204 protein-coding genes, 2 tRNA genes and 1 pseudogene (1 of these 207 cut by a window edge) are annotated in these 230686 nt (G+C 61.5%); 84 read left to right on the top strand and 123 right to left on the bottom strand.

The annotated features are described in order from the left end of the window. The 3 genes from NBH21_RS01035 to NBH21_RS01025 all read right to left on the bottom strand — a co-directional run. A protein-coding gene (locus tag NBH21_RS01035) for an AbrB/MazE/SpoVT family DNA-binding domain-containing protein (protein ID WP_250912107.1) crosses the window boundary here: on the bottom strand, window positions 1–11 show its beginning. It extends 226 nt beyond the left edge of the window; only the first 11 of its 237 coding nucleotides appear in the window; its start codon is at window positions 9–11; the stop codon falls past the left edge of the window. Between the two features lie 64 nt (window positions 12–75). Further along, a complete protein-coding gene (locus NBH21_RS01030) occupies window positions 76–267 on the bottom strand; it encodes a hypothetical protein (RefSeq protein WP_250912106.1) in 192 nt (63 codons plus the stop codon). A 15-nt stretch (window positions 268–282) separates the two neighbouring features. Further along, complete coding sequence (locus NBH21_RS01025) at window positions 283–1149, bottom strand: S49 family peptidase (protein WP_250912105.1); 867 nt, start codon at window positions 1147–1149, stop codon at window positions 283–285. A 285-nt stretch (window positions 1150–1434) separates the two neighbouring features. Here NBH21_RS01025 and NBH21_RS01020 point away from each other — a divergent pair, with 285 nt between their 5' ends. Then, window positions 1435–2781 (top strand): Nramp family divalent metal transporter, encoded by a 1347-nt coding sequence (locus tag NBH21_RS01020; RefSeq protein WP_250912104.1) that lies wholly within the window; start codon window positions 1435–1437, stop codon window positions 2779–2781. 17 nt (window positions 2782–2798) lie between these two features. Here NBH21_RS01020 and NBH21_RS01015 read toward each other — a convergent pair whose 3' ends face one another. Together NBH21_RS01015 and NBH21_RS01010 are read right to left on the bottom strand one after the other, a co-directional pair. Next, window positions 2799–3587 carry a tRNA1(Val) (adenine(37)-N6)-methyltransferase gene (locus tag NBH21_RS01015; protein ID WP_250912103.1) on the bottom strand — a complete coding sequence of 263 codons (789 nt, stop codon included), beginning with the start codon at window positions 3585–3587 and terminating at the stop codon, window positions 2799–2801. Between the two features lie 2 nt (window positions 3588–3589). Then, complete coding sequence (locus NBH21_RS01010) at window positions 3590–3820, bottom strand: putative signal transducing protein (RefSeq protein WP_099056868.1); 231 nt, start codon at window positions 3818–3820, stop codon at window positions 3590–3592. A gap of 107 nt (window positions 3821–3927) precedes the next feature. Here NBH21_RS01010 and NBH21_RS01005 point away from each other — a divergent pair, with 107 nt between their 5' ends. The 4 genes from NBH21_RS01005 to moaB all read left to right on the top strand — a co-directional run bounded on the left by NBH21_RS01005 (window position 3928) and on the right by moaB (window position 8453). After that, window positions 3928–4944: a polyprenyl synthetase family protein gene (locus tag NBH21_RS01005; RefSeq protein WP_099059894.1), complete on the top strand. Its 1017-nt coding sequence runs from the start codon at window positions 3928–3930 to the stop codon at window positions 4942–4944. A gap of 138 nt (window positions 4945–5082) precedes the next feature. Next, on the top strand, window positions 5083–6909 hold the full coding sequence (locus NBH21_RS01000) for a tetratricopeptide repeat protein (RefSeq protein WP_250912102.1): 1827 nt from the start codon (window positions 5083–5085) through the stop codon (window positions 6907–6909). 5 nt (window positions 6910–6914) lie between these two features. Continuing rightward, window positions 6915–7823: a 4-(cytidine 5'-diphospho)-2-C-methyl-D-erythritol kinase gene (locus tag NBH21_RS00995; protein ID WP_425340366.1), complete on the top strand. Its 909-nt coding sequence runs from the start codon at window positions 6915–6917 to the stop codon at window positions 7821–7823. Window positions 7824–7901: 78 nt separating this feature from the next. Continuing rightward, the gene (gene moaB, locus NBH21_RS00990) at window positions 7902–8453 is read left to right on the top strand and encodes a molybdenum cofactor biosynthesis protein B (RefSeq protein ID WP_250912101.1); all 552 of its coding nucleotides are present in this window, start codon (window positions 7902–7904) and stop codon (window positions 8451–8453) included. A gap of 1 nt (window position 8454) precedes the next feature. Here the strand turns inward: moaB and NBH21_RS00985 are convergent, their stop codons facing one another. Further along, window positions 8455–8997 (bottom strand): glycosyltransferase family protein, encoded by a 543-nt coding sequence (locus NBH21_RS00985; protein WP_250912100.1) that lies wholly within the window; start codon window positions 8995–8997, stop codon window positions 8455–8457. 131 nt (window positions 8998–9128) lie between these two features. Here NBH21_RS00985 and NBH21_RS00980 point away from each other — a divergent pair, with 131 nt between their 5' ends. Then, a complete protein-coding gene (locus NBH21_RS00980) occupies window positions 9129–10286 on the top strand; it encodes a PA0069 family radical SAM protein (protein ID WP_250912099.1) in 1158 nt (385 codons plus the stop codon). Between the two features lie 288 nt (window positions 10287–10574). Beyond that, on the top strand, window positions 10575–11243 hold the full coding sequence (locus tag NBH21_RS00975; protein ID WP_250912098.1) for a ribonuclease HII: 669 nt from the start codon (window positions 10575–10577) through the stop codon (window positions 11241–11243). A 340-nt stretch (window positions 11244–11583) separates the two neighbouring features. Here the strand turns inward: NBH21_RS00975 and NBH21_RS00970 are convergent, their stop codons facing one another. The 8 genes from NBH21_RS00970 to NBH21_RS00935 all read right to left on the bottom strand — a co-directional run bounded on the left by NBH21_RS00970 (window position 11584) and on the right by NBH21_RS00935 (window position 18738). Beyond that, on the bottom strand, window positions 11584–12069 hold the full coding sequence (locus NBH21_RS00970; RefSeq protein ID WP_250912097.1) for a F0F1 ATP synthase subunit B: 486 nt from the start codon (window positions 12067–12069) through the stop codon (window positions 11584–11586). 2 nt (window positions 12070–12071) lie between these two features. Further along, window positions 12072–12662, bottom strand: a complete 591-nt coding sequence (locus NBH21_RS00965; protein WP_250912096.1) for a F0F1 ATP synthase subunit B — start codon at window positions 12660–12662, stop codon at window positions 12072–12074. 81 nt (window positions 12663–12743) lie between these two features. Next, window positions 12744–12971 carry a F0F1 ATP synthase subunit C gene (locus NBH21_RS00960; RefSeq protein WP_046796018.1) on the bottom strand — a complete coding sequence of 76 codons (228 nt, stop codon included), beginning with the start codon at window positions 12969–12971 and terminating at the stop codon, window positions 12744–12746. 70 nt (window positions 12972–13041) lie between these two features. Next, complete coding sequence (locus NBH21_RS00955; RefSeq protein WP_250912095.1) at window positions 13042–13794, bottom strand: F0F1 ATP synthase subunit A; 753 nt, start codon at window positions 13792–13794, stop codon at window positions 13042–13044. 65 nt (window positions 13795–13859) lie between these two features. Beyond that, on the bottom strand, window positions 13860–14222 hold the full coding sequence (locus NBH21_RS00950; protein ID WP_250912094.1) for an AtpZ/AtpI family protein: 363 nt from the start codon (window positions 14220–14222) through the stop codon (window positions 13860–13862). A gap of 289 nt (window positions 14223–14511) precedes the next feature. Then, window positions 14512–15684, bottom strand: coding sequence for a cell wall hydrolase (locus tag NBH21_RS00945; protein ID WP_425340365.1), 1173 nt, complete (start codon window positions 15682–15684; stop codon window positions 14512–14514). Between the two features lie 158 nt (window positions 15685–15842). After that, the gene (locus tag NBH21_RS00940; protein WP_250912092.1) at window positions 15843–17744 is read right to left on the bottom strand and encodes a potassium transporter Kup; all 1902 of its coding nucleotides are present in this window, start codon (window positions 17742–17744) and stop codon (window positions 15843–15845) included. A 16-nt stretch (window positions 17745–17760) separates the two neighbouring features. Further along, on the bottom strand, window positions 17761–18738 hold the full coding sequence (locus NBH21_RS00935) for a magnesium transporter CorA family protein (RefSeq protein WP_250912091.1): 978 nt from the start codon (window positions 18736–18738) through the stop codon (window positions 17761–17763). 240 nt (window positions 18739–18978) lie between these two features. Here NBH21_RS00935 and NBH21_RS00930 point away from each other — a divergent pair, with 240 nt between their 5' ends. After that, on the top strand, window positions 18979–19449 hold the full coding sequence (locus tag NBH21_RS00930) for an Hsp20/alpha crystallin family protein (RefSeq protein ID WP_250912090.1): 471 nt from the start codon (window positions 18979–18981) through the stop codon (window positions 19447–19449). 107 nt (window positions 19450–19556) lie between these two features. Here NBH21_RS00930 and apbC read toward each other — a convergent pair whose 3' ends face one another. The 3 genes from apbC to NBH21_RS00915 form a co-directional block, all read right to left on the bottom strand. Further along, window positions 19557–20717 (bottom strand): iron-sulfur cluster carrier protein ApbC, encoded by a 1161-nt coding sequence (apbC, locus tag NBH21_RS00925; protein ID WP_250912089.1) that lies wholly within the window; start codon window positions 20715–20717, stop codon window positions 19557–19559. Between the two features lie 386 nt (window positions 20718–21103). Further along, a complete protein-coding gene (locus NBH21_RS00920) occupies window positions 21104–22330 on the bottom strand; it encodes a CmpA/NrtA family ABC transporter substrate-binding protein (RefSeq protein WP_250912088.1) in 1227 nt (408 codons plus the stop codon). Window positions 22331–22520: 190 nt separating this feature from the next. Further along, window positions 22521–23258 carry a helix-turn-helix transcriptional regulator gene (locus NBH21_RS00915; RefSeq protein WP_250912087.1) on the bottom strand — a complete coding sequence of 246 codons (738 nt, stop codon included), beginning with the start codon at window positions 23256–23258 and terminating at the stop codon, window positions 22521–22523. A gap of 411 nt (window positions 23259–23669) precedes the next feature. Here NBH21_RS00915 and NBH21_RS00910 point away from each other — a divergent pair, with 411 nt between their 5' ends. Next, window positions 23670–24557 (top strand): SMP-30/gluconolactonase/LRE family protein, encoded by an 888-nt coding sequence (locus NBH21_RS00910; RefSeq protein ID WP_250912086.1) that lies wholly within the window; start codon window positions 23670–23672, stop codon window positions 24555–24557. A gap of 215 nt (window positions 24558–24772) precedes the next feature. Then, complete coding sequence (locus tag NBH21_RS00905; RefSeq protein ID WP_250912085.1) at window positions 24773–25297, top strand: PRC-barrel domain-containing protein; 525 nt, start codon at window positions 24773–24775, stop codon at window positions 25295–25297. Window positions 25298–25476: 179 nt separating this feature from the next. Here NBH21_RS00905 and NBH21_RS00900 read toward each other — a convergent pair whose 3' ends face one another. The 3 genes from NBH21_RS00900 to NBH21_RS00890 all read right to left on the bottom strand — a co-directional run bounded on the left by NBH21_RS00900 (window position 25477) and on the right by NBH21_RS00890 (window position 30185). After that, the gene (locus NBH21_RS00900; protein WP_250912084.1) at window positions 25477–26445 is read right to left on the bottom strand and encodes a serine hydrolase domain-containing protein; all 969 of its coding nucleotides are present in this window, start codon (window positions 26443–26445) and stop codon (window positions 25477–25479) included. Window positions 26446–26570: 125 nt separating this feature from the next. Continuing rightward, a complete protein-coding gene (locus tag NBH21_RS00895) occupies window positions 26571–28613 on the bottom strand; it encodes an NADH:flavin oxidoreductase (protein ID WP_250912083.1) in 2043 nt (680 codons plus the stop codon). Window positions 28614–28631: 18 nt separating this feature from the next. Further along, entirely contained in the window at window positions 28632–30185 is a 1554-nt protein-coding gene (locus NBH21_RS00890; protein ID WP_250912082.1) for a trimethylamine methyltransferase family protein, read from the bottom strand. A 93-nt stretch (window positions 30186–30278) separates the two neighbouring features. Here NBH21_RS00890 and NBH21_RS00885 point away from each other — a divergent pair, with 93 nt between their 5' ends. Further along, window positions 30279–31193 (top strand): LysR substrate-binding domain-containing protein, encoded by a 915-nt coding sequence (locus NBH21_RS00885; RefSeq protein ID WP_250912081.1) that lies wholly within the window; start codon window positions 30279–30281, stop codon window positions 31191–31193. 57 nt (window positions 31194–31250) lie between these two features. Here NBH21_RS00885 and NBH21_RS00880 read toward each other — a convergent pair whose 3' ends face one another. After that, window positions 31251–32615 (bottom strand): putative bifunctional diguanylate cyclase/phosphodiesterase, encoded by a 1365-nt coding sequence (locus tag NBH21_RS00880; protein ID WP_250912080.1) that lies wholly within the window; start codon window positions 32613–32615, stop codon window positions 31251–31253. Window positions 32616–32742: 127 nt separating this feature from the next. After that, window positions 32743–34446: a response regulator gene (locus NBH21_RS00875; RefSeq protein WP_250912079.1), complete on the bottom strand. Its 1704-nt coding sequence runs from the start codon at window positions 34444–34446 to the stop codon at window positions 32743–32745. A 443-nt stretch (window positions 34447–34889) separates the two neighbouring features. Here NBH21_RS00875 and mutL point away from each other — a divergent pair, with 443 nt between their 5' ends. Continuing rightward, window positions 34890–36728 (top strand): DNA mismatch repair endonuclease MutL, encoded by a 1839-nt coding sequence (gene mutL, locus NBH21_RS00870; RefSeq protein ID WP_250912078.1) that lies wholly within the window; start codon window positions 34890–34892, stop codon window positions 36726–36728. Window positions 36729–36814: 86 nt separating this feature from the next. After that, a complete protein-coding gene (locus NBH21_RS00865) occupies window positions 36815–37045 on the top strand; it encodes a DUF2093 domain-containing protein (RefSeq protein WP_099056842.1) in 231 nt (76 codons plus the stop codon). Window positions 37046–37058: 13 nt separating this feature from the next. On the opposite strand, the gene lpxK is transcribed toward NBH21_RS00865, so the two are convergent. From lpxK to NBH21_RS00835, 6 genes are all read right to left on the bottom strand, one after another. Further along, on the bottom strand, window positions 37059–38099 hold the full coding sequence (gene lpxK, locus NBH21_RS00860; RefSeq protein WP_250912077.1) for a tetraacyldisaccharide 4'-kinase: 1041 nt from the start codon (window positions 38097–38099) through the stop codon (window positions 37059–37061). A gap of 115 nt (window positions 38100–38214) precedes the next feature. Beyond that, entirely contained in the window at window positions 38215–38922 is a 708-nt protein-coding gene (locus tag NBH21_RS00855) for an HAD family hydrolase (protein WP_250912076.1), read from the bottom strand. A gap of 23 nt (window positions 38923–38945) precedes the next feature. Continuing rightward, complete coding sequence (gene waaA, locus NBH21_RS00850; protein WP_250912785.1) at window positions 38946–40265, bottom strand: lipid IV(A) 3-deoxy-D-manno-octulosonic acid transferase; 1320 nt, start codon at window positions 40263–40265, stop codon at window positions 38946–38948. Window positions 40266–40429: 164 nt separating this feature from the next. Continuing rightward, on the bottom strand, window positions 40430–40681 hold the full coding sequence (locus NBH21_RS00845) for a DUF4170 domain-containing protein (protein WP_250912075.1): 252 nt from the start codon (window positions 40679–40681) through the stop codon (window positions 40430–40432). Window positions 40682–40743: 62 nt separating this feature from the next. Then, complete coding sequence (locus tag NBH21_RS00840; protein WP_250912074.1) at window positions 40744–41553, bottom strand: 3'(2'),5'-bisphosphate nucleotidase CysQ; 810 nt, start codon at window positions 41551–41553, stop codon at window positions 40744–40746. A gap of 32 nt (window positions 41554–41585) precedes the next feature. Then, complete coding sequence (locus NBH21_RS00835; protein WP_250912073.1) at window positions 41586–42932, bottom strand: TldD/PmbA family protein; 1347 nt, start codon at window positions 42930–42932, stop codon at window positions 41586–41588. 107 nt (window positions 42933–43039) lie between these two features. Between NBH21_RS00835 and NBH21_RS00830 the strand changes: the two genes are divergently transcribed. Next, a complete protein-coding gene (locus NBH21_RS00830) occupies window positions 43040–44872 on the top strand; it encodes a monovalent cation:proton antiporter-2 (CPA2) family protein (RefSeq protein WP_250912072.1) in 1833 nt (610 codons plus the stop codon). A 20-nt stretch (window positions 44873–44892) separates the two neighbouring features. Here NBH21_RS00830 and NBH21_RS00825 read toward each other — a convergent pair whose 3' ends face one another. Genes NBH21_RS00825 through NBH21_RS00815 form a run of 3 tightly spaced genes read right to left on the bottom strand, consistent with a single transcriptional unit; the run spans window position 44893 to window position 48346 of the window. After that, complete coding sequence (locus tag NBH21_RS00825; RefSeq protein WP_250912071.1) at window positions 44893–45777, bottom strand: patatin-like phospholipase family protein; 885 nt, start codon at window positions 45775–45777, stop codon at window positions 44893–44895. Between the two features lie 25 nt (window positions 45778–45802). Continuing rightward, window positions 45803–46363, bottom strand: coding sequence for a 16S rRNA (guanine(966)-N(2))-methyltransferase RsmD (gene rsmD, locus NBH21_RS00820; RefSeq protein ID WP_250912070.1), 561 nt, complete (start codon window positions 46361–46363; stop codon window positions 45803–45805). A 6-nt stretch (window positions 46364–46369) separates the two neighbouring features. Then, window positions 46370–48346 (bottom strand): pseudouridine synthase, encoded by a 1977-nt coding sequence (locus NBH21_RS00815; RefSeq protein WP_250912069.1) that lies wholly within the window; start codon window positions 48344–48346, stop codon window positions 46370–46372. Window positions 48347–48415: 69 nt separating this feature from the next. On the opposite strand from NBH21_RS00815, the gene NBH21_RS00810 reads away from it, so the two are divergent. Beyond that, window positions 48416–48874, top strand: a complete 459-nt coding sequence (locus tag NBH21_RS00810) for a nucleoside deaminase (protein WP_250912068.1) — start codon at window positions 48416–48418, stop codon at window positions 48872–48874. Between the two features lie 69 nt (window positions 48875–48943). Here NBH21_RS00810 and NBH21_RS00805 read toward each other — a convergent pair whose 3' ends face one another. From NBH21_RS00805 to NBH21_RS00780, 6 genes are all read right to left on the bottom strand, one after another. Continuing rightward, complete coding sequence (locus NBH21_RS00805) at window positions 48944–49744, bottom strand: GGDEF domain-containing protein (RefSeq protein ID WP_250912067.1); 801 nt, start codon at window positions 49742–49744, stop codon at window positions 48944–48946. A gap of 99 nt (window positions 49745–49843) precedes the next feature. Then, a complete protein-coding gene (locus NBH21_RS00800) occupies window positions 49844–50323 on the bottom strand; it encodes a GNAT family N-acetyltransferase (RefSeq protein WP_250912066.1) in 480 nt (159 codons plus the stop codon). A gap of 88 nt (window positions 50324–50411) precedes the next feature. Beyond that, the gene (locus NBH21_RS00795) at window positions 50412–51041 is read right to left on the bottom strand and encodes a hypothetical protein (protein WP_250912065.1); all 630 of its coding nucleotides are present in this window, start codon (window positions 51039–51041) and stop codon (window positions 50412–50414) included. A gap of 135 nt (window positions 51042–51176) precedes the next feature. Continuing rightward, the gene (ileS, locus tag NBH21_RS00790; RefSeq protein ID WP_250912064.1) at window positions 51177–54059 is read right to left on the bottom strand and encodes an isoleucine--tRNA ligase; all 2883 of its coding nucleotides are present in this window, start codon (window positions 54057–54059) and stop codon (window positions 51177–51179) included. 300 nt (window positions 54060–54359) lie between these two features. Continuing rightward, window positions 54360–55340 (bottom strand): bifunctional riboflavin kinase/FAD synthetase, encoded by a 981-nt coding sequence (locus tag NBH21_RS00785; protein WP_250912063.1) that lies wholly within the window; start codon window positions 55338–55340, stop codon window positions 54360–54362. A gap of 14 nt (window positions 55341–55354) precedes the next feature. Further along, entirely contained in the window at window positions 55355–56206 is an 852-nt protein-coding gene (locus tag NBH21_RS00780; protein ID WP_250912062.1) for a TIGR01459 family HAD-type hydrolase, read from the bottom strand. Between the two features lie 367 nt (window positions 56207–56573). On the opposite strand from NBH21_RS00780, the gene groES reads away from it, so the two are divergent. The 3 genes from groES (at window position 56574) to NBH21_RS00765 (ending at window position 59945) form a co-directional block, all read left to right on the top strand. After that, window positions 56574–56870, top strand: coding sequence for a co-chaperone GroES (gene groES / locus NBH21_RS00775; protein WP_250912061.1), 297 nt, complete (start codon window positions 56574–56576; stop codon window positions 56868–56870). A 65-nt stretch (window positions 56871–56935) separates the two neighbouring features. Next, window positions 56936–58573 carry a chaperonin GroEL gene (gene groL, locus NBH21_RS00770; protein WP_250912060.1) on the top strand — a complete coding sequence of 546 codons (1638 nt, stop codon included), beginning with the start codon at window positions 56936–56938 and terminating at the stop codon, window positions 58571–58573. Between the two features lie 925 nt (window positions 58574–59498). After that, window positions 59499–59945, top strand: a complete 447-nt coding sequence (locus tag NBH21_RS00765) for a hypothetical protein (RefSeq protein WP_250912059.1) — start codon at window positions 59499–59501, stop codon at window positions 59943–59945. A gap of 69 nt (window positions 59946–60014) precedes the next feature. On the opposite strand, the gene NBH21_RS00760 is transcribed toward NBH21_RS00765, so the two are convergent. Further along, a complete protein-coding gene (locus tag NBH21_RS00760; RefSeq protein ID WP_250912058.1) occupies window positions 60015–60722 on the bottom strand; it encodes a glutathione binding-like protein in 708 nt (235 codons plus the stop codon). A gap of 169 nt (window positions 60723–60891) precedes the next feature. On the opposite strand from NBH21_RS00760, the gene NBH21_RS00755 reads away from it, so the two are divergent. After that, window positions 60892–61335, top strand: coding sequence for a DoxX family protein (locus tag NBH21_RS00755; protein WP_163903702.1), 444 nt, complete (start codon window positions 60892–60894; stop codon window positions 61333–61335). Window positions 61336–61413: 78 nt separating this feature from the next. On the opposite strand, the gene NBH21_RS00750 is transcribed toward NBH21_RS00755, so the two are convergent. From NBH21_RS00750 to hisS, 4 genes are all read right to left on the bottom strand, one after another. Continuing rightward, on the bottom strand, window positions 61414–62013 hold the full coding sequence (locus NBH21_RS00750) for a class I SAM-dependent DNA methyltransferase (RefSeq protein WP_250912057.1): 600 nt from the start codon (window positions 62011–62013) through the stop codon (window positions 61414–61416). Window positions 62014–62017: 4 nt separating this feature from the next. Further along, the gene (hisG, locus tag NBH21_RS00745) at window positions 62018–62716 is read right to left on the bottom strand and encodes an ATP phosphoribosyltransferase (protein WP_250912056.1); all 699 of its coding nucleotides are present in this window, start codon (window positions 62714–62716) and stop codon (window positions 62018–62020) included. Further along, window positions 62713–63834 (bottom strand): ATP phosphoribosyltransferase regulatory subunit, encoded by a 1122-nt coding sequence (locus NBH21_RS00740; RefSeq protein WP_250912055.1) that lies wholly within the window; start codon window positions 63832–63834, stop codon window positions 62713–62715. The genes hisG and NBH21_RS00740 overlap by 4 nt, the downstream gene beginning before the upstream one ends. A 243-nt stretch (window positions 63835–64077) precedes the next feature. Beyond that, window positions 64078–65646: a histidine--tRNA ligase gene (hisS, locus tag NBH21_RS00735; protein WP_250912054.1), complete on the bottom strand. Its 1569-nt coding sequence runs from the start codon at window positions 65644–65646 to the stop codon at window positions 64078–64080. A gap of 179 nt (window positions 65647–65825) precedes the next feature. Here hisS and NBH21_RS00730 point away from each other — a divergent pair, with 179 nt between their 5' ends. The 4 genes from NBH21_RS00730 to copM all read left to right on the top strand — a co-directional run bounded on the left by NBH21_RS00730 (window position 65826) and on the right by copM (window position 67978). After that, window positions 65826–66269: a GyrI-like domain-containing protein gene (locus NBH21_RS00730; RefSeq protein ID WP_250912053.1), complete on the top strand. Its 444-nt coding sequence runs from the start codon at window positions 65826–65828 to the stop codon at window positions 66267–66269. Window positions 66270–66295: 26 nt separating this feature from the next. Then, entirely contained in the window at window positions 66296–67051 is a 756-nt protein-coding gene (locus tag NBH21_RS00725) for a hypothetical protein (protein ID WP_250912052.1), read from the top strand. Between the two features lie 79 nt (window positions 67052–67130). Beyond that, window positions 67131–67520, top strand: a complete 390-nt coding sequence (locus NBH21_RS00720) for a hypothetical protein (protein ID WP_250912051.1) — start codon at window positions 67131–67133, stop codon at window positions 67518–67520. A 71-nt stretch (window positions 67521–67591) separates the two neighbouring features. Further along, window positions 67592–67978 carry a CopM family metallochaperone gene (copM, locus tag NBH21_RS00715; protein WP_250912050.1) on the top strand — a complete coding sequence of 129 codons (387 nt, stop codon included), beginning with the start codon at window positions 67592–67594 and terminating at the stop codon, window positions 67976–67978. Between the two features lie 17 nt (window positions 67979–67995). Here the strand turns inward: copM and NBH21_RS00710 are convergent, their stop codons facing one another. Continuing rightward, entirely contained in the window at window positions 67996–68886 is an 891-nt protein-coding gene (locus NBH21_RS00710) for a LysR family transcriptional regulator (RefSeq protein ID WP_250912784.1), read from the bottom strand. A 104-nt stretch (window positions 68887–68990) separates the two neighbouring features. On the opposite strand from NBH21_RS00710, the gene NBH21_RS00705 reads away from it, so the two are divergent. The 3 genes from NBH21_RS00705 (at window position 68991) to NBH21_RS00695 (ending at window position 71527) form a co-directional block, all read left to right on the top strand. Beyond that, a complete protein-coding gene (locus tag NBH21_RS00705; protein WP_250912049.1) occupies window positions 68991–69998 on the top strand; it encodes a YeiH family protein in 1008 nt (335 codons plus the stop codon). A gap of 139 nt (window positions 69999–70137) precedes the next feature. After that, window positions 70138–70842 carry an HAD family hydrolase gene (locus NBH21_RS00700; RefSeq protein WP_250912048.1) on the top strand — a complete coding sequence of 235 codons (705 nt, stop codon included), beginning with the start codon at window positions 70138–70140 and terminating at the stop codon, window positions 70840–70842. 16 nt (window positions 70843–70858) lie between these two features. Then, entirely contained in the window at window positions 70859–71527 is a 669-nt protein-coding gene (locus NBH21_RS00695) for a DNA-3-methyladenine glycosylase I (RefSeq protein ID WP_250912047.1), read from the top strand. Between the two features lie 36 nt (window positions 71528–71563). Here NBH21_RS00695 and NBH21_RS00690 read toward each other — a convergent pair whose 3' ends face one another. Next, complete coding sequence (locus NBH21_RS00690) at window positions 71564–72196, bottom strand: DNA-3-methyladenine glycosylase I (RefSeq protein WP_250912046.1); 633 nt, start codon at window positions 72194–72196, stop codon at window positions 71564–71566. 206 nt (window positions 72197–72402) lie between these two features. Here NBH21_RS00690 and NBH21_RS00685 point away from each other — a divergent pair, with 206 nt between their 5' ends. The 3 genes from NBH21_RS00685 to NBH21_RS00675 all read left to right on the top strand — a co-directional run bounded on the left by NBH21_RS00685 (window position 72403) and on the right by NBH21_RS00675 (window position 74896). Then, a complete protein-coding gene (locus tag NBH21_RS00685) occupies window positions 72403–73176 on the top strand; it encodes a L,D-transpeptidase (protein ID WP_250912045.1) in 774 nt (257 codons plus the stop codon). Between the two features lie 132 nt (window positions 73177–73308). Continuing rightward, on the top strand, window positions 73309–73995 hold the full coding sequence (locus NBH21_RS00680) for a L,D-transpeptidase (RefSeq protein WP_250912044.1): 687 nt from the start codon (window positions 73309–73311) through the stop codon (window positions 73993–73995). Window positions 73996–74233: 238 nt separating this feature from the next. Beyond that, window positions 74234–74896 carry an outer membrane protein gene (locus NBH21_RS00675; protein WP_163903673.1) on the top strand — a complete coding sequence of 221 codons (663 nt, stop codon included), beginning with the start codon at window positions 74234–74236 and terminating at the stop codon, window positions 74894–74896. Between the two features lie 26 nt (window positions 74897–74922). On the opposite strand, the gene NBH21_RS00670 is transcribed toward NBH21_RS00675, so the two are convergent. The 5 genes from NBH21_RS00670 to NBH21_RS00650 form a co-directional block, all read right to left on the bottom strand. Further along, window positions 74923–75384 (bottom strand): hypothetical protein, encoded by a 462-nt coding sequence (locus NBH21_RS00670; protein ID WP_250912043.1) that lies wholly within the window; start codon window positions 75382–75384, stop codon window positions 74923–74925. A 92-nt stretch (window positions 75385–75476) separates the two neighbouring features. Then, entirely contained in the window at window positions 75477–76775 is a 1299-nt protein-coding gene (gene glcF, locus NBH21_RS00665) for a glycolate oxidase subunit GlcF (RefSeq protein ID WP_250912042.1), read from the bottom strand. A gap of 64 nt (window positions 76776–76839) precedes the next feature. After that, window positions 76840–77220, bottom strand: coding sequence for a DUF4870 family protein (locus tag NBH21_RS00660; RefSeq protein ID WP_250912041.1), 381 nt, complete (start codon window positions 77218–77220; stop codon window positions 76840–76842). Continuing rightward, window positions 77217–78425 (bottom strand): glycolate oxidase subunit GlcE, encoded by a 1209-nt coding sequence (gene glcE / locus NBH21_RS00655; RefSeq protein ID WP_250912040.1) that lies wholly within the window; start codon window positions 78423–78425, stop codon window positions 77217–77219. Before glcE ends, NBH21_RS00660 begins: the two co-directional genes overlap by 4 nt. A 109-nt stretch (window positions 78426–78534) precedes the next feature. Continuing rightward, on the bottom strand, window positions 78535–79968 hold the full coding sequence (locus tag NBH21_RS00650; RefSeq protein ID WP_250912039.1) for an FAD-linked oxidase C-terminal domain-containing protein: 1434 nt from the start codon (window positions 79966–79968) through the stop codon (window positions 78535–78537). A gap of 139 nt (window positions 79969–80107) precedes the next feature. Here NBH21_RS00650 and NBH21_RS00645 point away from each other — a divergent pair, with 139 nt between their 5' ends. After that, window positions 80108–81004: a LysR family transcriptional regulator gene (locus tag NBH21_RS00645; RefSeq protein WP_250912038.1), complete on the top strand. Its 897-nt coding sequence runs from the start codon at window positions 80108–80110 to the stop codon at window positions 81002–81004. Between the two features lie 6 nt (window positions 81005–81010). Here NBH21_RS00645 and NBH21_RS00640 read toward each other — a convergent pair whose 3' ends face one another. The 4 genes from NBH21_RS00640 to NBH21_RS00625 are packed head-to-tail and all read right to left on the bottom strand — an operon-like array spanning window position 81011 to window position 84773. Continuing rightward, entirely contained in the window at window positions 81011–81694 is a 684-nt protein-coding gene (locus NBH21_RS00640; protein WP_250912037.1) for a LutC/YkgG family protein, read from the bottom strand. 2 nt (window positions 81695–81696) lie between these two features. Then, window positions 81697–83127 carry a LutB/LldF family L-lactate oxidation iron-sulfur protein gene (locus NBH21_RS00635; RefSeq protein WP_250912036.1) on the bottom strand — a complete coding sequence of 477 codons (1431 nt, stop codon included), beginning with the start codon at window positions 83125–83127 and terminating at the stop codon, window positions 81697–81699. 15 nt (window positions 83128–83142) lie between these two features. Next, window positions 83143–83922: a (Fe-S)-binding protein gene (locus NBH21_RS00630; RefSeq protein WP_250912035.1), complete on the bottom strand. Its 780-nt coding sequence runs from the start codon at window positions 83920–83922 to the stop codon at window positions 83143–83145. Continuing rightward, the gene (locus NBH21_RS00625; RefSeq protein ID WP_250912034.1) at window positions 83919–84773 is read right to left on the bottom strand and encodes a FadR/GntR family transcriptional regulator; all 855 of its coding nucleotides are present in this window, start codon (window positions 84771–84773) and stop codon (window positions 83919–83921) included. Before NBH21_RS00625 ends, NBH21_RS00630 begins: the two co-directional genes overlap by 4 nt. 222 nt (window positions 84774–84995) lie before the next feature. On the opposite strand from NBH21_RS00625, the gene NBH21_RS00620 reads away from it, so the two are divergent. The 8 genes from NBH21_RS00620 (at window position 84996) to NBH21_RS00585 (ending at window position 94269) form a co-directional block, all read left to right on the top strand. Then, complete coding sequence (locus NBH21_RS00620) at window positions 84996–86267, top strand: DUF3422 family protein (RefSeq protein ID WP_250912033.1); 1272 nt, start codon at window positions 84996–84998, stop codon at window positions 86265–86267. Between the two features lie 148 nt (window positions 86268–86415). Continuing rightward, window positions 86416–87747 carry a glycosyltransferase family 4 protein gene (locus NBH21_RS00615; protein ID WP_250912032.1) on the top strand — a complete coding sequence of 444 codons (1332 nt, stop codon included), beginning with the start codon at window positions 86416–86418 and terminating at the stop codon, window positions 87745–87747. Beyond that, window positions 87737–88537: an HAD-IIB family hydrolase gene (locus NBH21_RS00610; protein ID WP_250912031.1), complete on the top strand. Its 801-nt coding sequence runs from the start codon at window positions 87737–87739 to the stop codon at window positions 88535–88537. Before NBH21_RS00615 ends, NBH21_RS00610 begins: the two co-directional genes overlap by 11 nt. Before the next feature lie 195 nt (window positions 88538–88732). Next, complete coding sequence (locus NBH21_RS00605; protein WP_425340379.1) at window positions 88733–89200, top strand: NUDIX hydrolase; 468 nt, start codon at window positions 88733–88735, stop codon at window positions 89198–89200. 197 nt (window positions 89201–89397) lie between these two features. Beyond that, window positions 89398–90903, top strand: coding sequence for an inorganic phosphate transporter (locus NBH21_RS00600; protein ID WP_250912029.1), 1506 nt, complete (start codon window positions 89398–89400; stop codon window positions 90901–90903). A 15-nt stretch (window positions 90904–90918) separates the two neighbouring features. Continuing rightward, on the top strand, window positions 90919–91656 hold the full coding sequence (locus NBH21_RS00595) for a 16S rRNA (uracil(1498)-N(3))-methyltransferase (RefSeq protein WP_250912028.1): 738 nt from the start codon (window positions 90919–90921) through the stop codon (window positions 91654–91656). 157 nt (window positions 91657–91813) lie between these two features. Next, window positions 91814–93187 (top strand): glutamate--cysteine ligase, encoded by a 1374-nt coding sequence (locus NBH21_RS00590; protein ID WP_250912027.1) that lies wholly within the window; start codon window positions 91814–91816, stop codon window positions 93185–93187. Window positions 93188–93357: 170 nt separating this feature from the next. Beyond that, entirely contained in the window at window positions 93358–94269 is a 912-nt protein-coding gene (locus NBH21_RS00585; RefSeq protein WP_250912026.1) for a DUF937 domain-containing protein, read from the top strand. A gap of 41 nt (window positions 94270–94310) precedes the next feature. On the opposite strand, the gene NBH21_RS00580 is transcribed toward NBH21_RS00585, so the two are convergent. The 3 genes from NBH21_RS00580 to NBH21_RS00570 all read right to left on the bottom strand — a co-directional run bounded on the left by NBH21_RS00580 (window position 94311) and on the right by NBH21_RS00570 (window position 98449). Continuing rightward, window positions 94311–95171: a GNAT family N-acetyltransferase gene (locus tag NBH21_RS00580; RefSeq protein WP_250912025.1), complete on the bottom strand. Its 861-nt coding sequence runs from the start codon at window positions 95169–95171 to the stop codon at window positions 94311–94313. Window positions 95172–95438: 267 nt separating this feature from the next. After that, entirely contained in the window at window positions 95439–97916 is a 2478-nt protein-coding gene (locus NBH21_RS00575) for a methyl-accepting chemotaxis protein (protein ID WP_250912024.1), read from the bottom strand. 233 nt (window positions 97917–98149) lie between these two features. Continuing rightward, complete coding sequence (locus NBH21_RS00570) at window positions 98150–98449, bottom strand: DUF1127 domain-containing protein (protein WP_250912023.1); 300 nt, start codon at window positions 98447–98449, stop codon at window positions 98150–98152. A 200-nt stretch (window positions 98450–98649) separates the two neighbouring features. Between NBH21_RS00570 and NBH21_RS00565 the strand changes: the two genes are divergently transcribed. After that, entirely contained in the window at window positions 98650–99603 is a 954-nt protein-coding gene (locus NBH21_RS00565) for a LysR substrate-binding domain-containing protein (RefSeq protein ID WP_250912022.1), read from the top strand. A gap of 40 nt (window positions 99604–99643) precedes the next feature. Here NBH21_RS00565 and NBH21_RS00560 read toward each other — a convergent pair whose 3' ends face one another. Then, window positions 99644–100276 (bottom strand): TetR/AcrR family transcriptional regulator, encoded by a 633-nt coding sequence (locus tag NBH21_RS00560; RefSeq protein ID WP_250912021.1) that lies wholly within the window; start codon window positions 100274–100276, stop codon window positions 99644–99646. 273 nt (window positions 100277–100549) lie between these two features. Further along, window positions 100550–102721 carry a catalase/peroxidase HPI gene (gene katG, locus NBH21_RS00555; protein WP_250912020.1) on the bottom strand — a complete coding sequence of 724 codons (2172 nt, stop codon included), beginning with the start codon at window positions 102719–102721 and terminating at the stop codon, window positions 100550–100552. A 105-nt stretch (window positions 102722–102826) separates the two neighbouring features. Here katG and NBH21_RS00550 point away from each other — a divergent pair, with 105 nt between their 5' ends. Then, complete coding sequence (locus NBH21_RS00550; RefSeq protein WP_250912019.1) at window positions 102827–103732, top strand: hydrogen peroxide-inducible genes activator; 906 nt, start codon at window positions 102827–102829, stop codon at window positions 103730–103732. Window positions 103733–103763: 31 nt separating this feature from the next. Here NBH21_RS00550 and adhP read toward each other — a convergent pair whose 3' ends face one another. The 4 genes from adhP to guaB form a co-directional block, all read right to left on the bottom strand. After that, the gene (adhP, locus tag NBH21_RS00545; protein ID WP_250912018.1) at window positions 103764–104789 is read right to left on the bottom strand and encodes an alcohol dehydrogenase AdhP; all 1026 of its coding nucleotides are present in this window, start codon (window positions 104787–104789) and stop codon (window positions 103764–103766) included. Window positions 104790–104987: 198 nt separating this feature from the next. Continuing rightward, entirely contained in the window at window positions 104988–105863 is an 876-nt protein-coding gene (locus NBH21_RS00540) for a dienelactone hydrolase family protein (RefSeq protein ID WP_250912017.1), read from the bottom strand. A gap of 122 nt (window positions 105864–105985) precedes the next feature. After that, a complete protein-coding gene (locus NBH21_RS00535) occupies window positions 105986–106402 on the bottom strand; it encodes an MAPEG family protein (RefSeq protein WP_250912016.1) in 417 nt (138 codons plus the stop codon). 88 nt (window positions 106403–106490) lie between these two features. Beyond that, entirely contained in the window at window positions 106491–107981 is a 1491-nt protein-coding gene (gene guaB / locus NBH21_RS00530) for an IMP dehydrogenase (RefSeq protein WP_250912015.1), read from the bottom strand. Window positions 107982–108280: 299 nt separating this feature from the next. Between guaB and NBH21_RS00525 the strand changes: the two genes are divergently transcribed. Continuing rightward, complete coding sequence (locus NBH21_RS00525; protein ID WP_250912014.1) at window positions 108281–108592, top strand: DUF1476 domain-containing protein; 312 nt, start codon at window positions 108281–108283, stop codon at window positions 108590–108592. 66 nt (window positions 108593–108658) lie between these two features. Here the strand turns inward: NBH21_RS00525 and NBH21_RS00520 are convergent, their stop codons facing one another. Then, window positions 108659–109633 (bottom strand): MBL fold metallo-hydrolase, encoded by a 975-nt coding sequence (locus NBH21_RS00520; protein WP_425340378.1) that lies wholly within the window; start codon window positions 109631–109633, stop codon window positions 108659–108661. A 203-nt stretch (window positions 109634–109836) separates the two neighbouring features. On the opposite strand from NBH21_RS00520, the gene NBH21_RS00515 reads away from it, so the two are divergent. Beyond that, window positions 109837–111246, top strand: a complete 1410-nt coding sequence (locus NBH21_RS00515) for an MFS transporter (protein WP_250912012.1) — start codon at window positions 109837–109839, stop codon at window positions 111244–111246. Between the two features lie 14 nt (window positions 111247–111260). On the opposite strand, the gene NBH21_RS00510 is transcribed toward NBH21_RS00515, so the two are convergent. Genes NBH21_RS00510 through NBH21_RS00500 form a run of 3 tightly spaced genes read right to left on the bottom strand, consistent with a single transcriptional unit; the run spans window position 111261 to window position 114024 of the window. Then, window positions 111261–111644: a VOC family protein gene (locus tag NBH21_RS00510; RefSeq protein WP_250912011.1), complete on the bottom strand. Its 384-nt coding sequence runs from the start codon at window positions 111642–111644 to the stop codon at window positions 111261–111263. A gap of 9 nt (window positions 111645–111653) precedes the next feature. Next, window positions 111654–112397, bottom strand: coding sequence for an RlmE family RNA methyltransferase (locus NBH21_RS00505; RefSeq protein WP_250912010.1), 744 nt, complete (start codon window positions 112395–112397; stop codon window positions 111654–111656). A gap of 4 nt (window positions 112398–112401) precedes the next feature. Continuing rightward, window positions 112402–114024, bottom strand: a complete 1623-nt coding sequence (locus tag NBH21_RS00500; RefSeq protein ID WP_280924831.1) for a Ppx/GppA phosphatase family protein — start codon at window positions 114022–114024, stop codon at window positions 112402–112404. Between the two features lie 227 nt (window positions 114025–114251). Between NBH21_RS00500 and NBH21_RS00495 the strand changes: the two genes are divergently transcribed. Together NBH21_RS00495 and NBH21_RS26150 are read left to right on the top strand one after the other, a co-directional pair. Beyond that, window positions 114252–114325 (top strand) — tRNA-Gln (locus tag NBH21_RS00495). A 263-nt stretch (window positions 114326–114588) separates the two neighbouring features. Next, window positions 114589–115761, top strand: a complete 1173-nt coding sequence (locus NBH21_RS26150) for an SH3 domain-containing protein (RefSeq protein ID WP_250912009.1) — start codon at window positions 114589–114591, stop codon at window positions 115759–115761. Between the two features lie 348 nt (window positions 115762–116109). On the opposite strand, the gene NBH21_RS00485 is transcribed toward NBH21_RS26150, so the two are convergent. From NBH21_RS00485 to NBH21_RS00465, 5 genes are read right to left on the bottom strand one after another with little or no spacing between them, the layout of a single operon-like run. After that, window positions 116110–117069: a glycoside hydrolase family 26 protein gene (locus NBH21_RS00485; protein WP_250912008.1), complete on the bottom strand. Its 960-nt coding sequence runs from the start codon at window positions 117067–117069 to the stop codon at window positions 116110–116112. Window positions 117070–117088: 19 nt separating this feature from the next. Next, a complete protein-coding gene (locus tag NBH21_RS00480; RefSeq protein WP_250912007.1) occupies window positions 117089–117592 on the bottom strand; it encodes a DUF995 domain-containing protein in 504 nt (167 codons plus the stop codon). 46 nt (window positions 117593–117638) lie between these two features. Next, a complete protein-coding gene (locus NBH21_RS00475; protein ID WP_250912006.1) occupies window positions 117639–119516 on the bottom strand; it encodes a glycosyltransferase family 2 protein in 1878 nt (625 codons plus the stop codon). Next, a complete protein-coding gene (gene galE, locus NBH21_RS00470) occupies window positions 119513–120496 on the bottom strand; it encodes a UDP-glucose 4-epimerase GalE (RefSeq protein ID WP_250912005.1) in 984 nt (327 codons plus the stop codon). The genes NBH21_RS00475 and galE overlap by 4 nt, the downstream gene beginning before the upstream one ends. 1 nt (window position 120497) lies before the next feature. Continuing rightward, window positions 120498–121490 carry a UDP-glucuronic acid decarboxylase family protein gene (locus NBH21_RS00465; RefSeq protein WP_250912782.1) on the bottom strand — a complete coding sequence of 331 codons (993 nt, stop codon included), beginning with the start codon at window positions 121488–121490 and terminating at the stop codon, window positions 120498–120500. 465 nt (window positions 121491–121955) lie between these two features. On the opposite strand from NBH21_RS00465, the gene NBH21_RS00460 reads away from it, so the two are divergent. Continuing rightward, complete coding sequence (locus NBH21_RS00460) at window positions 121956–122255, top strand: hypothetical protein (protein ID WP_250912004.1); 300 nt, start codon at window positions 121956–121958, stop codon at window positions 122253–122255. An 18-nt stretch (window positions 122256–122273) separates the two neighbouring features. Here NBH21_RS00460 and NBH21_RS00455 read toward each other — a convergent pair whose 3' ends face one another. Then, window positions 122274–123047 carry a helix-turn-helix transcriptional regulator gene (locus NBH21_RS00455; protein WP_250912003.1) on the bottom strand — a complete coding sequence of 258 codons (774 nt, stop codon included), beginning with the start codon at window positions 123045–123047 and terminating at the stop codon, window positions 122274–122276. A gap of 128 nt (window positions 123048–123175) precedes the next feature. On the opposite strand from NBH21_RS00455, the gene NBH21_RS00450 reads away from it, so the two are divergent. The 8 genes from NBH21_RS00450 to NBH21_RS00415 all read left to right on the top strand — a co-directional run bounded on the left by NBH21_RS00450 (window position 123176) and on the right by NBH21_RS00415 (window position 134874). Next, the gene (locus NBH21_RS00450; RefSeq protein WP_250912002.1) at window positions 123176–123400 is read left to right on the top strand and encodes a hypothetical protein; all 225 of its coding nucleotides are present in this window, start codon (window positions 123176–123178) and stop codon (window positions 123398–123400) included. Between the two features lie 342 nt (window positions 123401–123742). After that, complete coding sequence (locus NBH21_RS00445; RefSeq protein WP_250912001.1) at window positions 123743–124750, top strand: MSCRAMM family adhesin SdrC; 1008 nt, start codon at window positions 123743–123745, stop codon at window positions 124748–124750. A gap of 142 nt (window positions 124751–124892) precedes the next feature. Further along, entirely contained in the window at window positions 124893–126938 is a 2046-nt protein-coding gene (locus NBH21_RS00440) for a hypothetical protein (protein WP_250912000.1), read from the top strand. A 22-nt stretch (window positions 126939–126960) separates the two neighbouring features. Then, window positions 126961–129552: a type I secretion system permease/ATPase gene (locus tag NBH21_RS00435; protein ID WP_425340364.1), complete on the top strand. Its 2592-nt coding sequence runs from the start codon at window positions 126961–126963 to the stop codon at window positions 129550–129552. A gap of 9 nt (window positions 129553–129561) precedes the next feature. Continuing rightward, window positions 129562–130911 carry an HlyD family type I secretion periplasmic adaptor subunit gene (locus NBH21_RS00430; RefSeq protein ID WP_250911999.1) on the top strand — a complete coding sequence of 450 codons (1350 nt, stop codon included), beginning with the start codon at window positions 129562–129564 and terminating at the stop codon, window positions 130909–130911. Between the two features lie 42 nt (window positions 130912–130953). Then, entirely contained in the window at window positions 130954–131445 is a 492-nt protein-coding gene (locus tag NBH21_RS00425; protein ID WP_250911998.1) for a hypothetical protein, read from the top strand. Window positions 131446–131486: 41 nt separating this feature from the next. Further along, on the top strand, window positions 131487–133115 hold the full coding sequence (locus NBH21_RS00420) for a GNAT family N-acetyltransferase (RefSeq protein ID WP_250911997.1): 1629 nt from the start codon (window positions 131487–131489) through the stop codon (window positions 133113–133115). A gap of 172 nt (window positions 133116–133287) precedes the next feature. Then, entirely contained in the window at window positions 133288–134874 is a 1587-nt protein-coding gene (locus NBH21_RS00415; RefSeq protein WP_250911996.1) for an MBL fold metallo-hydrolase, read from the top strand. Between the two features lie 18 nt (window positions 134875–134892). Here NBH21_RS00415 and NBH21_RS00410 read toward each other — a convergent pair whose 3' ends face one another. The 6 genes from NBH21_RS00410 to NBH21_RS00385 all read right to left on the bottom strand — a co-directional run bounded on the left by NBH21_RS00410 (window position 134893) and on the right by NBH21_RS00385 (window position 139841). Next, window positions 134893–135255 carry a YbaN family protein gene (locus NBH21_RS00410; RefSeq protein WP_250911995.1) on the bottom strand — a complete coding sequence of 121 codons (363 nt, stop codon included), beginning with the start codon at window positions 135253–135255 and terminating at the stop codon, window positions 134893–134895. 39 nt (window positions 135256–135294) lie between these two features. Then, entirely contained in the window at window positions 135295–136134 is an 840-nt protein-coding gene (locus tag NBH21_RS00405; RefSeq protein ID WP_250911994.1) for a siderophore-interacting protein, read from the bottom strand. 16 nt (window positions 136135–136150) lie between these two features. Continuing rightward, complete coding sequence (locus NBH21_RS00400; RefSeq protein WP_250911993.1) at window positions 136151–136909, bottom strand: iron ABC transporter ATP-binding protein; 759 nt, start codon at window positions 136907–136909, stop codon at window positions 136151–136153. Beyond that, complete coding sequence (locus NBH21_RS00395) at window positions 136906–137874, bottom strand: iron chelate uptake ABC transporter family permease subunit (RefSeq protein WP_250911992.1); 969 nt, start codon at window positions 137872–137874, stop codon at window positions 136906–136908. The genes NBH21_RS00400 and NBH21_RS00395 overlap by 4 nt, the downstream gene beginning before the upstream one ends. After that, entirely contained in the window at window positions 137864–138826 is a 963-nt protein-coding gene (locus NBH21_RS00390) for an ABC transporter permease (protein ID WP_250911991.1), read from the bottom strand. Before NBH21_RS00390 ends, NBH21_RS00395 begins: the two co-directional genes overlap by 11 nt. Window positions 138827–138950: 124 nt before the next feature. Continuing rightward, window positions 138951–139841, bottom strand: a complete 891-nt coding sequence (locus tag NBH21_RS00385) for a helix-turn-helix domain-containing protein (protein WP_250911990.1) — start codon at window positions 139839–139841, stop codon at window positions 138951–138953. Between the two features lie 186 nt (window positions 139842–140027). Here NBH21_RS00385 and NBH21_RS00380 point away from each other — a divergent pair, with 186 nt between their 5' ends. The 7 genes from NBH21_RS00380 (at window position 140028) to aguB (ending at window position 150109) form a co-directional block, all read left to right on the top strand. Then, window positions 140028–142217 (top strand): TonB-dependent siderophore receptor, encoded by a 2190-nt coding sequence (locus NBH21_RS00380; protein WP_250911989.1) that lies wholly within the window; start codon window positions 140028–140030, stop codon window positions 142215–142217. A 7-nt stretch (window positions 142218–142224) separates the two neighbouring features. After that, the gene (gene fes / locus NBH21_RS00375; RefSeq protein WP_250911988.1) at window positions 142225–143835 is read left to right on the top strand and encodes an enterochelin esterase; all 1611 of its coding nucleotides are present in this window, start codon (window positions 142225–142227) and stop codon (window positions 143833–143835) included. Window positions 143836–143865: 30 nt separating this feature from the next. Further along, a complete protein-coding gene (locus NBH21_RS00370; protein WP_425340363.1) occupies window positions 143866–144798 on the top strand; it encodes a siderophore ABC transporter substrate-binding protein in 933 nt (310 codons plus the stop codon). Window positions 144799–144987: 189 nt separating this feature from the next. Beyond that, entirely contained in the window at window positions 144988–146241 is a 1254-nt protein-coding gene (locus tag NBH21_RS00365) for an NAD(P)/FAD-dependent oxidoreductase (protein WP_250911987.1), read from the top strand. Window positions 146242–146554: 313 nt separating this feature from the next. Next, window positions 146555–147913 (top strand): glutamine synthetase family protein, encoded by a 1359-nt coding sequence (locus NBH21_RS00360; protein WP_250911986.1) that lies wholly within the window; start codon window positions 146555–146557, stop codon window positions 147911–147913. A 3-nt stretch (window positions 147914–147916) separates the two neighbouring features. After that, on the top strand, window positions 147917–149224 hold the full coding sequence (locus tag NBH21_RS00355) for an NAD(P)/FAD-dependent oxidoreductase (protein WP_250911985.1): 1308 nt from the start codon (window positions 147917–147919) through the stop codon (window positions 149222–149224). A gap of 12 nt (window positions 149225–149236) precedes the next feature. Further along, window positions 149237–150109 carry an N-carbamoylputrescine amidase gene (gene aguB / locus NBH21_RS00350; protein ID WP_250911984.1) on the top strand — a complete coding sequence of 291 codons (873 nt, stop codon included), beginning with the start codon at window positions 149237–149239 and terminating at the stop codon, window positions 150107–150109. Between the two features lie 109 nt (window positions 150110–150218). Here the strand turns inward: aguB and NBH21_RS00345 are convergent, their stop codons facing one another. The 3 genes from NBH21_RS00345 to rirA all read right to left on the bottom strand — a co-directional run bounded on the left by NBH21_RS00345 (window position 150219) and on the right by rirA (window position 153154). Beyond that, window positions 150219–150749, bottom strand: a complete 531-nt coding sequence (locus NBH21_RS00345) for a gluconokinase (RefSeq protein ID WP_425340362.1) — start codon at window positions 150747–150749, stop codon at window positions 150219–150221. A 91-nt stretch (window positions 150750–150840) separates the two neighbouring features. After that, window positions 150841–152442, bottom strand: a complete 1602-nt coding sequence (locus NBH21_RS00340) for a GMC family oxidoreductase (RefSeq protein ID WP_250911983.1) — start codon at window positions 152440–152442, stop codon at window positions 150841–150843. A gap of 235 nt (window positions 152443–152677) precedes the next feature. After that, window positions 152678–153154 (bottom strand): iron-responsive transcriptional regulator RirA, encoded by a 477-nt coding sequence (gene rirA, locus NBH21_RS00335; protein ID WP_250911982.1) that lies wholly within the window; start codon window positions 153152–153154, stop codon window positions 152678–152680. 203 nt (window positions 153155–153357) lie between these two features. On the opposite strand from rirA, the gene NBH21_RS00330 reads away from it, so the two are divergent. Next, a complete protein-coding gene (locus NBH21_RS00330; RefSeq protein ID WP_250912778.1) occupies window positions 153358–154383 on the top strand; it encodes a Fe(3+) ABC transporter substrate-binding protein in 1026 nt (341 codons plus the stop codon). A 50-nt stretch (window positions 154384–154433) separates the two neighbouring features. On the opposite strand, the gene NBH21_RS00325 is transcribed toward NBH21_RS00330, so the two are convergent. The 3 genes from NBH21_RS00325 to NBH21_RS00315 all read right to left on the bottom strand — a co-directional run bounded on the left by NBH21_RS00325 (window position 154434) and on the right by NBH21_RS00315 (window position 158364). Next, entirely contained in the window at window positions 154434–155510 is a 1077-nt protein-coding gene (locus tag NBH21_RS00325) for a M48 family metallopeptidase (RefSeq protein WP_250911981.1), read from the bottom strand. Next, entirely contained in the window at window positions 155500–156573 is a 1074-nt protein-coding gene (locus NBH21_RS00320; protein WP_250911980.1) for a YjgN family protein, read from the bottom strand. The genes NBH21_RS00325 and NBH21_RS00320 overlap by 11 nt, the downstream gene beginning before the upstream one ends. Before the next feature lie 294 nt (window positions 156574–156867). Continuing rightward, the gene (locus NBH21_RS00315; protein WP_250911979.1) at window positions 156868–158364 is read right to left on the bottom strand and encodes a CoA-acylating methylmalonate-semialdehyde dehydrogenase; all 1497 of its coding nucleotides are present in this window, start codon (window positions 158362–158364) and stop codon (window positions 156868–156870) included. Between the two features lie 115 nt (window positions 158365–158479). Between NBH21_RS00315 and NBH21_RS00310 the strand changes: the two genes are divergently transcribed. Further along, window positions 158480–159361 (top strand): LysR family transcriptional regulator, encoded by an 882-nt coding sequence (locus tag NBH21_RS00310; RefSeq protein ID WP_250911978.1) that lies wholly within the window; start codon window positions 158480–158482, stop codon window positions 159359–159361. Window positions 159362–159363: 2 nt separating this feature from the next. Here the strand turns inward: NBH21_RS00310 and NBH21_RS00305 are convergent, their stop codons facing one another. From NBH21_RS00305 to NBH21_RS00295, 3 genes are read right to left on the bottom strand one after another with little or no spacing between them, the layout of a single operon-like run. Next, the gene (locus NBH21_RS00305; protein ID WP_250911977.1) at window positions 159364–159966 is read right to left on the bottom strand and encodes a DUF1007 family protein; all 603 of its coding nucleotides are present in this window, start codon (window positions 159964–159966) and stop codon (window positions 159364–159366) included. After that, window positions 159963–160706, bottom strand: a complete 744-nt coding sequence (locus NBH21_RS00300) for a hypothetical protein (protein WP_250911976.1) — start codon at window positions 160704–160706, stop codon at window positions 159963–159965. Before NBH21_RS00300 ends, NBH21_RS00305 begins: the two co-directional genes overlap by 4 nt. Window positions 160707–160710: 4 nt before the next feature. Continuing rightward, complete coding sequence (locus NBH21_RS00295; RefSeq protein WP_342451970.1) at window positions 160711–161316, bottom strand: HupE/UreJ family protein; 606 nt, start codon at window positions 161314–161316, stop codon at window positions 160711–160713. 240 nt (window positions 161317–161556) lie between these two features. On the opposite strand from NBH21_RS00295, the gene NBH21_RS00290 reads away from it, so the two are divergent. Next, entirely contained in the window at window positions 161557–162252 is a 696-nt protein-coding gene (locus NBH21_RS00290) for a HupE/UreJ family protein (RefSeq protein ID WP_250911975.1), read from the top strand. A gap of 288 nt (window positions 162253–162540) precedes the next feature. Here the strand turns inward: NBH21_RS00290 and NBH21_RS00285 are convergent, their stop codons facing one another. From NBH21_RS00285 to hglS, 3 genes are read right to left on the bottom strand one after another with little or no spacing between them, the layout of a single operon-like run. Next, entirely contained in the window at window positions 162541–163773 is a 1233-nt protein-coding gene (locus NBH21_RS00285; RefSeq protein WP_250911974.1) for a pyridoxal phosphate-dependent aminotransferase, read from the bottom strand. A 55-nt stretch (window positions 163774–163828) separates the two neighbouring features. Continuing rightward, window positions 163829–165250, bottom strand: a complete 1422-nt coding sequence (locus NBH21_RS00280; protein ID WP_250911973.1) for an FAD-binding oxidoreductase — start codon at window positions 165248–165250, stop codon at window positions 163829–163831. A gap of 10 nt (window positions 165251–165260) precedes the next feature. Beyond that, the gene (hglS, locus tag NBH21_RS00275; protein WP_250911972.1) at window positions 165261–166661 is read right to left on the bottom strand and encodes a 2-oxoadipate dioxygenase/decarboxylase HglS; all 1401 of its coding nucleotides are present in this window, start codon (window positions 166659–166661) and stop codon (window positions 165261–165263) included. A gap of 106 nt (window positions 166662–166767) precedes the next feature. Between hglS and NBH21_RS00270 the strand changes: the two genes are divergently transcribed. Continuing rightward, a complete protein-coding gene (locus NBH21_RS00270) occupies window positions 166768–167697 on the top strand; it encodes a LysR family transcriptional regulator (RefSeq protein WP_250911971.1) in 930 nt (309 codons plus the stop codon). A 5-nt stretch (window positions 167698–167702) separates the two neighbouring features. On the opposite strand, the gene NBH21_RS00265 is transcribed toward NBH21_RS00270, so the two are convergent. The 4 genes from NBH21_RS00265 to NBH21_RS00250 form a co-directional block, all read right to left on the bottom strand. Beyond that, entirely contained in the window at window positions 167703–168800 is a 1098-nt protein-coding gene (locus NBH21_RS00265) for a L,D-transpeptidase family protein (RefSeq protein ID WP_250911970.1), read from the bottom strand. A gap of 261 nt (window positions 168801–169061) precedes the next feature. Next, the gene (locus NBH21_RS00260) at window positions 169062–171437 is read right to left on the bottom strand and encodes a heavy metal translocating P-type ATPase (RefSeq protein ID WP_250911969.1); all 2376 of its coding nucleotides are present in this window, start codon (window positions 171435–171437) and stop codon (window positions 169062–169064) included. A 184-nt stretch (window positions 171438–171621) separates the two neighbouring features. Continuing rightward, window positions 171622–171698 (bottom strand) — tRNA-His (locus NBH21_RS00255). Window positions 171699–171834: 136 nt separating this feature from the next. Continuing rightward, the gene (locus tag NBH21_RS00250) at window positions 171835–172284 is read right to left on the bottom strand and encodes a phasin (RefSeq protein ID WP_250911968.1); all 450 of its coding nucleotides are present in this window, start codon (window positions 172282–172284) and stop codon (window positions 171835–171837) included. 257 nt (window positions 172285–172541) lie between these two features. On the opposite strand from NBH21_RS00250, the gene NBH21_RS00245 reads away from it, so the two are divergent. Further along, on the top strand, window positions 172542–176303 hold the full coding sequence (locus NBH21_RS00245) for a PAS domain-containing sensor histidine kinase (protein ID WP_250911967.1): 3762 nt from the start codon (window positions 172542–172544) through the stop codon (window positions 176301–176303). A gap of 220 nt (window positions 176304–176523) precedes the next feature. On the opposite strand, the gene NBH21_RS00240 is transcribed toward NBH21_RS00245, so the two are convergent. From NBH21_RS00240 to NBH21_RS00230, 3 genes are all read right to left on the bottom strand, one after another. Further along, on the bottom strand, window positions 176524–176955 hold the full coding sequence (locus tag NBH21_RS00240) for a hypothetical protein (RefSeq protein ID WP_250911966.1): 432 nt from the start codon (window positions 176953–176955) through the stop codon (window positions 176524–176526). Window positions 176956–177136: 181 nt separating this feature from the next. Next, a complete protein-coding gene (locus tag NBH21_RS00235; protein ID WP_250911965.1) occupies window positions 177137–179326 on the bottom strand; it encodes an autotransporter domain-containing protein in 2190 nt (729 codons plus the stop codon). Window positions 179327–179538: 212 nt separating this feature from the next. Next, the gene (locus tag NBH21_RS00230) at window positions 179539–180510 is read right to left on the bottom strand and encodes a helix-turn-helix transcriptional regulator (RefSeq protein WP_250911964.1); all 972 of its coding nucleotides are present in this window, start codon (window positions 180508–180510) and stop codon (window positions 179539–179541) included. Between the two features lie 342 nt (window positions 180511–180852). On the opposite strand from NBH21_RS00230, the gene NBH21_RS00225 reads away from it, so the two are divergent. Then, window positions 180853–182427: an ABC transporter permease gene (locus NBH21_RS00225; protein ID WP_250912776.1), complete on the top strand. Its 1575-nt coding sequence runs from the start codon at window positions 180853–180855 to the stop codon at window positions 182425–182427. 253 nt (window positions 182428–182680) lie between these two features. On the opposite strand, the gene NBH21_RS00220 is transcribed toward NBH21_RS00225, so the two are convergent. After that, window positions 182681–184633: an acetoacetate--CoA ligase gene (locus tag NBH21_RS00220; RefSeq protein WP_250911963.1), complete on the bottom strand. Its 1953-nt coding sequence runs from the start codon at window positions 184631–184633 to the stop codon at window positions 182681–182683. A gap of 172 nt (window positions 184634–184805) precedes the next feature. On the opposite strand from NBH21_RS00220, the gene NBH21_RS00215 reads away from it, so the two are divergent. Beyond that, window positions 184806–186716 (top strand): AsmA family protein, encoded by a 1911-nt coding sequence (locus tag NBH21_RS00215; protein ID WP_250911962.1) that lies wholly within the window; start codon window positions 184806–184808, stop codon window positions 186714–186716. 19 nt (window positions 186717–186735) lie between these two features. Here the strand turns inward: NBH21_RS00215 and NBH21_RS00210 are convergent, their stop codons facing one another. From NBH21_RS00210 to NBH21_RS00190, 5 genes are all read right to left on the bottom strand, one after another. Then, window positions 186736–187551 carry an ABC transporter permease gene (locus tag NBH21_RS00210; protein WP_250911961.1) on the bottom strand — a complete coding sequence of 272 codons (816 nt, stop codon included), beginning with the start codon at window positions 187549–187551 and terminating at the stop codon, window positions 186736–186738. A 9-nt stretch (window positions 187552–187560) separates the two neighbouring features. After that, window positions 187561–188472: an ABC transporter permease subunit gene (locus NBH21_RS00205; protein WP_250911960.1), complete on the bottom strand. Its 912-nt coding sequence runs from the start codon at window positions 188470–188472 to the stop codon at window positions 187561–187563. Between the two features lie 10 nt (window positions 188473–188482). Continuing rightward, window positions 188483–189643 (bottom strand): ABC transporter ATP-binding protein, encoded by a 1161-nt coding sequence (locus NBH21_RS00200; protein ID WP_250911959.1) that lies wholly within the window; start codon window positions 189641–189643, stop codon window positions 188483–188485. An 84-nt stretch (window positions 189644–189727) separates the two neighbouring features. Further along, on the bottom strand, window positions 189728–190825 hold the full coding sequence (locus NBH21_RS00195; RefSeq protein WP_250911958.1) for a polyamine ABC transporter substrate-binding protein: 1098 nt from the start codon (window positions 190823–190825) through the stop codon (window positions 189728–189730). A 127-nt stretch (window positions 190826–190952) separates the two neighbouring features. Beyond that, window positions 190953–192374, bottom strand: a complete 1422-nt coding sequence (locus NBH21_RS00190; RefSeq protein WP_250911957.1) for a helix-turn-helix domain-containing protein — start codon at window positions 192372–192374, stop codon at window positions 190953–190955. Window positions 192375–192611: 237 nt separating this feature from the next. Here NBH21_RS00190 and aceA point away from each other — a divergent pair, with 237 nt between their 5' ends. The 5 genes from aceA to NBH21_RS00165 all read left to right on the top strand — a co-directional run bounded on the left by aceA (window position 192612) and on the right by NBH21_RS00165 (window position 196541). Further along, a complete protein-coding gene (gene aceA, locus NBH21_RS00185) occupies window positions 192612–193901 on the top strand; it encodes an isocitrate lyase (protein ID WP_250911956.1) in 1290 nt (429 codons plus the stop codon). Window positions 193902–194094: 193 nt separating this feature from the next. After that, complete coding sequence (locus NBH21_RS00180; RefSeq protein ID WP_099056702.1) at window positions 194095–194340, top strand: SMc00767 family acetate metabolism repressor; 246 nt, start codon at window positions 194095–194097, stop codon at window positions 194338–194340. A 219-nt stretch (window positions 194341–194559) separates the two neighbouring features. Then, window positions 194560–195603, top strand: a complete 1044-nt coding sequence (locus tag NBH21_RS00175; RefSeq protein ID WP_250911955.1) for a hypothetical protein — start codon at window positions 194560–194562, stop codon at window positions 195601–195603. 33 nt (window positions 195604–195636) lie between these two features. Next, complete coding sequence (locus tag NBH21_RS00170; RefSeq protein WP_250911954.1) at window positions 195637–195969, top strand: Pepco domain-containing protein; 333 nt, start codon at window positions 195637–195639, stop codon at window positions 195967–195969. A gap of 86 nt (window positions 195970–196055) precedes the next feature. Then, window positions 196056–196541, top strand: coding sequence for a cupin domain-containing protein (locus NBH21_RS00165; protein ID WP_250911953.1), 486 nt, complete (start codon window positions 196056–196058; stop codon window positions 196539–196541). A gap of 6 nt (window positions 196542–196547) precedes the next feature. On the opposite strand, the gene NBH21_RS00160 is transcribed toward NBH21_RS00165, so the two are convergent. Continuing rightward, the gene (locus NBH21_RS00160) at window positions 196548–197420 is read right to left on the bottom strand and encodes a LysR family transcriptional regulator (RefSeq protein WP_250911952.1); all 873 of its coding nucleotides are present in this window, start codon (window positions 197418–197420) and stop codon (window positions 196548–196550) included. A gap of 93 nt (window positions 197421–197513) precedes the next feature. On the opposite strand from NBH21_RS00160, the gene NBH21_RS00155 reads away from it, so the two are divergent. Then, the gene (locus tag NBH21_RS00155; protein ID WP_250911951.1) at window positions 197514–197807 is read left to right on the top strand and encodes a hypothetical protein; all 294 of its coding nucleotides are present in this window, start codon (window positions 197514–197516) and stop codon (window positions 197805–197807) included. 4 nt (window positions 197808–197811) lie between these two features. Here NBH21_RS00155 and NBH21_RS00150 read toward each other — a convergent pair whose 3' ends face one another. Next, window positions 197812–197955: a hypothetical protein gene (locus NBH21_RS00150; protein ID WP_250911950.1), complete on the bottom strand. Its 144-nt coding sequence runs from the start codon at window positions 197953–197955 to the stop codon at window positions 197812–197814. A 238-nt stretch (window positions 197956–198193) separates the two neighbouring features. Further along, the gene (locus NBH21_RS00145; RefSeq protein WP_280924830.1) at window positions 198194–199375 is read right to left on the bottom strand and encodes a BaiN/RdsA family NAD(P)/FAD-dependent oxidoreductase; all 1182 of its coding nucleotides are present in this window, start codon (window positions 199373–199375) and stop codon (window positions 198194–198196) included. A gap of 128 nt (window positions 199376–199503) precedes the next feature. Between NBH21_RS00145 and NBH21_RS00140 the strand changes: the two genes are divergently transcribed. From NBH21_RS00140 to edd, 5 genes are all read left to right on the top strand, one after another. Then, window positions 199504–200940 carry a glutamine synthetase family protein gene (locus tag NBH21_RS00140; RefSeq protein WP_250911949.1) on the top strand — a complete coding sequence of 479 codons (1437 nt, stop codon included), beginning with the start codon at window positions 199504–199506 and terminating at the stop codon, window positions 200938–200940. 17 nt (window positions 200941–200957) lie between these two features. After that, on the top strand, window positions 200958–202244 hold the full coding sequence (locus NBH21_RS00135; protein ID WP_250911948.1) for an NAD(P)/FAD-dependent oxidoreductase: 1287 nt from the start codon (window positions 200958–200960) through the stop codon (window positions 202242–202244). Between the two features lie 100 nt (window positions 202245–202344). Beyond that, entirely contained in the window at window positions 202345–203817 is a 1473-nt protein-coding gene (zwf, locus tag NBH21_RS00130; protein WP_250911947.1) for a glucose-6-phosphate dehydrogenase, read from the top strand. Window positions 203818–203827: 10 nt separating this feature from the next. Then, window positions 203828–204526 (top strand): 6-phosphogluconolactonase, encoded by a 699-nt coding sequence (pgl, locus tag NBH21_RS00125; protein WP_250912774.1) that lies wholly within the window; start codon window positions 203828–203830, stop codon window positions 204524–204526. A 125-nt stretch (window positions 204527–204651) separates the two neighbouring features. Beyond that, window positions 204652–206469 carry a phosphogluconate dehydratase gene (gene edd / locus NBH21_RS00120; protein WP_250911946.1) on the top strand — a complete coding sequence of 606 codons (1818 nt, stop codon included), beginning with the start codon at window positions 204652–204654 and terminating at the stop codon, window positions 206467–206469. 131 nt (window positions 206470–206600) lie between these two features. On the opposite strand, the gene NBH21_RS00115 is transcribed toward edd, so the two are convergent. Both NBH21_RS00115 and NBH21_RS00110 read right to left on the bottom strand, forming a co-directional pair. Continuing rightward, complete coding sequence (locus NBH21_RS00115) at window positions 206601–207605, bottom strand: inorganic phosphate transporter (RefSeq protein WP_250911945.1); 1005 nt, start codon at window positions 207603–207605, stop codon at window positions 206601–206603. Continuing rightward, window positions 207605–208249, bottom strand: a complete 645-nt coding sequence (locus NBH21_RS00110; RefSeq protein ID WP_250911944.1) for a DUF47 domain-containing protein — start codon at window positions 208247–208249, stop codon at window positions 207605–207607. The genes NBH21_RS00115 and NBH21_RS00110 overlap by 1 nt, the downstream gene beginning before the upstream one ends. A 199-nt stretch (window positions 208250–208448) precedes the next feature. Between NBH21_RS00110 and NBH21_RS00105 the strand changes: the two genes are divergently transcribed. Beyond that, window positions 208449–208928, top strand: a complete 480-nt coding sequence (locus NBH21_RS00105; protein WP_425340377.1) for an NUDIX hydrolase — start codon at window positions 208449–208451, stop codon at window positions 208926–208928. Window positions 208929–209015: 87 nt separating this feature from the next. On the opposite strand, the gene NBH21_RS00100 is transcribed toward NBH21_RS00105, so the two are convergent. Beyond that, window positions 209016–209411, bottom strand: coding sequence for a DoxX family protein (locus NBH21_RS00100; protein WP_250911942.1), 396 nt, complete (start codon window positions 209409–209411; stop codon window positions 209016–209018). 174 nt (window positions 209412–209585) lie between these two features. After that, on the bottom strand, window positions 209586–210794 hold the full coding sequence (locus NBH21_RS00095) for an MFS transporter (RefSeq protein WP_250911941.1): 1209 nt from the start codon (window positions 210792–210794) through the stop codon (window positions 209586–209588). Between the two features lie 181 nt (window positions 210795–210975). On the opposite strand from NBH21_RS00095, the gene NBH21_RS00090 reads away from it, so the two are divergent. Both NBH21_RS00090 and NBH21_RS00085 read left to right on the top strand, forming a co-directional pair. Further along, window positions 210976–211974 carry an AraC family transcriptional regulator gene (locus NBH21_RS00090; RefSeq protein WP_250911940.1) on the top strand — a complete coding sequence of 333 codons (999 nt, stop codon included), beginning with the start codon at window positions 210976–210978 and terminating at the stop codon, window positions 211972–211974. A 209-nt stretch (window positions 211975–212183) separates the two neighbouring features. Further along, window positions 212184–213971: a methyl-accepting chemotaxis protein gene (locus tag NBH21_RS00085; RefSeq protein WP_250912773.1), complete on the top strand. Its 1788-nt coding sequence runs from the start codon at window positions 212184–212186 to the stop codon at window positions 213969–213971. Between the two features lie 116 nt (window positions 213972–214087). On the opposite strand, the gene NBH21_RS00080 is transcribed toward NBH21_RS00085, so the two are convergent. From NBH21_RS00080 to NBH21_RS00070, 3 genes are all read right to left on the bottom strand, one after another. After that, window positions 214088–214636, bottom strand: coding sequence for a GNAT family N-acetyltransferase (locus NBH21_RS00080; RefSeq protein ID WP_250911939.1), 549 nt, complete (start codon window positions 214634–214636; stop codon window positions 214088–214090). A 141-nt stretch (window positions 214637–214777) separates the two neighbouring features. Continuing rightward, complete coding sequence (locus NBH21_RS00075; protein ID WP_250911938.1) at window positions 214778–215401, bottom strand: TetR/AcrR family transcriptional regulator; 624 nt, start codon at window positions 215399–215401, stop codon at window positions 214778–214780. A 2-nt stretch (window positions 215402–215403) separates the two neighbouring features. Next, a complete protein-coding gene (locus NBH21_RS00070) occupies window positions 215404–215868 on the bottom strand; it encodes a nuclear transport factor 2 family protein (RefSeq protein ID WP_250911937.1) in 465 nt (154 codons plus the stop codon). A 321-nt stretch (window positions 215869–216189) separates the two neighbouring features. On the opposite strand from NBH21_RS00070, the pseudogene NBH21_RS26220 reads away from it, so the two are divergent. Both NBH21_RS26220 and NBH21_RS00060 read left to right on the top strand, forming a co-directional pair. Beyond that, window positions 216190–216604, top strand: a pseudogene (locus NBH21_RS26220) (IS5 family transposase); the annotation flags it as partial. A gap of 474 nt (window positions 216605–217078) precedes the next feature. Beyond that, window positions 217079–217528 carry a hypothetical protein gene (locus tag NBH21_RS00060; protein ID WP_250912828.1) on the top strand — a complete coding sequence of 150 codons (450 nt, stop codon included), beginning with the start codon at window positions 217079–217081 and terminating at the stop codon, window positions 217526–217528. Window positions 217529–217550: 22 nt separating this feature from the next. On the opposite strand, the gene NBH21_RS00055 is transcribed toward NBH21_RS00060, so the two are convergent. The 8 genes from NBH21_RS00055 to NBH21_RS00020 all read right to left on the bottom strand — a co-directional run bounded on the left by NBH21_RS00055 (window position 217551) and on the right by NBH21_RS00020 (window position 226933). Continuing rightward, a complete protein-coding gene (locus NBH21_RS00055) occupies window positions 217551–218882 on the bottom strand; it encodes a DUF2778 domain-containing protein (RefSeq protein WP_425340361.1) in 1332 nt (443 codons plus the stop codon). Between the two features lie 256 nt (window positions 218883–219138). After that, entirely contained in the window at window positions 219139–219840 is a 702-nt protein-coding gene (locus tag NBH21_RS00050) for an SDR family oxidoreductase (RefSeq protein WP_250911936.1), read from the bottom strand. A gap of 147 nt (window positions 219841–219987) precedes the next feature. Continuing rightward, window positions 219988–220380 carry a hypothetical protein gene (locus tag NBH21_RS00045; RefSeq protein WP_250911935.1) on the bottom strand — a complete coding sequence of 131 codons (393 nt, stop codon included), beginning with the start codon at window positions 220378–220380 and terminating at the stop codon, window positions 219988–219990. 143 nt (window positions 220381–220523) lie between these two features. Continuing rightward, window positions 220524–221612 (bottom strand): ABC transporter ATP-binding protein, encoded by a 1089-nt coding sequence (locus NBH21_RS00040; protein ID WP_250911934.1) that lies wholly within the window; start codon window positions 221610–221612, stop codon window positions 220524–220526. Window positions 221613–221627: 15 nt separating this feature from the next. Continuing rightward, a complete protein-coding gene (bglA, locus tag NBH21_RS00035) occupies window positions 221628–223283 on the bottom strand; it encodes a beta-galactosidase BglA (RefSeq protein ID WP_250911933.1) in 1656 nt (551 codons plus the stop codon). A 51-nt stretch (window positions 223284–223334) separates the two neighbouring features. Further along, on the bottom strand, window positions 223335–224483 hold the full coding sequence (locus NBH21_RS00030) for a carbohydrate ABC transporter permease (RefSeq protein WP_250911932.1): 1149 nt from the start codon (window positions 224481–224483) through the stop codon (window positions 223335–223337). A 1-nt stretch (window position 224484) separates the two neighbouring features. Next, window positions 224485–225495 carry a carbohydrate ABC transporter permease gene (locus NBH21_RS00025; RefSeq protein WP_250911931.1) on the bottom strand — a complete coding sequence of 337 codons (1011 nt, stop codon included), beginning with the start codon at window positions 225493–225495 and terminating at the stop codon, window positions 224485–224487. A 79-nt stretch (window positions 225496–225574) separates the two neighbouring features. Beyond that, entirely contained in the window at window positions 225575–226933 is a 1359-nt protein-coding gene (locus NBH21_RS00020) for an ABC transporter substrate-binding protein (RefSeq protein ID WP_250911930.1), read from the bottom strand. A 294-nt stretch (window positions 226934–227227) separates the two neighbouring features. On the opposite strand from NBH21_RS00020, the gene NBH21_RS00015 reads away from it, so the two are divergent. Next, window positions 227228–228253 carry a LacI family DNA-binding transcriptional regulator gene (locus tag NBH21_RS00015; RefSeq protein WP_250911929.1) on the top strand — a complete coding sequence of 342 codons (1026 nt, stop codon included), beginning with the start codon at window positions 227228–227230 and terminating at the stop codon, window positions 228251–228253. Between the two features lie 56 nt (window positions 228254–228309). On the opposite strand, the gene folD is transcribed toward NBH21_RS00015, so the two are convergent. Both folD and NBH21_RS00005 read right to left on the bottom strand, forming a co-directional pair. Continuing rightward, window positions 228310–229209: a bifunctional methylenetetrahydrofolate dehydrogenase/methenyltetrahydrofolate cyclohydrolase FolD gene (gene folD, locus NBH21_RS00010; RefSeq protein WP_250911928.1), complete on the bottom strand. Its 900-nt coding sequence runs from the start codon at window positions 229207–229209 to the stop codon at window positions 228310–228312. Between the two features lie 222 nt (window positions 229210–229431). After that, window positions 229432–230256: a WecB/TagA/CpsF family glycosyltransferase gene (locus NBH21_RS00005; protein WP_250911927.1), complete on the bottom strand. Its 825-nt coding sequence runs from the start codon at window positions 230254–230256 to the stop codon at window positions 229432–229434. Window positions 230257–230686: the final 430 nt, after the last annotated feature.

Below are 230686 nucleotides of genomic sequence, written 5' to 3'. Positions count from 1 at the left end.
GAGACCTGCATAGAACCCTCCATGATATACATTCCACAATGTATATCATGGCTACTTCACGAACAAGCTGAACGCCTATTCGTCCTCGCGGCGGACGCGGTATTCGCCGGTCTTTTCATCCTTGACCAGCGTGCCGTGGGCCGAGTTGCGGCGTTCCTTGTGGACGCGCTTCGACTTGACCGAAAGCTTCTGGGCGTCGTTCACGAAACGGCGGTAGAACCAGTAGACCCCGCCGATGAGAACGATAAAAAATATGATCCGCGACATGTTCCTCCCGCGATGTCAGAGCCCGTAACGGCTCCACAATGCTCTCTCTTCCAGCGTTTCGGCAAGACCGGAGACGGCGACTGCGGCGATCTCGCCCATGCCATCGGACGAAACCGAGACCCCCGGCACGCGGCGGCCGAAGAAATCCCGGGCACCGGAGACAAGTTCGAGCTTCGCATCCTTGCCGTAACGCTTCTTGATCTCGCTGCGCATATCGCCGAGGCTGTCGACGAGGCCGAGTTCCAGCCCGCGACGGCCGGTCCAGAAGAGGCCGGAGAAAAGCGAGGGATCGTCGGAAAGCACGCTGCCGCGGCGCCCCTTCACCATGTCGATGAAGACCTGATGGATCTCAAGTTGCAGCGTCTTCAGATATTCAATATCGCTTTCCTTTTCCGGCTTGAAGGGATCCAGAATCACCTTGTTCTCGCCGGCGGTATAGACGCGCCGTTCGACACCGATCTTCTTCAAGAGTTCAGGGAAGCCGAAGCCCCCGGAAACGACGCCGATCGAACCGACGATAGAGGTCTGATCCGCGATGATCTCATCGCCGGCGAGCGCGATCATGTAGCCGCCGGAGGCAGCAACGTCCTCGACGAAGACCAGCACGCGCTTGTGCTTTTCCTCCGCCAGCGCGCGGATGCGCTCGAAAATCATGCGCGACTGCACCGGTGAGCCGCCGGGAGAATTGATCGAGAGCACCACCGCCGGGCTGTCCTTCTTCGAAAAGGCCTTTTCCAGCATGGGCGCGACGCTGGCGAGGTTGAGGTTCGGCTTGAACTTCCCGCCCCCGCTCATGATCGCGCCGTGCAGGCGCACAACAGGAATGACAATGCTATCGTTCCGAAACCTCTTCGGCAAAAGGCGCTTCAACCATCCGGCCATCAATACTCACTCACTGACTTGTTACGTGTTCAGACAACACATGTAGGAAGATTGGTGTCAGGCGCAATGCCTGCCGATGGCGTCGCTTACCGGCGAAAGGAGTGGCCGTCAAATCAGCGCGGGGCGCGAGGACCGGCGCCTGCCGCTGTATTGAGGGCACTTCAAAGCGGATGCATCGAAGCCGACCATCGAAAGTATCGCCATGCCGGTCAAAGGCACTTGCGCACTGCACAAACAGGGCATAGCTATTGTTGCGAGTTATTCGCATTCAAGAAACGATTTTTCATGGCCGAACCCGGCATCAGCGATACGCCTCAGACCGCCTGGCGGCGAGAACGTGGCGTACCATCGCTTTCGGAAACACACGCCTCCATTCCGGTGAAAAGCAGCAGCTCCTTCTGGCGAAGGGCGCTGGCGTTTCTCGGTCCGGGCTATCTCGTGGCGGTCGGCTACATGGATCCGGGCAACTGGGCGACCTCGCTCGCGGGCGGCTCGCGCTTCGGTTATACGCTGCTCGTCGCCATCCTGCTTTCGAGCAGCATGGCGATCCTGCTGCAAGCGCTTGCCGCGCGCCTTGCCATCGCCTCCGGCCGCGACCTTGCCCGCGCCTGCCGGGATGCCTATCCGAAACCGGTCAGCATTGCGCTGTGGGTGATTGCCGAAATCGCCATCGTGGCGACCGACATCGCCGAAGTGATCGGCACAGCCATCGGCCTTCAGCTGATCTTCGGCCTGCCGCTTGCCGTCGGCGTTCTCATCACAGCCGTCGATGTCTTCATCGTGCTGTTGCTGCAGCGCCTCGGTTTCCGCTGGGTGGAAATCTTCGTCATCACGCTCACAGCGGTCATCGGCCTGAGTTTTGCCGTGCAGCTTGCCCTTGCCCGGCCGGACTGGTCGGAAGTTGCCGCCGGCTTCATGCCGACGATGGATGTCGTCACCGATCCGGCCATGCTCTACATTGCCATCGGCATCATCGGCGCAACCGTGATGCCGCACAATCTCTACCTGCATTCGGGTATCGTGCAGACACGCAGCATCGAGGACAGCGACAGGAGCCGCAAGATGGCCCTGACATTCGCGACCATCGACTCGACGCTGGCGCTGTTCTTCGCCTTTCTGGTGAATGCCTCGATCCTGATCCTTGCGGCGGCGACCTTCCACCGCAGTGGGCATCAGGAGGTTGCCGAACTCGGCGATGCCCATGCGCTGCTGTCGCCGCTGCTCGGCAGTTCGGTGGCGCCGACGCTTTTCGGGGTGGCGCTGCTTTGCAGCGGTCTCAACTCGACGCTGACCGCCACGCTCGCCGGCCAGATCGTCATGGAAGGCTTCCTCGACATGAAGCTCAAGCCATGGGTGCGGCGACTGCTGACGCGCGGCCTTGCCATCATTCCCGCCGGCTTCGTCGCCATATGGTATGGCGAGAGAGGCACGGGGGAATTGCTGATCCTCAGCCAGGTCGTGCTCAGCCTGCAATTGCCCTTCGCAGTCTTCCCGCTGGTGCTGATGACCGCCGACCGCACGAAGATGGGCGCGCTCGTCTCGCCGCGCTGGCTGTCTGCGATCGCGCTGCTGATCGCCGTCGTCATCACCGCGCTCAACGTCAAGCTTGTGGCGGATTTCGTAACCGGCTGACCGGCGCGATGATTGCCTCAGCCCCGCGGATAGGCGGCGCGGCCGTTGTTCAGGTCGTCTACAAAGGCCGAGAACTTGTGGCTCTCGGGGTCGTCATGCATCAGAAGCGGCGAGCGGAAATTCAGTCGCGCACGCGAACCCTTGATGGCGGTCACGAGAATGCGCACGGCATTTTCCCCAACCCGCGGATAGACCGGGGTGATCTCCAGCCCACCGAAACGTTTGCCGCAGGCCGCGATGATCTCGGCCACGGATTGCGGGCGGGCGATCAGCGACAACTGGCCTCCGGGCACCATGATCGCGCCGGCCGTCCTGATCCAGCTCTCGAACAGCCCTTCCGTCATAGCGTGCGCCTCCGCCTTCAGGGTATCCGGTGTCTTGCGGTCGCCGGCATCGTTGAAGGGTGGGTTCATGATGACATGTTCGAAGCTGTCATCGGCAAGCCCGGCAGCAACGCGCGCCCGGCCGGTCAGCGTGACATCGGCCTCGATGACCCCTACCCGCGCGCGAAACGCAGCGTTCTCAGGCAATTCAAGGCTCTTGCGGGCGTAAGCCGCCATATCCGGGGAGCGCTCGACCAGCGTCACCTGCGCGCCCTCCAGCCGTGCCGCCACCGCAAGACCCGCAGCGCCGGAACCGGCGCCGAGATCGGCAAGGCGGATCGGCTTTGGCGCATCGACGAGGGAAGCGAGCAGCATGGCGTCCATGCCGGCGCGGTGTCCCCTGCCCTTCGGCTGGACGAGATGAAAGCGACCGCGATGGAAGGCGTCGATGGTGTCAGAGACCCCGGTCTGAAAGGTCGGCAAGGCTATTCGTCCTCGTCGCGCAGTTCGTCGGCGAGACCGGCATCGATCAGCAGTTTACGTGCCTCTTCCGCCTGCTCCTCGGCAACCAGAAGCCGCCGGGGCAGCATGCCAAGCGATCCCTCCAGAATGCTCATGGCCTGATCGGCGATCATGCAGGGAATCCCGGCATCCTTGAGCAGGCTTTCTGCGAAAGAGAGGAGAACGGCGTCGTTGGTGCGGATAATCTCGTACATTTTACCTCAAAACCCTAATGAAAAAGGCGAGATGCACCAATTCGTGCTTGCTGTTGATGTCGCCACTTTTTATTGTCGCCCCCAAAATGCAATTGGAGTCCGGTACGTTGGGCGTAGTCATACCGCTTGAGGAAAACAAAAACAAACAGGCTTCCATCAAGCCGTTGGTGGACCTGACGAAACCAGGCATGGAGCGGGTCAACCAGCTGATCCTGTCGAAAGCCGGTTCCGACGTCCAGATGATCCCGGAAGTCGCAAATCACCTGATCTCCTCGGGCGGCAAGCGCCTTCGGCCGATGCTGACGCTCGCTTCCGCAGCCCTGTTCGGCTACGAGGGCGACGGGGACGTGAAGCTCGCAACCAGCGTCGAGTTCATGCATACCGCGACCCTGCTGCATGACGACGTGGTGGACGAAAGCGACCTTCGCCGCGGCAAGTCCACAGCCCGCATGATCTGGGGCAACCAGGCAAGCGTTCTCGTCGGCGATTTCCTTCTCGGCCAGGCCTTCCGCATGATGGTGGAAGTCGGCTCGCTCGAAGCGCTCGACGTCCTGTCCGGCGCCGCTTCGGTCATCGCGGAGGGCGAGGTTCTCCAGCTTTCGGTCGCCAAGAACATGGAGACCACCGAGGACGATTATCTTTCGGTCATTCGCGCCAAGACGGCAGCGCTCTTTGCCGCAGCGGCCGAAGTCGGCCCGATCATCGCTGGTGCCGACCGCGCCGGTCGCAATGCGCTCAAGTCCTACGGCATGAACCTTGGCCTCGCCTTCCAGCTCGTCGATGACGCACTGGATTACGGCGGCAAGGCAGCCGATCTCGGCAAGAATGTCGGCGACGACTTCCGCGAAGGCAAGATCACCCTGCCGGTCATCCTGTCCTACCGCCGGGGCACACAGGCCGAACGGGAGTTCTGGCGCGAGTCCATCGAAGGCGCGCAGAACGACGATGCGCGGCTGGAAAAGGCGCTCGGCCTGATCACCAAATATGGCGCGCTCAACGACACCATTGCCCGTGCGCTGCATTACGGCACCATTGCCCGCGACGCGCTCGCGCCGCTGCCGGAAACCGCCTATAAATCCGCGCTGCTTGATGTCATCGATTTCTGTATCGCCCGAGTGAACTGACCGGGCAGTCGGGGGTCGAACTGTGACATCGCCTTGCGGGCCTGCTTCAAAAAAGCCATGCTGTTGAGTGAAACATGGCATGTCACGGGGTAGATGCTGTCCTGCACGCCTCCTTATCGATTCTTGAAAGGCTCTTTCATGCGGCAAAGCTTTGCCCTCCGTCTTCTTACCGGCACGGCGCTTTCGCTCCTGGTCTCGATCATGCAGGCGGGATTTGCCGCGACCACGGCTTCCGCCGAGGACAAGCCGGCACAGACCGAGAAGTTCGATATCGACAGCGTGGATACCTTTGCCGGCGCATTCCTTGCCGCCCGCACGGCTGATGCCGATCGTGACTATGCCAGCGCCATCGCCTTCTACAAGAAAGCACTCACCTTCCAGCCGAACGAACTGGACATCCAGGAACGGCTGATGATCTCGCTGCTCATGAACGGCGATTTCAACGAGGGCGTGGAACTCGCCGAGGTGCTGAAGCACGATACAGCCGTAGATCGCGTGACGTCCGTTGCCCGGGCATTCCGGGATATCCGCGACGGCAAATATGCCGATGCGCAGAAGATCCTCACCTATTCGGGTCCGAACGATCTCGACCGGCTGATGAACCAGCTCCTGATCGCATGGTCAATGGTCGGCGAAGGCAAGGGCAAGGAAGCACTTGAAATGGTTCAGGGCCTGAAGGGGCCGAACTGGTACGGCATCTTCAAGAACTACAATGCAGGCGCAATCGCCAGCGTAATCGGCGATACGGATGCCGCCCGTCGGCACTTCAACGAGACCGTGACCGACAGGGCCGGTGGCGCGACCGCCCCCGATACCTTCATGCGGGCCGTGATGTCGCTCGCGACGCTCGAGGCGCAGGCAGGCAACAAGCAGAAGGCGCTCGACGCCATTTCCGCCGGCGACGAAATGATTACGAATTATGCGCCGTTCAAGGCGCTGCGCGACCGGATCTCCAAGGACGAAAAGCCCGAGACGCTGGTGAAGACGGCTGCCGAAGGTGCAGCCGGCGTACTCTTCTCCATCGGCGGCGCGCTCAACCGCGATGGCGCGGAAGACACGGTCCTGCTCTATCTGCAGCTCGCACACGCCCTCGATACGAACAGCGCCGACACGCTGATCCTGCTCGGCAGTATTTCCGAAAGCGCCAAGCAGCCGGAACGGGCAATCCATTTCTACGGCCAGGTGCCGGCCACTTCGCCGATGCGCCGCATCTCCGAGCTGCAGCTTGGACTCACTCTTGCCGAAACCGGCAAGGTGGATGATGCCCGCAAGCACCTCAAGTCGCTGATCGAATCCGATCCTTCCGACATCCGCAGCTACCTCGCCTATGGCAGCGTGCTCTCCGACGCCAAGGACTATGCGGCCATGGCGGAGAATTACGACAAGGCTGTCGAAATCATCGGTAACGCTCCTCAGAAGAGCCACTGGTCGATCTTCTTCCAGCGCGGCATCGCCTATGAACGGCTGAAGAAGTGGGATCAGGCCGAGCCGAACTTCCGCAAAGCGCTGGAGCTCAACCCCGACCAACCGCAGGTCTTGAACTATCTCGGCTATTCCTGGGTCGACATGAACCGCAATCTGGAAGAAGGCCTCGACATGATCCGTAAGGCGGTCGAGCTTCGTCCCGATGACGGCTACATCGTTGATTCGCTCGGCTGGGCCTATTTCCGCCTCAACCGTTTCGATGAAGCGGTGACCGAACTGGAACGGGCCGTCGAGCTGAAGGCGGGCGACGCGACGATCAACGACCACCTCGGCGATGCCTACTGGCGTGTCGGCCGCCAGCTCGAAGCCACCTATCAGTGGAAGCGGGCGCTGGCCTCCAAGCCCGAGGAAGCGGAGATCCCGAAGATCCAGTCGAAGATCGACAAGGGCCTGCCGCCGCTCGAAGCCGACGCCGCCAAGGCGGCAGCCCCGCCGGCTGAGAAGCCGCCGGAGCCGGCGACGGTTGAAAAGAAATCCTGACGCCCGTGATTTCAGGCAGTCCGAAGAGTGAGGCGGAGGTCGTCGAGACGGCACCCGCCAAGATCAATCTTGCGCTGCACGTGACCGGGCAGCGCGCGGACGGCTATCATCTGCTCGACAGCATCGTCACCTTCGCCGAAGACGCCTGTGACCGACTGACCCTTACGCCGGCTGAGCAGGATAGCTTTGCGCTCGGCGGGCGGTTCGGTGCACAGCTTTCAGCCAATGCAACCGGGCAGGACGGCAATCTGGTGCTGAAGGCGCGAGACGCCCTGCGTTCGGCGCTCGATGAGCAAGGGCAAAGCGCTCCGCCCGTCGCAATCATGCTGGAAAAGAACCTGCCGATCGCATCAGGTATTGGCGGTGGTTCTGCCGATGCGGCTGCGACCTTGCGCGGCCTCATGCGTATATGGGGCGCCACCCTGCCCGCCGAAGCGCTTTCCGCGATCGCGCTGAGGCTCGGCGCTGACGTTCCGATGTGCCTCGCCGGCCGGCCATTGCGGGCGCGCGGTATCGGCGAGGAGATCGAGATGCTTTCCGCCATGCCGGCACTTTCCATGGTGCTGGCCAATCCGCTGAAAGGCGTCTCCACGCCGGAAATCTTCCGGCGGCTCTCGCAGAAGGACAATCCGCCGATCGGCACGCCACCTGACAGTTCTGACATCGACGAATGGCTGGCCTTCCTGAAAACTGCGCGAAACGACCTCGAACCGCCGGCACGCACCATCCTGCCGGAGATCGACGACATATCGCGGATGCTGGCGAAGAGCGGAGCGCTTTTCGTCAGGATGTCCGGCTCGGGGGCGACCTGTTTCGGCCTCTATGGCGATCATGCCGCAGCAGAAACGGCTGCGGCAAAGCTTTCCCATGAACGCCCCGACTGGTATTTTCAGGCAACGAAGACGACCGTTTAGTTCCGCTGCCTCTTCTCGAGCTCATGCTGGCGCAAGGGCGCCAAGGAGCCGAAGGCCGCGCGCCGCAGGAGAACAGTTTTGACCCGTATCGACGAGACACGCCCCTTCATCCCCGTCGGCATCGCGGTGCTGACCGTTTCCGATAGCCGTACCCTTGCCGACGACAAATCGGGAGATACGCTCGCTGCCCGCATTCTCGATGCCGGCCACCGGCTGGTCGATCGGGCGATCGTGGCCGATGATCGCGAACGCATCTACAGCCAGGTGCATGCCTGGACGCTCTCGTCTGAAATCGACGTCGTCATCACGACGGGAGGAACGGGCTTCACCGGACGGGACGTTACGCCGGAAGCGCTGGAGCCGCTGTTCGAAAAGAAGATGGACGGTTTCTCAGCGGTGTTCCACCGTATCTCCTACGAGAAGATCGGCACCTCCACCATTCAGTCGCGGGCAACGGGCGGCGTTGCAAACGCCACCTTCATCTTCGTGCTGCCGGGATCGCCGGGGGCTTGCAAGGACGCATGGGACGGCATTCTCAAGGCCCAGCTCGACTACCGGCACATGCCCTGCAATTTCGTGGAAATCATGCCCCGGCTGGACGAGCACCTGAAGCGCGGCAAACAGGGGTAAGCTAACCGCTGACCGCAGCCTCGACCGCTCGCGTCTGGCGCGCCACCCAGGACGGAATGATCTCGCTCGCAAGCTGCCGCGTTTTTTGCCCGACAGCGAACTGATCGAGTTCCATGCCCGATTTGGCAACGGCGATGGCGCTGCGCTTCGGCATCAGAAGGCCATTCTCCAGCGGCGGCAGCTTGCGGCCTATGCGCTGGTAGAAGGGACGCCGGTAATAGCGTGACGCGGAAAAGCGCGCGGGCATCTTGTTGAGCGCAATGTATTCGGCGATCTCGTCGATCCAGCCATGAGCGGGCCGCGCACCCGGCTCTACCAGCAGCAGCCATTCGCCGCGCACGGCACGAAGCACGTCTTTGATGTCCCACTGGACATAGAAGCGGCAACCTGCAGCATCGGCGATGCGGGACGTACCATCGCGCGAACCGTGGTCCAGAACCACCACGTCGCTCACCAATCCTTCGACTGCACCTGCCACCAGCACACCGAGCGTTTGCGCGAGCTCGGGTTCCTGATCGCGGCATTCCATGATTACTGTCAGCATTTGTTAGATTTATCGCATCGCACAAGCAATTGCCACAATCCATTTTTCAATTTTGTTCTTGCATTGTTCTCATTTTGCCGGTAGGAATTTAATCATCAACGGCGGGCTGCATGCAGCCGCGAGGAGCAAACATGAACGAGCTGTCTCTTGTGGGGCAGGCTGCATTTCAGCCTGCCAATACGGCAGATATTGCCGATGCGATGGTTTCTGCTTCCGGTCTCAGGATCGAGATCGACCGCCGTCGCGGACGCGGCGCCGGGATGAACCCTTCCGGCCGCTTCGAGCACCAGGAGCGTGTCGCCTTCGATGACGGCTGGTCGACGCTTGAGGACATGCCGCCGTTTCGCACCGAAGTGCAGATCGAGAAGCCGCGTACCGCGATCACCCGCAATGAATCGCCGGATATTCCGTTCGACCGCTCCATCAACCCCTATCGGGGCTGCGAGCATGGCTGCATCTACTGCTTCGCACGGCCGACCCACAGCTATATGGGACTCTCGGCCGGGCTCGATTTCGAGGCCAGGCTGTTCGCCAAGCCCGATGCCCCAAGGCTGTTGGAACGGGAACTCGCAAAGCCCGGCTACAAGCCGCGGACCATCGCCATCGGCACGAATACCGATCCCTACCAGCCGATCGAACGGGAATGGCGCATCATGCGGCAGCTCCTCGAAGTGCTGGACAAGGCCAACCATCCGGTGGCGATCGTCACCAAGTCGGCGCTCATCCTCAGGGATCTCGATATCCTCTCCTCCATGGCCGAGCGCGGGCTGGCCAAGGTGGCGATTTCAGTGACCACGCTCGACCGCAAGATGGCGCGCAGCATGGAGCCTCGCGCCTCGACACCGAGCCGGCGGCTGGAAGCGATCCGCGGGCTTTCGGAAGCCGGCATACCGACGGGTGTTCTGGTCGCGCCGGTTATCCCGGCGCTCAACGATCACGAGATCGAGCGGGTGCTGGATTCGGCCAAGGCTGCCGGCGCCACGGAGGCCGGCTATGTCCTGCTACGGCTGCCTTACGAGGTAAGCCCCCTCTTCCGCGACTGGCTGCTGCAGAATTATCCGGACCGCTACCGGCATGTGATGTCGCTGGTGCGTTCCATGCGCGGTGGAAAGGATTACGATGCCGAGTTCGGAAAGCGGATGAAGGGTGCAGGTCCCTATGCCTGGCAGATCAGCCGCCGCTTCGAGATGGCGACCAAGCGGCTCGGCATGATCCGTCGCAGCATGCATCTGCGCGACGACCTGTTCACGCCCCCGGATGGCAGCGGCGTGCAACTGTCGCTGCTCTGAACGGACTTAAAGTGCGCCGCGATCTTTCAGATTGGCTCAACACGCTTGAAGTCTTCGTTTAACGCATGTCGTTGCCGCAAAACCGCTCAGCACTTTTGCGCGACATGCTTTGGCCTTTTGAAGTTTTCCGACCGGCTTTCGGCCGGGAAAGAAGCTTCCGGTGCTATCCGCCGCCTCGCACCGGAATGACAGGTCCCCCGGCAGCCGCAACGATGTTTCCGTACCCCCTCACGGACGTCGATGTCGGGGACTTGCAGGAGATCGGGTGCGCGTGCGATTTTCCGCCGCATGAAACGTCGCACGCCACCCGATTCTCCATCTCTTTTCGACACGCTCGCCCTTGGCCCGGATTTCTCCATCGAGACGATGGCGATGAAGGATGGGCTTTTCCCCGTTGCAGGTACGGATGAAGCCGGACGCGGCCCCCTTGCCGGCCCGGTGGTCGCGGCAGCGGTCATTCTCGATCCCGACAACATTCCCGCAGGCCTCAACGATTCGAAGAAGCTGTCGATGACGCAACGGGAGGCACTGTTCGAGATCATCCTCGAGAGCGCCACGGTGTCGATCGCGTCGTCCTCGGCCCGTCATATCGATGAGCGGGATATCCGCAAGGCGAGCCTCGATGCCATGCGCCGCGCCGTCGCCGGTTTGACGCTTGTTCCGCGCCAGGTTCTTGCAGATGGAAGAGACGTGCCACCCGGGCTCATCTGCAGCGGCAAGGCAGTGGTCAAGGGCGATGCCCGGTCCCTCTCCATCGCCGCCGCCTCGATCCTCGCCAAGGTGACCCGTGACCGGATGATGGCGCGGGCGGGGCTCCTCTATCCGGATTACGGTTTTGCGGGGCACGCGGGCTACGGCACCGTCGAGCATCGCGCTGCTATCGCGATCCACGGCCCCTGCCCGCTGCACCGGATGAGTTTTCGTCCTCTTAGAAAAGACGAAGAGAGCGAGACGTAACTGGCAGACGGCTCGCTTCCGTCATCTTCCGCCGACCCTGCTGAACCGCGAAGCAAGCGCCTACGCTCACGCAGGTTCTCACACATCTAAGGTCGGCTTGCAGAGGCCGCTGGTCGAATGCTGTGTCCGCCAGCTCGCCCAGGGTAATTCCGCCAGAAGAAAAAACCGCCTCAGGACCCGGAAGTGTGCGAAGGGAAGACATCAGGCATTGTACGCGTTCTGTCTTCGTCGGGGACCCGCGAGGGGGACACCCGAAACAGCATCCCAAGATCAGCCAAAGAAAAACCGGGGCCACCTTGCGGCAGCCCCGGTTCTAAACATTTGACCTTGAGAGCAACGCTTAGTTCAGGCGAGCCTTCACTTCGCCCACCGCACCCTTGAACAGGCTGTCCTGAACGGCCGCATCGGCCTTCTTGGCAAGCACGCTTTCGGCTGCGGCAATAGCGAGATCGACGGCTGCGGCGCGAACGGCGTTGACGGCGTCAACCTCGGCCTGCTTGATCTTCTGCTCGGAAAGCGCGTTGCGACGGGCAACGAACTCCTCGGTCTTCTGCTTGGCTTCCACGGTCAGGGCAGCGGCTTCGCGTTCGGCAGCGGCCACGATGGCAGCGGCTTCAGCTTCAGCTTCCTTGCGCTTGCGCTGGTATTCGGCCAGCACGTGCTGAGCCTCTTCACGCAGGCGCTTTGCTTCGGCAAGCTCGTTTCGGATCTTGTCGGCACGCTCGTCGAGAGACTTTGCGACCATGCCCGGAACCTTGAGGTAGATAACCAGGGCGAAGAAGAGGAGAAGCCCAACAAAGGCAAAGAAAGTAGCATCGAAATGCATGATCATGCCCCCTGCTTGGCTGCGGCGCTGACGGCAGCCTTGATGTCGGCCGCGGTTGCCTTGGCGCCGACGAGCTGCTCCACGATGGCACCGACCGTATCGACGGCGATCGTGTCGACTTCGGCAAACGCCTTGGCCTTGATCTCACCGATGCGGGTTTCGGCTGCCGCAAGCTTGCCTGCGAGTTCAGCCTCGACAGCGGCGCGATCTGCATCGGCCTTTGCCTTGGCGGCGTCGCGGGCGGAACCGGCTATCTGGCCGGCCTTTGCCTTGGCGGCGCTGAGTTCGCGCTCGTAGGTTTCGATCGCGGCATCAGACTCGGACTTCAGCCGCGAGGCTTCGTCCAGATCCTGCGCAATTCGATCATGACGGTTTTCCAGAATGCCACCAACGCGCGGCACGATGACCTTCTGCATGAGCACGTAGAAAAGGCCGAACGTGATCACCAGCCACAGAAGCTGAGACGGATAGGTCGTCTGGTCGAATGGCGGGAATACGCCGCCACCATGACCCGCTTCGCCGGGAACGCCGGTCTCCGTGTGGGTCTGGCCCTCTGCCGGTACGTCTTCGGCATAGGCGGGGGTCACAAACATGCTCACCTCCAGGTGTACTCTCAAATGCTCAAGGATCACGGACGCCGATCGGCGCGCCGTGATCCCAAACTGCGGCCGTTATCAGACGGCGAACAGGAGGAGGAGAGCGATGAGCAGCGAGAAGATGCCCAGAGCTTCCGTAACGGCGAAGCCGAATACCAGACGGCCGAACTGGCTGTCAGCGGCAGACGGGTTGCGCAGTGCGCCCGACAGGTAGTTGCCGAAGATGTTGCCGAGGCCCAGAGCCGTGCCGGCCATGCCAAAGCAAGCCAAACCTGCGCCGATGAACTTTGCTGCTTCCGCTTCCATGAATGAACTCCTTCGAGATGGTTGTTGCGGCGAATGACTGACGCCTGACTGACGCCAATGTCGGTTATCCTTAGTGCCCGCCGGGGTGAATTGCGTCGTTGAGGTACATGCAAGTCAGTACCGCGAAGACGTAAGCCTGCAGGAAGGCGACGAGGAACTCGAGACCAGTCAGGGCGACGGTCATGATGAGAGGCAGTATCGCGCCACCGATGCCGACCGCGCCGAGCGCACCCAGCGAGGCGACGAAGCCCGCGAAAACCTTAAGCGTGATGTGTCCGGCCAGCATGTTTGCGAACAGACGCACGGAAAGCGAAATCGGACGCGACAGGAACGAAATGATTTCAATGATCACGACCAGCGGCAGAAGCGCGCCGGGAACACCGCTCGGCACGAAGATCTGCAGGAAGTGAAAACCGTGCTTGTAGAAACCGTAGACGAGAACCGTACCGATGACGAACAGCGCCAGCGCAAAGGTAACGATGATCTGCGAGGTGACGGTGAAGAAGTAGGGCATCATGCCAAGCAGGTTCGCGGTCAGCACGAACATGAACAGCGAGAAAACCATGGGGAAGAACTTCATGCCGTGGCTGCCGGCGCCTTCGCGCAGCATCGAGGCGATGAATTCATAGGACATTTCCGCGACCGACTGCGCACGACCCGGGATCAGGCCGCGGTTCGAAGTCGAGAAATACAGGAAGCCCGAAGCGCAAGCGACGGTCGCAACCATGAAGAGCGACGCATTGGTGAACGAAAAATCAATTCCGCCGAGTTCGATCGGCACAATCTTCTGGATCAGGAACTGATGAGTCGGATCGTTTGACACCTTATGGTCTCTTTCGCTTTAGCCCGCCTTGACGGGGATCTGCCTGACTTGCGCTTGAACGACCTTCAGCCGTCGTCACGCCCATTCTTCGTCTGCCCACCGCGTTCCGCCGACTGAGGCGTCGATACGACGCCCGCCGAACGAAGCACGTTCAACACACCGGCACAGAAACCGAGAAGCAGCAAAACAATCATGCCCCACGGCGCCGTGCCGACAAAACGGTCGATGAGATAGCCAAGGATGGCACCGACAACGATGGCGGAAATGAATTCGCTCGAAAGCTTCATCGCCTGGGCATAGCCTTTCCGGCTTTGCTCGGCACTCTGCTCCGCGGCTTCGTCACCCCTCGCCTCGGCTCCCCGCTTCGCCAGTTCGGCGGCAAGTCGCTTGCGACGCTCTTCCAGACCTTTCTGATCGTCACCCTTCATGGCTTCCTCCGTCCGCTCTCCGATTCAGGCAAGCGATTGGCCTGCCAGGAACACAAGAAACGGCAGGAAAACACCCCTCCGGCCCGTTCTGAAGTCGGCCGCACCATAATTTTGAGTGCCCCCATAGTCAAGGCATTGAAGACCCAAGTTTCACCACAAATTAACCGGGGAAAATCATAGACTTAAGTCGCAGGCGCCGATTCAGGCGGCATGACGGCGATCAAACCGGGTCACTTCGCCGCGGAATCGGTCGCCGGGCGGACACAAATGGCGCCCGGCTGCGGGATGCTCAGCTCCAGCCGCCGCCATAGGTGCGATAGAAGACATGCAGGCCGATCCGGCCGACCTTCTTCATGGTGCGGGCCCAGCCCGGTTTCACATAGACGGCATGATAATGGGTGGCGGACCCCACTTCGTTCAGCCAGATCTTGCCGGCTGTGACGGCAAGCGCCACTTCGCGGGCCACCTTCCAGTGATATTGCGAGTTCACCCGGTCCTTGATGTTGTCGCAGGCGAAGGAAAACTGGCAACGATTGCGCCAGTCCTCGTTCTGGTAGACCACGCCGCAGATGCTGTCCGGATAGGCCGGATTGCGAACACGGTTCAGAATCACCTGAGCGACGGCCGCCTGCCCCTTCACCGATTCTCCGCGCGCCTCGAAATAGATGCCGGAAGCCAGGCACTGCTGTTCGCGGGCGGAGAACACCGACGGCGGCAGAACGCTCGCTGCCCATGCATGATCGCCCGGCCCGATCCTGGGCACGAAACGTCCCTGCTCCGGATCCTTCTTCAGGATGGCGTCAAAGGGCGAGACCTTTGCATAATCGGGATCGGACGGGGCGTAAGCCGTCGCCAGCACGTCGGCATCACGATTGGTCACAAGGCCGGCCAGCATGTTCGGCACGCCGGGATCGTATTTCGGTTCTTTCTTCTTGAAATAGAAGCTGGCGAGCTCGACCGGCTTGCCCTTCGGCTTGACGAAGGCCGATTCTTCGGACGAACGCTTGCGCGGTTCGAGCAGGGAACTGGTGCGCTTCAGAACGGAACCGGCGGTGAAGGCCTTGGGCGGCAGCATCGGCTCGATGGCGACGACACGACCTTTCTTCAGGTCACGGGTCACCCGATCCTCATCCGGCCGGGGATCGGCAACCTTCTTGCCTCCGTCGAACGCGATCTTCCGGCCATCCGGCAAGAGCATGCCGCTTTCTTCGGAAAGCGCGGATGACCCATCGCCGCCCGCGAAGGCAAGTTCGGCCTGATGCAGGGACCCGGCGGGAGAAGGTGTCAAGACCACGCGCCAGTTGGCGGAGCCGGTGTCCAATCCGGAGATCAGTCCGGCAAGATCGCCCTGCGCCGCGACCGACGGGAATGCGAGCCAGGAAACCAGACCGAAGACGACGGGCGAGGCCCAGGCATCGAAACGGGAACGGGACAGCTTCAAGAAACGGCTTTTCGAACGCAAAACCGGTACTCCGGACGTGAACTCGGTTACATTAGAAAAACATCTCCCATTAACCTTGATGCTTGGTTAACGGTCCCGACCGGCAAGGCCTGCCACAAGACAAAAAGGCCGCCGGAAGCGCCCGGCGGCCTGACATTTTCGTGATCGGAGCGGATCGCTCAGATGATCACATGGGAACCGAGTTCGACCACGCGGTTGGCCGGAAGGCGGAAATAGTCCGAGGGATCGGCCGCAGTATTGGCGAGCGAGATGTAGAGCCTGTCCTGCCAGTAAGGCATGCCGGACTTGGCGTCGGGTACCAGCTTGCGCCGGCCGAGATAGAAGGAGGTCGACATGATGTCGAACTTCAGGCCGCCACGGCGAAGGCTGGCAAGGGCCTTCGAGACGTTCTGGGTTTCCATGAAGCCGAAGCGGATTTCCACGCGACTGAAACGTTCGGACAGGTTTTCCACCACGAAGCGTTCGGCCGGGGTGGCGCGCGGACGGTTCACCGTCCTGATGGTCAGGATGATGTTGCGCTCGTGGAGCACATGGTTGTGCTTCAGATTGTGCAGGAGTGCGGCGGGTGCGGTTTCCGGATCGCTGGTCAGGAAGATCGCGGTACCCGGAACGGCAACCGGCGCATGCTCGCTCTTCTTCTCGACGGAGGCGATAAAGGGCTGCAGCGGCACGTCGGCATGACGCGTCTTGGCGAACAGGATCGACGTACCCCGACGCCAGGTCCACATCACGACGGTGAAGCCCGCGGCAAACAGCACCGGCACATAACCGCCGTCGTGGATCTTCAGCATGTTGGCGCCGAGGAAGACGAGTTCCAGTGCCAGGAGCGGCAGCAGCACGACCGTTGCCAGCGCCGGCGACCATCTCCAGCGGGTGCGGACGAATTCGAAGGCCATGATGGTGGTGACCACCATCGCGCCGGTGACGGAAATACCATAGGCCGTGGCAAGCGCCTCGGAACTGCCGAACAGCAGCACGAGAGCGAGAACGCCGAAGAGCAGCAGCGCATTTACCGACGGCAGATAGATCTGGCCCGTATGGGTTTCGGAGGTGAACATGATCTGCATGCGCGGCAGGAAGCCGAGGTGGATCGCCTGACGCACCAGCGAGAAGGCGCCGGTGATCACGGCCTGGCTGGCGATGATGGTGGCCGCCGTCGCCAGAATGACGACGGGCAGCAGCGCCCATTCCGGGAACATCAGAAAGAACGGATCGGAGGCGGTCTCCGGATGCTTGAGCACAAGGGCGCCCTGACCGAGATAGTTCAGCACCAGCGCCGGGAAGATCAGCACGAACCATGCCCACTGGATCGGGCGACGACCGAAATGCCCGAGGTCCGCATAGAGCGCCTCAGCACCCGTCACCGTCAGGAAGACCGCACCCAGCACGACGACGCCCAGAAACTTCTCGCGCAGCATGAAGTCGACGGCGTACCACGGATTAAAGGAAGTGAGGATGGTAAAGTCGTCGGCTATGTGAAGGACGCCGCCAGCCGCCATGACGATGAACCAGATGGCAGTGATCGGGCCGAAGAAATTGGCCACGGCCCCCGTGCCATGGGATTGTACAGCGAACAGGCCAATCAGGATACCGACGGAAATCGGCACGATGTAACTCTGGAGATCGGGCGCGACGAGCTTCAGACCCTCCACCGCCGACAGGACGGAAAGGGCCGGCGTAATCATCGAATCGCCGAGGAAGAGCGCGGCACCGATCAGGCCGAGAACCATCAGGACGGCGCTATGCCCGCCGGCGTTCTTGGACAGGAGGGCCAGCAGTGACAGCGTGCCGCCCTCGCCCTCGTTATCCGCGCGCAGCAGGAAGAGTACGTATTTGATGGTGACGATGATCGTCAGCGCCCAGATGATGAGCGAGATGAGACCGATGATTTCAACGCGCGTGATACCGTCGTGGCCGATCGGCTTCAGTGCTTCGCGAAACGCATAGAGCGGGCTCGTGCCGATATCGCCATAGACGACACCGACCGAGCCAAGCGCCAGTAGGAAAAGATTCTTCCAGCCCTTGCTCTGTTGCGGATCTTCGCAGGTTTCCTGGGTCATGGGGCAATCAGGCTCGTCAGAGCCAGCCTTTCCATCGGAAAAACAAGAAGGGGATGATGGCGGACAGCAGCATCGCCAAGAGGGCGAGGGCATAGCCGTAGGTCCATGCCAGTTCCGGCATGAACTGGAAATTCATTCCATAGATAGAAGCGACGAGCGTGGGCGGCAAGAAGACCACGGACGCGATCGAGAAGATCTTGATGATGGCGTTCTGCTCGACATTGATCAGGCCGAGCGACGCATCGAGCAGGAAGGTGATGTTGTTCGAGACGAAAGCGGCATGTTCCGACAGCGACTGGATGTCGTGGGCAACGATGCCGCACAGTTCTTCCGCTTCGCGGTCCTCCCGAACTTTCGGCAGGGATCGCAGGAAGGCCAGCAGCCTTGAGAGCGAGACAAGACTGTCGCGCGCCTTGCTGACCAGGCGATGATGGCTTGCGATGTCCATCAGCTTGTCCTCAAGGAAACGCGGCGGGCGGCGCTTGGCAACCTTGCGGTCGACGAAGACGGTGGCGGAAAGCTCATCGAGTCGCGCGACGCCGATTTCGAGAACTTCCGCCGTGCGGTCCACGATCGTTTCGAGCAGGCGCGCCATCAGTTCCGAGCCGGTGCGGTACTTTCCGGGCATGCGCAGGAGCGCCGCGCTGAAGAGCGCGAAGGCACGGGGTTCGGCATAGCGGATGGTGATGAGTCGGTTTCCCGCGAGGATGAAGGCGATGTCGGTCAACTCCGCAAGCGGGTTTTCCGCCCGCCAGACGAGCGAGGCGGTCATATAAATGCCTCCGTCCTCGACATAAAGTCGACTCGACGGTTCAATGTCCTTCAGGTCTTCCCGTGTCGGCAGGGGTACAGCCAGCAGGCGCTCCACCAATGCTTCTTCGGCAAGGTCGGGGTGTACAAGATCAAGCCACAGTATATCCGCTTCGAGCGCATCTCGCGGCTCGGCGGCCTGGATGACCTCGGCCCTTCCATCCACGTGATAGGCTCTGATCAAATTGTAGACACTTTCATAGCGCCCCCAAGGTCCGTTTCGGCCGGCGAGACAAACACCGCTTCCGCAAGAATTGCAAGCGAGATTTCTCGTGCGCACCTTACGACGGGCACAGGCCCCTGTCAGCAGCCCAAAAAGGTCAACAACCCATGAGGGCAAGATTGATCTGAATCAAAGCAATGCCATCTTCCTCCCATAGTCTTTTTCCCCATGGGAGGCTGGGGTTTTATCATGGAGGATGTGATGAACGAGAAATCATCGAATTTTCTTCCCGGTCTATGGTCCGATATTCCCTTCGCCGGCTTGCGAAAGGAAATGGACCAGGCACTTGAAAGCTTTTTCGGCAAGCGAAACCTGCTCAGCGGCTCCGAGGGCGAGAAATTCATCGCGCCCTTGATCGATGTTGCCGAAAACGACAGCGCAATCACACTGACCGCCGAATTGCCGGGAATCACCGAACAGGACGTCGACCTTTCCATCCAGAACGGAGTTCTCAGCCTGAAGGGCGAAAAGAAGATGGAAAAGAAGGACGACAAGGACAACTACCATGTCGTGGAACGACGGTATGGCAGTTTCCAGCGCTCGATGCGCCTGCCGTCCAGCGTCGATGAGGCAGCCATATCGGCCCGGTTCGACAATGGCGTCCTGACCGTAACACTGCCGAAGAAGCCGGGCACGGCTCCCGCGGAGCGCAAGATCGCGATCGAGAAATAACAAATAGATCGCGTTATCCCGCCGCCCCTATCCGCCTGGGGGCGGCGGTTGAGTTCGAAAACCGGCTGCCGTTTCACAACGGCGGCCGGTTTTGCTTTTCCAGAGCCTTATTCGAAAACGATCGATGGCGCGACGCGACCCGAAGCCGACTGCACGCCCAGCCAGACCTTCTCGGCGATCTGCCGGTACACCTTGGCCTGCGGGCCTTCCGGATCGGAGACCACGACCGGGGTGCCGGCATCCGAAGTTTCGCGGATGGCAATCGTCAGCGGTACCTCTCCAAGGAACGGCACGCCGATCCTTTCGGCTTCGGCCTTTGCGCCGCCGTGACCGAAGATATCGTAGCGCGCGCCGGTATCGGGCGCGATAAAGTAGCTCATGTTCTCGACGATGCCGAGAACCGGAACCTCGACCTTATTGAACATGTTGAGACCCTTGCGGGCGTCGATGAGCGCCAGATCCTGCGGCGTCGAGACGACGACCGCGCCGGTCAGCGGTACCTGCTGGGCCATGGTCAGCTGTGCATCGCCCGTACCCGGCGGCATGTCGACCACCAGCACGTCGAGATCGCCCCAGGCGACCTCGCGCAGCATCTGCATCAGCGCCGACTGGACCATCGGGCCACGCCAGATCATGGCCGTGCCCTCGTCGACGAGGAAGCCCATCGACATCACTTTGATGCCATAGTTTTCCATCGGCACGATGATCCGGTTCTCGATCTGCTGCGGGCGTCCCGTGATGCCGAGCAGCCGCGGCATGGAGGGGCCGTAGACATCCGCGTCGAGAATGCCGACCTTCAGGCCGTTCGCCTTCAGCGCCAGCGCGAGATTGACAGCCGTCGTCGATTTGCCGACGCCACCCTTGCCGGAGGCAACCGCAATGATCGAGGCGATGCCGGGAATGTTCTGTTTGGCCGGACGCTGCGGAGCGCTTGGCGCCGGAGCGTGGGGGTGAGTATGGGAATGCCCTTGGCCCGATACGCGGACGGGAGCCGGAGCCGCCGACGGCGCGCCGGGCTTCTTTTCCGCGGTGAGGCTTACCAGAGCTCCCTTCACGCCGGGCATGGACTTCACCGCGCGTTCGGCCGCCTGGCGCAAGGGCTCCAGTTCGTTGGCACGTTCAGCCGGAACGGTGATGGAGAAATACACCTTGGCGTCGGAAATGAAGACATCGGACACCATGCCGAGTTCCACGATGTTGCGGTCGAGATCCGGGCCGCGGACGGTCTTCAGGGTTTCCAGAACCTGATCTCTGGTGAGTTCGGTCATGCCATCCTCTCTAAGCTTTCATGAAGCGTAGATAATCGACCGTACAGCCTTCGCCAACCGGCAAACGACAACGGAAGCGCAAAAGAGGATGTGGCACATTATCCAGAGCGCCTGCCAAAAACGGAAAAGCCGCCGTCAGACCGTGCCCGACCATGGCACTATCGACAGCGGCTTGTCCTTGCAGCACCTTCGTGGGTGCGTTGCAGCGTCCCCTCTGGACTTGCATATTGCGATGCAGAAACCGTGCCAGTTTTCATTCACAGAAACTTTCACATAAATTTCATAAGCATAGGTCGAAAGCGACAGTTGCAGCGCAGAATACGACTGCACAATGATATGCCCGAAGAATGAGCGACAGCGTGTTGCAAGGCACAAAAAAGCAGCATTCACCCTGCTGCCTGTGTCGCCAGATAGTCGTCAAAACGGTCCGGATCGAAGGTCTTGCCGTCGAAGAAGCCGTCAGGTCCAAGCTCCAACCGCCCCCTGGAAACGCCGACATATTGCGGTGAGGCCAACGCGCCCTCCACCTTGAGGTTCGCCCCCGGCAGCGGCGCAAAGACAGGCTTCAACGCCTGCCTGTAGATATCCGGCCGGTAACTGTCACGCGCGACGGCCATGGAGAGCAGCGTGTGGCGACAGTCGGCCCACCGCACCATCTGGCTGTAGAACCACAGGGCATGGCTCTGCCACGGGAAGGTTGCCGCCCTCCCCTCGAACAGCAGCACGTCGCCTACCTCGACGACCTTGTGCGGGGCCACGGGCAGCAGCCCGGTGAGGGCGGGAAGCAACAACTCGCCACCCAGCGCGAGATATTGAGGGGCAGCGAGAATGCCGGCGAGTTCCTCGATGTTTTCCGTATTGGCGCACCACTGCGCGGCCCGATAGAGCGCGCGGAGCAATCCCTCCAGTTCCCGGCGGTTGTCCTCGCTCCATCTCTGGGACATGCCGAGCACCTTGCCGGGGCTCGATGCCCAGAGAGCCGACTTCAGGGTCACGATCCGCCCCTGATCGCGCGCGACGAAGCGACTGTTCCATGGCTCGGCGAGACAGCAGCCATCGAGATTGCCCTGCTCCAGCGCATCGCCGATCAGGCCGGCAGGTAGCGCCACGATTTCCACGTCGACCATGGGATCGATCCCGCAAGCGGCCAGCCAGTATTTCAACTCGTAGTGACAGCAGGACAGGCGGTGGGCGACGGCGAACCGCAACCTCGGCTCTCTGGCTTGCCCGCGGCCGTTGACAACCGTTTTCAGCGCGTCGCCGGCCCGACGCGGATCGAGATCCGCCGTCATCCCGGCATCGAGCATGCGGCGATAAAGCGACGCTGAAACGGTGATGGCATTGCCGCCGAGGCCGAGTGCCATCGGCGCGACCAGCGGCACCTCCATCGGCACCAGGGCGATATTGCAGGCAATCGGCATGGGTGCCGGCATGTGTGCGCCCTGAAAGCGGCCGGTGGCGACCCCCTCGCGAATTTTCTCCCAAGAGTTCTCCCGGACCAGCGTGAGTTTCACGCCTTCGTCACCGGCGAAACCCTTTTCCAGGGCGGCGATCAGGATCGCGCTGTCCAAAAGCGGCAGGAAGCCGAGGACGATCTCTGGCCGGCTCGGCATGGCGCTACCTGCTCCCCGCCTTAAAGCCGCGACACCCGCCCGCCCGGCGGGCCGGAAACCGGCAAGCCATCAATCCCGTTGATTTCAGTCTCTTTCCTCGCGTGATCGGCATGCATGCATTTCTTGCCGAAAAGCAATTCCAGCGCAATGACCCAAACGCTATGCCGATGAAACGAGGCCGGTCGGGCGACTACTTGATCAGACCGAGCCTCAGGGCTTTGGCGACCGCCTGCGTGCGGTTCACCGTATCGAGCTTCTTCGTTGCGCGGTTGAGGTAGTGATTGATCGTGTGCTCGGAAAGACCGAGAATTTCGGCAATCTCGACGCTGGTCTTGCCCGCCGCAGTCCAGTTGAGGCAGTCGATCTCGCGCTCGGTGAGCATGTCGGTGGCGCGATTGTCGAGATCGCGGATCTCGGCAAGACGATTGTAGATATGGATGGAGAGAAACATCAACTCCATCATCTCGGCCGCGGAAAACGTCGTCCGGTCGCCGCAGAAGGAGACCGCGCCGCGAATGCCGGATGCATCGTGGGCTGGAAAGAACGCGCCGCGTGTCATCCTGAAGCGGTTGAACAACGCGTGAGAAATCTCCATCGTCCGGGGATCGCGCTGCTTGCTCACATGCTCGATATCGTAGGTGAAGGGCGTAGTGGAGGTCCGCAGACGTCCAAGCAGTGGGCTGCTGGAAAGAAGCGGCGTCTGATCGTATTCGGTCAGCAGGTCGGCCGGCCAGTTGGTAATGATCGAATTGCTGGAAAGATCGAGAGACGTGGGCGACGGCATGTTGAGAACCATGAAGGCTCGCGCGCCGTAGGATTCGGTCAGCCGTTTCATGAAACGGAAGACATCGAACTGCGTCTTGAAGCTACCGATCTCGGCAACGTAGGCAGCTACTCGCTCGGAAGCATCGGTTTCAATCGCTGTCATGGCAAATATTTCTTCGAATGACTCCAAGAATATGAAAAAGACAAATTGCTCTCCTTAGACAGCCGGCTTCCTTCGGAACGAAAGAGCGGCGACCGGAGGCCAGGCCGGGCAAACCGGCATGCAGAAAACGACATCAGCCCGCCCGTGAAGGCTCTTGATGTCTCCCCTGAAAGCGGCTCGTTAAAATTGCACCTTGCGCGTCGTAGATTTTTTATCCGGAATAAAGCGAATTCCGAAGAACGGCACGTGAATCAATGTGCAGACGAATCCGCCTTACCCACCGTTATCAAGCTTAGCCGCAGAAGCGCGGGCTAGTCCAGAAGCCAGCTTTATTTTACCGTAAACCCCTGTCAAACAAGGACAAGGATTCCGCATTGCCTATAGGCTGTCTGGAATCAGGGAGAAAAGTGCGTGCCATCACATCATTCGTTTGCAGGAAACGTGCTGGTCGATCACCGGCTCGAACTCGGAGAAGGCCCGGTTTACGATCAACAGAGCGACACACTCTGGTGGTTCGACATTCTGGGCAAGGCGCTCTGGTCGCTCGAACTGGCCACCAACACGGCAACCCGCCACGATTTGCCGTTCATGGGCAGCGTTCTCGCCGTCATCGATGAAAACCGCCAGCTCATTGCCAGCGACACCGGGCTTTTCCTGCGCGATCGCGCAAGCGGCAAACTCACCCCCTTTGTCGAACTCGAGCCCGACCGGCCGGGCAACCGCTCTAATGACGGCCGGGTTCATCCCTCGGGTACCCTGTGGATCGGCACCATGGGCAAGACTGCCGCCGATGGCGCGGGCGCCATCTATCACGTCGCCGGCAACAAGGTGACGCGGATCTTCGACAAGATCAGCATTCCGAACTCCATCTGTTTCTCGCCGGACGGCAAGATCGGCTATTTCGTCGATTCGAAGGTCAACAAGCTGATGCGGGTCGATGTCGATGCCGAAACCGGCCTGCCGACCGGGACGCCGAGCGTGCTGATCGATGGAACCGGCCGCGAAGGTGTGTTCGATGGCTCTGTGGTCGATGCCGAGGGCACCATCTGGAACGCCCGCTGGGATGGCGGCGCGGTTGACCGCTATGACGCCGAGGGACACCACATCGCCCGCTATGAAATGCCGGCGAAGCGAGTGACCTGCCCGGCCTTCTTCGGCCCCGACGCCGACCGGCTGATGGTGACATCCTGCTGGGAAGGGCTCGACGATTCGGCCCGCAACGCGGACGCCCTGTGCGGGGCTACGTTCGAACTGGGCGTTGCGGTCAAGGGGCAGCATGCCCCCCGTTTCCGCCTCTGAATCCGGCCTCATCATGAGCCTGACACGGGCCTGACACGGGCGCGCGAACCGTCGCCCGTGTCGATTGTTCCCTGAATTTCGAAAAATTTAGCTGCAATTTCAATGGGAACGATTGGGCCCCCCAGACATTTTCCTCTCGAACCGACGCGATGCCCTGACTTCATCGGCAGTCGCGACGGTCGCCAAGACCATCTGAGAGGAAAGGTAGGTCCATCATGAAGAAGACCCTCAACACCTTCGCCGCAGCCGTGCTGCTTGGCTCCACCGCAATTGCACCTTTTGCTTACGCACAGGACGCCACCAGCCCCGCTCCGGCATCGCCGACAATGCCCGCCCCGGCTGAAAGCGGCACGGCGCCGTCTGCCGGCGCAATGGTGCCGTCCGACACCAGCGCCGCAGCCACGGGTGGATATCTGACACAGCAGAGCACGACGCAGATCAGCGCCAACGATTTCATCGGCCAGTCGGTCCACACGGCAGGCGATGAAACCATCGGCGACATCAACGACCTGATCATCGAGGAAAAAGGCGGCATCGTCGCTGCCGTGATCGGTGTCGGTGGGTTCCTCGGCGTGGGCGAAAAGGATGTCGCCGTGCCGATGGACAAGATCACCGTCACCCACGACACGGCAAAGAACGAGGTTCGCCTGACGACGACCGAAACGGCGGAAAGCCTGAAGGCCGCGCCGGAATTCAAACCCCTCGACCGCACCACCACCTCGTCGACGGTTAATCAGTAACCCGGAACGAGATACGTGCGAAACGACCGATGGGCGGCGCCGCTGGCGCCGCCTTTTTCATGGGCACGTTCGGGTTCTATAGCATTTCCGGCGATAACAGAATCGCCTCCAATGCTCTATCTCTTTGGTTTCACGCAATTCCGGACGCAAAACCGGTTCCCACTTTTGCTGGAATTGCTCTAACCCATCATCCCGTTTTCGATAAGCGACATCAGGCGCGAGCGGTCGTCGCGCCGCGAGGTATAACCGGCGACGGAAAGCCCCCGCTCCGGCTGATAGTAGGCAGCAGAGCCCCAGAAACCGATGTGCCAGAAAAAGCGTCTCTCGCCTTCGCCGCTGGCGAAGATACCGAGCCGGTAATCCGCCCCTCCCTCGTGCGGCTCGGGCTTCAGCATTTCCGAAAGCGTCGCTTCACGTCGAAACACACGCCCTTCGAAGATCGCAGCCATGGCTTTCGCCAGATCGGCAGCCGACATGACAAGCCCACCCCCGCCATAGACGTCCATCGTCGGATCGAAGCGGAACACGTCCTTCTTGCGGAAGAACTGCCGCCCCTCGAGCGACACGCCGTCCGGGGCCGGCTCCATCGCTTCCCACCATGTCGAGGACAGGCCGAGACCATCGAAGCCCATACGCTGACGAACCACCGCGGCAAGCGGCTGGCCGAGCCGGGTTTCGATGATATCGCCCAGCACGATATAACCGGTATCCGAGTAGCGGAACCGGGTTCCAGCCGGGCTGTGCGGCCCACCTCGCGTCATGCAAAGCCGGGCCTGCTCCTCGCGGGTCCAGCGTCTTTCAGGCTCTTCCAGGATCAGGTCGAGGAAGCTGTCGTCGGCATGGTCGTGCAGGCCGGCGGAATGATTGAGCAGATGCCGGATGGTGATCCGGTCGAGATCATAGCCGCCACTGCGGAGAATATCGGCAATCGGCGCGCTTGCCCTTGCGCCGACCGGATCGTCCAGATCGAGTTCGCCGGCCTCCCACATCGAAAGAACGGTCGCGGCAACGAAGGTCTTGGTGTTGCTGGCGCTGCGCATAGGAGAGGAAGCGTCGAGCGACAACCCGACGGCTGCCGGGGACGCGATCCCCGTCAACACGCCGTTTTCATAAACCGCCACCGTCATGGCGGCCGGCTCCTGTGCCATCAACGCTTCCAGACGGGTCACCGCATCGGATTTTCCGCCGGAGACATCCCCGGCAGTCCTTTCAGATCCGCGAAACCCGCCTTCCATACCACTCTCCCCCAGAGACCCAGCGTGACCTCACGCTGTCAAAGAAGGCTACAATAGCGCAGCGCATCATAGATCGCCGCATGAATATTGCGGCTTTCGATGGCATCGCCGATGCGGATGAGATCGAAGGCAGCACTTTCGTCCTTCACCGGCAGCAGCGATTGCCGGGCAATGAGGGCCGGATAGTCGACTGCGCCGCGATTGCGCGAGAGCGGCTTGAGCTCCAGATAGAGATCCGCGTTCGCCATGGTGCCATGCTCTACCACCACCTGAGCCACGCGCCGCTCCACCGTGACAGGCGAAAAATCCGAGCCGAGCGTAGCAACGAGGCCGTTGCCATCGCGGCGGACCGAAGCAAGCCGCGTATTGATCGTGACGCGCACGTTCTTTTCGGCAAAGGTCTTGGCATAGGGCACATGGTTCATGCCGCCCATTTCAGGGGCGAAGAAGCGTTCCGGCGAGACGATTTCCAGCTCCACCCCGATATTGGCGATCACCTCAGCTGCGCTCATTCCCTGATGCCCGCCATTGTCATCGAACAACAGGACCGGTCCTTCCGGCTTCACCGCGCCGGCAAGGATATCCCAGCTCGACACGACGAGATCGTCACCAGCCTCCAGTTCGGGCGACTGGGCGATACCGCCCGTGGCGACGACAACGAGATCCGGCGACAGCGCCAGCACGTCCTCGGCCGAGGCATAGGTATTGTAGCGGATCGGAACGCCGAGCCGCTCCAGTTCGGCGAGACGCCAGTCGACGATGCCGATCATTTCCTTGCGGCGAGGATTGCGGACCATCAGGTTGATCTGTCCGCCGGCTTCGCTGGTTGCTTCCAGAACCTCGACGGCGTGTCCGCGTTCGGCGAGCACGCGGGCAGCCTCAAGCCCGGCAGGGCCGGCACCGATCACCACCGCCTTGCGCGGCTTCTCGGCCTTCGGCAATTCATGGGGAATGAGCGCCTCGCGGCTCGTCGCCGCATTGTGAATACAGAGCGCCTCGCCGCCTTCATAGATGCGGTCGAGACAGTAGGTCGCGCCGACGCAGGGGCGTATCTGCTGCTCCCTGCCCTCGACGATCTTGCGAACGATATGCGGATCGGCGATGTGGGCGCGCGTCATGCCGACCATGTCGAGCTTGCCTTCGGCAATCGCATGACGGGCGGTCGCGACATCGGCGATACGGGCCGCATGGAAGACCGGGAACTTGGTCGCCGCCCTCACCTCTCCGGCGAAATCGAGATGCGGCGAAGCCGCCATGCCCTGGATCGGGATGACGTTGTTCAGCGCTGCATCATGCTCGATATGACCACGTATGATGTTGAGGAAATCGATCTTTCCCGAACCGGCGAGACGGCGGGCGATCTCCACGCCCTCCTCCTTCGACAGGCCCTTGTCCCAATCCTCATCGGCGACCATGCGGATGCCGACGATGAAATCCGGGCCTGTCGCCTTGCGCACGGCGTCGATGACCATGTTGGAAAAACGCATGCGGTTTTCGAGACTGCCGCCGAACTCGTCCTCGCGGCGGTTTGTCGCCGGAGACCAGAAACCGTCCATGAGATGGCCGTAGGCCTCGAACTCGATTCCGTCGAGACCGGCGGCCTGCATTCTCTGCGCGGCGGAGGCGTAGTCCTCCACGATGCGCTCGATATCCCAATCCTCGATCTCTTTCGGAAAATGCCGGTGGGCGGGTTCGCGGATCGGCGACGGCGAGAGAACCGGCAGCCAGTCGCCCTTGTTCCAGTTGGTGCGACGGCCGAGATGGGTCAGCTGGATCATCACCGCCGTCCCGTAGCTATGACAGTCATCCGCCAGCCGCTTCAGGTGCGGAACGATCTCGTCCTTCCACGCCAGCAGGTTGCCGAAGGCCGGAGGGGAATCCCGGCTGACGCTTGCCGAACCGGCCGTCATGGTCAGTGCGATGCCGCCCTTCGCCTTTTCGACGTGATACAGGCGGTAGCGTTCGCCCGGCATGCCGGCATCCGAATAGGCAGGTTCGTGCGCCGTCGACATTATGCGGTTCTTGAGGGTCAGATGCTTGAGCTGAAACGGCTGGAGCAAAGGGTCTTTCGATAAATCCATGATGATGTCTGTCCAGTTTCAATACCAGGCGTCGGGTTTGGCGCGCATGTTCCGTTCGACATAGTCGCGCAGTGCTTCGTCAATGGCGAGGTCCAGAGGCGGCGCTTGATATTCGGCAAGCGTCTTCTTCCACTGCTTGTTTGCGCGGGTCGCCATGTCGGTCGATCCGGCCTCTGCCCATTTTTCAAACGGCTCGTTGTCGGAGACGGCACTATCCCAGAACGCCGTCTGGTAGTTGCGCATGGTGTGGGCCGAACCAAGGAAGTGGCTGCCGGGTCCGACTTCCAGAAAGGCATCCATGGCGAGCGTATTGTCATCGACCACGACGCCGGCCATGTAGGCATGCAGCGCGCCGCAGAAATCCGTATCCATGACGAACTTCTCGTAGGACATGGACAGCAGGCCATCGACGAAGCCGGCCGAGTGCAGGATGAAGTTGGCGCCGCAATGGACCGCCGACAGCATCGACATCGCGCCCTCCTGCATGGCTTGAGCATCCGGCAGCTTGGAATTGGAGAAATTCCCCGCACAGCGCAGCGGCAGTTTCAGCCGGCGGGCAAGCTGGCCGATGACCATGGAGCCGATTGCCGGTTCCGGCGTGCCGAAGGTGGGAGAACCCGAACGCAGCGACATGGAGGAGAGGAAGTTGCCGAAGATCACCGGTGCCCCCTTGCGCTCCAGCTGGGTCAGCGCGCAGCCCGCCAGCGTTTCGGCATAGGACTGGGCGATCGCGCCGGCATTGGTGACCGGCCCCATGGCCCCGCCGAGGATAAAGGGCACGATGACGGCTGCCTGGTTGGCGCGGGCATAGGCCCGGAGCGCCTTGGTCATGGTGCCGTCCCATACGAGCGGCGAGTTGACGTTGACATTGCCGAGAATGACGCAGTTTTGATCGACGAAATCGGCGCCGAACAGGATGCGCGCCATCTCGATCGATTCTTCCGCCCGCTCCTCCGCCGTCACCGAGCCCATGAACGCACGGTCGGAATATTTGATATGGCTGTAGACCATCTCCAGATGCCGCTTGTTGACCGGCAGGTCGACCGGTTCGCAGATGGTGCCGCCGGAATGGTGCAGCCATGGACTGGACTGGGCGAGCTTGATGAGGCTGCGGAAATCCTCGATCGTGCCGTAGCGGCGGCCATTGTCGAGGTCCATGACGAAGGGCGAGCCGTAGGCCGGCGAAAAGACGACGCTGCTGCCGCCGATCTCGACATTGTTTGCCGGATTGCGCGCATGCTGGGTGAAGGTTGCGGGAGCCGTCGACACCGCCTCCCGCAGCATGCCCGGTTCGAAGCGGACGCGAACGCCGTCGATCTCCGCCCCCGCCCGCCTCCAGTGATCGAGCGCGACCGGATCGTCGCGAAACTCGATACCGACCTCGGCGAGAATGCGATCCGCCGTCTGCTCGATACGAACGAGGTTCTCCTCCGAAAGAATGTCATAGGTCGGAATGTTGCGCCGGATGAACGGCACCTTCAGCGATGGAGTGCCGCCTCCTTCCCGCCGCGCCGGCCTGTTGCCGCGCGTACGGCGCTCCCTGCGATCCAGTTCCAGCGTCTCACCGGTCATAATCGTTTTCTCCCTCTTGCTGGAGCGAAGGCTAGCCGCGATCAAAACTATTGTGATGCTGGAAAAAACCGCGACTTGCGATAAGCTCAACTTATGAGTCGATTTCGCCGTCTGCTGCCGTCCGCCAACTCGCTCGTGGTCTTCGAGGCCGCGGGCCGGCATGAGAACTTTACCCGCGCGGCAGAAGAACTGGGCATGTCCCAGGCCGCCGTCTCCTATGCGGTTCGTGCGCTCGAGGAACAGCTGGGCGTTACCCTGTTCCAGCGTCTGCATCGTTCCGCCCGGCTGACGGAGGCGGGCGAACGCTTTCATGCCGACGTCGTCGCCGGCCTTTCACGGATCGAACGTTCGGCCGAAGACATTCGCGCCAAGGGCCGTGAGGTGAACGTGACGCTCGCCGCCTCGACTGCCTTCGCGTCGATGTGGATGCTGCCGCGGCTGGCGAGACTTCGGGAAGACCTGCCCGATATCGACCTGCGCATCCAGACCAGCGTGCGCGACCTCGATCTGGAAGAGGAGGCTATTCCGCTCGGCGTGCGTGGCGGCGATCCGAAGGACTGGCCGCGTTACCACGCCGCCCTGCTCGCGCCGGAGATCGTCACCGCCGTGGCAAGCCCCGCCTTCATCGAGCAGAACGGCCCGGCGGAGAGCCCCGAAGACCTGACTCGGCACCGGCTGATCTGGCTCGAAGAGCCGGTAAGGCAGGCATGCAATTGGCCGGAATGGTTTGCGAGCGCCGGCATCGACTATGCGCCGAAGGGACGGCGGCTGGCGATCAACGATTACGTTCTGGTGATTCAGGCGGTGCTTGCCGGTGAAGGCATCGCGCTCGGCTGGAACCATCTGATCGAGGGGCAGGTGCGCTCAGGCCAACTGCTGCAGGTCGGTCGGCATGCGCTGGTGACCGACCAGGCCTTCTATGTCGTGTGGCCGCGCTCGCGGGAACTCAATGCATCTGCGACCAGAGTGCGGGACTGGTTGCTGGCGGAAGGGGAAGGTGTCAGGTGAGGAACGCCACGTAAGATCCAATCATACCGTTTACGCGGCACTTTCGACTGAAACGTTTCAGGAAGAAGCCCGGTCAACCAGCGCGAATTCGTGGTGATGTTCGCTCAGATAACGCAGGGTGGCCGCCGCATCGGCGGGTTTGCCGAAGAAATAGCCCTGCCCCATGCCGCAGCCGAGCGCCCGCAGCCTGTCTGCTTCGGCAACCGTCTCGATACCTTCGGCGACCACTTCGAGATCGAGGCCCTCGCACATGGTGACGATGGCCTTGATGATATGCTCCGAGGTGCGGTCGGTGGTGATGGCGGAAACGAAGGCCCGGTCGATCTTGACCTTGTCGAAGGTGAAATCGCGAAGACGTCCGAGGCTCGACTGGCCCGTGCCGAAATCGTCGAGAGAGATCTTGATGCCGAAATCGCGCAATTCGCTGAAGATGCGATGCGCAGTATCGGCGCAACCCATGACGGCCGTTTCGGTGATTTCCAGTTCCAGCCGGCGCGGATCGAAACCCACGCTGTTCAGGATCGACAGCGTGTTGAGCGTGGTCCGCGGATCCATAAGCTGGGCCGAGGAGAGATTGAACGAAAGGAAGAGCTCGCGCGGCCAGGCGAGCGTTGCTTCCGCCGCCTTGCGCAGAAGGGTTTCGGACAGCGTGTCGATGAAGCCGCGTTCTTCCGCAAGCGGCACGAAGACGGCGGGCGAGACGAAACCGAGATCGGCATCGTTCCAGCGAGCCAAAGCCTCGAAGCCCACGACGCGGTTGTCGGCGAGACGAACGATCGGCTGGAAATGCACGTCGACGGTATCGGCGATGATGGCATTGCGCAGCGCCTGTTCAAGCTGCGTGGCGCGCTTCATCTCCTGGGCGATTTCCCGCGAGTAGACCGTGATCTGGCCGCGGCCGCGGCGCTTGGAACGATAGAGCGCCGTTTCGGCACTCTTCATCAGTTCCTCGAAATCGGCACCGGCAAAGGGATAGACGGCAAAGCCGAGCGAGGCCGAGAGGCGGACGTTGCGGTCACCGAGATCGTAGGGCGCAGAGAGGACGTCCTTGATCATCTGGCCGGTTCGTTCGGCGCTGATACGCTCGAAGATCAGCGGCAGGATGATGGCGAATTCGTCTCCGTCATGACGCGTGACGGTCGCACCATCGGGCACGCAGGCCTTCAGCCGATGCGCCACCTGGCAAAGGATTTCGTCGCCGGCGACAGAACCGAAGAGATCGTTTATCGGCTTGAACCCGTCCAGATTGACGATGCCGACCGTAAACGGCGCGGGATCGGCGGCACGCTCGGAGGCGAGAAGCCGCACCTTGTCACGCAGGCGATAGCGATTGCCGAGCCCGGTCAACTGGTCCGTATAGGCCATTGCCTGAAGCTCGTTCTGGCCTAGCTGCGGCGGCGTGGCTGTATCGGCTTGACCCATCGGCTGTTCCTGAGAGGGTTCCTTTCACACTGCCGAAGATGAGCGCCAAACATTAAAAAAATTCTAGCAATTCCCGCAGCTTGGCTACAGGTTGTCGTCCATTATTTAGGGGGTTGACATCGTTTTCTCAGCCAGCGGCCACGGCCTGCAGAGCCGGAACATGCCGTTTCAGAACGGCATCGACCGCATCGGGGCTCAGCGGCTTGAGGATGACGTCGTTCATGCCCGCGACCATGCACTCTTCCCGGTCACGATCGAAAGCCTGCACCAGCACACCGATGACCGGCGTCATGCCTGCTGGACCGTCCGCCAGCTCGCGGATTTTCCGGCAAGCTTCGAAGCCGTTCATCACCGGCAGGGTGATATCCATCAGGACGACGGCCGGCTTCAGCTCCTGCCAGAGACGCACGGCCTCCGCACCATCGCGCGCGATGCGATAGGAATGGCCGAGCCCTTCCAGAATCTGGGAGAAGACGATCTGGTTGATCTCGTTGTCCTCGGCCACGAGGACGAGCGAACGCTCGCGCGACGGAACTGCCGGGGCCAGCGGTTCGGCTTCGGTAGTGGTGATTTCCCAATCGTCTGCAGCTGCTGCCTGCTTGTCGTCCCTGGCCGCCAGCTTGTTCAGAACGAGGAACGCCAGTTCCGTATCGAGCTGGAAACCATCCAGCGTGATCGTCGAGATCCCTTCCTCGAGCGCAAGTTCCAGGCACTTCACATCCATCTGCGTATCGACGACCATCAGATCGATCGTCACCCCGACGGAACGCGCCACGGTCAGGAAGGCGTCTTCCTCCGTGGCATTGCGCACGCAGCAGACGTCAATACCAAGACGCTCCAGCGTCTTCAGGCTTTTCGCCTCGAAGTCGAGATCCATGGTGACGATGAGCGCCTTGCGCCCGGCAAGCTTCGCCACCTCCGCCTCGAAGCGAAGGCATTCGTTCTCAGGCAACACGGTATAGGATGCGGACGAAGTCACGACGGTATTGTCGGAAGATGGCCCTCCCACCGTATCGGTGGAGAACTGGGCGGAGGCCGCCTCGAAGCTGGTGACGATGAAATAGCGGCCCGGCTTGCCGACACGCTGGCTTCGCACCACGGTCCGCTCGCCGGCGGGGTCCGAAGGAAGCTCCGTCAGGATTGCGGCCGATGCTCCGGTTTCCAGAACGTGGCGAGTGGCACGGTCGAGCTTTGCGCCGAGGTCTCCGGTGAAGATCTCGTTGAGCGCCCCGCCGAGAACGCTTTCCGCGCGAGCATCCGTCCGGCTGCAGAACGACTTGTTGACGGCGACGACGCTGAGATTACGATCCTGCACGAAGACCGGATGCGGAAGGTTATCGAGGATCTCCTCGGTCAGTTGCACCCGTTCGACATCGGCGCGCCACTGTTCCTCGCGCTTCTTCTGCTCCGAGATGTCACTGATGATGCAGATACCGTAGCCGGAAGAGAGGCGGCGCTTGGAAAAGCGCGCCCAGCGATTCTTGGCGTCGCGGCGTTGGGTATCGAAACGCTCCCGCCAATGAACGGAAATCTGCTCGGCGATCCACTCCTCGCGGGTCGCGGCGCTACCCTCGCCGGCTGACATGCGGTCGCGTCCGCCGCCATCGTAGACGGCGCCGAGAAAATCCCTCAACCGGGTTCCGGGACGGGTCACCTGCGACGTCACGGGAAGATAATTGCCGACGGTGCGGCTGACATAGACGAGCTGGTCGTTGCGATCATAGACGATCAGCGCGGCACCTATCGCATCGGACACGGCATCGAGCATGGCGGCCTGCAACGCCGCAGCCCGTTCGTCCTCGCCCCCCATCCCTGCGTTTCTGCCCGACATTTCATTGTCCGGGCCCGGTGCAAACTCTTTCACACTACCGCCTCAAAGAACCGGACACCTGCCGGTGTCCGATCGCTATTGTCCAGACAGCACCTTTAACCCCGACAGAGGCACCGAGGGCGCTGTAACACCTTGTCCTGCTCCACAAATTTCTCGTTCAATCGTTTCCGAATTCACGCAATCATGCAGCCGTTGCACACGCAGAACATGCCGGGGATTCGCCTGAGGCGGCAAAACGAGGATGAAATCCGAAAACGGTCCGGCCACCGTCTCCACCCCTGCCGGTAAACCGACAATGCCAATACAAAACATTTCAAGCCATAACCATGCTATCGGCAGTCCCTTAAGGCGGGATTAATGGATCTGCCCAGAGTGCGCCACTTTCAGTCTGATAGATGCAGTTGGCCCTTTCCTCGCCAGCCCGAATCCCGGAAAATGGACCGATGGTCATCAAGCAGCTCTCAGAAACCCTCATCAACCAGATCGCCGCCGGCGAGGTCATCGAAAGACCGGCCAGTGCCGCGAAGGAACTGATCGAGAACGCCATCGACGCCGGAGCAAGCCGTATCGAAATCGCCACGGCCGGCGGCGGCAAGAGCCTGTTGCGCGTGATCGACAACGGCTGCGGCATGAGCGCGGAGGATCTCGAGCTTTCGATCCGCCGGCACTGCACCTCGAAGCTCAAGGACTCGCTGTTCGATATCCATTCGCTCGGCTTTCGTGGCGAGGCACTGCCCTCGATCGGCTCGGTCGCAAAACTGACCATTACCAGCCGTCTGCCAGGCGGCGCGGAAGGCTCGGAAGTGGCCGTCGTCGGCGGCAAGGTCTCGCCCGTCAGGCCGGCACCGGCCAATCCGGGCACGACGGTCGAGGTACGCGACCTGTTCTTCGCCACGCCCGCCCGCCTCAAATTCCTGAAGACGGAAAAGGCCGAGGCCGGCGCAATCACCGAGATCGTCAAGCGCATGGCCATCGCCTTTCCCGCGATCCGCTTCGTGCTCTCGGGCACGGACCGGACGACGCTCGAATTTCCCGCCACCGGCGATGATCGCCTCGCCCGGATCGCGCAGGTACTCGGCAGCGATTTCCGCGACAACGCCATCGAACTCGACGCCGAGCGCGAGGATGTCCGGCTCGGAGGCTTTGCCGGTGTGCCAACCTTCAACCGCGGCAATTCCGCCCATCAATATGCCTTCGTCAACGGGCGACCGGTGCAGGACAAGCAGATCCTCTCCGCCATTCGCGGCGCCTATGCGGAAACCATTCCGCAGGGTCGCTATCCGGTGGCGGTGCTTTCTCTGGAACTCGACCCGGCGCTGGTCGACGTCAACGTCCATCCGGCGAAATCCGATGTCCGGTTCCGCGATCCGGGGCTTGTGCGCGGCCTGATCGTTGGGGCGATCCGTGACGCCATGCGGCGTGAAGGCGACCGCGCCTCGACCACCGGTGGCGGCGGCATGCTGCGTGCCTTCCGTCCGGGCTTCAACCCTGCCGCTACCGCTGCCCCCTCACCATCCGGCGGCTGGAGCTTTTCGAATTCGCCGAGCCGACCATTCAGTCCGGCAGCCGCTTCGACCGCTGGCTTCAACGAAACCGTGCAGCAGCCGGCCTTCGCAGCAATGAACCTGCCGACCGCACGGGCCGAGGCGCCTGCTGCTGCGGCTCCCGGACCTGATGTGCGCGCTGAAGCAGCGGCTCCGTCCTACCCGCTTGGCGCGGCGCGGGCGCAGGTTCATGCCAACTACATCGTCGCCCAGACAGAGGACGGGCTGGTGATCGTCGACCAGCATGCGGCCCATGAGCGGCTGGTGTTCGAGCAGATGCGCAAGGCGCTGACCGGCCGGCGGCTTCCTTCACAGGGGCTTCTCATTCCCGAGATCGTCGACCTGCCGGAAGAAGACTGCAACCGGCTGATGACCCATGCCGTAGCGCTCGAACAGCTCGGGCTCGCCATCGAGCGTTTCGGCCCCGGTGCCGTCGCAGTGCGCGAAACGCCCGCCATGCTTGGCGAAATGGACGTCGCAGGCATGGTTCGCGATCTTGCCGACGAGATCGCCGAATGGGACACGGCGCAGGGGCTTTCGGCCAAGCTGGAGCATGTCGCGGCCACCATGGCCTGCCACGGTTCGGTGCGGTCCGGCAGGCAGTTGCGGGTAGAGGAAATGAACGCGCTGCTGAGGCAGATGGAAGCCACGCCCGGCTCCGGCCAATGCAATCACGGGCGGCCGACCTATGTCGAACTCAAGCTCACCGACATCGAGCGGTTGTTCGGCCGCAGCTGATCTACAGCACACATCCTTTTATTTGCTCTGGAAATTGGTGGGAGGGCGCGTTATTGCAGTTTCGTGAAAGGCGCAGGAGACCACCCATGAACCGTTTCGAAGGCAACGGAAACCGCGAGGCGAAGATCCGCTACCTCGATGCCGACTTTCAGATCCTGTCGCCGGGGTCCTACGTCGTCTGTGCGGTTACCGGAAAGCATATCCTGATCGACGAACTGAAGTACTGGAGCGTCGCGCGCCAGGAACCCTATGTCGATGCTACCGCCTCGCTGGAAGCGGAAAAGCGCGCCGGCGCACTGCCGAACCAGAAGCGCTGATCCCGCCTCTTCTTCAAGCCTTGCTCTTTTCCTTCAGCTTGCGCGCCCGGCAGGCCTCGATCGCACGATCGAGCACATAGGCCGGGGCCTGCGGGTCGTCGAAGGCCATCTCCACCTCGACCACATGGCATCGGCCGGCAAGTTCGGCCGACCGTCCGTGGCCGCCCGCAAGCCGGACGATATCCTTCGCAGTCGTCGCCAGCAGCAGCCCCTGCTTGTCCGCATCGGCCAACAGAGCATCAACCTCGTCGTCGGTCAGGTGATGGTGATCGGGGAAAGGCCGCAACTCGGCAACGACGGCACCCAGACCTTCGAGCGTGCGCTGGAACTTGAAGGGGTCGGCTATGCCGGCGAATGCCAGCACGCGCTTGCCGGCGAGACCCGCATCGCCCTTCGGCTTCAGGGCAGCGACCATGACCGCCTTGCCCGCGCGCGCAGCCTGACGCACCAGCCGGTCGGCGGCATTGCCATTGCCCACTTTCAGGATTGCGTCGAGATGGCGCATCTGGATCGTGATCGGCGCGCGCACCGGACCGCTCGGCACGAGGTGGCCATTGCCGATGCCGCGCACCGTATCGATCACCACCAGGGCGAAATCGACCACCAGCCGGGCGCTCTGGAAACCATCATCCATGATGATGATATCCGCGCCTTCCTTCACCAGCCTCTCGGCCCCGGCGACACGACGGCGGGAGATGACGGTCAACGCTTCCTGAGCCAGCAGCAGCGGCTCGTCTCCGACATCGCCGGCCCTGTGGTGATGGGTATCGACGACGGTGGTGACATCGAGGGAGCCGCCATAACCGCGGCTGAGAAAACCGGGTTTCAATCCCTTGGCCTTGGCCGCGCGCGCGAGCGTCAGCGCGGTCGGCGTCTTGCCGGCGCCGCCAACCGTGAAATTGCCGACGCAGACGACGGGAACCGGGGGGGCATGGCGGCGCTTGCGGCCCATTCGCCAGCCCGCCACCCGTCCATAGATGAAGGAGAAAGGCAAAAGGCCCCAGGCCCGCCAGTCGGCTTTCGTCCACCAGAATGGCGGGGCATCCGATACCATGGCCGCGCGTTCCCCTCTTCTCCCCGACCGTCCCCACGGCCATATCCGCGGCCAAGAAAGCGCGGGAGAAGGGGTCTCGTCAAGTCGTGACATGGCAGGGAGACACGCCCGGCGCTCAGCCGAGCACGGCTTCGAGTTCGGTGATGTCGTTCAGAAGGACATCGCAGGCCTCCTGAAGGGACTGACGCGAACCCGTACCGGTGAGTACCGCGACCTTCAATCCGGCCCCGGCATTGCGTCCCATATGGAGGTCGTGATTGTTGTCTCCAACAACTGCGATCTGGCTGGGTGCAAGGCCCGTCGCGGCGCAAAAGCCGAGCACCATGCCCGGCTGGGGCTTGGTACCGTGACCGCTGTCATAGCCCGCGACGAAATCGACATAGGGGCCGATGCCGAAGCGATCGATGGTAACCCGGATCGACTTTTCATTGTCGCTAGAAGCGATACCGAGCTTCAGGCCACGGCCGTGCAGCTTGGCGAAGAGAGGGGCAAGCTCGGCAACCGGAACGGACTGTTCGGCAGCACCGGCAAAAAGCGCATCGATCTGCGGCACCAGCGCCTCGGCGGCAAACGGGGAGCCTGCGGCGGCGAGGCCTTCGGCGATCTCACGCGTGTTTCCGGCGGCAAGCAGGCTGTCGGGGACGAGATGGCCCGTCTCAGGGTCCATGCCACACGCCTGCAGCAGGCGGTCAGCCAGTTTCTCGTCGCCATCTGCCGCCAGCAGCGCCACCGTCCGGTTGACCGGCGCCCAGCTCGCATCGAAATCCAGAAGTGTTCCGTCCTTGTCGAACAGGATTCCGGCTATGTCATTGGCTTCAGTCATACGTTCCCTCAATCGGCCGGCCGTCAGCCCTGGCTTACGATGCGCGGTTCCAGCCGCGCCTGCACGGTCAGGGGATTGATATAGGGTTCGAGCCCCTTCATCGTCGCGGTCAGCGCGCCGCGCATCTCCTGCATGCTTTCCATGCCAGCATCGATCATCTTGTGACGGGCAAGGTCGTTCGTCATCAGGAAATGAACCGCCTTGGCCAGCATTTCGGCGTCGCGAACGATACGGGCATTGCCGTTGCGCACGAGCCGCTGATAGCTCTCGCGGAAATTGCCGACCTGCGGACCGGACAGCACGGCGCAGCCGAGCATGGCAGGTTCCAGCGGGTTCTGTCCGCCTTCAGCCGTCAGCGACCGGCCGACAAAAGCGATTTCAGCCAGCCGAAGGTAAAGGCCCATCTCGCCGATGGTATCGCCGAGCAAAACATCGGTGTCCGGCGTGATGGGGTCGTTGCGGGTACGGCGGGCAACCTTCATGCCGCGTTCGACCATCATCGCCTCGATTTCATCCGAGCGCTCCGGATGGCGTGGGACCACGACCGTCAGCAGGCCGGTATGGGCGCGCAGCGCCCGATGCACCATGGTGGCGATCTTTTCCTCGCCCTCGAACGTCGAAATCGCAGCCCAGGTCTTCCGGTCGCCGATCTGCTGCTTGTAGCGATCCAGCACGGCCGGATCGCAGGGCGGCGCATCGCTGTCCACCTTGATATTGCCGGAGACGATGACCGGCCAGGCGCCGAGATCGCGGTAACGTTCAGCGTCCACATCCGACTGGGCAATCACCAGCGACAGCTTGCCAAGCAGCGCCTCGGCAATCGCCTGATGCCGCTGCCAGCGTTCGAAGGAACGGTCGGAAATACGTGCATTCACGAGAATTTGCGGAATGTGCCGCTTGTGCAGTTCCATCAGCGTCGTCGGCCAGATTTCCGACTCGACAGACAGCGCCACATCGGGCTGCCAGTAATCGAGGAAACGACGCACCGCCGGCTTTACATCGAGAGGAACATACTGATGCAGAACCTCGTCCTTCAGCCTGTAGCGGGCGATTTCTGCGGAAGTCACTGTGCCTGTAGTCAACAGCACGTTGATGTCGCGACGACGGAGTTCCCGCATGAGAGGAACGACCGCGAGAGTTTCACCGACACTTGCGGCATGCAGCCAGACCAGCGGTCCCTGCGGACGATCGACGGCGGGATAACCGAAGCGCTCGAGGCGACGGGACCGGTCCTCCTTGCCCTTGGCCGCACGGAAAGCAAGCAGCGGCCCCGTCAACGGATAAGCCGCAATACCTGCCCAACCGTAGGAGGCGATGGCAAGGGATGCCAATCCGTCGCTCATCGCCATGGGCCGAAACCGTTCATGTTCGTCATCGATGCCATGTCGCCCTTTCAGGAGCTGGCGGTGCAAAAACTACGGAATGCGAGATAACTGAGTTCAAAACGTGACATCGGCGATCACCAAAAGCCGAGACAAGCCGGCGATCGCCTGAGAAAATCCCGTCGTCAGCCCTTGGTAGCGGCCGCGTCACCGGGGTTGAGCAACCGGTGCATGTGGACGATGAAGTAGCGCATGTGCGCATTGTCGACCGTCTGCTGGGCCTTCGACTTCCAGGCAACGAGAGCGGATGCATAATCCGGGAAAATACCAACGATATCAAGCTCGTTCAGATTGCGGAACTGGACCTCTTCGAGGTTCGACAATTCCCCGCCGAAGACGAGGTGCAGAAGCTGTTTCTTATCGTTGGAATCCGTCATTTCCGGTCTCTTTCCATTCAAATTCGCCTCCCTCTTTCCTGTGATCGATTTTGACGCAAAGGTCAACTGCGAGGCTTGGGAGACAGGTGTTTCAACAGGGTGGAAAGCTCGGAAATCGTGGCTGCGCACAGCTCTTCGTGGCTGACATCCGGGCGATTATAAAGGAGCGCCTCACCCTTCAGATCGGTGAGCCTGCCACCGGCATTCTGGAGGATGAGATCGGCGGCGGCAAGATCCCAGTCATGGGCGTTGCGCTTGACCAGCGTCGCATCGATCCGGCCGTCGGCAACCAGCGCCAGCCGATAGGCAAGCGAGGGAATATGCTCGACGCGCTCGATGCGGGACTGCATCTCCTCATCGAAACCGGCAACGATATCCTGCGGCGTTGCCACTCGTAGCCTCTCACCCGGGCGGGGAGCAGCAATACGGATCGGCTGGCCATTCCTGGTCGAGGGTGTCCCCTCCGCCGCTGCGAAAGTTTCCTCAAGCGCCGGCGCCACGAGTACGCCGGCGACAGGGCGTCCGTCATGCACAACCGCGACGCTGACGCACCATGTCTTGCGCCCGCCGATGAAAGCGCGCGTGCCGTCGATAGGATCGACGACGAACAGGGTTCTGCAGCCAAGGCGCACCGGGTCGTCGTCGGTCTCTTCCGACAGCCAGCCATAATCCGGGCGCGCCGCGCGAAGGCGCTCTTCGAGACACTTGTTGGCGGCGTAATCCGCCGCGCTGACCGGGGACTGACCCTCGTTCTTCCACCAGACTTCAGGCGACCGGCCGAAAAAGCCGAGCGCGATCTCTCCCGCTTCCCGGGCGGCGGCCGAAATCAGGTCCAGATCAGCCTGCCAGTCGAAGCCCTTATCGGCGGTCATTTCATTTTCCTCTGCCACCCGGCTTCCGCCTCTCAGCGCCCCGCGAGCGTCATGCCCTCGATGGCGATGGTCGGAGCGGCCACGCCGAACTTGCGGTCGATATCGTTTGCGGCGGTCACGCGCATGAACATGTCCTTGAGGTTGGACGCGATGGTGACCTCGGAAACCGGGAAAGCCAGCTCGCCATTCTCGATCCAGAAACCGGTCGCGCCACGGCTGTATTCGCCGGTGAGCATGTCCACGCCCTGCCCGATCAACTCGGTCACGTAGAAACCGGTACCAATGCTGCGGATCAATTCCTCGGGCGAAATGTCTCCCGGTTCCAGCGCGAGATTGGTGGAGGACGGGGAAACCGTCGTGCCGCAACGCACGCCACGGCCATTGGTGTGGAGGTCAAGCTCGCGGGCCGCGGACGAAGACAGGAACCAGTGCTTCAGCACGCCGTCCTCAATCATGGTGAGCGCCTTGCCGCTCACGCCTTCGCCATCGAACGGACGCGACGACGAGCCGCGGACCTTCAACGGATCGTCTGTGATGTTGAGGCCGGCCTTCAGCACCTGCTCACCCATCCTGTCGCGCAGGAACGAGGTCTTGCGGGCGACGGATGCGCCATTGATGGCGCCGGCAATGTGTCCGACAAAGCCACGCGCAACGCGTGGATCGAAGACCACGGTCACGTCCTTGCCGGTTGCGACCTGGCACGGATTGAGCCGCTTCACCGTGCGTTCGCCGGCCCGGCGGCCGATTTCCTCGGCACTGTCGAGATCAGCGAAGAACAGGCGGCTGTCGTAATCGTGATCACGCTCCATGCGCGTGCCCTCGCCGGCGATCACGCCGACCGAACGGGAGAAACGCGAAGCGGCATAGCTGCCGGAAAAGCCGTGGGAGGTAACGAGGACCAGTCCGCCCATGCCAGCGGATGCGCCGGCACCGACCGAATTACTGACGCCTTTGACGGCAAGGGCCGCCGTTTCCGCAGCGAGGGCGGCTTCCGCCAAGGCTTCGCTCGACACTTCGGTCGGATCGAAAAGATCGAGGTCCGGGTAACTTGCGGCGATGTCCGCCTTCTCGGCGAGGCCGGCAAAGGGATCTTCCGGAGAGACCCTGGCCATGGCAACGGCGCGCTCGGCGAGTTGCCTGAGGTCGAAGCCCGGATTGGCGGAAACGCTCGCCACCTGCCGGCCGATGAAGACGCGAAGCGAGAAATCGTCGCTTTCGGAGGAATCGGTCTCTTCGACCTTGCCGAGACGAACGCTGACGGACTTCGAGCGGGAGCGTACTACCACGGCGTCTGCACTATCCGCACCTGCCTTCAAAGCGAGGTCGACAAGTTGCTCGGCGCGTGAGAGAAGGCTGGCGGAATCAATTTGGCTGGACATGACTTGGCCTTTCATTCCCGCTCCATTTATTGTGCATTCCAGGATGCATCAAGGGTCGGAACGGCGATTCCCGATCACGGCACGACAGACAAGAGGAGATCGCTGCATTGTCGACCGCACCGCAGGCGCTTTTCTCTGAAACCTTGTTGCTGCTGGGTGGCGCCGTCGTCGCCGCACCGCTGTTCCGCAAGCTCGGCCTCGGCACGGTTCTCGGCTATCTCGCGGCCGGCGTGGTCATCGGGCCGACGATGCATCTCATCACCGATTCCGAACAGGTGCTCGGCGTTGCCGAACTCGGCGTCGTGTTCCTGCTGTTCGTCATCGGACTCGAGCTAAAACCGTCCCGCCTGTGGACCATGCGCAAGGATATCTTCGGCCTTGGCACCGCACAGGTTCTCGTGACTGGCCTCGTCCTTGCTGCCGCCGCCGTCTACACCGGCCTCATGGAATGGCGCGGCGCGCTGGTGGCAGGCTTCGGGCTGGCGCTGTCTTCCACGGCCTTTGCCCTGCAAATCCTCAACGACCAGGGCGACATGAACAGTCGCTACGGCCAGCGGGCGTTCTCCGTCCTCCTATTCCAGGATCTGGCTATCGTGCCGCTGCTGGCCATGGTTTCCATTCTCGGTAGCAACCAGACCGAAAGCAGTCAGGCGGCGCTTGCCGACTTCGGTTTCGCCATCGTCGCCATCGTCGCGATGATCATGGCCGGTCGCTATCTGCTGACACCGCTCTTCCAGATCATCGCCCGCACCGGCGCGCGCGAGGTGATGATTGCCGCCGCGCTCTTCGTGGTGATGGGATCGGCGCTGCTGATGCAGGCAAGCGGCCTCTCCATGGCCATGGGCGCCTTCCTGTCGGGTGTCATGCTGGCCGAATCCTCCTATCGCCACGAACTTGAAGCGGATATCGAGCCGTTCCGCGGAATTCTGCTCGCCCTGTTCTTCATGGCTGTCGGCCTGTCGATGGAACTCGGCGTCATCGTCGAGAATATCTGGACCATCGCCATCGCCGTCCCTACGCTGATGGTCATCAAGGCCATTGTGCTCTACGTGCTCTGCCGCGCTGGCGGCTCCGATCGCGACGACGCCGCGCGCATCGCATTGCTTCTGCCTCAGGGCGGCGAATTCGGTTTCGTGCTGTTCACAACGGCCGCCGCTTCGGGCCTGATCGACGGAGCCAAATCCTCGCTGCTCATTTCCATCGTCACGCTGACGATGGCGCTGACGCCGCTCGCCACGCTTCTTGCCCGTCGTCTTGTCGGCGGCGGCGAAGCACCGGAGGAACTGGAAGAGGATTTCGAGGGCGCCGGCGCCGACGTGTTGATGATCGGCTTCTCCCGTTTCGGCCAGATCGCCGCGCAGATCCTGCTCGCCAGCGGCCGCGACGTGACGATTATCGACGATTCCGCCGACCGTATCCGCCAAGCCGCCTCCTTCGGCTTCCGCATTTATTTCGGTGATGGAACACGGCTCGACGTGTTGCGCGCAGCCGGCGTCGAGAAGGCCAAGGTCGTCGCCATCTGTACCCAGAAGAAGGAAGTGACCGACAAGATCGTCGATCTCATCAGTGCGGAATATCCCGACGCCCGTCTCTTCGTTCGTTCCTACGACCGTATTCACAGCCTGTCCCTTCGCGCCCGCGACGTGGAGTACGAACTGCGCGAGACGCTGGAATCAGGTCTGCTCTTCGGCCGCCGTACCATCGAGGCGCTGGGCGCCAGCGAGGACGAGGCATACAAGATCGGCGAGGACATTCGCCGGCGCGACGAGGAACGGCTGAAACTGCAGGCATCGGAAGGTATTCAGGCCGGACGTCACATGCTGTTGAACCGACCGGTACGCCCGGAACCGCTGGTCAAACCGAAACGCGTTGCCACCGATGGTTTCGCGGCCGAGGCCGGCCTGCAGCAGCCGCAGGATGTTGCAACGGCTCCGGACTGAGAAGACTTGCGCCCCGGTCGTCAGCGGCGCAGGAAATCCTCGATACGCGCGTCCAGTTCGCGCTTCAGTACATCCTTGATGCCCTCGGTCGACTCGATGACCTGACGTGCCTTCAGAAAGTCGAGAACACGAAAGGCATTGACGTTCGGACGCAGAAAGATGTCCGGCGCACCGAGCTTCAGCTTCAGCGCGATATTGGACTGCATCATCAGTTGCGAGGCGCCGAACAGGCTGTCCATACGGTTTGGCGACAGGCTCGGCTCGCCCTCCGGCCCGCCGACGACATCGACGCCGATCACGATGTCGACCGTGTCAGTGACATGATCATAGGGAACCGGATTGAAGATGCCACCATCGATCATCACCCGGCCGCCGAGATGGACGGGCATGAAAAGGGCCGGCAAGGCGGAGGATGCAGCGATCGCATCGAAGAGGCTTCCCTCCTGGCAGACGACCTCGCGCTGGCCGTAATAGTCGGTAACGATGATCTTCAACGGAATGCCGAGCGCGGCAAAATCCGCGGGAATGGCTTCCGGCAGGAAGGCTTCCAGGATGCGGTGCAGATTGAACTGACCGAATTTGAAGCCGCCTAGCGCGTCGCGCATGGTCGCGGGTCCGAGGCTCCACAGCCGGTTGGCGATGATCGACCGCTTGCCGATCGTCTCCAGCACATACTGGCGGATTTCCGCGCCCGTCATGCCCGCCGCCATGCCGGCCCCGATGATGGCGCCCATGGAGGAACCGGCGATCGCCGCCGGGCGAATGCCCATCTCATCCAGCGCCTCGATCACCGGAATATGGGCAAAGCCCCGCGCACCGCCTGCGCCCAGAGCAAGCCCGACGGTTGGCCCTCCCCTTGCGTCCGTCCGGTTCGGGGAGATGGTCAGCGCGCCGGTATCGCTCATGGTAACCTGCTTTCGTCAGACGAGATCAGGATGGCCTATAGGAAAAGAAGTACATTTTCGTGTCACCGAAAGTGCGCTCCTCCAGGAAGGCGAAGGCCGGGCCGACGGAAACGGCCACATCGGCACGCTCTTCCAGAATGGCCAGCGCATCAGGCGCCAACCAGCCGCCCTTGTGGGCAGCCTCGAAGGCCTTTTCGCCGAGACCCTGACCATAAGGAGGATCAGCGAAAAGAAGATCGAACGGCTCGATGTTGGAGGCTGTTCCTAGGTCCGTCGCGTCACGGCGCAGGATCTTGGCGCGGCCATGCAGGCCGAGTGCATCGATGTTTTCCCACAGCAGGCTACGGCCTTCCACACTGTTTTCAACGAAGAGCGCCGTACGGCAGCCGCGCGACAGCGCCTCTATGCCGACCGCACCCGTGCCCGCGAAAAGGTCGAGCACCCGGGTTCCGTCCAGCGAACCCGGATGGGCATGGGACAGGATGTTGAACAGGCTCTCGCGCGTCCGGTCGATGGTCGGCCGGATGGCATTGGTCTTAGGAGCGGCCAGTGAGCGGCCGCGGAACTCTCCGCCGACGACCCGCACCGCCCGTTACCTCTTGCCCCTGGCGGGACCGCGCCCGCCGGAAGGCTTGCCGCCGGAGGGTTTTCCGCCAAAGCTCTTACCACCGGGGCCTTTGCCGCCAAAGCTCTTGCCGCCAAAAGTCTTGCCACCGGGGCCCTTGCCGCCGCTCGGGCGATCGCCACGCGGCTTGCCGGAGAAGCCGCCGGGACCACCGGCTCTTTCACCGCTTCCTGCTCCGTCCCTGGCGCCGAACGGCTTGCCACCCTTCGGCTTGCCGCCGAAGGGACGGTCACCGGCCGGCCGGCTGTCGGCGCTACGGGGACCACGCGGCTTATCGCCAAACGGTCGTTCACCGAAATTCCGGTCGCCTCTTGGGCGGTCATCACGGGGACGGTCATCACGAGGCTTGTCAAAACGAGGACGATCACCGAAGGCGCGATCTCCGCCGGTGCGAGCCGGACGGGCCGCACGGTCGCCTCTCTCGGGGCGATCGCCAAAGCCACGCTTGGCTCCGAAGCCTTCGCCACGATCCTTCGACGAACGATCCGGACCTTCGGCACGGATCCATTCGCCCTCTTCGTCGCGGGCACGGCTGACCTGCACACGTGGGCCGTCATCCCGGCGGGCGAAATCGGAACCGCCCTTGCGGTCTGGGTTGAAACGGGTCAGAGCCTTGGTCGGCTTCCCATCCTTGCCGCGGCCGTAGCGGTTGCTGGCGGGAGCGCCTTCACGGCGGGTATGCTGCGGCCTTTCGGCATCTGCGCCCTCCCCTGCCTTCTTCTCGGCAACCGGACGGGCGCCGGGCGCCATCCAGACATTGGCCGTGCGCGACTTTCCGGCAGGCATCCGCTTGGGACGATCCGCGAAACCACCACGGTCCTCATCGCGTCCGGGGCGATCGCCAAAACCGCGCTTGCCGCCATCTCGTTTACCTTGGGGCTTGCCGCGTGTTTCGTCACGGCGGGTGTCGAGGCGCTCGAGCGCCCGCTCGCGGCTGTCTTCGCGACGTCGGTCGCCACGCGGGTTTTCCTCGCGCGACCAATCGGACCTCGCAGCCTTCTGGCTGACCGGTGCCTCCTCTTCGTCGGACGACCCGTGTTCATAGATCGGCGCATCGAAGTTCGCCTTGGCGTCCTCGATCAGGCGCGGTCCAAGCTGGTCGCGCAGCATGCGGCCGCGAACCTCGACGACCTTGCCTTCCGGCAGGTCACCCAGCTGGAACGGACCGTAGGAAATGCGGATCAGGCGGTTCACGTCGAGACCGAGCGCGCCGAGCACGTTCTTGATTTCGCGGTTCTTGCCTTCGCGCAGGCCCATGGTGATCCACTGATTGTGGCCCTGGGTACGGTCGAGCGTGGCGTCGATGGAACCATAGAGCACGCCATCGACGGCAATGCCTTCCTTCAACTTGTCGAGCGCCGGCTGATCGATCTCGCCATGGGCGCGCACGCGGTAGCGGCGAAGCCAGCCGGTTGTCGGCAGTTCGAGCACGCGCGCCAGACCGCCGTCATTGGTCAAGAGCAGCAGACCCTCGGTGTTGATGTCGAGGCGACCGATGGACATCACGCGCGGCAGGTCTTCCGGCAGGTTTTCGAAGACAGTCGGGCGTCCTTCCGGATCGGAATTGGTGGTCACCAGTCCCGCCGGCTTGTGGTAGAGCCAGAGACGCGTGCGTTCGATGCCGCGGATCGCCTCGCCGTCGACCTCGATCCGGTCGGCAAGCGTGGCGTTGACGACCGGGGTGTCGAGCACCTTGCCGTTCAGGCTCACGCGGCCTTCCATGATCATCCGTTCGACATCGCGGCGCGAGGCCACACCTGCGCGGGCGAGCAGTTTCGAAATGCGTTCGGGCTTCATCGCCTCGTCGGCCGATACTTCAGCCGTGCTGCGCGCAGCCTTCGGCTCCGGCTTCCTGTCGGCGCCGGCCGGTTTACGAGTGAGCGGCTTGCCGCTGCGATCGGTGGGTTTGCCCGTCGGTCGCCTGGACTTGTCTTTAAATGTCATTTGCTGTTTGCCTGTCGTTTGGGCTGTCGTATCAGGTCACGCGGCCTTGGTTAAGAGGAAAGTTGTTCAATGGCGGAGACAAACGGCTTCATGGAGGCCGCCCTTGAGGAAGCGCGCGCTGCGGGAGACCGTGGCGAGGTGCCGATCGGAGCAGTCGTCGTCCATGAAGGATCAATCGTTGCGCGGGCGGGAAACGAGACGCGGGCGCTGCACGACATCACCGCCCATGCCGAAATCCTCGCCATCCGGCGTGCTGCAAAGACCATCGGAGACGAGCGGCTTTCGGGTGCTGACCTCTATGTGACGCTCGAACCCTGCACCATGTGCGCGGCGGCGATCTCGTTCGCACGCATTCGTCGTCTCTATTACGGCGCCGAGGACCCGAAAGGCGGCGGCGTCGACAATGGTGTGCGTTTCTACCGGCAACCGACATGCCATCATGTGCCGGAAGTGTATTCCGGTATTGCCGAAACGGAATCGGCGGAAATCCTGCGCAGTTTCTTCAGGGACAGGCGCGAAAGCGATTGAGGACTGAAATCATAGACTTGCCGCAGCGGGCATAGACGGCAAAATGCAGACGGCCTCGCCGTGCGTTTATCAGGCCGGCTGTCGGCCGAGTTCCAGTCCGTCGAAGACGATGCAGTCCCGCCCCCCGGATTTCGCCCGATAGAGATATTCGTCGGCCTGCCGGAAAAGACCCACCGGGTCGAAGACACCACTGACCGAAGCGACACCGATGCTGACACTGAGGGGAACCCGGCGTCCATCCACGACAAGATCGGCTTCGGCGATGGCTCGCCTTATCGCATCGGCAATGGCGACCGCGCGGGTGCGCGTCGTCGCGTGAAGGAAAACGAGGAATTCCTCGCCGCCGATGCGGCCCCACAGGTCATCGTCATCGACCGCATTTGAAATCGCAGCCGCGATGGATCGCAGCGCGTCGTCGCCAACCAGATGACCGAAGCCATCATTGATCTTCTTGAAATGGTCGGCATCGGCAACCAGCAGCGCCGCCGACCCCTCATGAGAAGGCCCGATCTCCTCAAGTGCAGTAAACAGCGCACCGCGGTTGAGGCCGCCGGTCAGGGCATCCCTGTGCGCCCTGATCCGCAAGTCTTCGTGAAGCAGCCGCAATTCAGCATGCATGTCTTCGAGTTCGACATGCATATGTGCGATCTCGTCGCGCTGCCGCCCGATCACTTCGGTCTGGTGGAATTGCCAGGTGGTAGCCGGTCCCGCGATCACCAGCGGGCAGAACACACTCATCCAGAAACCGGGGCCGTCAGGCTGGCCGCCCAAAATAGGCACCAGCAGAAGGCAGATGGAGACCGAGGCCACCACGGATGCCCCCGTGACGATCGCTGCCTTGAACGCCGTTTTCCTGCTGACCCGAAACATGCCGTACCTTATGCGCAGTTCGGGTTAACGTTACGTGACGTTGATCTTGCAAGAAAGCCCCCTACGCTCGCTTCCCACGCAGGCCCGACGAAGGAACAATCAGCCTGCGGCGAATTCCTTCAGCCTGTCGCCGGCAAGACGGTAGCGGATCCATTCCGTCTGGGGTTCGGCGCCGATGGCGTCATAGGCACGGATTGCCGGCTCGTTCCAGTCGAGCACGCTCCATTCAAAACGGCCACATCCCTTTTCGACCGCGATCTTCGCAAGATGGCGCAGAAGCATCCTGCCGGCGCCGGAGCGACGGTAATCGGGCGTGATGTAAAGGTCTTCCAGATAGAGACCGTTGCGGGCCTGCCAGGTGGAATAATTGAAGAACCAGATGGCGGAACCGACAGGCTCACCATCAGCTTCGATAATCGCCGCCCCCGTGACGGAACCCGGCCCGAACAGCGTTTCCCTCAGGCTTTCCTCCGTCGCCTCGACTTCATGGCCGGCATTCTCGAAAACGGCGAGTTCGGTGATGAAGCGCAGGATGGTGCCGGCATCATCGGGACCCGCATCACGGATTACGAACGTCATCAGGCAATTCTCCCGGGAATTTAGACATGGAAAGGGCAGGTCGTTTCCGGCCTGCCCCAAAAAAATATAGTTCAACCCCGGTTCGGGATTATTGGAACGGCATCCACCAGGAAGACGAACCCTGGCTTGCAGCCTTGGCTTCCTTCTTGCGGCGCTTTTCCTTCTTGCTTTCCGGCTCGCCGAGGTCGGTCAGCGTGGCCTCGTCGGCCTGACGGTATTCGGCTGGCGGATCGGAGAGGAAACGGCGCTGATCGAGGTAGGCGCCCTTCTGCTGCTTGCGCGCTTCGCGGAAGGCTTCCCACTTCTGCGTTTCCGTCATCGTGCCGTTGGTGCCGTAACCGGCGAGCAGCGGCGAGCGATAACGCGGATTGTTTGCATTGGCGTCGGCTTCGGCCACGAGACGCGCGCGCGCGTCTTCCGGTGTCTCAAGCCATTCCGGGTTCGCCTTGCTGGCGAGAGACTGCTGCGGCGGGACCAGCGTGTTCTGGTCCCCCTTTGGCGGCATCACCAGCGCCGGGCGGGGATTGTACTTGGCGTTCGCATTCTTGTTGGGATTTGCACCGATGGAAACCGCCGAGCCGACGTCATCGACCAGCTGCTCCATAGCCGTCTTGTCGGTACCGTAGGTCGGGCTGCCGACGCAACCGGTCAATGCGGAACATGCGAGCAGGAGGCCGGCCATTCCGACACCAACTCTGAACAGATCTGCCGATTTCATGAATGCCTTCGAGCCTCGCCGCTGATTATGCTTGTGCCGAATATACTACCACCCCGCGTGATAGAAAATTCCGGCCATTTTCAGGCACATTTACCGGATGACAGGCAAAAGCGCAAATCATCCGGTAACATTTCGTTAATGGCGCGCAGCCAGTTCGCGCAGCGCGGCCGCATCGCGAGCGGAGACATCGGGGTATTCCGGATCGGAACCGACGTCCGGTGTGATCTTCCACGAGCGGGCGCATTTGCGTCCCTCGGCAAGCTTCGGCTCGACCGAAACCTTGCCGACTTCGGTCAGGCGGAAGGCATCAGCCGGACCTTCGTCCGCCACAACGGAGATGGCCGAGGTGATGCAGATCTCGGCGAAATCCTGACCTTCCAGCGCCTTGAACAGTTCGACATCGCCAACATGGACGACGGGGGCCGCCTCCAGCGACGAGCCGATGCGCTTTTCGCGGCGCTCGATTTCGAGAGCACCGGTCACGACCGTACGGACCTTGCGGATCTTTTCCCACTTCTCATCCAGAGCCGGGTTGAGCCACTCGGCCGGAACGGTCGGGAACTGCTCCAAATGCACCGAGACGGCCGACGGATTGCGCGACAGCCATGCCTCTTCCATGGTGAAAGGCAGCATGGGAGCAAGCCAGGTGACGAGACAATCGAACAGCTTGCGGATCACGGCAAGCGCCGAGCGGCGCTTCAGGCTCGACGGCGCATCGCAGTAGAGCGCATCCTTGCGAACGTCGAAATAAAAGGCCGAAAGCTCGACGTTGGAAAAGTCGATCAGCGAGCGGGTGATCTTCTTGAAGTCGAAGGCGTCGTAGCCCTCGCGCACGACCTTGTCGAGTTCCGCCAGCCGGTGCAGCATCAGCTGCTCCAGTTCCGGCATGTCGGCAAGGGCGATCTCCTCGCCGTTGTCGTGGGCCAGCGTGCCGAGCATCCAGCGGACGGTGTTGCGCAGCTTGCGATAGGCGTCGATGTTGGTCTGGATGATGGTCTTGCCGAGACGCTGGTCTTCCCAGTAGTCGGTGGTCATGACCCAGAGGCGCAGGATATCCGCGCCCGATTCCTTCATCACATCCTGCGGAACCACGGTGTTGCCGAGCGACTTCGACATCTTGCGGCCCTGCTCATCCATGGTGAAACCATGGGTGACGACGGCATTGTAAGGCGCGCGGCCGCGCGTCGCGCAGCTTTCGAGCAGCGACGAATGGAACCAGCCGCGATGCTGGTCGGAGCCTTCGAGATAGACGTCGGCCGGCCACTTCAGGTCGGGGCGGTCTTCCAGAACGAAGGAATGGGTCGAACCGGAGTCGAACCACACGTCGAGAATGTCGCGGACCTGCGCCCAGCCCTCGTTGGCGCGCGTGCCGAGGAAGCGCTCGCGGGCGCCTTCGGCGAACCACGCATCGGCGCCTTCGGCTTCGAAAGCTTCGAGGATGCGGGCGTTGACGGCATCGTCCTGCAGCACTTCGCCGTTTTCATCGACGAAGACGGCGATCGGCACGCCCCAGGCGCGCTGGCGGGACAGAACCCAGTCCGGACGCGTCTCGATCATGGCGCGCAGGCGGTTCTGGCCACCGGCGGGCACGAAGCGGGTGTCGTCGATCGCAGCCAGCGCGCGGGTGCGCAGGGTCGTCGCATCGCCGAGGTCCTTGTCCATATAGACGAACCATTGCGGCGTGTTGCGGAAGATGACCGGCTTCTTGGAACGCCAGGAATGCGGATAGGAGTGCTTCAGGCGGCCACGGGCAAAGAGCTTGTCGGCTGCGATCAGCGCCTTGATGACGCGCTCATTGGCATCGCCCTTCTTGCCGTTGTCATCCATGACGCGAGCGCCATCGAAGCCGGGGGCATCGGCGGTGTAGAAGCCGGCATCATCAACCGGGAACGGGATCTTCGCGGAGATACCGCGCGCTTCGAGATCTCGCGCGTGATGCATCCAGGCGTCAAAGTCCTCGCGGCCATGGCTCGGCGCGGTGTGCACGAAACCGGTGCCCGCGTCGTCGGTGACGTGGTCGCCGTCAAGGAGCGGAACCGGGAAATCGTAACCGAGATCAGCCAGCGGGTGGGCTGCAGTGATCGCGACAAGCTCTTCCGGAGCGACATCCCGCAGGAACTTCAACGTGAGCTTGGCCTTGGCAGCCGCCTCGTCGGCAAGACGGGTTGCGAAGATCAGCTTTTCGCCCGGCTGCGGGCCGAAATCGTTCGTGGCGCTTTCCACCTCATAGAGACCGTACGGGAAGCGCGACGAAAACGAGATGGCGCGGTTGCCCGGGATGGTCCAGGGGGTGGTGGTCCAGATGACGACAAAGTTGCCCTTGAGGTCTGCGGCCCCCTCGACGACCGGGAACTTCACCCAGATCGTGTCGCTCTCGACGTCGGCATATTCGACCTCGGCTTCCGCCAGCGCCGTGCGCTCGACCACCGACCACATGACCGGCTTCGAGCCGCGATAAAGCTGGCCGCTCTTCGCGATCTTCAGGAGTTCGCCGGCGATACGGGCTTCCGCATGGAAGTTCATCGTGGTGTAGGGATTTTCGAAGTCGCCCTCGATTCCGAGGCGCTTGAACTCTTCCGACTGGATCTTGATCCACTGGCTGGCGAAGTCGCGGCACTCCTGACGGAATTCGTTGACCGGAACCTCGTCCTTGTTCTTGCCCTTCTCGCGATATTTTTCCTCGATCTTCCATTCGATCGGAAGACCGTGGCAGTCCCAGCCGGGAACATAGTTCGCGTCAAAGCCGCGCATCTGGAAGGAACGGGTGATGACGTCCTTCAGGATCTTGTTCAGCGCGTGGCCGATATGGATGTTGCCGTTGGCATAGGGAGGTCCGTCATGCAGGACGAACTTTTCGCGGCCGGCGGCGGAAGCGCGAAGCTTCTTGTACAGGCTCATCTCCTGCCAGCGCTTGACCATTTCCGGTTCCTTCTGCGGCAAGCCGGCGCGCATGGGGAAATCGGTCTGGGGCAGGTAGAGAGTGGAAGAGTAGTCAACTTTTTCAGCGGTATCGGTCATGATCTTGCCATCGAAGGGCGCCCGAAGCGGGTCGCGAATAATGTCTTGGAATTCAAGGTGGCGGTAGCGCTCGCGAGGGAAACGCCAAAATCCCGGACCCTTCGGCTCTTTCAAAGAGCGCGAAAGGCCGGGCCAATAATTCGAAGGGACTTGGTCAGCCGAACCCTGTTCATGGTGGCGGTTCTTTAAGCGGTTTTGCCGCGAAAAGGAAGGGGCGCGCCGCAAGTTTATGGCGGCGCGAAGCCATGCCCGGCGACAGCGGAGGTGAAAGCCTACCCTGTCCGCCGCATCGCCACCCGCTCAGAACGCGATTTCGGCGTCGAGCGGGCTGATCGGGGAAACGCCGGAGAGAAGCGCCCTCGCCTCCTCCTCGTCCTTGCGGATCTGCTCGACCAGCGGATCCAGTCCGGCAAACTTCAACTCGTCGCGCAGATGGCCGAAGAAAGAGACGCGACAGTGCTCGCCATAGAGGTTGCCGGAGAAGTCGAACACGAAGGTCTCGAGCAGGGCCGCGCCGTTGTCCGTCACGGTCGGGCGATAGCCGAAGCTCGCGACGCCGTCATGCAGGGAACCGTCGGGACGGCGCAGCCGCACGGCATAGATGCCGGGTTTTAGCTCAGCTTCCGGCGGCAGAGCCATGTTGGCAGTCGGGAAGCCGAGCGTGCGGCCAAGCTGCTGACCCTTGATGACCTCGGCCTCGACCGTGAAGCGGTAACCCAGCAATCCGGCGGCCTGAGCAACGTCGCCTTCCCGTAGCAGGCTGCGGATACGGCTTGAGGAGACCACTTCCGCACCTTCATCGCGGAAGGCATCGATCAACGTGACGCCGAAACCATGGCGCTTACCGGCTTCCATCATGAAGGCCGGGCCGCCTTCCCTGCCCTTGCCGAAATGAAAATCGAAGCCCGTCACCACTTCCGACGCGCCGAGCCATTCGACCAGGATGGAGCAGACGAACTCCTCGGCGGAGCGGTTGGAAAACTCGCGATCGAAGGGATATTCGATGACCGAATGAAAGCCCATCGCCTCCAGCAGGCGCGCCCTGAGCGGGGCCGGCGTCAGGCGAAACACCGGCTGGTCCGGCCTGAAGACGGATCGCGGGTGAGGTTCGAAGGTCAGCACCAGCGCCGGAACGCCGCGTTCCCTCGACAATTCCAGCGCACGGTTCAGAACCGTCTGATGGCCGCGATGGACGCCATCGAAGTTGCCGATGGCGATGACGCCGCCTTTCAGGCTTTCCGGGAGCGGGTTCTTCTTCTCGTTGCGATGAAAGACGGTCATGTCCACGTCCCGGTTCAGGCGAACCTCTGCATCCAGTATTTCGGAGCGGCGTTCTCGCGCTTCAGATAGGCGTTCAGGATCGCCTCGTCGGGCTTGCCGTTGACAGTGTATTCCGCGGCATGAATGCCGCCGGAGATATAAAGAAGGTCGAGACCGGCATCGAGCGCACCACGGACGTCGGTGGGCATGCCGTCGCCGATTGCCAGCACGCGTGTCTTCACGGTCTCGCCGCCCCTTATCTTCCCGGCGGCGGCCATGGCGGCGTCATAGATCGGGCGATACGGCTTGCCGGCAACGCGGGTCTCGCCACCCAGTTGCTCGTAATAGGCCGCTACAGCGCCGGCGCAGGGGATCATGCGCGAACCGCGCTCGACGATCAGGTCGGGATTGGCGCAGATCAGCGGCACGCCGCGCTTTTGAAAGGCGACCAGCATGTCATGATAATCTTCCGGGGTTTCGGTTTCGTCGTCGAAGAAGCCGGTGCAGACGATGGCCTCCGCTTCATCCGCCGGAGCCCTCTCGACACCGAGCCCGTTCAGCAAAGGCAGATCGCGATCGGGACCAAGGAAGAAAATCTTCTTCGGGCCGGCTGCGATCAGTGTGCGGGTCACGTCACCGGAGCTGACGATGCCGTCAAAGGCGGTGTCTGCAACGCCGATCATCTTCAATTGATTGATGACATCGGGCGACGGACGAGGCGAATTGGTGATCAGCACCACGGTGGCTCCAGCCCCCCTCGCCGCCGTCAGAGCCTCGGAGGCGGACGGAAAGGCATCGACACCGTTATGCAGCACGCCCCAGACATCGCAGAGGATGACGTCGTACTGTTCGCTGACATCGCTCAGGTTGGAGATGCGTTCGGCCATCATGATTTCCCGGTTTCAATTCATGTCAGCGGTGACATCGCAAAGGTTCGCCGCCATGGCAAGGGGCTTTGCGGCTCGTGGGTGAAATAGCTGATGTGCAATGATGTAAAGACCGGCGGACCCGTCTCCGTTCGGTGACGCCGGTCATGAAATCGCCGGCCCGGAGTGCAGGATATGCACGCGTCACACGTTCTGTCACGGAACGATGTTAACGTTGTGGGGTGAAATATTTTCGGCGGGCCGCGCTTGACTCATCCGGAGGCCACCCCTATCTCAACGCCGCTAGCACTCTTCCAATGGGAGTGCTAACAGTTTCCGTGCGGATCCTCCGCGATCCGTCAATGTCATTTGATCGAGGGATTAGACAATGGCAAGCACATCTTTCCGCCCCCTGCACGACCGCGTTGTTGTTAAGCGCGTTGAGTCCGAAGAAAAGACCAAGGGCGGCATCATCATTCCGGACACCGCGAAGGAAAAGCCTGCTGAGGGCGAAATCGTCGCCGTAGGTCCTGGTGCCCGTGACGATCACGGCAAGGTTATCGCTCTCGACGTCAAGGTCGGCGACCGCGTCCTGTTCGGCAAGTGGTCGGGTACCGAAGTCAAGCTCGACGGCGTAGACCTTCTGATCATGAAGGAAGCCGACATCATGGGCATCATCGGCTGATCAGCCTGATTGCTCACCCTTAATCCGCAATTCACCAATGGGCTTAAGCCCGGGAGTTTTGAAAAATGGCAGCTAAAGAAGTAAAATTCGGCCGTACTGCGCGCGAGAAGATGCTGCGCGGCGTCGACATCCTCGCTGACGCAGTGAAGGTTACCCTTGGTCCGAAGGGCCGCAACGTCGTTATCGACAAGTCCTTCGGCGCTCCGCGCATCACCAAGGACGGCGTATCGGTCGCCAAGGAAATCGAACTGGAAGACAAGTTCGAAAACATGGGCGCCCAGATGGTCCGCGAAGTCGCTTCGAAGACCAACGACATCGCCGGTGACGGCACCACGACTGCAACCGTTCTGGCCCAGGCGATCGTTCGCGAAGGCAACAAGGCCGTTGCAGCCGGCATGAACCCGATGGACCTGAAGCGCGGTATCGATCTCGCCGTCACGGAAGTCGTCAAGGACCTGCTCGCCAAGGCCAAGAAGATCAACACTTCGGAAGAAGTTGCACAGGTCGGCACGATCTCCGCAAACGGCGAAAAGCAGATCGGTCTCGATATTGCCGAAGCCATGCAGAAGGTCGGCAACGAAGGCGTCATCACCGTTGAAGAAGCCAAGACCGCCGAAACCGAACTCGAAGTCGTTGAAGGCATGCAGTTCGACCGCGGCTACCTGTCGCCCTACTTCGTGACCAACCCGGAAAAGATGGTGGCCGACCTCGAAGACGCCTTCATCCTCCTGCACGAAAAGAAGCTCTCGAACCTCCAGGCCATGCTGCCGGTTCTTGAAGCCGTCGTCCAGACCGGCAAGCCGCTCCTCATCATCGCTGAAGACGTCGAAGGCGAAGCCCTTGCGACGCTCGTCGTCAACAAGCTGCGTGGCGGCCTGAAGATCGCTGCCGTCAAGGCTCCGGGCTTCGGCGATCGCCGCAAGGCCATGCTGGAAGACATCGCGATCCTCACCGGCGGCACCGTGATCTCCGAAGATCTCGGCATCAAGCTCGAGACTGTCACCCTCGACATGCTCGGCCGCGCCAAGAAGGTCTCGATCTCCAAGGAAAACACGACGATCGTCGACGGTGCCGGCCAGAAGTCCGACATCGAAGGCCGCGTCGCCCAGATCAAGGCCCAGATCGAAGAAACCACCTCCGACTACGACCGCGAAAAGCTGCAGGAACGCCTTGCCAAGCTCGCTGGCGGCGTTGCCGTGATCCGCGTCGGCGGCTCGACCGAAATCGAAGTCAAGGAAAAGAAGGACCGCATCGACGACGCCCTGAACGCGACCCGCGCGGCCGTTCAGGAAGGCATCGTACCGGGCGGTGGCGTGGCTCTGCTGCGTTCGTCGGTCAAGATCACGGTCAAGGGTGCCAACCAGGACCAGGAAGCCGGCATCAACATCGTTCGTCGCGCCCTGCAGGCTCCGTGCCGCCAGATCGCCGAGAACGCTGGTGACGAAGCCTCCATCGTCGTTGGCAAGATCCTCGAAAAGGATGCAGACAACTTCGGTTACAACGCCCAGACCGGCGAATATGGCGACATGATCGCCATGGGTATCGTCGACCCGGTCAAGGTTGTCCGTACCGCTCTCCAGGACGCAGCTTCGGTTGCCGGCCTGCTCGTCACCACCGAAGCCATGATCGCCGAGCTCCCCAAGAAGGACGCTCCGGCAATGCCGGGCGGCATGGGCGGCATGGGTGGAATGGACATGATGTGAGACTGATGTCTCATATCTGAGCCATTCAGCTCGGAATTCGGAAAGGGCGGCCTTCGGGTCGCCCTTTTTCATTGTACGATGTCAGCTTCAGCCGGCTGCCCGTCCGGACACTTCGCCCGAGCCAGGCTCCCAAAGCCACGAGACGGATATGATGAACGGCCCAAGGCCTTCGGGCCGCCCCTTTCCGTGTTGGGCCAACCTGCCGACAAGGATGATCGTTTTCAGAGGACGCGACTGAACGGGCGGAGGCAGTCAAGCGCCGCCCGATGCAACCTCACGTCACTTACTGTCTTTCGTCTATTTGTTTATTAAAATATTCTAATTAAATTCTGGATTTTCTTTTTTGCCACTTATGTCCACTTTTAGATTGTCTCAAAGCGGCACAGCGAAAGGATGCAATTCGTCTGGGAAAATGGGTCAATTGACGAAATCTGCGGACAAGAAGGGGGAGAAACCGTTTTCAGCCTTCAAAAAACATGATATCGACTCCAATAATCCCTAATTCGATAGGGGTATGCAGCAGATTTGTTTTCGTCTTTATTCAATTACAAGATTCCGCATATCATTCAAAAAAATCCATTGCGAAGAAAACAAAAAGTTAATAACCCTTCGCGAGTCAACCGATGCCTCCACGAGTCCGGCAGGATGGCATACTACCTTCGGTAACCACTCCGCCAGAATAAAGGCATTGGGTATAAATGCCGAATGAAACTTATGCGCGAAGCATGTACTTGTATTTCGGCAAAATATAAGTAATTGGTAATACTACATAGTCTCGAGTGACCACCAACCCTTCGGGGGCGGTTGGCGCGCGGGGAAATGCAGAAAAGTTTGAGTAATGCACCGGGTTCCCGGTAACGCCGTCAATACTGAAACTACTCCGAGAGCACTACGCTTCAATTCGGCTTTCGACTTGAGGACCGCCTTGTTTAAGATTGCCAGAGCCAATCCCGTTACCCCCTATTCCCATGCCTTTCCGGAGGCAGAGGAAGACGATTCCTATTTCTTCTCCCAGTTTACCGTGTCGGAAAGCTGGGAAGGAGATCTGTCGAATGGTGTCATCAAACTGGGCGAGCGCGCGACCATGCTGCATGGCCTCGAAGCGCAGGAATGTGGCCTGCTCAGCATGATGCGCTGTTACGAAGCCCATGACCGAGCCCATATTCTCGAACTGTTCGAGCAGGCAGCGACCTCGTCGTCCCGCTTCTGTTATTCGACGACGATCGTGCATAGCGACGGACATCGCCAGCCGGTGTTCTGCATCGGTGAATCCGTCGGGCTGGAGCAGGTCAGTGCCGGCAGCATGCTCGGCCTCTTCGTATTCCCGCGCTTCAAGCTGGCGCCAGGGGCACATCTGCGCAGCTACGGCTGAACTTCTCCGCAAGGGCGGGAAGCGGAAAAGCGGCCGATCCGGCCGCTTTTATTTTTTGGAGACGCTGTCTCAGGGGCGCGGCGGAATGTTCAGGCCCTTCTGGCTGGCCGGACGGCTTTCGGCCCGCGCCACCCACTCCATGACCTTGGGATAGTTTTCCAGACCGATCACATCGGCGGCTTCGTAGCCGACCTTGAGGCCACGCACCCACGGGAAGGTGGCGATATCGGCGATGGTGTACTCGCCGCCAGCCAGCCACGGACGGGTGGCGAGTTCGCCTTCCAGAACGCCCAGCAGACGGCGGGTCTCGTCACGGTAGCGTTCCGTCGGATAGGGATTGTTGGCGACCTTATCGGCGGCATATTTGTAGAAATGGCCGAACTGGCCGAACATCGGGCCGACGCCGCCCATCTGGAACATCAGCCACTGCAGCACCGCATAGCGTCCTGCGGCGTCTTTCGGCAGCAGCTTGCCGGTCTTCTCCGCGAGATAGATCAGGATCGCTCCCGACTCGAAAACGCCGATCGGCTTTCCATCCGGGCCGTTCGGATCGAGGATTGCCGGAATACGGCCGTTGGGGTTCAGAGAAACGAATTCCGGGGACTTCTGCTCGTTGGTGCCGAACGAAACGAGATGCGCCTCATAAGGCAGCCCAAGCTCTTCCAGTGCGATCGATACCTTCACGCCATTCGGTGTCGGCAGGGAGTAAAGCTGGATAACGGACGGGTCCTTGGCGGGCCATTTCTTGGTGATGGGAAAGCTGGAGAGATCAGCCATCGTTTTCTCCTTTGGGGGGCGACGAGCGAGGCATCGTTCTCAATTATCGAACGAATAGTCAAGCATCGTCCAACTATGCGGGACAATCAAAAAAAGGCATTAAAAGCGGGAAAGTTTTAACGCCTTGCCGGTCTGCGGAGCCCGGCCTCACGATACATAGGAGCTTCCGATGTCCAATAGCAACAACGCGATCATCCTGATCGCCCGCATCCTTCTTTCCTTCATGTTCATCTATGCCGGCTTCGGCAAGCTGACCGACCCGAGCGGCACCGCCGGCATGATTACCGGCGCCGGCCTGCCGGCCGCCACCGCGCTTGCCTATCTCGCTGGCCTGTTCGAACTGGTCACCGGCCTCGCAGTCCTCGTCGGCTTCCAGACCCGGATCGTCGGCTGGGCGCTCGCCCTTTTCTGCGTATTCACCGCTCTCGTCTTCCACAGCGGCACCGTTGCCATCGAAGGCTGGCCGGAAGGTGCTCTTGGCTGGATCAATGCGCTGAACGGCATCATGCTGATGAAGAATATCACGCTCGCCGGCGCCTACATCCTGCTCGCCACCTACGGCCCGGGCGCATACTCGGTCGATGCACGCCGCGGCGTTCTCGCTACGGCCTGATAGTTCCCTGCTCCCAAGCAACAGAGAGCCCGGCGGATCGTTCCGCCGGGCTTTTTGTTTTCCGACCACACAATGAAATCAGACCTTGCGTGCAAGCCAGACAGTTGCCCCGCCGCATTGCGGATCTTCCGCCACATGGGCGATCACCTCGAAGCCATTTTCCGCAAGGAGCCGACGATACTCCTCCGGGGAAAGGCTCGCATGGTAAAGCGGTTCGCCCTCGAAGGTTCCCATCGCCACCCCTTCCGATGGTCCTGACGTGAACATCAGCACCGCACGCCTGGCGGCATGGGCAGCGAAGAGCGGAAACATGGCGCGCTGGGCATCCGGCGTCAGATGAAAGAAGCTGTGCCAGGCCAGAATGCCGTCGAAAGTGCGGCCGAGCGAAAGCTCACGCATGTCCGCCACCTGCCAATCGCCTTGTGGCAGCCGCTCGCGGCACAGGTCGATCAGCGTCGGCGACGAGTCGATACCGGTCACCTTCATTCCCCGCTCCAGCAGCGAAGCCGCCATGGGCTCACCGGAACCGCAACCGACATCGAGCACGCAGGAACCCTCCACCAGTTGCCCGGCGAAACGGTCAATCCATGATTTTTCGAGCAGGTGTTTCGAACGCTGGCGATCGAAGGCGTGCGCGTGACGCTCGTAGAGGCCGACGATATGGTCCGCCTCGCTCATGGTTCTATCGAAGCGCCGCCTGGACGGCCGCAACGATCTCGGCCACCCGCGCATTGCCCTCGTGTTCCGGCTTGCGGGCACGGACAAGGCAGGCCTCGGAACGCAGGATCACGCCATCGGACAGGATCTTCAGGTGGTTGGCGCGCAGCGTCGAACCGGTCGAGGTGATATCGACGATGATATCAGCCTGCCCCGCCGCCGGTGCGCCTTCCGTCGCGCCGAGGCTTTCGACGATACGGTAGAGCTGGATGCCGTGGCTTCCGGAAAAGAACTGCTGGGTGAGACGCCAGTATTTGGTCGCGATCGCCAGACGCCGGCCGTGACGGCTGCGGAAGTCGGCCGCGACATCACCGAGATCGGCCATGCTGTCGACATCCAGCCAGATTTCCGGCACGGCGACGACGACATCGGCGTGGCCGAAGCCGAGGCGGGCACAAATTTCGACGCGCTTGTCGGCCTCCGCCAGTCCTTCCCGGATCAGGTCTTCACCCGTGACGCCGAAGTCGACGGTTCCCGCGCCGATCTCACGGGCAATCTCAGAGGCCGAGAGAAAGGCAATCTCGATATCGTCGACGCCATCGACCCGGCCACGATAGGAACGATCGTTGCCGACGGCGACGATCTTCAGACCGGCGCGTTCGAGGACGGCAGAGGAGTCTTCCTTCATCCGGCCCTTGGAGGGCAATCCGATGGTAATCGTCATGAATGTTTTCCTTCCGCCTCGATCCGGTCGAGCCAGAGCGAAAAGCCGACCGCCGGAATGCGGCTTTCGGCACCGAGCAGGGTCAGGAGGCGGTCGAAGCGGCCACCGCCGGCAAGCACAGCCGGATAGCCCTTCACCGCGACTTCGAAGACGAGGCCGGTGTAATAATCGAGAGGGCGACCGAAGGCCGCGCGATAGGTGATGCGGGCAAGATCGAGCCCGGCATTGGCAAGGGCCGCAACCCGCTCGTCGAAGCGGGAGACGGCGGCACCGAGCTTCAGGCCGGCCGCATCGGCAAAGCCCGCGAGTGCCGAGGTCGCATCCGGCAGCGGCAGTTCCAGGGACAGGAACTCCCGCAGCAGAATGAGAGCCGCGCCGTCGAGCCGCGTTTGCGCCAGCTCCTGCTTTTCCTTGAGTCGCCTTGCGATTTCCACCGGCGAGCGGCTGGCATTGGTGGAATAGCCCGTCGCCTGCATGGTTTCGTCGATATGGGCAACCAGCGCCGCATCGTCGCCGGAGGCCAGCAGGTCCGATACCATCGGGTTCAGGCCCTCGACGGGATTGGGGCTACCTAGACGCTTCAGCAATTGCTCGATCTGATCGGCATTGCCGAACGCCTGAATGAGGCGCTTCTGCCAGCCCGCCGGCAGGCCGAGCGCCTTGACCACGGCCTCGAACACCGCTTGGTCACCCAGAGTGACGGTCAGCTTCCGGCTCGGCAGCAGGCGCGCGAGGATGGAATAGGCATCGCCGATCGCACGGGCGTCGGCCGCCGCGATACCGGTATCGCCGAGATCCTCGATGCCGGCCTGATAGAATTCGTTGGCGCCGTCGCGGCGCTGGCGGAAGACCTCGCCGAGATAGGCATAACGCTTCGGCGTACCGGTCGCGGTCTCGATGTGGCGCAGGCAGACCGGAATGGTGAATTCCGGGCGCAGGCACAGACTTTCACCGCGCTCGTTCTCCGTCATGAAGATGCGGCGGCGCAGATCTTCGCCCGCCATGTCGAGGAAGGGTTCCGCCGGCTGGATCACTGGCGTATCGACCCGAACGGTCGAGCGCGCCGAAAATTCCTCAAGGATGGTGCCGGCGAAATCCGGCATGTTGATCAGGGGCATGGATAAGCTCCTTCCGCGGAGACGGCATACCCCCTCTGGCCTGCCGGCCATCTCCCCCACAAGGGGGGAGAGGATTCGCCGCGCGCGCTCACGCCATTGGCAATGCGAGCGCCCGATACAGCTTGCCCCGTTTTTTGATGCAGAGAACTGCAGACTGACAAAACGGTACGCATCGGGGACGGCAAACACCGACCTGCCCCCTTCCCCTTATGGGGAGGGTTGGGGAGGGGAAAGGCCACAAACTCAGACATCAGCGTCGCTATAAGGCTCTTGAGTGGGATCGTAGGGTGTTGTTTCACCCTTCGCCCGACGACGGTCTTCCGCCTGGGCTGCGAGGATTTCCAGAACCTTCTCAACGAGTTCGGCCTCCGGCACGACATCCTGGGCGACGCGGGCCTCGCGCCATTCGGCATTGTCGGTGATTTCGCCGGAGAGACGCTTGCCCTCGATCAGGTCCTTGAGCTGCACAACGCCCTGAGCGCGCTCGTCGCCGCCCTGAATGATGGCGATGGGGCAGCCGCGACGGTCGGCGTATTTCAGCTGGTTACCGAACTTCTTCCAGTTGCCCTGATACATCTCGGCGCGGACACCGGCGGCGCGCAGCGCTTGCGTGAACTTCTGGTAGCGGCTCATGCTTTCGACGTCGCCGTCCATGACGGTGACCAGAACCGGCGCGATCACATCGTCCTGGCCGAGCTTGCCGAGGTTCTTGAGCGCCGTCATCAGGCGCGAGACACCGATGGAGAAGCCGGTGGCCGGCACCGGCTGGCCCATGAAGCGCGACACGAGGCCATCATAACGACCACCGCCGCCGACGGAGCCGAAGACGACCTTTTCGCCCTTTTCGTTGGTGACATCGAAGGTGAGTTCGGCCTCATAAACGGGACCGGTGTAATATTCGAGGCCGCGCACGACCGACGGAGAAATGAACACCCGATCGGTGTATCCAGCTGCGATGATCAGATGAGCGATAGTCCGCAGCTCTTCAAAGCCTTGTTTGGCGGTCTCATTGTTGCCTACGACGGCGGCAATAGCATCCAACGTTTCTTCGGCAGATCGCTTGGTCGCCTCAAGAAGCTCTACGACACGGTCGATCCGCGTTTCGTCGAGGCCCGCACCCTTTGTAAAGTCTCCACTTTCGTCTTTACGACCCTCGCCCAAGAGAAGCCGAACTCCCGGAATTCCAAATTTGTCGAGCTTATCCATAGCTCGCAGCACTATTAGCCGTTTCTCAGTGTTCTCTTCGCCACCGAGACCAATGATTTCGAGCACCCCATCGAGAAGCTTACGATTGTTAACGCGGATCGCATACTGGCCCTTTAACCCCAGCGCTTCCAGCGTATCGGCCATCATCATGCACATTTCGGCATCGGCCTGGACGCCCGGCGCACCGACCGAGTCGGCATCGAACTGCATGAACTGGCGGAAGCGGCCCGGGCCGGGCTTCTCGTTGCGGAACACGTAGCCGGCGCGGTAGGTGCGGTAGGGAAGCTGGATCTCGTTGAAATTTTCCGCGACATGGCGGGCGAGCGGCGCGGTCAGATCGTAGCGCAGCGACATCCACTGGTCGTCGTCGTCCTGCAGCGAGAAGACACCTTCGTTCGGGCGGTCGGCATCCGGCAGGAATTTGCCGAGCGCATCCGTGTATTCGAAAAGCGGAGTTTCCACCGGATCGAAACCATAGCGTTCATAGACTTCGCGGATCTTCGCGGTCATCTCGTTGACGGCGCGGATATCGGCGGCCTCGCGATCGACAAATCCACGCGGCAGGCGGGCTTTGAGTTTCTGCGGTTTCTTGGACTTGTCGCTCATGGTGGGGAACCGGGATTTCTTGTGTTTTCAGGTTGCCGGTGTCTTAGAGGATCAAGGTTTGGGCGGCAAGTATATTGATCGGTGACATCCGGTCTTCATGCTTGTCGCGCTTGCGTTTTTTGCCCTTCTGCGGCTACCACACCTTGAACCCGCCGCCACCCGCAATGCGAGGAGAACCGATGATCGAAATCGTGGAATTGCCGGAACTCGTCTGCATCGGCTACGAGATCGAGGCAGAGCGACAGGAACTGCCCGCTCTCATGCCCGGACTATGGGACAGGCTGTTTGCAGCCGATACCGGCGCGACGTCGTTTCTCGAGGTATCAAGCGAAGCCGAGGAAGGCCGTTTCCGGAGACTGGTGGGCTTTCTCGCGGCACGATCGACCGAGATACCCGATGGCATGACGAAGCTCATTCTGCCGGCTCGGCGTTACCTGCGCCTCAGCCATGAAGGGCCGCTTTCCGGCATTGCTTCCGGTTTCCAGCGCATCCACGACCACGCGGCGACGACCGGTCAGAAAACCGGCGACCTGAAGCTCGACTTCGGCTACACGCCCGGCTTCACCGATACCCGCCACGAACTCCATGTCGCGCTGGAACCGCAGCCGCTCCTGCTCGGCTGAGGCGAGGCCATGGAGACCGCCCGGCAATGATCCTCGAAGCCCTGAACTATGCTGCCACATGGCCGTTGACGACGCCTGCCCATCGCAAGGCGATCCGCTATTCGGTCAATCTGTGGTCGCGGGCGGGACGCTGCGCCGGGGCATGGCGGGAGCATGAGGAAAACAGCAAGGCGGCCATCATCGCGGCCATCAGTTCGCTGAAACAGCGACGCACCGCTGTCGTGCTCGGCTCCGGCCTGCTGCGCGATGTCCCGATCATCGAGCTTTCGCGGGCATTCGATACCGTGGTGCTGGTCGATCTGGTGCATCTTGCCAGCGTTCGCGGCTGGCTGATGCTCAAGGGCCTGAAGAACGTACGGCTGATCGGGCGCGATCTTGGCGGCTATGACGCACTCAAGGCGGGGCAGGAACCCGAACCGCTCGCCTTTCTCAGGCAGGTGCCGTTCCTCGATTTCGTCGTCTCCGCCAATCTCCTGTCGCAGATCGGCACCGGCGCCATGAAGCGGCTGGAACAGGAAAACCCCGGCACGATGCCGGAAGACACCCTGCCCCGGCTGATCCAGGCGCATATCGATGGGCTGGACGGTCTGCCCTGCAAGAGCCTTCTCGTCACAGACATTTCCTATGAAGTGATCGACCGGACCGGCAAACAGCGCGAGACCTTCGACCTGCTGCATGGCGTCGACGTGCCCACTCATCGCACCGAATGGGACTGGCCGGTGGTACCGCAGGGCGAAGAAAGCAAAGATTACCGTATCGTGCACAGGGTCATCGCCGGATGATGCACGTCATTTCGACCGGCGGCCGACCGCTCCCGACAACGGCCTTGCTTTCGACGAAATCACCCCTACCTTCGTTTCCATGACATTGCTGCTTCGCGCCTTTCTGCTGCTCGCCGCGCTGGCTTATGGCGCCATGCCCTTTACCGGCATGGCGATGCCCGTTGTTGCGCCCATGCAGATGGCTGCAGTAACGGCAACACAGGCAGACGAACCCGCTCATGCCATGCATGGGAGCACGAAGCACGACACGGCAAAGGCTAAGCATGCCGAGACGGCAAGCACAAACGCCGATTGTCCGCATCCGGGCAAGAGCGACCGCTCCGCCCACTGTTCCGCCTGCCTGACGCTGCCCGCCAGCCTCGTGATTGCCGATGCAGGATCGCCGGCGCGTTCCGCTGAGGCTCCCTCCCTTGTCATGGCCCTCCGTTCGGAGCCCTCGGCGCCGCTTACTCCCCCTCCACGCGCCTGACGAAGATCGCTTCGAACCTGTCGGCCGCAGGCCGCAACCCGAACTCCGTCTCAAAGACAAGGAAAACCCCAATGCTATTCAAGGCACTTTTCACGGCATCCGCCGTTCTTCTCGCAAGCTCCGCTTACGCCCAGGAAACCATGTCCCACGACCACATGAACATGGGCGGCGGCATGATGACCAATCAGCCGGCCGGCGACCAGTCGCCCTCCAGCCAGGCATTTGCGGAAGCGAATGCAAAGATGCACACCGACATGGCGCTCGAATTCACCGGCGATGCCGACGTCGACTTCGTTCGCGGCATGATCCCGCATCATCAGGGCGCAATCGACATGGCCAAGATCGAGCTGCAATACGGCAAGGATCCGGAAATCCGCAAGCTCGCCGAAGAGGTCATCAAGGCTCAGGAAGCCGAGATCGCCATGATGAAGGAATGGCTGGCCAAGCACGGCCAGTAAAACAGAGAAGCCTCGGGCTAGCCAGCCTGCTCGAGGCTCATCTTCTCCAGCATGGACGCCGCCCGGCTGGGGCGGCGTTCCTTGTGCCGCAGGATGGAAAACTGCCGGACCGGCAGCGAGAAGTTCGCGACCACCAGTTCACCACTGGCCAGCCGGCCCGCCGCCGCGATGCCTGAGACAACGGCCGCGCAGGGGCCTGCGGCAACGGCCGACAACACGGCCTCGTTGGAGGGCAAGGTCAGCACATTTCTCAAAAGAGCCGGATCGACGCCGAGACCGCGAAGCGTATCCTCGAAGGCGGCGCGTGTGCCCGACCCCTTCTCGCGCATGATCCAGCCCGTTTCCTCGACCAGTTGACTGGCGGAAAGCGGCTGGCCGTTGGAAAACGCATGTCCCGGCGCAACAACTGCCAGAAGCGCATCGTCCGCCACCTTCATCACCGCAAGCGCGGGATCATCGACCGATCCTTCGACAAAGCCGATATCGGCATTGCCGGCATTCACCGCCTGCGCCACGGACCGGGTGTTGCCGATGGCGAACTCCAGTTCGATGCCGGGATATTCCGCATGAAACCGCATCAGCAGGGGCGGCAGCCAGTAACTCGCGACCGTCTGGCTGGCCTGAACGGCGAGCCTGCCGCGGGACAGTCCCCCAAGTTCCGACAGCATCAGCTCGGCGGAGCGGGCGCGGGCAAGCGTGGCGCGCGCCTCATCGAGAAACAGGCGGCCTTCCATGGTCAGTTCGATGCGTCGACCGACCCGGTTGAACAGGGCCACGCGGTAATAAGCCTCCAGATTGCGAATCGCGGCGCTGACGGCCGAAGGCGTGAGACCGATGGCCTCGGCAGCCCGCGTCAGGTGTTCGCGCTCGGCAACGGCGACGAAGATGGAAAGTTGCTCGAAGGTCATCATCAAACGTTCGTTTTTATCGAACGAAACATGACTTATTATGCGATGGAAGTCGATAATCAAGCGACCGATAATTCGCCTGTCAACCACAGGTGTCCGCCGCAATGAAACCGTTTCAAGCTCCATCCGCTATCCTTCCGGGTCTCGCCCTCTGTCTTGCCGTTGCCGCATCCGGCCTTGCACTGGAGCATGTGGAAGTTCTGCTGATCGGCGCGCGGCCGCTGGAAAGCCTCGTCTTCGCCATCCTGATCGGGGTCGTGCTGCGGTCCAGCATCAGGTTGCCTGCCTCGTTCAACGCCGGCATCACGTTTTCCGCCCACTTCGTTCTGGAATGCGCGATCGTGCTGCTCGGCGCCTCGATCAGTGTGGAGGCCATAAGCGCTGCCGGGCCGCTGCTGGTCGCGGCTATCGCATCGGTCGTCCTGCTGTCGATTGCCGTCAGCTTCACCATCGGACGGCTTTTCGGCCTCTCCCCGAAACTCGCCTTTCTCGTCGCCTTCGGCAATTCGATCTGCGGCAACTCCGCAATCGCCGCCTCCGCTCCGGTGGTGGGAGCGGACCCGGAGGATGTCGCCGCGTCCATCGCCTTTACCGCTGTGCTCGGCGTCGCCGCCGTGCTGCTCATGCCGCTCCTTTCCATCGCGCTCAACCTCAGCGCCGTGCAGTATGGTGTGTTCGCCGGCCTGACCGTTTATGCCGTGCCGCAGGTGCTGGCGGCCACCGCCCCGGTTGGCGTCGTCAGCCTACAGACGGGGACGCTGGTCAAGCTCATCCGGGTGCTGATGCTCGGGCCGCTTCTCTTCGTCGTCGGGCTGGTGCGGGGCGCTTCGGGGCAGCGTATCTCGCTCCGCCACATGCTGCCGTGGTTCATCGCCGGCTTCGCTATCATGGTGATGCTCAGGTCCGCAGGTATCCTTGGCGAACCGCTACTTGCCCGCCTTTCCGATCTTTCCACCGTCTGCACGACGGTCGCCATGGCCGGTCTCGGGCTTTCCGTCGATATCAGGTCCCTGAGGAAATCGGGCGGCCGGGTGGTGCTGGCGGCCTTCGCCTCGCTGATGGCGCTTTGCGGGATCAGCATGACGATGATCCTCGCCGTCGGCATCATGTGAACTCGTCCTGCCACGGCCTCGTCAAAAACCGAAGACGACGCCGGAGCATTGTCTACGCGCAATTCCGGACGCAAAACCTGTTCCCACTTTTGCTGGAATTGCTCTATTCTGGCGGCCAATCGCAGGAAGAGACATCACGATGAATACGCGCTCTCTCGCCGTCATCGGCTTCGATGCCGACGACACGCTCTGGCAGAACGAACAATATTACCGGCTGACGGAAGAGCATTTCCGGGAATTGCTCGCCGATTTCGCCGAGGGAGAGCATGTCTCCGAACGCCTGCTGGAGGCGGAGCGTCGCAACCTTGCCCAATACGGTTTCGGCATCAAGGGCTTCACGCTGTCGATGATCGAGACAGCGCTGGAGATCACCGAGGGACGGGCTCCGGGAACGGTGATCAGCGAGATCCTTTCCATCGGGCGCAACCTGCTCAGCCATCCCGTCGAGACCATGCCGCATGCCCGCGACGTGCTGGAGGCGCTGGCGGGAGAATACTATCTGGTGCTGATCACCAAGGGCGACCTGTTCGACCAGGAACGCAAGCTCGCCCAGTCCGGCCTTGGCGATTATTTCGACGCGGTGGAGATCGTCTCCGACAAGACGGCAACCACCTATCGCCGCATCTTCGGCAAGACCTCGGATGGGCCGGAACGGGCGATGATGATAGGCAATTCGCTGAAGTCCGATGTCGTACCCGCGATTGCCGCCGGCGCTTGGGGCGTGTTCGTCCCGCATCATCTGACATGGGTGCTCGAACAGGTGGAAAAGCCGGAACAGGCACCGCGTTTCCGCGAAATCGCCCATCTCGGCGAACTGCCGAAACTCATTACGGACATCGGCTGAAAAAGCGGAGACAGGAATGCACAGCTTCAACGAGATCTGGGCGATTGCGGCCGGGCGCAAGGGAGGAGATGCGGCGGTGGAGGCCGCGCTGCAATATCCGAAGACACGCGACGAAATCGCTGAAACACCCGACGACCGCTTCCTGTCGATGATGACCAGATGTATCTTCCAGTCAGGCTTCAACTGGAAGGTGGTGGATGCCATGTGGCCCGGTTTCGAGGCCGCTTTCGAAGGTTTCGACATTGCGCGTTGCGCCATGCTGCATGACGAGGATTTCGAGCGGCTGGTCTCCGACAGCCGGATCGTGCGGCATGGGCCGAAGATCCGCTCGGTGCAGGAAAACGCGGTCTTTCTCTCCGACCTGGCAAGGGAACATGGCAGCGCCGGCCGCTTCTTCGCCGATTGGCCGGCGGACAATTATCTCGGCCTCACCGACATCCTGAAGAAGCGGGGATCGCGGCTCGGCGGCAATACCGGCCAGTATTTCCTGCGTTTTTCCGGTGTCGACAGCTTCATCCTCTCCCAGAGCGTGGTGAACCGCCTGATTGCGGAAGGCATCATCGACAAGGCTCCTTCCTCAGCCAAGGAAAAGGCCGCCGTGCAAGCAGCCTTCAACACATGGCGCGCCGAATCCGGACGGTCGCTTACCGAGATCAGCCGGGTGCTCGGGATCAGCATCGACTGAAGGCGGCGTGCGGTCCCGCTTTCAATTTGATCAGGCTCAAGCAGGCCGGACGAATTCCGCCCTCAATTGCTCCACCTGTGGCCGGCAGCAGCAGCCCTCGATGTGGTCGTTCACCATGCCCATGGCCTGCATGAAGGCATAGACGGTGGTCGGGCCGACAAAGCTCCAGCCGCGCTTCTTCAGGTCTTTCGACAAGCGCACCGATGTTGGCGAGGTCGGATTGGCGCGAAGCGTCTCGTAGTCCATGCTTGCAGGGCGCTCCTCAGCGCCGGGCTCGAAGCTCCAGAAATAGCGGGCAAGGCTGCCGAATTCCGCCTTGAGATCGACGGCATGACGGGCATTGTTGATGGTGGAAACGATCTTGCCGCGATGGCGGATGATGCCGGCATCGGCGAGCAGGCGAGCGATGTCGCCATCATCGAAGAGCGCCACCTTGTGGAAATCGAAACCGGCAAAACCGGCACGGAAATTCTCCCGCTTCCGGAGGATTGTGAGCCAGGAGAGACCGGACTGGAAGCCCTCAAGGCAGATCTTTTCGAACAGACGGAAATCGTCGGTCACCGGCCTGCCCCACTCCTCGTCATGATAGCGCCGGTAGTCCTCGAGGCCGCCATGCCAGAAGCAGCGCGTCAGCCCATCTTCGCCCGTAATCAGTCCCGTCTTTTCCATCTTTTTCCGTTTTCCGATTGAATCCGTCAAACGTTTACCATTTGTTCACTATTTTTCCAAACCGGCCGCTAACCCTGACGAAAGGTTTACGGCACAGGCGGCCTTTTAATGAACGCGCATTTACCAATTGTGGCGACGCCGCTGGCACGATCGCGTCAACGAGGCCACTCGGCCCCTGTTTTCGGAAAAATGTAGCGAGTCGTCCGATGTTGAAGAAGTCGATATTCCTGGCCGCCTGTGCCGGCATGATTGCCGCAACGCCCTCCCTTGCCGATGACCGGTACCAGACGCGTCCACCGGTGATCGTCAGCCCCGACCTTTCGGCTCCGTGGGTGATGCAGCTCGGCGGCGCCACGCGCCCCGTCGTCTATGCGCCGAACCCGGCCCGGCAGCCGCGTCAGCAGGTCCGCACCTACCAGCAGCGCCCCGTGGCGCAGCGCCGTACGCCGATGCCGCAGGCCACCCAGCAGCAGATGGTGCAGCCGGCGGCCATGCGTCCGAACCAGCCGATGAAGACACAGATCGATCCGGTATTCCTGCCGCAGATGGTCGCCTACGACACTCCACACAAGCCGGGCACCATCGTCATCGATACCAACAACCGTTTCCTCTATCTCGTGACCGGCAACGGACAGGCCAAGCGCTACGGCGTCGGCGTCGGCAAGCCCGGCTTCGAATGGGCCGGCACCCACAAGATCACCGCCAAGAAGGAATGGCCTGACTGGACCCCGCCGAAGGAAATGATCTCCCGCGAAGCTGCCAAGGGCCACTACCTGCCGGCCCGCATGGATGGCGGACCGGAGAACCCGCTCGGCGCCCGCGCCATGTATCTCGGCTCCACGCTCTACCGTATTCACGGCACCAACGCGCCCTGGACCATCGGCAACGGCGTCTCTTCCGGCTGCATCCGCATGCGCAATGAAGACGTCGTCGATCTCTACGAACGGGTCGGCGTGGGCACGAAAGTCATCGTGATGTAAATCACACAGCATGACCGATAGTCCTGCAAATGGCCTTGCATTTCGCATATTTCTTATGAGGAAATGCTGAAAGGCTTGCATTGAAACGGGAGTCGGATAGGCTCCCGTTTCCGTGATTTGGGGGATCTCATCATGCAGAAATACGTGAATGTGCTTGCGGCCGCGGCGATCATGGCGACGAGTGCGCTAGCTCCGATCGAGGCCCAGGCCTTCAGCGGCAATCGTCCGGCGACGACCAGCGACGTGACGCTGGCGGCAACTCAGCCGAAGCAGGTGGCAGAAAAGTTCAAGCGACGCGTCGTCCGTCTCGTGACCGACGAAAAGCCCGGAACGATCATCATCGATACCAACAACAAGTTCCTTTACTATGTCGAAGGCAACAACCGCGCGACCCGTTACGGCGTGGGCGTCGGCCGCGAAGGCTTCGGCTGGTCGGGCGTGGTCAAGATCGGCCGCAAGGAAGAATGGCCGAGCTGGCGTCCGCCGGCTGAAATGCGCGCCCGCGAGGCCAAGAAGGGCCATATGCTTCCGGTCGTTCAGGAAGGCGGCGTCGACAATCCGCTCGGCGCGCGCGCCATGTATCTGTTCAAGGGTGGCCGCGACACGATCTTCCGCATCCACGGCACCAACCAGCCCTGGACCATCGGCCTGAACATGTCTTCCGGCTGCATCCGCATGATGAACAAGGATGTCGAGCACCTCTACGAGCGCGCAGACATCGGCTCGAAGGTCATCGTGGTCGGTCCCGGCAACAAGCAGGGCGATGTCAGCTTCGAAGACCGCGGCATCGACATCCTGCGCACGATCCTCGGCGGCTGAGGCCTGAGACAACCGAATCACGGCAGGCGGCGTACCCATGCTCGCCTGCCGGCATGGGATGCCGCGGCCAATTCTGGCTTCACCATCCACCAAGCGCGTCGCTCACCTTGACAAAAGGCTGTTTGCCGGACGTCAGCCGCCGCTTTCACGGATTGGTGATGCAAAATGGAAACAGACTTGCCGCCGAAATTCCCATATAAAACTTGTCAGTCATAACTAGATTTTTCGGGTCGCCACCATGAACATCAAACTTCGTTTCCTGCTCTGTGCATCGGCTGCCGCCGTCGCTCTCTCTGCGTCGCTCGCCCATGCAGAAATGACGATCTCCGCTTACGGTGGCGCCCAGTCAGCACCCCACAGCGACGTTGAAGTCTCCGACCAGCCGGACTTCACCGCCGGCTGGGAAGGCAAGTCCTTCTCGATGCCTCCCTACTACGGCTTCCGTGGCACCTGGTGGCTGGAAGATCTCGGCCAGCCGAACCTCGGTGTCTCGATCGACTACAGCCATGCCAAGGTCTACAGCAACGACAGCACCCGCGCCGAAGCCGGCTGGAGCCACTTCGAATTCACCGACGGCCTGAACCTGCTTACGCTGAACGCGCTTTACCGCTTCCCGATCGAAGGCACCAAGTTCGTGCCTTATGTCGGCGCCGGCGCTGGTATCAACATCCCGCATGTCGAAGTCACCCGCCCGTCGGGCGTTACCTCGGAATTCCAGGTCGGCGGTGCGACCATTCAGGCACAGGCCGGCGTGGCCTATCAGTTCACCGACCGCTGGTCGGCCTTTGTAGAATACAAGGGTAACTACTCGTGGGTTGACGTCGACATCGACAGCGGTGCTTCGCTGAAGACCGACGTCATGACCAACGCGGTCAACGCCGGTATTACCTTCCACTTCTGAGCCGCTGAGGCCTTGCGACGCAGGGCTTAGTGCAGATCGCAGACGACCGAAGCCCCGTGTGACAGGACAATGTCGCGCGGGGTTTTGTTATCTGGCGACGTCGATATCCTGATGTCGTAGTTGCCCTGGAAACGTTCATTCTTCCGGGTGGACGTGACGAAGATCGTCAGTTCGAAACTGCCGACCAGTTGCTTGTCCTGCAGGTGCGACGATAGCTGCAGGCGAAGCTCTTGGTCATTCATCGACTGCTGGGCGAGTACGGGAGTATCGAAACGCAGGTGACGAAACGCCGGCGGCACCTTTTCATCCTTGATACCGACCACGCCCCGGAAGTTCACCAGCTTGCCTTTATCGCTTGCGCTGATATCGCTTTCGATCGACAGCCTCAGGACCTCGTCAGCGGCCGCGCAATAGAGACGTTCGGCCGCGTGAACCGGAGAGGATGCGGCAAGCAGCAGGATGGCGAGGCCAGTGGTCACGGCGCGCATTCGATCTTTCCTTCCGGTCGGCAAATCAGGTTCCGACGGAAGAAATCTGCATCAGCATTGCCTTAAAAAGCATGAATGATCAGATCGAACCGTCAGGCCAATCCTGGGGGTTTCTCCCCGCCATAGGCCCAATCCAGAAGCTCGACCGTGTGCACGATGGGGACCGAGGTTCCCGAGGCGATCTGGGTGAGACAGCCGATGTTGCCGGCAGCGATCACGTCGGGCTTCGTCGCTTCAAGGTTCTTCACCTTGCGTGCCTTGAGCTTGGCCGAGATCTCCGACTGCATGATGTTATAGGTGCCGGCGGAACCGCAACAGAGATGGCCCTCGGCCGGATCGCGCACCGTGAAGCCCGCATTTTTCAGAAGCGTCTTCGGCGCCATGGTCACCTTCTGCCCGTGTTGCAGGGAACAGGCGGAGTGATAGGCGACCGTCAGGTTCTTCCGCTCCTGCACCGGCAACTCGAGTGTCAAAAGATATTCGGTCACGTCCTTTGCCAGAGCGGAGACGCGTTCGGCCTTACCGGCATAGTGCGGATCGAGGCGTAGCATGTGGCCGTAATCCTTGATCGTCGTGCCGCAGCCGGACGCGGTGATGACGATGGCGTCCAGCCCGTCGTCATCGATCTCGCGGATCCAGACATCGACATTGCGCCTTGCACTGGCAAGAGCCTGCTCCTCGCGGCCCATGTGGTGGACAAGAGCGCCGCAACAGCCCTCCCCTTCCGGCACGACGACCTCGATGCCGAGACGCGTCAGCAGACGAACCGTCGCGGCGTTGATGCCCGGATCGAGGACGCCCTGGGCGCAACCGGTGAGGATCGCGACCCGGCCGTGGCGCTCTCCCGCTGCCGGATGCACTGCCGGCCGGGCAATCGCGGAAACCGGGGGCACGGAGGCCGGCGCGAGGTCCAGCATGGCGCCGAGCGGCCGCAATGCCGGCACCCGCTTCAGCAGACCGGAGAACGGGCGCCCGAGCCGCGCAAGCCGGAGAGCAGCTCGGAAGCGCGCGGGGTAAGGAAGAGTCATCGCCAGCACCGCGCGGGTCAGCCGGTTCACCAACGGGCGGCGGTAGGTCTTTTCGATGTGAATGCGCGCGTGATCGACCAGATGCATGTAATCGACGCCGGATGGACAGGTCGTCGTGCAGGCAAGGCAGGAAAGACAGCGGTCGATATGGGTCACCAGATCCTTGTCGGCCGGTCTGCCGTTTTCCAGCATGTCCTTGATGAGGTAGATACGGCCGCGAGGGCTGTCCAGCTCATTGCCAAGCGTCACATAGGTGGGACAGGTGGCCGTGCAGAAACCGCAATGCACGCATTTGCGCAGAATGCTTTCCGCCTCGGCGATATGCGGATCCGTCAGCTGTTCTGCGGTGAAATTGGTTTGCACGTCCTGCCTCCCGGCGGGCGGCGGCTCCCTCGCCTTGCTCCCGCGTGTTCCTGTGTATCGAGCGTCAGATCCACCAGCTCTGCGGCTTGTCGATCGGCTGGCCGGCTGAGGCTTTCTGAAGACCGATGATGCAGCGGACGACGACCCAGACGACCGTGGCGATGCCAAGCAGAACGCCGATCACCGCGACCGTCAACAGCACCGAGATCACCCCGTAAAGCAGGCCGATCCAGAAGGTGCGGATGGCCCAGGTGTAGTGCGTATCGACCCAGCCGCCCGCCTTGCCGCGGTTCAGATAGGCGAAGATGACCCCGATGATGGTGCTGATACCGATGACGAAGCCGAGGAGATAAAGGGCATAGACAAGCTGGACATTGAGCTTGCCGGGTTCCAGCCAGCCGTCCGGACGCTCAGAGCCGGGAAGTGGCGAGATCGGATCCGTCATTTCATATCTCCTTTGACCATACGGCCGGGGTTGAAGATGCCGCGCGGGTCGAATTTCTCCCGGACCCGCTCCGAAAGCAAGGCGACTGCAGGCGACAGCGGCTCGAAGGCGGACACACCGGCACGAACGGACGAGCGGGCTCTCACCAGCGTCGCATGACCGCCTCCGGCGGCCTTCACGTAGCGCCGCAACAGATCCGCCTCGGGATCGGCCTCCATGCGCATCCACACCAGGCCACCTTGCCAATCATAGAAAGCATCGATCCCCGCTTCCAGCCGGAGTGCGGCGACGAGCTTCCAGCCTTCGGAGGGGGCGACCGACACGCGCCAGAGCGGCCGCTCCGTGCCATCGGCATAAGGATGGACGTCACGAATCTCGCGCCAGAGCCAGGCCGTCTGTTCCGGATCGAGCCGCGATACGGGACCGTGCGATGCGAGCGCCATCGCGAGCTTGTCGGCCCTGACGGCAACGGAGGCTTCAATGCCTTCCAGCCTGAGGACGGTGGCCGGGCCATCCTTCAGCGCCCCGCCGATGAAGCGGCTGCGAACGGTTTCCGGCAGGTGGGCGGCCCCCGATACCTCGACCGACAGCGCCATGGCTTCCGCCATCGCCTTTGCCGCCTCGGCATCTTCGAGACCTGACACCACGATCGTCACGGCCGTCTTCGGCTGCGGCAACACCTTGAAGGTCACTTCAGTCAGCAGGCCGAGCGTGCCGTGGGAGCCGGCCATCAGCTTGACCAGATCGAGACCGGTGACGTTCTTCATCACCCGGCCGCCAGCCTTGATGACTTCCCCGTGGCCATTGACGAAGCGTACACCAAGCAGATGGTCCCGCGCGGCGCCGGCCGTGAACCGGCGGGGACCGGAAGTATTGGTGGCAAAGACCCCGCCAACCGTCGGCTGGCCCATCGTTCCCATCATGCCCCGGTGATCGGCGGGTTCGAAGGCCAGTGACTGGCCATGAACGGATATCGCCGATTCGATATAGGCAAGCGGCGTTCCGGCTCGCGCGGTCAGGACCATTTCCGCCGGATTGTAAGTAACGATACCGGTAAGCCCGGTCGATCGCAGCTCGGCAGCACCCAAAACGGCGTTGCCTAGACAGGCGCGCGTTCCGCCGCCGGATATGGCGAGCGGCACGGCTTTTTCGGCATGGGCACGGATCATTGCCGCGGCCTCGATTTCCGACTGCGGGATCAGCATGCAATGCCTCCGGGATGTCCCGCGCACTTACCTTCTGCCGGATGGATCAGGCAGAAGAAGCGGACAATCGGGTGAGGGAAAGCGCTTACAGGTGCAACAAACAAATCCGTCACCCCCGGCCCTCCAGCGGAAAGACCTTGGAAGGGTTGAGGATCCAGGTCGGGTCGAAGGCGGCGCGTGCGGCCATCTGCTGGGCAAGATCGGCCTCGGCATACTGGTGCCGCATGAGGTCGCGCTTCTCGATGCCCACGCCATGCTCGCCGGTGAGACAGCCGCCAGCATCGACGCAGAGCTTGAGGATTTCCATGCCCGCAGCCTCGGCGCGGGCTGCATCTTCGGGATCGTTGATATTGTAGAGGATCAGCGGATGCATGTTGCCGTCGCCGGCATGGAAGACATTGGCGACGCGAAGACCGTAGCGATCGGTGATCTCGGAAGTTTTCCGGAGCACATCGGCAAGCTGGCTGAGCGGCACCGTGCCATCCATGCAGATGTAATCGGCGATGCGGCCGGTCGCGCCGAAAGCCGATTTTCGACCCTTCCAGATCAGAGCCGCCTCGGTCGCGGATTGGCTTTCACGCACGGTCTTCACCCCGTGCTTGCGGGCGATATCGCAGATGTCGGCCAGCATGGCGTCCATCTCCGCTTCGGAACCTTCCACCTCGACGATCAGAAGCGCCTCGACATCGAGCGGATAACCGGCCTTGGCGAAAGCCTCGCAGATGCCGATCGCCGGCTTGTCCATGAATTCGATGGCGACAGGCACGATGCCGGCGCCGATGACATCGGCGACGCAGGAACCGGCGGCTTCCGCGCTGTCGAAGCCGAACAGGACGGGCCGCGCGCCTTCCGGCTTGGCGAGCAGCCGCACCGTCGCCTCGGTGACGATACCGAGCTGGCCTTCAGAACCGCAGACGAGACCGAGCAGATCGTAACCTGCCGCATCCAGCGCCTTGCCGCCGAGTTCGATCACCGTGCCGTCGACCAGCACCATCTTAACGCCGAGCAGGTTATTGGTGGTGACACCGTATTTCAGACAGTGCGCACCGCCCGAATTCATGGCGATATTGCCGCCGATCGTGCAGGCAAGCTGCGAACTGGGATCGGGGGCGTAGAAGAAGCCATCGACACCGACCGCATCGGAAATGGAGAGATTGGTAACGCCTGCCTGAACGGTGGCGCATCGATTGGCATAGTCGATATCGAGAATGCGCGACATGGCCGAAAGACCCAGCACCACCGCGTCTTCCTGGGGAATGGCGCCGCCCGAAAGCGAGGTACCGGCGCCGCGCGGCACGACCGGAATGCCATAGCGATGACAGTATTTCATCACGGCTGCGACTTGTGCCGTCGTTTCGGGCAACACCACCGCAAGAGGCCGCCGGCGATAGGCTAGGAAACCATCGGTTTCGAAGGGAACGAGTTCGACCGGCTCATGCACCAACCGCTCGGCAGGCACGAGTTCGGCGAGATCGGCAATGATCTCCTTGCGCCGCGCGAGAATGGCGGCATTCGGCTGCAGAAACGCAATCGCCTCGGTCATGTCTCCCCCCAAGTGCGGACGTTTCAGAGATACATCCGCCCAGCCGCTTCATTAACTGGTATTGTTTCTTTACCACTTCAACCAAGGTCGTGCAAATGCTATACACTTATGACAAAATTGGAAACAATATGGAATACTCATGACAAATCTCGGCGACCTCGAAGTCTTCGCCAGGGTTATCGCGACAGGCAGCATGTCGATGGCGGCGCGCGATCTGGGGCTGTCACCTGCCGTTGTGTCGAAGCGCATCAAGCGGCTGGAAGACCGGCTGGGAACGCGGCTCCTGCAGCGTACAACCCGGCAGATCTCGTTGACGGAGGCGGGACAAGGCTTTCACCAGCGCATCCTTGCCGTCCTTGCCGGCATTGAGGAAGCAGAGACCTACGCCTCCGGACGCTCGTCGGAGGTCTCGGGGACGCTGAAGATATCGGCACCCACCTCCTTCGGCCGCATGCATATCGCGCCGCATCTCAAGGCCTTCATGGATGCGCATCCGGATCTCGCCATCCAGCTGGTACTGTCCGACGAATTCACCGACATCGTCGGTGGCGGTTTCGATCTGGCGATCCGCATCGCGGAACTGACCGACTCGACACTGGTGGCGAAGCGGCTCGCCCCCGTCCGACGTCTGCTCTGCGCCTCGCCGGATTACATCACGGCGCACGGCATGCCTCGGAACATCGACGACCTGAAACGGCACCGCTGCCTGCCCGCCCACAACCACGACGTCTGGCGACTGGAGGGACCGCAAGGCACGCTCAACATCCGGCCGGAGGGCATGCTGATCACCAATTCCAGCGAAGTCATCCGCGAGGCAGTGATCGCCGGCCTCGGCATCGCATTGCGTTCCACCTGGGACATCGGCGAGGAGCTGAAGACCGGCCGGCTGGTGCAGGTCCTGCCGGCCTATGAGGGCTCGCACAATGTCACGCTATCCGCCGTCTACCCCAGCCGGCAGTTCCTGCCGGCCAAGGTGCGCCTGTTCATCGACTATCTCGCCGAACTCTACGGCCACGTGCCCTATTGGGAGCGGTAGAGCCTTTCAGTTCACAGCGGCAGGCCCGACGATGACGATGTGCAGCGCGCGGGGACCGTGCGCGCCGAGCAGCAGGGTCTGCTCGATGTCTGCCGAGCGCGAGGGGCCAGTGACGAAGTTCACCGTGCGGGACATATCGCCGCCGCGAACGGCGCGGAACCGCGCCCATACGCTTTCCATGTCTCCGGAAACCTCATCGGCCCGCAGCACGACGATGTGGTGCTCCGGCAGGAAGGTCAGCGTTACTGGATTGTCGGGTCCTGAAAGCAGGGCCAGCGTGCCGGTTTCCGCAATCGCACCGAAGGCATGGCTGACGGCGGCAAGATCATGCCCGTCCGAGGCGCCGTGCCGGATTTCGAGCGTCGCTTCGCTCGACCACGGTGCCGTGGCAAGCCGAGGATCCTTGCCGATACGGATCGCGGCCGGCAGGTTGCGGCGCTTGAGATAGTCGCTGACGGCGGCCGGCAGGGCATCGAGCGTCTCGATTCTTTCCGTCGTCGCACTGTACTTTTCCGCCATGGACACGAAGAGAGCGAGACGCTCTTCCGGCGGCAACTGGCCACGCGCTGGAATAATACCGGTGGGATGATCCGCCAGACGCGCGGCGACGCTTGCCTCGCGAACGGTATCGTTCGACGGCACCTTCAGTGAGGAGCGGATCTTGTGGAGGATGGCTTCCTTGCCGTTCATGGTCATGCTCTCCGTTTGCCCGCCTGCCGGGCTGCCCATTGCTGCATGAATGTGCCGCCTTCCGGCGCGGGCAGGTCGCGGTATTTCGTCCAGCCGCCGGCGAGCGGCAGCGCTGCGATACGGTGCCTGCTGCCGCCGAGCGCGGAAAGGACGCTTGCGCCGAGCGAAGTGGCCATCCGGTAAAGCTTCGGCCTTCTCGCGAAGAAGGCCCAGACCGATAGACCATAGCGGCTTGCGGCCGGTGTGAGATGGCGCTCGAATTCACGCTCGCGCCAGTGGCGCATCATCTTCGGCAGCGGGATGCACATGGGGCAGACGCTTTCGCAGCGCCCGCAGAAGGTCGAGGCATTCGGCAGGTGGCCCGATTTGTCGACCCCGAACAGCGAGGGCGTCAGCACCGCCCCCATCGGACCGGGATAAACCGAGCCATAGGCGTGGCCGCCGACAGCGTGATAGACCGGACAGTGGTTCATGCAGGCGCCGCAGCGGATGCAGCGCAGCATCTCCTCGAAATCGGTGCCGAGCATCGAGGTGCGGCCATTGTCGAGCAGCACGACGTGGTATTCGTCGGGACCATCGGGATCTTCCGTCCGCTTCGGACCGGTCGAAAAGGTGGTGTAGACCGACATGTCCTGACCGGTGGCGGAACGGGCAAGCAGGCGAAGGATCTGCGAACAGTCCTCCAGCGTCGGCACGATCTTTTCTATAGACGCGACGACCACATGCACCTTGCCCAGCGTCTGGGTGAGATCGCCATTGCCCTCATTGGTGACGATGACCGACGAGCCGGTTTCGGCGATCAGGAAATTCGCGCCGGTAATGCCGACATCGGCCTGAAAGTAGCGCTTGCGCAGTACTTCGCGGGCTTCCGCCAGCAGCGTTTCGGGAGCAGTCAGGTCGCGTTTCGCATCGAGATGGGTGTGGACGCGGCGGAAATCCTCCTCCACCTGCTCCTTGTTCAGATGAACGGCCGGCGCGATGATGTGGCTCGGATGTTCGCCGCGAAGCTGGATGATGTATTCCCCGAGATCAGTCTCGACCGGCTCAACGCCCTGCGCTTCGAGATATTCGTTGAGGTTGATTTCCTCGGTAATCATCGACTTGCCCTTGGTGACGGTCTTCGCCTTCACCCTGCGACAGATGTCCATGACGATGCGGCGCGCATCCTCGGCGCTTTCCGCCCAGTGCACATGCCCGCCGGCCGCGATCACCTTGCGCTCATAGGCTTCGAGATAAAGATCGAGATGGGCGAGCGTGTGGTTCTTGATCTCGCGGGCGCGGTCGCGCAACCGATCGAACTCCGGAAGCGCCGCAACGGCTGCGGCGCGCTTGGCGATGAAGCCCTGCTCGACATTCTTCAGCGCCTTCTGAAGCTGCGGATCGTGAAGCGCGCGGGCGGCATTTTCCTTGAACTGCGGCGCAGTAAACTGCATGGGCTCTCCCTCCCCTTACTTCCCTGTGCCGGCGATCGGCGCCGTATCCGTCATGCCTGCCAGCACCTCCGCGACGTGGCGAACCTCCACCTTCGAGCCCTCGCGCTTCAGCTTGCCGGCCATGTTCATCAGACAGCCCATGTCGCCGGCGAGCAGCATGTCGGCGCCCGTCGCCTCGATGGTCGCCGTCTTCTTGCCGACGATGGTGCCGGAGATATCGGAATATTTGACGCAGAAAGTGCCGCCGAAACCGCAGCAGACATCGCTGCCGGCCATTTCCTTCAGCTCCAGCCCTTCGACGGAGGCAAGCAGCTTGCGCGGCTGCTTCTGCACGCCGAGTTCACGCAGGCCAGAACAGCTGTCGTGATAGGTGACGCTGCCGGAAAGACGGGCTTCGACGCAGGTCATGCCTCTGATGTCGGTCAGGAATGAAACGAGTTCGAACACCTTGTCCGAGAAGCGCCGACAGCGCTCTTCCCATTTCACATCGCCCTTGAAGATCTCGGGATAGTGATGCTTCAGCATGGCGCCGCAGGAACCGGAGGGTACAACGACATAGTCGTAGCCTTCGAACAATTCGATGACCTGGATCGCCAGATCCCGCGCATCCTTCCGGTCGCCGGAATTATAGGCCGGCTGACCGCAACAGGTCTGCGCCATCGGCACATGCACCTCGCAGCCCGCATCCTCGATCAGCTTCGCGGCGGAAAATCCGACGCTCGGGCGGAAGAGATCGACCAGACAGGTGGCGAAGAGGCCGACACGCGGCCGCGTCGACTGGTTTTCCGGGATCATGATGAAGCCTCCGGCTTGTCGTTTGTCTTGAGTTGATTGTTGTTTCGGGACCCGCGTCCCTGGGATGAATTGCCATCGCGGCGGATCAGGCGAAGCTTCGCCACACGCCCCCACTCGTCGGCGCGGACGGACTCATCGACAGCCTGCATGACGAAATCTATGTGCGACTGGGCCGCCTTCTTGGCTTCGTCCGCCTGACCGCCGACGATGGCGTCATGGATCGCGAGGTGCTGTTCGAGCAGGCGTTCACGAGCATTGTGCAGCGCGAAGACGGCCTTGCGGTTGAAGAAGATGCCTTCGGAAAGCAGGCGGTAGCATGCCCGCATGGTGTGCAGCAGGATGATGTTGTGCGCGGCCTCGCCGATGGCGTTGTGAAACTCGACATCGGCGGCAAGCTCGTCTTCCGCATTGCCGCTTTCATGCGCCTGCTTCATGTCGTCGACGATGCGCGACAGCAGCGCCCGGTCGGTATCGGTGGCGCGGCGCGCTGCGAGTTCCGCCGTCAGTCCTTCGAGTTCGCGGCGATATTCGAGATAGTCGCGTGTCGCCCGCGCATGCCGGGAGATCAGTTCGGTGATCGGCTTCGAAAACACCTGGCCGATGATATCGGCGATATAGGTGCCGCCGCCGTGATGACTGACGACGAGGCCGCGCGCCTCCAGTTCCTTCAGCGCCTCGCGCAGGATCGGCCGGGAAACGTCGAAGGCCTGCGCCATGTCGCGCTCTCCCGGCAGCCGGTCGCCATCGCGCAAGACCCCGTCAAGGATCAGGCTCTCGATCTGCTGAACCACTTCAGCCGCTGTCCGGCTATGGCTGATCTGGGCAAAAAGCCCCTCGTCCCTCTCGCTCAACCCGCGTCCTCCTCAGTTGCGCTATCTAGCAAGCGGAAAGCGAATTGGTCAAATTATTTGTCCACTTTCGCATAGGCCGTCCATGCGCTTGACGGGTGTTGCCCGGAGTGTGGCAATGGCGCGTTCCCGCGTCATTCTGTTGCGGTGCGGCAAACAGACCGCTGACATCCCCATCTGACATTTGCTAAGGAGGTCGGGACTGTCGGCGCATGGAGGCAATTGATGTCAAAGGGGAACTTCGCATTTCCGGTCGCGCCGGAACGGGCGCTGGCGCTCGGGGAAATTCATGCACGGCCTTATGCTCTGGTCAAATCCTCTCGCGTCATCTTCCAGCTCGCCTTCACCATGGATGGCGGTTCGGCGGTGCATCATAGCGTCCTGACGGAAGTCTCTCGCGCCCGCGGCGTTGCGCCGCCGGACAAGAACGCCCGCCACCATGCCATGCCCTGGGGACAGGGAACACTGCGCTGGGAGCGACACACCGAGTTTTCGACCTGGTTCTGGGACGGGCCGCTGCCGGAGAAATTCGGCGGCGAGGTGATTTCGCACCCGTTTGGCGACGGCTTTTCGCCGCCCGGTCCGCTGATGTCCGGTATTCGGCTGGAAATCCGGCCGGAAGGTCCGGAGACGGACGAGGCCATGACCATGTTCGACCCCGCGAGCCTCTGTTATAGCCACCTGAAGAACGGGCAGGCCTCGGTGCTGACCGACTTCCGGCAGGATGGCGATGGGCTGACCCGCATCCTGCTCATCGACCGCAGCCTGACGGAAGCCGGACGCGGTGCACTGGTGCAGCGTCTGCTCGACATCGAGACCTACCGGACGCTCGCAATGCTCGGCCTGCCGCTGGCGCAGACGCTTTCACCCGAAATCCGACGGATCGAGGATGGCCTGACCGGCGTCACGCAGCAGATGAAGATGCATGCGCGCGCAGAGGCCGACGGCATTCTGGCCGAAATCACCCGGCTTGCCGCCGAACTCGAGGCCAATGCGGCGCTCAGCCTCTATCGCTTCGGCGCCAGCCGCGCCTATGACGGCATCGTCGGCGAGCGCATCAAGACGCTCGACGAGACGCCTGTGCCCGGTTACGAAACGCTCGGCTCCTTCCTGGAACGCCGGCTGGCTCCCGCCATGCGCACCTGTCAGTCGGTTGAGGAAAGACAGGCAAACCTGTCGCGCAAGCTGTCGCGCGCGACCGGACTTGTCAGAAGCTGGATCGACGTGGAACTGGAACGTCAGAACTCCGACCTTCTAAACACGATGAACCGGCGCGCGGAAATGCAGCTTCGCCTGCAGCAGACCGTCGAAGGCCTCTCGGTGGCGGCGATCTCCTATTACATCGTCGGCCTCGTGGGCTACGCATCGAAGGCTGTCAGCCATGACGTGCTGCCGGTCGATCCCGCGGTCATCACCGGTGTGTCAGTGCCGATCGCCGTTCTCGGCGTCTGGTGGGTGGTCCGGCGCATCCGCAAAAGCCACTCCGAAGGGCACTAAGTCCTTCTTCCGCCTGTCTCTTTGGCCATAGAAAGAATGGACAAAGAGATGGGCGGCGGAGTTTTTTTCTCATTCGAGGGAACATTGCCCCGTTTTGAGCGTTCGTTTTCCGTTCTTGCGAAACGTAATTGCTCAATAGGGGTTTGATATGGTGCTGGACGTTCACGAGACGCCGCGCATTGCGCTGGTCTCCACCCATGGCTACGTAGCCGCCCATCCGCCGCTTGGCGCCGCCGACACCGGCGGTCAGGTTGTCTATGTTCTGGAGCTTGCCAAGAAGCTCGCACAGCTCGGTCACAAGGTCGATATCTATACCCGCCGCTTCGAGGACCAGCCGGAAATCGACACGGTGGACGACGACGTCCGGGTGATCCGCATCCCCTGCGGCGGGCGCGATTTCATTCCGAAGGAATATCTCCACCGCCACCTCAACGAATGGAACGAGAAGGCCCTGCGCTTCATCCGCCGGGAGGGCCTGTCGTATCTCTTCATCAACAGCCACTACTGGGATGCCGGCGTGGCGGGCCAGCGGCTTTCCGAAGCGCTGAACATTCCCCACGTCCATACGCCGCATTCGCTCGGCCTATGGAAGAAACGGCAGATGGAGACGGACTATCCGGAACGGGCCGACAAGTTCGAGCTGGAGTTCAACTTCAAGGAGCGCATCCAGCATGAACTGATCGTCTACCGAAGCTGTCAGCTGGTGATCGCGACCACGCCGATCCAGCTCGACATGCTGATCGAGGATTACGGGCTGAACCGGAACCGGGTGCACATGATCCCGCCGGGATATGACGACAACCGCTTCTATCCCGTTTCCGAATCCTCACGTCAGATGATCCGCAACCGGCTCGGATTTTCCGGCAAGACCGTGCTTGCGCTTGGCCGGCTTGCAACCAACAAGGGCTACGACCTGCTGATCGACGGCTTCTCGGTGCTGGCGGAACGTGTGCCGGAGGCGCGGCTTCGGCTGGCGCTCGGCGGTGAAAACATGGATGCTCAGGAAGCCGCCATCCTGCAGAAGCTGAAGGATCAGATCGCGGAACTCGGCCTTTCCGACCGGGTGGAATTCTCCAGTTTCATCCCGGACGAGGATTTGCCCGATTACTATCGCGCAGCCGATCTCTTCGTGTTGTCCAGCCGCTACGAACCCTTCGGCATGACCGCCGTCGAGGCCATGGCGAGCGGCACGCCGACCGTCGTCACCATCCATGGCGGGCTTTTCCGGGCGGTCAGTTACGGTCGACATGCCCTGTTTGCCGATCCATTCGACCGGGAAGATCTCGGCATTACCATGATGAAGCCGTTCAAGCATCCACGGCTTTATGGTCGACTTTCGCGCATGGGCGCCCACAAGGCACGCAGCCTTTTCACCTGGACCGGCATTGCACAGCAACTCGTGGCGCTGGTGGAGGGGCGCCCCGTCGCGCAGGCGCTCGACGAGGCGGACTGGGCAGAGCCCTGGAACGATGGCGACTGAGATGCCCTTCCGTCTTTTCTCCGCCGATCTGGATGGAACGCTCGCCGGCGACAGGGATGCCTCTCGCCGGTTCAGCCGTTACTGGCAGAGTCTCGATCCATCCCACCGACCGCTGCTGGTCTATAACAGCGGCCGGTTGATCGACGACATCCTTGCCTTCACGGAGGAAGAGGAACTGCCGCGGGCAGACGCGTTGATCGGCGGCGTCGGCACCATGCTCCTTTCCAACTCGCTGGCCGATATCGGCGAGGATTACGATCGCGCACTTGCCGCGACAGGTTACGACGCCCGGCGGATCGAGGCGCTGGTCATGAACGAGCGTGGCATTGTGCGCCAGCCGGAGCGCTATCAGCATCGCTTCAAGTCCAGCTGGTATCTGCACGATGCCAGCACGCAGGAACTCGACAACCTGTTCGCCAAGCTGAATAATGAAGGGCTTTCCGTACGCATCGTCTATTCGAGCAATCGCGATCTCGACATCCTGCCGGCCAATGCAGACAAGGGAGCCGCGCTTGCATGGCTCTGCGAGCGGATCGACGTCACCCCTGATGAGGTGATCGTGGCGGGCGACAGCGGCAACGATCGCAGCATGTTCCTGATGGAAGGCGTGCGAGGAATCATCCCCGCAAACGCTCTGGCAGAACTGACAAGCCTCGCCAAGGAACGCGATGCAGCCATTTTCCGAGCGCAGTCGAAAACTGCCGATGGAGTGATCGAAGGGCTTATGCACTGGTCAGGCAAGCCGAAAGAGACCAAAGTGGTCAATCTCGACAAATTTGCCCAATTTTAGCCAGGGCGTTCCTGACCAATCGCTTGACGAGGAAGGCACTGTGTCCCCCTAATGGACGCAGGTTTTGTCGCAATGATTCTCCTGATTGTCAAAAAGGTGACATTTTCGGAGCTGACAAAATCGAAAGGTAAATGACGAATCGAGGTGCCCCTTTCATTGACCATTGTCAGCCGTATAGCCAATGAGGTCCAGCTCATGCTGCGTCGTCCGCCGAGACAGCAATATGCCGCCATTTGCTACCGTTTGCGCAAGAAGCAGACGGAACCCGAAGTCTTGCTTCTGACAAGTCGCGACACCGGACGGTGGGTTATACCCAAAGGCTGGCCGATGTCGGGAAAGAAGGGTTATGCGGTCGCGGAACGCGAAGCTTATGAAGAAGCTGGCGTGAAGGGGAAGGTCGCCGAGAAGCCAATCGGTCACTACGACTATCTCAAGGGCATGGAAGGCGGGCTCAAGATCCATTGCCGTGTTCAGGTGCACACGCTCGAAGTCAGGAACGAGTTGACGGACTTCCCCGAAAAGGGCATGCGGCGCAGCGAATGGGTGAACTGCGAAGAGGCCGCCGCCCGCGTGCAGGAACCCGAACTCAAGGTGCTGTTCCACAAGTTCGCCCAGAAATTTTCCGGCATCCAGCCCGACCCGATCCCGGAAGCCGGCGAATAACAAGACTATTACAAAAACATCATATTGAATTATCCTGTCTTTGCTAATAGCAAACGGCAATAACGGTGCCATCGATGCACCGAAGAAGAACCTTCCCGGGGAACAATAAAGGGCACGATGCGAGAGAGGGATTGGCTGCGGTCATGCCCGTCAAGTTCGCACGGCAGGCCTGCGACAAAGAGGAACCAAACCGACCGATGGCCAAGCCTCCGCCAACGCTCGTCAAGCCGACACTCGACAAGGACCTCGACAAGGTCACTTACGTCGAGCAGGCTGCGCAGCAGGTTTCCCGGCGCATCATTCCCCTGGGCATCGGCCTCTTTTTCCTCGTTCTCGTCACGATCTTTTCCGGCATCTACGTGACCGGCCAGCCGGGCGCGGCCCTCGTGATCGCCGCATCCGCGATCGGCGCTTACATGGCGATGAACATCGGCGCGAACGACGTGACGAACAATGTCGGCGCTGCCGTCGGCGCGCGGGCCATACCGCTTGCCGGCGCGCTGGCGCTTGCCGCAGTCTTCGAGATTGCCGGTGCAATGATTGCCGGCGGCGACGTCATCTCGACCATCTCGAAGGGCATCCTTGCCCCTGACCGGATCGAGGTGCCGCAGGCCTTCTCTTTCGCGATGATGTCGGCGCTTCTCGCCGCCGCCTTCTGGATCAACATCGCCACCTGGGCGAAGGCACCCGTTTCGACAACCCACTCGATCGTCGGCGCTGTCATGGGCGCGGGCGTGGCTGCCGGCGGCTTTTCAGCCGTCAGCTGGAGCGCGCTCCTCGGCATTACCGCGAGCTGGATGCTGTCGCCGCTGCTCGGCGGGGCAATCGCCGCGTTGATCCTCTATTTCATCGAGGAATTCATCACCTATCGGCAGGACAAGATCGCAGCGGCAAAGCGCTGGGTACCTGTTCTGATCGGCGTGATGACCGGCGCTTTCGCCACCTATCTCACGATCAAGGGCATAGGCCAGGTGTTCCGCATAGGCCAGACGCAGGCGATGCTTCTCGGCCTCGGCAGCGGACTGCTGGCGTGGCTCGGCAGCGTTCCACTGATCAGGCACCAAGCGGCCGGCCTTGAAAACCGCAACCAGTCGCTGCGCAAGCTTTTCCGCCTGCCGCTCGTTTTCTCCGCCGCGCTCCTCTCTTTCGCCCACGGCGCCAATGACGTGGCCAATGCGATCGGGCCGGTGGTCGCGGTGGTGCATGCCACGCGGGTGCAGGAAATTGCCGCGGCGATCGTTCCACCGATCTGGGTGACCGCCATTGGCGCCTTCGGCATTTCGATGGGGCTTCTGCTTTACGGCCCCCGCCTCATTCGCCTCGTCGGCGAACAGATCACCAAGCTCAACCCGATGCGGGCCTATTGCGTGTCGCTTTCGGCCGCGACCACGGTCATTTTCGCCTCATGGTTCGGTCTTCCGGTGAGCTCGACCCATATCGCCGTCGGCGCGGTGTTCGGCGTCGGCTTCTTCCGCGAATGGTATACCCGCCATTCGCGGCGGCGCATCGAATACATGAAGATGAAGGCCGACTACTGGGAAATCGAGGACACGCGGGAGCGCGATCCGGACGAGACCCGTCGGCGTCTTCTCGTGCGCCGTTCGCATTTCCTCAGCATCATCGCCGCGTGGATCATTACGGTTCCCGCCTCCGCGCTACTTGCAGCCGTGATCTTCTGGGTTATGTTCCAGCTCTTCCTGTAACCCCTGGGACGAGAAATGCGCGCGAATTACCGGATGCAACGACTGTACGTCGAAAACGACATCAGGCCCAATCAGGGCTTCGAGACGACATCCGAGCAGTTCAACTATCTCGCCAACGTCCTGCGGCTCACCGAAGATGCCGAGATCCTCGTGTTCAACGGTCGCGACGGAGAATGGAAGGCGAAACTTACCTTTCCCTCGCGCAAGAAGATCGTTCTTCTTCCCGTCGAGCAGACCCGTCCGCAGCCTGCGGATTGCGATCTCAGTTTCCTGTTCGCACCCCTCAAGGTCGGGCGAATGGACTACCTGATCCAGAAGGCCGTCGAGATGGGGGCCGGAGTGCTGCAGCCGGTGATGACCCAGCATGTGCAGGGCAAGATCACCAGCCTCGAGCGGTTGCAGGCCAATGCGGTCGAGGCGGCCGAGCAATGCGGCATCCTTGCCATTCCACAGGTGCTTGCCCCGCAGCGGTTGAAAGATCTGCTTGAACGCTGGCCGGCGGAGCGCCGGATCATCTACTGCGACGAGGACAGTTCGACCCAGAACCCGCTGCCGGGTCTTTCCTCGATCAAGGAGAAGCATCTGGCCGTGCTGGTCGGGCCGGAGGGCGGCTTCTCGGACGAGGAGCGGGAACTGCTGCGCAGTCTGTCTTTCGTCACCGCCATTCCGCTTGGTCCCCGTATCCTTCGGGCCGATACGGCGGCGGTCGCGGCACTCGCCGTCGTGCAGGCGGCCATCGGTGACTGGCAATAATATGACGAAACGCAAACATGGTAGATATCCATGCCGCAGATGGATTTTTTTGACCGGCCGTTGAAAGATTTTTTCTTGCACCGTCCTGAAATCCGGTCCAATCACCTTGCCCAATGGCCCGGTGTGCGTGCCGGCAAGACCCGATAAGGTATACTCAATGGCTCGTGATACCACCGACCATACTCCCCTCACCTCCGTTGAGGAAATGGCCGAATATCTTGCTTCCGGCAGCAAGCCGGAGGAAGCGTTCCGGATCGGAACGGAACACGAGAAATTCGTCTTCTTCCAGGCAGACAACTCCCCCGTTCCCTATTTCGGCGACGCCAGCATTTCCGCGCTGCTGAAGGGCATGCAGAAAAAGCTCGGCTGGGATCCGATCATGGACGGCGAGAACATCATCGGGCTTGGCGAACCCACCGGCATGGGCGCGATCTCCATCGAGCCCGGTGGCCAGTTCGAACTATCCGGTGCGCCGCTCGAGACGATCCACCAGACCTGTGCGGAATCGAACGGTCACCTTGCTACCCTGCGCGAGATCGCGGAGCCGATGGGCATCCGCTTCCTCGGCATCGGCGGCAGCCCGAAGTGGACCCTTGCCGAAACACCGCGCATGCCCAAGTCGCGCTATGACATCATGACCCGCTACATGCCGAAGGTCGGTAGCCACGGCCTCGACATGATGTATCGCACCTGTACCATCCAGGTGAACCTCGACTTCTCCTCGGAAGCCGACATGCGCCGCAAGATGCGCGTCGGCATGAAGCTGCAGCCGCTGGCGACCGCGCTGTTTGCCTCCTCACCCTTTACCGAAGGCAAGCCGAACGGCCTGCAATCCTGGCGCGGCGAGATCTGGCGCGATACCGACAATGCGCGCTCGGGCATCCTGCCCTTCTCGCTCTCCGACGATTTCAGCTTCGGTGACTATGTGGAATGGGCGCTCGACGTGCCGATGTATTTCGTGGTGCGCGATGGCCGTTATCACGACTGCACCCATATCACTTTCCGCCAGTTCATGGCCGGTGCGCTGAAGGGCGAACTCATGGAGTGGGAACCAACACTCGGCGACTGGACCAATCATCTCTCGACGCTGTTCCCCGACGTGCGGCTGAAGCGCTTCCTTGAAATGCGCGGCGCCGATGGCGGCCCATGGCGCCGTATCTGCGCACTACCGGCCTTCTGGGTGGGCCTGCTGTACAACGACGATGCGCTCGAGGCGGCAGACGAACTGACGCGTCAATGGACCTTCGCGGACGCCAACGCGCTTCGCAATGCTGTCCCCGTTCAGGGCCTCAAGGCGGAAATCGCCGGACGCAACCTTCTCGATGTCGCCCGCGATGTGGTCGAGCTTTCGAGCCGCGGCCTCAAGGCCCGTGCGCGCCTCAACCGCGAAGGCCAGGACGAAAGTATCTTCCTCGCCTCCCTCGAAGAGGTTCTGGCCAAGAAGACGACGCTCGCCGAGGATCTTCTGGCGCTCTATCATGGCCGCTGGAACGGTGAGATCGACCACGTCTTCGAAGAGTTCCAGTACTGACGGGTTCGGCGCCATCGCATGATGGCGGCACTATCAGCGCCCGTAACCGAAGGTGTTCACAGCGAAAATAGCTGTTGCCGTCTTCACCCTGTCGTAAAAATCGGTTTTCGCCTGTCATTTTCCCGCTATAGTGGCTTCAATGCGTTGCAAGCACGGGGGGACTGACGACGATGTTGCCGCTTTTCGAGATGATGCTGCAGGCGCAGAACGGCATGGCGATAGACGCCATGGCCAAGCAATTCAATCTTGCCCAGGAACAGGCGGCAAAGGCCGTCGCGGCCCTCATGCCGGCATTCTCCTCCGGCTTCAAACGCAACGTCACCAACCCTTACGATTTCTCCGCCCTCCTCGGCGCCATGGCTTCCGGAAGCTACGCCAAGTATTTCGAGGACATGAGCAAGGCGTTCACGCCGCAGGGCATCGATGACGGCAATCAGGTGCTGGAAAAACTCTTCGGCTCCAAGGAAGTGTCCCGGGCCATCGCGGCGCAGGCGGCGCAGTTCACCGGCATCGGTCAGGACATCCTGAAAAAGATGATGCCGGCGATGGCCGATACCATCATGGGCGGCCTGTTCAAGCAGACCACCGGGCAGTTTCCGGAAACCAACGTCTTTGCCGGAACGCCGATGGGCGCGATGATGCAGCAATGGCTCGAAAGCACCGGCTTTCAGCCGAAGGCGCAGCCCAAGCCCCAGCCGAATTTCTTCGACAATCCGTTCACCCGCGCCTTTCAGGAGATGATGGGCGGCGGCGCACCAAAACCGCAGCCGGCTCCAGCCACCGCCAATCCCTTCTTCGACAACCCGTTCGCCAAGGCGTTTCAGGAGATGATAGCGGGCATGCAGACTGATGCGCCCGCAGCCAAGCCGCAGGCTTCAGCCGCCAAACCGCAGGAAGAGCAGCCGCAGGCGGCGGCGCCCCAGGCGGGAGCCAACCTCAACGACATGATCAACGTCATGTTCGACAGCGGGCTGGAGGTGCAGAAGAACTACCAGAAAAGCATGGAACAGATCTTCGACAGCTATCTCGCAGCGTCGAAGACCGCCGCGCCTGAAGCGGCTCCGGATGCGCCCAAGGGCTGACGCCGTCTTATCCTGTTTTCGGAAAGGCGGGACACCGGTTTCTAACCTGTCGAATGACTGGAAAGGCCAAACACCGCATTGGAGCCGCGCGACGGCAACTGGCCAAGCGTCATGTTGACCACGTTCATGATGGGTACAAGGCCGCTGGTTTCGAGGTACTGACGGAAAGGACCGTGCTTTACGCGCGTATCCACCCGGACGAAACTGCCCGGGAGGTCTGCCAGAAAAGCTTCGACGAGCGCTATCGCATCACCTTCCTTCTCCGCAATGATCGGGCCTATCAGATGGCCACGACCAAATTGACGGCGCATGGCGAAACCGCGGACCCTGCCCCTTCTTTCGATCACCACCGTCTCTGATACCCGCCAGAGTTCGAGCAGCAGGGTGCTGCGATCCACCCCATGGGCATCGGCATCGCAATCAACGATCTGGGGTAAATCCAACGCCTCGGCGGGGCGGCATCTGCTTTTCGAGGGCGAGACCGGACCAACAATACCCTGATGCTGGAACACAGGGCCGGTCGCAAGCGCACCCAGCGACCGATAGAAAGGAACGGAATCGTTGCATGCATTGAGGAAGACAGGGCGATCTTCGGTACGCTCGACGATATCTGCCATGAGGCGGGTCGCCAGACCCTCCAGCTTCAGACGCGGGTGAGCGATGACCATGCCGACAGCAGAAACATCGCCGCCCAGGGTGAAATACATCGCGGACCCATGAATACGGCCGCTTTCATCGACCGCCACGATACCGTCTCCGGCGGCCAGGTTCACAGCCCAGTCAGACTTCCTGTGCGGCCACCCGATGCTGGCTGAAAGCGCATGCAGCCCATCAAGGTGCTCGGCCTTCATCTCCATCTCCAGGAGATCGTAGCTTTCCAGATTTACTAACGGCACGGTCATAACGGCTGGCACTCGCTGATCATTGCATCGATTTCCGCAGCAATGCTAAAGTGTGGAGCCGGGAGCGCAAGGTCCAAAATATCGCCAGTCGGTTTTAACGCACTTCCGAGGCGGCCGATCTTCCGCAGTCAGTCCAGAGCGGTGTTTCCGCCGGGGAGCCCGGCAGAGGCCGTCTGTTTTTGCGGCCACTGCTCATAAGATCCGGCACCAGATTTCCCTATTGCGCACCGAGGCGGGGCCAAGCGCTTCATTACCCTGACAACAGGCTCAGAATTCTTCCCAGCTCTCGTCCTTGCCCTTAGACCCGGCGCTTGCCTTGCCCATGCCCGAGGACAGCTTGTCCAGCAGCGCGCGGGCCGGCGATGCCACGGAGCGTACCGGAGCGGGAGTATTCGCCGATGCAAGCCGCAGCTTGGTTACGGGCTTCCCAGCTGGGGCCGGTGGAGGTGCAACCGTTTCCGTGCGGCTGAAGCCGGTCTCCCGCAGATCTGCAAAACGCTGTTCCGAGGGTATCGCGCCCTTTTCGACCGTAAACTGACCGACGAGCCCCATCAGCATTTCCGCATCGCGTGACAGCCCGGTCATCTCGGCATTGGTCTGCTCGGCCGCGCGGGCGTTCTGCTGGGTCACGTCTTCCATGCGGCCGACGGCGGAGTTGATTTCCTTCAGGCTGGTCGATTGTTCGCGGGCCGCACCAGCGATCGAATGGATGTGATCACCGATCTCGACCACCTGGCCCGCGATGTCAGACAAAACGCCGCCGGCATCGCGAACGAGGCCGACGCCGTTTGACACTTCCTCACCGGATTTGGTGATCAGCGCCTTGATATCCTTCGCTGCATTGGCAGAGCGCTGGGCAAGTTCGCGGACTTCCTGTGCGACGACAGCGAAGCCCTTGCCGGCCTCGCCCGCACGAGCGGCCTCAACGCCGGCATTCAGCGCCAGGAGGTTGGTCTGGAAGGCGATCTCATCGATCACGTTGATGATCTTGGAAATCTCGCTCGATGCATTTTCGATGCGTTCCATCGCATTGACGGCGCCGCTGACGATCTGGCTCGAACGGTCGGAATTGGCGCGTGCCTGACTTGCAAGCTGCGAAGCATTTTCGGCGCGGTCGGACGACAGCCGGATCGCTTCCATGATCTGGCGGATCGAAGCGGACGTCTGCTCGAGGGCTGCGGCCTGCTGTTCCGTGCGGCGGGAAAGGTCCGCCGTGGAGGAGCCGACCTTGCCGCTCTTGCGGTTGATCTCGTTGACGTTGGAATGAACGGCGGAAACGGTGTGCGACAGCCGTTGCAGCGAGGCGTTGAAATCCACCCGGAGCCGATCGAGATTGCTCGACAGCGGCTTGTGAATGACGGCGGTCAGATCGCCGCTCGCCAGCTTCTGGAGGGCTGCGCCAAGCACGTCGATCGCTTCAGTCAGTTCGGCCTGTTCCGCAGCCTTCTCCGCATCGCGGGAACGGCGCTCTTCGTCACCGGCCCTCCGGCGACGTTCGGCATCGCTTTCCAACTCCCGTTTCTCGATTTCGGCGCGGCGGAAGACGGCTACCGAGCGCACCATGTCGCCGATCTCGTCCTTGCGGTCCTCGCCCGGAAGATCGATATCGGTATTGCCGCCGGCAAGGTCCTCCATGGACTTCACCAGAGCGGAGATGGGACGGGTCAGCGTGCGTGAATAGAGGATCGCCACAATCGAACCGATCAGGATGAGCAGCCCACCGAAGGCAACCGAAACCAGGGTGGTGGTCCTGAGGTTCGCGGCGATTTCATCCTCGCCGATCAGGGCGATGACGGCCCAACGCGTGCCGGCAAACTCCAGTGGCGAAGCCGCCGCATAGCTCGTCATATCGCGATAGCCTTCGACCTTGCCGGTCAATTCCTGCCCGTCAACTGCAGCCTTGACCAGCGGCGAATCCACGACGACGTGAAGTGCATCGTCCGCGGACGTATGGACGCTGTCGTTGATGACCTCGCCCTTGGTGCTGACGAGAATTGTCTCACCCGTTTCGCCCAGCCCCTTCTTGTTCGAATACATCGTGTTGAAACGGGCATTCGGAAGCTGGTAGGCAAGGACGCCGATGGAGCGGCCATTCTGCATGATCGGGGTAGCCACGAAGGACGCGGCATTGCCTCCGGACGGACCGTAGGCCTCGAATTCGGACATGGCGACTTCATCGCCCTTCGACTTCAAGGCCTTCTGGAAGACAGCAGCGAGGCCGGTATCCTTGTAAGGTCCGGTCAGCAGGTTGGTGCCGAAATCGCGCTCCTTCATCACCGTATAAACGATGGTACCGGCAGGATTGATTACGAAGAGATCGTAATAGCCCTGATCCTGGAGATGCTTCAGGAAGCCCGGATGGTACTGCTTGTGAGCGCGGTCGTAGGCATCCTTCTTGGCGGTGTCGAGCTTGTACTTCTCGCCGATCGGATTGGGATTCTCGTCGATATATCGCGTCTGCAACTCCTTGGCCGGATCGTCGCCGAGGAAGTTCATGCCGCCGCTGAATGCAAACAGCGACTGCTGCGTGGTAAAGCTGGTCGAAATGGCCGATAGATCGAGGCGGACGCCATCGAGATAGCCGCGCGCCTCGTTACGGCGGCCGTCGGCCGTGGCTTCGAGCTTCTGATAGACCTGAGCCGTCAGGGAGCGGTTTTCGAGATAAAGATTGATAGCCATGGAGGCCGAAAGGCTCACTAGGGTAAAGAGAGCGGCAGCAACAGGCAGCTTCCGGGAAATGCGCATCTGAAAGGCTCCGTGACAAGGCGGGCATAGACCGACACAATTCGTCTATGGCTGCCATATCAACGTTAGCAAGCCGTTACTTCCGCCTAAAACTTCGGCAATTGGTAGTCCTATCCACATAAAAAAAGCCCGGCGAGGAACTTCCGTCGCCGGGCAAGTAAGCAGGGTTTATTGGCTATCACCCTGCGGGGATCAGTGAAACCGGGTGAAACTCACCCGGCAGGACCATGTCCTCAATCGACAGGCAGACCTCGCAAGGCGCGCCGGGCATGATTACGGGCGGCGCGCGAAAGCTGCTGCGAAGGATCGTCCGCGATACCGGACATGCCGAGGATCCGGTTGACTTCGGATCGGGAGAGCCCGATGTCCCTCAACTGGAAATCGTCAAGTTCGGCAAGGCAGTTCGCAGCACGGCGGTTGCGCATGGCACGCCAAACGGATCGCATCGTTGCAAGGACGGTAACCAGACGCTGGACGGGCGTCTGCCGCGACGGCGCGATATCGAGTTCAATCATCCGTTCGGTCGTGCTCATGACAGTCTTCCTTTCGTTTCGGCACGAGAAAAGGCGTCCTCCGACTGCACTCGCAGTGGAGGTCAACCAGAACCATTGGAGAGGCTTTGAGCCCTTCTCCGACAAGCATTGATTTGCAGCGTGAGGATGCCGAAAGGCTATTGATCAGTCCAACGAATGTTTCTAATAGTTATCATCAACTCACCTTATGGATCGTTCCCATGTCGGCGCCCCTCGATATCGACCAGCTTCAAACCTTCATTGCGATCGTGGATACGGGCAGCTTCACAAAGGCCGCCGCGCGTGTCTTCAAGACGCAATCGGCGGTGTCGATGCAGATGCGTCGACTGGAAGAACGGATCGGCAAGCAGCTCTTCATCAAGGATGGCCGCGGCAACCGGCTGTCGGCGGAAGGCGACAAGCTCCTGAATTACGCCCGGCGCATTATCCGGCTGAACAGCGAGGCAATCGCCGCTTTCGACGACAACCGGCTTGAGGGAACGCTCAGGATCGGCACCCCTGACGACTATGCCGACCGGTACATGCCGGAAATCATCGGCCGTTTCGCCAAAACCCATCCCAATGTCGAACTCTACATCGTCTGCGAACCGTCGGTGGATTTGTCGGAAAAGATGTCGAGAGGTGAACTGGATATCGCGCTGGTGACCCATAATCCGCTGCTGCGGCAGTCCGACGTGGTGCGGACGGAGCCGCTGTGCTGGGTCGCCTCTGCCAACCACCCGCTGAAGGACGACGCGCCGGTACCGCTTGCGGTCGGTCGACGCGACTGCCAGTGGCGCCAGCTTGCCTGTTCGGCACTCGATGCGGATGGACGCGAATACCAGATCCTGTTCACGAGCTGGTCCTCGACCGTCGTTGCGTCGGCAGTTCTCGCCGGCATGGCCGTCTCCATACTGCCGGAATCGGCGCTCCGGACGGGCATGAAGGTGCTGACCCAGGCCGATGGCTTCCCCCCACTCCCCCCGGTGCAGATCGGCATCATGAAGCGGCCCGGCGTTTCAAGCTCGCTGATGAACGCGATCACCGATCACATCACCGCCTGCCTCGACAACATCACGCCCGCCAACGTCGAAGACGATCTCGACGGCGATGTGAAGACCTACCCGCGCTACTATCCGCGCCTGCGCGCTGGCCACATGATCCCCGGCTGGTAAAGACCGGGAAATCCGGAACCCACGTGGTCTAAATCAAGATTTAGTCGTTGAACTCGAAGAGCGTGCGGGCGCCCATGGATTTCCATTCGGCGAGGTATTCCTGTGCGCTCACCTCGTCGCGCACCATGGCGAAGCGGGCGAGCGCACCGCTGAGATAGAGCACCATATGGACGCGCAGGCAGAAGGCCGACTGGTGCTTGTCGGCCACAAGATGCTTGAGGGCTCCGTAAATGATATCGGTCAGGCGCTCGAGATGGGCAAGGTTGAGCTCCTGAAAATCCCGGTCGGTCATACCCGCCATCCAGACAGGCAGATAGGTCCGGTCGGCACGATAAAGTTGATAGAACTCATCGAAGAGCTTCGACAGCATTTCGATGGCCTGGTCGGTCGATTTCACATCAGGAAACGCCAACTCGGCACGCTCCTGCACGATTGCCGTGTGGCGATCGTGAAAGGCCCTGATGATCGCGGCCTTCTCCGGAAAGAACTGGTAGAGAGACCCGATCGGCACGCCGGCGCGGGCGGCGATGTCGGTCATCTTGAGATCGGCGACCCCATGCATGGCGATGAGGTCGACGGCAGCTTCCATGATCGCATCCAGACGCTGGATACTGCGCTCCTGCTGCGGCTTCTTGCGCAACTGAAGCCGGCTGCTGATTTTCTTCGACGTCATCTTTCCGTACCTGACCCGCTTCCGGCCAATGAGCCGGTATCAGGTCACCTAGACGAGGTTCTACCCGCTTTTCCCTAAAAGAAAAGAACGCAATTTAACCATAGCCGGAAAAACAAACCGGAGCCGCAGCAACGGTGTCGCTGCGGCTCCGGTTGTCACAGATACGAGGCCAGCTTGGCGGTCTGGCGGGCAGTGCCGGCCTCGTAGCCATGAGCCGGCACACCTTCGAACCCCGTATCCTTGCGACACGGTCAACCGGTCAACGCACCTTTATCAGACGAGATCGAAACGATCCGCGTTCATCACCTTGGTCCAGGCCGCCACAAAGTCACGGACAAACTTTTCCTTATTGTCGTCCTGGGCATAGACTTCCGCATAGGCGCGCAGGATGGAGTTCGAGCCGAGTACAAGATCCACGCGACTTGCCGTGTACTTGGTCACGCCGGTCTTGCGATCCCGGATGTCATAGGAGTTCCTGCCGGTCGGGACCCAGGAATAGGCCATGTCCGTCAGCGTCGTGAAGAAGTCGGTGGTGAGCGCTCCGACACGGTCGGTGAATACACCCTGCTTCGCGTCACCGTAGTTGGTGCCGATCACGCGCAAGCCGCCGATGAGAACGACCAGTTCGGGAGCGGTAAGCCCCAGCAACTGGGCACGATCAAGCAGCAACTCCTCGGGACTGACGACATAGTCCGTCTTCTGCCAGTTACGGAAACCGTCGGCGAGCGGTTCCAGCACTGCAAAGCCGTCTACGTCGGTCTGCTCGGCGGAGGCATCGCCACGGCCCGGTGCGAAGGGCACGTCGATGTCGAAGCCGGCGGCCTTGGCGGCGAGTTCCACGCCCACATTGCCGGCGAGAACGATGACATCGGCGACACTGGCGCCGGTCTCGGCAGCAATGCCTTCGAGAACCGTCAAGACCTTTGCCAGACGCTCCGGTTCGTTGCCTTCCCAATCCTTCTGCGGGGCGAGACGAATACGGGCACCGTTTGCACCGCCGCGCTTGTCGGAACCACGGAAGGTTCGGGCACTATCCCAGGCAGTGGCAACCAATTCTCCGGTAGTCAGGCCACTGTTGATGATCTTCGCCTTAATGGCGACGACGTCATAATCCGTGCTGCCTGCAGGAATGGGATCCTGCCAGATCAGGTCTTCGGTCGGGGCATCCGGGCCGAAATAGCGGGATTTCGGTCCGACGTCGCGATGGGTCAGCTTGAACCAGGCGCGGGCGAAGACGTCCGAGAAGTGCTCCTGGTCGTCCTTGAACTTCAGCGAAATTTCGCGGTAGATCGGATCGACCCTGAGTGCCATGTCGGCATCGGTCATCATCGGGTTGTGGCGGATCGACGGATCCTCCACGTCAACCGGACGCTCCTGTTCGGCGATCGCAATCGGTTCCCACTGGTGCGCACCGGCGGGGCTCGTCACCAGATGCCATTCGTGCTCGAACAACATCTTGAAGTAGCCGTTGTCCCACTTGGTCGGTTCGGTGGTCCACGCGCCTTCGAGACCGGAGACGACGGTGTCGCGACCGACACCGCGGCCATGGGTGTTCAACCAGCCAAGACCCTGGAATTCCGGGCCAGCAGCTTCCGGGTCGGGGCTGAGGTTGGCCGCGCTGCCATTGCCGTGGCATTTGCCAATCGTGTGGCCGCCGGCGGTCAGCGCCACGGTTTCCTCGTCGTTCATGCCCATGCGGGCGAAGGTCTCGCGCATCTGAGCGGCGGTCGCGAGCGGATCGGACTTGCCGTTCACGCCTTCCGGGTTGACGTAAATAAGACCCATCTGCACGGCGGCCAGCGGATTTTCGAGCGTCTCCGGTCTGGTCACGTCGCCGTAGCGGCCGTCGCTGGGCGCCAGCCATTCCTTCTCGTCACCCCAGTAGGTGTCCTTTTCCGGGTGCCAGATGTCTTCGCGACCGAAGGCGAAGCCAAAGGTCTTCAGACCGGCGACTTCGTAGGCGATGGTGCCGGCCAGTGCGATAAGATCGGCCCAGGAGATCCTGTTGCCGTACTTCTTCTTGATCGGCCAGAGCAGACGACGGCCCTTGTCGGTATTGACGTTGTCCGGCCAGGAGTTGAGCGGTGCGAAGCGCTGGTTGCCGGTGTTGGCGCCACCACGACCGTCCGTGACACGGTAGGAACCGGCAGCGTGCCAGGTGACGCGGGCCATCATACCGACATAGCTGCCCCAGTCGGCCGGCCACCATTCCTGGCTGTCCAGCATCAGCGCACGCAGGTCAGCCTTAAGCGCCTCGACATCGAGCTTCTTCAACTCTTCACGATAGTTGAAGTCCTTGCCGAGCGGATTGGTCTTGGTGTCGTGCTGATGCAGGATATCGAGGTTCAGCGCATTCGGCCACCAGTCCATCACCGACTTGCCCATGGCGGTATTGCCACCATGCATCACCGGACACTTGCCAGCGGATTTCACATGCTCGTTCATTTCGTCCTCCTGTTTTTGTGTGAACGTCTTGTGGGGCCACAATCTGCGAAAACTTCGATAATCTCCAATTGTCTTTTTTGGAATTTTCGATAATAAAATCCTATCATGTTGACCATCCGACAAATGCGCTATTTCGAAGCTCTCGCCACCACCTTGCACTTCGGCCGGGCGGCCGAAATGGTGCATGTCAGCCAGCCGGCTCTATCGGCGCAGATCATGGAAATGGAAAAGCATCTGAGCGTAACGCTGATCGAGCGCACCCGGTCCGGAACGCTGCTGACACGGAAAGGGCTGGAGGTTCTCGGCCATATCCGCTCGATACTGGCGGGCGTCGACCGGCTGGAGGAAGCGGCGCGATATGGGTCGGGAACACTCGACGGGCTGCTCAGGCTCGGCATTATTCCGACCGTGGCACCCTATCTGGTGCCAAAACTCGTGCCATTCCTCAGGCGAGAGCATCCGCTTATCGAACTGGAACTGAAGGAAGCGGTGACCGGCAAACTGGTGAGCGACCTCTCCGAAGGCAAGCTCGACGCCATCATCGCGGCACTGCCGATCGAAGCCGATAACGTCGTCAGCAAATCGCTCTTTACCGACCGCTTCTACATGGCCATGGCCGACAACGAGAGCGACGTACTCCTGTCTCCGATGACCGAAACGGAGGTCGATCCAGAACGGTTGCTGCTGCTGGAAGAAGGCCACTGCCTGCGCGATCAGGCGCTTTCCGTCTGCAAGGCGGCGAACAAGCGCAGCCTTGTCAATTTCGGCGCGACATCAATGACCACGCTTCTGCAGATGGTGTCGCACGACATGGGCCTGACCCTGATCCCGGAAATGGCGATCGAGACCGAAACCGCCCGCAACGCCATACGTATCGTGCCCTTCGCCGACCCGCAGCCATCCCGCGAGATCGGCCTGATCTGGCGCCGCTCAAGCCCGCGAAGGACGGACATGGAGGCTCTGGCGGAAGCGGTCGTGGCAAGTCGCGAAAACGAAAAGAGCCGCGCATAACACGCGGCCCCTTCCCTCAATCGAAGAGCGATCAGGCGAGATCGAGGACGATGCGGCCGTCGATCTTGCCTTCTTCCATGCGGTGGAAGATGTCGTTGATGTTTTCGATCTTGTCCCAGGAGAAATGCGACTTCACCTTGCCTTCGCCGGCGAAGACCAGGGATTCCTCGAGATCCTGACGGGTGCCGACGATGGAGCCGCGCACCGTAATGCGCTTCAAAACCGTATCGAAGACCGGCAGCGAGATGAAGCCCGGCGGCAGGCCGACCAGCGCCATGGTGCCCTTGGAGCGCAGGAAGCCGTAGGCCTGTTCCATCGCCTTGGGGGAGACGGCGGTGACGAGCGCGCCATGCACGCCGCCGGTTGCCTTCTGTACCTGCGCGATGGCATCGGCATCACGACCGTTGACCGTCACATCAGCGCCGAGCTCCTTGGCGAGTTTCAGCTTCTCATCGAAGATATCGGCGGCAACGACGTGCATACCCATGGCCTTGGCGTACTGGACAGCCATATGGCCGAGACCGCCGATGCCGGAAATAACCACCCATTCGCCGGGGCGAACTTCGGTTTCCTTCAGGCCCTTGTAGACGGTGACGCCGGCGCAGAGAACCGGAGCGGCCGGGCCGAATTCCAGATTTGCCGGGAGGGTACCGACGAAATCAGGATCGGCAAGGCCGTACTGGGCAAAGGTCCCGTTGACGGAATAGCCGGTGTTCTGCTGGCTGCCGCACAGGGTTTCCCAGCCGGTGCGGCAAGGCGTGCAGCAACCGCAGGCGGTGTGGAGCCACGGAACGCCGACGCGATCGCCTTCCTTTATGCGGGTGACGCCGGCACCGAGCTTGGCGACGTAACCGACGCCTTCATGACCCGGAATGAACGGCGGATTGGGCTTGACCGGCCAGTCGCCGTTTGCGGCATGCAGGTCGGTGTGGCAAACGCCGGTAGCCTCGTATTTCACAAGGATCTGTCCGGGACCAGGCTCAGGAATGGCGACCTCCTCGATCACCAGAGGCTTGCCGAACTCCCGCACCACGGCGGCCTTCATCACAGATGCCATAACTATCTCCCTGGTAAATGACTTAGGATCAAACTCACCTAATCCGCATATCGTGACGGTAACGCGAATTCGAATGTAACCTACCCCAAAGCACCCGGGCATTTCTTGATCCGCATCAAGCCGCAGGACCGAAAACGAAAACCCGGCGTCGCACATATGCGACAGCCGGGAGCGGCAAACCATGCTGCACTGCAATCCTCAGACGAGGTATTTCTTAAGGAACGCCACCGTGCGCGACCACGCAAGATCGGCCGCCGCCTTGTCGTAACGGGCAGCGGAGGAATCATTGTTGAAGGCATGATTCACGCCGTCATAGACGTGGATTTCGAAGGTCTTGCCATCCTTTTCCAGCGCTGCCCTGTAAGCCTCGATGCCGGCATTGACCCGCTCATCGAGGCCCGCATAGTGCAGCAGCAATGGAGCCTTGATCTTCGCAACGTCTTCCGCAGGCGGCTGCATGCCATAATAGGCAACCCCTGCCCCGAGTTCCGGCGAGGCGACGGCCAGCCGGTTGACCAGCCCACCGCCCCAGCAGAAGCCGATGGCGCCGACCTTGCCGTTGACCTTGTCATGGCTTGCGAGAAATGCCCGCGTCGCTTCGGCATTGGCGACGGTTGCCGCCATGTCCAACTTCGAAAACATCTCGCGCGCCTGATCCTCGTTTTCCGGCGTACCGCCCTGCGGCGACAGGAAATCGGGAGCCAGCGCCACGAAGCCTTCGAGCGCCATCCGGCGGGCGATGTCGCGAATATGCGGATTGAGGCCGCGGTTTTCGTGGATGACGATCACACCCGACAACTTGCCGGCGGCATCCTTCGGGATCGCCAGATAGCCCTTCATCTCGCCAGAGGCCCCGGGATAGGTGACGTCCTGCGTCTCCAGTCTCGCGTCATCGTCCGCAATCATGGCGGCGTTGGCCTTGCTGGCGGCGAGCATGGGGGCGATCGCCACCGCGGCAGCGCCGGATCCGGCCAGCATGGTCAGCTTTTCCATGAACCGGCGCCGGTCGAGCGTCAGGTGGGTGTATTCGTCATAGGCGTCGATCATCGCCTGCGTGATCTTCGGCGTGTTCATGGGCTCTCCTCCTCGGTCGTATCATCAACCGCACGGCTTTCCGTGCCTCAATGAATGATAGGAGCCTCAAACGATGGGCCAAGACACATGCGCGTGAGCGCCAGTCACTTTTAAGAGGTCGCCTAAGAGGTCGCCATCCAGACGGCAAGCCAGATCCACATTCCGCCAAGTGCAAGAAAGCCGGCCATAAACGCTGGGAAACGCAGCGCCATGCGATTGCTGGTCACATGCACGGCCGCGTGGGCATAGCGTGTGGCAACGAAGATCCAGGCGAGGACGACCGAGACCAGATTGTCCGCCTCGGCGATGAACAGAAGAATGCAGCAGATATAGAAGAGAACCGGCAGTTCGAACTGGTTGGCGATGCAGTTGCGGACCGACAGCGTTTCCGGCGGATCGTTACGGCCCCAGCGCATCGTCTCTTCGTCTATACGACTTTCCCGCAGCAACCGTTGACGGCGCAGGCGCAACAATCCGTAAAGACCGTAAACAAGAAAGACCTGGGCGAGAATGGGCCAGAAAATCTGGAAGCCTGTCATTGAAGACATCTCCGTCCGCGGCAAAATGCATAAACATCAAATGAGAGAAACGGCCGGAATTATCCGGCCGTCCATGAAATTGAAGCGATCAGGCGGCGCCCGGATAGTTGGGGCTTTCGCGGGTGATGGTCACGCCATGCGGATGGCTTTCACGAAGACCGGCGCCGGAAATGCGGACGAAGGTCGCCTTCTCCTGGAAGTCCTTGATGTCGTGACCGCCGACATAGCCCATGGCAGCCTTCAGGCCGCCTGCGAGCTGGTGCAGCACGGCGGAGACCGGACCCTTGTAGGGAACCTGACCCTCGATGCCCTCCGGAACGAGTTTCAGCGTGTCACGCACTTCCGCCTGGAAGTAACGATCAGCGGAACCGCGCGCCATGGCGCCGACGGAACCCATGCCGCGATATGCCTTGAAGGAGCGGCCCTGATAGAGATAGACCTCGCCCGGGCTTTCATCCGTACCGGCGAGCAGCGAGCCCACCATGACAGCCGAGGCACCGGCGGCAATCGCCTTGGCCAGATCGCCGGAGAACTTGATGCCGCCATCGGCGATCACCGGAATGCCGTGCTTTTCGGCTTCCTCGACCGAGGCCATCACGGCTGCAAGCTGCGGCACGCCGACGCCGGCTACGACGCGCGTGGTGCAGATCGAGCCCGGGCCGATGCCGACCTTGATGCCATCGGCACCGGCATCGATGAGGGCGCGGGTGCCGGCGCCGGTCGCGACGTTTCCGGCGATGATGCGAACCGAATTCGACATCTTCTTCACGACCGAGACCGCATCCAGAACCTTCTGTGAATGGCCATGGGCGGTATCGACGACGATGACGTCGACACCCGCCTCGATCAGCCGTTCGGCGCGTTCACGGCCATCGTCACCGGTCGAGATTGCAGCGGCGACGCGCAGGCGGCCATGAAGGTCCTTGGCGGCATTCGGGTTGAGCTGCGACTTCTCGATGTCCTTGACGGTGATGAGGCCGACACAACGGCCGTCATTGTCGACCACCAGCAGCTTTTCGATGCGGTGGGAGTGCAGGAGACGCTTGGCTTCGCTCTGCTCGACACCATCCCGCACGGTGATGAGATTTTCCTTCGTCATCAGCTCGTGGATCTTCTGGGAATGATCGGAAGCGAAGCGCACGTCGCGGTTGGTCAGGATGCCGACGAGACGGCCGGGACGACCGCCATTTTCAACGACCGGGATGCCGGAAATGCCATGCGCCTTCATCAGCGCCAGCGCTTCGGCAAGGGTTGCGTCTGGGCCGATCGTCACCGGATTGACGACCATACCGCTTTCGAACTTCTTGACCTGACGGACTTCCTCGGCCTGTTCGATCGGAGTGAGGTTACGGTGAATGACACCGAGACCGCCGGCTTGGGCCATGGCGATGGCGAGACGGCTTTCCGTGACCGTATCCATGGCGGAGGAAAGAATCGGCAGCGAAAGGTCGATGTCCTTTGCGATCCGGGTTGCGATATTGGTTTGTCCCGGCATGATCTCGGAGTGCCCGGGCTGCAAGAGGACGTCGTCGAAGGTGAGCGCTTCCGCTCCGGTTGCCGAGGTTACGATGCGTGCCATTGCCAATTCCTTCGGTTGAATAGGCAGAATCCTCCGGGAAAGGGGAATCTCCCCCGGACGCTCCTGCATGAAATGCTTGGAAGTTGGCGAGGGCTGGTAACACGTTCATGACAGGAAGGGAATAGGAAAACCTCGGTCGGTACGCATTGCTGACCTGCAAAACCGCAAGCGCATCGCAGGAAGGGCAATTTTGTGCGTTGCAAAAGATTTTACCGATTTTCCAAACCGACCATGAAAGATCTGCCCGTAAGATCGCGGCAGGTTCAAGGACGGACCTGGGGAAACAAGGGGTAAGTACGATGAACAACCTGCAGCAGCGCGCCCGCGCATTCGAAGACCAGTATGCCCACCAGCAGGAAATGCTGTTCAAGGCGGAAGTCCGCCGCAACGTCATGATCGGCAAGTGGGCCGCGGAAGCCATGGGCCGCACCGATGGCGAAGCCTATGCCCGCGAACTGGCGCTGACCCAGGTAAACGAACCGCATCGTCTGCTGGAGCGCCTCCGCCGCGATTTCGAAGCGGCTGGCGTCGAGGTGAAGGAAACCGAAATCCAGAGCCGGATGCTCGACATGCTTCATCGGGCAGCAGACGAACTGCACAATCAGGGTTAAGCCCTCACGACGGTTTCATTCGGAGCTTCAGGCCGGATCAGCTCCGGCCTGAATACCGTTCAGCGTTCAGATGTCGAACTGATAGGCCTTGGGCACGAAGCGATAACCCGTATCGAGCTTCTCGACATAGCCGACAGCAGGGAAAGGCATGTGGTAGCCAAGGAACGCCAGACGATCCGTCGCCACCATGTCGAATACCCGCTTGCGAGTTGCGGCGGCCGCGGCCTTGTCCATGTCGAACTTGACCTCCCAATCCGGACGCTGGAGCGACAGAACGAAATGGTTCGCCGTATCCGCTGCCAGAAGCAGCTGGCGACCCTCCGATTCGAGCCGGTAGATCATGTGACCCGGCGAATGGCCGAAAGCGGCTTCGGCGGTGATCCCGGTGACGACGGAGGCCCCGCCCTCCACAAATGTCGTCTTCTCGGCTAGCGGCTGCACATTGGCGAGCACACCCTTGTGCCCGTTTTCGGCAGGCGTTCCGACACGGGCCGGATCGACCCAGAAATCATACTCCGTCCGCCCCGTCACATAGCGCGCATTCGGGAAGGCCGGTTTTCCGCCCTCCATCAGGCCACCGATGTGATCCCCATGCATATGGGTGAGCACGACGATGGAAACGTCCTCCGGCTTGTAGCCAGCGGCCACCAGCCCCTCGACCAGACGTCCACCACCCTTGGCCCGGGCGCCCTCCCCGAGGCCGGTGTCGAACAGAACGACATCCGAGCCGGTATTGACGAGTACGGGCGAGAAGCTGTTGACGAACCGGTCCTTCGGCAGGAAATTCCGGTCGAGCAGCTCTCCCACAGTCTCCGGCGACTGGTCCGTGCCGAAGGTTTCTCCGGGTGCTCCGGAAGGCATTGCGCCGTCCTTGACCACGACGACCTCGAAACTGCCGAGCTTGAACCCATGGGAGTCCGGCAACACCGCACGGTCAGCCTTCGCAGGCGTAGCGGCCTGCGCCACCGCCGCGCGGGTCATGATCATCGGGGCAGCCAGGGCCGCGAACCCTGCGCTACCAAGCAATACGCGCCTGTTCATTGCTGTCATTACCCACTCCTCTTTCAAACGATCCACGCAGCCGCCGGATGACGGCCATGCGGGCAAGATAGGCAACCCTGTCGTTCGGGAAACCGCCCTCACGCAGACGTGATCCCGCGTGCAGCAACACCATTGGCAGACGCCGCGGCTCCGGCTAAAAGGGCACCGCTTGGCCTTCCCCCGCCGCGCAGGATTCCCGCCTGATGAACCGCATCACCCCGCTCATTCTTGCCGTTGCGCTCTTCATGGAGCAGATGGACTCGACGGTGATTTCCACCGCATTGCCGGCGATTGCGGCCGACCTCGGCGTCGGCCCGATCACGCTGAAGCTGGCGCTTACCTCCTACATGGTGGCGCTTGCGATCTTCATTCCCGTCAGTGGATGGATGGCGGACCGCTACGGGGCGAAGAAGATCTTCCGCGCGGCCATCCTCGTCTTCATCGCCGGCTCCATCCTGTGCGCGACCTCCCAGTCGCTTCTCGCCTTCGTCGGCGCCCGCTTCCTGCAGGGCATGGGCGGCGCGATGATGACGCCCGTCGGGCGTCTCGTGCTGCTTCGAACCACCAAGCGCAGCGAACTCGTCTCCGCCATGGCACTCCTGACCATTCCAGCCCTTGTGGGGCCGTTGACGGGGCCGCCGATCGGCGGCTTCATCACCACCTATTTCAGCTGGCAGTGGATCTTCCTGATCAATGTGCCGATCGGTTTCGCTGGGGTATGGCTGTCCACGATCTATCTTCCGGAAGTACCGCCGACCTCAACCTCGGCGATAGACCTCAAGGGTTTCGTCTATATGGCACTCGCCACCTCAGGCGTGGTATTCGGCCTTTCGGTCGTCAGTCTGCCGGCGCTGCCGCTGCAGGTCGGCTTCGGCGCGGTCGCCATCGGGATCATCAGCGGCATTCTTTACGTTCAGCACGCGAAGCGTCATCCCGCGCCGCTGCTCAATCTCGGGCTCTTCCACAACCGGGCCTTCCGCGCCTCGATCACCGGCGGCACGATCTTCCGCATCTCGACCGGTGCCGTGCCCTTCCTGATGCCGCTGATGCTTCAGCTCGGCTTCGGCATGACGCCCTTCCAGTCCGGTCTCATCACCTTCATCGGGGCAATCGGCGCGATCACCACCAAGTTCATGGCACGGCGCGTCTTTGCCGCGGCCGGCTTTCGTAGCGTGCTGATCGTCGCGGCACTCGGCGGTGCCACGATGACGGCGGCCAATTCCCTCTTCTCGCCCGGCACGCCCCATTATGTGATCATGGGCTTTCTGCTTGTCGCAGGCTTCTGCCGCTCTTTTTTCTTCACCGGCGTCAATTCGCTGGGGTATGCCGATATCGAGGATGAGCAGGCCAGCCAGGCGACCTCCATGAGTTCGGTCATGCAGCAGGTTAGCCTCGCGCTTGGCGTCGCCGTCGCGGCCGCCATTCTCGAGGCTAATATCGCACTTCACGGGCGGGAGCTGTCGCTTGCCGACTTCCACCTTGCCTTCGCGGTCGTCGCAGCGCTCTCGCTTCTGGCGGTGATCCCCTTCGTCGGGCTGGCCCGTGATGCAGGCTCCGCCGTATCAGGCCATCGCCGGCCGGTGGACGTCAGGGAAAACATACCGGTCAAGTAAGGTTTAAGACCGGATTATTCCGGCCGTTCGCAGACGGCGGAGAGCTTGTTGCCGTCGGGATCGCGTACATAAGCGGCGTAGAAATGCGCATGAAAGGGCCTGAGACCCGGCGGGCCGTCATCCGTGCCGCCATTGGCCAAGGCAGCCGCATAAAACGCATCGACCGCCGCACGGGTCACCGCTTCCAGCGCGACCATGGAGCCGTTGCCACGGGTCGCGGGCTTTTGGTCGAAGGGTTTTGTCACCCAGAGACGGCAGCGCACATCGTCATCCGCCCCGTACCCCGCCTCCACCTCGTCCGTCCGCTGACGCTTCAGGCCGAGCGGAGCGAGTGCGGCATCGTAGAAGGGAATGGCGCGGGAGAGGTTATTGGTACCGAGTGTGACGTAAAGCAGCATGGCGGCAGATCATTCGTCGGCTTCGGCCGTCTCGCCTTCCGCATCATGCGGTTCGGAAGCGCGACGCCCCTTGAAGCCCTTGGCCAGCAGGAACATTTCCACCGACTCGGCGCGTGACGACCCCGGTTTGACATGGACGACCTGACGGAAATTCTGCTTCAGCATGGTGAGCAGCTCCTTTTCCGTGCCGCCCTGGAAGGTCTTGGCGAGGAAATGGCCGCCTTCCGCCAGAACCTCGACGGCGAAATGGGCCGCAACCTCGCAGAGATGCATGGTGCGCAGGTGGTCCGTCTTCTGGTGTCCAGTGGTAGGAGCCGCCATGTCCGAAATCACGAGATCCGGCGTGCCGCCAACCGCTTCGATAAGCTGCGCCGGCGCTTCCGGATCGAGGAAGTCGAGCTGCAGAACCTTGACGCCCGGAAGGGGCGCCATTTCGAGGAAATCGATCGCGGCGACGCGGATGTCCTCATCGGTCGAGCCAGTGACATTGGCGGCGATCTGCGACCAGCTTCCGGGAGCGGCACCCAGATCGATGATACGCTTCGCGCCCTTGAGGATCTGATGCTTCTCGTCGATTTCCAGCAGCTTGAAGGCCGCGCGGGCGCGGTAACCCTCGAGCTTTGCCCGCTGCACATAGGGATCGTTGATATGGCGTTCGAGCCAGCGGCGGGACGAGGCCTTGAGCTTGCCCTTCTTGACCTTCTGGCCGAGCTTGCGGCCAGTACGGTTGCCGCCCACGGGTGGTTTGGTCATTGCGTCAGCGCTCCTTATGGGGCCGGCGCGGACGGCCTCGCCGCCACACTCCGTCATCGGCCATCATGTCTGTCAGCAGTCCTTCCCTCAAGCCCCGGTCGGCAACGCGCATGCGGCTCGATGGCCAGCGACGGCGGATCGCCTCCAGAATGGCGCAGCCGGCCAGCACCAGATCGGCACGGTCCGGGCCAATGCACGGGTTGGCGGCGCGTCCCGCATAGTCCCATGACAAAAGCTTTGCCTGCATGGCCGAAACCTCGGCATCCGAAAGCCACAGACCATCCACCTTGCGGCGGTCGTAACGGGGAAGATCGAGATGGACGCCGGCAAGCGTCGTCACCGTTCCGGACGTGCCGATCAAATGGAAACCATCGTCACCCGCATTCGAGCCGAACGCCGGCGGGCAGTCGAACCGCTCCAGCATGCCCTGCACTTCCTGTATCATCGCCTCGAAGACGACAGGCGTGACATCCTTGCCGCCATGGCGCTCCGACAGGGTAACCACGCCGACGGGCAGCGATGTCCAGTGGGTGATATGATTGGCCAGACGGCTCGAACGATTCTCACCGATGCGAATGACCGCGATCTCAGACGAGCCCCCACCGATATCGAAGAGCACCACCGAACGCGCCTCGCGTCCAACCAACGAGGAGCAGCCGGATACGGCAAGACGCGCTTCCGTCTCGCGATTGATGATTTCGAGTTCCAGCCCCGTTTCGACCGTGACGCGCGCCAGAAACTCCTCGCCGTTCTCCGCCGCACGGCAGGCCTCGGTCGCGATGAGCCGCATCCGCCTGATCTGGCGGCCGGCAAGCTTTCCGGCGCAGACGCGCAACGCCTCGACGGCCCGGTCCATCGCTTCCGCGGAAAGTCGGCCATTGGCCGCAAGCCCTTCCCCCAGGCGGACAATCCGTGAGAAGGCATCGACGACGCGAAACTGACCCGGACGCGTCGGCTGAGCGATCAACAGGCGGCAATTGTTGGTGCCGAGATCAAGCGCGGCATAGAGATCATCCGGCCATTGCTCATGGCCCGACGCTCCCCTCGCCCGCTCCGCCTGGTGTTGCGGATTGCGGCGGCCACCGTGGTGGTGGTGATCGGCGGAGTGATGCGGACGGGGATGATGATGAGGTTGGGCAGGTGCCGTTTCCGGCGTCGCCTGCCGTGTGGATGCGGCTTGTGGCTGGGCACCGGCAGGTGCCAGCGGACGCACATGCGTACCACGACGGTTGCGGCTTCGACGGCGCTTCTTGCCCGCGCGGCCATCGGCAGCGGGTGCATCATTCGTCATGATCTTGTCGGAAGTAGCCTTCTCGACCGCTTGCGCTGCAATCGCCTCGGAACCCTTATGGCCCGAACGATTTCGCCGACGCTTCTTGCGCTTGCGGACTGGGCCATCGGTCGCGTCGATATCGGAACGTCGCGTAGCAGCCGCCTGATTCGCAGCATGCTCCAAAGCCTGAGAGACAGCACCCGCCTGCGGCGCTGCACCCCTCTTGGCCTTGCCGCGCCGGCGGGATCCCCCACCTTTGCGCTTACCCGTCGACGCCCCCTCGTTTGGCGGCCTCTGGCCGCGATCGGGGTCTGTCACTGTCTTGCCCATCGCGCCGCGCAAAGGCTCCGACATTAGCCGAAGTCATGCTGCAGGCGCCTTTTCGATTTTCGTTGGCAAAATGATATCAGCGAGCGGCCTATTAGCCAAACTGTTTTTACTACTGTTTCGAACACCTTGCCCTCACCGTCACCGACGGTGTTATTTTTTTGCAAAGTTTTTTCAAAACGGGTATTTGCAAGCCGCAATCTTTTTGGTTATAAGCCCGCTCACCGACGGACGCCCAAGGCGCTTCGCTCCGTTGGGGAATAGTTCAATGGTAGAACAGCGGACTCTGACTCCGTCGATCTTGGTTCGAATCCAGGTTCCCCAGCCAATTCTCCTATTAGCATCAAAAATCAGATGGTTAGCAGGCGCTGCGTACCTCAAATAGTACCGCTGAATGTACTCTGTCCGTAAAAAATTTCTCCTTCAGTTGCTGATCCTACAGCGTTGGCGGCGCGAGGGAAAGCAGACCGCTTCGTGCATATGCTCTTTACCGGGCGCTTGCCCTGACGACAGGAACGTACGCTGCGCTCGCAGATTGACCCAGCAACAGCTGCTTGGGTACACTGCAACCCAAGGCAGATGGGGGATCGAGTGTATTTCGTTCACATGTTGTTGGGTGCTGTCGGGCTCATTTCAGTCTGTCAGCCGAGTTGGGCGATAACTGTTTCGGTCGAGGACATCGATCAAACGACATCTTACATTCTCGTCTCCGGTGTGTTCGAGCCATCCGACAATCTGACGACATTTGTTCAGGCGGTTCAGAGGCTGGGCGGCAAAGGTTCGACCGTTGTGTTCAAGTCACCCGGTGGAAATCCTTCCAAGGCAATCGAGCTTGGGCGTTTGATTCGGTCGCTCGGTCTTTCCACGCTTCAGCCCCGTTCTCTCGAATGTGTTTCCGCATGTGCCCTGGCCTTCATGGGCGGAGTGTCGCGCTACGCCGAAACCGGTTCCATAGGCGTCCACAAGTCCTCATTCTCCGACGTTTCCGGCATCTCCGTCGATGACGCCGTCTCCTACATCCAGCACCAAACTGCCGAGACCATCGCCTATTTGACCGAGATGGGCGTAGACCCCGGGCTGTTGCAGTTATCCTTGCGATATGAGCGGGACGACATGCGGTATCTGTCGAAGAGCGAGATGGCGCAGTATCGCGTGACTACGGGCGAGGTGAGCGCCCCTCAGACTTCGCTGTCAGCAGAGCCTCCAAGTCCAAGCGTACCCAATCAGCCAACCACGGCAGGTGCAGCGCTTCCCGATTACAGGATCGCAGCGGATGATGCTCGCTTTACCATCCCTCTCGCCACCAGCGGGGCCCTGAGAGTTCCGAAAGGCAAAGAATTCCTGCGCGCTGCCGAAGACCAATCTTCTGCAAAGATCATGGCCATCAGCAACGGAGAACCCGTCGAGATCGTGGGAGTCGGTGAGCGCTGGTATCGGGTCAAGGTAAAAGGGAGGACGGGTTACCTCCACCACAATTGGGTTCGGGTGGACCAGTTCATCCAAAAGCCGTTCGGTGACCGGTTCATTCAAGTGAAGAGCTTCGACAATTTCGAAGAAGCACAGAGCTATGTGAAGGCCTCCCAGCTTCCACTCGTTGCTTTCCTGGCGACGAACAAATGGTATGCCATCGCCCTTGAAGACACGTTGCCGGTCGATAAAGCCACGCAACTGCTAAGAGGCCTGAAAGAGCGGTCGCTTGTTCCTGACGATGCCTTCGTGACTGTTGGGAACACCTACGTAAACGAGGTCTGCTGCCGCCGTTGAAACGCCGCGGATTTCGTCGGTATCTGGCCCCCGCTCGTTCAGCCTGCTAGCGCGTCGATATGAATGCCATCCGCTTCACGCCTCCCCAAGCGCTCCTCACCCGCGTGACGCATGGGCAGCGTTTGAAGCTGTAGTACTGCTGGAACCTAAACATCAGCAGTTTGCCAATCAGCCCCCCCCACACATTTGCGGGATGACCGTCCCAGTATGCCGCAGGCTTGCACCATGCCGGGGAGGAGGTCAGACCTTGGCGATAAACACAAACAGGCCGGAGCAATCGATAAAGTTGCTCCGGCCTTACTCACCGCCCCTCATTTCCCCCGACGGCAAGCAGAGAGCGTTTTTCGGTCAGTTGGTCGCCTGACCCCGGACCACGCGCCAGTCGGGCCGGCCGAGGTTGAAGGGCCATGCGTGCACGTCACGGTCGTTGAAGTAGACGACTTCGACGAGTTCAGGGAATTCATCCCGTTTCAGCGTGGCCTCCTGCATCCAGGGGGTGATGTAGCCATCGCTTCCTTCGTAGCCGAATTCGGCGACCCAGACCGGTTTGCCGTAGCCTTCGACCAGATCGTATCCCTGCTTCAGGCTCTGCGGGAAGTTGCGCGGCGCGCCATAGGCGCGCTCGTCATATCCCTCAAGGCCGAAGACAGAGAGGCCTACCTGATCGACATAGTTGTCGCCTGGATAGTAGGCCGTGAGGTTCGGCAGTCCCTTCGGCGACCACATGCGCTCCGCCTTCGGGGCCTCCTGCCGCAGGATGTCCATCATCCGCCTGTAAGCGGTGATGTAATCCTGCGGCGCCCACCCGGCCCATGAAAAGCGACCCGAAGTATCTTCCATTTCCTGGCCCCAGCGCACGATGACCGGGCTCTTCATCTGGCCGATCAACGCTGCGATGGTGCGCATGTTGACGTCATAGTCACCGCGCATCACCTTTTGCCGCAGCTGGCCCGAGGTGAGGCGCCATCCCACGTCCCATGACCAGGGTTCGATGGTAATCAGCAGGTTGCGGTTCCTTTCCTGCGCATAGGTATCGGCAAGCTTCAGCGAGTCGAGATCGACGTCTTCCCACGGCAGGAAGAGCCCTTCCGTCGAGACGTTCTGCTGACTTGCGAAATCCCCGTGTGGATCATAGGCGCCGAAGCGGATACCGCCATCGTGGACGACGGGCCTCTTGTCCCGAATGGTCTGGGCTGTTGAATTGGCGAGGCCGCCAACACCCTGCGCCCGCGTCAGCGGATAGGAACCGGCGACGACCAACGACGTGACCGCCGTTGTCAGCAGGGTTCTTCTCTTTATGTTTTTCATCGCATTCCTCCTTCCCTCTTCAATTTGCCGCCAGGTTTTTCTTGAGATCGAACGCGCGGCGGCTGATCGTGTCGGCTGCAATCAGCCTGCGGAACTCGTCGCTGGTTCTTGGCGATGCATGGCGGAATACATACCAGTGACCAAAGGGGTGGCGACGCTGGTAGATCGTGTCGCCTACCTTGACGTGGCCGAAACAGGTGGCCGCCCGACCGGCACCGTTACTTGCCGTCCATTTGGCAAAGATGCAGAGCTTGCCGTTGTTATCGACGGCCCACCTGCCCTCGCCGAGGGACGCCTTGCCCTTCTCGTCGGTATAGGCGACGAAACGGCGTCCCTTGGTGTCGAAGCGGCCTCCGCCCGTGCCCCACACCCAGGTCTTGCCGCTGTAGATCGCAGTCAGCTCGGCCGCGCTCAACGGCTCGACCTTCTTCTGCGACGTGGCGCTGGTGGCAAAGGCGGCTGCCGGCAAGAACAGGGCGAGCGCCAGGCACGTGATGCCGCCGTTCCTCAGGTATTTCTTCATTGTACCCTCCCTTTCTACAAATGCGCACGAGCGGTCCGGCCCTGCGCTACGCATTGGGTTCAATTGCATGCCTGCTTTCCGGCTGAGCGGCGCGGAAACCGTTCCAGCGCAGATGGAATTTCACCGTTTTCGTCTTGCCGCCGAAGCCGGCGCCGGCGACGGTGAACTGGGTCTTGGTCACACTGAAAACATTCTGCCCATGGGCCAGAGCCTCAAGCGAGCCGACACCATGTTGACCGAGTTCAGCACCGCTGACGCCGACCACAAGCACGCAACTCGCCAGCACGAGCCCGACGCCACCGGAGCGCGATACCGCGCGAAAACCGTTCTCGAAGGCATGACGCGTGACGATCAGGCCGGCAGCCATCGCATAGACCACGGCATTGATGCAGACGAAGATGTAGAAGCCGCGTGCGGCGCTGTCGGTCGCGGCGAACGCCATGGCAGCTGCGGAAAAGCCGGCCAGCACGGCATAAGGCGTGAGTATGCGAACCGGCAGCAGCCGCACTTCCTGCTTGCCCTTGGGCGTGATGCGGAAATCGACGAAGCTGCGGGTGATGCGGTCGCGAACGGCGAGCAACGTTCCGGCAAGCGACCACGGCCAGCGCAACAGGATGAACGCGATACCTTCCCAGCCGAACAGCTTGGCATCATGGGGACGATAGGTCCCGCTTCGCCTCCAGAAGATGGCGAGACCGATCAGCACCAGGGAAACCGGCGCGAAATGGACGAGGAAATCCGGATAGCTGACGTTGACGAAGACCTTGCCAGTCAGAAGCGCCACCAGCGGCATCGCAAACATCAGCGCCATGAAGCCGGAAAACAACGGATACCAGAGCTGCGAGAAAATGAACAGGAACTTCAGCCGCGGCGGCAGCTTGCGGACCAGAGGTGCCGAATACTGTAGCAGAAGCGTCGTGAGGCTGCGCGACCACTGGAATTCCTGCACGCAGAGATCGGCAAAAGTTTCCGGCCCGTCGCCATGGGCGATCGCGTCGATCGCATGCACGCCGCGCCAGCCTCCGGCATTCATCATCAGCGTGGTCGAATGGTCTTCGGCCAGTTCCGGGCCGAGGCCGCCGATCTCGCGCAGCGCCTTCGTGCGCACCGCATAATGCGAGCCGATGCAGAGCGGCGCCCAGCCATTGTTGTAGCCCACCTGCAATGCGCCATGCAGGCTCGCTTCGGCATAAAGCCGTCCACGCGCAGCCCAGCTCGATGCGGCATTGGCGTCGCAGATGCTCGGCGCAGAAACGTAACCCACCGCCGGATCCGAGAAGGGACGGATCACCTCCTGCAGATAGTCCGGATCGGGCACATGATCGGCATCGAACTGCGCGACGAAATCATAGCGGTCATAGCCGTAACGATCATAGAAATAGGCGAGATTGCCTTCCTTGCAGCGCGTGCGGCGAGGCCATTCGGCGCGGTGATATTCGGCAACGCCCTTGCGTGTAGAGACAAAGATCCCGTGTTCACCGCACCAGCGTCTGGTTTCGTCGTCGGGATCCTCGTCGGCCAGCCAGATGTCGAAGTCGAGACCGCGCTGCGACAGCATGGCGGAAAGCGTCTTGCGCACGACCTCGAAAGGTTCCGACGGAACCTTGGTGACGACCATGGCGACGCGACCGCTTGGCAGAGGTACGGATCGCCGCATGCGCTTCGCATTGAAGAAGATCAGGATGAAATAGGCCGGGATGAGCGATATCCAGGCCATGACCAGCGTGATCAAGGCAAATGACAGCCAGCCGATGACATGTGATGGATCGAACCACCAGATCCAGAAGTTGGCGAGCGCCCCGAACCAGCAGAGCATACCGAGAAGGTAGACGAACCGGGCCTTGCCACGGAACACCGGCTCCATCGCCCCGTCCGGGACACCCTTCCTGTCAGTAGCCAGGCCGATCTTCGGGACCGCGCTCATCGAACCACCTCCAGGCCGAAGGTGGGGCTGGCCGTGCGGATGATCGTGTCGATATCCGAAAGGCGTGGCGTAAAACCGAGCTTGATACGTGCGCTCGCGGTATCCGCGAAGAGGACCGGCGGATCGCCGGGCCGCCGCGGCTTGAACGTGACCGGAACCCGCCGACCGGTAATCCGGTCGATTGCCTGCAGGACTTCGTCGATCGAGGTGCCCTGGCCGGATCCGAGATTGAGACGCAGCGTCTCGCCGCCATTCGCCAGATGGCGGACCGCCGCCACATGGGCATCGGCCAGGTCGCAGACGTGGATATAGTCGCGAATGCAGGTGCCGTCGTCGGTCGGGTAGTCCTGACCGAAGATCTCCAGCCGGTCGAGCAGGCCGGCAGCTGCCAGCAAGGCACGCGGAATGAGATGTGTCTCCGGCTCATGTCGCTCGGAGAGCTCGCCATCGGGATCGGCCCCGGCAGCGTTGAAGTAGCGCAGGACGACGAAGTTCAGGCCATAGGCCTGAGCATAGTCGTCGAGCGCCATTTCGAAGATCAGTTTGGTGCGACCATAAGGGTTGACCGGTTCCTGAACACTGTCTTCGCGGATCGGCAGCTGCTCGGGAATGCCGTATGTCGCGCAGCTGCTGGAAAAGACGATCCTGCCGATGCCTGCCGCGAGGCAGGCATCGAGCAGGCTGAGGCCCGCTGCCACATTGTTACGGTAGTATTTTTGCGGGTTGGTGACGGATTCCCCGACATAGGCATTGGCAGCGCAGTGGATCACGCAATCGGGCGTGAACCTATCGAAAGCCGCCCGCAACGCTCCGCCATCCGAGATATCGGCCTCGATCAGCGGTCCCCACCGGACCGCATCCGCGTGTCCGGTGGAAAGGTTGTCGTAGGCCACCGGGATGAAGCCCGAATGGGAAAGTGCCTTGCAGATATGGCTGCCGATGAAGCCGGCGCCTCCGGTAACGAGAACGGTGCGGGACATCTCACAATGCCTCCGCGGGTTCGCGTCCTTCCGTAGCAGTCCGGCCGATCACGGCGTCGAAGTAACGGATGGTCTTTTCCAGACCGTCCCTCAACGACACGCGCGGCCGCCAGCCGAGTTCTTGCGCCGCCCGGGAAATATCGGGCCGGCGCTGCTTCGGATCGTCGATAGCCGCAGCAAGATGCACGATGCGCGACCGGGAGTTGGTCAGATCGCGGATCAGCTCGGCGAGCTGAAGAACCGGGATTTCGACCGGATTGCCGAGATTGATAGGCCCGTTGCAATCGCTGCCGGCGCCGGAGAAGCGCATGAAGGCCTCGATCAGGTCATCGACGTAGCAGAGCGAGCGGGTCTGGTGACCATCGCCATAAATGGTCATGTCCTGGTTCTGCAGTGCCTGAACGATGAAGTTCGAGACGACACGCCCGTCATCCAGGCGCATGCGCGGTCCATAGGTGTTGAAGATACGACCGACCTTGATATCGACGCCATACTTGCGGTGATAGTCGAAGAACAGCGTCTCGGCGCAACGCTTGCCCTCGTCATAGCATCCTCGCGGCCCGATCGGATTGACGTTGCCGCAATAGCTTTCCTGCTGCGGATGCTGGAGCGGATCACCATAGACCTCGGAGGTCGATGATTGCACCACGATTGCGCTATTGCGCCGGGCAAGATCGAGCGCGTTCAGCGCCCCGAGCACGCCGGTCAGCAACGTGCCGACCGGGTCGCGCTGGTAGTCCGGCGGCGATGCCGGCGAGGCAAAATTGAAAATAAGCGAGGCATCGACGTCGTACGGATCGCGCACGTCATGTTCCATGACGCGGAAACCCGGATTCGACAGAAGGTGCCGGACATTTTCCCGGCGCCCGGTCGAAAAATCATCGCAACAGATGACGCTGTGACCGGCATCCAGCAGGCGTTCGCAAAGATGCGAGCCCAGGAAGCCGGCGCCACCATTGACGAGAACCATGCGAGGAAAAGGTCCGGACGACATATCCAGCGAAGGAGAACCATCGGAGAAGAGCTTACGCATTACACACACCCCCAGCCTCAGGGCCACAAACAAACACCCTGAACGCGACCCAGTGAACACTATACTCCACAAGACTTAGTTCCGATGTACCAAAATGGTACATGTATATTCTGAAGAAAATTCAGAAGTTAAGCTTGCGTAAACACAAATACGCTCCAGTTTTCTATTTCGGTCAACGCCTATTTTCGCAAAAATCCGATATGATTATGCGTACTACTTTATGGTTATATATAATTAACCATAAAGCTTGAGATGTCAGGCGCGGTGAGCTTTCCTCACCCATTGTCAGGAATTTCTAATACACGCCTGTCAAAATCCGCCCGAATCGGTCACACTGATCGTGGATGTGACCGACGGCGGAGGTAACACGTGCGGGGATATATGAAGGCGAGCGGCAGACGCTCGGGTGGAATGCTCGGGTTGAGCATGGCAGGTGCGATCACGGTTGCGTCGATGTCGCTTGCGTCGTGCTCCATCGCAGACGCCGAGATCGCGACCAACGAGCCCCAGCCGAAGAAACTGCAAGAAGAAACGATCCGCAAAACGCGGTCGAATACGGAAGCATACGGCTACAGCAGCTCCGACGGGATGCGACAGGCGAGCGCCGACGACAACATCGGTGAGGTGCCGCGAGCCCGGGAGACGAAAACCGCCTACCTGGGCTCTGCGCCATATATATGTTCACCCAGCGGCTTCGGACAGAAGTCGCGCTGCTTCCTTCGCTGAGACCAACTCAAGGCAGGGTTAGTTCTGCCGCCTTCCCTGGCCACTCGTCGCCCTGTCATTGTTGAAGAAGCGCGAGGCCGCTTCGGTGCGATTGCGCACGTGCATCTTCTTATAGATGTTCCGGATATGGACCTTCACGGTGTTTTCCGAGAGGTTGAGCCGGTCGGCAATGATCTTGTTCTGCGTCCCCTCGCAAATGAGATCGAGGATCTGGACTTCCCTCGTGGTGAGAGCCGCCATATCCCCGTTCGGCAGGGTGAGGGTGTTCGATCTTGCCGCCGTGACAAGACCGCTTTCATATGAAGCCTCTACCAAGGGCGCCTCGCTGCTCAACCGCTGGAGAAGAGCCGAAGGGAAATGCTCCCCACCCTTCGCAAGCAGATCGACTGCGGCGAGAAATACATCAAGCCGCAGGTTGAGCGGCAAAATCCCATCAATTGTGCGGGCTTCGGCAAGATTGCGATAGTAGGCGTCTAACTGCCCCACGCCATCGACAACGATACCGATCGAAGCGCCATCCTCATCACGCCGCAATCTCTGAAGGACTTCCTGTATATCTGCGGAGGAAAGACGATAAAGCAAGATCAGACTTGCCTCATTTTCCTCGTTTTCGCTTACATCCCGCATGGTGGAGCGAACTATAATGTCATGATTTGGGAATTTTCTGGAAAGAACCTCGGCCAGGCACTCGGCCAAAAGATCTTGCTTCGCAATCATCAGTATAGAATGCCCTTGAACCACCCCTGGCATATGACGTGCGGGTTCACTTATATGTGACTCAGTCATAAACATACATGCCTCCCCTTGGCGTTAGCTTACTCGTTACATGTAGATCCGCGGGGGAGCCGCTTCTGGCCCCCAATCCCTTCATTGTTTTAATTATTAGTTAATTATGTTAGTTCGAAATACGGGGATTTGAAATGACCATTTTGGGTTATTCGGCGTCAAAAAAACCACAAACGCGGGCAAAACGCGACTTTTTTGGGCATGCGCGGACATTCTCCACAGATTTTCTCTCATCCGCATTTTTCGCTTCCCCCTTGGTTTTTACTGGAATTTTTGCCGCAGCCATGAGCCCGCAAAAGGTGCGCGCAAGGCTAACCATCGCAACCAAAAGTGTTTTCCGCTCCTCTCAGCACTCCTGACTAATCCGATTTCGTAGCTAGGAACGGTTCGCGTTTTCCTGTTGAGTTTATGTATCAGAAGAGGGCAGGTGTGGTCTCGATAGTAAATCAGTCCGAGAACAAGAAAGCCCTACCCATCTGATCAAGAATGCCAAACAAAAATGCTTGGCCCGTTGTGCATATGCACTTCGGAAAAGGGAGAGTGCGTCTTGAGGATATTCAAAATCCCCGAAACGAATTAGCTGCTGCGGATGATTTCGTACGCCGTACGTCTGCAGTCAACAACAATACGGAGCAAGCGCGAAACAGATCCCATTTGAGATGAGAGGGATTTTCGAATGCTGCTCCAATTTTTTTGGAGGAATGAAGATGTCTTATAACTATGATCCGAAGGGCGACGAGACCAATGTCGGCGCCCTGGCTGATGGCTTTGCCAACAGCGCGATCAACTCCACGGAAGTGGATGACGGTTCGACCGGCTATGTCGGCGGCGTTGCCAATGGCGACAACCGTGACAATACCGACAACAGCATCGACACGGACAACAGCGTCGACGTTGATGTCGACTCCAAGATCGACGTGGATGTCGCGACCGACAACGGCAACAACCGCGACAACGAATATGACTGGAGCTACGACAGCAAGTCCTATTCGAACACCGAAACCGATACCGACATCAAGACGATCACGGACAACGACACCACGACCGTGTCGGACAGCTACAATTCCTCCGATTACGACTGGAGCTATGACAGCAAGTCCTACTCCAACACCGAAACCGATATCGACACCGACATCAAAACGGTGACCGATACCGACACCGATATCAAGACGACCACCGACAGCTTCAATATCACCACGAGCGACAGCTTCAATTCATCCGATAATGATTTCGGCCAGCTCGACAATGTCCATGACTTCGGCAATCTCGGCATCGCCGGCGGCGACCTGACCTTCGAAATCGGTGACGACTTCTCGTTCACGCTCAACGTCGACAACATCCTGAATGACTCGCTCAACGGCGCCGGCAACGACAGCGGCTTCAGCGCGGTTCAGGCAAGCCACCTCGCCGACCAGGATACGGCCTGGGAAGTCCGCATGGAAAATGGCGGTGCCCAGAACTATCTGAACGCCAATGGTGGCACTGCCGACAGCAGCGAAGGGATGCAACTCGACGCCAAGGGCTGGGATCTTACCGCTGGCGACGATGTCTCCGGCGCGAGCACGGCCGATGCTTCGGCGATCCTTGCCAACTCGGGCTTCCACTTCGAGTTCGTCCAGGGTGCGAATCTGCTGAGCAACACGATCGACAGCAGCGTCATCGGCGGCGACTCCTACGTCACCAACACCGGCGAGGACACGGGCGCCTGACAGTTCCCCCCCAAGACAAGAAGGGACTGCACCGGCTACGCCGGTGCAGTCCAGCGGCTTGAGGCTGCGTCAGCGGAAACGGACAGTGCGACGGAGATTTCCGTTGGGCATGGCCCTTTGACGCATGGGCAGGGAGGCGGACATGCAGATCGACAGGATTTCCGAAATCATCGCCCACTTCATTGGGCATTTCGACAGCGTCATGGACGAAGCGCGGTTGCGCATCGGCTATACGGGCGGTCAGGTGCATGACAATGCTCCTGCGCCTCCGGAGGATCTCGAAGCGCTGGATCCTAATTTCGCCTCCGACCTCGCACTGAAAGGCTATATTCCGGGCGTCGAGTATCAAGACAACGATTACAGGCTCTTCGATGTCGGGGGACGGGCCTATTTCGATCCGCTATCGACACAGGATTTCAGGGATCTCGACGAAGGCTTCGGGGGCGGTTTCAGGCTGCCGCGCATGGGCGTCGACGAACCGAACATCCCGATCGAACTCGATGAACGTCTTGTCGTCTATCCCGGGGCGGGTTCGGCCATCTCGCATATGGCGCAGATCAATCTGCTTTTCGACGACGACTACCTGAACATGACCAGCGACTATCACGCGAAGCTGGATACCAGCTACGTCGTCGAGCGACTGGCGGAGTTCGCGACCGACGCGGTGCGCTTCACGCCCTTTTCCGATCTCGACCGCACCGACGCCTACGAAAGCCTGCAGAAGATCGCGCAGGAGGTTCATGATTACAAAGAGGATCTGGTCGCCAACAATACGACATCGATCGGCGAGGACGCCGAGGTGAACTTTGTGCAGGCCGGCGACGAGATCCACGGGACCTATGTCAATGGAGTGCTGGCGGAAGAAGTGCCATCGCTCGACGACCTGATGCCTGACCGCGGACTGGCAAAACCGGAGCAGGACCCGGAAGAGAGCGAAACGCCGCTCGAACAGCCGGAACCGCAGAATACGCTCGAGATCGCCGCCGGCGCCAATGTCGTCGTCAACATCGCCAGCTTCACCACAACGGGCGTGATTACCCCCGTCATGAGCGTGATGGGCAATCACCACCAGATCGATGTGATCACCCAGGCCTATGTCTACAGCGACAACGACACCGACGCCTTTGCCCCGAGCGGATGCGATAATGGATGGAATAGCGACGACAACAGCCATGCGTCGACCGTCGCCATCAATATCGCCGCATTCGACCGCACGACATTCGGCGACACCGGAACCGACAGCCAGACGGATCCGGATCAGGACCCGACCTATCCTTCCGACTGGCGTGTGAGCGTCATCGACGGCGATGTCTGTTTCGTACAGTGGATCGAGCAGTACAATTTCGTCACCGACAACGACCAGATGGTCGTCACCACGACCGGTTACGAGACCACGGTGCTCATCGGCGGCAATGCCGTCTTCAACATCACCGCCTATCTCGGGCTGAGCCAGCAGTACGACCTGGTGATCGTCGGCGGCAATGTGCTCGACATGAACTTCATCAGCCAGCTGGCCGTTCTCTATGACAACGATACGATTACCGGCGAACCGGGATGTCCCGACAACGTCGACACGCAGACCGGAAACAACCTTCTGTGGAACGAGGCTTCGATCCACAACGTCGGCAGCAGCGACCGTTTCGAGGCGATGCCCGACTATATGCAGCAGGCCCAGCAGAACATTCAGAACGGCGATCCGAACATGCCGGAAACGCTGGGGACCGACGCCAATTTCGTCGGTCACGAATGGTTGAACGTTCTCTACATCACCGGCAATCTCTACGACATCACCTACATCAAGCAGGTGAGCATTCTCGGCGATTCCGACCATGTCACGCAGGCCGCGTCGGATTATCTCGCCAACAACGAGAACGCCACCGTCACCATCGACACCGGCAGCAATGCGGTCGTCAACATCGCCCAGATCGTGGATTACGACAGCTTCGGCGGCTCGACCTATGTGGCGGGCCAGACCTATTCCGACGCCATTCTGATCCAGGGAGGCCTGGTGGAAGACGACCACACGCAGCCGCAACCGGTGAACAACCAGCTCGCCAACGAAGTCATCGCCTTTCTCGACAATGATCCCGTTACCCCCGACACGGACGACATTGTCTTCAATTCGGCGGATGACCTCGGTGGACCTCAAGCAAGTCCTGCGGATGTGATGCAAACAATGATCGCCTAAAGGACGATCCGGGGGGAGACAGATGAACCACGTATCGAAGGACGAGTTGTCGAGAAGCAAGGTCATCGATCTGGATCGACAGAACCAGTCGGGGCCGCCGCCGGGCAATGGGGAGGCAGATCCGGCGAATGCCTGCATTTCGGCGATCGACAACGTGATCGGCGACCTGAAGAAGCTGACCGATTCAGCCTCGAAGCTCGCCCAGGATTCGGGTGTAGCGCGGCCCGCCGAAGACAGGATGGAGAAAAGAGAAGAAGACAAGGCCAGCGTCGTCTCGAAGCCGCAGGCGCCGAACGCGGCCGAAGTCAGGATCGGTCCTCCGATCCAGCCACGGCCTGCCATCGACCCGGTTCAGACAGGCAGAATGCCGGGCTTCATTCCGGCGTCGGTGCTGGCGGCTCAAGAACCGAAAGCCGGCACCCCGACGATCGACGACGTGATCGAAAACCTGAGACGCCTCGACAACGCCGCATCGCAATCCGCGATGCGCCGGGGCGTCGCCACAGAGGCCGCAGTCGCACAACCGAGCGGTCCCACCTCCAGGGGACCTCTGGCAAACGCTCAAGCGGCGCCGCCGAATGTCGCGGCTGCGGCGCCGAACGGGTCCGCCGGACGGGCGGCCGCCCCTGCCCACAATAATAACAAGAGCGGGGCGGCCGTCGCGTCGGAGGCTGCGGCGGCAAATACCGAAACGGTGGCAAAGCGCGACCAGCCTGTGCGGGAAATCGATATCAAGCCGGTTCAGGACAAGCCGTTCGGAAAGACCATCGAAACCGACAGGGGACCGATCCGGGAAAACGAGCGGCGCCCCTCCAGCGGCGGCGGTGGTGGCGGCAAGGACTCCGACGACAACGGTAATGGCGGCGGCGGAAATGGCGGCCAAGCCGGTTTCCACAAACGCAGCGGCCCGGTGAACTTCGCCGCGAGCCTCGCAAAGGGTATCGCTGCCGTTCGACGCAACATGATCATCGTCATGCTGTTCACCGTCGCCATCAATGTTCTGCTTCTCGCGATACCGCTCTATCTCTTCCAGATTTCCGACCGGGTTCTGACCAGCCGGTCGATGGACACGTTGATCATGCTGACCATCGCGGTCGTTGGCGCGGTTCTGCTTCAGGCCTTCCTCGATGCCATCAGGCGTTTCATCCTGATGCGTACGGCGGTCGAGCTGGAGGTGCAGCTCGGCGCTCCCATTCTCAGCGCCGCGGCGAGAGCCTCGCTGCATGGATCCGGCAAGGACTACCAGATCCTGCAGGACCTGCAGCAGCTTCGCGGCTTCCTGACCTCGGGCACGCTGATCGCTTTCCTCGACGCGCCGCTGATGCCGCTCTTCGTGCTGGTGGTCTATCTCGTCCATCCGCATCTCGGCCTCATCATCCTGACGTGCTGCGCGGTGCTGTTCTTCATCGCCTTCCTGAACCAGCGGTTCACGGCGCGCCATTTCGCCGAGGCCAACGGCTTTGCCGGCCGGGCGAATTTCCACCTGGAGTCCATGTCGCGCAATTCGCAGATCATCAATGCGCTCGCCATGATCCCCGAAGCCGTCCGGATGTGGGGTCAGGAGACAGCGGGCTCGCTCAGGGCGCATGTCGCGGCGCAGGACAGGAACATCATGTTCGCTGGCCTTTCAAAGGGCTGCCGCATGATAACGCAGATTGCCCTTCTCGGCTGGGGGGCTCATCTTTCGCTTTCGGGGCAACTGACCGGTGGGATGGTGATCGCCGCATCGATCATCTCCGGCCGGGCTCTTGCCCCGATCGAAGGTGCAATCGAGGGCTGGAACCAGTTCAACAAGTCGGCCTCCGCCTATGCTCGCATCAAGCAGTTGCTGGTGAATTCACCGCTGAACTTCCCCCGGCTTCGCCTGCCCAATCCCGAGGGCCGGCTGGATGTCGAGCGCATTCTCTTCGTGCCCCCGCCGCAGAAGAAGGTGATCCTCAACGGCATCTCCTTCTCGCTGCGCAAGGGTGAATCGCTCGCCATCATCGGTAATTCCGGTTCTGGCAAGACGACGCTCGGCAAGATGCTGGTCGGTTCCATCCTACCGACATCGGGCAATGTGCGCCTCGACCTTATGGACCTGCGCAACTGGGACCAGCGGCAGTTCGGCGAAAGCATCGGCTACCTGCCGCAGGACGTGCAACTCTTCCCCGGCACCATCAAGGCGAACATCAGCCGCATGCGCGACGATGTCGACGACCGCCAGATCTTCGAAGCGGCAACTCTTGCCGACGTACATGAACTGATTGCCGGTTTTCCGCAGGGTTACGAAACCGTGGTTGCAGCCGATGGCTCACCGCTCTCGGGCGGGCAGAAGCAGCGCATCGCGCTTGCCCGCGCCTTCTTCGGCGATCCGAAGTTCGTGGTGCTCGACGAGCCGAACTCCAATCTCGATACGCTTGGCGAGGCAGCGCTTGCCCGCGCGCTCATCCACGCGAAGAAACAGGGCATTACCACGGTCACGATCACCCAGCGCCCTGCCCTTCTGCAGGTTGTCGACAAGATCCTCGTGCTCAAGGACGGATCGGTCGCGATGTTCGGCGAGCGCGTCGAAGTTTTGAAAGCATTGAGCAAGAGCGCCGGCGGCGAGTCCCCGCGCATCGACAACAAGTGAGTAAGTACCATGGCACGCAGCGTTTCAGCGAAAACAGATCCGGGCCCCGTCGAATGGTACAGCGAGGTTCCGCGTTCGATCCGACGCCACACCACCATCGGGCTGGCGGCTCTGCTGAGCACGTTCGGTGGCTTCGGCTTCTGGGCGGCAACTGCGCCGCTTTCCTCTGCGATCATCGCGCAGGGCAGTTTCGTCGCCACCGGCAACAACAAGATCGTCCAGCATCTCGAAGGCGGCATCATCAAGGAGATGCAAGTCAGCGAAGGGGAAATGGTCAAGGAAGGACAGGTGCTGCTGACACTTGATCCGACTGCGGCTCTTGCCGACGAGCGGGCGCTGACGCTCCGCCGCCTCAGGCTGGAGGCCGTGGTCGCGCGTCTCAGGGCGGAAGCCGACGGCAGCAAGCAACTGAAAATTCCCGACATCGTGATGAAGGAAGCGAGCGATCCCGAGGTCAACGCCATCATCGAGAGCCAGAACGTCATCTTTCACAGCAAGCAGGTCAAGCTGGAGGAACAGCTGAACCTCATTCAGAAGAACATCGTCTCGCTGGAGTTCCGCTTTGCCGGTTATCAGGGCCAGAAGCAGTCGTTCGAAAAACAGATCGCACTTCTGACGGAGGAACGCGATTCCAAGGCCAAGCTCGTCAAGGTGGGCTATCTGCGCAGGATGGATCTGCTCGCCATGGAACGAGCCATCGCAGACGCGCTCGGAGACCTCGCCCGTCTTGAAGGCGAACTCAACGAGAACCGCGCGCAGATTGCCAAGTACCAGCAGGAAGCCGTGATCGCGATCAATTCCAACAAGCAAGCCGCGCTCGACGCCCTGGAAACGGCAGAGGCCGATCTCGACAGCGTTCGCGAACAGATGACGGAGGCCTCAGGCGTGCTCGATCGGACGGTGATCCGTTCTCCCGTCACGGGAACGGTCGTACGCGCCTATTACCATACCGCCGGTGGCGTCATCACCACCGGCAAGCCGATCATGGAAATCCTGCCAGCCGGGGTTCCCCTGATCGTCGAGGCGCAGGTATTGCGTACCTCGATCGATCAGCTCCGCGAAGGTCAGACCGCCGCGATCAGGCTTTCGGCGCTCAATCGCCGCACTACGCCCGTGCTGACCGGCAAGGTGTTCTACGTCTCGGCAGACTCGATCGAGGAAGGCGCGGCCGGCGCCCAGAAGGACGTCTACATCGTCCGCGTGGAGCTGCCCAAGGAAGAACTCGCGCTGGTGCACGGCTTCCACCCCGTTCCGGGCATGCCGGCCGACGTGCTGATCCAGACATCGGAGCGGACATTCTTCGAATATCTCTCGAAGCCGATCAGCGACAGCATGTCACGCGCATTCAAGGAGCAATGACAGGGCAGGCAACGCGGCAAAGAACACAGGAGAGAGCGCAAAATGGGAAATATGCCGGATGTATTGTTGGGAGTCGGCCGGCTGAATTACGTCTGGACCAATACGGAAAGCCTGCTGATCTATGTCATCGCCCACCTTCTGGCGGTCGACAAGGAAGCGGCGATCATCGTTTTCCTGACGCTCAATACCACAAGGGCCCGGATCGATCTCGTGGAGCGGCTCGCCAAGCGTCGCTCCACCCCAAAAGCCGACCGGGAAGCCGTGCTGTTCGCCATGGCGCGGCTCAAGAAGGAAGCCAAGGTCCGCAACAAGTACAATCACAGCATCTATTCGTTCGACGAGAGCGGAGACATCTCCAGCACCCAGCTCATGCGGCTTGTCGAGACAGACAGCGAGATCCGCTACGGCAAGGTCGAGCAGATGGACGAAAAAGAGATGCGGCAGCTCGAAAGCTCGATTTCGGAAATCACCGATATCAGCAAATCGCTCTGGGCTTTCATTCACAAGAGCCCGCATCTGGCCAAGGAGATCTGAGGCCGAACTTCCGAAAGTTATGTGTTGAAGGGGGAAATGCGGTGCGGATAGACATCATCGATACAGTGGAGGCCTTCGCGGCCGTTCGCCGGAACTGGGACGAGGTGTTCATGGCGGACCCGGATGCCCAGCACTTCCTCTCCTGGACATGGCTGAAGCGCTATCTTTCCCATCGCCGGCGCTGGTTCATCCTGGCTCTCAGGAAAAGCGAACCCGGTTCTCCCTATCTCGCCTTCTTTCCCCTGCGTCTGCAGACGAAGGCCAATGCCGACGGTATCTTCACCGACGAGATCATCATGGCCGGCAATTTCGCCGCCGATTATACCGGTTTCATCACCCTGCCGGACTACGAGCAGCAGGCCATTACGGGCTTTGCCGCCTATCTCAGGCAGGAGCGGTGGACCCAGATCAAGCTCGACTATTTCAGCGGCCCGCCCGGCCGGCGCGAAGCTCTGGTCCGGGCGCTGCAGGGACCGGAGGTGATGTTCCGCAACAACGTGCCCCGCAACGAACAGCAGATCGACAATACCATCTGTCCGGTCATCCATCTGCCCGACAGCTGGGACGGCTATCTGGAACAGCACATGAGCGGCCAGACCCGACAGAAACTCAGGCGCTTCCTGCGCAAGGTCGAGGGCGGGGACGAATACCGCATCACCATGGCGACACCGGAAACGATAGAGCGCGACCTCGATATCCTCTTCGGCTTCTGGAGAGTGCGGTGGACGCCGATCAAGGGAGAAGAAAACGCCGAAAAAATGATCCGTGCATCCCGTGAAGTGTTGATGGATTGTTTTGCCGACGGCAATCTCGACGTGCCGGTGCTCTGGCACGGCGAACGCCCGCTCGGGGTTCTCGCCAACATCATCGACCGTCAGAAGAAAGCCGTCCTGTTCTATATCACCGGCCGCGACGAGGCATGGACCACGCCCTCGCCCGGTCTCGTGCTGCACGGCTATTGCATCCGGAAGGCGATTTCGGAAGGCTTTCGCACCTACGACTTCCTGCGCGGCAACGAACCCTACAAATACATGTTCGGTGTCAAGGAACGGCAGATCACCTGCACGCTTTTCCGGACCCGAAACGGCCTCAATCTCGGCGGTTTCATCAACCCACGCAGTGTGCGTTTCGTCTATGAGCGCGCGCTCGACCTCTATCATTCCGGCAAGAAACCCGAGGCAGAAACGGCCTTTCGCCAGGTTCTGGCTGCGATGCCCGATCATCGCGGCGCGGAGTTCGGTCTTGCCAACCTGCTTTTCGAACGCGGTGAGATGCGTGCGGCGGAGGCTTCCTATCTCGCCCTCATTCCGCGGCTTGCCGATCCCGTACCGGTTCTTCTGAGGCTTGGAGATGTGCATCTCGCTACCCGGCGCTACGGCCAGGCCGTTGAAACATTGCGGAAGCTTTGCAAACTTGCGCCGCACCATGTCGAGGGCCGCTACAAGCTGGGCGTTGCATTGCTGGCGGGTCAACGCTTGCGGGAAGCTGCCGCTGTTCTCGCAGAAGCCGGCCGCGTTCATTCCGACGACCGGGCCAAGAAATTCTATGCGCAAAAGGCGCGTGATGCCCTGTCGCGCATTGCCTTCACGTTCGATCCCCGTCCGGACTCCGCCTTCTATCCGGACCTCGCGTCCTTCGGCGGAGGCCCTGATATCCCGCACCTTCATTGAACGATGGTCGCCTGCGACCGTAGATCGCGGATGGAAGTGCGGGGGTTGACGCAACCGGACGTTTCCGGAGATGACTTGTCGTGCGGCCGCGACATGCCGCCATCGCAGCGAACGACTGGCTGGATAGTGGATCTGCGATGCCCATGCCTGCCAGCCGCTGGATACCGAACCGATGACTTCCGCTCCCATTATCCGCTTCCATGGCGCCTCCGGCACAGTGACCGGCTCCTGCTTCCTCGTCGAAAACGACGGTACGCGTGTGCTCGTCGATTGCGGCATGTTCCAGGGATCGAAGAGCGAGAAGGAACTGAATTATCGGTCCTTTCCGTTCGAGCCGACCTCCATCGAGGCGGTGATCCTGACCCATGCCCATATCGATCATTCGGGACTGCTGCCCAAGCTCGCCAAGGTCGGCTATGACGGACCGATCTTCGCCACCCGCGGCACGATCGATCTTTGCTCCGTGATGCTGCCGGATTCCGCCCATATCCAGGAAAGCGAAGTCGAGCAGCTCAACCGCCGCAACCAACGTCGCGGCCGCGATACGGTGGAGCCGATCTATACGGCTGAGGATGCCGCGCGCGCCGTCACCCTGATGCGCACGGTCGAACTGGAACGCTGGCAACAGGCAGCCGAGGGGATCCGTTTCCGGTTCTGGAATGCCGGCCATCTGCTCGGCTCGGCGTCCGTTGAAATGGAGATCGACACGCCCTCCAAACGGCTGCGCGTGCTCTTTTCCGGCGACATCGGCCCGAGCCACAAGCTTCTGCAATTCGACCCGGAGGCGCCGGAAGGTTTCGACTACGTCATCTGCGAAAGCACCTATGGCGATACCGATCGTGACGATGTTTCCGACCAGACCCGGCGGGCGGCGCTCAAGGCGGAGGTGAAAGCGGCCACCAACATCAACGGGGCGTTGCTGATCCCCTCCTTTGCGGTCGAACGCACACAGGAACTGCTGGCCGATCTCGTCTACCTGATGAAGACCGGCGCGATTGCCACCTGTCCGATCGTGATCGACTCACCGCTTGCTACCCGGGCGAGCGAAATCTTCCGCCGCCATTCCCGCGAACTGGAAAACGGCAGGATGCTGGCAGAGGCCATGGAGGCGCGCAATGTGCGTTTTACGGAAACGGTCGAGCAATCCAAGGCCATCGACCACATGCACGGCTTCCACATCGTGATCGCCGCAAGCGGCATGTGTGACGCGGGACGTATCCGACACCGCCTGAAGAACTGGCTCTGGCGCGAAGAGGCCACCGTGCTGCTGGTCGGTTATCAGGCTGCCGGAACGCTCGGACGCATTCTCGAGGACGGCGCGCAAACGGTGCGCATCCAGGGGGATGAGATCACCGTCCGTGCCCGTATTCGCCGCCTCGACATCTATAGCGGCCACGCCGATGGCCCCGAACTTGCCGCCTGGGTGAAGGAACGGCTGCCGATCACGTCAGGCGTCTTCCTCGTCCATGGAGAAGAGGCGGCGCTTGCCGGGCTCGGGGAACGTCTCTCGGCCTTTCTGCCGCTGGAGCGTATCTTCATCCCGCGTCTCGACAGCGCTTTCGAACTGACGCCGTCCGGCCCCGCCGACATCTCCGAGATCAGGGCGCCGCGGATCGATCCCGCCCGGCCCGGCCATAAGGACTGGCATAACGACCTGCAGTCGCTGGTGCTCGACCTTCAGGACGAACTCAAGCGCGCCGGAGACGACAAGGCGCGCGGCGTCATCCTCCGGCGGCTTCGGCGAGCGCTGAGCGAATAACGGACGAGGAACCTCCGCTCATTGCGAGGGCGATGGGCGGGAGAGGACGAAGGTGGCGCAGGCGACGAGAATGGCACCGACCAGAAGCTTCAGCCAGAGCTGCGGCGGGCCGGCGAACCAGACGATGGCATAGCTTACCGTCATCAGCGAAACGGAGGCGATCTTGGCGTTGCGCGAGATCGCGCCCTCCCGCCGCCAGTCGGTCAGCGGCTTGCCGTATTTCGGATGTTCGAGCAGCCAGCGCTCGAAACGCGGCGATGACCGGGCGAAAAGCCCGGCGGCGAGGATCATGAAGGGGGTCGTCGGCAGGACCGGCAGGAAAACGCCGACAATACCGATTGCCACCATCAGCCATGCGATTGCGAGTATCAAGATCCGCATCGGCGGAGTTCCCGTCCCTGTTTAGAGGCTAATTTCCACTCATTCGTCGAAATGGTCGTGCATGCCGGCGGCACCTCGGCGCCAGTAGCCGGAGGCTCGCATCCACTTCGGATTGGCGCCCCTGTTGTCGATCAGATAGGTGCGCAGGTCCTTGGCCACCAGGCTCTCGCAGGAAATCCAGGCGTGATAGTCACCGGAAAGCCACTGCAAACCTTCCAGTGCCTCCATGAAACCGACAGGCTCGCCGGCGGCGCGTTCGCCGCGATGGACCCAGACCACCGTTACTTCGGCATCGCTCGCAAGCTCCAGTTCGTTCGCCGCATTCTCGACCTCGGCGACCACTACGACCCTGCTTCCGGCTGGCAGTTCCTCAAGGCGGCGGGCAATCGCCGGAAGCGCCGTTTCATCGCCGATCAGCAGATGCCAGTCGAAGGCGAAGGGGACGACGAAGGAACCGCGCGGACCGCCGATCCAGGCCCGGTCTCCCACTTTCACATTCACCGCCCATTGCGTTGCAGGGCCGTCCTCATGGATCGCGAAATCGATATCGAGTTCGTTCGCCACGGGATCATACCGGCGCGGTGTGTAATCGCGCGCAATCGGTCGGGCCACGCCTTCGGGCATCTCGATACCCTTCGGCCCGACGATGGGCAGATCCGGAACCGTCCGGCCGGGACCGGGGAAGAACATCTTGACGTGGTCGTCGAAACCGACGCTGGCGAAACCCCGCAATTCTTCGCCGGTCAAAGTCACGCGCACCATGTTCGGTGCGATCCGGCAGACACGGGCGACATCGAGCGAACGCACGCGGATTTCGTGCCGAACCCGCCTTGGGGTGCGGTCGGGAACCGGATTTCCTGATATCACGTGATGGTCCATCCCTGTCTCTCCCGTTTCAGACATAGAAATCGATCAGCCGGCGTTCGCCGATCTCATGGACGATGAAGTCCATCTCGAAGATATCGCGCAGCCGCTCCGGGTCGGCGATTTCATCCGGCGTGCCGACAGCGGCCACCCTGCCCTCGTGCATGGCGACCAGCGTATCGGAATAGGTGGCGGCAAAGTTGATGTCGTGCAACACGACGACGACCGTCTTGCCGAAATCATCGGCCATGCGCCTGAGCAGCTTCATCGTCGAAAGCGCATGGCGCATGTCGAGATTGTTGAGCGGTTCGTCAAACAGCACGTAGTCCGTGTCCTGCGCCAGCACCATAGCGACAAAGGCGCGCTGACGCTGGCCGCCGGACAACTGATCGAGATAGCGATCCCTGAAAGTATCCAGCGCGACGAAACCGATGGCACGGTCGACATGCTCGTGATCTTCGACGGTCAGACGACCCTTGGAATAAGGGTAGCGGCCGAAGGCGACGAGATCGCCGACGGTCAGTCTTGCGGCGATCTGATTGTCCTGGCGCATGAAGGAGAGGCGCCTGGCCAGCACATCGCCCGCCGTCTTCTGCACGTCCATGCCGTCGACCGTGACAGTGCCGGTATCCGGCGCCATCAGGCGGCTTGCGATGGAGAGAAGTGTCGACTTGCCGGCGCCGTTCGGGCCGATGATCGACGTGACGCCACCCTTGGGGATGGTCAGGTCGACCCGGTCGAGCACGACCGTGCCGTCATAGGACTTGGTGATGTCGCGAATTTCGATCATCGGGCTTTCCCACGCATGAGCAACAGGATGAAGGTGAGGCCGCCGAAGAATTCGATGACGATACTGAGCGCCGTCGAAAAGGCGAAGAGACGTTCGAGGATCATCTGCCCGCCGGCGAGCAGAACGATCGACAGGAAAACCGTGACCGGCAACACATGGCGATGGCGGAAGCTTGGCGTCACGAGATAGGCGAGATTGGCGACCAGCAGGCCGAAGAAGGTGACCGGGCCGACAAGCGCGGTGGACACGGAAACGAGGACCGCGACGAGCGCCATGACCAGAGTAACCATGCGGCGATGATCCAGGCCGAGATCGATCGCCGTCTCGCGGCCGAGCGACAGCACGTCGAAACGCGAGAGGTTGGCGAGACCGACGGCAGTCGTTGCGGAAACGGCGATCGCGGACAAGCCGAGCAACTGCACATCGATGCTGTTGAAATTGGCGAACAGCCGGTCCTGCAGCACGACGAACTCATTCGGATCGATGATCCGCTGGATGAAGCCGGCAAGGCTTCTGAACAGGCCGCCACAGAGAATGCCGACGAGCAGCAGCAGATGCAGGCTGCGGGTTCCCCCGGAAAACAGCGTCCGAAACAACAGGCTGGAAAGCAGCACCATGGCGGCGACTTCCAGCACGAACAGCCAACGCTGGTCGAGGGTCGCGACTCCAAGGCCGCCGAGGAAGAAGACGAGAACGGTCTGCAGCAGCACGTAGAGGGAATCGAAGCCCATGACGGCCGGCGTCAGGATGCGATTGCCTGTCACTGTCTGGAACAAAACGGTGGACACGGAAACGGCGAAGGCGACCAGTACGAGGGCGGCAAGCTTGGTGCCGCGGAAGGCGAGCACGAAGCCCCAGTCCCCCTTCACCCCGACGGTCATGAAGAGAAGACAAACGACGAAAGCCGCAATGCCGGTCAGCGCAACGACCACGGCCGGCGATGCAAGAAGCCCCTTACGCTGCATAGGCGCGCCGCCCGAGAAGCAGGTACAGGAAGAAAGCCGAGCCGATGACGCCCATCGTCAGGCCGATCGGGATCTCATAGGGGAAGATGATCAGGCGACCGAGAAGATCGCAGAACATCACCAGCGCGGCACCGCTGAAGGCGACCCAGGGCAGTGTGCGGCGCAGATTGTCTCCGGCCATGAGGCTGACGACGTTCGGGATCACCAGACCGAGGAAGGGGATCATACCCACGGTAACGACGACGGATGAGGTGACCAGCGAAACGATCACCAGACCGAGCGTCACGACGGCGCGGTAATCGAGGCCGACATTGCGCGCCACCGCTTCGCCGAGACCGGCGATTGTGAAGCGGGCCGCGGTGAAATAGGCGAGGACAGTCAACCCCGCAGCGATCCAGAGAAGCTCGTAGCGTCCTCTCAGAACCATGGAGAAATCGCCGTTCGACCAGGCACCGAGCGACTGCACCAGGTCATAACGATAGGCGAGAAAGGTGGCGACGGCGCTGATGACGCCGCCGAGCATGATGCCGACCAGCGGCACCAGAAGAACCGACCGCAGGGGAATGCGTTCCAGCACCGCCAGGAAGAGCGCCGTGCCGGCGAGTGCGAAAACGGCAGCGACCAGCATTTTGGCAAAAACCGGTAGACCGGGCGCCAGAAGCATGACGAGGAGCATGCCAAGGCTTGCCGAATCCGCCGTGCCGGCGGTCGACGGCTCGACGAAGCGGTTGCGGGCCAGCATCTGCATTATCGACCCGGAAACCGCGAGGCCGGCCCCGGCCAGGAGCAGCGCCAGCGTGCGCGGGATGCGGCTTGCCGCGATCACAACGGCCGTATTTCCTTCGAATTCGCCACGCAACAGCGCCCCTACGGAGACCGGACTGACACCGGTCAGCAGGCTCGCGATGATCATCGCAGCAAGGAGCGTGAAGGCGAGGAGAACGGCTTTCATGGGCGGGATCGAGACGTGAAAAGGGAACCGGCATGACCGGTCGGTTCGCCATCCATAATGCCGCCTGCCACGATCGGCAATTAAAACCTGCCACAAATAGACAAGTTTATCGAAGCCGAATACGTCATGCGCGGCAGTATTTGGGCGGGATGCCGTAAGCCTTCTTGAAAGCGGTGGTGAAATTGGTGGGGTTGGCGTAACCGGCGATATAGGCCGCTTGCGCAATGGTCAGGCCGTCGCGCTCAAGGGCATCACGGGCCTTTTCCAGCCGCTTGCGGCGGATGAAATCGAAGACCGTGCTACCGAAGTGCTCCTTGAAATGCCGCTGGACGGAACTCGCACTTGCTCCCGTATCCCGCGCGATGCGTTCGATGGTCAGCGTCTCGTCGAGATGATCGAGCAGGTAGTCACGGACCTTCTCGCTCTGCCGAAGCGTGCTCATCGTCGGCCTTGCCACCGCCGAGCGATCACGATCGACCAGGGCTGCGCAGGCTAGGCACATGAGTTCGAGTGCCTTGGCCTTGCAGTAGAGATCGCGGATCTCGCCATGCAGGGCGACGGGCGGGTTCACGATTTCCTCGGCAAGCTGGACCGCATGGCGATGTGGCCACCAGACAAAATGGTTCATGTGGCCGGAGATGAAATCGGAAAGTTCCGGCGAGCGCTGGTCGCGGTCGAGCTGAAGGTCCTCAGCCCAGCTCACCGGAGCGGAGATCATCACCTTCCTGAGCAATTGGCCGGGCTGCTGCACATGCCGGAGCCCGGATCGTTGGACTCGGTTCATGACAAGTGCGATCGGCCGCCCCTCCTCGCCCTCCCCGGCGTTCATGTCGAAGAAGACGTCATCGATATAGAATTTCTGCTGGCCGCTCAGAAAGATGAACAGCTGGAATTTGGGCGAGAGGGAAATCAGCGGCTGGTTCTGGTGATGTGGCCCCGTGCCGTCGAAGACGCCCACCTGTATCTGTCCGGGAAACTGGGGCTTCTCAACCGGCTGCTTGTTCATCAATCCCATGGTCTCTCGTCCGCGTTTTTCGCGAAACCGTCACTGCCCGGAGTCAGTGACGTTCGCGCATAGCTTTTTGCCGCTCAGGGCATGGCCTCATCCATCGACACACGACACCCCTTAATCATATAGGTGACTTATATAGTCAAGTTTAAGCCGCAATTCCTGCGGTCAGCCGTGCATGGGGACAGTGAAATGACCAATAAAGGCAAGGATGCAATCCAGCAAAACGTCGCGCGCCGGTCGCGCAGCCTGTCAGGGCTCGCGCTGATTGCCACGACAAGCCTGATCGCCATCGGCGCCGCGCAGGCGCAGGACGCGGATGATGGCAGCACGCAACTCGAGACCATCGTCGTTCAGGGCGCCGGCGAGAAGGGCGATGGCCCGGTCAAGGGCTATGTTGCCAAGCAGAGCCGCGCCGGCACCAAGACCGACACGCCCCTTTCCAAGACACCCCAGTCGGTCTCCGTCGTTCCCGCCGAACAGATCGCCGATCAGGATGCAAAGTCGGTCGCCGAGGCAATGCGTTACTCCGCCGGCGTCTTTGCCGAATATCGCGGCCCGTCCAACCTGCACGACGAGATGTTCATCCGCGGTTATTATTACGTGCCGCGTTTCGTCAACGGCCTTCTCTACGGCAACAACTCGCTCGGCCAGATCGACCCGTGGCTGCTGGAGCGCGTCGAAGTGGTGCGCGGCCCGTCCTCCATTCTTTACGGACAGGCCAATCCGGGCGGTATCGTCAACCTTGTGACCAAGCGCCCGACCGACGATCCGCTGCATGAGGTGGAAGTTGGCTTCGGCACCGGCGACCGCGCGTCGGTGAGCTTCGACTTTTCCGATGCGCTGCCCGGCAACGAGGACATCCGCTATCGTCTCGCCGGCACGGCATGGCGCGCCGACACGCAGGAGGATTTCCTCGAGCAGAAGCGCATCAGCCTTGCTCCGTCCGTTACATGGACACCCGACGAGCAGACCTCGCTCACCATCGAGGCCTTCTACCAGAACGACCCGGAAGCCGGTTTCCGCAACTTCCTCGAGGCCGCAGGTACCGTCGACGAGACGGCTTACGGCTATGTGCCGACCGATTTCCTGGTCAGCGATCCGGATTATCAGGAATCGACGCGCAAGCAGGCCTATATCGGCTACGCCTTCGAGCACGAGTTCGAAAACGACATCACCTTGCGGCAGAACATGCGCTACAGCATGATCGACCAGACCTACAACACGCTTACCTGGAACAGCCTGCAGGCCGACGAGAAGACTGTCAGCCGCGCGGCGAGCGACCAGACCCAGTTGCAGCATCAGTTCGTCATCGACAACCAGATCCAGGCCAAGGTCGATACCGGACCGCTCAGCCACACCCTGCTCGGCGGCGTCGACTACCGCTTCACCACCGAGGACAATCTGGTTTCCCGCGGGACCGCCAACTCGATCGACTGGACCAACCCGTCCTATGGCAATGTGACCGTTACCGGCCGCCGCACCTCCACCGACGCGACGACGGATGCCTCGCAGGTCGGCGTCTACCTGCAGGACCAGATCGAATTCGGCAGACTGAACGTCATGGCCGGCCTGCGCTACGATTGGGCCGACACCGACGTCGACGACAAGACTTCCTCCAATACGGACGCATCCTACGACGATCAGGAATTCACCTGGCGCGCAGGCGCGATCTACGACCTCGGCTACGGCATTTCGCCCTATGCGAGCTACAGCACCTCGTTCGAACCGGTCACCCAGTCGCCAGGCGCAGGCCAGGATCCGTTCGATGCGACGACAGCGCAGCAGTATGAAGTCGGCGTGAAGTTCGCACCGGAAGGCGAGAACTATCAGGTCACCGCTTCCTATTACGACCTGACGCAACAGAACGTCCTGTTCTACGACAACGCGACGTCACTCTATTACCAGACCGGCGAGATCGTCAGCAAAGGCTTCGAGATCGAAGCCCATGCCGAGATCACCGACAATCTGAAGCTCGTCGCCAGCTACAGCCACATCAACCAGGAAGTCACCGAGACCGTCAGGTCCGCCGAACTCGGCAAGATGCCGGCACGCGTGCCGATCGATCAGGCATCGCTGTGGGCCAAATACGAATTCCTCGACGGTCCGCTTGCCGGCCTCGGCATCGGCGGCGGCGTGCGCTTCCTCGGCGAAAGCTGGGGCAATGCGACGAACACCTTCAAGGTGGACCCGACCACTCTTTTCGACGCGTCGCTCTCCTACGACTTCGCCGCCAAGTTCCCGGACATGAAGGGCCTGAAACTGCAGGTCAACGCGTCGAACCTTGCCGACGAGAAATATGTGGCCTCATGCGCCAGCGCCACTGCCTGCTTCTACGGCTCACGCCGTAGCGTGACCGCCTCGCTGAAATACACTTGGTAATCTGACCATGAAGTCGCGTTTTAGAAACCTGATGATGGGGCTGGCGGCAATCGCCGGCTCCTTTTCGTCCGCATCGGCAACCGATGACGGGACAATCGCCCTTGCCATCGGCAAGGCTCATCCGGGTGTCGCCCTTTCCGCCGGACAGACGGCGTTCTTCACCACCGAAGCCATCAATGGCGACTATATCAAGGGGAAACTGGAGAGCGGTTCCGGCCGCTTCGACCTCGATCTCGTGACCCGGAACGGCGAACATCTCCGCCGTCTTCTGAACGACACTTCCGGCACCGCCGATTTCCAGTTCGTCGTCGAAAGCGCCCCGGTCCTGATGAGGCTGACCGCCCGAAGCGACGTTACGGGCTATACGCTGACCCTGACCGACAAGGTGACGCCCGAGCAGCAGAGGCCACTGGAACGCGTCTATCTCAGCCCCACAATGGAAAAAACCGCAGCGAAAGTCGCCGCCGGCGGCTCGACCGAGACTTTCTGGAAGAAGGTTGCGGAACAGGGAACCCCGCTCGTCGAAACGAAGGAGGACGGCACCGTCATCGCCACCTTCCTCTGGCGCGGCGCGACGAAGAATGTCCGGCTCTTCGGCTCGCCATCCGGCGATCACGAAAATCTCGAGCGGATCGGCTCGTCCGACATCTGGTTTAAAAGCTTCGCCGTTCCGGCCGATACCCGCCTTTCCTACCAGCTCGCACCCGACGTGCCGGATGTTCCGGGTACCGCACGGGAGCGGCGCGTCGCGATCCTGTCGACCGCGCAGGAAGACCCGTTCAACCACCACCCATGGCCCGCCGATGGCATCGACCGTTTCGACCGGCATTCCGTCTTCGAACTGCCGGGCGCGCCGCCGCAGCCCTATCTCGCGGAGAAGGGCAATCCGAAGGGATCGCTGCAGAAGATCATGGTGAAGAGCGAAACGCTGGGCAACGAGCGGGAGATCACCGTCTATCGCCCCGCCGGCTTCGATCCGGGCAATCGCGAAAACCTGCTGCTGTTCATGTTCGATGCAGCGGAATCCCTGACCAAGATTCCAACTCCGACCGTGCTCGACAACATGATCGCCGAGGGAGAGATTCCGCCGACGGTTGCCGTGTTCATCGCCAATCCGGGACCGGATGCGCGCGCCCGCGAACTGCCGGCCAATCCCGTCTTTGCCGACTTCATGGCGGAACAGCTTCTGCCGCTTGTGATCCGCGAAACCGGGATCACCCATGATCCTTCCCGCACCGTGCTTGCCGGGATGAGCTATGGCGGCCTTGCCTCGATGACGGTCGCGCTCCGCCATCCCGAACTCTTCGGCAACGTGCTGTCGATGTCGGGCTCCTACTGGTGGTCGCCGCCGGGTACACCTGCCGACCGCCAGGAATATGTGGCGGGCCTGATCGCCGAAAAGCCTGTGCCGCCGATCCGGGTTTTTCTCAGTGCCGGCCTGTTCGAGACAGGTAACAGCCGCGGCGTCTCGAGCATCATCGATACCAATCGTCACCTCCGCAACATGTTACTTGCCAGAAATACTCAGGTTATCTATCGCGAATATGCCGGTGGCCACGACTACCTGATCTGGCGAGGCACGATTTCCGACGGGCTCATCGCCCTCTTCGGCAAATGACCGGCGCAAGAACAGCAAGAGGATAACGACATGAGCTTCAGAACGAAAATCCTGACAGCGGCCGCTGCATGCATGGTCAGCGTCGGCGGCATGATCGCAAGCTCCGCAGCGGCTGCGGATGTCAGCGTCGAGACGGCCCGCGGCGGCGTAACCGTTGCTGCCAATCCGGCGAAGGTCGTCGTCTTCGATCTCGGCGTGCTCGACACGCTGACCGCGTTGGAGGTGCCGGTCGCGGGCGTTCCGGGCTCCAACCTGCCGCCATCGCTGGAGAAGTACAAGGCCGACAGCTACGCCAAGGTCGGCTCGCTGTTCGAACCGGACTACGAAGCGATCAATGCTCTCAAGCCCGACCTGATCATCATCGGCGGCCGCTCCGCAGCCAAGTATGACGATCTCGCGAAAATCGCGCCGGTGATCGACCTGACCACCGATCCAGAGAATTTCGGCGGCAGCGTCGAGCGCAACGCCACGACGCTCGGCCAGATTTTCGGCAAGGAAGCCGAGGTGAAGGAACGCATCGCCAGGCTGCAGAGCTCGACCGCCGAACTGAAGACAAAGGCTGCCGGCATCGGCAAGGGCCTCGTCGTCCTGACCACCGGCGGCAAGATCAGCGCCTACGGCCCGGGCTCGCGCTTCGGCGAAATCCACGGCCGTTTCGGCGTGGCCGCGGCGGATCCTGACCTCAAGGTCGCGACCCACGGTCAGGTCGTTTCCTACGAGTACATCCTGGAAAAGAACCCCGACTGGCTGTTCGTCATCGACCGTGACGCGGCCATCGGCCAGAAGAACGGCCAGTCCGCGCAGCAGCTTCTGGACAATGCGCTGGTGCACAACACCAACGCCTGGAAGAACAACCACGTCGTCTATCTCGATCCGGTCAAGATGTACCTGACCAGCGCCGGCCTTGCCACGGAGCAGGGCATCGTCGACGAAATCGCGGCAGCCATCGAGCCGAAATCCTGAGGATTTCGACTTCGCGAAACCATGCAGAAAGGCGTCCGCTTTCCGGGCGCCTTTTTCCTTTCGGCTTCCACGTTCCAGATTTGCAACGGTTCGGCCGATTTCGCGAAATGTGGCAAGTTTTCGTTTGCGCCGCACCAAAGGGGGTAGCATCTTCCCGTTTCGTCATCATCGAAACGGAATTCAGGTAACATGTCTGCAGATACCATCGTACTCGGCGCCGGCATCATCGGCGTTTCCACCGCCATCCATCTGGCGCGTCGCGGAAGGTCGGTGGTGCTGGTGGACCGCCGAGGCGCCGGCGAGGAAACCTCCTTCGGCAATGCCGGCCTGATCCAGCGCGAAGGCGTCGTGCCCTACGGTTTTCCGCAGGAGGTCGCCACGCTGGTTCGCTACGGTCTCAACAACCGTATCGACGCCCATTATCACCTGCGCGCCATGCCGAAGCTCGTGCCCTTCCTGTCCCGCTACTGGTGGCATTCGAACAAGGTACGCCATGACGTCATTGCCCGCGCCTATGCGCCGCTCATCGAAAACTCGATTACCGAACACAATGACCTGATCGAGGCGGCCGGCGCCGAGCACCTGATCCGCAAGAACGGCTGGATGGAAATCTTCCGCACCAGCGCCAAGCGGGATACGGAATATGCCGAAGCAGAGCGGCTTGGCCGCGAATACGGCGTGAAGTTCGAGGAACTCTCGGCCGCCGATCTGGCGAAGGAGGAGCCCGATCTCAGGGGCGAATTCACCGGAGCGCTGAAATGGGCCGATCCGTGGTCGGTGCTCGACCCGCACGGCCTGACCATGGCCTATCTCAAATATTTCGAAAGCATCGGCGGACGCTTCGTCAAGGGCGACGCCACGACGCTCACGCGCAAGTCCGGAGCCAAGGGCTGGCAGGTGAAGACCGCCGACGGTCTGGTTGAAGGTGGTGAGGTCGTACTGGCGCTCGGCCCGTGGTCCGAGGATGTGACGCAGAAGCTCGGCTACAACTTCCTCGTCGGGGTCAAGCGCGGCTATCACATGCATTACGCCCCGGCCGGCAAGGCGAAGCTCAACAACTGGACGATGGACAACGAGCGCGGCTATTTCCTCGCCCCGATGAACAAGGGCATCCGCCTGACCACCGGCGCGGAATTTGCGTTCCGCGATGCGCCGAAGTCACCTGTGCAGATCGAACGCGCCGAAAAGATCGCCCGCTCGATCTTCCCGCTGGCCGAGCGGCTCGATCCGGAGCCGTGGATGGGTGCACGTCCCTGCACGCCCGACATGATGCCGATCATCGGCAGGGCCCCGCGTCATGATGGCCTCTGGTTCGCCTTCGGCCACGCTCATCACGGCCTGACACTCGGGCCGGTGACCGGCCGCCTGATCGCCGAAGCAATGACCGGTGAGAAGCCGTTCATCGATATCAGCGCATGGCGGCCCGAACGCTTTAACCCTTGAGAATTATGCACGTTTTTTCGGCGGCGCACAAAAGTGCCGCCGAAATCGCCCTCATGGGCTGGAAATCTCTCTTTTTCGATGCTAGGGTATTTTCGGTCAATTGACCAAAAAGCTGCAGTCGTTGCGGCAGACCGGATAAAAACAGGCGAGATCAACCGCCATCGGTCGAGGGGCACTGAAATACCGGCAGGAAAATGGCACGTTTCTTGATCTATAATGCGAAGACCGCTCACAGTTAGCGCTGCATCTTCAACCGCGCGTGCGTTTTGCATGCCGACAGATCTCAGAAGTGTTTTTCATTTTCCGGTGGCCCATGGACATTGACAGCTACGCACAAGCCTTTTTTGCAGAAAACCCCGATATCGAAGTGCTGGAAGCCTTCGTAATCGACGTCAACGGCGTTCCCCGCGGCAAGTGGATCCCCCGCGAGCGGGCGCTCGACGTGCTGACCAAGGGCATGGCGATCCCGCGCTCGGTCTATGCGCTGGACGTCTGGGGCCGTGACGTGAATACGGCAGGCCTTGCCGAAGGCACGGGCGATCCGGACGGCCTCTGCTTCCCCGTGCCCGGCACACTGTCGCGCGTCACTTGGCTATCTCGGCCCACTGCACAGGTTCTCCTGCAGATGAAGAACCCCGACGGTACCGGCTTCTTCGCCGACCCCCGGCAGGTGCTCGCCAATGTGCTGGAGCGCTATGCCAAGCTGAAGCTCACCCCCGTGGTGGCGACCGAACTCGAATTCTATCTGATCGACCCCGTCCGCTCGGCGCTCGACCCGGTCCGTCCGCCGAATACCCGCGACGGTCGCTGGCACACCGGCCAGACGCAGGTTCTGTCGATCTCCGAACTGCAGGATTTCGAGGAAGTCTTCCATGGCATTTCCTCCGCCGCCCGCGCTCAAGGGGTGCCTGCCGACACGACGCTGCGGGAAAACGGCCCCGGCCAGTACGAGATCAATCTCAACCATGTGCCGGATGCGCTCGCCGCCGCCGATTATGCAGTGCTCCTGAAGCGCATCGTCAAGGGCGTGGCCCGCGTCAACGATCTCGACGCCACCTTCATGGCCAAGCCCTACGGCATGCAGGCCGGCAGCGGCATGCATGTCCATTTCTCAGTACTCGATGAGAATGGCAACAACATCTATGTCGGCGAAGACGGTCCTTCCGACGCGCTGATGCACTCGGTTGGCGGCCTCCTGGAGAACATGGGGGAGAGCATGGCGGTGTTCGCTCCCCACCAGAACTCCTATCGCCGCCTACGTCCTTCCGAGCACGCGCCGACCTATGCCTCCTGGGGCTTCGACAACCGTTCCGCCGCCGTGCGCGTGATCACCGCTTCCAAGCCCGCGACCCGCATCGAGCAGCGCGTCGCCGGCGCCGACACCAATCCCTATCTGGTGCTGGCAATGATCCTTTCTGCGGCCCTTGCCGGGATGAAGGAAAAGACCGCGCCGGGCGGCGCGATCAGCGGCGACGACCACGCGATCAATCACGAGCCCCTGCCGACCAACTGGGATCTCGCCGTGCAGCGCTTCGCCAAGTCCAGCTTTGCCTATGCGGCGCTCGGCCAGAAGTATCGCAGCCTTTATACAGCCTGCAAACAGCAGGAAATCTCGGAATTCTCCCTGCGCGTCACCGATGTCGAATATGACGCCTACATCCGCACGGTGTGACCCATGACCAGCACGAACCAAACCTCCGCCACCAATCCCGGCCACGCCCCTTCCTGGTATGCCCATAGCGCCAATGACAAGCGCGTGCGCGAAAGCCTGAAGGGGGAACACACCGCCGATGTTTGCGTGATCGGCGCCGGCTTTACCGGTATTTCGGCGGCGCTCCAGCTTGCGGAAAGCGGCTTCAAGGTGATCGTCGTCGAGGGCGAGCGCATCGGCTTCGGCGCCTCCGGTCGAAACGGCGGCCAGATCGTCAACGGCTACAGCCGGGACCTCGAGGTGATCACCAGGCGCTACGGACCGGACAAGGCGGCGAAGCTCGGCGCCATGTCGCTCGAGGGCGGCAACATCATTCGCGAACGCACAGCGAAATACGGCATCCAGTGCGATCTCGTCGATGGTGGTTTCTTTGCGGCCTTCACCGACAAGCAGGTGCGCGAGATGGCGCATGTGAAGGCCAACTGGGAAAAGCACGGCCATACCGGCCTTGAGATGGTCTCCAAGGCCGACGTCGGCAAATACGTGAAATCCGACCGTTACGTCGGCGGCATGATCGACCGCTTCGGCGGCCATATCCACCCGCTCAACCTCGTGCTCGGCGAAGCCGCAGCCTTCGAGGGCCTGGGCGGCAAGGTCTTCGAAAAGTCGCGCGTCACCGGCCTCGACATGGGCGCCAATCCTGTGGTCCGCACGGCAGAAGGTTCGGTCAGGGCGAAGTATGTCCTCGTCTGCGGCAATGCCTATCTCGGCACCATGCTGCCGAAGATCACCGACAAGATGATGCCCGTATCCTCGCAGGTGATGGCGACCGAACAGCTCGACCCGAAGCTGATCGAGGAACTGCTGCCGGCCAATTATTGCGTCGAAGATGCCAACTATGTGCTCGATTACTATCGTCGCACGGCCGACAACCGGCTGCTTTATGGTGGCGGCATCGGCTATGGCGGCCAGGATCCGGCAAACCTTACCGGCGTCATCCGCCCCAACATGCTGAAGACCTTCCCACAGCTTGCCAATGCGAAGATCGAATTCGCCTGGAGCGGCAATTTCGCCCTGACGCTCACGCGTATTCCGCATATCGGCAAGCTCGCGGACAATGTCTATTTCTCCCATGGCGACAGCGGCCACGGCGTGACGACCACGCATCTGCTGGGCAAGATCCTCGGCGAGGCGGTCGCCGGCCATGCAGAGCGCTTCGACGTCTGGGCCTCGCTGCCGGCCTTCCCCTTCCCCGGTGGCAAGACCTTCCGCGTGCCACTCACCGTTCTCGGCGCGTGGTGGTACGGCCTGCGCGACAAGCTTGGCGTCTGAGGAGAAGGCCACATGGCACACGTTACCGTCGCGGCCACCCAGATGGCCTGCAGCTGGGATCTCAAGGGCAATATCGAGCGGGCAGAGACCCTGATCCGCAAGGCTGCCGCCGATGGGGCGCAGATCATCCTGATCCAGGAACTGTTCGAAGCCCCGTATTTCTGCCAGGACCAGATCGCCGAATTCTTCGACATGGCAAAGCCCTTCGAGAGCAATCCGCTGATTGCACATTTCGCGAAGCTCGCGGCTGAACTGAACGTGGTTCTACCCGTCAGCTTCTTCGAAAAGGCCGGGCAGACCTATTTCAACAGCGTCGCCATCGTCGATGCCGACGGCGCAGTGCTCGGCCTCTACCGCAAGAGCCATATCCCTGATGGTCCGGGCTATACGGAGAAGTATTACTTCTCTCCCGGCGATACCGGTTTCCGGGTCTGGCAGACGCGTCACGCGAAGATCGGCGTCGGCATCTGCTGGGACCAGTGGTTCCCGGAAGCTGCCCGCGCCATGGCCCTTCAGGGCGCCGAACTCTTGTTCTATCCGACCGCAATCGGCTCGGAACCGCAGGACCCAACGATCGACAGCGCCGCTCACTGGCAACGCGTGATGCAGGGCCATGCCGCCGCCAACGTGGTGCCGGTCATCGCCTCCAACCGGATCGGGAAAGAGCCGGGCCGCAAGGGCACCGAACTTACCTTCTACGGCTCGTCCTTCATCGCCGACCAGACCGGCGCCAAGATCGCCGAGGCCGACCGGACGAGCGAGACGGTGCTCACCGCCACTTTCGATCTCGATGGCATTGCGAAGCAGCGCACCGCCTGGGGCCTCTTCCGCGACCGCCGGCCGGAACTCTACGAACCGCTGCTGACGATGGACGGCCGCGCCTGATCCTCTTCATGCGATCAAGGCGTCCACTACCTTTGAGGGCGCGTTTTCCCGTTCATGCCGGCCGTCTGCCGGCAAACACGGAGGGGAAACGGCAGGCGGATAGAGGCTTTCACGTCTCCTGCGCCAGCCCTCGTATGGCATTTTCGACAATGTCCTCCACGCTCCGATCGATATCGACCGTCACCACGCCCGCTTCACCCGTCGGTACTTCCAACGTCCGCAACTGGCTCTCCAGCAGCGAAACAGGCATGAAGTGTCCGGTGCGTGCACCCATGCGAGACAACAGAAGCTCCGACGCTCCCTCCAGATAGACGAAGGACAGCCGATCCGATGTCGCCCGTCGCAGCCGATCGCGATAGACGCGCTTGAGTGCCGAGCACGAAACGACGATCCCCTCGCCGCGATCGAGCGCTCCGGCCATCAGCATGCCGATCGTTTCCAGCCAGGGCCAGCGATCCTCGTCCGTCAGCGGAACTCCCTGTGCCATCTTTGCGACGTTCTCGGCAGGATGCAGGCTGTCACCTTCGACGAAGGCAAGGCCAAGCCGTTCGGCCAGCAAGGCGCCTACCGACGACTTGCCGCAACCGCTGACCCCCATGACGATGATTGTCCGCGGCACTATCGGTTTCGTCTCAGCCAAGGCATCCTCCTTCCCGCAACATACATGTTGCAGCGGAAACTAGACGTGCCGGATGTAAAATCCAAGCCACCTGCGAACACCGCCCCAGCCCTCAGACATCAAGAATGGAGGCCGCGATCTTCTCCGCCATCATGATCACAGGCGCATTGGTGTTGCCGCCGATCAGGGTCGGCATGATGGAGGCGTCCACCACCCGCAGCCCCTCGACACCGCGAACCCGCAATTGCGGATCCACGACGGAATCCTCGTCCGCACCCATGCGGCAGGTGCCGGCCGGATGATAAATGGTGTCGGCGCGGGCACGGATCGCGGTTGCAAGCTCGCTGTCGGTATTGCCGACGGAATTAAGTTCGCTGCGCCGGTAGCGATCGAGGGGTGTCGCCTCCATCACCTCGCGCGTCACCTTCGCCCCGACAATCATGCCGGCCATGTCCCTGCTGTCCGAGAGGTAGGCGGGATCGATCAGCGGGGCGACGCGAGGATCGGAACTCTTCAGGCCCACGCGTCCGCGCGAATGGGGCCGCAGCAGGCAGACGTGGCAGGAATAGCCATAGCCCAGATGCAGCCTGCGGGCATGATCGTCGACCATGGCGACAACGAAATGCAACTGGATATCGGGACGGTCAAAGCTCGGATCGGTTTTCAGGAAGGCCCCCGATTCCGCGAAGGTCGAGCGAAGCAGGCCCGTTCCCTCGCGCCGCCATTCGCCCACGGCCCGCGCCATGTCCCGCATGCCCGTCAGCCCGATGCCCATCATATCTGGATCGTCGGAGCGGTAGACGAGCGTGTAGTCGAGATGATCCTGCAGGTTTGCGCCGACCTCCCGGCGATCCGCAATCACGGAAATCCCGAAACGACGCAATTCATCCGCCGGACCGATCCCTGACAGCATCAGCAGTTGCGGCGACTGCAGGGCTCCGCTCGCGACGAGCACCTCACGCCCCGCGCGAACCGTGGCTTCCTTTCGTCCCTGCCGATAGACGACGCCAGTCGCCCGGCCGTTCTCGATCAGGATGCGCGTCGCCCGCGCATGGGAGATGACCGTGAGGTTCGCCCTTTCCTCCAGATGATCGTGCAGATAGGCGGCAGAAGCGGAACAGCGTTCGCCTTTCTTCGGCCCCTGCCAGAACTGGGTCGCCTGATAGAGTCCGAACCCTTCCTGATCGAGCCCGTTGAAGTCGTCGTTTCTCCTGAAGCCACGCAGCTCACCCGCCTCGAGGAAAGCCCGGTTGATAGGCCTTGCCCAGTCGGGATCGCTCACCTGAAGGGGCCCGCTTGCGCCATGCAGCGCATTTTCACCGCGGATATTGTTCTCCGATTTCAGGAAATAGGGCAGCACATCGGCATAGGACCAGCCGGAGCAGCCCGCTTCAGCCCAGCCGTCGTAATCCGAGGCGTGACCGCGGACATAGAGCATGGCGTTGATCAGGCTCGATCCGCCGAGACCCCTGCCCCGCGGCTGAAAGCCGCACCTGCCGTTCAACCCCGGCTGCGGTTCCGTCTCGAAACACCAGTTGGGGCCTTTCACCCGCCCCGGCACAATAGCCACCGCGCCTGAAGGGACACGCAACAAAAGGTCCCGCCCAAGCCCTCCAGCTTCGATGAGGCATACCTTCACGTCGGGGTTTTCGCTCAGGCGCGATGCCAGAACGGATCCCGCCGACCCACCGCCGGCGATGACATAATCATACATTGAAGGCGCTCCTCCCAAAGCTGCCATGGGCCGGATGACCGACCATCGGCGGAAGCGACCTCCATCACTTCCGTTTACGTAAACGTATTTTGAAGATCGCCGCCGCTCAAGGGGGGCCGGATGGATCGGGCGACTTTTTCTGTCCGAATGGCATTTGGGGCACGGGAACAAACGAAAACCCCGCCGGGCCGGTTGGCACAGCGGGGTCCGAATGAACAAAAGCGAGTCGGCCCGATCAGGCAGCCGGTGCCGGAATGGCGGCCTTGGGCTCGAAATCGTTGATGCCGAGCAGGAAATTGATCTGCGGGCGGGCCTTGACCAGATCGTCGATGGTGTAGCCGCTGAGCACCTCGAAGAAGGCGCCGAGCGCCTTGCGCAGCGCGGAGTTCAAACCGCAGCTGTCAATCAGCGGACAGTCGACGTCACCATCGTCCTCGAAACATTCCGCCATGGCGAAGCTGTCTTCCGTGACCTTGACCACGTCGAACAAGGTGATTTTCTCCGCCGGACGACCAAGGCGTACACCACCGTTGCGGCCACGAACGGTTTCCACCAGTCCGGCCTTGTTGAGCGGCTGAAGAATCTTGAACAGGAACAGCTCCGATACGCCATAAGCCCTGGCGATTTCCGGGATCCGGCTCAGATGCTCTTTGTTCGCGGCGCAATACATGAGCATGCGCACTGCGTAATTTGTCTGCTTTGTCAAACGCATGCCTGACTCCCTGACTCGTTTGAAGCCTTATATAGCGTCTTTTATAGTTTTGAACAATTCCAAAATACTCAAGTTCAGCGTTCACGTGCCCGTGACTGAAACCTAGCCGCATTGACAGCTTTCCGCAATTCATGATTAGAACGCTCAACTAATATCTAATATGGAATGCACCAGAGGAGGTTTCCATGCTCTCGGCAAAAACAATGCGCGCCGCGCTTCTCGCCACTGTGTCTTTCGGTATGATGGCAGGCGCCGCGCTTGCCGATGGCGAGGTGAACGTCTACTCCTACCGCCAGCCGGAACTGATCCAGCCTCTGCTCGACGAATTTACCAAGGAAACCGGCATCGCGACCAACGTGCTCTTTCTCGACAAGGGCCTGGTCGAGCGCATCGCCGCCGAGGGCGCCAACTCTCCCGCCGACGTCATCCTGACCGTCGACATCGGCCGCCTGATCGAAGCCAAGGACGGCGGCGTCACTCAGCCGGTGCAGAACGACATCATCAACAAGGACATTCCGGCGCAGTACCGCGATCCGGCGGGCGAGTGGTTCGGCCTGACCACCCGCGGCCGCGTGGTCTATGCTTCGAAGGAACGCGTTCCGGAAACGGCAATCACCTACGAAGAACTGTCCGATCCGAAGTGGAAGGGTCGCATCTGCGTGCGCGACGGCCAGCACTCCTACAATATCGGCCTGTTCGCCTCGATGATCGCCCATCATGGTGCCGACTATACCGAGAAGTGGCTGGCTGGCCTGAAGAACAACCTCGTCCGTAAGCCTGACGGCAACGACCGCAGCCAGGCCAAATCGATCATGTCCGCGGAATGCGACATCGCGCTGGGCAACACCTATTACGTCGGCCTGATGCTGACCAACGACAAGGACCCGGAAGAGAAGGAATGGGCTGCCGCCATTAAGGTGCTGTTCCCCAATGCCGCGGACCGGGGCACCCATGTCAATATTTCCGGCATGGCGCTGGCCAAGAACGCCCCCAACAAGGACAATGCCATCAAGCTGATGGAATTCCTGTCCTCCGGCAAGGCCCAGGAAATCTATGCGGATCAGGTGTTCGAATATCCGGTTCTGCCGGGCGCCAAGGTCTCGGACGTCGTTGCCTCCTTCGGCCCGATCAAGCCCGACACGCTGCCGCTCGTCGACATTGCCGCCAATCGCAAGCTCGCTTCCGAGCTGGTCGACAAGGTCGGCTTCAACGACGGTCCGACCCAGTAAAGACGGTCCAGTCCCTCACAATGACAGGGGCGGCTTGAGGCCGCCCTTTTTCATTTGCGGATTTCCTTCGCCCATTCGTCGATCTGGCGGCGGCGCTCTGGCGTGCCGGGGTGGGTCGAGAGGATGGAGGTTTCGCCGCTGTCGCCGAGTTTCTTTTCGATCAGTTCGAAGAAGCGGCCGATTGCCGCCGGATCGTGGCCCGCCTTGGCCATCAGTTCGACCGAAACGTGATCCGCCTCGCTTTCGGCAGAGCGCGAGTAGGACAACGAGATCAGTGCTGCGCCGTTGGTCAGGATGTCCTCACCGACGGAGCCGATATCGCCGGCGATCAGCATGACCAGCCCGGCCATGCCGGCCGCCCGATAGAGCTGGCGCAGCGAATGGGTCTTTTCCACATGGCCGATCTCATGGGCCAGAACGCCGAGGATCATCTCGCTGTCGCCGGCCGCAAGGTCGATAAGCTCGTCGGTGATAACCAGCGTACCATCCGGTAGAGCGAAGGCGTTCGGACCGATCAGGCCGCCCTTGCGGAAATTGAGATCGTAGCCGTCCTTGCCGCGCACCGAATAGGCAGCAAGCGCTTCGAACTTCTCGGTCAGCTCCCTTTGCCGTTCTTCCGGCAGCCCGCTCTTCGAAAACACCGCCTGGTCCAGCGAAGCGAGCGTTCCCGAAGACATCATCTTCGGCACCACGGGTGGCGTGACGGCCACGGCGACCTCAACCAGCGCCGGCAGGGCGAAACGATAGACGAGGCCTCCCAGCAGGACGATTCCGAGAACGAAAGCGATCAGCCGGGGATGGAACCTCTCCAGCTCATGGACGAACCCATGGTGGCGGGAGCGGGTCTTTCTCAGCCAGGCATCGACGGCATCATTGTCTGCAGTCTCGAATGTCGATCCGTCGACGAAACCGACGCGGCGGGGGATATTGCCGACACGATCGGAGATCGTCACCCGGCGAGCGTCGTTGAACGCGGCGGGATCGCCCGCCGCTTCTCCTTCGAGGCGCACCAGAAGAGTGCTATCGCTGGCGAAAAGCGTCGCGGCCAGCGCCTTGCTGGAGCGTGGCGGATGCCAGTGTCCACGGGCGATGATCCGCGCCTCGCTGCCGGTTGCCTCAGAAGCCAAAGTCGAAGCCTTCCATATCGATATATTCAGCCGTCACCGCCGAGCCCGTGTCTTCGATGGAAGCAATGACTTCACCGATATTGCCATCGAAGGCAATGCCGGAATGTTCGACCGTGTAGCGTCGCTCGCGGATCGCCGCCCAGGGGCGCATCAGTCCGAAGGACAACACGGAGACAACGAGGTTCGATACCACGATCCAGAAATAGCGAAGCCGTGACAGATCGCTGTAAAGCCTGTGGCGTCCGTCGAGCAATGTCGCCTGCATGACGACATTGCGCACGCCGACCCGATAGAAAATGGCAGCGACGGCATAAAGCACCAGCAGCGGAACCAGCGTGCCATAGATGGCGCCCACGATCTGGATGGTCCGCTCCTCCTCGGTGAGGAAATCCATATTGGACGCGGTTGCCGCATAGAACAGGAAACCCATTCCCGCCGCGATGACGAAGCCGACAAGCGAAATCAGCGCCGAGATCCACCAGACGCCATAGAGCTTGCCGATACCGGGATCCGTCGCAAAGGCACGATCGCCGTAGCGCAGGTTGTTGAAGATGTAGCGATAGAGCCAGCGGCTGGCGAAAGGCGCCAGAATGCCGAGCGATACGATCGAGATGAGGCCGCCGAGAATGATCGCCACGAAGGCGCCCCAGGTTTTGCCGACGAAATCGAAACGGATATTGCGATAGCTGGTCACGCGGGCATTGAAGCGCAGGCTGCGCGCGACGATCCACGGCAGCAGGAGCAGCATGCCAACCGCCAGCACCGCGCCGGCCAGCGGCATGATTGTCAGCACGATGTTGTAGACGATCAGATAGGCGACGACGATGACGCGGCCGATGAGGATCTGCTTGCCTCGGGCATGGTAGTCGAAGGAGTGGCCGTCGAGGAAGGTATTGCCGTAGAAATAGCGATTGCGGCGCACTTTCGCCCAGGCGGAATAGATCCCGATGGTGACGATCGTCAGCAATATATTGACGATCCAGATGCCGAAATACTCGCCGGCGCGCCCGCGAAACTCGCCGCGTGTCACCGTCGACGCGGGAGTAAATTGTAATGCTGCCATTTGCGCCCCACTTGCTTCTGTCGATTCAGCGGATTCGGTCCCCCGACCGCATCCACAGATAGACCTGCCACGGCCACGCCCTTGTCGCAAGTTGTGCGCAACGAAAAAACGGGCCTCTTTCGAGACCCGTTTTCGAGTTCTTCAAAGTATTTGCAGACCTCTCACCGGTGGAGAGGTCAAGCGCATCACTTCATCGTCGGCATGACGAATTCGGCACCGTCCTTGATGCCCGCCCGCGTGACCGCGGCAAACGCAGTGCCGCGGTCACGCGCAAGCTGGAAACCCCGGAGGGCATCACTTCATCGTCGGCATCACGAATTCGGCGCCATCCTTGATGCCCGAAGGCCAGCGGCTGGTGATCGTCTTGGTGCGGGTCCAGAACTTGATCGAGTCCGTGCCGTGCTGGTTGAGGTCACCGAAGGAAGAGGACTTCCAGCCACCGAAGGAGTGGTAGGCGAGCGGAACCGGGATCGGAACGTTGACGCCGACCATGCCGATATTGATGCGGGAAGCGAAGTCACGGGCAGCGTCGCCGTCGCGGGTGTAGATCGCGACGCCGTTGCCGTATTCATGCTTCATCGGCAGGGCAAGAGCATCCTCATAGTTCTTGGCGCGAACGACCGAGAGAACCGGTCCGAAGATTTCTGTCTTGTAGATGTCCATGTCCGGGGTGACGTTGTCGAACAGGCAGCCGCCGACGAAGTAACCGTTCTCATAGCCCTGCAGCTTGAAATCGCGGCCATCGACGACGAGGTCGGCGCCCTGGGCGACACCGCTGTCGATCAGCGACCTGATGCGGGCCTGGGCTTCCTTGGTGACGACCGGACCGAGATCGGCCTTCTCGTCGGTATAGGGGCCGATGCGAAGCGCTTCCACCATCGGCGTCAGCTTTTCGATCAGGCGGTTAGCGGTTTCCTCACCGACCGGAACGGCAACCGAGATCGCCATGCAGCGTTCGCCGGCGGAGCCGTAGCCGGCGCCCATCAGGGCGTTTGCGGCCTGGTCCAGATCGGCATCCGGCATGATGATCATGTGGTTCTTGGCGCCGCCGAAGCACTGGGCGCGCTTGCCGTTCATGGCAGCGGTGCCATAGACGTAGCGGGCGATCGGGGTGGAGCCGACGAAGGAGACCGCGCTGATTTCCGGATGAGTGAGGATCGCATCGACCGCGCCCTTGTCGCCATTGACGACGTTAAGGACGCCTGCCGGCAGGCCGGCTTCGATCATCAGTTCGGCCAGACGGATCGGAACGGACGGATCGCGCTCGGAAGGCTTCAGGATGAAGGCGTTGCCGCAGGCGATCGCGGGAGCAAACATCCACATCGGGATCATGGCCGGGAAGTTGAACGGAGTGATGCCCGCGCCGATACCGACCGGCTGACGGATCGAATACATGTCGATGTTCGGGCCGGCGCCTTCGGTGAATTCGCTCTTGGAGAGGTGCGGAATGCCGATGACGAATTCGCAGACTTCAAGGCCGCGGATGATGTCGCCCTTGGAATCTTCGACCGTCTTGCCATGCTCCTTGGAGAGCATTTCAGCCAGTTCGTTCATGTTCTTGTTCAGGAGGTCCACGAACTTCATGAACACGCGGGCGCGACGCTGCGGATTGGTCGCGGCCCAGCCGGGCTGGGCGGCCTTGGCGTTCTGCACGGCGGCATCGAGTTCGGCATCGGTCGCAAGCGCGACCTGCGCCTGGATCTCGCCTGTTGCCGGGTTGTAGACGGGCGACGTACGCCCGCTGGTGCCGGGGACATGCTTGCCGCCGATGAAATGACCGATCTCATACATGGATGAACCTCCTCAGGGGTCTTTTTGTGATGGCGCAGCTTCCCACTTCGATTTGCGCAAGGCAATGATCTGGATTACAGAACCGTTGTGCATTTTTCGACACAAGGTATGCGAAATGAACTGGGACGATGTGCGCATGTTCCTTGCTGTGGCCCGCTCCGGGCAGATCCTTGCGGCGTCGCGGCGGCTCGGGGTCAATCACGCAACCCTGTCGCGCCGGATCACCGCACTGGAAGAAGCATTGCAGACGCGCCTGCTCGTCCGCCGCACCAATGGCTGCGAGCTGACGCCCGAAGGGGAGGTCTTCAGCCGCGCCGCAGAGCGCATGGAAACGGAGATGCTGGCGGCGCAATCGGATATCGGCCGCGTCGACAGTGCGGTCGCCGGCACGGTGCGCATCGGCGCGCCGGATGGTTTCGGCGTCGCCTTTCTCGCTTCCCGTCTCGGGGAACTGACTCGGCGTTATCCCGCCCTCAAGATCCAGCTTGTGCCGGTGCCGCGCGCCTTCTCGCTTTCCCAGCGCGAGGCCGATATCGCCATCACCATCGAGCGACCGGAACAGGGACGGCTGATTTCCTCGAAACTCACGGACTACACCCTCGGCCTCTATGCTTCGCGAAGCTACCTCGATGAAGCCGGGCTGCCCGGGACCGTCGAGGCGCTGAGGGAACACCGGCTGATCGGCCATGTGGACGATCTCGTCTATTCGGCATCGCTTGCCTATACCGGCGAGGTGATGCGCGGCTGGGATTCCAGCTTCGAGATATCCTCCGCAATCGGCCAGACGGAAGCCGTGCGCGCCGGCTTCGGCATCGGCATCCTGCATGATTACATCGCGCGGCAGCACGACGAACTCGTGCGCGTTTTGCCCGGGGTCGTCATTCGCCGCGCCTATTGGACTACCTATCACGAAAGCGCCCGCGAACTGGTGCGCGTGCGCACCGTCGTCTCCTTCCTGCAGGAACTCATCGACGAGAACCGGCAGATCTTCGTCTGAGATCAGCGGCAGGTCAGGGTGATCGCCTGCGGTACGACCAGCCCGCCGAAATAGGCCCGATCCGGCCGGTCGGTAACGGTGTAGGCGCAATGCCCCTCGTCGCCCCGGATCAGCACCGGCCTGTCTTCGGCCAGCCGGAAGGCCACCGTATAATCCCGGTCCCGATGCATGAGGGTCAGGCTTTGACCCGCACCAATCGCAACAGGGGCCTCCAGCCGAAAGCCAAAGGTGACCGACACGCTGCCGGCCTGGGCGGTCACATGGAAGGCGTCCGGCTCTCCCATCTCGAGCGGCTGTTCTCCGAGAACCAGGTCAGTCAGGAAGTCCCTGTTAGCGAGATCACCGGTCAGCGCCTGACGCAACCCATCGGCTTCGCCGTCATCGAACATGCCGTTGCCATCATGATCGAAGCGGGAGCGCAGCCGGGCGCTGTATTTCTCGTCGAAGGCAAAGCTTTCGGCAACGGACACCAGCCGCCCGTCCCTGATGTCGAACAGGACACGCGCAGTGACCGCGATATCGGGATGGGCAATTGCGGAGGAAGCGGACGCCAACACAAACAGGCAGGCGACGGCGAAAGGATGATGACGGGAAGAGAGGCTCATTTTGCCTCTCCCGCGCGGTCCAGCTGCTCCAGCACGGTCTCGAAACCGGCGAACTCCCCTGTCTCCACCACCGCCGGAAACGGCGGCGGAACGAGGCCGTTCTGTTTTGCCGCGAGATGCGCGCCACCATAGAGAAAGCCGATGGCGATCAGCCAGCTTGCGAAGATCCGCGCCCCGATCATCGCCCAGGCCTGCTGCAAGGCGGCGGCGAGAAGCGCCATGCCGGTAACGATCCAGATTTCTGCAGCCAATGCCGAAGGCAGGTAGCTTCGGGCATGCAGGGTTACGTCGCCAAGCAGTCCGGCAATCGCCAGCACAGCGCCGGCCGGAACCAGAAGAGGCAGGGCCAGCCATGGCCGGATGCTACGCGAAAGAACCAGAGGCAGGCCGATCAGCAGGCAGGCTATGGGGCCGGCAAGAAACATGTTGGCCGCGGCCCCCGGCACCGGCGCCATCAGTTCGTAGAATTTTTCGCGGAAAACGAAACCGAGCGCGACGCCGGCAAGGAGGAGCACGATTGCCGAAGCCAACACCTTGCGCGGCAACTGCCCGATCAGGATGCCAAGCCCCAGAAGCGGTAGCAGGCGCTCGGCAGTCAGAACCGAGGCAAGCGGCCAGTCGACATAATCGCCCGGCGATTTCAGAAGGAAGGAAAGGAGGATGACGGCCCCTCCCCCGATGGCCAGCACAAGGCCCGGCCAGAGCGGGAGAGAACCACCGGATGGCGACGCAATGCGCACGGTCTCAGGCGACGAGGAAATAGACGCCGCCGAGACCGATCAGGCCACCCACGGCGCGGGAAAGTTCCCCGCCCCGGAAGCGCTGGAAGGCAAGCCCGACGGAAATGCCGAGAAGGTGGATAAGGCCGGTCGCGACGACAAAGCCGATGGCATAATCGGCCGGATCGGTGGCCGTCGGCAGTTCCGCGCCGTGGGCATAGCCATGGAAGATGGCGAAGACGCCGATCACCAGCACGGCCAGCCATTCCGGCGGGCGCCAGACGAAGGCGATGGCGGCACCCAGAACGATGATCGAAAGAGCGATACCGCTTTCCACCGCCGGCAGCGGCACTCCGGCAATGCCCAGCATGCCGCCGATGACCATGATCAGCGGGAAGGCAATCGGCAGGCTCCAGACGGAACGGCCGCCCATCTGAGCGCCCCAAAGGCCGACGCAGAACATGGCCAGCAGGTGGTCGGCACCGGAAAGCGGATGCTCGAAACCATGAAGAAAGCCACCTGCCTCGCCCTGCAGGATATGAGCCTCGGCAACAGCCGGAAGCACAAGCGAAGCGGCAAGACCGAGAAGGGCCGGTACCGCGAGTGCTCGCGGCATCTTCGAAATCTGCATGATCAAATCTCCAAAAATCCAAAGCCGGTACAGCGCAAGGCGGTCGCCCGCGACGCTGGTCAAACGGTCGCTGAATCGCACTCGCACCGTCTGCTGCGAAAGCGAGAGCGCATCCGCCCGTGCAGCGTCCGGCCGCTCGGACTATATCCGAATCGCCGAAGATTGTAGATGGGTCTGTGTCGCAGGCGTGGCGGAATGATCCGCCCATAACGATCCGCATGACGCCTCCGGAGAAATCTGATGATTCGTTTTTCCATGTCACCCCGCCGTATGCGTGCCATCCAGTTGCCCGTGTTGCCGTCCGGCGAGCCGGCGCTCGCGCTCGGTCCGCCGCCTAAACGGGCGCTGGCACTTGCCCTCCTGAATGCCGTTCTGGCGCTGCTTGCTGCGGGCGCCTTTGCCTCCCCGGTCGCAGCACACGATCTCGGCGGCCCCATGGGCGGCTTCGGCAGCGGTTTCGGTCATCCGCTTGCGGGTTTCGATCACTTCCTCGCCATGCTGGCCGTCGGTCTGTGGGGCGCGCAGATGGGCGGTCGTTCGGTGTGGACACTGCCCGCCACCTTTCCGCTGATCATGTGCATCGGCGGCATTATCGGCATGTTCGGCCTGATCCCGGATGAAACGATCAGGATCGCCATCGCCGTTTCACTAATGGTGCTCGGCGGCGTCATCGCCGCCGGATGGCGTGCACCCGAATGGGCAGCCCTGGTAATCGTTGCCCTGTTCGCCCTCTTCCATGGCTACCCGCACGGCCAAGCGACCCTCCGGGCCGCCGATCCCGCAGCCTTCACTGTGGGCTTCGTGGTCTCGACCGGCGCCATCCATATCCTCGGCATCGGCGTCGGCTATGGTCTGAAAGGCATATGGAACGGCAATCTGGTGCGCGCCCTCGGCGGCGTCATCGCCGTCTGCGGGGTGTATTTCCTGTTCAAGTAGGAGGCGGAATTCCGCATCAGCGGAGCTTGAGGCCACTTGGGTACTTACCTCTACAGCTCATGACGGGCACGCGGCGCTTTCCACCTCGTCATTCCTGTGCTCGTCACAGGAATCCAGCCAGCCCAAGTCCTTGGGCTGAAAGGTCTTTTGACCCGACCGACGTCGGGTCGCTGGATGCCTGTGACAAGCACAGGCATGACGGAAGGATGACTTTGTGCCCGCCGTAACCAGTAGCCTCGCTTCGCCTGCGCTCTGAGGCCTGCCTCAACGACAGGCTCTTGTTCGGCCTCAGCGCAATCTTGAACACGCCTCGGCTATACGCTTCAGGGCCTCGATCAGTTCGCTTTCCGCACTCGCATAGGAAATGCGGAAGAAGGGCGAGAGGCCGAAGGCGGAACCCGGCACCACCGCGACATTGGCGTCTTCCAGAAGATAGGCGCAAAAATCGGCGTCGGTCGCGATCAACTTGCCGCCCGGCGTGGTCTTGCCGAGAACGCCGGCGCAGCCGGAGAAGGTGTAGAAGGCGCCTTCCGGCACCCGGCAATCCAGCCCTTCGATGGCGTTGAGGCCAGCGACCACGAGGTCGCGGCGGCGCTGGAAGCTCGCCTTGCGCTCGGCGAGGAAATCCTGCGGGCCGTTCAGCGCGGCAACGCTCGCCGCCTGGCTGACCGAGGACGGGCAGGACGTCGCCTGGCTCTGCACCACGGCCATGGCCTTGATGAGATCGCGCGGACCGCCGGCATAGCCGATACGCCAGCCGGTCATGGCATAGGCCTTGGACACGCCGTTGACGGTGAGGATGCGGTTCTTCAATCGCGGCTCGATGGCAGCCGGGGTGACGAAACGGAAATCGTCATAGACGATGTGCTCGTACATGTCGTCGACCAGCAGCCAGACATGCGGATGGCGCAGCAGGACATCGAGCAGCGGCCGGTAATCCTCCTCGCGATAGGCCGCACCCGACGGGTTCGAAGGCGAGTTCAGGATCAGCCAGCGGGTCTTCGGCGTGATCGCGGTTTCAAGCTCTTCGGCCTGCAGGCGGAAACCGGCCTTGGCATCGCAGGCGATCAGCACCGGCTTGCCCTCGGCGATCTGCACGATATCGGAATAGGATGTCCAGTAAGGCGTGGGGATGACGACTTCGTCACCCGGGTTCAGCGTCGCCATCAGCGCGTTGAAGAGGATCTGCTTGGCACCGGTCGCGACCGTGATCTCGTCCAGCGCGTAGTCGACACCGTTTTCGCGGCCGAACTTGTCGCGGATCGCGGCCTTCAGTTCCGGCGTGCCATCAAGGGCGGTATACTTGGTCTGGCCGGCCTGCAACGCCTTCCAGGCGGCTTCCTTGATGTGATCGGGCGTATCGAAATCCGGCTCGCCGGCACCGAGGATGATGACCGGGCGGCCCTCGCGCTTCAGCGCCTGCGCCTTCGCGCCGAGCTTGACGATTTCAGAAACGCCGATGGACGAAATACGCGAAGCCGGCTGGAATGTAGCCTCCTCGACCTTGGTATTGATGCTCATTGCGCAGTCCTCATTGCCTGATAGCCGCCCTTGCGACGTGAATTGAGAATGTGTGCTAGCCGAACCTGACCGTGCCAAGGCTGCCCGGCGATATCAGGGCTTTCAGCCCGGCCGCCAGCTCCTTGATCTTTCCGTCCGTATAGAGATCGTAATAGCTCTGGTTCTTGCGGCCGATGGCGTGTTCGGCGCTGAAGCTTCCGGCGAAATCGCCAACCGCGATGGTGAAGACCCAGTCACGCAGCCGCGTCTCGAATTCCTTGTCGGTCGCGGCGGAGCTGTCCTTCGGCACGACGAGATTGAAGTGCACGCCGCCATCGCCGATATGGCCGAAATCGCAGATCGTTACCTCCGGGAAAGCCGAGGGCATCTCGACCTTCATCCGGTCGCAGAAGGCCATGATATCGCCGCGACGGAAGGACAGGTCGAAGGCGATCAGCTTGCCGGAATGTTTGACGCCTTCCGAAAGGGCATGGCGAAGCGCCCACATCTCATGCGCCGGGCCGACAAAAGCATCAGCGAGCGGCGCATCGTCGCTTTCCCATATTTCGGCAAGAACCGCTTCGAGAACGGCATCCAGCGACTGCTCGCCCTCGCGCGGTTCCCAGGTGCGGGATATCTCGCAGAGGATCACATAGTCCGGGATGACGCCGCCCTGGAACGGATTGCGCAGCGACGGCACATGATCGAGAGCGGCGGCGACGGCATTCCTAGACATGCCCTCAAAGGCCGAGAGATAGGCGCCAAGCCGCTGTTCCATCGCCCGCAGCAGCGGCATGACATGGGCGCCGCTCGCCGGCACGAGATAGGCGGTCGCAACCTGTTTCGGCAGCGCCTCGAGGTTCAGCACGCATTCGGTGATGATGCCGAACGCACCGGCTGTACCAATGAACACCTGCTTCCAGTCGACGCCGGTATTGTTCTTGCGCAGATCGCAGTTGAGGTCGAGAACCGTGCCGGCCTCATCGGCCAGCACGACCTTCACGCCGAGCGTGTTGCGCCTGACATCACCGTATTTCAGGAAGCGGGAACCGCCGGTGTTGGTCGACAGCATGCCGCCGATACGCGGATCGGCTCCGAGATCGATCGGGAAGAACAGGCCATGCGGCTCAAGCCGCTGGTTGACGTCCGAAAGCCGGAAGCCGGCATCAAGGGTCAGCGAGCGGTTGTCGAGGTCGAGATCGAAGCGCTGCGTCATCCGGTCGAGGCTCAGAACAGCCTGCGTGCCCGAGCCATCCGGCGTAGACCCCGAGACGAGACCGGTATTGCCGGATTGCGGGATCAGCGCGATGCCGTTCTTGACGCAATAGGCGACGGCCGCCGAGACATCTTCCGTGCTTGCCGGCCGGAGCACCAGAGCTGCGACGCCCTCGTCATACCGGGCGCCGGTCTGGTAGGCCACCATGGCGGCGGGATCGCTGACGACACCCTTCTCGCCAAGGATCTTCTCAAGCGCCGAAACATGCTCCCGGTCGATCATCGTTCTGCTTTTACTCCGCTGCCTGCAGGGTCGAGAGCGCGCGGCGGCAATCGTCGATCGACGCCTGCTCGATGCCCGCATAATGGTTGAACTCGTTCAGCACCTTCGCGCCGAGATCGGCTTCGAAACGCTGCTGGTTCGGGCTTGCAACGAATTCCTGGGTCGCGTCGTCACCGAGGTTCGACTGGAAGATACCGGCTGCGCTGACCGGCAGGAAGTCTTCGTAGACGATCGGGTCGAACTGCACGAGACCGTCCGCAATCAGGCTGTCGAGGGTGGCGGATGCATCCGCCTTGGCCTTACGGCCCTTTTCAGTCAGCGAATAGGCGAAGTAGCCGAGTCCTTCGGCGCGGATCGCTTCCCAGGTGTCGGGGAACGGCACGAAGGCTTCGGCGAGCGCCTTTTCGTATTCGACGGCATTCGAACCGTCGGCAGCCGGGCGGACGATCTTGCGGGAGGCGTTCAAGAGGTCGTCGTAGAGCGCACGACCCTTCGGGGTCAGCGCAATGCCGCGCTGCTCGATCTCGCCGAAGCGGGCTGTGTGCGAGCCTTCCTTCCACTCGCCGCCCTCGCCTTCGAACAGGACCGGTTCGTTGAGAGCTTTGAACGAGGTCTGGCGCAGCAGGATTGCGCATTTGCGGGTCGGCGGTCCCTCGACGACGGCCTTCGGCGCGATGCCGTATTCCGGCATGCGGGCCTGTACGAGGTCGATATCGAGCGTGCGCGGCGTCAGGTGATTGATGTGCGGCCCTTTGAAGGACACGACGTCGGCAATGAGACGGTGAGCGGCGTGAAGCCGGTCATACATTTCGGCGCTGACGCGCGCCTTGTCGTGCCAGCGGAAGGTTTCGAGCGCTTCCGAAACGAAGCGCTCGGCATCAGTTTGGGTCAGGCCGCCCTGCTTCTCGGCTTTTTCCGTCAGCTCGACGGCACCGGCGGTGAAGATCTGCCGGGTGGCAAGCGTCGCTTCTGCCTCGGCACGAAGCTTTTCGTCGGCGATCAGGTCGAGCCGCAGAAGCGAGGTGAAGACGCGGAAGGGGTTCTTCTTCAGGCTTGCGTCACCGACCGGGCGAAACGCGGTCGAATGGACCGGAACGCCGGCCGTCGACAGGTCGTAATAGCCGACCGGATACATGCCCATGACGGCGAAGACCCGGCGCATCATGGCGAGTTCCGCCGGCGTGCCGAGACGGATCGCGCCATGGCGTTCCTCGGAAATACGGTCGAGGCTATCGGTCTCCTCCAGACGCTCCTTGAGCTTCGGATCGATGGCGAGCGTCTCGTCGTTGACCTTGGCCACCAGCTCCATCAGCGTGCCATAGGCCGGCACCTCGTTGCGGTACATGGCGGACATGGCGGCGGAAAACATCGAGCGGATTTCATCGCTCGATACGAAAGCGGGCTGGGTCATCTGGGCTGCTCCACGAAATACGGCTGGATCATTCGTAAAATGGCTTATACCTTCAAGGAATTCCAAATGATGCTGACGAATGTCAATGACTTGATGCGAAAACCGAATGACTCTGAGCCGCCGCACCATTCCCGACGCCACCACGCTGCAAGCCTTCGAATGCGTTGCCCGCCATGGCAGCGTGACCCAGGCCGCCAATGAGCTGAACCTGACCCAGAGCGCGGTGAGCCGCCAGGTCAAGGATCTCGAAACACAGCTCGGACTTCTGCTGTTCGACCGGGTGCGTCAGCGCGTGGTGCTTTCCAGCGACGGCCAGCGCCTGCTGCCGCAGGTGCGCAAGATCCTGCAGCAGACCGAGGAAATGATGCTGAGAGCCATGGCATCGGCGCAATCGGAGCATCAGCTTTCCATCGCGACACTCCCGACCTTCGGCAGCCGCTGGCTCATTCCGCGGCTCTCGGATTTCGCAAAGCGCTATCCCGGCAAGAGCCTGAACATCGAATCCCGTTCCTCCCCCTTCGATTTCGAGGAGGAGAATTTCGATATCGCCATTCATTACGGCCAGCCTGTCTGGGCGCGGGCCACCTGCCACTTCCTGTGCAGCGAATGGATAGTGCCGGTGGCAAGCCCCGCCGTGCTCGACGGGATCGAAGACGAAGACCTCAAACATCTGCGCCATCGACCGCTGCTGCACCTCGCCACCCGGCCGAAACTCTGGGCGGAATGGTCGCTCGCCAACGACATCGAGCTGGAAAGCCCCTATCGCGGCAATCGCTTCGACCAGTTCGCGATGATTATCGAGGCCGCCGTGGCGGGTCTCGGCTATGCGCTGGTCCCGCGCTACCTGATCGAGCAGGAACTCGCCGAAGGACGTCTCAGGATCATCATCGACCGCCCGATGAAGACCGACAACGCCTACTTCCTAGTCCTGCCGGAGGGCCGGATGAAGAAGCCGGCAAGCCTCGACTTCTGCAACTGGATGCTTGGGCAAGTGGATGGTCTCGACAGGAGTGCGCCGAGCGAAGGCCCCGCCTGAGCAGGTCAGCGGTCGGGCGTCGCGCCCGCCTCTTCGGGTTTTGCCACCGGCTTCCAGATCGACGGACCGGCATAGGGGTCGGCAAGTGCCGCATCCGGCCGGCTCACCGGATACTTGATGCCCGAAATGCTGGCAGCCATCTTGTTCGCGCCGTTTTTCTTGAGAAGCGCGCGGAAGCTCGGATGCATGCCGCCGTCCACATAGGCGAAGACGGCGGAAGATTTCGTCAACGCCATCGCGGTCTCGACCTTCTTGTTCTCCGCTTCGAGCTTCGCCATCAGACCGGGATCGGCCGTGGACATCGCCGGCGGACAGGCCGCCAGCGGATCGGTCGGCTCGCCACCCTCGAATTCCGTATTGAAGACATAACGACGGCCACAGACGGAAACCTTGGGCTGGCGCCGGGTGAATTCGAAGGCATCGTAGCCCTGCTTCAGCGTGCGCCAGAAGGGTAGGTTGGGATCGTCCTTGTGGAGCGCCATGTTGTCGGCGGTCATGCGGAAGGGATAGGCCTGAACCTGGAAACGTTCCTGCCCGCCGGCCAGCGCCTTCTGCACGATGGCGTAGATCTCCCCCACGCCCTGGTCGGTCATCGCATAACAGCCGGAAGAAGAGCAGGCACCGTGCACCATCAGGGCATCGCCGCTGTAGCCGAGCGCCGATTCAAGCCGGTTGGGATAGCCGAGGTTGAAGGACGCGTAGTACTGGGAGTTCGGGTTCAGCATGCCGGCGGAGACATGGTAGAAACCCTCCGGCGCCTGACGGTCGCCATTGGTCATCTTCGGGCCGAGTTTTCCCGACCAGCGGCACATCGGATAGGTCTTGAACAAGGCATACTGGCCGCTGGCATCGACTTTCCAGACTTCCAGCTCGCTTTCCTGCTTGAAGATGCGCACCAGCACCGGGCTGGTCGGCGACATCTTTTTCTTCCTCATTTCGGCGATCGTCTTGCTCGAAAGCTGGGGGGCCGACTTCGACAGGCCATCGAGACCATCTGCCACGCAACCCGACAGAAGCACCGCGACCGCGGCGGCGATGACCGATCTTGCAGCGACCCTTTTCAGGGTCGCGACCGGACGACGAAATGAGGCAGTCGATAACATCATCACTATCCAATGAAAGCCGTTTGCGGCAACGGACCGATCGAATATCGGGCGACCACGATACGGATGTCACTCCGGACAGGGTCGTACAGTTGGATTAATTGCCCGTTAACCAGCGACGTCGCCCCGCCCGACATGCGTGAGCAGGATCTAAAACCTGCAACCGCGATATCCGCAAGCCCTTGTAACTGCAGGCATGGCCGAAGCCGATCACATATACGTCAGATCAGCCCCGAAGCTCTTTGCAGGCCGCTCCCTGCCCTACCGGACGGGTCGCAGCAGACGCAGAGCGTTCATCGTCACCAGCACCGTCGCCCCGGTATCGGCCAGGATCGCCGGCCACAATCCCGTTATACCGAGGATCGTCGTCACGAGAAAGACGACCTTCAGACCGAGCGAGATGGCGATGTTCTGGACGATATTCTTCATCGTCCGCTTCGACAACTCCACCATCTTCGCGACATCGCCGACGCGGCCGTGCAGGATCGCCGCATCGGCGGTCTCGAGCGCGACATCGGTGCCGCCACCCATGGCGATGCCGACATTGGCGGCGGCAAGCGCCGGGGCATCGTTGATGCCGTCGCCAACCTTGCCGACCACGAGGCCTTGCCTCTGCAACTCTCCGACGATGCGCTGCTTATCCTCGGGCATCAGTTCGGCGCGGACCTCGATCCCGAGTTCAGCACCGATGGCATTCGCGGTGCGCCGGTTGTCGCCGGTCAGCATGATCGTCCTAATGCCTGCGTCGGACAGTGCCTTCAGCCCCTCGACCGCATCCGCCCGAGGTTCGTCGCGCATGGCGACGAGACCGACGAGGTTGCCGCCGTTGACAAGCGCCGAGACGGTCTTGCCTTCGTCGTTGAGGGCTGCAATCGCCTGCAACTGCTCCTCCGGAATGGTCACCATTTCGGCTGCCGCCTTCGGCGAGCCGAAGAAGATATCGATACCCTCGACCGTGGCGGAAACCCCCTTTCCGCCATAGGCCTTGGCATCGGAGGCCGGAGGAATGTCGATGCCATCAGCTGCCGCCCTTTCCAGCACGGCGAGCGCCAGAGGATGGCTGGAGCCCACTTCAAGGGCGGCCGCCAACCGGATGACTTCGGCGGCGGACCTGCCGACGGGCACGACGTCAGTCACCTTCGGTTTGCCTTCGGTGAGCGTGCCGGTCTTGTCCAGTGCTACCGCTGTCAACCGGCCGAGGCCTTCGAGAACCGCGCCACCCTTCATCAGCAGGCCGCGACGGGCGCCGGAGGAAAGCGATGCGGCGATGGCGGCAGGCGTGGAAATCACCAGCGCGCAGGGGCAGCCGATCAGCAGGATGGCAAGGCCCTTGTAGATCCATTCGCCCCAGTCACCACCGGCAACGAGCGGCGGCAGGATGGCGACCAGCGCGGCAACGACCACCACACCCGGGGTGTAGTAGCGCGAGAAGCGATCGATGAAGCGTTCGGTCGGGGCCTTCGATTCCTGGGCTTCCTCGACCAGCTTGACCACGCGGGCGATGGTGTTGTCGGCGGCTGCCGCGGTCACGCGGATCCTCAGCGCCGCATCGCCATTGACGGTGCCTGCAAAGACACTGTCATCGACACCCTTGCGCACGGGCACGCTCTCGCCGGTCACTGGAGCCTCGTCGATCGGGCTTTCGCCCGAGAGGATCACGCCATCGGCGGAAATGCGGTCGCCGGGGCGAACGAGAATAACCGAGCCGACGCCGAGCGTTTCGGCGGGGACTTCGCGGGTCTTGCCGTTTTCTTCCAGCAATGCGGTCTTTGGCACCAGTTCGGTCAGCGCGTTGATGCTGGCGCGCGCCTTGCCGGCGGCGACACCTTCGAGCAACTCGCCGACGAGGAAGAGGAAGACGACGGCGGCCGCTTCCTCGGTCGCATTGATGATCAACGCCCCGACGGCCGCGATGGTCATCAGCATTTCGATCGAGAAGGGCGTCCCGGCAAGTGCCGCCATCACGGCGCGCCGGGCAATCGGCACAAGACCGACCAGCATCGCCACGATGAAGGCATAGCTCTCGACTTCAGGAAAGATAAGGCCGACCGCATAGGCCGCGACCAGCGCAAGGCCGGCGAAGATCGTCAGCCTACCTTTTTTGCTCTGCCACCATGGACCATCGGAAGGTCCATGATCATGTCCATGCAGGCCTTCGACGGCGACCGGAGCCGGGGAAGCGTTGCCCGCGTGGTCGCGCGCATGGTTATGACCGCCAGTCTCTGCGTGATTGTGATGGCGGCCGACGTGGTCATGTCCATGGTCATCGTTGTCGTGGTGATGATGGTCATGGCCACAGCAGGCATGATCGAAATGACCGTGGTCCCCGCCATGGGCATGGTCGGGATCGTGGCTCTGCCTGTGATCATGAGAGCAAGAAGCACCGTGTTCGTGGCTGACGGGCTTCTCTTCGGCGGCGGGAAGCGGTGTTGCAGGATAACCAAGCCCCTTCACCTTCCGGCCGATGGCCTCGATATCGCTGGTCGCGTCATGGCTGACCGTCATCGTCGCCCGCGTCACGGAGACGGAGACGTCGGAGACACCCGGCATGCGGCGCACGGCCGTATCGATCTTGGAAGCGCAGGAAGCGCAATCCATGCCTTCTACCTTGAAGCGGGTCTGCTTTGCATCGCTCATCGTCGTACCTCATTCCTATGAGGGACGTTCTAGGACCTCTAGTCACTAGAGGTGCAAGAGGCATTCACGGAATATTTTTCGGAGGAGAATGGGCCAAAGGACGCAAGCGTGACGCCTTGGCAAAAGGCCAAGACGGAAGCTACCGGTAACGGCGCCAGGACAATCATTATCATCATGGAGAAAATGGTACGGTTGGGGGGTCTCGAACCTCCGACCTCAGGTGCCACAAACCTGCGCTCTAACCAACTGAGCTACAACCGCACATCCGACGTTCTGAACGTCTTGAGGCGTCACATACGGGTAGTCGATTTTTTTTTCAAGCTCTTTCTGCAGCAAATGCACAAGGGGTCGGAGATGATCCGACCCCTTGGGGTTTTCAGACAGGAATTTCGGGATATCAGGCAGTCTTGAAGCCGGATACGACCTTTTCGACGGCTTCCTTGCCCGGCTTGGCGACGGTTTCGGCAACCTTCTTGGCTGCTTCCTGCATGGCCTTGGCCTGCTCGACCGTCACTTCAGCCTGCTTGCGGATGAAGGAGGTCTGCAGTTCAACGAGTTCGGCGACCGACTTTACACCCAGCAGCGCTTCCATGTGGGAGAGCGACATATCGGCATTGGCGCGCAGGGCGTCGATGGCCTTGAGGCCGAGTTCGACGGAGCCGGCCTGAGCCGACTGCACGGTGGTCTCGACAGTCTTCGACGCTTCTTCGGCGGCGGCCTTCATCTTGGCGAAGGCTTCCTTCGACTGGGCTGCGCCCTTTTCGGCGAAGTCACGGAAGCTTTCCGAAAACTTGGAGGGATCGAAAGTGGAGAAGGAAAAAACGTCCTTGGGATTCGCAGCTGCCATTTGAGTGATCCTCGGTTGTGAGGCCCGTTTGCGGGCTCGGATGCATTTGATAATCCTTATATAACACTTCCGATTGTGCATTGCAATATAATTGTGCATTGCAGCATTCAATTTTTCCGCGTAACAATTCGGACGCGCCAGGATTAACCTTGTTCCCCGAAAACAGGGAGCGCTCGCTGGACCCCGGACCCCCGCATAGGTATTAAAAATCTGTTAATTTGCAGTGCATGCCGGCAATTGCTAAGACAGGTCCCACGATGCCCGCTCAGTATCCGTTCATCGATGTCGCAGTTCACGAGAGTGTCCGCGCCCGCTTCGCCCGGGGCGAGGCTCTGGTGGTGTTCGCGCCTGCGCTGGACAAGGTCTTGTGGGCCAATGGCGTTGGCGCGCGCTTCTTCGGCAATGCCTCCATCTATGACTTCATCGAGGATGGCCCGAACCGCAGCGACGTGACCTTCCGGCAACTGGAAGGCGTCGCCCGGCAGCTTTCGAAAGTCGGCGACACCAGACCGCTGCTGGTGCGCGTTGCCTCCGGTTTTCAGCGGATACCTGTCACCGCCTCGGTCGAAATGGTGGAACTGCGTAAGGGTGAACCGGTCGTGCTGCTGGCAGTGCCGCTTGCAGCAAAGGCCGCAACGACAGCCGAACGCGCCGCCGACATGCTTGCCGGTTTCGACGATCCGGATACCCATATGGCCGTACTCGACGGCGACGGTGCGGTGGTCGCGGCATCCGCAAATTTTGCCGATCTCGGCGTCACGCCGCATACGGCCCGCATGCTGGTCAATCTCGTCGGCGCCGACGCCCATCACCTCATCAAGCGGCCGACACCTACGGGACGGGGCTACCTGCCGGCGGCGATCGGCAAGCTTTCCGACGATCCGGCGCTTCATCTGCTTTTCGTGGTCGAGACCATCCTCGGCACCATGGATCCAACCGATGGTTTCGAAAACAATGAAACCGAACGCGAAGTCTCCGCCGAAACACCGGAAGCGCCCCTGCCCGTCAGCGAGCCCGTACCGGAGGTCGTAACCGAGGCTGAACCGGTCGCTGAAGAGGTCCAGCCGTCCGCCGACATCAAGCCATCCGCCGGCGAGTTTGCCGACCTGGTCGAGGCTCTCGGTGACATCGAGGAAATCGAGGAAAGCGCCGAGGAACTGGCGGAAGAGACCGTCGATGCCTCTGGCGACTTCGAGACCGAGGCTGCGGCTGAGGAACCGGTAGAGAACGACGACAGCCAGCCTGTCGACGAGGCGCAGGACGTTTCTGCATCCGTCGTGGAGACTGTCGAGCCCGAGAACATGGCAACGCCTGAAGTGGAAGAGCCGGAACCGGCTGCCGAACCGGTCGTCTCCACAACATCCGCGAACACCACAGCATCAGTAGAACCCGCCACCGCCGAGCCGGTTTCTGCGCCGACGAAAACCGGCTTCGTCTTCTCGCCCTCGCGACGTGCAGTGCGTTTCGTCTGGAAGATCGATGCCGATGGCCGCTTCAGCGACGTATCGGATGAATTCGCCCAGGCAGTCGGCCCGAGGGCTGCCGATATCAACGGCGTTGCCTTCACCGATCTGGCCGCCCTCTTCAACCTCGACCCGGACGGCAAGATCGCCGAACTCCTGAAGAAGCGCGACACATGGTCCGGCAAGACGATCCGCTGGCCGATCGAGGGCACGACCCTTATGGTGCCGGTCGATCTGGCCGCACTTCCGACCTATACCCGCAGCCGCGATTTCGACGGCTTCCGTGGTTTCGGTATCGTGCGTCTTGCCGATGCGGTCGAAGATCCTAACCGCACCGGCCTGACCTTCGTCGAACCCGGCAACTCGGCCGAGACAGAGGCTGAAGCCGCGATCGGGACTTCGGTCGAGTTGGCCATCGAAGACAACCCGATGGAGCTTGTCGAAGGCATCGAGACGGAGACCGTGCCTTCCGAAATCGAAGCCGCGTCACAGGATGATGAGCCTGCCGTTTCCTCCGCCGAAGAGACCGTTACAGAAACGACGGAAATCGAACCGGAACGGGCCTCGCCCGCAGCCGTGGACGTTTCCGTCGAGCCAATCGAAGAGACCGCCGAGGCCGCGCCCGAGGTTCCCGCTCAGGAAGTCCCCGTCTTCCGGACGCCCGCTTATGAACCGCCGGTGCTGCAGATTGCGGAAACGCCGAGCCGGCGCCATTCCGACAAGGTGGTCCAGCTCGAGGAACGCCGTACGCGCGAACGCGACGGTCTGACGGTTGGTGAAAAGGCCGCCTTCGAAGAGATCGCCCGCAAGCTCGATCCGCTCGGGCTCAGGCTTCGCAGGGATGACGCCCCCGTCGATCTTCCTGACGAGACGGGGATCGCCGGGGCCACGAAACAGACCGAGTCGTCCGAAGGCAATTCGTCGGCCGCCGGCGTGCAGCCGACACCCGCAACGGAGCCCTTAGCCCCCGCACGCGTGGCGGAGACCTCGGCCAATGCGCCGCAACCGGTTTCAACTGAGGCCTCGGTCATACGCTTGAAGCGCGACAGCAGCCTGTCGGCCGATATCATCGACCTGATGCCGGTGGCGCTGCTCGTGCATGTCGGCGACCGGCTGATCCATGCCAATCCGGAGTTTCTGGCCCTCACCGGCTATGGCTCGCTCGAAGAGCTGCAGGAGACGGGCGGTCTCGACGCGCTGATCCAGCGGCAGGACCTTGAACAGGCTGGCGGCGAAGCCGGCCAGATCGTCGTGGTGCGGGCCGACGATACGCTCGTTCCGGTGACTGCACGTCTGCAATCGGTGAAGTTCGATGAAGCCTCCGCGCTGATGCTGGCTCTGGTGCCGGTATCGGGAGCTGGCCTCAGGGAGCCGGCCGAAACGACAACCGTCGAAGAACCGCAGGGCCAGCAGGCCGCGGCCGAACATCTTGCCCACCTGCAGGTCGAAGTCGACGAACTCCGCTCGATCCTTGAAACAGCGACCGATGGCGTCGTCATTCTCGGCGCGGACGGCGACATCCGCTCGATGAACCGGGCGGCTAGCGCCCTCTTCAACTTTGACGAGGAAGAGACCCGCGGCAAACCCTTCGTCATGCTCTTTGCCCATGAGAGCCAGAAGTCGATCCTCGACTATCTCGGCGGTCTCTCAGGCCATGGGGTTGCAAGCGTGCTGAACGATGGTCGCGAAGTGATCGGCCGCGAGGCATCCGGCGGCTTTCTGCCGCTGTTCATGACCATCGGCCGACTGACGAGTTCGAATGGCTTTTGCGCCGTGATCCGCGACATCACCCAATGGAAGCGGACGGAAGAAGACCTGCGCAGCGCCAAGCGCGCCGCCGAAACGGCGAGCGCCCACAAGACCGACTTCCTGGCGCGCGTCAGCCACGAAATCCGCACCCCGCTCAACGCGATCATCGGCTTTGCCGACATGATGGCCAACGAGCATTTCGGACCGGTCGGCCATCCGCGCTACAACGAATATGCCAACGACATCGTCCGCTCCGGCCGCCATGTGCTGGATATTGTCAACGACCTCCTCGACATCTCCAAGATCGAGGCGGGCGAGATGGATCTCGACTTCACCGCCGTCGGCCTGAACGAAACGGTTTCGGCGGCGGTTGCGATCGTCCAGCCGCAGGCCAACAGCCAGCGGGTGATCATCCGCACTGCGCTGTCACAATCGGTGCCGAACGTGGTCGCCGACCTGCGTTCGATCAAGCAGATCGTGCTCAATATTCTCGCGAATGCGATCCGCTTCACCCCGTCCGGCGGACAGATCATCGTATCGACGGCCTATGAGGCAAACGGCAGCGTGGCGCTTCGTATTCGCGATACCGGCATCGGCATGACCCGCTCGGAACTCGAACAGGCGATGAAGCCCTTCCGGCAGGTTTCGGCCGGCGCGCGCAATCGCGGTGACGGCACCGGCCTCGGCCTGCCGCTCACCAAGGCGATGGTTGACGCCAACAGGGCGAATTTCTCGATTTCCTCGGCCCCGAACGAGGGCACCCTGGTCGAGATAACCTTCCCCTCGCCTCGGGTTCTCGCCGATTGAGAAACGCCGTTCCCCGATGCGCAGCGTTCTGCGATCGGGGATACGCCGCCAGCGATTTCCGATTTTCCGTAGAAAGGATGTGGAGCGGCGGGCACCGCCTGAGCCGGGAGCCGCTCCACTCTTGCCGTCGTTACGGGGCGATTAGCGTGGGTTACGCCGCTATCTTATCCCCACCACCTCCGCAGACGGCTTGAACCTGTTGCGCTGTTAGGCTGGCCGGTCACCACGTTTCGGGATCGGCTGCTGCGGCAGGTCCGTAGCAATCCCGCTCCAGCGCCTGTCGTGCCTTCGCCTGTTGGTTCTGAGCGATCATGCCGCCCGCCGTGGATGCGACCTGGGAAGCGATGGCGCCGCCGCGCCCGCCGAAACCGACGAACCCGCCAGCCATGCCGAGCATGTTGCCCGCCATTGCGGAATTCATCTCGCGTTTCAGCGCAGCCTCGCAATCGGCATCGCGCCCCATTGTGGGGTTGGCTGCCTGCGCCATCTGTTTTGAAGCGGGCGGCATTTCCACCGGCTTGGACCTAGCCTGTCTGGCGGCGGGCTGATTGACGGTCGCTGGCTTGATCGCCGCCGGATCGCCGCCGGCGGATTGCGTCTGGTTGCATCCGGCGACGCAGGACAGGAGAAGAACGACGACGCGCCTTCTCAAGGCCGCCTCCGGATACGCGACCGGCGCGTGTTGCGAAACTCGAGGCATCGCAGCAGCATGGCAAGAATGAATGCAGGCATGTCTTTCCTCCTTCATGAGACAGGATTCTGCAGAAACTGAAACGCCGGCTTCGGGCCGGGAGCGCCAAGAAAAGCACTCCCGGCCCGCCCGGGGCGGGGGATCAGAAAAGGACCTGGAAGCGGGCAGCCCCCGAAATCTGCGCATCCAGGCCTTCCGTCGCCGCATGGCCCGACAGCGAAATCACAGTGTTTTCGGTTACCCTCAGGTCGATATCCGCGCCGGCACGAACCCATGTTTCGGCAAAGGAGCCCCCGCCGAGGTCGAAACCATAGAGACCCACGACCTGGCCCTTCGCCCGGGATGCATCGCCCGTCGCATGCACCAGTTCCATCGAGCCCCTGAGGGTGATCGTCGATGTCAGCTCCGTGCTGGAGGCAAGGCCAAGGCGGATCTCGTTGGTGGTGACGACCTGCTCGTCGAAACGGCTTGGGAAAGGACCGCCCGTTTCAGTATAGGCATCGACCGTTGTCCTGCCCCAGGTATAGGCGAGGTAGGGCGAGAAGCCGGTGGAACCGAGGCTGAACGCATTCTGCCAATCGGCGCGCAGACGCAGGATCCCGCTGCGCATGTCGGTATCGCCATCCGAGTAGGCCATGGCTGCGCCGTTGGAATAGCCGCGGTGAATATCGGCATCCCAGCCGCCGTAAAGGCCCGTTGCCGAGAAAAGGACAGGCACGCCTTCCGGACGCCAGTTCAACTCGCCGATAGCGTACTGCCCATCGAGATCGGCATCGCCATTGTTCATCAGATCCTGCTGCGAATGCAGCACGCCACCGCCGAGCCCAATGCGCATGGTTCCGTCGAGCAAATCGCCACAAAGGCCAGCTTCCGCCAGGGAGACGCCGGTGTCGCGGCCATCGTCGTAATGGGCGATGTCACCGTTCGTCCAGCCGCAGACACCGTTCGCCTGCGTCGGATAGTTCATCATCGGCCGGTGATGGGCGCCGGTCAGCGGCACATTGGCCACCATCCGTCCGGCCCAGCCGGCATAACCCGCGTCGTAGAGGGTCCGGTTGTATTCGTTGACGTTCAAGATGCCGGGCGGCGGCGTGGGACCGGGATTGTGGCCGGGATCGGGATCCGGCACCGCTACCCGGGCGATGAAGGCGGTTTCGCCGTCCTCACTTTCCGGATCCTCCATGCGACCGACGATGACGCCGCCGTTGTCCGACACGCCCGTTGCCGATTTCAGCACCACGTCACCGATATCGACACCGCTCTGCGCCAGCCAATCGGAAACCTTGATCATGCCGGTCTCACGCGTCCAGCGGAAGGCTCGGTCGTCATAGGTATCGTCGTCGTCCGACCTTCCCACGACGATGCTGCCATCGGCATTCACGGCAAGGGCTTCGCTGGATTCGCCGCCGAGGGTTCCGAGATCCTCCATCTGGGGATTTGCCGCGCCGCCACGCGTGCCGCCCTCTTCCCACCGGAAAGCATGAATGCCGTAAGGCCCCCCGTGTTGGGACCAGCCGATAACGACGCGACCATCGCGACTGATGCCATTGGCCATCGAGTTGCCACCGCCCAGCGTTCCAAGGTCCTGTACCGCCGAAATGTAATTCGAGGTGATGTTTCGCATGTCCCAGCGAACAGCGTGATAGTTGCCGCTCGCGACATTGCTCATCCCGGCCGCGAAGAGGCCATCCCCGCTAATCGCCTCGGCCAGGGAACGCCCCACAGGCGTCAGCGAGGCAAGCACATGCATCTGCCGGTTATCGATGACACCCGTGTTCGCGCCCTCCACCCATATGAAGGCGCGAGGCAGCCAAGGACTGTCACTGCTGTAGGAATATCCTGCGACGCGCCTTCCGTCGTCGGAGATTGCGGTGGCAATGGAGTCTACCGCGGTACTCACACCATCAAAGGAGCCGAGATTCTCGAAGCCCCCATCCAGCGTCCAGCGAAAGGCGTTTCGGATGTTCGGGGCAGCCACGTTGGCGGCGCCCACGACTGCACCATTATTCGAGACGTCGAAGGCAATCGTTGGAAGAGACGGCACCATCTGGCCGATGTTGTAGGTGGTGCCGGTGCTCATGTCGTGGAGGAAGCTGTATTCGTTATCGTCGTTATCCGCCTCGATGCCTTCGCCGACGACGAACCTTCCATTCCCGCTCACACCATTGGCCTGATACCAGAGCGTATCCGGCGTCGCATCTCCAAGATTACGAAACTCGGCATGAACAGGCGACGGCGTCATCAATGCCGTCGACCCCATGAGGGCGATCAGCGCGAGCCGGAACTTCCTTGCCCCACCATGTCCCTTTGCGGTTGTCCGCTTCAACGTCATGCTCCAGTCTCCGAACGCTTTGTGATGACCTTTCGGCCTTGCGTCCTATTGCCCGCAGGCAACGGAGAGGATCAACGCGGCGGACACGCCCGCATAACCAATTGCAGCGACGCATAACTTTTTGTCCGGATGGTAAAAATACGCACGAAACAGCGAAACCGCCCCTGCGATACAGGGACGGCTCGAAACTGTTCTGTGCTATACTTTGAGGCTCAGCCCGCTTCGCATTCCCGGCGATGCTGGCCGGGCGGAACGCCGAAGCGACGGCGATAGGCACTAATGAAATTCGACAGCTGATTGTAGCCGACCATCCAGGCGAGATGCTTGAGCGGGATATCCCGTTTCTCGCAGATCATCTTGTGGGCCGTCTTCATGCGGGCATCCAGAAGCGCCTCGAAAACCGTCATGCCGTAGACATGGCGGAAACCATGATTGAGCCGGCGGGGCGCAAGCCGCACCAGCGCAGCAAGCTCATCAAGACTCGGCGGGGTGCGAAGATCCGCCATCAGAAGGTCATGCGCCTCCCGCACGCGGGCAAGGTCGCGCGGCGTGATGGGCGGTGGTGAAGCGGGGCTTTCGGCGAGGTGGTCGAACTGGTGGGTCAGCAATTCCAGCACCTTGCTCTCCCGCCAGAGCATGGCCATGTTGCCCCGGTATGGCGGCTGCAAAAGGTCATGGGCGGCGCGCATGACGGCGCGGTTGAGTTCGAACATATGCAGGATGGGCAATTGTCCATCGTCCAGCGCGGCCCGCACCAATGGCGGCAGTCCGTTCTGCTCCGCCAGAGCATCCAGTGCTGCCGGCTCCAGCATCAGGGTCACAGCCCGCCACTGCTTGCCGGCCTCGATATGATAGGTGATCTCACGCTCGGCGAGACTGAGCACGAAAGAGCGACCGCCGCCCTTCCAGTTCTGCCGCGCATTACCCTTGGCCTCGATCGCGCCGGCGCCATCCAGCATGGCGCCGAATACCAGATTGCCAGCGGGCGCATCACCCTGCGCCGTGAGTTTCCACGCATGGGACGACACGCCCTCAACACGATAGAGCGCAATGCCGGACCGTACCGGAATACGCTCGATGAAGCCGGAAAACGGCCCGTCATCGAACGCGATGCGTCCGTCCTGATCAAAATTCTGCGCCATGCTTGCAACAGCAGTTTCGGCGACCCAAGCCATCTCATCCATGTGGCCATCTCTCAATAGTCCGGAACTCAACAATAAATATGCATGATGCATATATATTTTACGAGCGAAACGGGGCTGTCAACTGCCCTCATAAGTTTTCCTGACGAGGGCCTTCCAGTAAAGCCCCTCCTCCTGACGGCGACCCGTTTCCTTCCGGGCCGGTTTCCGATAGACCATCGACAAGGACCATCGCCAATCCGCCGTCCGACAGTTTCAACCAGACCGGAGACGCCCGACTTGTCCACGGATGCGCCCGCAATACCGCATGCAGAACTTTCTCCCGTGCAGAGGAGGCTGAGCGCCATCGCTTTAGCTGCGATTGTGGTATCGGCGCTGGTGGCCATGCCGATCGTCGCCATATTCGTGATCGGGTTTACCGGAGACGGCGGCAACTGGGAGCACATGCTGTTGAACGTCGTGCCGCGGGCGGGCCTGCGCACCTTCTGGCTGCTTGCCGCAACGGGAGCCGTGACAGCGATTGTCGGCATCGTCAGCGCATGGCTGGTGGTGAGCTGCGAATTCCCTTTCCGCCGCGTCCTTTCCTCCGCTCTCGTGCTGCCGCTCGCCATGCCGTCCTACCTCGCGGCCTATGCCTTCGGTGAATTCCTCGATTTCACCGGGCCTGTGCAGAGCGCCTACCGCGCGCTTTTCGGCTTTCATTCGGCGCGCGATTACAGCTTTCCGGATATCCGTTCGCTCGGCGGCGGCGTCCTGGTGATGTCTGCCGTTCTCTATCCTTACGTGTATCTCTCCTGCCGCTCGATGTTCATGATGCAGGGGCGCGCGGCGGCCGATGTCGCCCGCACGCTGGGCGCCGGTCCGTTCCGGGTTTTCGCGAAAGTTCAGATCCCGATGGCGCGGCCGGCGATCATGGTCGGGCTGACGCTGGTGATGATGGAAACACTGAACGACATCGGCGCGGTCGAGTATCTCGGCGTCAACACACTGACCTTCTCGATCTACGATACCTGGCTCAATCGCGGCAGCCTTTCGGGAGCGGCGCAGATCGCCTGCATCATGCTGGTCTTCGTCGTCGGCCTCCTGGCGCTTGAGCGCTGGGCGCGCCGCCAGCAGCGTTTTTCCACCCACAAGACGACATCCGTCGTTTCCGATGCCATGCGGCTGAAGCTCAAGGGTTTGCGCAAATGGGGGGCGGCGCTCTTCTGCCTTCTGCCTGTTCTGGTGGGCTTTGCCATTCCCTTTGCCGTGCTTGCCGGCTTTGCCCTGCGCCGGCTGGAGAACTTCGCGGAACCACGTCTCCTGAAGGCGCTCGGCCATTCGGTGATGATCTCGTCCTCCGCCGCGATTGCGACTGTCCTCCTCGCCTTCATACTCGCCTATGCCGCCCGCGCGCATCGCTCGCCCGCAACCACGGTCGCAAGCCGTGTGGCCTCGCTCGGCTACGGCATTCCGGGCACGGTACTCGGCATCGGCGTGCTCATGCCATTGGCGGGGCTCGACAATCTGTTTGACGGCGCGATGCGCACGCATTTCGGGTTGTCGACCGGGCTTCTTCTCTCCGGCACGGGTTTTGCGATCGTCTACGCCGCCACCGTCCGTTTCCTCACCATGGCGGAAGGCACAATCGACGCCGGCTTCCAGAAGCTCTCGCCCCATCTCGACATGGCTTCACGAACGCTTGGGAGAAACGGCTTCCAGACCTTCCGAGAAGTGCTCTTGCCGAACATGCGGCCGGCGGTGCTGACCGCGGCGCTGCTGGTCTTCATCGAGTCATTGAAGGAATTGTCGGCAACGATCCTGCTACGTCCCTTCAACTTCAATACGCTCGCGACCCTCGTCTATGAGGACGCCTCGCGCTCCAAGGTGCAGGACTCCTCGGTCGCGGCAATCATCATCATTCTTGCGGGTCTCATCCCGGTCATCATGGTCTCGCGCTCGCTCAACAAGCACCACTGACCGCCATCATCAGACAATCCGGACAAGAAAAAAGGGCGGCTGAAGCCGCCCTGAAGCTATGCTGTTCAACTGGAGTCGAGTCGATCACAACATCATGTCTTATCGGAACCGGAGGTTCGCCATCACACGCTCATCGTGTGCACCCAAGTTGCGGTAAGGTATGACAAACGCCAATTAACAAGTCGTTACCACGGCCCTCCAGCGCCATCCCGAAAAATGGGGAGGGACGCACCGCCTCTCCGCCAAAGACAACCTAGGACTGCAGCTCGGCAAGGCCGGCAAACAGTTCCAGCGCTTCCGGATTGGCAAGCGCTTCCTTATTTTTCACCGGACGGCCATGCACCACCTCGCGCACGGCCAGTTCGACGATCTTGCCGGATTTGGTTCGCGGGATATCCGCGACGGCGATCACCTTCGCCGGCACATGTCGCGGCGAGGCTCCGACGCGGATGCGCGTCTTGATCGCCTTTTCCAGGGCCTCGTCGAGGTTTCGGCCGGCAGCGAGACGGACGAAAAGCACCACGCGCACATCGTCATCCCATTCCTGGCCGATGCAGAGCGCTTCGAGCACTTCTTCCATCTGCTCGACCTGATTATAGATCTCGGCCGTGCCGATCCGCACCCCGCCGGGGTTGAGCGTTGCATCCGAGCGTCCGTGAATGATCAGGCCGCCGTGGCTTGTCCATTCCGCGAAATCGCCGTGGCACCAGATGTTGTCGAAACGCTCGAAATAGGCGGCGCGGTATTTCGCTCCCTCCGGGTCGTTCCAGAACATCACCGGCATCGATGGGAAGGCCTTCGTGCAGACCAGTTCACCCTTTTCACCGCGCACGGGGCGCCCCTCGTCATCCCAGACATCGACGGCGAGGCCGAGGCCCGGTCCCTGGATTTCACCGCGCCAGACCGGCTTCACGGGATTACCGAGCACGAAGCAGGAGACAATGTCCGTGCCGCCGGAGATCGAGGCAAGGTGGACGTCTTCCTTGATCCCCTCGTAAACGAAAGTGAAGCCTTCCGGCGACAGCGGCGACCCGGTCGAAGTGATGAGGCGCAGGCTGGAGAGGTCGTGCGTCGTCTTTGGCGTCAGTCCGCCTTTGCGGACCGCATCGATGAACTTCGCCGAGGTGCCGAAGATCGCGAACTTTTCCTCCTCGGCATAATTGAACAGGATATTGCCGTCCGGATGGAAGGGCGAACCATCGTAAAGGCAGAGCGTGGCGCCGGATGCGAGACCAGAGACCAGCCAGTTCCACATCATCCAGCCGCAGGTGGTGAAATAGAAAAGCTTTTCGCCTTCCTGCAGGCCGCAATGAAAGCGATGCTCCTTGAGATGCTGGAGCAGCGTGCCCCCCGCCGAATGGACGATGCATTTCGGCACGCCGGTCGTACCCGAGGAGAACAGGATATAAAGCGGATGCGAGAAGGGCAGCGGCACGAATTCGATGGCCTTCGCCTCGTAAGGTGCGACCAGATTGGCGAGCGTGCTGGCGCCCGGAACGGCGGCCGCGAGCGCCTCGGCGTCACCGGCATAGGTGACGACCACCAGCGGCGACCCCAGCTTTGCCGAGACGGCCTTTACCTTTTCGGCGACATCCTGCTTCTTGCCATTATACCAGTAGCCATCGACGGCGATGAAGAGCTTGGGCTCGATCTGCCCGAACCGGTCGAGAACGCCCTGCTCGCCAAAATCCGGAGAACAGGAGGACCAGATCGCGCCGAGCGAGGCGGCCGCCAGCATCAGCGCCACCGTTTCGGGCATGTTCGGCATCATCGCGGCGATACGGTCGCCCTCGCCGATACCGTGCGCCTTGAAAGCCTGCTGCAGACGCGACACCGCGCTCGTGAGGCGATCCCAGGACCAGCGGTCCTCGGCCTTGTCCTCGCCTCGAAAGATAATGGCGTCGCCATCGCCGGAACCCGAAAGCAGGTTTTCGGCAAAATTCAGTTTTGCCTTCGGAAAGAAGCGCGCTTCCAGCATGATGTCGCCGTTTTCCAGGACGACATCTCCCTTGTCACCCTTCACGCTGCAATAGTCCCAGACGGCAGACCAGAAGCCGGCGCGATCCTCGATCGACCAGGCATGGAAATCGTCGTAATCGGCAAATTCGCCGCCGATCCGTTCAGCGTTCCATTGCATGAAGCGGTACATCGGCGTCTGCCTGATGAAGGCGTTCGAGGGCGCCCAGAGCGGCTTGTCTTCTTGCATTCGTTCCTCCTCACAAGACCCCGTTTGTATAGCAGTTTGCAGCGCAATATAAAGTGTTGGAAAACGGCCTGCATTTGCAAGAGAACGGCAATTCCTATATCCGGCGTCAAGGACATGGGAGACAATGCCGGCTAACGTTTCAGGGCGGGCAAAAATCACAGGCAGGGTTGAAATGGCGATGACCACCGATCCGGAAAAGCCCGTCTCGCGGCGGCTGTCGCTGCGGCGAGCGTTGCGGATCGCGCTGGTGCTGCTCAGCGCCGTCCTGCTCGTCTTCGTCATCTCGCGGGCGGCAGCGCCCTATCTCATCTCGAGCGGTCTCGTGCGCTCGGCCATGGAGCGGGCGGTTGCCCAGTGGACCGGGCACCGGGTTTCCATTGAGGGCACGCCGGAAATCGCGTTCTGGCCCGAGCCCCGCGTCACCCTCAATGCCGTCACCATCAGCAAGCGAACAGATAACGGGCAGAAGGTGCTCGGCCGTGTGGAGAAGCTCTCCGCGTCCTTCGGCCTTTATTCCGCGATCAAGGGCAGTCCCCGCTTCAGTTCGTTCCGGTTCGTCAAGCCGGAGGTCTTCGTCGATCGCGACAAGGACGGTCGTCTCGACTGGGCAAGCGAGGGGCTTCTTTCCGCCGCGGTCAGGCAGGTCGCCAGCCAAACCGGCAGCGGGCAGACGTTGGGTGGCGACCTCGACACGCCCATCGGATCGATCGCGGTGGAAGATGGCAGCGTTCGATTGACGGATGCGACCTCGGGGCGGGATTACACTTTGAGCGGCATTACGGCCGACATCTCCTGGCCACGACTTTCCGGTTCGCTCACAGCGGAGGCGTCGCTATCCTTCGCCAACCAGCAATTCAAGGTCAATTTCTCGTCCGCGCAGCCCCTGCTGATTTTCGGTGGCAAGGAAGCCGCTATGTCGTTTTCGCTCGACGGGGCTGCGTTCTCGTCTTCCTTCGACGGGATCGCCAGCGTGGGACGGGGAAGCGTCGTCTCGGGCGACATGAGGCTGGACCTCAAGGATGTCCCCGCCCTTCTCGACTGGGGCGGCATCAGGATTGCCGGTCTCGACAAGCTCAAGACCGCCGTGCTGCGTGCAACGCTTTCGACTGTCGATAACGAACTGCGCTTCGAGGGCCTGCAATTCGGTCTCGACGATACCCATGGCAGCGGCATTCTCGGCCTCTCCCGGCCGAAGGACGGCAAGCCGCTGCTCAGCGGCACGCTCGCCTTCGATCAGCTCGACATCGCCGACCTGCTCAGTTCCTTCTCGCTGGACCTGCCGAGCGAACAGGAGAACAACGAGACCCGCCAACCGCGCCTTACCCAATGGCTGGATTTCGACCTGACACTCTCCGCAACCCGGGCAACACTGCCACCCTTCGATTTCGGCGACGTTGCCGCCAGCATCCTGCTGACCGGCAAGACGGCCAAGTTCGACATAGCCGACGCCGCCTTCGAAGGCGGCGACCTGACGGCAAGCTACACCGGGGCCGAAGGCGACTTCTCCGGCGGAGGCAGCCTGACGCTTGCGGTTCGCAACGCCGATTTCGGCGCGGTCATTGACCGGATGCAGCTCAAGGGACCGCTGCCCCGCGGGCGCGGTTCCGTGGACATGTCGATGAAGACGGAAGACCCGCTCTGGGCAACCGATCTTTCCGAAATCTCGGGCAAGCTGTCCTTCACCGCGGAGAACGGTGTTCTGCAGACCGTCGACAGCCGGAAATTCCGCGAATTCGCGGCGACGAAAGCCTATTACCAGCTCAGCGCCGCCGGCAGCGAAACCGGCCTGCCCTACGACAGGCTGGAATTCTCCGCCAGCTTCGCTGATGGCTCGGCCGAAATCGGAAAAGCGCTCCTGACCGGACCGAACGAGACGCTGACGCTTTCCGGCCTGATCCCCTACCAGGACCGAGCATTGGCCGTCTCCGGCGACCTCACCGCATCCGACCCGACCCGGGACAACGAGTTTTCGCATCTCCGCTTCTTCGTCGGCGGCTCGTGGCCGGATCCGGTGATCTCGCCGGTCTCCCTGCCAAGGGAAACGCCACGGCCGGAGGTGGCACCGGCCACCCCCGCGCCATAACAGCGAGCTTTCAAACCCATCACGCCGCTTGGGCGGCCTCATGCTCATCACGCTGGCGCTGAAGTTCCTGCTTCTTGGTCATGATCGAAGCGAAGATGACCCCTGTGGTCACCAGACCGATCAGGATCGAGCAGACCGCGTTGATTTCCGGCGTCACGCCGAGGCGCACCTGGCTGTAGATCTTGATTGGCAGGGTCGTTGCCCCCGGACCCGTGGTGAAGCTCGCAATCACGAGATCGTCCAGCGACAGGGTGAAAGCCAGCATCCAGCCCGATACGACCGCCGGCATGATGAGCGGCAGGGTGATCTTGAAGAAGGTCTTGACCGGCGGGCAGCCGAGATCCAGCGCCGCTTCCTCAAGGCTCATGTCGAAGGTCAGCAGGCGGGACTGCACGACGATGGCGACATAGCACATGGTGAAGGTCGTGTGAGCGATCGTCACCGTCATCAGGCTGCGATCGATGTTCATCGCAACGAACAGCAGCAGCAGCGACAGGCCGGTAATGACCTCCGGCATGACCAGCGGCGCATAAACCATGCCGGAAAACAGCATGCGTCCCGGAAACCGGCCGAACCGCACGAGCGTCAATGCCGCGAGCGTGCCGAGGATCGTGCCGAAAGTCGCGCTCATGATGCCGACGCGCAGGGTCACCCAGGCGGCATCGAGCAGCCCCTGGTTTGACCAGAGCGAGGAGTACCACTTGAGCGAAAACCCGCCCCAGACGGTCACCAGCTTCGAATCGTTGAAGGAATAGACGACCAGGATCAGGATCGGCAGATAGAGAAACGCAAATCCCAGCGTCAGAACGGTCGAATCGAGCTTACCAGGCTTCATCGTTCCACCTCACGCCTTCTGTTGCTGGTTCTGGAAGATCATGATCGGCACCACGAGCAGGAGCAGCAGCACCACCGCCACGGCGGAAGCGAGCGGCCAGTCGCGGTTGCCGAAGAACTCGGTCCAGAGCGTCTTGCCGATCATCAGCGTGTTCGGACCGCCGAGAAGATCGGGGATGACGAATTCGCCGGTAATCGGAATGAAGCAGATCATTGCGCCTGCGATCACACCCGGAATGGAGAGCGGGAAGGTGATGCGCCAGAAGGCTTTCCATGGCGGGCAGCCGAGGTCGCTTGCGGCCTCCAGCAGTGTTCCGTCGAGCTTCTCCAGCGCCGAATAGAGCGGCAGCACCATGAACGGCAGATAGGAATAGACGATGCCGATGAAGATAGCGGTTTCGGTGCGGAAGATCTGGACCTGATCATCAGGTCCGTAGAAACCGACCGTCTGGAGCAGGAGCGTCAGCAGCCCCTCCGGCTTCAGGATACCGATCCAGGCATAGACGCGGATCAGGAACGAGGTCCAGAACGGCAGGATGACCAGCATCAGCAGCGTCGGACGGATTGCCAGCGGCGCGCGCGCCATGGCAAGCGCCATGGGATAGCCGATGATCAGCAGCAGCACGGTCGAGATGAACGCGATCCTGAGCGACGAGAGATAGGCGCTGTAATAAAGCGGGTCTTCCGTCAGGAAGAGATAGTTCTCGAAATCGAGCTGCGAGAAGAAATCTCCGATCTTATCGAGCCCCTGAAACAAGGGAACGTAAGGCGGCATGGCGATCGCCGTGTCGGACAGCGAGATCTTCACGATAATCGCGAAGGGCGCCACGAAGAACAGCGCCATCCAGGCATATGGGATGAGAACCACCAGCCAGCGGGCCGGGGCGGAATGGGTCGTCGGGGCTGCGGTCGCGTCGCTCATCGGCCCCTCCTCAGCGGGTCAGCACGAGGCCGGCTTCCGCGGGCCAGGTCAGCCATACCTTGTCGTCGATGGTGATCGGACGGTCCACCAGACGCGAAACGTTCGCCTGCGCGGCGCGGAATGTCGATCCGTCGGCGAGCTTGACGATAAAGACCGAGAAGTCACCGAGATAACCGATATCCCAGACTTCGCCCTGAAGCGCGTTGACCGTCGTATCGGAAGGCGCATCCATCGAGATGCGGACCTTTTCCGGGCGAACCGCGAAGGCCACGGATGTACCGGGATCGGCAGCGCAGGAAGCCTGATCCACCGTCACGCGGAAACCACCCTCGCAGATAACCGTCACCCTCTCGCTTTCGGCTCGCTTTTCAACGCCCTCAAGCTTGCCTTCCACGATGTTGATGTCACCAATGAAGTCCGCCACATAGCGACTGTTCGGCGCCTCGTAGATTTCCGCCGGGGTCGCCACCTGCACGATGACGCCCTTGTCCATGACGGCGATGCGATCGGAAACCGTCATCGCCTCTTCCTGATCGTGGGTCACGATCAGGAAGGTCAGGCCCAGCGTCTGCTGGATATCCATCAGTTCGAACTGCGTTTCCTCGCGCAGCTTCTTGTCGAGCGCGCCGAGCGGCTCGTCGAGCAGCAGCACCTTCGGCCGCTTGGCCAGCGACCGGGCGAGCGCGACGCGCTGACGCTGACCGCCGGAAAGCTGGCTCGGCTTGCGCTTGGCGAACTGTTCCAGCTTGACGAGCTTCAGCATCTCCTGAACGCGTGCCTCGATATCGCCCCTCGGCAGATTGTCCTGTTCGAGGCCGAAGGCGATGTTCTTCTCCACGCTCATATGCGGGAAGAGCGCGTAGGACTGGAACATCATATTGGTCGGCCGCTTGTAGGGCGGCGTGCCGGAAATGTCCCTGCCCTGAAGGATGATATGTCCTTCGGTCGGATCCTCGAAGCCCGCGAGCATGCGCATCAGCGTGGTCTTGCCACAGCCGGAAGGTCCGAGCAGCGAAAAGAATTCGCGCTCATAGATGTCGAGGGTCAGATTGCTGACGGCGGTGAAATCGCCGAAGCGCTTCGTGACATTCTCGAACCGGATGAACGGCTTTGCCTGCGGGTCGTTCCAAGGAGAAAATTTGCGTTTGACCGGTCCAAGAGATTTCGCCATCGCGTGACCCAATGTTGAGAAAGTGAAAATAGGGCTGAAACAAAGCCGGGCGGAAAATTCCGCCCGGTAAAGTGTCTTTTCTGATCAGCTGCCCGTCTTGATCTGCGTCCAGACCCGGTTCAGCACGCGCTGTTCCTTGGGCCCGTAGGGCGAGATGGTGAACAGTTTTTTCGTCGTCTCTTCATCCGGGTAGACGGCCGGGTTCTTGAACACGGATTCGTCGATGAACTGCTGCGAAGCGAGGTTGCCGTTGGCGTACTGCACGTAGTTCGACGCCTTGGCGATGACTTCCGGCTTCATCAGGTAGTTGATGAACGCATGGGCTTCCTCGACATTCTTGGCATCCGCCGGGATCGCCAGGTTGTCGAACCACATATACGTGCCTTCCTTCGGGATCACGTAGTCGATCTTCACGCCGTTATTGGCTTCCTCGGCGCGAGCCTTCGCCTGCAGGATATCGCCCGACCAGCCAAGCGTGATGCAGATGTCGCCGTTTGCGAGATCGTCGATATACGACGAGGAATTGAAGGTCTTCACGGACGGACGGACCTTCATGTAGACATCGCCGCCGGCTTCGAGATCAGCCGTTTCCTTGCTGTCCGGATCCTTGCCGACGTAATTCATCGAAATCGCAAAAGTTTCGTCGGAGGCGTCGAGGATATTGATGCCGCAGGCCTTGAGCTTTTCGGCATTTTCCGGCTTGAACAGAATGTCCCAGCTGTCGATCTTCACGTCGCCGAGCGCGGCCTTCACCTTGTCGACGTTATAGCCGATGCCGGTGGTGCCCCACATGTAGTTGACGGCATATTCGTTGCCGGGGTCGTATTTTGCCAGACGGTCCATGACTGCCGGCCACATGTTCGAGAGGTTCGGAAGCTTGGACTTGTCGAGCTTCTGGAAAACGCCTGCCTGGATCTGGCGAGCGAGGAACGGACCGGTCGGAACCACGACGTCGTAGCCGGAGCCGCCGGCCAGGAGCTTGGTCTCGAGAATTTCATTGGAATCGAAGACGTCATAGACAACCTTGATGCCGGTTTCCTTGGTGAAATCCTCAAGGATCGATTCATCGATATAATCCGACCAGTTGTAGACGTGAACCACACGGTCCTCAGCCTTTGCCCCACCGGCAAAAACAATAGCTGCCACGGCCACGGAAGCCCAGCGAATGAAATCGGCTTTCATTTTTTCTCCTGTTCCTGATTCAGGCGGGCAGAACGCCCATCGCCATTCCCATTGTTTTTTTTGACAGACTAAGAAGGAATTGGTCGGGCGACAAGTTAAATTATGCGCGGCGCAACATCTTCCGGGGTCACTGGAAGTCGAAGGCCGAAAGCCCCGTCACCATCTCATCGAGGCCAAGCGGACGGGTGACCGGCGGCTCGGCTCGGGCAAGACAGCCCTGCCGTTCGCACAACCTGCAGGCAGTTCCCACGGCAACCGGCGGTGTCGATGCGATCGCCTGCCCATAGACAATGTCCTCGCGGTGAGCGATATCGCAGCCGACCAGCAGAGCGGTGCGCCTGACCCGTTCGGAGAACCCGGCCTGCGGTCCTTCGAGCGTGCGTGAGATCGTCAGAAACCCCGTGCCATCCGGCATCTCCACCGCATCGACCAGAACCTGCCCCGGCTGAGCGAAGGCTGCGTGAATATTGAGCTTGGGGCAGCCCCCGCCAAACTTCGCCTGCGGATAGCCTTGCGCACCGGCCTTGCGGAAGCGATGACCGGCGGTATCCACCTCCAGCATGAAGAAGGGCACGCCCGTAGCACCTGGACGCTGCAGCATGGTCAGCCGGTTCGCTGCCTGCTCGTAGGAGACATTGAAGCGCGAGCGCAGGATATCGATGTCGTAACGCGCCCTCTGCGCCGCCGAGAGAAAGGCGCCGTAAGGCATGGTCACGGCATGGGCGGCATAACGGGCCAGCTCGAAACGGCCGAGCCGCCTAGCTTCCCCGTTGGAAAAGGCCAGCGCCTCCAGTTCCGCAGCGATCTCATCGCCCAGCGCCAGCAGGCTTGCCTCCATGGCCACCTCCCTCAACTGGTCGAAGGGGGAAAGGCGTTCGGAGAGGAAAAGCCGCATGGAGTGCCGGTCATAGCGCCGGCGCAGGTTCGGCATGGTGTGGATCGGCAGGGTCCTGACGACAATACCATGTTGAGTTCTGAGCCAAGCCTTCAGCGCCGCGCCGAGGTCGTCTCCCGGCGACAGGCCGAGAGATGCATGAAAGGCCTCCGCCGCGTCCTCGATGCGGGCATAGAAATTCGCCCGACGCTCCAGCTTTTCCCGCACCTCGTCGACCGGAAGCCGGGTGCCCGAGATCGAGGTTTCGTGCCCTTCCCGCGCCAGCAGCTCGGCCAGATCCGTCAGCCGCGCCGCCTGTTCGCGATAGGCGCGGTAAAGCTTGACGATGCCGGCGGCTGCATTGGGCGCGGCCTCCGCCACCTCGATCAGTTCCTGATCCCCCGGCACCTCGCCCGACAACAGCGGATCGGCGAAGACCTCGCGCAACTGGCCGGCCGTGCCACCCGCCTCACCCTGCAACTCGTCGAGATCGACCTTATAGACGGCGGCAAGCTTCAGGAGCAGCTGGACGGTGAGCGGCCGCTGGTTGCGCTCGATCAGATTGAGATAGGACGGCGAGATGTCGAGCGCCTCCGCCATCGCCGTCTGGGTCAGTCCCAGACCGTTGCGGATGCGGCGCACGCGCGGGCCGGCAAAAATCTTGTTTTCCGCCATTCTCCACCCCTTTTACAAAATCCAGACAACTTGTCGTCTTCTGCGGATTTACAGTTTTTACAAATTTACATCACCGAATTGTCAAACACAAGACAGCCTAACCTCTTTCATCTCTTTGTTTTATCGTTTTTTCTGGTGGTTTTGTGCAGCGCGCTGTAAATCTAGTCACATCAAAAGCGAACCAATCGGGACAAGAAAACCGAGCGGCATGCATACCATAGCACAAGGGAGTGACTTATGACTGATTTTTACAATCTTGTTCCGACCGCATCGAAGGACCGTTTCGACGGCATCGAGCGTCCGTACAGCGCGGCAGACGTCAAGCGCCTGCGCGGTTCCGTAGAGATCAAGTATTCGCTCGCCGAAATGGGCGCGAACCGCCTCTGGAAGCTGATCAACGAGGAGCCCTTCATCAATGCGCTTGGCGCGCTTTCGGGCAACCAGGCCATGCAGATGGTCCGCGCCGGCCTGAAGGCCATCTATCTTTCCGGCTGGCAGGTCGCCGCCGACGCCAACACCGCGTCCGCCATGTATCCGGACCAGTCGCTCTATCCGGCGAACGCTGCTCCTGAACTGGCCAAGCGCATCAACAAGACGCTGCAGCGCGCCGACCAGATCGAGACATCGGAAGGCAAGGGGCTCTCGGTCGATACCTGGTTCGCTCCGATCGTTGCCGATGCCGAAGCCGGTTTCGGCGGTCCGCTCAACGCTTTCGAGATCATGAAGGCCTTCATCGAGGCGGGCGCTGCCGGCGTTCACTTTGAGGACCAGCTGGCATCGGAAAAGAAGTGCGGCCATCTCGGCGGCAAGGTTCTGATCCCGACCGCCGCCCATATCCGCAACCTGACCGCTGCCCGTCTGGCCGCCGACGTCATGGGCGTTCCGACGCTGATCGTCGCCCGCACCGATGCGGAAGCCGCAAAGCTTCTCACCTCGGATATCGACGAGCGCGACCAGCCCTTCGTCGACTATGACGCAGGCCGCACGGCGGAAGGCTTCTATCAGGTCAAGAACGGCATCGAGCCCTGTATTGCACGCGCAATCGCTTACGCTCCCTACTGCGACCTGATCTGGATGGAAACCGGCAAGCCGGACCTCGAACAGGCCCGCAAGTTCGCCGAAGCCGTGCACAAGGCGCATCCGGGCAAGAAGCTTGCCTACAACTGCTCGCCGTCGTTCAACTGGAAGAAGAACCTCGACGACGCAACGATCGCCAAGTTCCAGAAGGAGCTGGGTGCGATGGGCTACAAGTTCCAGTTCATCACGCTCGCCGGCTTCCACCAGCTGAACTACGGCATGTTCGAACTCGCCCGCGGTTACAAGGATCGCCAGATGGCCGCCTATTCGGAACTGCAGGAAGCGGAATTCGCCGCAGAGGTCAACGGCTACACGGCGACCAAGCACCAGCGCGAAGTCGGCACCGGCTACTTCGATGCCGTCTCGCTCGCCATCACCGCCGGCCAGTCCTCGACGACTGCGATGAAGGAATCGACCGAGACCGAGCAGTTCAAGCCGGCCGCCGAGTAAGGGGCTCGCCCCTCATCCGGCTACCGCCACCTTCTCCCCGCAGGCAGGGAGAAGGACGATGGGGCCGCCATTCTGCCTCCTTCTCTCCCGCTTGCGGGGTGAAGGTCCCGGCAGGGAGGATGAGGGGCAACAGCCGACGCGCAAAGACAGCAGATCAAAACTTCAAGAACCCCGAATAGAGAGGAGAAATACCATGACCCCGCAGACCCGAGTTAAAGAACGCGCCGAAGAACAGGCATCCGCAATGACCGCCGACCAGCAGGCAATGATCCGCATGGTCGCCAACGACCTGCACCGCCTCAACCAGTCGGTCATGAAAGCCGTCGATGCGGGCGTCTCGGTCGAACTCGTCCGCTCCGCCCGCCATCATGGCGGCGAAGGAAACTGGGGTGATCTTCTGATCCCCGTCATCGTCACCCAGGGCAGGAACGCTGCCTGAGGTAAATCCATCCGGCACCCTGCCCGGATCGGTTCCCGCGCAATGATCGTCACGCTTCGGGGGGAGTTGTGTCGAGCGTTGCGCGGGTCTTGCCGTTGGCGAATAGCGGGGGCAAAATCCAACCGCCGCAATACGAAATGGCGCGCAATGTAAAGTCGCCAATCTGTCAAATGCCCTTATAGCGTGTTAGCTTTCCTGCCATTTCAGAGGGGGCTCGAAATGGAACTGACGCAGCAGGACATTAACGAGATCGCCGAACTGCTCCCGTCCGCCGACGACGGTAACACTCAGATTGCCGAAATCACCCGACGAGCGGATCTCTCCTGGCCGCGCAACAGGTTATTCGCCGCCGCCGCCAATCTTCAGTTGCTGATGGAAGGTATCGTTCCGGGTATCGAGCAGACAGGCTCGCCGGCGATCACGCCCGCGGCACTGCCCGCGAGGATGTTCGGCGTCAGCTATGGCTTCATCTCCCTCAAGGAGGGGCTGGCCAAGGAAATCGAATGGCCTGTCTCCAAGAGCGGCAAATTCGGGTTCGGGGTATCGATTTTGGCGACGGCACCGGCGGGAAAGGCCAGCCAGAAACCGCTTGAAACGTCCATTCGCTTCGCAAGGCGGCAATTTCCGGTAATCGTCACCTATACGAGGTTAGAACCGCACGGCATCCCACCCCATCCGGGCAATCCGAGTACAGTCGGAAGCAGCGCATGCTGGGTCAAACCGGCGATGAAGAACCCTCCCTTCGACCGGGGCATTCTGACTGCCCGCCACGTCGTCGAGCACTTGTCGCTTGGCACCCCTATCGACCTTGATCCTTCCACGGACCACAACACACCGAACCAAGGACATCTCGCCGACGATGGCCACTGCGCGGTAGATGCGGCGGTGATCAAAATCGATTCCACGGACTGGCCGGCCGGCCTGAGTTCGCTTTCCCTGCTCGGTCCGTTTCCAAACCCGACGCACGTTGTCGCTCCCGGCGATCCCGTCACACTTGACGGACGCCTTACAAGCCCAGGAAATCGCTCGGTTCTCTCACACCATCCGCTGCCCGGCTACTGGGGTTCGATGATGGGCCAGCGGCTGGTGCTCGATGCGCAGGCACAGGGCGGCGACAGCGGCGCGCTCGCCACCCACAATCACACCGGTGCGGGGGTGGGCATCTACATGGGCGGCATAGACGACGGCAATGGCGGCAGGAACGGCCTCTGCCAGGATCTCTATCAGGCCGTCAGATATCTCGAAGTCGATCCTTATCTCTAAAAACGGGCCTTATCTCTAAAACGGAAGAACGACATGACCAACCTGACCATCATAGTGCCTGCGGCCGCGGCGGCCGTTCCCGAAAGAATACGCGAGGCAGACAAGGGCGGTGAGCAGCATGGACTCAGGGAAGCAGTTGCGCGCCTGGTAGGTTACGTACCGAAGGACACCGAACAACTCGACAAGAAGCTGGCCGAAACCATCGCACAATTGCAGGAAGTCATCGGCAAGATCGAAAAATCATCTGTCGGCTCGATGCAGTTGAAGAGCGTCGAGGTCGGCCTCGCCATCAGCGCCGAAGGCAGCATCGGCATCGTAACGGCCGGCGTGGAAACGAGCATCACGCTCTCGTTCGAACGCAGCTAGAAGGCGGACCGGTCGATCAATCGACATGCTTGCGAACGAACCGCCGGCACCGGCTTTGCCGAAAGCACCGGCAAAGGAGGATTGCGATGGTTCTATCCGATCATCCGGGTAAGCTTGCCGATGGCGAGGATCGTTTCGGCACGCCGATGCATTTCCTCAACGGCCGCTTCGACATCAAGGTCTCCGCGGCCGATACCGGCGGAGCGCTCTGCATCATCGACACCCTGCGCGACCGGGTGGGCGGTCCGCCGCTTCATTATCATGAACATCAGGACGAGTGGTTTCTCGTCCGCGAGGGCACGTTCCTGTTTCGGATAGGCGACCGGCTTCATCGTGCCCAGCCGGGAGATTCCATCTTCGGTCCACGCCGCGTGCCGCACGCCTTTCGCTGTCTGACGGCGCCGGCCCGCCTGTTGCTGGTGTTCCAGCCGGCATTGCGGATAGAGGAATTCTTCGCTGGCGGCACAAGGCTTGAGCAGGCGGAGACTGCGGCCTTCGATGCCCTGAGCCTCGCCCACGGGATCGTCAATATCGGCCCGACCCTCCGCGGCGACGAACCCGTCGACGGATAGACGCCATCATCCTTCGCTGCTCGGCCGCCTGCCGGCGAAGAGATCGGCATGCGCCCGCATCAGTCGCGTCATACGGTCCACGACCACGCGGATCTCCGGCCGATGGCGGTCGTCATTGTTCATCACGATCCATTGGCGATGACGCAGCACCTCGATCTCGCCGCCAACACGTTCAAGTCTCGGCTCCAGATCGCCGACGATACAGGGCAGTAGGGCGACGCCTGCGCCGGCGAGCGCAAGATCCCGCAGGGCATGCGGCCGGTTGACGGTGACGACGATGCTGTCAGCCCGGTTTTCATGCGGCCAGCGCAGATAGGACGAGATGGCATTTTCCGTGTCGACCGCCAGCCAGCGGACTTCGGCTTCAACATTGTTTCGCGCCTTGTAGGCGGCATAGGCGACCTCGCCAAGAAGCACCTTCGCCAGGTTCTGCTCCTCCGGTTCGAAAGCCCGGATGCCGATATCCGCTTCCCGATGGGCAAGGCTTGCACGCTGTTCGGCGATGAAGAGATCGATGCGGAAATCGTCGCGCGCGGTGCAGATCGCGGAAAAATTCTGGCTGATGAGGCGAGCGACCCATGTGCCCGCCGCAATCCTCACCAGCGCGCGCGCCGCCGCGTCCTGTCTCCAGGTCTCGACCCTGCGGATCGCCGCTTCCATCTCGCCGAGATGGGTCAGAAGCTCGTGGCCATCATCGGTCAGGCGATAGCCCGTCTGACTGCGCAGGAAGAGTTCGCGACCAAGCTGGCGCTCCAGCTCGACCATGCGCCGGCCGATGGTCGCCGGGCTTAGACCGCTTGCGCTGGCAGCACCCGTCAACCCTCCCCGACGGGCAACCTCGATAAAAAGCTGATAGCCGTCCCAGGCGATGTTTTTCATGGGTGAAAGACATTGCACGATTTCTGGCGTTTATCCATCAGAATTGGACGTATAAATCAGAAGACGGATTCTGAACCGAGAAGGAGATCCGTCATGCATAGCGCTCTGGCGACACTGATCGCATTGACCGGCCCGCAACGGCCACCCGCAAGGACAGCGGAAGCCGAACAGGCCTATTACGAAACCCATACCGGACCATTCGGTGGCCGGCTATCGCTTCGGCTCCGGTGGATCGGCGAAGGTTTCAGGCAGTTGATGGCGCAAGCGGGAATATCGAAGCGCTCAGCGGAAAAGAGCCGTTCGTCGGAAGGAGACATCCGCGGGATCGCGGCGTCCGGGCGGCAGTCGCTCGCGGGCCGCGAGCGGACATCCTGCCGTCAATGTTGACGCTTCAGCCAGCGAGGCCGATAGCGAGCGCGGCGATGGCCGCAGCCGCGCCGAAGCAGAGAATTGCGAGGTTGCGGAGACGCGTCATTTCGGCGTCACGCGTTCTGGCAATGGCGATGGCACGGGGCTTGCGATCTTGTCTGTTCATCGGCTCTATCCTGGAGACTGCCGTTCAGGGAAAATCAATGCCGTTTCTGCGCGGCAATCCGGTCCGACCTCATGTCCCATTCCGCGACGCCACTTGCATCGCTGAATGCCGGCTAAGGTCAAGAATGAGCTAGCCACGTTAACAAGAACTAAATTAAGGCATTAAGCTTGCGCAGAACACCATGATTGCGGAAATTTTGTTGCCCCGCATGCAAAATGCTGCAATTGCGACAATTCTGTCACATGCTTTCGCCGGCAGCGCGACCGGAGGCCCAGGCCCACTGGAAATTATAGCCGCCCAGCCAGCCTGTCACATCGACGCATTCGCCGATGAAGTAGAGACCGGGCACGGATTTCGCCATCATCGTTCGGGAATCGAGGCCAACGGTATCGACACCCCCGAGCGTCACTTCGGCGGTTCGATAGCCCTCCGAGCCGGCGGGCTTGATCGGCCATCCCTTGAGAAAGGAACCAACGGCATCCAGAGCCTTGTCGGAAAGATCCGCAATCGGCCGTTCGATGCGGTGCCGTTCGGCCACATATTGTGCAAGCCTTTTCGGCAGATGCTGCGCCAGCACCGTCTGCACGGCCTGCCGACCGTTCTCCTTCTTCGCAGCCTTCAGCAGGGCGGAGAAATCGAGATCCGGCTCCAGCGACAACGTGATTTCATCGCCTTCCCGCCAGTAGCTCGATATTTGCAGGATGGCAGGGCCGGAAAGTCCCCGATGGGTGAAGAGCAGCGCCTCGCGAAACGCCGTCTTGCCGTGGCGCAGCTCGGCCTCCACCGCAATTCCGGAAAGCGGCGAAAGCTCGGCCAGCAGGTTGGGCTCCAGCGTCAGCGGCACGAGACCGGGCCGGGTTTCGGTCAACTGCAGGCCAAAATCCTCGGCGATGCGGTAGGCGAAGCCGGTCGCGCCCATTTTCGGGATCGACTTGCCGCCGGTTGCCATCACCAGCGCCCGGGCCTCCACAAGGCCGTCGCTGGTGGCGATGCGGAAACTGTCTGCGCCCTTCTCGACGGCACCGATTTCGGTTCCGAGCCGCAGCTCGACGCCGCCGGCGCGCATCTCGTCCAGCAGCATGCGGATGATGTCCCTGGCGCTGTCATCGCAAAAAAGCTGGCCCAGTGTTTTTTCATGCCAGGCAATCCTGTGCCTCTCGACCATGGCGATGAAATCGGTGGGCGTGTAGCGGGCGAGCGCCGATTTGGCAAAATGCGGATTGGCGGAGAGGAAGTTCTTCGGTCCGGCATGAATGTTGGTGAAATTGCAGCGGCCGCCCCCGGAAATGCGGATCTTTTCGCCCGGCGCCCGGGCGTGATCGAGCACCACGACCGAGCGGCCGCGCTGCCCCGCCGTCAGCGCACACATCATGCCGGCAGCACCGGCGCCTATCACAGCAACATCAAATATACGCGCCAATTTCCGGCTCCTGCGGCAAAGAATATCTGTCTTTTCGATCGCCTCTCCAAAGTCAATGTTCTTTCCCCCCTCGCCAATTCGAGAAGTCCGGGTATGATGACGTCATCAACAACCCCAACCGGTGAGACATGCCTCCGAAGAAAAATATGCTCAGACCCCAAGGCGCAGCGTCCAAAAAGGTGAGCATACCTCCGGATCCCGGATCCAAGCGTGGGGTAAAAACGTGGAAGGAAGCCACCGCCTGGCTTCGTGCCCGCGGCATCGAGGACATCGAGTGCATCACGCCGGATCTCGCCGGCGTTCCGCGCGGCAAGATGATGCCGTCGTCGAAGTTCACGTCGAACACCTCGCTCGCCCTGCCGTCGGCGCTCTACCGCCACACGATCTCCGGCGAATACCCGGAAGAGACCGGCAATTTCCGCTACGAACCGCGTGACAGCGACCTGAAGCTGGTGCCCGATCTTTCGACGCTGTCGGTGGTGCCGTGGGAAACCGACCCGACGGCGCAGGTGATCTGCGACATCGTCAATTCGGACGGCGAAAACGTTTCCTATACGCCGCGCAACGTCTTGAAAAACGTCCTCAAGCTTTATGAGGACAAGGGCTGGCGGCCTGTCGTCGCTCCGGAAATCGAGTTCTACCTCGTCGCGATGAACGACGACCCGGACTATCCGCTGCATCCGCCGAAGGGCCGCTCGGGTCGCTCCATTCTCGGCGGTCAGGGCTATTCCATCGCCGGCATCAACGAGTTCGATGAACTGATCGACGACATCTACCACTTCTCGGAAAAGCAGGGCCTCGAGATCGACACGCTGATCCATGAGGAGGGGCCGGCCCAGCTCGAAATCAACCTGCGCCACGGCAATCCGATCGAACTCGCCGACCAGGTCTTCCTGTTCAAGCGCACGATCCGCGAGGCGGCGCTGAAGCACGGCATTTACGCCACCTTCATGGCCAAGCCGATGCAGGGCCAGCCGGGTTCGGCCATGCACATCCACCAGTCGGTGGTCGATGTGGAAACGGGCAAGAACATCTTCTCCAAGCCCGACGGCTCCGCATCGAGGGAATTCTTCCACTTCATCGGCGGCATGCAGCTCTTCGTGCCGAAGACGCTGTCGATGATGGCGCCCTACGTGAATTCCTATCGCCGCCTGACGCCCGACATGTCGGCGCCGGTGAACAATGCCTGGGGCTACGACAACCGCACCACGGCCTTCCGCGTGCCGGTGTCGGATTCGGCCGCGCGCCGCGTGGAAAACCGCCTGCCAAGCTCGGACGCCAATCCGTATCTCGCACTGGCGGCCTCGCTTGCCTGCGGCTATCTCGGCATCGTCAAGGAGATCGAGCCCACGGCAGCGGCCGAAGGCACCGCCAACGAAGGCTCGGTGGAGCTTCCGCGCGGCCTGCTCGAGGCGGTGTCGCTGCTCGAATCCGATCCCGCTCTCGCCGAAGTGATGAGCGAGGAATTCATCGGTCTTTATGCCGGCGTGAAGAGAGGGGAATTCGAAACCTTCATGCAGGTGATCAGCCCGTGGGAACGAGAATTCCTGCTCTTGAACGTCTGAGCGCGAAGGAGTTCCCCATGTCATGGCAAAGCCCGATCGCACCGGGTATCTCCTGGTATCAGGAAACCGTTGCCGAGCGGCCGGAATACCCGGCGCTCGACGGTTCCAGACAGACTTCCGTCGCCATTATCGGCGGCGGTTTCACCGGCCTGCAGGCCGCCTATCATCTGGCGAAATCCGGTGTTTCCGTCACCTTGATCGAAGGGTGCCGGATCGGTGACGGCGCATCGGGCCGCAATGGCGGCCAGCTCGGCACCGGTCAGCGCTCCTATCCCGACGAGATCGAGGAAGAACTCGGCTTCGAACGGTCCAAGGCGCTGTTCGACCTTGCCGAGAACGCCAAGAAATACCTGTTCGATTTCGCGGACGAACACGGCATCGACATGGACTATCTGCCCGGCCAGCTCAATGTTTCCCACAAGGCGAGCTACGAGCGCGAGTACCGCCAGTCCGTCGAGGCGATCGTCACCCGCTACGGCTATCCCCACATGTCCTTCATGGACGGCAGGGAGACGGCGGAACGGGCCGGCTCAAAACGCTTCTTCTGCGGAACCCGAGACACCGGCACCGGTCACATTCATCCGCTGAAGCTCCTGATCGGGCTTGCCAAGGCGGCGAAGGACGCCGGCGCCGGGATCTTCGAAATGACCCCGGCGAAGTCGATCCGGCAAACCGCCGGCAAGACGCTGATCGAGACGCCGACCGGCACGATCAGCGCCGACCGGGTGCTGATCGCCACCAATGCCTATATCGCCAACCTCGAGCCGGTCACCGCCGCGCACGTCATGCCGATCCACTCCTTCATCGGCGCGACCGTACCGCTCGACAGGTTTCCGGAGGTCATTCCGGGCTCGGAAGCGCTCGCGGATTCCCGCTTCGTGGTGCGCTACTGGCGAAAAACGCTCGACGGGCGGCTGCTGTTCGGCGGTCGCGAGGCCTATACGGCGGACGCACCGCGCGACATCTCCTCTCACATCCGGCGCCAGATCGCCGAGATCTATCCGCAACTGCGTGACATCGAGATCACCCATGCCTGGGGCGGCTGCGTCGGCATCACCATGCCGCGCAAGCCCTTCGTCCGCGAAGTGATGCCCGGCGTCATGTCCATCGGCGGCTATTCCGGCCACGGCGTCATGCTGTCAAATTACTGTGGCAAGCTTTATGCAGATTCGATCACAGGAAAGACCGGCGAACTCGACCTTCTGAAAGACCTGAAAGTCCCACCTTTCCCCGGTGGTGCGAAGTTCCGCAGCCCGCTGCTGTTCCTCGCGCTCACCTGGTTTGCGCTGCGGGATAAATTCTGATTTTTTCGCACGTGCGCGCTTTTCAGGCTCGGGACCACTGGCTTTTTTAAATCGATTAGATTAGAAACGAAACCGACAGTGCCGAGAAAGAGAAGCCCACATGAGCAGTCAGATCATTCCCGTGGAACCCTTCGACTACGTCGTCTTCGGCGGCACCGGTGATCTTGCCGAACGCAAGCTCCTGCCGGCGTTGTATCACCGGCAGCTTGCCGGTCAGTTGAGCGAGCCGACGCGCATTATCGGCGCATCGCGCACGCCGATGACAGACGAAGAGTACCGCAAATTCGCACAGAATGCGCTGAAGGAACATCTGAAACCCGAGGAATACAACGAGGCGTCGGTCGCGAATTTCTGCGCCCGCGTCTTCTACGTCTCTGTCGACGCCAAGTCGAACGACGGCTGGGACAAGCTGAAGGTCCTGCTCGACAGCGGTAAGGACATCGTGCGCGCCTTCTATCTTGCCGTTTCTCCCGCAATCTTCGGCGACATCGCCGACAAGATCCGCGATTTCAAGCTCATCACAAAGTCGACCCGCATCGTCGTGGAAAAGCCGATCGGCCGCGATCTCGCATCCGCCGAGGTGCTGAACGACACGATCGGCCGGGTTTTCAAGGAAGAGCAGATCTTCCGCATCGACCACTATCTCGGCAAGGAGACGGTACAGAACCTGATGGCGCTGCGTTTTGCCAACGCGCTCTACGAGCCGCTGTGGAACTCAGCCCATATCGACCACGTTCAGATCACGGTCGCCGAATCTGTCGGCCTTGAGGGACGAGTGACCTATTACGACAAGGCCGGCGCGCTGCGTGACATGGTGCAGAACCATATGTTGCAGCTTCTCTGCCTTGTGGCGATGGAAGCGCCCCATTCGATGGACGCGGAAGCCGTTCGTGACGAGAAGCTGAAGGTCCTGCGTTCGCTGAAGCCGATCACCTCGGCGAACGTCGAAAAGTTCACCGTGCGCGGCCAGTACAAGGCCGGCGCTTCCGCCGGCGGTCCGGTCAAGGGCTACACGGAAGAACTGGAAGCGGCCTCCGATACCGAAACCTTCGTCGCCATCAAGACGGAGATCGATAACTGGCGTTGGGCAGGCGTGCCCTTCTACCTGCGCACCGGCAAGCGTCTGGCGTCCCGCGTTTCGGAAATCGTCATCGCGTTCAAACCGATCCCGCATTCCATCTTCGACGACGCCGCCGGACGTATCGAGGCCAACAAGCTGGTCATCCGCCTGCAGCCGGACGAAGGCGTCAAGCAGTGGCTGATGATCAAGGACCCGGGGCCGGGCGGTATGCGCCTTCGCCACGTCTCGCTCGACATGAGCTTTGCGCTGGCCTTCGACGTGCGTAACGCCGACGCTTACGAGCGACTGCTGATGGATGTCATCCGCTCCAACCAGACGCTGTTCATGCGCCGTGACGAGGTCGAGGCCGCGTGGAAGTGGGTCGATCCGATCCTCAAGGGCTGGGAGGAAATCGGCCAGCGCGCCCAGGGCTACACTGCCGGAACCTGGGGCCCGAGCCAGGCAATCGCTCTCATCGAGCGCGACGGCCGGACATGGCACGAGAATGACTAGGAACGGGCTGATGGGCTATCACATGCACGCCTTCGAAAGCCGTCCGGCGCTGGCCGAGGGGCTGGCGAACCGGGTGGTCAAGGCGCTCGACGCGGCGATCGAACTCAAGGGCTCGGCCACCATCGCCGTGTCGGGCGGCTCCACGCCGAAGGCTTTTTTCGAGGTGCTGTCCGGCAAGCCGGTCGAATGGGACAAGGTGACGATCACGCTCGTCGACGAACGTTTCGTGCCGGCCGACAATGCGCGCTCCAATCATCTGCTGCTCTCCACCCATCTGCTCAAGGGTCCGGCGGCAGCGGCACGCGTCCTGCCGCTGTATCATGACGCTGCCTCCATCGAGGATGCGGCGGCGATAGCAAGCGATGAGGCCAACGCGCTCGGCGCACCCTTCGATGCCGTGATCCTCGGCATGGGCAATGACGGTCACACCGCCTCCTTCTTCCCCGGCGGGGATCATCTGGCCGAGGCGCTCGACCTTGCGCTGCCTCGCCGGGTCATGACCATGGAAGCCGAAGGTGCCGGCGAACCCCGCCTCACCTTCTCCTTCTCTGCTCTTCACGATGCCCGCTTCCTCGCGCTTCATATCGAGGGAGCGGAAAAGAAGGCCGTGCTCGACAAGGCCCTTGCCGGCCGCGACGAAAACGAGATGCCGATCCGCGCCATCCTTGGCCGGTCGGCGACGAAACCCGATATCTACTGGGCTCCCTGAAACATCAGGGCAGTCGCACGCCGTCCGTAAGCGGACGGATACCGATCTGACCCGGAAAGCCGGGCCTTGCGTGGCTGAAAGCGCCCGATTGAGCGCGCCGCGCGTCACGACAGGAGGATTGTCCCATGAGTGCCGACAGCCGTATCGAAGCCATTACCCGCCGTATCGTCGAGCGTTCGAAGCCGACCCGCGAGGCCTATCTCGACCGCGTGCGCAGCCAGATCTCCAAGGGCGTTCATCGCTCGGTTCTGTCCTGCGGCAACCTCGCCCATGGTTTCGCCGTCTGTTCCCCCGGGGACAAGACCGCTCTGTCAGGCGATCAGGTTCCCAATCTCGGCATGATCACTGCCTATAACGACATGCTCTCCGCCCACCAGCCGTTCGAAACCTACCCTGCCCTGATCCGCAAGGCGGCGCACGAAGCCGGTGGCGTGGCGCAGGTTGCGGGCGGCGTGCCGGCCATGTGTGACGGCGTTACCCAGGGTCAGCCGGGCATGGAACTTTCGCTCTTCTCCCGCGACGTGATCGCCATGGCGGCCGGCATCGGCCTTTCGCACAACATGTTCGACGCTGCCGTCTTCCTCGGCGTCTGTGACAAGATCGTGCCGGGCCTCGTGATCGCCGCGCTGACCTTCGGCCACCTGCCCTCCATCTTCATTCCCGCGGGACCGATGACATCGGGCCTTCCGAACGACGAGAAGTCGCGCATCCGCCAGCTTTATGCGGAAGGCAAGGTCGGCCGTGCCGAACTCTTGGAAGCGGAATCGAAATCCTACCACGGCCCCGGCACCTGCACTTTCTACGGCACCGCGAACTCCAACCAGATGCTGATGGAGATCATGGGCTTCCACATGCCCGGCTCCTCCTTCATCAACCCCAACACGCCGCTGCGCGACGCGCTCACCCGCGAGGCTGCAAAGCGTGCGCTGGCGATCACCGCGCTCGGCAATGAGTTCACGCCCGCCGGCGAGATGATCGACGAACGCTCGATCGTCAACGGCGTGGTCGGCCTGCATGCCACCGGCGGCTCGACCAACCACACGCTTCATCTCGTCGCCATGGCCCGCGCCGCCGGCATCCAGCTGACCTGGCAGGATATTTCCGACCTGTCGGACATTATCCCGCTTCTCGCCCGCGTCTATCCGAACGGGCTTGCCGACGTGAACCATTTCCACGCGGCCGGCGGTATGGGCTTCCTGATCAAGCAGCTGCTCAAGGCCGGTTACCTGCATGACGACGTGCGCACCGTCTTCGGTCAGGGACTTGCCGCCTACACCATCGATCCGAAGCTCGGCGAAGATGGCAACGTGGTTCGCCAGCCGTCGCCGGAGGAAAGCGCCGATCCGAAGGTGCTCGCCCGCATCGAGGCCCCGTTCCAGCCGAATGGCGGCCTGAAGATGCTGACCGGCAATCTCGGCAAGGCGGTCATCAAGATCTCGGCGGTCAAGCCGGAGCGCCATGTCGTAGAGGCGCCGGCCATCGTCTTCCATGACCAGCAGGAGCTGCAGGACGCCTTCAAGGCCGGCAAGCTCGACCGCGATTTCATCGCCGTCGTTCGCTTCCAGGGACCGAAGTCGAACGGCATGCCGGAACTGCATCGCCTGACGCCACCGCTCGGCGTGCTGCAGGACCGTGGCTACAAGGTGGCGCTCGTCACCGACGGCCGCATGTCCGGCGCGTCCGGCAAGGTGCCGGCCGCCATCCATGTCACGCCCGAGGCCGTCGATGGCGGCGCCATCGCGAAGATCAAGGATGGCGACATCGTGCGTCTCGATGCCATCGCCGGCACGCTGGAAGTGCTTGTCGATGCCGCCGAGTTCGCGGCACGCACACCGGCAGCCCCGGATCTCTCCCACAATGAATTCGGTCTCGGACGCGAACTTTTCGCACCGCTGCGCCGCGTTGCCGGCGCTGCCGACATGGGCGCCAGCGTTCTCTACTGATCGCGGACTCTCGCCTTAGAAATTCCTCCATAGGGCCCGGAGACGAGACATCGTTTCCAGGCTCTATGCATCAGGCACCGCATGGATGCCGGTGGGTGCGGCCTTGCAACGCACCAGTCAGCCGGGTTCGTTCAGCCGAAGGCCGAGCAGACGAGGTAAGTCACCCAGGAAATGGCGGCCGCAGCCGGAAGCGTCACGACCCAGGCGATCACGATGTTGCCGGCGATGCCCCAGCGTACCGCCGAAACGCGGCGTGCGGCTCCCACCCCGACAATAGCGCCGGTGATGGTATGGGTCGTCGAAACCGGAATACCGAGCCAGGTCGCCCCGAACAGCGTCAACGCGCCGCCTGTTTCCGCGCAGAAGCCCTGCATCGGATTGAGCCGGGTGATCTTCGAGCCCATGGTATGGACGATGCGCCAGCCGCCGAAGAGCGTGCCGAGCGCCATGGCCGTCTGGCAGGAAATCACCACCCAGAAGGGCACATAGAAGGTGTCGCCGAGATAACCCTGCGAGAACAGGAGCACGGCGATGATGCCCATCGTCTTCTGCGCGTCGTTGCCGCCATGGCCGAGCGAATAGAGCGAGGCGGAGGCGAATTGCAGCAGGCGGAAGGAGCGATCGACGGCAAAGGGCGTCTGGCGCATGCATATCCATGCGACGATCAGCACCAGCAAAAGCGCCAGGAAGAAGCCGATCATCGGGGACAGGAAGATCGCGACCACTGTCTTGGCGAGACCGTAGAAGACGATCGAGGCGCTGCCGATCTTGGCTATACCGGCACCGACCATGCCCCCCACCAGCGCGTGGGACGAACTGGACGGAATGCCGAAGACCCAGGTGACGATGTTCCACACGATCGCGCCGACGAGTGCGGCAAAGATCACCTGCGGGCTGACGATAGCGGGGTCGATGATCCCGGTTCCGAGCGTCTCCGCCACATGCAGGCCGAAGAACATGAAGGCGATGAAATTGAAGAAAGCGGCCCAGCCGACGGCGAACTGGGGGCTCAGCACCCGCGTCGAGACGATCGTGGCGATCGAGTTCGCGGCGTCGTGCAGGCCGTTCAGGAAATCGAAGAAGAGCGCCACGCCGACGAGGGCGACCAGCAGAGGCAGGGCAAGCGTGGCATCCATCAGACGTTCTCGATCACGATGCCGCTGATCTCATTGGCGACGTCCTCGAAACGGTCGACGACCTTCTCCAGCTCGCCATAGATCTCGCTGCCGATCAGGTAGGCCATGGGATCGCTGGACCCGTAACGCTTGAACAACTCCTTGAGACCCTTCTCGTAGAACTCGTCGGAACGGCCCTCCACGCGCATGACTTCCTCGGCGATTTCGCTGAGGCGATGGGCGTTGGAGCCGATCTTGTTGAGCAGCGGAATGGCCTCGGAAATCAGCCTTGCGCATTCTGCGATCATGATGCCGATCTCGCGCATACCCGGATCGAAGCTGGTCTGTTCGTAGAGCCGGATGGTCTTGACCGTCTTGTGCATCATGTCGATCGTGTCATCCATCGACTGGATCAGATCCTTGATGTCGCCCCGGTCGAAGGGCGTGATGAAGCTGCGGCGCACCGCCAGCAGGACTTCGCGGGTGATATCGTCGGCCTCGTCCTCGAGGTCGATGATCTTCTGGCCGTGCGCCTCGATGTCCCCCTCGCCGGCGAGCAGGTCCTTCAGCGCATTGGCCGCTCCCACCACCGTGCGCGTGTGGCGCTCGAAGAGAATGAAAAATCCGTCTTCACGGGGAAGAAGCTTTTTGAACAGGCTCATCATGCATTCATATCCAGTCGATCATGTCCCGTGGCATGCCCCTTGGCATATCCCGTGGAGGGGCTGTCATAAAACTGTCATAAATGAAAGAAGAGTACTGCAAAAGCTGGAAATCCAAGATAATCGTGGACTGTCACAATCTACTTCCACCCCCTTCCAGCCTTCCTCCGAGATCCCGTTGGCCAAGAAAAAGACGTTCCTGATGAAGCTCGCCGATACGGGCGGCACGCTGTTTGCCGCCGACTGGCTGGAGCAGTACGCGGCGATCTGCTTTCGTCGCGCCGCTGGAGGAAACGGGTTTGAGGTTCTACTGATCACGACGCGAGGATCGGGCCGGTGGGTCATTCCCAAGGGAAGCCCGATGAAGGGCAAGACCCCGCGAGAGGTCGCAGCTGTCGAAGCCTTCGAGGAGGCCGGCATCAAGGGAAAGGTCGGCAAGAAGCCGCTCGGCCGCTACAGCTATGTCAAGCGGCTGGACAATGGCAAGGATGTTCCCTGCATCGTCGAGGTCTTCACGGTCGAGACGACCTCCATCGCCGAGACCTTCAAGGAGCAGGGACAGCGCCAGACCCTGTGGGTACGTCCGACCGAAGCGGGCGGCTATGTCGAGGAGCCGGAATTGCGCGGCCTGTTTGCCAGGCTCGACGCCCGCCTTCGCAAGACACCGCCGGATATCGCCTGAGCCTCCTCCCCGCGCATATCCGGCCCCACATATCTGGTAAAGAGGGCGCGACGTTCCGCACCCTTCGATCATCAGAAGCCTGCCGGATCAGGCCTGTCCGCCGTTGCGGCGGGCATCGACGCTGATCGGCCCCGGGCCGGCTGCCACCAGATAAAGGAAGATGAAACAGAACAGGATGGCTGCCACCCCGCCGTTCTGGGAGGGGAAGAAGTTCTGCGGGAAATGCGCGATGAAATAGGCGAAGGCCATCAGGCCGGACAGAACGAAGGCAGCCGCCCGGCTCATGAAGCCGATGAGCAGCAGGAAACCAAGGGTCAGTTCCAGCAGGCCGGCGATCCACGGCATCGACATAACCGGCGGCACGCGCTCGGCCACGGGAAAATGCAGGATTTTCTGGGTTCCGTAGCTGAACAGCACGAGAGCTGAAACGATGCGCAGCAGGCTGAGGAGGTAGGGGCTGGCCTGATTTAGTCTTTGCTTCACGGGGAAGGCTCCTTGGAGGTTGCTCTGCGGATGGAGGAGTTCCCAGATGGGAGAACCTTCCGATAGCGCATCCGGCGTGTCGCTCAACACACGTTAACCCACCGTCTATCACGTTCCGGTGAGCCCTCTCCGAGCCGCGAGTTGGTCGCCGCCACTGAAGGCGGCGACGCTTTTTCAGGCCGCAGCCGGCACCGGGCGCAGCTTTACGCCGAGCAGAATGCCGATCGCCGCAATCACCAGCACCAGACTGCTTGCGGTGAAGACGCCGGCCGCGCCGTTTGCGTCGAAGACGATGCCGCCCACCGCGGCACCCATGGCGATCGCAAACTGGATCGCCGCGACCAGCAACCCGCCGGCGCTTTCCGCCTCATCCGGAACATTGCGCGCGAGCCAGGTGGACCAGGCGACCGGCACGGCGCCGAAGACCAGACCCCAGAGAGAGACGATGGCCGCATTGACGGCAAACGGCGCATCGCTCGCGACCAGCACGAAGCCCATGCCTGCCAGCAACAGCGGCATCAGCGTCAGGGTGAGGCGCAGGCTGCAAGCGATCAGCGGACCGGCCAGCAGCGTGCCGAGGAAATTGGCGAGCCCGAAGCCGAGCAGCACGGAGGAAACCACCTCGATGCCGGCCGTGGCATCCGCTTCGAGGAACGGCCGCAGGTAGGTGAAGAAGGCGAAGTGTCCGGCAAAGACCAGAGTCGCGGCAGCGATCCCCAACGCGATGCCCGGTCGGGCGAGAACCTCGCCGAGCGTGCGTAGGCTTGCGGTGCCGGTCGGCTTGAGCTTCGGCAGCGAGATGAACTGCATGACGAGAGCGGCGAGCCCCAGCCCAGCGGTCATGACGAATACCGCGCGCCAGCCGACGAGCGCGCCCAGATAGCTGCCGAGAGGGGCGGCAACGATGGTTGCCGCGGAGACGCCGCTGAAGATCATCGACAGCGCCCGCGGCACCAGCACCGGCGGCACCAGCCGCATTGTCACCGCCGTCGCCATCGCCCAGAAGCCGCCAAGGGCTGCGCCAAGCAGCACACGCCCGATCAGGAGCAGCGTCATGCCCGGGGCAAAGGCCACCAGAAGATTGGAGAGGATCAGCAGGAGGGAGAAGAACATCATCAGATGCCGCCGGTCGATGCTGCGGGCGAAAGGCGTGATGAGGAGGCTTGCGACCATGCCGACCACCGCCGTCGCGGTCACCGCCTGACCGGCCGCCCCTTCGGTGATGTTCAGTTCGGCCGCGATCGGCGTCAGCAGACTGGCCGGCAGGAATTCCGCCGTCACCAGCGAGAAGACGCCGAGCGCCATGGAAACGACCGCGCCCCAGGCCGGCTTTTCCGCGCCGGTTCCGGCAGCGGCGCCGGATGGATCGAATGTGGGATTCATAGGCTTGTCCTCGAAATGCGCAGTTGCGGCGAAAACTCCCGAAGGTTCCGCCTGCCGCGAACTGCGGAAGTAAAAAGGAGAGCATCCGGGCCGTCGGGAGCTGGCCGGAAATGCTCCGGGTGAATGGTACGCTCCAAGGTTAGGCTGGACTCGCCGGACGATCCATGTCACAAAATCCGTAATGCTTGATCGAAAGTCCGAAAATCCGGCGATGTCGGCCGGCGCCTACCCTGATCCGGATCTCGTGAGCGAATTGCTCATGGGCATGCGGCTGGTCGGCCTCGACTATCAGCGGATCGAAGCCACCCCGCCGTTCGGGCTCTCGTTCGGCGAGGTGGAGGGACGCGCCCAGTTTCATTTCATCGCCCGCGGTCCGGTTCACCTGCGCACACCGGGCGGCCTGTTTCACACGATGGACGCCGGTTCCGCCGTGCTTCTGCCGCGTGGCGGCAGCCATGCCCTCGTCTCCTCTTCCGAGATCAAGTGCCAGGATGTGCGGGTGCTCGCGACAAAGCCGATCTGCGCCTCGGTCAGCGCGATCAATGCCTGTGACGGCGAGGCCTGCGCCGAAGACGGGCGCGCCCTTATCTTCAGCGGCTGCATGGAATTCGATCTCGGCGGCCTTCATCCGCTTGTTTCGATGATGCCGGAGGTCATGCTGGTCGGCACGCTCTCCGACCGCTATCCGGAAATCCTGCCGATGCTGGAGGCGATGGAGCGCGAGGCGAAGACCGCCCGTGCGGGCTTTGCCGGCATTCTCGCGCGTCTTGCCGATGTGGTCGCGGCCTTCATCGTCCGCGCCTGGGTCGAATGCGGCTGCGGCGATGCCACCGGCTGGATCGCGGCCCTGCGCGACCCGCGGCTCGGGCGGGTGCTCGTCGCGCTTCACAATGCACCGGGCCACGACTGGACCGTCGCCGAACTCGCCGACAGGATGGGAGCCTCGCGGTCCGTCTTCGCGGAACGCTTTCTCGATGTCACCGGTATGACGCCCGTCCGCTACCTGACGGAACTGCGCATGCGGCTTGCATCCCAGTGGATCGCCAAGGACCATATGCCGATCGAAACGGCAGCGCTGCGACTGGGTTATGGCTCGCAGGCTGCCTTCAGCCGGGCCTTCAAACGCGTCATGGGCCATCCGCCAGGCACGGTCTCGTCGGCGGCAAGAACCGGTGGCTGATCAGGTCCTGCCTGCGCCAGACCGCGACATATCTGCCGTTTGTCATTAAGATAATAAACACCATCATTATATAAGATGCCCCTCATGTGATGCGGGCGGGGGCTATCATTTCCATGGGGTCTCCCGACCGTGCGTCACTGGCTGGGCGCAAGGCGGCTGTGGCGCGGCAACCGGTCATCGACAACGTCGCGGCGTGGGGACTGCAAGACATGTTCGGAATGACCAATAGCGGGCTGCGCGCCCGTATCGATGCGCTCGAAACGATATCGGCCAACATCATGCTTGCCGATGCCAAGCTCAATATCGTCTATATGAACGGCGCCGTGCGCGACCTTCTCCGGGATGCGGAGAGCGACCTCAAGAAGGAGCTTCCGCGCTTCGAATTCGCAAAGCTGATCGGCAGCAATATCGATATCTTCCACAAGAACCCCTCGCACCAGCGCAATATGCTCGCCACTCTGCAGAAGCAGCACAAGGCGACCATCTGGGTGGGCAACCACGCCTTCGATCTGATCGTGACGCCCCTGAAGCGCGGCAACAAGCTCGACGGTTTTGCCGTTGAATGGGCCAATGCCAAGGAACGCCTGCAAAACCTCGACTACCAGAACCAGATCGAGGCCATCAGCCGCGTCCAGGCGATCATCGAATTCTCCCCCGATGGCACGGTGATCCGGGCGAACGACAACTTCCTCAAGGCGCTCGACTATTCGATGGACGAGATCCGGGGCAAGCACCACAGCATGTTCGTCGAACCTGCCTATGCCCGCAGCCCGGAATATCAGGAATTCTGGCAGGCGTTGCGCAACGGCCAGTTCCAGGCCGACGAATTCCTGCGCATCGGCAAGAACGGTAAGAAAGTCGTGATCAATGCCTCATACAACCCGATCCGCGATACGAAGGGCAATGTCACCAAGGTCGTGAAGTTCGCGATGGATGTCACCGAGCGTGTTCATGCCGTCACCACCATCGGCGACGGCCTCAACAAGCTCGCCTCCGGCAATCTCGCCTTCCGGCTCGATCAGCCCTTCGGCGCCGATTTCGAAAGCCTGCGCAGCAATTTCAATGAAGCGGTATCCGGACTTGCCGAAGCCCTTGGATCGGTCGCGACATCCGCCGGCCAGATCGACGCCGGCTCGCGGGAGATCAGCCAGAGTGCCCAGGACCTTTCGAAACGCACCGAACAGCAGGCGGCATCGCTGGAGGAGACTGCAGCCGCGCTGGACGAAATCACGGTCAATGTCCGAAACGCTTCGGCACGGGCGGACGAGGCCCGTCAGGCTGCGGAAACTGCCAATGCAAGCGCCGTTCATTCAGGCTCGGTTGTCGCTGATGCGGTCAGCGCCATGGCGCGCATCGAACAGTCGTCGAACCAGATTTCCAGCATCATCGGCGTAATCGACGAAATCGCCTTCCAGACCAACCTTCTGGCGCTGAATGCCGGTGTCGAGGCGGCCCGCGCCGGCGAAGCCGGCAAGGGTTTCGCCGTCGTCGCACAGGAAGTGCGCGAGCTTGCCCAGCGCTCGGCACAGGCAGCCAAGGAGATCAAGGAACTGATCCGCAACTCTTCCGAGGAGGTGAAGGGCGGCGTGAGGCTTGTCAGCGAGACCGGGGAAGCGCTGCGGACCATTCAGGACAACATCCTTTCGGTCAACCAGCACATGGAAGCGATCGCTACCGCCTCCCGCGAACAGGCGACCGGTCTGTCCGAAGTCAATACGGCCGTCAACCAGATGGACCAGATGACCCAGCAGAACGCCGCCATGGTCGAGGAAAGCACGGCCTCCGGCGTCGCTCTCAGCCAGGAAACCGAACGACTGCGGCAGCTCGTCTCCCGCTTCGACCTCGGCGCCTCCTCCGCTCCTGCCGGGGCCGTTCCCACGTATCGTGCGGCATCGTCCACACATGGCGCGGCCCCAGCCCGCCGCGCCGCACCGCGTCCGGTTCCTGCCGTCGCCGGCAATACCGCCCTGAAGGCCGACGACTGGCAGGAGTTCTGAACGACCCTTCGCTGCCTTTTCTCGCTCCCTCATCCCCTGCCGGTGTCCCCGGTTGCGGGGATGAGGAATGGTCGGCAACGGAAAGATCAGAGCTGTATGCCTATCATCCAGGGTTCTCAGCGAACTTTGGAATATAGGAAAGCGTCCCTTGGCTCCTTCGACAAATTTGGAAGGAGGAGGTACCGCCGAAGCACTGCCTCCTGGACCATTCCAGCCTTTTCCATCACACGGGCCGAGGCCATGTTCATGACGTCACAAGCCGCCTCGGTCCGATAGATCGCAGGATTGGACAGGGCATGCGCGATAGCCCATTGCACCACCTCGCTTGCGACGCCCTGCCCCCAGCGGTCCTTGCGTATGAGCCAACCGTAGGAGACTCTTGATCCGACCGGCCGCGCATCAAATCTTCCGACAAGGTCGCTCGGCGCATCTTGCCGACAGATTACCGCCGGAAAAGTGGAACCAACTTCCCACTCCCGACTGGAGCGTTCTGCAGCTTCCCGCGTTTGGGAAAGGTCTGTATGCGGACACCAGGAGAGATACTTCGTCACTTCGGGGTCAGTCGCCCAACCCACAAATATAGCGTCGGCATCCGACGGCAGGATCCGCTTCACGAGAAAGCGATCGGTGAAGAATTCCTCTGGAAGGCGATACTCCGCATCCATTCTGTGACCCCAGGTATTTTTGATCCGTCTCCCTGCGGACGCTTTGCTGAGACGCCTGCCGCTGGCCTTTGACCGCTCGTGGAGTGGCGAGAATGCCCGAGATCCTGCAGCTCCGGCGCTGTGTCGATATCTCCGCTGATCTCAGACAAGCCGACCTTCATTTTGCAGTGAACCGTCGATTGCGCCTTTGTTGTTAGAGGTATCGTTTTCGATCAACAATCGGCCCCGAAGTCGGTCGATAGCCCGTTGAAAAACGGCCGGATCATCCATTGCCCGAGAAAGAACAATTGCTCCTTGAATAGCAAGAACGGCCTCTTCCGCGAGGATGCGCGATTGATCGGCTTCACGGCCCTGCCGAATAAGCGCTGACTGCAAGGCGTCCACCCAGGCTACGAAATAACCTCGGATGGCTTGCGCGAAGAGGTCACGCGTATTGGCGACTGCCAAGGCGCCGACGAGGCACACGCGCCTGCCGGACCTGAAATATTGGTCCGTCGAGGCGAGCATTGCACCGATGGCGCCATTAACATCGCTCTCGTTACGCAACGGGGAATATACGGCATCCTCGAACCATTGGCCGATATCGTCGAGAACAGCCCGCACCATCTCTTCCTTTCCGTTCGGGAAGAAGTGGTAGAGGCTGCCCTTGCCGAGGCCGGTAGCCTTGCCGATCAAGGCAAGGCTTGCGCCTTCATAGCCATGTTCGCGGAAAACTTCGGCCAATGGGGCTATGGCGTCGGCTCTTTCAGCGACCATGCGGGCCATGATTAGAGGCCCAGATCGCTGAGGCCGGCGTGATCATCCGGCCGACGGCCAAGAGGCCAGTGGAACAGGCGATCGCTTTCAGCAATCGGCATTTCATTGATGCTCGCGTGTCTGTGCGCCATCAGACCGTCCTCTGCGAATTCCCAGTTCTCGTTACCATAAGCGCGGTACCAGCGGCCACCATCGTCGCGATATTCATACGCGTAGCGTACCGCGATGCGGTTACCGGTGAAAGCCCAAAGCTCCTTTATGAGGCGGTATTCGTGCTCCTTGTTCCACTTACGTGTCAGAAATGCCTGAGCTTCTTCGCGATTGCTCGCGAACTCGACGCGGTTCCGCCAGCGAGTGTCGAGCGTATAGGCCAGAGCGACTTTGGCCGCGTCTCGAGAGTTCCAGCCGTCTTCGGCCAGCCGAACCTTTTCGATGGCGGTTTCGCGAGTGAAAGGGGGAAGCGGGGGACGTGACATCTTCAGTTCCTTGTCCAGTTGAGATGATTGTACCGATTGGTAATTACTTTACCGATCGGTACAATCGCGCATGACTATATCGTTGTCAAGTGGCATTTCCGTCTGGCTGTTTGAGATCGCTTTGGAGCGGCGCGTGATAGCCTCGTTGGCGGCGACTGCCGATCGGGCCGGAGCGTTCTCACTCCGGTGCGATCACGAGGAAGGCCGTAGGCGTCAGTGTATTGTCTTGAAGACGGAGTTAATCTGGCCCGGGTCCTGTTACCCAAGCGAATTCCCAAATCAGCGGAAGCGTGATTCAAAACTGCCTTTCAGGAGGCGGTTTTGGCTCGTGGCGACCTGACGGATATGGAGTGGCGGAGTGTCGAGGGGCTATTGCCCAGCGAACATGCGAAGAAGTCCCGGCTCGCGCACGATAGTCGGCGATATCTGAACGGCATGCTGCATGTTCTTAGGGTCTGCTGCCCCTGGCACGACATGCATGAGCGCTACGGCAAGTCGAATTCCGTCTATATCCGCTTCCGCCGTTGGGCCGAACAGGGCGTGTGCGACGCACTCCTTGAAACCCGGTAGAACTGAGGCTGACGGATGACTGGCAGCACATGATCGACAGCACCACGGTTCGCGGCCACTCGCAGGCTGCGGGCGCTAAAGGAGGACTTGTCAGAAGGCTTCTGGTCGATCACGTGGCGGTTTTACGACAGAAATCCACGCCCGCGGAGGCGGTCAAGAATGCCCCTCTTACCTCCCCGTTTTCCCTCAAAATCCCCGCCCCTTGCGTCCGTGTCTACAATCCATCCGTCCCGTCGCGGTTACACCGGTTTGCGTTGCCGGCGAGGCGGGACCGGTGACCCGGTGGCCTGTTCGAAACGCGGAACAGGCTCCGGGGGCTGGATGAGAATGGTCTCCCTCTCGCCTGAAACAGGGCGGGGCGTGCCTGCAGGGCACACATGACTGGACCGGCGACTGGCCGCCAACACGGCCTTTCGTGGCGTCACGGACGAGAATGTTCGCGAGCGCAACCCTGGAAAGGTGCCGTCATCCGCGCAGAGAGACCGAGTTCGTCCGGAAAAACACACCGAACGGGGCGCCGGAAGGTGTCACATATTTTTACTTTACGAGGCAGCTTCCGGCGCCCCGACCGATCCTCCGCAGGGAGGGACATCGAAATCCAGCACGACACGGGGCCTCCGGCTCGCGTGAAGGAGAACTCATGCGCAACGACAGGGATCAAAACGACAAGAGCCAGAACGACAGAAGCGATGACGATGCGGGCGCCGTCCGGCAAACCCATGAACTCTGGCGGGCGGACGTGCATGAGCGGGAGGTTCGTCTGGCCGCGACGCTTGCCGCCGCTCCCTATCGGTGCCGCATTCGCAAGTGTCGTCGGGATGAGGGCTGCAGCGGGCCTATGGTGCCGAGCGCATATCAGGCCGTCGCCGTCGAGGCGCAGCGCATGCTCGGTTTTTCCGGAGACGCCGTCTCCCGCCTGCCCCTGTGCCTGGCCGAGATCGACGAGGCGAGCTTTCGGCGCTGCATGACGCAGCTACCGTACCTCCGGGAACGACTGGGGCTGGTCAAGCTGCCCCGTTACGACAGGCGCCTGCGCGGACGCCCCTGGTCCCCATGCGATAAAGCCTCCGATGGTCCCGACAGATCGTGACGATATGGCGGGCCTCTCCGTCTCACATCATCGCAACGTATTTCGGCAGTTCCGTCATGCGCGGCACCACGATGAGTGTCTTGACCTCGCCCCGCTTGAAGGCGTTCAGGAAGCGGTTGTAGTCATCGAACACCACGCAGCCGGAGGAGTCGCCACGCGTGCGCAGCAGATAGGTGTGGGTCAGGAAGCCATCGCGGCCATACATCTTCGCGTCGCCGACCGGAGTCATGCGGATTGCTTCGATGCCGTGGAAGCGCGCTTCGCGCATGCGCAGGCTATAGACGTTCGGCGGCGTCGGGCCGCGGTTCTTCATGTGCACGAAGCGCGGATCATCGCGCATCTGGGCGCGGCCGGAATGGGCCTCGAGCTTCTCGCCGTTCGGCATGTGAACAATGCCCGCGGAAATGTCATAGACGGCAATGCCACGACCCGGCAGCTTCGGCTTGCGCGAGAAGAGCGACGGACGATCCTCCTCGTCATCCATGACGAGCGGGTTGCCGGGCTTTGCGTAAGCGAGTTCGACGGTCGCGGGTTTCCCCCTGCGGCTCGCCGGTTTGGCGGGAGACAGCGCGGGCTTGCCCGGCTTTGCGCTCGGCACCGGGCCGCCATCGGGCAGCTCCTCGTGGTCGTTGACTGCGGGTTCGGACAGGAGTTCGACGAAAGGCTGCTCGCGAGGGTCCATCCCCATCGGAACAACCTCCTTCGCCGGCATCGCTCCGGCATAGGCGAGTGCGGGGCCAGCCGTAGCGGCGGCGGAAACGGGTGTGATCGAGGCAGTCGCGATCGGATCGGTGTCCTTTGCCGCATTGCGCTTCTCGGCTTCGGCAGCGGCGGCGAGCTGAAGTGCCGTGCGCTCGGCGACAGCGGCCGCCAGATCCCGCCTCAAGCCATCGAGCGCCTGAGGGTTGCTGGCATAGTTGAAACCGATGAGATCGAGCCGGTCCGATTTCTCGACCGATGCAAGTTCCATGGTATCAGGCAGCATCAGCAGGCCGATATCGTCGGTATCCTCGATTGCCGCGGCGAGCCTCGCTCGCGCCTCTTCCATGGCGGCAAAATTGAGGACGTTCGCCTCGATGATCGCCTGCCTGCCCGACTTGCGATCCGTCCGCGCCACCGGAACGGGTGCGAGCCGGGCGCTCTCGAGACGAATGGTGGATGTCGACGATGGGCAGGAGGTGAACATGTGCACGGTTGCAATCGCTGCGGTGGCCCAGAGGCCAAGAGCAGCACCGACGCCGATGATCGTCGGCCTGGTCCAGGCCTTTCGACCCGGCGACGTGCGGTTCGATGCACGGGGAGCGCTGCTGCGCGGCGCAATGCCACGCGTGTCTGACTTGCTCAGGGACGCCATACTCTTACTCGCTACCAAAAGCCTCTCATCGCCGGCGGTCGTCATGACACGCGCGGCGTTACACGTCCCGGATGGGGAACTGCCGTCGTTTTCCTGCGGCCGTCCCGATCCCTGCCGGACATGCTAAACAATGAAGAAACTTGGTAACCAACAGGTTTACGGCGCGCGAAATCTTGATGCATGCCACAAAAGGCAACAAGAAGGCGACGGCCGGTTACCGTCGCCTTGCGTCGTTGAGGCGCGAAATGCGGTGCGGTCAGACGGCGCGCGTCAGGCCGCCATCGACGCGGATGTTCTGGCCGGTGATATAACCTGCTCCTTCCGAGGCAAGGAAGGCGACGGTTGCCGCGATTTCCTCCGACTTGCCGTAGCGCTGCATCGGCACGCTTTCGCGACGCTCCTCGGTACCCGGCAGGCTGTCGATCCAGCCCGGCAGAACGTTGTTCATGCGGACGTTATCGGCCGCATAGGTATCGGCGAAGATCTTGGTGAAGGCGGCAAGCCCGGCCCGCGCCACGGCGGAGGTCGGGAACATCGCGCTCGGCTCGAAGGCCCAGGCGGTCGAGATATTGATGATGACGCCCGATTTCTGCTTCTGCATGACCGGCGTCACCAGCCGGGTCGGGCGGATGACGTTGAGCAGGTAGGTGTCGATGCCCTTGTGCCAGCCCTCGTCGGTGATTTCGAGGATCTGGGCGCGCGGGCCATGGCCGGCGCTGTTGACGAGCACGTCGATACGGCCAAAGCGGGAGAGCGTTTCGTCGACGAGGCGCTTCAGGTCGTCATTGGACTGATTGGAGCCGGTGATGCCGAGACCGCCGAGCTCCTTGGCCAGCGCCTCGCCCTTTCCGGAGGACGACAGGATCGCGATCTTGAAGCCGTCGGCGGCGAGCCTTTTCGCGGCGGCGGCACCCATGCCGCTTCCGCCGGCGGTAATGATTGCGACTTTATCCGACATGGCGATCTCCTTGCATCTGTCCGTGCGGGAGGATTCCGGTGTTCGTTCGGAAAGTCGAGTCAGAAAAGGCGAAGAGCGATCAAGAAAAGCGAAAGGCCGGCAGGGCTTTCACCCCGCCGGCCTTTCGCGAATAATGTCAGCAATGACTTACCAGGAACGGACGTCCATCACCTTGTCCTTGTGCGCCGGATGGGTGGAGAAGATAAAGATACGATCGAGTTCCTTCTGGTTCAGGAGACGCAGGAAACGGATCTCGGCCGTATTGTTGGCGAAGACCTTCATCAGCAGGCAACCGATCTTGGAGATGCGGGCATCGGGAATATCGAGATAGAACTGCTGCGGAAGATTGTACTGGGTCAGAAGGCTGATGACTGCCCCGGAGACGGAGATGCGAATGATGTCGCAGCGGCGCGCTGCCAGGTGCATCACACCCTTCTCCGTGTATTCGATCCGCGCGGCATTCATGGTGTCTTCCATCGGGAACCGCGCTTCGCGGTCATACATGAAAGACTCTTCACGCTTGAGATAGTTGGCACGCATTTCCGTCCCGCCTGGCTTTTCAGTTCTTGTTGGGAACAATCTAGCAGCCGGAATTTAACAGATGGTATTGAGAAACGTTTGGAGTTGATCGCAAAAGGGGTTCCGTCGCCAACAAGGCAAACGGAACCTTACCTTTTTTCGGATCATTTTCGATAAGTATGACCATCCGCGTTAAACAGATGTAACTTGGTTCGGTCGCCTGCGAAACGCAGGCGATCGCCCTTAGCAATCGCGACCGTGCCTTGCAGCTTGACCGTGATCGGCTCGTCCTCGACCGGACCGTCGACATAGATCAGCGTGACTTCGCCAAGCTGTTCGACGATGGAAACCGTACCCTCGAAGAGATAGTCGTCGCCGGTAACGATCGAAATGTCTTCCGGGCGCACACCGAAGCTTACCTTCTTGCCGGCATCGGCCTCGGGCGTCGCGATATCGACGGTGAGCGAGGTGCCGTCGAGCAGCTTGATCGTCGTCTGGCTGCCGCCAGTTACTATCGTCGCCGGCATGATGTTCATCGCCGGAGAGCCGATGAAGCGTGCGACGAAGAGATTGGCCGGACGATCATAGAGTTCGAGCGGCGCGCCGACCTGTTCGATACGGCCAGCCGAAAGCACGACGATGCGGTCGGCAAGCGTCATCGCCTCCACCTGGTCGTGGGTGACGTAGATCATCGTGGTGTCGGGCATCGACTCGTTGAGCTTGGCGATCTCGAGGCGGGTCGCGACACGAAGGGCGGCGTCGAGGTTCGACAGCGGCTCATCGAAGAGGAAGACCTTCGGATTGCGGCAGATCGCACGGCCGATGGCCACACGCTGGCGCTGGCCGCCGGAAAGCGCCTTTGGCAGGCGGTCGAGATAGGGCGTCAGTTGCAGGATCTCGGCCGCGTTCTTCACGCGGCGCTCGATTTCCTCACGGCTCTCGCCGGCAATCCGCATGCCGAAGGCCATGTTGTCGTAGACCGTCATATGCGGATAGAGCGCATAGGACTGGAAGACCATGGCGATGCCGCGCCGGGAGGGCGGCACGTCGTTGACGACCTGTCCGTCGATGACCATCTCTCCGCTGGTGATATCTTCCAGCCCGGCGATCATGCGCAGCAATGTGGACTTGCCGCAACCCGAGGGACCGACGAAGACGACGAACTCGCCTTCGGCAATCTCCAGATCGATGCCGTGCAGGACTTTCACCTGCCCGTAAGTCTTGCGGATGTCCTTCAGAACGAGGCCCGTCATTGTCTTCCTCCCCAATCAGGCCAGACGCGCGAAATATGCGCCCCAGGCCGGAAGCTCCACCTTGTTGTCTGCGATCGTACTCGTAAAGCCATGCCCCTCCAGAGCCTGCCAGCTACCGGCCGGCAGTACGGCCGTGGCTGGCTGCGCGCCCATGTTGAAGACGCAGAGCACCGTCTCGTTGCCGAGCGAGCGGCTATAGAGGAGAACATTGCCGTCCACCGGATAGAAGGCGATGTCACCCTTGGCGAAGGCCGGATGCTGCCGGCGGAAAGCGAGGAAGCGGCGATACTGCTCGAGGACGGAATCCTCCCTGCCCTGCTGGGTATCGACGGCCTTGATAACGTGCTCGACAGGAATCGGAAGCCAGGTCTTTGCGGCAGTCGAAAAGCCCGCCTTGGCGGCATGGCTATCCCAGACCATCGGCGTGCGGCAACCGTCGCGGCCCTTAAACTCAGGCCAGAACTGGATGCCATAGGGATCCTGCAGATCCTCGAAGGCGATATCGGCTTCGGTAAGCCCCAGTTCCTCGCCCTCGTAGATGCAGGCCGAGCCGCGCTGCGTCAGCAGGATCGCGGCCAGCTGTTTGGCGAAAGCATCCTGATCGGCGACATCGGCGCCCCAGCGGGTGACGTGACGCACGACATCGTGGTTGGAAAAGGCCCAGCAGGCCCAGCCTTCCGGCGCGGCCTTGGCGAAGTCCTGCTGCACCTCGGCGACGCGCGCCGGCGTCAGCGCATCCGGCGCCAGGAATTCGAAGGCGTAGCACATCTGCATCTTGTCGTTGCCGGAGGTGTATTCGCCGACGATCTCAAGACCACGCTGGCTGTCGCCGACTTCGCCGACGGCGGCAATCGCCGGGAACTCTTCGAGCACGGCGCGGAAGCGCTTCAGGAACTCAAGATTCTCAGGACGGTTCTTGTCGTAGAGATGTTCCTGGAAGTTGTAGGGATTGACCGCCGGCGCCGTCGAGGCGTTGCGGCGTTCCGGAGCGAGCGCCGGGTTGTCGCGCAAGAGTTTGTCGTGGAAGTAAAAGTTGATGGTGTCGAGACGGAAACCGTCGACGCCACGCTTCAGCCAGAAACGCACCGCATCCAGAACCGCGTCCTGAACCTCGGGATTATGCAGGTTGAGATCCGGTTGCGAGGTCAGGAAGTTGTGCATGTAATACTGCATGCGGGTCGGGTCCCACTGCCATGCGGAACCGCCGAAGATCGACAGCCAGTTGTTCGGGGGCGTGCCATCCGGCTTCGCATCGGCCCAGACATACCAGTCCGACCGAGGATTGTTCCTGCTCGACCGGCTCTCGACGAACCAGGGGTGCTGGTCGGAGGTGTGGGAAATCACGAGGTCGATCATCACCCGGATGCCCAGACGATGGGCTTCCGCAATCAGGCCGTCGAAATCGGCAAGCGTGCCGAACATCGGGTCGACGTCGACATAGTTGGAAACGTCGTAGCCGAAATCCTTCATCGGCGAAGTGAAGAAGGGCGAGATCCAGATCGCATCGGCACCCAGTTCGGCGATGTGCGGCAGGCGGGCGGTGATGCCCTTGAGGTCGCCGATGCCGTCACCGTTGGAATCCTGATAGGAACGCGGATAGATCTGGTAAATCACGGCGCCGCGCCACCAATCCTTGTCGGGCGAAAGGGGCGATTGCACTACAGCGGTCATGCTCTTTCCTTATGCAAAAAACGAAGTGGTCGGGTTCTCAGAACTGCCGCGTCAACCACCCTTGACCGAACCGGCCAGCAGGCCGCGGACGAGGTAACGCTGGAGCGCGAAGAAGACGAGCAACGGCACGATGATGGTAATGAAGGCCGAGGCGGTGAGGATTTCCCACTTGCCGCCGCGCGAGCCGAGAAGGTTGACGAGACGGCCGGTCAGGACCAGCTCATCATTGCCGGTTCCCAGGAAAACCATGGCGACCAGCAGGTCGTTCCAGGTCCAGAGGAACTGAAAGATGGCGAAGGACGCGAGCGCCGGATAGGACAGCGGCAGCACGATCTTCGTAAAGATGGTGAAGTCCGACGCGCCGTCGACGCGGGCGGATTCCATGATTTCCCGCGGCAGGCCGGCGATGTAGTTGCGCAGGAGATAGATCGCGAGCGGCAAGCCGAAGCCCATATGGGCGAGCCAGATGCCGAGATAGGTCTTGGACGGCACCCCGAAGAACGCGCCGATGCCGTTATACATCTTCAGGAGCGGGATGAGCGACATCTGCAGCGGGACCACCAGCAGGCCGACGATGACGGCAAGTATGAGCGACCGGCCGGGGAACGGCATCCATGCCAGCGCATAGGCCGCGAAGGCTGCAACGAGGATCGGGATGATGGTCGCGGGGATGGCAACCGTCAGCGAGTTGATGAAGGACTGACCGATGCCTTCCGCCATCAACACGTTGCGATAATTTTCCAGCGTGAAGCGCGGCGGAATGGCGGCCGTGTAGAAGATGCGCTGGCCACGCGTCCCCTCGAAGGCCTTAGGCGAGGTCAGGCGGAAATCGCCGTTCGCCTCGACCGTCAGCTTGACGTCGTCCTTCAGGTCCGCGGTAGCGCCGGCCTCGAAGGCTGCCGGGTCCTGGCTCGAATTGCCGAAGGCGCCGACGGTGCCCTGGCCACCCTCGAAGACATTGCCGGAAATGACGAAAGTACCGTTTTCCTCGACCTGCTTGTCCGCGGCGGGAGCACGATAGATCGCATTCTGGGTGGAGGTCGAAAGCGCCGTCCACCAGCCGGAGGCGACGATCTGGTCCTTGTCGCGGATGGCCGAGATGAACAGGCCGGCCGTCGGCAGGGTCCAGAGCACCACAAGGAAAAGAACGGAAAGATGGACGAACCACGTCAGTGGCGAGCGAACACTGCCTTTATGCATCTCAGCGTCCTTCCATTTCCCGACGGGCGTTGCGGATGTTCCAGATCATGATCGGCACGACCATGATCATGATGACGACGGCGATCGAGGCACCGCGACCGAAATCGCCACCGCCTCGGAACATCCAGTCGAACATCAGGTTCGCCAGCACCTGGGTCTGCCACTGACCATTGGTCATTGCCAGCACGATATCGAAGACCTTGAGGACGAGAATGGTGATCGTCGTCCAGACGACGGCGATGGTGCCCCAGATCTGCGGCACCTTGATCTTGAGGAAGATCTGCCAGGGGTTGGCGCCATCGATCACGGCCGCCTCGATGGTCTCCTCCGGAATGCCGCGAAGGGCCGCCGACAGGAGAACCATGGCAAAGCCGGTCTGGATCCAGATGAGGATGACCATGAGGAAGAAATTGTTCCAGAAGGGCAGCGTGATCCAGATTTGCGGCTCGCCGCCGAACGCCACGACGATGGCGTTCAGGATGCCGATCTGCTGCGAACCGGCGTCGCGATAATCATAAACGAACTTCCAGATGACGGATGCGCCGACGAAGGAAATCGCCATCGGCATGAAGATCAGGGACTTGGCGATATTGCCCCACCAGATGCGGTCGGTGAGCGCCGCGATGATCAGGCCGAACAGCGTGGAAGCCGCCGGCACGACGATCAGCCATAGCATGTTGTTGAAAATCGACTGGCGGAATTCGGTGTCGTAAAGCATCCAGCGATAGTTGGCGAGACCGACGAAACTGGTGCCTGCCCGATCGAAAAGGGAATAGGCCACCGACGAAAACACCGGATAGACCAGATAGATCGACAGCGACACGATGGCCGGACCGAGGAAAAGCCAGGGGCGAACGAGGCTCGCACGGCGGATGTTGCGCGAAGACTGCGCCGTATCGGCAAGCCGCGACGGAAAGATCAGATCGAGCAGAAGGTTCGAGCCGTAGAAATAGCCGATCGCTCCGGCAATCCCGATCACGATCGTCAGCAGCGCATAGAGTAACTGTTGCAAAGACTTCCCCTCCCGACGACAGCAAGACTGACGATGCCACCCGTTGCAGCGGGCGGCATCGGCTCAGCTTGTTTGACGGTTACTTCAGGCCGTCCCAGGCCTTCTGAATGCCGGCGGCGACATCGGCAGCAGACTTGCCGCCGGTGTAGTCGACCATACCCGTCCAGAACGCGCCGGCACCGATCTTGCCGGGCATCAGGTCGGAACCATCGAAGCGGAAGGTGGTGGCGCCGAGCAGGATGTCACCCTGCTTGCGCATCGGCGCATTGGCGTAGGCGTCCATGTTCACCGCCTTGTAAGGCGTCAGGAAGCTGGACTGCGCCATCCAGAGCTCGTGCGCGATCGGCGTCTTCAGGAAATCGATGAAGGCGCGGGCGGCGGGTGTGTCCTTGGTGATCATGGCAAGCGTGCCGGCACCAAGAACCGGATTGCCGAGTTCCTTCTTGCTCTCGTAGGGAGGCATGTAGAAGAAATCCGCATCCTGGCCGACAACCGTGCCTTCCGGGAAGAAGGACGGAATGAAGGACGCCTGGTGATGCAGGTAGCACTTCGGCGGCGAGGCGAAGAGGCCCTTCGGGCTGTCGCGGAAGTCGGTGGAAGCAACGCCAGCCGCGCCACCGTCGACGAACTTGTCGTTCTTGGCGAACCAGCCGAACTCCTCGATCGCGCCGACAACGGCCGGATCGTCGAACTTGATCTCGTTCGATACCCACTTGTCGTAGACATCGGCGGACTGCGTGCGCAGCATCATGTCCTCGACCCAGTCGGTCGCCGGCCAGCCGGTCGCACCGCCGGAGCCGAGACCGATGCACCAGGGCGTGCCGCCGTCAGCGACGATCTTCTCGGTCAGGGCCTTGAGTTCCTCCATGGTCTTGGGAACTTCATAGCCGGCGTCCTCGAAGTTTTCCGGCACATACCAGATCAGCGACTTCACATCGATCTTGTAGGGGAAGGCATAGATGGCGGCCTTGCCGTCCTTGCCCTTGTAGGTGGAGAGGTCCACCCACGATTGACCGGCGGCATAGTTCTGCAGCAGCCAATCCTTGTTCTCCTCGCCGAGCGGCACAAGGTAACCCTTGGTGGCGAGATCGGCGATAAGGCCCGGCTGCGGCAGGATGGCGACATCCGGCGGGCTACCGGCCTGGGTGTCGATGACGATCTGCTGCTCGTAGTTTTCGGAGGAGGAATACTTCACGTCGATGCCGGTGGCATCCTCGAAATAGGCCAGAACGCTTTCGAAAAGGGCTTGGTCCTCGCCGCGCCAGGGGCCGAAAATCGTCACCGACTGGCCGGCCATGGCATGGGACTTCTTGAATTCCTCAAGGCTCGCCCAGTTGAATTTCGAATCCTCTCCCGGCTTGAATTTCAGTTCCGCAGCGCCTGCGGCTCCAGCCAGGAGCGCGACTGCCGCGACAGTCATCAAAAATGTTTTCTTCATGTGAATTACCTCCCTCCACACAACCGGCGAACAACGTCGCCTTATTCGCCGCAGCTTTTTTTTCAAAGCGCTTTGGCGTTGAAGTCATCCCACTGACGGCGAAGGGGAGTCAAGCACATTTCTATTTCTGCCGCAAATCGCCGCAACGTCTACGAGCAAAATGTTCGCATGCGTCCCAGTTCGGTATTTTCCTGTTTCGGCGCATTGCCGGTGCTGCTAGAAAATGGTGGCGCTTTGGTTTGCAGGTGGAGGAAACGCCCGGCAGGACAAGGCCGCAGGGAGGGACTGCATACCGTGAATCTGAAACAACTGTCCGAGCTTCTCGGCCTGTCGCAAACGACAATCAGCCGTGCGATAAACGGCTATCCGGAAGTCAATGAAGAAACGCGGCAACGCGTATTGAAGGCCGCGCAGGAAACCGGCTACAGGCCGAATCGCGCCGCGCAGCGCCTCGCCACCGGCAAGGCCGGCTCGATCGGACTGGTTCTGCCGACGGCTCCCGGACATTATTCCGACGTCCATTTCGGGGAGTTCCAGAGCGGCCTCGCGGAAGAGGCGCTTCGCCACGATTTCCATTTCGTCATCATGCCATCGCATCCGCGCGACGAGGAACAGGCGATCCGCTGGCTGGTGGCAAGCGGCAGCGTCGACGGCTATTACCTCGCCTACATGCGCGAAAACGACCCCCGCATCGCCATGGCGAAGTCGCTCGCGGTGCCGTTCATCGTGCATGGCCGGTCCCACGGCCTACCGCTCGACTATCCCTATCTCGATGTCGACAACGAGGGGGCGTTCCGCGATGCGGCGGAGCTTCTGCTGCGGCTCGGACATCGCCGCTTTGCCCTGCTCAACGGCCCGGAAGATTTTGATTTCGCCCTGAGGCGCAAGCTCGGGGCGATGGCGGCACTCCGGGAAAAGGGGCTCGAACTCGCCCCGTCGCATATGCGTCACACCGTGATGACGGACGAATTCGGCTATCGCGGCATGGCCGAATTGCTGGAACTGCCGGAGCGGCCGACAGCGGTTCTCTGCGCCAGTACGGTTCTGGCGCTGGGCGCGGTCAGGGCAATCAACAAGGCGGGCCTGAAACTCGGCGAGGACATCTCGCTGATCGCCCATGACGATGTGCTGCCGCTCTTGAAACCGGAAAACTTCACCGTGCCGCTGACGACCACGCGCTCTTCTCTGAGGGCCGCCGGCATCAGGATCGCCCAGCGATTGATCGCGGCGATCAACCGGACACAGCCGCAACCGCCGGAACACGAACTCTGGAAAACCGATCTGGTGGTCCGCGCCTCGACAGGTCCGGCGCCGCAATGAGGCACCGGATCCGAGGGCCTGCGGACGCGACGCAGGCCCGTAAAGGTCTGACCGTGTCAGAACTTCGGAGCCTGACGGCCCGCCGCGCGATAGGCGGCAATCACTGTATTGGCCATCAGCATGGCGATGGTCATCGGGCCGACACCGCCCGGAACCGGGGAAATCGCGGCGGCAACCGGTGCGCACTCCGCAAAGTCGACGTCGCCGACCAGCTTGTTCTTGCCCTCGCCCTTTTCCGGCGCGGGAACCCGGTTGATGCCGACATCGATCACAGTTGCACCGGGCTTCACCCAGTCGGCCTTCACCATTTCGGCGCGGCCGACGGCAGCGACGAGGATATCGGCGCTCCGCGCAATGCCGGCGAGATCGCGGCTGCGGGAGTGGGCGATGGTGACGGTGGCGTTGGCGTTCAGCAGCAATTGCGCCATCGGCTTGCCGAACAGGTTGGAACGACCGATCACCAGCGCATTGAGGCCGGAGAGATCGTTGCCGTGGATCTGCCGCACAAGGATCATCGCGCCGGCCGGCGTGCAGGAGACGAGACCGGTTTCCATATCGCCGGTGGCGAGCTTGCCGGCATTGACCACATGCAGGCCGTCGACGTCCTTTTCCGGCAGGATCGACTGGATCACCGCATCGGAATTCAGGTGTTTCGGCAGGGGCAGCTGTACGAGAATACCGTCGATTTCCGGATCGGCATTGAGCTCGGCGACCAGCGCCATCAGCGTTTCCTGGCTGGTTTCTTCGGCAAGCGTGTGCTGCACGGACTTGAAGCCGCACTGCTTTGCCATCTTGCCCTTGGAGTTCACATAGGCATGGCTTGCCGGATCATCCCCGACAATCACCACGGCCAGACCCGGCTTGCGACCCGCCTCGGCCTCGAGTTTCTCGGCAGCGGCCTTCACCGCTGCGACAACCGATGCGGCTGCCTGCTTGCCATCAATCACCGTCGTCACGATAGCATCCTCTTGCTTGCGTTCCGGCCAATCTAGGCAAAGCATATCGCCCGGATTTGCCTGTCCCCGCCCTATGCTGTCAAAATAAGGCAATTTGCAAGGGGCTAGAAAGCGCCAGCGACACTAAAGCGTTCGCGGTCCAGCAGTCGCTCCGTACGCTTTGAGCCCTTTTTATCGCATGTCATTGCCGCAAAAGCGCTGCACACTTTTGCGCGACATGCTTCAGGCCTTGCCACCACGCGCCGGATGCTGAGGACGCGTAGACTTGCCGCCAGCGGCATTGCGCTCGGAAAGCTTGTAACGAAGCACATTATAGAGGAAGACAGGAATCCCGAGGATGTAACGGCGCCACAGGCGTTCCGGCTCGAGCCAGAGGCGGTAGGCCCATTCCACCCGCAAGCTTCGCAGCACGGAAGGTGCACGCGGAACGCGTCCCGAAGCGAAGTCGAAGAGAGCACCGACGCTCATCACGACCCGGGCATGCCTGGTCTGGATATTGCGATCCACCCATTTTTCCTGAAGCGGCGTGCCCATGCCGACGAGCAGAATGTCCAGCTTCTCCGCATCCAGCGCCGCCAGAACCTCCGAACTGTCCTCCTTGTCGAAGAAGCCGTCGGAGATCGGGACAAACCTGTGCCAGGGCGCGTGACGCTGGAACCCCGCCGTCGCCGCTTCGAGCACCTCCGGCGATCCGCCGATCAGGCCGATGCGCCGGGGAGTGACCATATATGTGAGCAGCGCCGGCACGAAGTCCGTGCCATTCAGGTTGGCCACGAACTTTTCACCGTTCAGCATGTGAGAAGCGATGTCGAGGCCGACGCCATCCGGCAGTACGACCGAACGCCCCAGGACATCGCGGAAGCTCCGGTCGGAAAGCATGATATTGGCATTGTTGGCATTCAGGAACGTAATATGGGTTTGCCCCATCGGCAGGCTTGCCAGTTCATTGACGAAGGACAAAGCGCCGTCCCAGGTCAGGTCGTAGACCGGGCAGCCAAAGATCGGCAGGCGCGGCGCCAGAAGGGAAAATGTCGGCGACGGGTTCATGCCATCCTCCTTGCGGCGGTGACGCAGGAAAGTGCTCCCGCCGAGCCGGCAGGCAGGAACGGAACGAAGCCCGGTAAAGATCGGATGAGCACTAGGGACCGCATGACGCCACGCAATACGAGAAACGATGAGGCAGTCTTAGCAGGCCGGACTGAAGGTCAGTTTAAACTTACCGTTAAGATTCGGGAGACCGGATTAACCATTCATTGAGGACGCTCTGCGCAGCACCGTCGGTAGTCCCATCCGACGGAAGTCCGTCCTTCCGTCAACCCGCCCTCGCCTATGGGCAGTCCGAACACCATACGCGTGATCGCCAATCTTGTAGCGACGGGCTACGGGAAGTGGACGTCGGCTGCGGCTTCGTTCTGCCGGAATGCGCAACCTTAAGGGGAATAGGCCGTCATCATCCTCGCGATCCGATGAATCCGGC

It is taken from the genome of Ciceribacter sichuanensis (assembly GCF_024055605.1).
GTDB lineage: Bacteria > Pseudomonadota > Alphaproteobacteria > Rhizobiales > Rhizobiaceae > Allorhizobium > Allorhizobium sichuanense.
Note: the sequence above shows the minus strand (reverse complement) of the source record. Positions and strands in the feature narration are given on the sequence as shown.

Excerpts from the sequence above, each read along its gene's own strand:
- NBH21_RS00780 (WP_250912062.1), bottom strand. The coding sequence starts at position 56,206 with ATGGCCGAACGCATCTCCAACCTGAGCGATGTCAGCGAACAGTACGAC.
- NBH21_RS00895 (WP_250912083.1), bottom strand. The coding sequence starts at position 28,613 with ATGGATTTATCGAAAGACCCTTTGCTCCAGCCGTTTCAGCTCAAGCAT.
- NBH21_RS00445 (WP_250912001.1), top strand. The coding sequence starts at position 123,743 with ATGAAGATGTCTTATAACTATGATCCGAAGGGCGACGAGACCAATGTC.
- NBH21_RS00890 (WP_250912082.1), bottom strand. The coding sequence starts at position 30,185 with ATGACCGGTGAGACGCTGGAACTGGATCGCAGGGAGCGCCGTACGCGC.
- NBH21_RS00460 (WP_250912004.1), top strand. The coding sequence starts at position 121,956 with ATGGCAGGTGCGATCACGGTTGCGTCGATGTCGCTTGCGTCGTGCTCC.
- NBH21_RS00050 (WP_250911936.1), bottom strand. The coding sequence starts at position 219,840 with ATGTCGGATAAAGTCGCAATCATTACCGCCGGCGGAAGCGGCATGGGT.
- NBH21_RS00320 (WP_250911980.1), bottom strand. The coding sequence starts at position 156,573 with ATGGCAGCATTACAATTTACTCCCGCGTCGACGGTGACACGCGGCGAG.
- edd (WP_250911946.1), top strand. The coding sequence starts at position 204,652 with ATGAGTGCCGACAGCCGTATCGAAGCCATTACCCGCCGTATCGTCGAG.
- NBH21_RS00435 (WP_425340364.1), top strand. The coding sequence starts at position 126,961 with ATGAACCACGTATCGAAGGACGAGTTGTCGAGAAGCAAGGTCATCGAT.
- NBH21_RS00415 (WP_250911996.1), top strand. The coding sequence starts at position 133,288 with ATGACTTCCGCTCCCATTATCCGCTTCCATGGCGCCTCCGGCACAGTG.
- NBH21_RS00840 (WP_250912074.1), bottom strand. The coding sequence starts at position 41,553 with ATGACCGCCGATAAGGGCTTCGACTGGCAGGCTGATCTGGACCTGATT.
- NBH21_RS00885 (WP_250912081.1), top strand. The coding sequence starts at position 30,279 with ATGAGTCGATTTCGCCGTCTGCTGCCGTCCGCCAACTCGCTCGTGGTC.
- NBH21_RS00360 (WP_250911986.1), top strand. The coding sequence starts at position 146,555 with ATGGACATTGACAGCTACGCACAAGCCTTTTTTGCAGAAAACCCCGAT.
- NBH21_RS00740 (WP_250912055.1), bottom strand. The coding sequence starts at position 63,834 with ATGCCCCTGATCAACATGCCGGATTTCGCCGGCACCATCCTTGAGGAA.
- NBH21_RS00635 (WP_250912036.1), bottom strand. The coding sequence starts at position 83,127 with ATGCAGTTTACTGCGCCGCAGTTCAAGGAAAATGCCGCCCGCGCGCTT.
- NBH21_RS00810 (WP_250912068.1), top strand. The coding sequence starts at position 48,416 with ATGGCGGAGACAAACGGCTTCATGGAGGCCGCCCTTGAGGAAGCGCGC.
- NBH21_RS00825 (WP_250912071.1), bottom strand. The coding sequence starts at position 45,777 with ATGAGCGATACCGGCGCGCTGACCATCTCCCCGAACCGGACGGACGCA.
- NBH21_RS00115 (WP_250911945.1), bottom strand. The coding sequence starts at position 207,605 with ATGGATGCCACGCTTGCCCTGCCTCTGCTGGTCGCCCTCGTCGGCGTG.
- NBH21_RS00055 (WP_425340361.1), bottom strand. The coding sequence starts at position 218,882 with ATGGCGTCCCTGAGCAAGTCAGACACGCGTGGCATTGCGCCGCGCAGC.
- NBH21_RS00560 (WP_250912021.1), bottom strand. The coding sequence starts at position 100,276 with ATGACGTCGAAGAAAATCAGCAGCCGGCTTCAGTTGCGCAAGAAGCCG.
- NBH21_RS00755 (WP_163903702.1), top strand. The coding sequence starts at position 60,892 with ATGTCCAATAGCAACAACGCGATCATCCTGATCGCCCGCATCCTTCTT.
- NBH21_RS00865 (WP_099056842.1), top strand. The coding sequence starts at position 36,815 with ATGAACCGTTTCGAAGGCAACGGAAACCGCGAGGCGAAGATCCGCTAC.
- NBH21_RS00315 (WP_250911979.1), bottom strand. The coding sequence starts at position 158,364 with ATGTATGAGATCGGTCATTTCATCGGCGGCAAGCATGTCCCCGGCACC.
- NBH21_RS00370 (WP_425340363.1), top strand. The coding sequence starts at position 143,866 with ATGAGCTTCAGAACGAAAATCCTGACAGCGGCCGCTGCATGCATGGTC.
- NBH21_RS00680 (WP_250912044.1), top strand. The coding sequence starts at position 73,309 with ATGCAGAAATACGTGAATGTGCTTGCGGCCGCGGCGATCATGGCGACG.
- NBH21_RS00245 (WP_250911967.1), top strand. The coding sequence starts at position 172,542 with ATGCCCGCTCAGTATCCGTTCATCGATGTCGCAGTTCACGAGAGTGTC.
- NBH21_RS00290 (WP_250911975.1), top strand. The coding sequence starts at position 161,557 with ATGATTCGTTTTTCCATGTCACCCCGCCGTATGCGTGCCATCCAGTTG.
- NBH21_RS00365 (WP_250911987.1), top strand. The coding sequence starts at position 144,988 with ATGTCTGCAGATACCATCGTACTCGGCGCCGGCATCATCGGCGTTTCC.
- NBH21_RS00270 (WP_250911971.1), top strand. The coding sequence starts at position 166,768 with ATGACTCTGAGCCGCCGCACCATTCCCGACGCCACCACGCTGCAAGCC.
- NBH21_RS01000 (WP_250912102.1), top strand. The coding sequence starts at position 5,083 with ATGCGGCAAAGCTTTGCCCTCCGTCTTCTTACCGGCACGGCGCTTTCG.
- NBH21_RS00985 (WP_250912100.1), bottom strand. The coding sequence starts at position 8,997 with ATGCTGACAGTAATCATGGAATGCCGCGATCAGGAACCCGAGCTCGCG.
- NBH21_RS00450 (WP_250912002.1), top strand. The coding sequence starts at position 123,176 with ATGACCATTTTGGGTTATTCGGCGTCAAAAAAACCACAAACGCGGGCA.
- NBH21_RS00405 (WP_250911994.1), bottom strand. The coding sequence starts at position 136,134 with ATGGACCATCACGTGATATCAGGAAATCCGGTTCCCGACCGCACCCCA.
- NBH21_RS00440 (WP_250912000.1), top strand. The coding sequence starts at position 124,893 with ATGCAGATCGACAGGATTTCCGAAATCATCGCCCACTTCATTGGGCAT.
- NBH21_RS00950 (WP_250912094.1), bottom strand. The coding sequence starts at position 14,222 with ATGAAGGGTGACGATCAGAAAGGTCTGGAAGAGCGTCGCAAGCGACTT.
- NBH21_RS00600 (WP_250912029.1), top strand. The coding sequence starts at position 89,398 with ATGGCCAAGCCTCCGCCAACGCTCGTCAAGCCGACACTCGACAAGGAC.
- NBH21_RS00180 (WP_099056702.1), top strand. The coding sequence starts at position 194,095 with ATGACCCCGCAGACCCGAGTTAAAGAACGCGCCGAAGAACAGGCATCC.
- NBH21_RS00430 (WP_250911999.1), top strand. The coding sequence starts at position 129,562 with ATGGCACGCAGCGTTTCAGCGAAAACAGATCCGGGCCCCGTCGAATGG.
- NBH21_RS00525 (WP_250912014.1), top strand. The coding sequence starts at position 108,281 with ATGAACAACCTGCAGCAGCGCGCCCGCGCATTCGAAGACCAGTATGCC.
- NBH21_RS00480 (WP_250912007.1), bottom strand. The coding sequence starts at position 117,592 with ATGAAGAAATACCTGAGGAACGGCGGCATCACGTGCCTGGCGCTCGCC.
- NBH21_RS00060 (WP_250912828.1), top strand. The coding sequence starts at position 217,079 with ATGCGCAACGACAGGGATCAAAACGACAAGAGCCAGAACGACAGAAGC.
- NBH21_RS00550 (WP_250912019.1), top strand. The coding sequence starts at position 102,827 with ATGTTGACCATCCGACAAATGCGCTATTTCGAAGCTCTCGCCACCACC.
- NBH21_RS00110 (WP_250911944.1), bottom strand. The coding sequence starts at position 208,249 with ATGATGAGCCTGTTCAAAAAGCTTCTTCCCCGTGAAGACGGATTTTTC.
- NBH21_RS00340 (WP_250911983.1), bottom strand. The coding sequence starts at position 152,442 with ATGTATGATTATGTCATCGCCGGCGGTGGGTCGGCGGGATCCGTTCTG.
- NBH21_RS00075 (WP_250911938.1), bottom strand. The coding sequence starts at position 215,401 with ATGGCCCGCATGGTCGCTGAAAGAGCCGACGCCATAGCCCCATTGGCC.
- NBH21_RS00750 (WP_250912057.1), bottom strand. The coding sequence starts at position 62,013 with ATGAGCGAGGCGGACCATATCGTCGGCCTCTACGAGCGTCACGCGCAC.
- NBH21_RS00425 (WP_250911998.1), top strand. The coding sequence starts at position 130,954 with ATGGGAAATATGCCGGATGTATTGTTGGGAGTCGGCCGGCTGAATTAC.
- bglA (WP_250911933.1), bottom strand. The coding sequence starts at position 223,283 with ATGACCGCTGTAGTGCAATCGCCCCTTTCGCCCGACAAGGATTGGTGG.
- NBH21_RS00760 (WP_250912058.1), bottom strand. The coding sequence starts at position 60,722 with ATGGCTGATCTCTCCAGCTTTCCCATCACCAAGAAATGGCCCGCCAAG.
- groES (WP_250912061.1), top strand. The coding sequence starts at position 56,574 with ATGGCAAGCACATCTTTCCGCCCCCTGCACGACCGCGTTGTTGTTAAG.
- NBH21_RS00800 (WP_250912066.1), bottom strand. The coding sequence starts at position 50,323 with ATGACGTTCGTAATCCGTGATGCGGGTCCCGATGATGCCGGCACCATC.
- NBH21_RS00165 (WP_250911953.1), top strand. The coding sequence starts at position 196,056 with ATGGTTCTATCCGATCATCCGGGTAAGCTTGCCGATGGCGAGGATCGT.
- groL (WP_250912060.1), top strand. The coding sequence starts at position 56,936 with ATGGCAGCTAAAGAAGTAAAATTCGGCCGTACTGCGCGCGAGAAGATG.
- NBH21_RS00630 (WP_250912035.1), bottom strand. The coding sequence starts at position 83,922 with ATGATCCCGGAAAACCAGTCGACGCGGCCGCGTGTCGGCCTCTTCGCC.
- zwf (WP_250911947.1), top strand. The coding sequence starts at position 202,345 with ATGAGCAGTCAGATCATTCCCGTGGAACCCTTCGACTACGTCGTCTTC.
- NBH21_RS00195 (WP_250911958.1), bottom strand. The coding sequence starts at position 190,825 with ATGAAAGCCGATTTCATTCGCTGGGCTTCCGTGGCCGTGGCAGCTATT.
- NBH21_RS00645 (WP_250912038.1), top strand. The coding sequence starts at position 80,108 with ATGACAAATCTCGGCGACCTCGAAGTCTTCGCCAGGGTTATCGCGACA.
- NBH21_RS00640 (WP_250912037.1), bottom strand. The coding sequence starts at position 81,694 with ATGAACGGCAAGGAAGCCATCCTCCACAAGATCCGCTCCTCACTGAAG.
- NBH21_RS00605 (WP_425340379.1), top strand. The coding sequence starts at position 88,733 with ATGCTGCGTCGTCCGCCGAGACAGCAATATGCCGCCATTTGCTACCGT.
- NBH21_RS00920 (WP_250912088.1), bottom strand. The coding sequence starts at position 22,330 with ATGCCGAGCCGGCCAGAGATCGTCCTCGGCTTCCTGCCGCTTTTGGAC.
- mutL (WP_250912078.1), top strand. The coding sequence starts at position 34,890 with ATGGTCATCAAGCAGCTCTCAGAAACCCTCATCAACCAGATCGCCGCC.
- NBH21_RS00020 (WP_250911930.1), bottom strand. The coding sequence starts at position 226,933 with ATGAAGAAAACATTTTTGATGACTGTCGCGGCAGTCGCGCTCCTGGCT.
- NBH21_RS00595 (WP_250912028.1), top strand. The coding sequence starts at position 90,919 with ATGCGCGCGAATTACCGGATGCAACGACTGTACGTCGAAAACGACATC.
- NBH21_RS00730 (WP_250912053.1), top strand. The coding sequence starts at position 65,826 with ATGATCGAAATCGTGGAATTGCCGGAACTCGTCTGCATCGGCTACGAG.
- NBH21_RS00355 (WP_250911985.1), top strand. The coding sequence starts at position 147,917 with ATGACCAGCACGAACCAAACCTCCGCCACCAATCCCGGCCACGCCCCT.
- fes (WP_250911988.1), top strand. The coding sequence starts at position 142,225 with ATGAAGTCGCGTTTTAGAAACCTGATGATGGGGCTGGCGGCAATCGCC.
- NBH21_RS00700 (WP_250912048.1), top strand. The coding sequence starts at position 70,138 with ATGAATACGCGCTCTCTCGCCGTCATCGGCTTCGATGCCGACGACACG.
- NBH21_RS00610 (WP_250912031.1), top strand. The coding sequence starts at position 87,737 with ATGGCGACTGAGATGCCCTTCCGTCTTTTCTCCGCCGATCTGGATGGA.
- NBH21_RS00080 (WP_250911939.1), bottom strand. The coding sequence starts at position 214,636 with ATGGATGCGGAGTATCGCCTTCCAGAGGAATTCTTCACCGATCGCTTT.
- NBH21_RS00485 (WP_250912008.1), bottom strand. The coding sequence starts at position 117,069 with ATGAAAAACATAAAGAGAAGAACCCTGCTGACAACGGCGGTCACGTCG.
- NBH21_RS00930 (WP_250912090.1), top strand. The coding sequence starts at position 18,979 with ATGAACGAGAAATCATCGAATTTTCTTCCCGGTCTATGGTCCGATATT.
- NBH21_RS01030 (WP_250912106.1), bottom strand. The coding sequence starts at position 267 with ATGTCGCGGATCATATTTTTTATCGTTCTCATCGGCGGGGTCTACTGG.
- NBH21_RS00585 (WP_250912026.1), top strand. The coding sequence starts at position 93,358 with ATGTTGCCGCTTTTCGAGATGATGCTGCAGGCGCAGAACGGCATGGCG.
- NBH21_RS00090 (WP_250911940.1), top strand. The coding sequence starts at position 210,976 with ATGCTTGATCGAAAGTCCGAAAATCCGGCGATGTCGGCCGGCGCCTAC.
- NBH21_RS01025 (WP_250912105.1), bottom strand. The coding sequence starts at position 1,149 with ATGGCCGGATGGTTGAAGCGCCTTTTGCCGAAGAGGTTTCGGAACGAT.
- NBH21_RS01020 (WP_250912104.1), top strand. The coding sequence starts at position 1,435 with ATGGCCGAACCCGGCATCAGCGATACGCCTCAGACCGCCTGGCGGCGA.
- glcE (WP_250912040.1), bottom strand. The coding sequence starts at position 78,425 with ATGCTGATCCCGCAGTCGGAAATCGAGGCCGCGGCAATGATCCGTGCC.
- NBH21_RS00085 (WP_250912773.1), top strand. The coding sequence starts at position 212,184 with ATGTTCGGAATGACCAATAGCGGGCTGCGCGCCCGTATCGATGCGCTC.
- NBH21_RS00835 (WP_250912073.1), bottom strand. The coding sequence starts at position 42,932 with ATGTCCAGCCAAATTGATTCCGCCAGCCTTCTCTCACGCGCCGAGCAA.
- NBH21_RS00465 (WP_250912782.1), bottom strand. The coding sequence starts at position 121,490 with ATGTCGTCCGGACCTTTTCCTCGCATGGTTCTCGTCAATGGTGGCGCC.
- NBH21_RS00030 (WP_250911932.1), bottom strand. The coding sequence starts at position 224,483 with ATGCATAAAGGCAGTGTTCGCTCGCCACTGACGTGGTTCGTCCATCTT.
- NBH21_RS00580 (WP_250912025.1), bottom strand. The coding sequence starts at position 95,171 with ATGACCGTGCCGTTAGTAAATCTGGAAAGCTACGATCTCCTGGAGATG.
- NBH21_RS00675 (WP_163903673.1), top strand. The coding sequence starts at position 74,234 with ATGAACATCAAACTTCGTTTCCTGCTCTGTGCATCGGCTGCCGCCGTC.
- NBH21_RS00230 (WP_250911964.1), bottom strand. The coding sequence starts at position 180,510 with ATGGATGAGATGGCTTGGGTCGCCGAAACTGCTGTTGCAAGCATGGCG.
- NBH21_RS00220 (WP_250911963.1), bottom strand. The coding sequence starts at position 184,633 with ATGCAAGAAGACAAGCCGCTCTGGGCGCCCTCGAACGCCTTCATCAGG.
- NBH21_RS00900 (WP_250912084.1), bottom strand. The coding sequence starts at position 26,445 with ATGGCACAGGAGCCGGCCGCCATGACGGTGGCGGTTTATGAAAACGGC.
- hisG (WP_250912056.1), bottom strand. The coding sequence starts at position 62,716 with ATGACGATTACCATCGGATTGCCCTCCAAGGGCCGGATGAAGGAAGAC.
- NBH21_RS00965 (WP_250912096.1), bottom strand. The coding sequence starts at position 12,662 with ATGTTTGTGACCCCCGCCTATGCCGAAGACGTACCGGCAGAGGGCCAG.
- NBH21_RS00685 (WP_250912045.1), top strand. The coding sequence starts at position 72,403 with ATGTTGAAGAAGTCGATATTCCTGGCCGCCTGTGCCGGCATGATTGCC.
- NBH21_RS00395 (WP_250911992.1), bottom strand. The coding sequence starts at position 137,874 with ATGCAGCGTAAGGGGCTTCTTGCATCGCCGGCCGTGGTCGTTGCGCTG.
- NBH21_RS00200 (WP_250911959.1), bottom strand. The coding sequence starts at position 189,643 with ATGGCGAAATCTCTTGGACCGGTCAAACGCAAATTTTCTCCTTGGAAC.
- NBH21_RS00720 (WP_250912051.1), top strand. The coding sequence starts at position 67,131 with ATGACATTGCTGCTTCGCGCCTTTCTGCTGCTCGCCGCGCTGGCTTAT.
- NBH21_RS00260 (WP_250911969.1), bottom strand. The coding sequence starts at position 171,437 with ATGAGCGATGCAAAGCAGACCCGCTTCAAGGTAGAAGGCATGGATTGC.
- NBH21_RS00960 (WP_046796018.1), bottom strand. The coding sequence starts at position 12,971 with ATGGAAGCGGAAGCAGCAAAGTTCATCGGCGCAGGTTTGGCTTGCTTT.
- NBH21_RS00380 (WP_250911989.1), top strand. The coding sequence starts at position 140,028 with ATGACCAATAAAGGCAAGGATGCAATCCAGCAAAACGTCGCGCGCCGG.
- copM (WP_250912050.1), top strand. The coding sequence starts at position 67,592 with ATGCTATTCAAGGCACTTTTCACGGCATCCGCCGTTCTTCTCGCAAGC.
- NBH21_RS00285 (WP_250911974.1), bottom strand. The coding sequence starts at position 163,773 with ATGAGCATCAATACCAAGGTCGAGGAGGCTACATTCCAGCCGGCTTCG.
- NBH21_RS00575 (WP_250912024.1), bottom strand. The coding sequence starts at position 97,916 with ATGCGCATTTCCCGGAAGCTGCCTGTTGCTGCCGCTCTCTTTACCCTA.
- NBH21_RS00975 (WP_250912098.1), top strand. The coding sequence starts at position 10,575 with ATGAAACGTCGCACGCCACCCGATTCTCCATCTCTTTTCGACACGCTC.
- NBH21_RS00455 (WP_250912003.1), bottom strand. The coding sequence starts at position 123,047 with ATGTTTATGACTGAGTCACATATAAGTGAACCCGCACGTCATATGCCA.
- guaB (WP_250912015.1), bottom strand. The coding sequence starts at position 107,981 with ATGGCACGCATCGTAACCTCGGCAACCGGAGCGGAAGCGCTCACCTTC.
- NBH21_RS00615 (WP_250912032.1), top strand. The coding sequence starts at position 86,416 with ATGGTGCTGGACGTTCACGAGACGCCGCGCATTGCGCTGGTCTCCACC.
- NBH21_RS00095 (WP_250911941.1), bottom strand. The coding sequence starts at position 210,794 with ATGAATCCCACATTCGATCCATCCGGCGCCGCTGCCGGAACCGGCGCG.
- NBH21_RS00670 (WP_250912043.1), bottom strand. The coding sequence starts at position 75,384 with ATGCGCGCCGTGACCACTGGCCTCGCCATCCTGCTGCTTGCCGCATCC.
- NBH21_RS00725 (WP_250912052.1), top strand. The coding sequence starts at position 66,296 with ATGATCCTCGAAGCCCTGAACTATGCTGCCACATGGCCGTTGACGACG.
- NBH21_RS00980 (WP_250912099.1), top strand. The coding sequence starts at position 9,129 with ATGAACGAGCTGTCTCTTGTGGGGCAGGCTGCATTTCAGCCTGCCAAT.
- NBH21_RS00705 (WP_250912049.1), top strand. The coding sequence starts at position 68,991 with ATGAAACCGTTTCAAGCTCCATCCGCTATCCTTCCGGGTCTCGCCCTC.
- NBH21_RS00620 (WP_250912033.1), top strand. The coding sequence starts at position 84,996 with ATGTCAAAGGGGAACTTCGCATTTCCGGTCGCGCCGGAACGGGCGCTG.
- NBH21_RS00105 (WP_425340377.1), top strand. The coding sequence starts at position 208,449 with ATGAAGCTCGCCGATACGGGCGGCACGCTGTTTGCCGCCGACTGGCTG.
- hglS (WP_250911972.1), bottom strand. The coding sequence starts at position 166,661 with ATGACCCAGCCCGCTTTCGTATCGAGCGATGAAATCCGCTCGATGTTT.
- aguB (WP_250911984.1), top strand. The coding sequence starts at position 149,237 with ATGGCACACGTTACCGTCGCGGCCACCCAGATGGCCTGCAGCTGGGAT.
- NBH21_RS00520 (WP_425340378.1), bottom strand. The coding sequence starts at position 109,633 with ATGAACAGGCGCGTATTGCTTGGTAGCGCAGGGTTCGCGGCCCTGGCT.
- NBH21_RS00385 (WP_250911990.1), bottom strand. The coding sequence starts at position 139,841 with ATGGGATTGATGAACAAGCAGCCGGTTGAGAAGCCCCAGTTTCCCGGA.
- NBH21_RS00040 (WP_250911934.1), bottom strand. The coding sequence starts at position 221,612 with ATGACGGGCCTCGTTCTGAAGGACATCCGCAAGACTTACGGGCAGGTG.
- NBH21_RS00135 (WP_250911948.1), top strand. The coding sequence starts at position 200,958 with ATGTCATGGCAAAGCCCGATCGCACCGGGTATCTCCTGGTATCAGGAA.
- hisS (WP_250912054.1), bottom strand. The coding sequence starts at position 65,646 with ATGAGCGACAAGTCCAAGAAACCGCAGAAACTCAAAGCCCGCCTGCCG.
- NBH21_RS00070 (WP_250911937.1), bottom strand. The coding sequence starts at position 215,868 with ATGTCACGTCCCCCGCTTCCCCCTTTCACTCGCGAAACCGCCATCGAA.
- NBH21_RS00505 (WP_250912010.1), bottom strand. The coding sequence starts at position 112,397 with ATGACCAAACCACCCGTGGGCGGCAACCGTACTGGCCGCAAGCTCGGC.
- NBH21_RS00855 (WP_250912076.1), bottom strand. The coding sequence starts at position 38,922 with ATGACTGAAGCCAATGACATAGCCGGAATCCTGTTCGACAAGGACGGA.
- NBH21_RS00795 (WP_250912065.1), bottom strand. The coding sequence starts at position 51,041 with ATGAAATCGGCAGATCTGTTCAGAGTTGGTGTCGGAATGGCCGGCCTC.
- ileS (WP_250912064.1), bottom strand. The coding sequence starts at position 54,059 with ATGACCGATACCGCTGAAAAAGTTGACTACTCTTCCACTCTCTACCTG.
- NBH21_RS00540 (WP_250912017.1), bottom strand. The coding sequence starts at position 105,863 with ATGAACACGCCGAAGATCACGCAGGCGATGATCGACGCCTATGACGAA.
- NBH21_RS00650 (WP_250912039.1), bottom strand. The coding sequence starts at position 79,968 with ATGACCGAGGCGATTGCGTTTCTGCAGCCGAATGCCGCCATTCTCGCG.
- NBH21_RS00785 (WP_250912063.1), bottom strand. The coding sequence starts at position 55,340 with ATGACCGTCTTTCATCGCAACGAGAAGAAGAACCCGCTCCCGGAAAGC.
- NBH21_RS00280 (WP_250911973.1), bottom strand. The coding sequence starts at position 165,250 with ATGATCGACCGGGAGCATGTTTCGGCGCTTGAGAAGATCCTTGGCGAG.
- galE (WP_250912005.1), bottom strand. The coding sequence starts at position 120,496 with ATGTCCCGCACCGTTCTCGTTACCGGAGGCGCCGGCTTCATCGGCAGC.
- katG (WP_250912020.1), bottom strand. The coding sequence starts at position 102,721 with ATGAACGAGCATGTGAAATCCGCTGGCAAGTGTCCGGTGATGCATGGT.
- NBH21_RS00210 (WP_250911961.1), bottom strand. The coding sequence starts at position 187,551 with ATGAAGCCTGGTAAGCTCGATTCGACCGTTCTGACGCTGGGATTTGCG.
- NBH21_RS00915 (WP_250912087.1), bottom strand. The coding sequence starts at position 23,258 with ATGACAGCGATTGAAACCGATGCTTCCGAGCGAGTAGCTGCCTACGTT.
- pgl (WP_250912774.1), top strand. The coding sequence starts at position 203,828 with ATGGGCTATCACATGCACGCCTTCGAAAGCCGTCCGGCGCTGGCCGAG.
- lpxK (WP_250912077.1), bottom strand. The coding sequence starts at position 38,099 with ATGGTATCGGATGCCCCGCCATTCTGGTGGACGAAAGCCGACTGGCGG.
- NBH21_RS00660 (WP_250912041.1), bottom strand. The coding sequence starts at position 77,220 with ATGACGGATCCGATCTCGCCACTTCCCGGCTCTGAGCGTCCGGACGGC.
- NBH21_RS00150 (WP_250911950.1), bottom strand. The coding sequence starts at position 197,955 with ATGAACAGACAAGATCGCAAGCCCCGTGCCATCGCCATTGCCAGAACG.
- NBH21_RS00510 (WP_250912011.1), bottom strand. The coding sequence starts at position 111,644 with ATGCTGCTTTACGTCACACTCGGTACCAATAACCTCTCCCGCGCCATT.
- NBH21_RS00515 (WP_250912012.1), top strand. The coding sequence starts at position 109,837 with ATGAACCGCATCACCCCGCTCATTCTTGCCGTTGCGCTCTTCATGGAG.
- NBH21_RS00390 (WP_250911991.1), bottom strand. The coding sequence starts at position 138,826 with ATGAAAGCCGTTCTCCTCGCCTTCACGCTCCTTGCTGCGATGATCATC.
- NBH21_RS00535 (WP_250912016.1), bottom strand. The coding sequence starts at position 106,402 with ATGACAGGCTTCCAGATTTTCTGGCCCATTCTCGCCCAGGTCTTTCTT.
- apbC (WP_250912089.1), bottom strand. The coding sequence starts at position 20,717 with ATGACCGAACTCACCAGAGATCAGGTTCTGGAAACCCTGAAGACCGTC.
- NBH21_RS00140 (WP_250911949.1), top strand. The coding sequence starts at position 199,504 with ATGCCTCCGAAGAAAAATATGCTCAGACCCCAAGGCGCAGCGTCCAAA.
- NBH21_RS00005 (WP_250911927.1), bottom strand. The coding sequence starts at position 230,256 with ATGAACCCGTCGCCGACATTTTCCCTTCTGGCGCCGCGCCTGCCGATC.
- NBH21_RS00690 (WP_250912046.1), bottom strand. The coding sequence starts at position 72,196 with ATGGAAAAGACGGGACTGATTACGGGCGAAGATGGGCTGACGCGCTGC.
- NBH21_RS00875 (WP_250912079.1), bottom strand. The coding sequence starts at position 34,446 with ATGTCGGGCAGAAACGCAGGGATGGGGGGCGAGGACGAACGGGCTGCG.
- NBH21_RS00815 (WP_250912069.1), bottom strand. The coding sequence starts at position 48,346 with ATGACATTTAAAGACAAGTCCAGGCGACCGACGGGCAAACCCACCGAT.
- NBH21_RS00225 (WP_250912776.1), top strand. The coding sequence starts at position 180,853 with ATGCCGATCGTCGCCATATTCGTGATCGGGTTTACCGGAGACGGCGGC.
- NBH21_RS00500 (WP_280924831.1), bottom strand. The coding sequence starts at position 114,024 with ATGTCGGAGCCTTTGCGCGGCGCGATGGGCAAGACAGTGACAGACCCC.
- NBH21_RS00170 (WP_250911954.1), top strand. The coding sequence starts at position 195,637 with ATGACCAACCTGACCATCATAGTGCCTGCGGCCGCGGCGGCCGTTCCC.
- NBH21_RS00235 (WP_250911965.1), bottom strand. The coding sequence starts at position 179,326 with ATGACGTTGAAGCGGACAACCGCAAAGGGACATGGTGGGGCAAGGAAG.
- NBH21_RS00295 (WP_342451970.1), bottom strand. The coding sequence starts at position 161,316 with ATGCAGATTTCGAAGATGCCGCGAGCACTCGCGGTACCGGCCCTTCTC.
- NBH21_RS00805 (WP_250912067.1), bottom strand. The coding sequence starts at position 49,744 with ATGTTTCGGGTCAGCAGGAAAACGGCGTTCAAGGCAGCGATCGTCACG.
- NBH21_RS00160 (WP_250911952.1), bottom strand. The coding sequence starts at position 197,420 with ATGAAAAACATCGCCTGGGACGGCTATCAGCTTTTTATCGAGGTTGCC.
- NBH21_RS01010 (WP_099056868.1), bottom strand. The coding sequence starts at position 3,820 with ATGTACGAGATTATCCGCACCAACGACGCCGTTCTCCTCTCTTTCGCA.
- NBH21_RS00565 (WP_250912022.1), top strand. The coding sequence starts at position 98,650 with ATGTCGGCGCCCCTCGATATCGACCAGCTTCAAACCTTCATTGCGATC.
- NBH21_RS00590 (WP_250912027.1), top strand. The coding sequence starts at position 91,814 with ATGGCTCGTGATACCACCGACCATACTCCCCTCACCTCCGTTGAGGAA.
- NBH21_RS00215 (WP_250911962.1), top strand. The coding sequence starts at position 184,806 with ATGGCGATGACCACCGATCCGGAAAAGCCCGTCTCGCGGCGGCTGTCG.
- NBH21_RS00155 (WP_250911951.1), top strand. The coding sequence starts at position 197,514 with ATGCATAGCGCTCTGGCGACACTGATCGCATTGACCGGCCCGCAACGG.
- waaA (WP_250912785.1), bottom strand. The coding sequence starts at position 40,265 with ATGAGCGACGGATTGGCATCCCTTGCCATCGCCTCCTACGGTTGGGCA.
- adhP (WP_250912018.1), bottom strand. The coding sequence starts at position 104,789 with ATGGCATCTGTGATGAAGGCCGCCGTGGTGCGGGAGTTCGGCAAGCCT.
- NBH21_RS00400 (WP_250911993.1), bottom strand. The coding sequence starts at position 136,909 with ATGATCGAAATTCGCGACATCACCAAGTCCTATGACGGCACGGTCGTG.
- NBH21_RS00190 (WP_250911957.1), bottom strand. The coding sequence starts at position 192,374 with ATGGCGGAAAACAAGATTTTTGCCGGCCCGCGCGTGCGCCGCATCCGC.
- NBH21_RS00250 (WP_250911968.1), bottom strand. The coding sequence starts at position 172,284 with ATGGCAGCTGCGAATCCCAAGGACGTTTTTTCCTTCTCCACTTTCGAT.
- NBH21_RS00905 (WP_250912085.1), top strand. The coding sequence starts at position 24,773 with ATGAAGAAGACCCTCAACACCTTCGCCGCAGCCGTGCTGCTTGGCTCC.
- NBH21_RS00175 (WP_250911955.1), top strand. The coding sequence starts at position 194,560 with ATGGAACTGACGCAGCAGGACATTAACGAGATCGCCGAACTGCTCCCG.
- NBH21_RS00570 (WP_250912023.1), bottom strand. The coding sequence starts at position 98,449 with ATGAGCACGACCGAACGGATGATTGAACTCGATATCGCGCCGTCGCGG.
- NBH21_RS00045 (WP_250911935.1), bottom strand. The coding sequence starts at position 220,380 with ATGCGTGCCAACTATCTCAAGCGTGAAGAGTCTTTCATGTATGACCGC.
- NBH21_RS00310 (WP_250911978.1), top strand. The coding sequence starts at position 158,480 with ATGAACTGGGACGATGTGCGCATGTTCCTTGCTGTGGCCCGCTCCGGG.
- NBH21_RS00205 (WP_250911960.1), bottom strand. The coding sequence starts at position 188,472 with ATGAGCGACGCGACCGCAGCCCCGACGACCCATTCCGCCCCGGCCCGC.
- aceA (WP_250911956.1), top strand. The coding sequence starts at position 192,612 with ATGACTGATTTTTACAATCTTGTTCCGACCGCATCGAAGGACCGTTTC.
- NBH21_RS00710 (WP_250912784.1), bottom strand. The coding sequence starts at position 68,886 with ATGACCTTCGAGCAACTTTCCATCTTCGTCGCCGTTGCCGAGCGCGAA.
- NBH21_RS00330 (WP_250912778.1), top strand. The coding sequence starts at position 153,358 with ATGCGCGCCGCGCTTCTCGCCACTGTGTCTTTCGGTATGATGGCAGGC.
- rirA (WP_250911982.1), bottom strand. The coding sequence starts at position 153,154 with ATGCGTTTGACAAAGCAGACAAATTACGCAGTGCGCATGCTCATGTAT.
- NBH21_RS00305 (WP_250911977.1), bottom strand. The coding sequence starts at position 159,966 with ATGAGCCTCTCTTCCCGTCATCATCCTTTCGCCGTCGCCTGCCTGTTT.
- NBH21_RS00845 (WP_250912075.1), bottom strand. The coding sequence starts at position 40,681 with ATGACGGATTCCAACGATAAGAAACAGCTTCTGCACCTCGTCTTCGGC.
- NBH21_RS00265 (WP_250911970.1), bottom strand. The coding sequence starts at position 168,800 with ATGTTATCGACTGCCTCATTTCGTCGTCCGGTCGCGACCCTGAAAAGG.
- NBH21_RS00475 (WP_250912006.1), bottom strand. The coding sequence starts at position 119,516 with ATGAGCGCGGTCCCGAAGATCGGCCTGGCTACTGACAGGAAGGGTGTC.
- NBH21_RS00695 (WP_250912047.1), top strand. The coding sequence starts at position 70,859 with ATGCACAGCTTCAACGAGATCTGGGCGATTGCGGCCGGGCGCAAGGGA.
- NBH21_RS00410 (WP_250911995.1), bottom strand. The coding sequence starts at position 135,255 with ATGCGGATCTTGATACTCGCAATCGCATGGCTGATGGTGGCAATCGGT.
- NBH21_RS00940 (WP_250912092.1), bottom strand. The coding sequence starts at position 17,744 with ATGACCCAGGAAACCTGCGAAGATCCGCAACAGAGCAAGGGCTGGAAG.
- NBH21_RS00880 (WP_250912080.1), bottom strand. The coding sequence starts at position 32,615 with ATGGGTCAAGCCGATACAGCCACGCCGCCGCAGCTAGGCCAGAACGAG.
- NBH21_RS00970 (WP_250912097.1), bottom strand. The coding sequence starts at position 12,069 with ATGCATTTCGATGCTACTTTCTTTGCCTTTGTTGGGCTTCTCCTCTTC.